At 69.1% G+C, this 230,686-nt stretch carries 186 protein-coding genes, 5 tRNA genes and 6 pseudogenes (2 of these 197 running past the window's edge); 137 read left to right on the top strand and 60 right to left on the bottom strand.

Annotated elements, in window-relative coordinates; translation table 11 throughout:
• A protein-coding gene (locus ACQEVY_RS13555) for a hypothetical protein (protein WP_432948139.1) crosses the window boundary here: on the top strand, positions 1 to 922 show its 3' portion. Its footprint begins 410 nt before the window's first position; the window shows 922 of its 1,332 coding nt (coding positions 411-1,332); its start codon lies beyond the left edge, outside the window; its stop codon occupies positions 920 to 922.
• A 186-nt stretch (positions 923 to 1,108) separates the two neighbouring features.
• Here the strand turns inward: ACQEVY_RS13555 and ACQEVY_RS13550 are convergent, their stop codons facing one another.
• The 3 genes from ACQEVY_RS13550 to ACQEVY_RS13540 all read right to left on the bottom strand — a co-directional run bounded on the left by ACQEVY_RS13550 (position 1,109) and on the right by ACQEVY_RS13540 (position 3,665).
• Positions 1,109 to 1,891 carry a S1 family peptidase gene (locus tag ACQEVY_RS13550; RefSeq protein WP_432948137.1) on the bottom strand — a complete coding sequence of 261 codons (783 nt, stop codon included), beginning with the start codon at positions 1,889 to 1,891 and terminating at the stop codon, positions 1,109 to 1,111.
• 299 nt (positions 1,892 to 2,190) lie between these two features.
• Positions 2,191 to 3,063 carry an alpha/beta hydrolase gene (locus ACQEVY_RS13545; RefSeq protein ID WP_432948135.1) on the bottom strand — a complete coding sequence of 291 codons (873 nt, stop codon included), beginning with the start codon at positions 3,061 to 3,063 and terminating at the stop codon, positions 2,191 to 2,193.
• 107 nt (positions 3,064 to 3,170) lie between these two features.
• Positions 3,171 to 3,665: an N-acetyltransferase gene (locus ACQEVY_RS13540; protein WP_432948133.1), complete on the bottom strand. Its 495-nt coding sequence runs from the start codon at positions 3,663 to 3,665 to the stop codon at positions 3,171 to 3,173.
• Positions 3,666 to 4,172: 507 nt separating this feature from the next.
• On the opposite strand from ACQEVY_RS13540, the gene ACQEVY_RS13535 reads away from it, so the two are divergent.
• The 4 genes from ACQEVY_RS13535 (at position 4,173) to ACQEVY_RS13520 (ending at position 6,719) form a co-directional block, all read left to right on the top strand.
• Positions 4,173 to 5,048, top strand: coding sequence for an aminoglycoside phosphotransferase family protein (locus ACQEVY_RS13535; protein ID WP_432948131.1), 876 nt, complete (start codon positions 4,173 to 4,175; stop codon positions 5,046 to 5,048).
• Positions 5,049 to 5,122: 74 nt separating this feature from the next.
• Positions 5,123 to 5,692 (top strand): maleylpyruvate isomerase N-terminal domain-containing protein, encoded by a 570-nt coding sequence (locus ACQEVY_RS13530; protein WP_432948129.1) that lies wholly within the window; start codon positions 5,123 to 5,125, stop codon positions 5,690 to 5,692.
• Positions 5,693 to 5,758: 66 nt separating this feature from the next.
• Entirely contained in the window at positions 5,759 to 6,019 is a 261-nt protein-coding gene (locus ACQEVY_RS13525) for a hypothetical protein (protein WP_432948127.1), read from the top strand.
• Positions 6,020 to 6,086: 67 nt separating this feature from the next.
• Positions 6,087 to 6,719 (top strand): YdeI/OmpD-associated family protein, encoded by a 633-nt coding sequence (locus ACQEVY_RS13520; RefSeq protein ID WP_432948125.1) that lies wholly within the window; start codon positions 6,087 to 6,089, stop codon positions 6,717 to 6,719.
• Here ACQEVY_RS13520 and ACQEVY_RS13515 read toward each other — a convergent pair.
• Together ACQEVY_RS13515 and ACQEVY_RS13510 are read right to left on the bottom strand one after the other, a co-directional pair.
• Positions 6,716 to 7,441, bottom strand: a complete 726-nt coding sequence (locus ACQEVY_RS13515; RefSeq protein ID WP_432948123.1) for a hypothetical protein — start codon at positions 7,439 to 7,441, stop codon at positions 6,716 to 6,718. The genes ACQEVY_RS13520 and ACQEVY_RS13515 overlap by 4 nt on opposite strands.
• Positions 7,442 to 7,635: 194 nt before the next feature.
• Entirely contained in the window at positions 7,636 to 8,238 is a 603-nt protein-coding gene (locus tag ACQEVY_RS13510) for a YceI family protein (RefSeq protein ID WP_432948121.1), read from the bottom strand.
• 407 nt (positions 8,239 to 8,645) lie between these two features.
• Here ACQEVY_RS13510 and ACQEVY_RS13505 point away from each other — a divergent pair, with 407 nt between their 5' ends.
• From ACQEVY_RS13505 to ACQEVY_RS13475, 7 genes are all read left to right on the top strand, one after another.
• Positions 8,646 to 10,049 carry a S1 family peptidase gene (locus ACQEVY_RS13505; protein WP_432948120.1) on the top strand — a complete coding sequence of 468 codons (1,404 nt, stop codon included), beginning with the start codon at positions 8,646 to 8,648 and terminating at the stop codon, positions 10,047 to 10,049.
• Positions 10,046 to 12,352 carry a tetratricopeptide repeat protein gene (locus ACQEVY_RS13500; protein WP_432948118.1) on the top strand — a complete coding sequence of 769 codons (2,307 nt, stop codon included), beginning with the start codon at positions 10,046 to 10,048 and terminating at the stop codon, positions 12,350 to 12,352. The genes ACQEVY_RS13505 and ACQEVY_RS13500 overlap by 4 nt, the downstream gene beginning before the upstream one ends.
• A gap of 85 nt (positions 12,353 to 12,437) precedes the next feature.
• On the top strand, positions 12,438 to 13,847 hold the full coding sequence (locus ACQEVY_RS13495; protein WP_432948116.1) for a hypothetical protein: 1,410 nt from the start codon (positions 12,438 to 12,440) through the stop codon (positions 13,845 to 13,847).
• Positions 13,844 to 14,926: a hypothetical protein gene (locus tag ACQEVY_RS13490; RefSeq protein ID WP_432948114.1), complete on the top strand. Its 1,083-nt coding sequence runs from the start codon at positions 13,844 to 13,846 to the stop codon at positions 14,924 to 14,926. The genes ACQEVY_RS13495 and ACQEVY_RS13490 overlap by 4 nt, the downstream gene beginning before the upstream one ends.
• Complete coding sequence (locus tag ACQEVY_RS13485) at positions 14,923 to 16,212, top strand: ABC transporter substrate-binding protein (protein ID WP_432948112.1); 1,290 nt, start codon at positions 14,923 to 14,925, stop codon at positions 16,210 to 16,212. Before ACQEVY_RS13490 ends, ACQEVY_RS13485 begins: the two co-directional genes overlap by 4 nt.
• 155 nt (positions 16,213 to 16,367) lie before the next feature.
• Positions 16,368 to 17,972, top strand: a complete 1,605-nt coding sequence (locus ACQEVY_RS13480; protein WP_432948110.1) for an acyl-CoA carboxylase subunit beta — start codon at positions 16,368 to 16,370, stop codon at positions 17,970 to 17,972.
• Positions 17,973 to 18,018: 46 nt separating this feature from the next.
• Entirely contained in the window at positions 18,019 to 18,207 is a 189-nt protein-coding gene (locus tag ACQEVY_RS13475) for an acyl-CoA carboxylase subunit epsilon (RefSeq protein ID WP_432948108.1), read from the top strand.
• Positions 18,208 to 18,368: 161 nt separating this feature from the next.
• Here ACQEVY_RS13475 and ACQEVY_RS13470 read toward each other — a convergent pair whose 3' ends face one another.
• The 8 genes from ACQEVY_RS13470 to ACQEVY_RS13435 form a co-directional block, all read right to left on the bottom strand.
• On the bottom strand, positions 18,369 to 18,950 hold the full coding sequence (locus ACQEVY_RS13470; protein WP_031224757.1) for a GTP-binding protein: 582 nt from the start codon (positions 18,948 to 18,950) through the stop codon (positions 18,369 to 18,371).
• Positions 18,931 to 19,530, bottom strand: a complete 600-nt coding sequence (locus ACQEVY_RS13465) for a DUF742 domain-containing protein (RefSeq protein ID WP_432948106.1) — start codon at positions 19,528 to 19,530, stop codon at positions 18,931 to 18,933. The genes ACQEVY_RS13470 and ACQEVY_RS13465 overlap by 20 nt, the downstream gene beginning before the upstream one ends.
• A gap of 95 nt (positions 19,531 to 19,625) precedes the next feature.
• Complete coding sequence (locus ACQEVY_RS13460; protein ID WP_033321188.1) at positions 19,626 to 20,039, bottom strand: roadblock/LC7 domain-containing protein; 414 nt, start codon at positions 20,037 to 20,039, stop codon at positions 19,626 to 19,628.
• A gap of 10 nt (positions 20,040 to 20,049) precedes the next feature.
• Positions 20,050 to 23,313, bottom strand: coding sequence for a nitrate- and nitrite sensing domain-containing protein (locus tag ACQEVY_RS13455; RefSeq protein ID WP_432948104.1), 3,264 nt, complete (start codon positions 23,311 to 23,313; stop codon positions 20,050 to 20,052).
• Between the two features lie 349 nt (positions 23,314 to 23,662).
• The gene (locus ACQEVY_RS13450; protein WP_033321071.1) at positions 23,663 to 24,238 is read right to left on the bottom strand and encodes a GTP-binding protein; all 576 of its coding nucleotides are present in this window, start codon (positions 24,236 to 24,238) and stop codon (positions 23,663 to 23,665) included.
• Complete coding sequence (locus ACQEVY_RS13445) at positions 24,219 to 24,617, bottom strand: DUF742 domain-containing protein (protein WP_165339911.1); 399 nt, start codon at positions 24,615 to 24,617, stop codon at positions 24,219 to 24,221. Before ACQEVY_RS13445 ends, ACQEVY_RS13450 begins: the two co-directional genes overlap by 20 nt.
• Before the next feature lie 99 nt (positions 24,618 to 24,716).
• Entirely contained in the window at positions 24,717 to 25,130 is a 414-nt protein-coding gene (locus ACQEVY_RS13440) for a roadblock/LC7 domain-containing protein (RefSeq protein WP_033321189.1), read from the bottom strand.
• Positions 25,131 to 25,139: 9 nt separating this feature from the next.
• On the bottom strand, positions 25,140 to 28,994 hold the full coding sequence (locus ACQEVY_RS13435; protein ID WP_432948101.1) for a nitrate- and nitrite sensing domain-containing protein: 3,855 nt from the start codon (positions 28,992 to 28,994) through the stop codon (positions 25,140 to 25,142).
• A gap of 593 nt (positions 28,995 to 29,587) precedes the next feature.
• Here ACQEVY_RS13435 and ACQEVY_RS13430 point away from each other — a divergent pair.
• The 9 genes and pseudogenes from ACQEVY_RS13430 to ACQEVY_RS13390 all read left to right on the top strand — a co-directional run bounded on the left by ACQEVY_RS13430 (position 29,588) and on the right by ACQEVY_RS13390 (position 33,956).
• Entirely contained in the window at positions 29,588 to 29,782 is a 195-nt protein-coding gene (locus ACQEVY_RS13430; RefSeq protein ID WP_432948099.1) for a hypothetical protein, read from the top strand.
• A gap of 161 nt (positions 29,783 to 29,943) precedes the next feature.
• Positions 29,944 to 30,732 carry a fumarylacetoacetate hydrolase family protein gene (locus tag ACQEVY_RS13425; RefSeq protein WP_432948097.1) on the top strand — a complete coding sequence of 263 codons (789 nt, stop codon included), beginning with the start codon at positions 29,944 to 29,946 and terminating at the stop codon, positions 30,730 to 30,732.
• Positions 30,725 to 32,200, top strand: a complete 1,476-nt coding sequence (gene gltX / locus ACQEVY_RS13420) for a glutamate--tRNA ligase (RefSeq protein ID WP_432948095.1) — start codon at positions 30,725 to 30,727, stop codon at positions 32,198 to 32,200. The genes ACQEVY_RS13425 and gltX overlap by 8 nt, the downstream gene beginning before the upstream one ends.
• Before the next feature lie 389 nt (positions 32,201 to 32,589).
• Positions 32,590 to 33,356: pseudogene (locus ACQEVY_RS13415) on the top strand (HAD family hydrolase).
• Positions 33,357 to 33,446: 90 nt separating this feature from the next.
• Positions 33,447 to 33,518 (top strand) — tRNA-Gln (locus ACQEVY_RS13410).
• Positions 33,519 to 33,540: 22 nt separating this feature from the next.
• Positions 33,541 to 33,613, top strand: a tRNA-Glu gene (locus ACQEVY_RS13405).
• Between the two features lie 62 nt (positions 33,614 to 33,675).
• Positions 33,676 to 33,748 (top strand) — tRNA-Glu (locus ACQEVY_RS13400).
• A 20-nt stretch (positions 33,749 to 33,768) separates the two neighbouring features.
• Positions 33,769 to 33,840, top strand: a tRNA-Gln gene (locus ACQEVY_RS13395).
• A gap of 43 nt (positions 33,841 to 33,883) precedes the next feature.
• Positions 33,884 to 33,956: transfer RNA gene (locus tag ACQEVY_RS13390), tRNA-Glu, on the top strand.
• 165 nt (positions 33,957 to 34,121) lie between these two features.
• On the opposite strand, the gene ndgR is transcribed toward ACQEVY_RS13390, so the two are convergent.
• Positions 34,122 to 34,838 carry an IclR family transcriptional regulator NdgR gene (ndgR, locus tag ACQEVY_RS13385; RefSeq protein ID WP_015036427.1) on the bottom strand — a complete coding sequence of 239 codons (717 nt, stop codon included), beginning with the start codon at positions 34,836 to 34,838 and terminating at the stop codon, positions 34,122 to 34,124.
• A 188-nt stretch (positions 34,839 to 35,026) separates the two neighbouring features.
• On the opposite strand from ndgR, the gene leuC reads away from it, so the two are divergent.
• The 4 genes from leuC to ACQEVY_RS13365 all read left to right on the top strand — a co-directional run bounded on the left by leuC (position 35,027) and on the right by ACQEVY_RS13365 (position 38,339).
• Complete coding sequence (gene leuC / locus ACQEVY_RS13380; protein ID WP_432948092.1) at positions 35,027 to 36,460, top strand: 3-isopropylmalate dehydratase large subunit; 1,434 nt, start codon at positions 35,027 to 35,029, stop codon at positions 36,458 to 36,460.
• Between the two features lie 11 nt (positions 36,461 to 36,471).
• Complete coding sequence (gene leuD / locus ACQEVY_RS13375; RefSeq protein WP_328774067.1) at positions 36,472 to 37,065, top strand: 3-isopropylmalate dehydratase small subunit; 594 nt, start codon at positions 36,472 to 36,474, stop codon at positions 37,063 to 37,065.
• Between the two features lie 296 nt (positions 37,066 to 37,361).
• Positions 37,362 to 37,592 (top strand): hypothetical protein, encoded by a 231-nt coding sequence (locus tag ACQEVY_RS13370; RefSeq protein WP_328768400.1) that lies wholly within the window; start codon positions 37,362 to 37,364, stop codon positions 37,590 to 37,592.
• A gap of 138 nt (positions 37,593 to 37,730) precedes the next feature.
• Positions 37,731 to 38,339: an HU family DNA-binding protein gene (locus tag ACQEVY_RS13365; protein ID WP_432948090.1), complete on the top strand. Its 609-nt coding sequence runs from the start codon at positions 37,731 to 37,733 to the stop codon at positions 38,337 to 38,339.
• Positions 38,340 to 38,491: 152 nt separating this feature from the next.
• On the opposite strand, the gene ACQEVY_RS13360 is transcribed toward ACQEVY_RS13365, so the two are convergent.
• Positions 38,492 to 38,695 (bottom strand): hypothetical protein, encoded by a 204-nt coding sequence (locus ACQEVY_RS13360; RefSeq protein WP_432948088.1) that lies wholly within the window; start codon positions 38,693 to 38,695, stop codon positions 38,492 to 38,494.
• A gap of 10 nt (positions 38,696 to 38,705) precedes the next feature.
• On the bottom strand, positions 38,706 to 39,338 hold the full coding sequence (gene cofC / locus ACQEVY_RS13355) for a 2-phospho-L-lactate guanylyltransferase (RefSeq protein ID WP_432948086.1): 633 nt from the start codon (positions 39,336 to 39,338) through the stop codon (positions 38,706 to 38,708).
• Between the two features lie 158 nt (positions 39,339 to 39,496).
• On the opposite strand from cofC, the gene ACQEVY_RS13350 reads away from it, so the two are divergent.
• From ACQEVY_RS13350 to ACQEVY_RS13340, 3 genes are read left to right on the top strand one after another with little or no spacing between them, the layout of a single operon-like run.
• The gene (locus ACQEVY_RS13350) at positions 39,497 to 40,282 is read left to right on the top strand and encodes a lysophospholipid acyltransferase family protein (protein ID WP_432948084.1); all 786 of its coding nucleotides are present in this window, start codon (positions 39,497 to 39,499) and stop codon (positions 40,280 to 40,282) included.
• On the top strand, positions 40,279 to 41,298 hold the full coding sequence (locus tag ACQEVY_RS13345; RefSeq protein ID WP_432948082.1) for an NAD(P)H-dependent glycerol-3-phosphate dehydrogenase: 1,020 nt from the start codon (positions 40,279 to 40,281) through the stop codon (positions 41,296 to 41,298). The genes ACQEVY_RS13350 and ACQEVY_RS13345 overlap by 4 nt, the downstream gene beginning before the upstream one ends.
• A gap of 60 nt (positions 41,299 to 41,358) precedes the next feature.
• Positions 41,359 to 42,516 carry a D-alanine--D-alanine ligase family protein gene (locus tag ACQEVY_RS13340; RefSeq protein WP_432948080.1) on the top strand — a complete coding sequence of 386 codons (1,158 nt, stop codon included), beginning with the start codon at positions 41,359 to 41,361 and terminating at the stop codon, positions 42,514 to 42,516.
• Between the two features lie 29 nt (positions 42,517 to 42,545).
• Here the strand turns inward: ACQEVY_RS13340 and ACQEVY_RS13335 are convergent, their stop codons facing one another.
• Both ACQEVY_RS13335 and ACQEVY_RS13330 read right to left on the bottom strand, forming a co-directional pair.
• Positions 42,546 to 43,028 (bottom strand): DUF3515 domain-containing protein, encoded by a 483-nt coding sequence (locus ACQEVY_RS13335; RefSeq protein ID WP_432948078.1) that lies wholly within the window; start codon positions 43,026 to 43,028, stop codon positions 42,546 to 42,548.
• Between the two features lie 20 nt (positions 43,029 to 43,048).
• Complete coding sequence (locus tag ACQEVY_RS13330) at positions 43,049 to 43,282, bottom strand: Lrp/AsnC ligand binding domain-containing protein (protein ID WP_165258562.1); 234 nt, start codon at positions 43,280 to 43,282, stop codon at positions 43,049 to 43,051.
• Positions 43,283 to 43,508: 226 nt separating this feature from the next.
• On the opposite strand from ACQEVY_RS13330, the gene ACQEVY_RS13325 reads away from it, so the two are divergent.
• A complete protein-coding gene (locus ACQEVY_RS13325; protein WP_432948075.1) occupies positions 43,509 to 44,474 on the top strand; it encodes a thiamine-phosphate kinase in 966 nt (321 codons plus the stop codon).
• Entirely contained in the window at positions 44,471 to 45,313 is an 843-nt protein-coding gene (gene thiD, locus ACQEVY_RS13320; protein ID WP_432948073.1) for a bifunctional hydroxymethylpyrimidine kinase/phosphomethylpyrimidine kinase, read from the top strand. Before ACQEVY_RS13325 ends, thiD begins: the two co-directional genes overlap by 4 nt.
• A gap of 174 nt (positions 45,314 to 45,487) precedes the next feature.
• Here thiD and rpmB read toward each other — a convergent pair whose 3' ends face one another.
• Positions 45,488 to 45,673 (bottom strand): 50S ribosomal protein L28, encoded by a 186-nt coding sequence (rpmB, locus tag ACQEVY_RS13315; RefSeq protein ID WP_003993230.1) that lies wholly within the window; start codon positions 45,671 to 45,673, stop codon positions 45,488 to 45,490.
• Positions 45,674 to 45,937: 264 nt separating this feature from the next.
• On the opposite strand from rpmB, the gene ACQEVY_RS13310 reads away from it, so the two are divergent.
• A complete protein-coding gene (locus ACQEVY_RS13310) occupies positions 45,938 to 47,746 on the top strand; it encodes a DAK2 domain-containing protein (RefSeq protein ID WP_432955199.1) in 1,809 nt (602 codons plus the stop codon).
• 46 nt (positions 47,747 to 47,792) lie between these two features.
• Here the strand turns inward: ACQEVY_RS13310 and ACQEVY_RS13305 are convergent, their stop codons facing one another.
• Positions 47,793 to 50,777, bottom strand: coding sequence for a tetratricopeptide repeat protein (locus ACQEVY_RS13305; protein WP_432948071.1), 2,985 nt, complete (start codon positions 50,775 to 50,777; stop codon positions 47,793 to 47,795).
• Positions 50,774 to 52,618: an HSP90 family protein gene (locus tag ACQEVY_RS13300; RefSeq protein WP_432948069.1), complete on the bottom strand. Its 1,845-nt coding sequence runs from the start codon at positions 52,616 to 52,618 to the stop codon at positions 50,774 to 50,776. The genes ACQEVY_RS13305 and ACQEVY_RS13300 overlap by 4 nt, the downstream gene beginning before the upstream one ends.
• 160 nt (positions 52,619 to 52,778) lie before the next feature.
• On the opposite strand from ACQEVY_RS13300, the gene ACQEVY_RS13295 reads away from it, so the two are divergent.
• From ACQEVY_RS13295 to mutM, 8 genes are all read left to right on the top strand, one after another.
• Positions 52,779 to 55,994 carry a helicase-related protein gene (locus ACQEVY_RS13295; protein ID WP_432948067.1) on the top strand — a complete coding sequence of 1,072 codons (3,216 nt, stop codon included), beginning with the start codon at positions 52,779 to 52,781 and terminating at the stop codon, positions 55,992 to 55,994.
• Positions 55,995 to 56,039: 45 nt separating this feature from the next.
• Positions 56,040 to 56,627, top strand: coding sequence for a 16S rRNA (guanine(966)-N(2))-methyltransferase RsmD (gene rsmD / locus ACQEVY_RS13290; RefSeq protein WP_432948065.1), 588 nt, complete (start codon positions 56,040 to 56,042; stop codon positions 56,625 to 56,627).
• Between the two features lie 26 nt (positions 56,628 to 56,653).
• Positions 56,654 to 57,133: a pantetheine-phosphate adenylyltransferase gene (gene coaD, locus ACQEVY_RS13285; protein ID WP_328774065.1), complete on the top strand. Its 480-nt coding sequence runs from the start codon at positions 56,654 to 56,656 to the stop codon at positions 57,131 to 57,133.
• Between the two features lie 131 nt (positions 57,134 to 57,264).
• On the top strand, positions 57,265 to 58,362 hold the full coding sequence (locus ACQEVY_RS13280; protein WP_432948063.1) for an ATP synthase F0 subunit B: 1,098 nt from the start codon (positions 57,265 to 57,267) through the stop codon (positions 58,360 to 58,362).
• 171 nt (positions 58,363 to 58,533) lie between these two features.
• The gene (locus tag ACQEVY_RS13275; RefSeq protein ID WP_432948061.1) at positions 58,534 to 59,178 is read left to right on the top strand and encodes a YceD family protein; all 645 of its coding nucleotides are present in this window, start codon (positions 58,534 to 58,536) and stop codon (positions 59,176 to 59,178) included.
• 2 nt (positions 59,179 to 59,180) lie between these two features.
• Complete coding sequence (gene rpmF / locus ACQEVY_RS13270) at positions 59,181 to 59,354, top strand: 50S ribosomal protein L32 (RefSeq protein ID WP_033321093.1); 174 nt, start codon at positions 59,181 to 59,183, stop codon at positions 59,352 to 59,354.
• Between the two features lie 19 nt (positions 59,355 to 59,373).
• Positions 59,374 to 60,189 carry a ribonuclease III gene (rnc, locus tag ACQEVY_RS13265; RefSeq protein WP_432948059.1) on the top strand — a complete coding sequence of 272 codons (816 nt, stop codon included), beginning with the start codon at positions 59,374 to 59,376 and terminating at the stop codon, positions 60,187 to 60,189.
• 187 nt (positions 60,190 to 60,376) lie between these two features.
• The gene (mutM, locus tag ACQEVY_RS13260; RefSeq protein ID WP_432948057.1) at positions 60,377 to 61,237 is read left to right on the top strand and encodes a bifunctional DNA-formamidopyrimidine glycosylase/DNA-(apurinic or apyrimidinic site) lyase; all 861 of its coding nucleotides are present in this window, start codon (positions 60,377 to 60,379) and stop codon (positions 61,235 to 61,237) included.
• On the opposite strand, the gene ACQEVY_RS13255 is transcribed toward mutM, so the two are convergent.
• Positions 61,210 to 61,599 carry a winged helix-turn-helix transcriptional regulator gene (locus tag ACQEVY_RS13255; protein ID WP_432948055.1) on the bottom strand — a complete coding sequence of 130 codons (390 nt, stop codon included), beginning with the start codon at positions 61,597 to 61,599 and terminating at the stop codon, positions 61,210 to 61,212. The genes mutM and ACQEVY_RS13255 overlap by 28 nt on opposite strands.
• 101 nt (positions 61,600 to 61,700) lie before the next feature.
• Positions 61,701 to 62,822, bottom strand: a complete 1,122-nt coding sequence (locus tag ACQEVY_RS13250; protein ID WP_432948053.1) for a CAP domain-containing protein — start codon at positions 62,820 to 62,822, stop codon at positions 61,701 to 61,703.
• 130 nt (positions 62,823 to 62,952) lie between these two features.
• Between ACQEVY_RS13250 and ACQEVY_RS13245 the strand changes: the two genes are divergently transcribed.
• From ACQEVY_RS13245 to ACQEVY_RS13230, 4 genes are all read left to right on the top strand, one after another.
• Positions 62,953 to 63,234, top strand: coding sequence for an acylphosphatase (locus ACQEVY_RS13245; protein WP_328768378.1), 282 nt, complete (start codon positions 62,953 to 62,955; stop codon positions 63,232 to 63,234).
• Positions 63,235 to 63,625: 391 nt separating this feature from the next.
• Entirely contained in the window at positions 63,626 to 63,829 is a 204-nt protein-coding gene (locus ACQEVY_RS13240; RefSeq protein WP_165338055.1) for a hypothetical protein, read from the top strand.
• A 212-nt stretch (positions 63,830 to 64,041) separates the two neighbouring features.
• Positions 64,042 to 67,623 (top strand): chromosome segregation protein SMC, encoded by a 3,582-nt coding sequence (smc, locus tag ACQEVY_RS13235; protein ID WP_432948050.1) that lies wholly within the window; start codon positions 64,042 to 64,044, stop codon positions 67,621 to 67,623.
• 225 nt (positions 67,624 to 67,848) lie between these two features.
• Positions 67,849 to 69,267: a sugar porter family MFS transporter gene (locus ACQEVY_RS13230; protein WP_432948048.1), complete on the top strand. Its 1,419-nt coding sequence runs from the start codon at positions 67,849 to 67,851 to the stop codon at positions 69,265 to 69,267.
• Positions 69,268 to 69,397: 130 nt separating this feature from the next.
• Here the strand turns inward: ACQEVY_RS13230 and ACQEVY_RS13225 are convergent, their stop codons facing one another.
• Entirely contained in the window at positions 69,398 to 70,378 is a 981-nt protein-coding gene (locus ACQEVY_RS13225; protein WP_432948046.1) for an LLM class flavin-dependent oxidoreductase, read from the bottom strand.
• 176 nt (positions 70,379 to 70,554) lie between these two features.
• Between ACQEVY_RS13225 and ftsY the strand changes: the two genes are divergently transcribed.
• Positions 70,555 to 71,751 carry a signal recognition particle-docking protein FtsY gene (ftsY, locus tag ACQEVY_RS13220; protein WP_432948044.1) on the top strand — a complete coding sequence of 399 codons (1,197 nt, stop codon included), beginning with the start codon at positions 70,555 to 70,557 and terminating at the stop codon, positions 71,749 to 71,751.
• An 81-nt stretch (positions 71,752 to 71,832) separates the two neighbouring features.
• On the opposite strand, the gene ACQEVY_RS13215 is transcribed toward ftsY, so the two are convergent.
• Entirely contained in the window at positions 71,833 to 72,501 is a 669-nt protein-coding gene (locus ACQEVY_RS13215) for a bifunctional DNA primase/polymerase (protein ID WP_432948042.1), read from the bottom strand.
• 439 nt (positions 72,502 to 72,940) lie between these two features.
• Here ACQEVY_RS13215 and nsdA point away from each other — a divergent pair, with 439 nt between their 5' ends.
• The 5 genes from nsdA to ffh all read left to right on the top strand — a co-directional run bounded on the left by nsdA (position 72,941) and on the right by ffh (position 80,597).
• Complete coding sequence (gene nsdA, locus ACQEVY_RS13210; protein ID WP_432955197.1) at positions 72,941 to 74,425, top strand: transcriptional repressor NsdA; 1,485 nt, start codon at positions 72,941 to 72,943, stop codon at positions 74,423 to 74,425.
• A 312-nt stretch (positions 74,426 to 74,737) separates the two neighbouring features.
• Positions 74,738 to 76,069, top strand: coding sequence for an ammonium transporter (locus ACQEVY_RS13205; protein WP_432948040.1), 1,332 nt, complete (start codon positions 74,738 to 74,740; stop codon positions 76,067 to 76,069).
• Positions 76,066 to 76,404, top strand: coding sequence for a P-II family nitrogen regulator (locus tag ACQEVY_RS13200; RefSeq protein ID WP_165263595.1), 339 nt, complete (start codon positions 76,066 to 76,068; stop codon positions 76,402 to 76,404). The genes ACQEVY_RS13205 and ACQEVY_RS13200 overlap by 4 nt, the downstream gene beginning before the upstream one ends.
• Positions 76,405 to 76,428: 24 nt before the next feature.
• The gene (locus tag ACQEVY_RS13195) at positions 76,429 to 78,903 is read left to right on the top strand and encodes a [protein-PII] uridylyltransferase (RefSeq protein ID WP_432948038.1); all 2,475 of its coding nucleotides are present in this window, start codon (positions 76,429 to 76,431) and stop codon (positions 78,901 to 78,903) included.
• A 140-nt stretch (positions 78,904 to 79,043) separates the two neighbouring features.
• A complete protein-coding gene (gene ffh, locus ACQEVY_RS13190; RefSeq protein WP_432948036.1) occupies positions 79,044 to 80,597 on the top strand; it encodes a signal recognition particle protein in 1,554 nt (517 codons plus the stop codon).
• An 82-nt stretch (positions 80,598 to 80,679) separates the two neighbouring features.
• Here the strand turns inward: ffh and ACQEVY_RS13185 are convergent, their stop codons facing one another.
• Positions 80,680 to 81,546 (bottom strand): SAM-dependent methyltransferase, encoded by an 867-nt coding sequence (locus tag ACQEVY_RS13185; RefSeq protein ID WP_432948034.1) that lies wholly within the window; start codon positions 81,544 to 81,546, stop codon positions 80,680 to 80,682.
• A gap of 233 nt (positions 81,547 to 81,779) precedes the next feature.
• Between ACQEVY_RS13185 and proS the strand changes: the two genes are divergently transcribed.
• The 15 genes from proS (at position 81,780) to ACQEVY_RS13110 (ending at position 93,538) form a co-directional block, all read left to right on the top strand.
• A complete protein-coding gene (proS, locus tag ACQEVY_RS13180) occupies positions 81,780 to 83,195 on the top strand; it encodes a proline--tRNA ligase (RefSeq protein ID WP_432948032.1) in 1,416 nt (471 codons plus the stop codon).
• Positions 83,196 to 83,446: 251 nt separating this feature from the next.
• Positions 83,447 to 84,043, top strand: coding sequence for a hypothetical protein (locus ACQEVY_RS13175; RefSeq protein ID WP_432948030.1), 597 nt, complete (start codon positions 83,447 to 83,449; stop codon positions 84,041 to 84,043).
• A gap of 226 nt (positions 84,044 to 84,269) precedes the next feature.
• On the top strand, positions 84,270 to 84,698 hold the full coding sequence (gene rpsP, locus ACQEVY_RS13170; RefSeq protein ID WP_328768364.1) for a 30S ribosomal protein S16: 429 nt from the start codon (positions 84,270 to 84,272) through the stop codon (positions 84,696 to 84,698).
• A gap of 2 nt (positions 84,699 to 84,700) precedes the next feature.
• Complete coding sequence (locus ACQEVY_RS13165) at positions 84,701 to 84,940, top strand: RNA-binding protein (RefSeq protein WP_014176063.1); 240 nt, start codon at positions 84,701 to 84,703, stop codon at positions 84,938 to 84,940.
• Between the two features lie 104 nt (positions 84,941 to 85,044).
• Complete coding sequence (rimM, locus tag ACQEVY_RS13160) at positions 85,045 to 85,626, top strand: ribosome maturation factor RimM (RefSeq protein ID WP_432948027.1); 582 nt, start codon at positions 85,045 to 85,047, stop codon at positions 85,624 to 85,626.
• Positions 85,626 to 86,459: a tRNA (guanosine(37)-N1)-methyltransferase TrmD gene (trmD, locus tag ACQEVY_RS13155; protein ID WP_432948025.1), complete on the top strand. Its 834-nt coding sequence runs from the start codon at positions 85,626 to 85,628 to the stop codon at positions 86,457 to 86,459. Before rimM ends, trmD begins: the two co-directional genes overlap by 1 nt.
• A gap of 134 nt (positions 86,460 to 86,593) precedes the next feature.
• Positions 86,594 to 86,944, top strand: a complete 351-nt coding sequence (gene rplS / locus ACQEVY_RS13150) for a 50S ribosomal protein L19 (RefSeq protein ID WP_019760519.1) — start codon at positions 86,594 to 86,596, stop codon at positions 86,942 to 86,944.
• Between the two features lie 44 nt (positions 86,945 to 86,988).
• Positions 86,989 to 87,729 carry a signal peptidase I gene (gene lepB / locus ACQEVY_RS13145; RefSeq protein WP_432948023.1) on the top strand — a complete coding sequence of 247 codons (741 nt, stop codon included), beginning with the start codon at positions 86,989 to 86,991 and terminating at the stop codon, positions 87,727 to 87,729.
• Complete coding sequence (gene lepB / locus ACQEVY_RS13140; RefSeq protein WP_328768359.1) at positions 87,722 to 88,783, top strand: signal peptidase I; 1,062 nt, start codon at positions 87,722 to 87,724, stop codon at positions 88,781 to 88,783. The genes lepB (ACQEVY_RS13145) and lepB (ACQEVY_RS13140) overlap by 8 nt, the downstream gene beginning before the upstream one ends.
• The gene (gene lepB / locus ACQEVY_RS13135) at positions 88,692 to 89,645 is read left to right on the top strand and encodes a signal peptidase I (protein ID WP_432948021.1); all 954 of its coding nucleotides are present in this window, start codon (positions 88,692 to 88,694) and stop codon (positions 89,643 to 89,645) included. Before lepB (ACQEVY_RS13140) ends, lepB (ACQEVY_RS13135) begins: the two co-directional genes overlap by 92 nt.
• A gap of 81 nt (positions 89,646 to 89,726) precedes the next feature.
• Complete coding sequence (gene lepB, locus ACQEVY_RS13130; RefSeq protein ID WP_432948019.1) at positions 89,727 to 90,473, top strand: signal peptidase I; 747 nt, start codon at positions 89,727 to 89,729, stop codon at positions 90,471 to 90,473.
• Entirely contained in the window at positions 90,463 to 91,002 is a 540-nt protein-coding gene (locus ACQEVY_RS13125) for an NUDIX hydrolase (RefSeq protein ID WP_432948017.1), read from the top strand. The genes lepB (ACQEVY_RS13130) and ACQEVY_RS13125 overlap by 11 nt, the downstream gene beginning before the upstream one ends.
• A gap of 55 nt (positions 91,003 to 91,057) precedes the next feature.
• Entirely contained in the window at positions 91,058 to 91,366 is a 309-nt protein-coding gene (locus ACQEVY_RS13120) for a DUF2469 domain-containing protein (protein ID WP_055510545.1), read from the top strand.
• A 175-nt stretch (positions 91,367 to 91,541) separates the two neighbouring features.
• On the top strand, positions 91,542 to 91,913 hold the full coding sequence (locus tag ACQEVY_RS13115) for a YraN family protein (RefSeq protein ID WP_432948015.1): 372 nt from the start codon (positions 91,542 to 91,544) through the stop codon (positions 91,911 to 91,913).
• Positions 91,913 to 93,538 carry a YifB family Mg chelatase-like AAA ATPase gene (locus ACQEVY_RS13110; RefSeq protein ID WP_432948013.1) on the top strand — a complete coding sequence of 542 codons (1,626 nt, stop codon included), beginning with the start codon at positions 91,913 to 91,915 and terminating at the stop codon, positions 93,536 to 93,538. Before ACQEVY_RS13115 ends, ACQEVY_RS13110 begins: the two co-directional genes overlap by 1 nt.
• Here the strand turns inward: ACQEVY_RS13110 and ACQEVY_RS13105 are convergent.
• A complete protein-coding gene (locus ACQEVY_RS13105) occupies positions 93,502 to 93,831 on the bottom strand; it encodes a hypothetical protein (RefSeq protein WP_432955668.1) in 330 nt (109 codons plus the stop codon). The genes ACQEVY_RS13110 and ACQEVY_RS13105 overlap by 37 nt on opposite strands.
• On the opposite strand from ACQEVY_RS13105, the pseudogene ACQEVY_RS13100 reads away from it, so the two are divergent.
• The 8 genes and pseudogenes from ACQEVY_RS13100 to ACQEVY_RS13065 all read left to right on the top strand — a co-directional run.
• Positions 93,751 to 94,170, top strand: a pseudogene (locus ACQEVY_RS13100) (DNA-processing protein DprA); the annotation flags it as partial. The gene ACQEVY_RS13105 and the pseudogene ACQEVY_RS13100 sit on opposite strands and share 81 nt — an antisense overlap.
• Before the next feature lie 46 nt (positions 94,171 to 94,216).
• Positions 94,217 to 95,680: a site-specific integrase gene (locus tag ACQEVY_RS13095; protein WP_432948011.1), complete on the top strand. Its 1,464-nt coding sequence runs from the start codon at positions 94,217 to 94,219 to the stop codon at positions 95,678 to 95,680.
• Positions 95,677 to 97,578, top strand: a complete 1,902-nt coding sequence (locus ACQEVY_RS13090; RefSeq protein ID WP_432948009.1) for a hypothetical protein — start codon at positions 95,677 to 95,679, stop codon at positions 97,576 to 97,578. The genes ACQEVY_RS13095 and ACQEVY_RS13090 overlap by 4 nt, the downstream gene beginning before the upstream one ends.
• Positions 97,579 to 97,793: 215 nt before the next feature.
• A complete protein-coding gene (locus ACQEVY_RS13085) occupies positions 97,794 to 99,731 on the top strand; it encodes a hypothetical protein (protein ID WP_432948007.1) in 1,938 nt (645 codons plus the stop codon).
• Positions 99,732 to 99,787: 56 nt separating this feature from the next.
• Complete coding sequence (locus tag ACQEVY_RS13080; RefSeq protein ID WP_432948005.1) at positions 99,788 to 100,159, top strand: hypothetical protein; 372 nt, start codon at positions 99,788 to 99,790, stop codon at positions 100,157 to 100,159.
• Between the two features lie 138 nt (positions 100,160 to 100,297).
• Positions 100,298 to 100,990 (top strand): annotated as a pseudogene (locus ACQEVY_RS13075) (DNA-processing protein DprA); the annotation flags it as partial.
• 337 nt (positions 100,991 to 101,327) lie between these two features.
• Positions 101,328 to 102,164, top strand: a complete 837-nt coding sequence (gene whiG, locus ACQEVY_RS13070) for an RNA polymerase sigma factor WhiG (RefSeq protein ID WP_432948003.1) — start codon at positions 101,328 to 101,330, stop codon at positions 102,162 to 102,164.
• Between the two features lie 303 nt (positions 102,165 to 102,467).
• Positions 102,468 to 103,025: a TetR/AcrR family transcriptional regulator gene (locus ACQEVY_RS13065; RefSeq protein ID WP_328774061.1), complete on the top strand. Its 558-nt coding sequence runs from the start codon at positions 102,468 to 102,470 to the stop codon at positions 103,023 to 103,025.
• 152 nt (positions 103,026 to 103,177) lie between these two features.
• On the opposite strand, the gene ACQEVY_RS13060 is transcribed toward ACQEVY_RS13065, so the two are convergent.
• Positions 103,178 to 103,735, bottom strand: coding sequence for a M23 family metallopeptidase (locus tag ACQEVY_RS13060; RefSeq protein ID WP_432955195.1), 558 nt, complete (start codon positions 103,733 to 103,735; stop codon positions 103,178 to 103,180).
• 359 nt (positions 103,736 to 104,094) lie between these two features.
• On the opposite strand from ACQEVY_RS13060, the gene rpsB reads away from it, so the two are divergent.
• The 10 genes from rpsB to ACQEVY_RS13010 all read left to right on the top strand — a co-directional run bounded on the left by rpsB (position 104,095) and on the right by ACQEVY_RS13010 (position 115,027).
• On the top strand, positions 104,095 to 105,039 hold the full coding sequence (gene rpsB / locus ACQEVY_RS13055) for a 30S ribosomal protein S2 (protein ID WP_344396987.1): 945 nt from the start codon (positions 104,095 to 104,097) through the stop codon (positions 105,037 to 105,039).
• Positions 105,040 to 105,229: 190 nt separating this feature from the next.
• Positions 105,230 to 106,066, top strand: a complete 837-nt coding sequence (gene tsf / locus ACQEVY_RS13050) for a translation elongation factor Ts (RefSeq protein ID WP_328768352.1) — start codon at positions 105,230 to 105,232, stop codon at positions 106,064 to 106,066.
• 188 nt (positions 106,067 to 106,254) lie between these two features.
• On the top strand, positions 106,255 to 107,025 hold the full coding sequence (gene pyrH / locus ACQEVY_RS13045) for a UMP kinase (protein WP_328768351.1): 771 nt from the start codon (positions 106,255 to 106,257) through the stop codon (positions 107,023 to 107,025).
• 155 nt (positions 107,026 to 107,180) lie between these two features.
• On the top strand, positions 107,181 to 107,738 hold the full coding sequence (gene frr / locus ACQEVY_RS13040; protein WP_033321128.1) for a ribosome recycling factor: 558 nt from the start codon (positions 107,181 to 107,183) through the stop codon (positions 107,736 to 107,738).
• Complete coding sequence (locus tag ACQEVY_RS13035) at positions 107,738 to 108,910, top strand: phosphatidate cytidylyltransferase (RefSeq protein ID WP_432947999.1); 1,173 nt, start codon at positions 107,738 to 107,740, stop codon at positions 108,908 to 108,910. The genes frr and ACQEVY_RS13035 overlap by 1 nt, the downstream gene beginning before the upstream one ends.
• Before the next feature lie 99 nt (positions 108,911 to 109,009).
• The gene (gene rlmN / locus ACQEVY_RS13030; protein ID WP_432947997.1) at positions 109,010 to 110,116 is read left to right on the top strand and encodes a 23S rRNA (adenine(2503)-C(2))-methyltransferase RlmN; all 1,107 of its coding nucleotides are present in this window, start codon (positions 109,010 to 109,012) and stop codon (positions 110,114 to 110,116) included.
• A gap of 245 nt (positions 110,117 to 110,361) precedes the next feature.
• Entirely contained in the window at positions 110,362 to 111,447 is a 1,086-nt protein-coding gene (locus ACQEVY_RS13025; RefSeq protein ID WP_432947995.1) for a thiamine ABC transporter substrate-binding protein, read from the top strand.
• Entirely contained in the window at positions 111,423 to 113,105 is a 1,683-nt protein-coding gene (locus tag ACQEVY_RS13020) for an ABC transporter permease (protein WP_432947993.1), read from the top strand. The genes ACQEVY_RS13025 and ACQEVY_RS13020 overlap by 25 nt, the downstream gene beginning before the upstream one ends.
• A 74-nt stretch (positions 113,106 to 113,179) precedes the next feature.
• Positions 113,180 to 114,214 (top strand): ABC transporter ATP-binding protein, encoded by a 1,035-nt coding sequence (locus tag ACQEVY_RS13015; protein WP_432955193.1) that lies wholly within the window; start codon positions 113,180 to 113,182, stop codon positions 114,212 to 114,214.
• A gap of 9 nt (positions 114,215 to 114,223) precedes the next feature.
• A complete protein-coding gene (locus ACQEVY_RS13010; protein ID WP_432947991.1) occupies positions 114,224 to 115,027 on the top strand; it encodes a maleylpyruvate isomerase family mycothiol-dependent enzyme in 804 nt (267 codons plus the stop codon).
• 28 nt (positions 115,028 to 115,055) lie between these two features.
• On the opposite strand, the gene ACQEVY_RS13005 is transcribed toward ACQEVY_RS13010, so the two are convergent.
• The 6 genes from ACQEVY_RS13005 to ACQEVY_RS12980 all read right to left on the bottom strand — a co-directional run bounded on the left by ACQEVY_RS13005 (position 115,056) and on the right by ACQEVY_RS12980 (position 120,887).
• Positions 115,056 to 116,189, bottom strand: coding sequence for an LOG family protein (locus ACQEVY_RS13005; protein ID WP_432947989.1), 1,134 nt, complete (start codon positions 116,187 to 116,189; stop codon positions 115,056 to 115,058).
• A gap of 49 nt (positions 116,190 to 116,238) precedes the next feature.
• Entirely contained in the window at positions 116,239 to 116,646 is a 408-nt protein-coding gene (locus tag ACQEVY_RS13000; RefSeq protein ID WP_432947987.1) for a VOC family protein, read from the bottom strand.
• 105 nt (positions 116,647 to 116,751) lie between these two features.
• Positions 116,752 to 118,002, bottom strand: coding sequence for a hypothetical protein (locus ACQEVY_RS12995; RefSeq protein WP_432947984.1), 1,251 nt, complete (start codon positions 118,000 to 118,002; stop codon positions 116,752 to 116,754).
• Positions 117,984 to 118,727, bottom strand: a complete 744-nt coding sequence (locus ACQEVY_RS12990) for an ABC transporter ATP-binding protein (RefSeq protein ID WP_432947982.1) — start codon at positions 118,725 to 118,727, stop codon at positions 117,984 to 117,986. The genes ACQEVY_RS12995 and ACQEVY_RS12990 overlap by 19 nt, the downstream gene beginning before the upstream one ends.
• Positions 118,728 to 118,998: 271 nt before the next feature.
• Positions 118,999 to 120,381 (bottom strand): aspartate aminotransferase family protein, encoded by a 1,383-nt coding sequence (locus ACQEVY_RS12985; RefSeq protein ID WP_432947980.1) that lies wholly within the window; start codon positions 120,379 to 120,381, stop codon positions 118,999 to 119,001.
• Positions 120,366 to 120,887: an Lrp/AsnC family transcriptional regulator gene (locus ACQEVY_RS12980; RefSeq protein WP_432947976.1), complete on the bottom strand. Its 522-nt coding sequence runs from the start codon at positions 120,885 to 120,887 to the stop codon at positions 120,366 to 120,368. Before ACQEVY_RS12980 ends, ACQEVY_RS12985 begins: the two co-directional genes overlap by 16 nt.
• Positions 120,888 to 121,050: 163 nt before the next feature.
• Here ACQEVY_RS12980 and ACQEVY_RS12975 point away from each other — a divergent pair, with 163 nt between their 5' ends.
• The gene (locus tag ACQEVY_RS12975; protein ID WP_432947974.1) at positions 121,051 to 122,487 is read left to right on the top strand and encodes a gamma-aminobutyraldehyde dehydrogenase; all 1,437 of its coding nucleotides are present in this window, start codon (positions 121,051 to 121,053) and stop codon (positions 122,485 to 122,487) included.
• Between the two features lie 59 nt (positions 122,488 to 122,546).
• Here ACQEVY_RS12975 and ACQEVY_RS12970 read toward each other — a convergent pair whose 3' ends face one another.
• The gene (locus ACQEVY_RS12970) at positions 122,547 to 123,704 is read right to left on the bottom strand and encodes a serine hydrolase domain-containing protein (protein ID WP_432947972.1); all 1,158 of its coding nucleotides are present in this window, start codon (positions 123,702 to 123,704) and stop codon (positions 122,547 to 122,549) included.
• A 295-nt stretch (positions 123,705 to 123,999) separates the two neighbouring features.
• Between ACQEVY_RS12970 and ACQEVY_RS12965 the strand changes: the two genes are divergently transcribed.
• Positions 124,000 to 125,673, top strand: a complete 1,674-nt coding sequence (locus ACQEVY_RS12965) for an RNA polymerase sigma factor (RefSeq protein ID WP_432947970.1) — start codon at positions 124,000 to 124,002, stop codon at positions 125,671 to 125,673.
• On the opposite strand, the gene ACQEVY_RS12960 is transcribed toward ACQEVY_RS12965, so the two are convergent.
• Together ACQEVY_RS12960 and ACQEVY_RS12955 are read right to left on the bottom strand one after the other, a co-directional pair.
• The gene (locus tag ACQEVY_RS12960) at positions 125,670 to 126,368 is read right to left on the bottom strand and encodes a glycerophosphodiester phosphodiesterase (RefSeq protein ID WP_432947968.1); all 699 of its coding nucleotides are present in this window, start codon (positions 126,366 to 126,368) and stop codon (positions 125,670 to 125,672) included. The two genes, ACQEVY_RS12965 and ACQEVY_RS12960, sit on opposite strands and share 4 nt — an antisense overlap.
• A gap of 17 nt (positions 126,369 to 126,385) precedes the next feature.
• Positions 126,386 to 127,590, bottom strand: a pseudogene (locus tag ACQEVY_RS12955) (adenosine deaminase).
• Between the two features lie 217 nt (positions 127,591 to 127,807).
• Between ACQEVY_RS12955 and ACQEVY_RS12950 the strand changes: the two are divergent.
• The 6 genes from ACQEVY_RS12950 to ACQEVY_RS12925 all read left to right on the top strand — a co-directional run bounded on the left by ACQEVY_RS12950 (position 127,808) and on the right by ACQEVY_RS12925 (position 134,645).
• A complete protein-coding gene (locus ACQEVY_RS12950; RefSeq protein WP_432947966.1) occupies positions 127,808 to 128,347 on the top strand; it encodes a DUF4190 domain-containing protein in 540 nt (179 codons plus the stop codon).
• Between the two features lie 805 nt (positions 128,348 to 129,152).
• Positions 129,153 to 130,346 (top strand): polyamine ABC transporter substrate-binding protein, encoded by a 1,194-nt coding sequence (locus tag ACQEVY_RS12945; RefSeq protein ID WP_432947964.1) that lies wholly within the window; start codon positions 129,153 to 129,155, stop codon positions 130,344 to 130,346.
• Positions 130,343 to 131,506, top strand: a complete 1,164-nt coding sequence (locus tag ACQEVY_RS12940) for an ABC transporter ATP-binding protein (RefSeq protein ID WP_432947962.1) — start codon at positions 130,343 to 130,345, stop codon at positions 131,504 to 131,506. The genes ACQEVY_RS12945 and ACQEVY_RS12940 overlap by 4 nt, the downstream gene beginning before the upstream one ends.
• Complete coding sequence (locus tag ACQEVY_RS12935; protein ID WP_432947960.1) at positions 131,503 to 132,429, top strand: ABC transporter permease; 927 nt, start codon at positions 131,503 to 131,505, stop codon at positions 132,427 to 132,429. Before ACQEVY_RS12940 ends, ACQEVY_RS12935 begins: the two co-directional genes overlap by 4 nt.
• Complete coding sequence (locus tag ACQEVY_RS12930) at positions 132,430 to 133,230, top strand: ABC transporter permease (RefSeq protein WP_432947958.1); 801 nt, start codon at positions 132,430 to 132,432, stop codon at positions 133,228 to 133,230.
• A gap of 11 nt (positions 133,231 to 133,241) precedes the next feature.
• The gene (locus ACQEVY_RS12925; protein ID WP_432947956.1) at positions 133,242 to 134,645 is read left to right on the top strand and encodes an NAD(P)/FAD-dependent oxidoreductase; all 1,404 of its coding nucleotides are present in this window, start codon (positions 133,242 to 133,244) and stop codon (positions 134,643 to 134,645) included.
• 20 nt (positions 134,646 to 134,665) lie between these two features.
• Here ACQEVY_RS12925 and ACQEVY_RS12920 read toward each other — a convergent pair whose 3' ends face one another.
• The gene (locus ACQEVY_RS12920; RefSeq protein WP_432947954.1) at positions 134,666 to 135,325 is read right to left on the bottom strand and encodes a phosphatase PAP2 family protein; all 660 of its coding nucleotides are present in this window, start codon (positions 135,323 to 135,325) and stop codon (positions 134,666 to 134,668) included.
• Positions 135,326 to 135,616: 291 nt separating this feature from the next.
• Positions 135,617 to 136,951 carry a 4-aminobutyrate--2-oxoglutarate transaminase gene (gene gabT / locus ACQEVY_RS12915; RefSeq protein WP_432947952.1) on the bottom strand — a complete coding sequence of 445 codons (1,335 nt, stop codon included), beginning with the start codon at positions 136,949 to 136,951 and terminating at the stop codon, positions 135,617 to 135,619.
• Positions 136,952 to 137,201: 250 nt separating this feature from the next.
• Here gabT and ACQEVY_RS12910 point away from each other — a divergent pair, with 250 nt between their 5' ends.
• The 3 genes from ACQEVY_RS12910 (at position 137,202) to ACQEVY_RS12900 (ending at position 143,397) form a co-directional block, all read left to right on the top strand.
• Positions 137,202 to 139,313, top strand: coding sequence for an ATP-binding protein (locus tag ACQEVY_RS12910; RefSeq protein WP_432947950.1), 2,112 nt, complete (start codon positions 137,202 to 137,204; stop codon positions 139,311 to 139,313).
• Positions 139,314 to 139,529: 216 nt separating this feature from the next.
• Positions 139,530 to 141,203, top strand: coding sequence for a PucR family transcriptional regulator (locus tag ACQEVY_RS12905; RefSeq protein WP_432947948.1), 1,674 nt, complete (start codon positions 139,530 to 139,532; stop codon positions 141,201 to 141,203).
• Between the two features lie 718 nt (positions 141,204 to 141,921).
• Complete coding sequence (locus ACQEVY_RS12900; RefSeq protein WP_432947946.1) at positions 141,922 to 143,397, top strand: aldehyde dehydrogenase family protein; 1,476 nt, start codon at positions 141,922 to 141,924, stop codon at positions 143,395 to 143,397.
• 190 nt (positions 143,398 to 143,587) lie between these two features.
• Here ACQEVY_RS12900 and ACQEVY_RS12895 read toward each other — a convergent pair whose 3' ends face one another.
• Positions 143,588 to 146,503: a glycoside hydrolase family 3 C-terminal domain-containing protein gene (locus ACQEVY_RS12895; RefSeq protein ID WP_432947944.1), complete on the bottom strand. Its 2,916-nt coding sequence runs from the start codon at positions 146,501 to 146,503 to the stop codon at positions 143,588 to 143,590.
• A gap of 365 nt (positions 146,504 to 146,868) precedes the next feature.
• On the opposite strand from ACQEVY_RS12895, the gene ACQEVY_RS12890 reads away from it, so the two are divergent.
• The 6 genes from ACQEVY_RS12890 to ACQEVY_RS12865 all read left to right on the top strand — a co-directional run bounded on the left by ACQEVY_RS12890 (position 146,869) and on the right by ACQEVY_RS12865 (position 155,903).
• On the top strand, positions 146,869 to 148,545 hold the full coding sequence (locus tag ACQEVY_RS12890) for an extracellular solute-binding protein (RefSeq protein ID WP_432947942.1): 1,677 nt from the start codon (positions 146,869 to 146,871) through the stop codon (positions 148,543 to 148,545).
• A 26-nt stretch (positions 148,546 to 148,571) separates the two neighbouring features.
• A complete protein-coding gene (locus ACQEVY_RS12885; RefSeq protein ID WP_432947940.1) occupies positions 148,572 to 149,651 on the top strand; it encodes an ABC transporter permease in 1,080 nt (359 codons plus the stop codon).
• Positions 149,648 to 150,601, top strand: coding sequence for a carbohydrate ABC transporter permease (locus ACQEVY_RS12880; RefSeq protein WP_432947938.1), 954 nt, complete (start codon positions 149,648 to 149,650; stop codon positions 150,599 to 150,601). Before ACQEVY_RS12885 ends, ACQEVY_RS12880 begins: the two co-directional genes overlap by 4 nt.
• A gap of 226 nt (positions 150,602 to 150,827) precedes the next feature.
• Positions 150,828 to 153,059 carry a 1,4-beta-glucanase gene (locus ACQEVY_RS12875; protein WP_432947936.1) on the top strand — a complete coding sequence of 744 codons (2,232 nt, stop codon included), beginning with the start codon at positions 150,828 to 150,830 and terminating at the stop codon, positions 153,057 to 153,059.
• Positions 153,059 to 155,062 (top strand): beta-galactosidase, encoded by a 2,004-nt coding sequence (locus ACQEVY_RS12870; protein ID WP_432947934.1) that lies wholly within the window; start codon positions 153,059 to 153,061, stop codon positions 155,060 to 155,062. The genes ACQEVY_RS12875 and ACQEVY_RS12870 overlap by 1 nt, the downstream gene beginning before the upstream one ends.
• A 127-nt stretch (positions 155,063 to 155,189) precedes the next feature.
• Positions 155,190 to 155,903 (top strand): glycoside hydrolase family 12 protein, encoded by a 714-nt coding sequence (locus ACQEVY_RS12865; protein WP_432947932.1) that lies wholly within the window; start codon positions 155,190 to 155,192, stop codon positions 155,901 to 155,903.
• A 71-nt stretch (positions 155,904 to 155,974) separates the two neighbouring features.
• On the opposite strand, the gene ACQEVY_RS12860 is transcribed toward ACQEVY_RS12865, so the two are convergent.
• Together ACQEVY_RS12860 and ACQEVY_RS12855 are read right to left on the bottom strand one after the other, a co-directional pair.
• On the bottom strand, positions 155,975 to 158,026 hold the full coding sequence (locus ACQEVY_RS12860) for a glycoside hydrolase family 31 protein (RefSeq protein WP_432947930.1): 2,052 nt from the start codon (positions 158,024 to 158,026) through the stop codon (positions 155,975 to 155,977).
• 67 nt (positions 158,027 to 158,093) lie between these two features.
• On the bottom strand, positions 158,094 to 159,107 hold the full coding sequence (locus ACQEVY_RS12855) for a LacI family DNA-binding transcriptional regulator (RefSeq protein WP_432947928.1): 1,014 nt from the start codon (positions 159,105 to 159,107) through the stop codon (positions 158,094 to 158,096).
• A 599-nt stretch (positions 159,108 to 159,706) separates the two neighbouring features.
• On the opposite strand from ACQEVY_RS12855, the gene ACQEVY_RS12850 reads away from it, so the two are divergent.
• A complete protein-coding gene (locus ACQEVY_RS12850) occupies positions 159,707 to 161,644 on the top strand; it encodes an acyl-CoA dehydrogenase family protein (RefSeq protein WP_432947926.1) in 1,938 nt (645 codons plus the stop codon).
• 157 nt (positions 161,645 to 161,801) lie between these two features.
• Positions 161,802 to 164,603 carry a preprotein translocase subunit SecA gene (secA, locus tag ACQEVY_RS12845; RefSeq protein ID WP_432955191.1) on the top strand — a complete coding sequence of 934 codons (2,802 nt, stop codon included), beginning with the start codon at positions 161,802 to 161,804 and terminating at the stop codon, positions 164,601 to 164,603.
• A gap of 36 nt (positions 164,604 to 164,639) precedes the next feature.
• On the opposite strand, the gene ACQEVY_RS12840 is transcribed toward secA, so the two are convergent.
• On the bottom strand, positions 164,640 to 165,086 hold the full coding sequence (locus ACQEVY_RS12840; RefSeq protein WP_432947924.1) for a lamin tail domain-containing protein: 447 nt from the start codon (positions 165,084 to 165,086) through the stop codon (positions 164,640 to 164,642).
• Positions 165,087 to 165,256: 170 nt separating this feature from the next.
• Between ACQEVY_RS12840 and dxr the strand changes: the two genes are divergently transcribed.
• From dxr to ACQEVY_RS12810, 6 genes are all read left to right on the top strand, one after another.
• Positions 165,257 to 166,555, top strand: coding sequence for a 1-deoxy-D-xylulose-5-phosphate reductoisomerase (dxr, locus tag ACQEVY_RS12835; protein ID WP_432947922.1), 1,299 nt, complete (start codon positions 165,257 to 165,259; stop codon positions 166,553 to 166,555).
• On the top strand, positions 166,552 to 167,856 hold the full coding sequence (locus ACQEVY_RS12830) for a M50 family metallopeptidase (protein WP_432947920.1): 1,305 nt from the start codon (positions 166,552 to 166,554) through the stop codon (positions 167,854 to 167,856). The genes dxr and ACQEVY_RS12830 overlap by 4 nt, the downstream gene beginning before the upstream one ends.
• Before the next feature lie 176 nt (positions 167,857 to 168,032).
• Positions 168,033 to 169,190, top strand: a complete 1,158-nt coding sequence (gene ispG, locus ACQEVY_RS12825; protein WP_432947918.1) for a flavodoxin-dependent (E)-4-hydroxy-3-methylbut-2-enyl-diphosphate synthase — start codon at positions 168,033 to 168,035, stop codon at positions 169,188 to 169,190.
• A gap of 148 nt (positions 169,191 to 169,338) precedes the next feature.
• Entirely contained in the window at positions 169,339 to 170,187 is an 849-nt protein-coding gene (locus ACQEVY_RS12820) for a GNAT family N-acetyltransferase (protein WP_432947916.1), read from the top strand.
• A 142-nt stretch (positions 170,188 to 170,329) separates the two neighbouring features.
• Entirely contained in the window at positions 170,330 to 170,902 is a 573-nt protein-coding gene (locus tag ACQEVY_RS12815) for a GNAT family N-acetyltransferase (protein WP_328768306.1), read from the top strand.
• 87 nt (positions 170,903 to 170,989) lie between these two features.
• Complete coding sequence (locus tag ACQEVY_RS12810; protein ID WP_432947913.1) at positions 170,990 to 172,684, top strand: proline--tRNA ligase; 1,695 nt, start codon at positions 170,990 to 170,992, stop codon at positions 172,682 to 172,684.
• 548 nt (positions 172,685 to 173,232) lie between these two features.
• Here the strand turns inward: ACQEVY_RS12810 and ACQEVY_RS12805 are convergent.
• Complete coding sequence (locus tag ACQEVY_RS12805; RefSeq protein WP_432947911.1) at positions 173,233 to 175,992, bottom strand: SpoIIE family protein phosphatase; 2,760 nt, start codon at positions 175,990 to 175,992, stop codon at positions 173,233 to 173,235.
• On the opposite strand from ACQEVY_RS12805, the gene ACQEVY_RS12800 reads away from it, so the two are divergent.
• Entirely contained in the window at positions 175,984 to 176,124 is a 141-nt protein-coding gene (locus ACQEVY_RS12800; RefSeq protein WP_432947909.1) for a hypothetical protein, read from the top strand. The two genes, ACQEVY_RS12805 and ACQEVY_RS12800, sit on opposite strands and share 9 nt — an antisense overlap.
• Positions 176,125 to 176,653: 529 nt before the next feature.
• Here the strand turns inward: ACQEVY_RS12800 and ACQEVY_RS12795 are convergent.
• The 3 genes from ACQEVY_RS12795 to ACQEVY_RS12785 are packed head-to-tail and all read right to left on the bottom strand — an operon-like array spanning position 176,654 to position 178,683.
• A complete protein-coding gene (locus ACQEVY_RS12795) occupies positions 176,654 to 177,586 on the bottom strand; it encodes an aminoglycoside phosphotransferase family protein (protein WP_432947907.1) in 933 nt (310 codons plus the stop codon).
• Between the two features lie 54 nt (positions 177,587 to 177,640).
• Positions 177,641 to 178,126 carry a ferritin-like domain-containing protein gene (locus tag ACQEVY_RS12790; protein ID WP_432947905.1) on the bottom strand — a complete coding sequence of 162 codons (486 nt, stop codon included), beginning with the start codon at positions 178,124 to 178,126 and terminating at the stop codon, positions 177,641 to 177,643.
• Positions 178,123 to 178,683, bottom strand: coding sequence for a hypothetical protein (locus tag ACQEVY_RS12785; protein ID WP_432947903.1), 561 nt, complete (start codon positions 178,681 to 178,683; stop codon positions 178,123 to 178,125). The genes ACQEVY_RS12790 and ACQEVY_RS12785 overlap by 4 nt, the downstream gene beginning before the upstream one ends.
• A gap of 186 nt (positions 178,684 to 178,869) precedes the next feature.
• Between ACQEVY_RS12785 and rimP the strand changes: the two genes are divergently transcribed.
• The 8 genes from rimP (at position 178,870) to ACQEVY_RS12745 (ending at position 187,580) form a co-directional block, all read left to right on the top strand.
• Positions 178,870 to 179,367, top strand: a complete 498-nt coding sequence (gene rimP / locus ACQEVY_RS12780; RefSeq protein WP_432947901.1) for a ribosome maturation factor RimP — start codon at positions 178,870 to 178,872, stop codon at positions 179,365 to 179,367.
• 2 nt (positions 179,368 to 179,369) lie between these two features.
• Positions 179,370 to 180,392, top strand: a complete 1,023-nt coding sequence (gene nusA, locus ACQEVY_RS12775; RefSeq protein ID WP_432947899.1) for a transcription termination factor NusA — start codon at positions 179,370 to 179,372, stop codon at positions 180,390 to 180,392.
• A 102-nt stretch (positions 180,393 to 180,494) separates the two neighbouring features.
• On the top strand, positions 180,495 to 180,788 hold the full coding sequence (locus tag ACQEVY_RS12770) for a YlxR family protein (protein WP_165343296.1): 294 nt from the start codon (positions 180,495 to 180,497) through the stop codon (positions 180,786 to 180,788).
• A 147-nt stretch (positions 180,789 to 180,935) separates the two neighbouring features.
• Positions 180,936 to 184,073, top strand: coding sequence for a translation initiation factor IF-2 (infB, locus tag ACQEVY_RS12765; protein ID WP_432947897.1), 3,138 nt, complete (start codon positions 180,936 to 180,938; stop codon positions 184,071 to 184,073).
• Between the two features lie 557 nt (positions 184,074 to 184,630).
• The gene (locus ACQEVY_RS12760) at positions 184,631 to 184,924 is read left to right on the top strand and encodes a DUF503 domain-containing protein (protein ID WP_033326870.1); all 294 of its coding nucleotides are present in this window, start codon (positions 184,631 to 184,633) and stop codon (positions 184,922 to 184,924) included.
• A gap of 136 nt (positions 184,925 to 185,060) precedes the next feature.
• On the top strand, positions 185,061 to 185,525 hold the full coding sequence (gene rbfA / locus ACQEVY_RS12755; protein WP_432947895.1) for a 30S ribosome-binding factor RbfA: 465 nt from the start codon (positions 185,061 to 185,063) through the stop codon (positions 185,523 to 185,525).
• Positions 185,522 to 186,427, top strand: a complete 906-nt coding sequence (gene truB, locus ACQEVY_RS12750; protein ID WP_432947893.1) for a tRNA pseudouridine(55) synthase TruB — start codon at positions 185,522 to 185,524, stop codon at positions 186,425 to 186,427. The genes rbfA and truB overlap by 4 nt, the downstream gene beginning before the upstream one ends.
• A 199-nt stretch (positions 186,428 to 186,626) precedes the next feature.
• Positions 186,627 to 187,580 (top strand): bifunctional riboflavin kinase/FAD synthetase, encoded by a 954-nt coding sequence (locus ACQEVY_RS12745; RefSeq protein WP_432947891.1) that lies wholly within the window; start codon positions 186,627 to 186,629, stop codon positions 187,578 to 187,580.
• Positions 187,581 to 187,659: 79 nt separating this feature from the next.
• Here the strand turns inward: ACQEVY_RS12745 and ACQEVY_RS12740 are convergent, their stop codons facing one another.
• The 9 genes and pseudogenes from ACQEVY_RS12740 to eccE all read right to left on the bottom strand — a co-directional run bounded on the left by ACQEVY_RS12740 (position 187,660) and on the right by eccE (position 201,424).
• Positions 187,660 to 188,694: an oligopeptide/dipeptide ABC transporter ATP-binding protein gene (locus ACQEVY_RS12740; protein WP_432947889.1), complete on the bottom strand. Its 1,035-nt coding sequence runs from the start codon at positions 188,692 to 188,694 to the stop codon at positions 187,660 to 187,662.
• Positions 188,691 to 189,872, bottom strand: coding sequence for an ABC transporter ATP-binding protein (locus ACQEVY_RS12735; RefSeq protein WP_432947887.1), 1,182 nt, complete (start codon positions 189,870 to 189,872; stop codon positions 188,691 to 188,693). The genes ACQEVY_RS12740 and ACQEVY_RS12735 overlap by 4 nt, the downstream gene beginning before the upstream one ends.
• Positions 189,869 to 190,798: an ABC transporter permease gene (locus tag ACQEVY_RS12730; protein ID WP_432947885.1), complete on the bottom strand. Its 930-nt coding sequence runs from the start codon at positions 190,796 to 190,798 to the stop codon at positions 189,869 to 189,871. The genes ACQEVY_RS12735 and ACQEVY_RS12730 overlap by 4 nt, the downstream gene beginning before the upstream one ends.
• On the bottom strand, positions 190,795 to 191,880 hold the full coding sequence (locus ACQEVY_RS12725) for an ABC transporter permease (RefSeq protein ID WP_432947883.1): 1,086 nt from the start codon (positions 191,878 to 191,880) through the stop codon (positions 190,795 to 190,797). Before ACQEVY_RS12725 ends, ACQEVY_RS12730 begins: the two co-directional genes overlap by 4 nt.
• Before the next feature lie 80 nt (positions 191,881 to 191,960).
• Positions 191,961 to 193,847, bottom strand: a complete 1,887-nt coding sequence (locus ACQEVY_RS12720; RefSeq protein ID WP_432947881.1) for an ABC transporter substrate-binding protein — start codon at positions 193,845 to 193,847, stop codon at positions 191,961 to 191,963.
• 355 nt (positions 193,848 to 194,202) lie between these two features.
• Positions 194,203 to 196,536 (bottom strand): annotated as a pseudogene (locus tag ACQEVY_RS12715) (MinD/ParA family ATP-binding protein); the annotation flags it as partial.
• A 2,370-nt stretch (positions 196,537 to 198,906) separates the two neighbouring features.
• Positions 198,907 to 198,987, bottom strand: a pseudogene (locus tag ACQEVY_RS12710) (SCO5717 family growth-regulating ATPase); the annotation flags it as partial.
• 335 nt (positions 198,988 to 199,322) lie between these two features.
• Entirely contained in the window at positions 199,323 to 200,108 is a 786-nt protein-coding gene (locus ACQEVY_RS12705) for a hypothetical protein (RefSeq protein WP_432947879.1), read from the bottom strand.
• Positions 200,105 to 201,424: a type VII secretion protein EccE gene (gene eccE, locus ACQEVY_RS12700; protein ID WP_432947877.1), complete on the bottom strand. Its 1,320-nt coding sequence runs from the start codon at positions 201,422 to 201,424 to the stop codon at positions 200,105 to 200,107. The genes ACQEVY_RS12705 and eccE overlap by 4 nt, the downstream gene beginning before the upstream one ends.
• Positions 201,425 to 201,629: 205 nt before the next feature.
• Between eccE and eccB the strand changes: the two genes are divergently transcribed.
• The 12 genes from eccB to ACQEVY_RS12640 all read left to right on the top strand — a co-directional run bounded on the left by eccB (position 201,630) and on the right by ACQEVY_RS12640 (position 214,740).
• Positions 201,630 to 203,153 (top strand): type VII secretion protein EccB, encoded by a 1,524-nt coding sequence (gene eccB, locus ACQEVY_RS12695; protein ID WP_432947875.1) that lies wholly within the window; start codon positions 201,630 to 201,632, stop codon positions 203,151 to 203,153.
• A 10-nt stretch (positions 203,154 to 203,163) separates the two neighbouring features.
• A complete protein-coding gene (mycP, locus tag ACQEVY_RS12690) occupies positions 203,164 to 204,423 on the top strand; it encodes a type VII secretion-associated serine protease mycosin (RefSeq protein ID WP_432947873.1) in 1,260 nt (419 codons plus the stop codon).
• On the top strand, positions 204,411 to 204,839 hold the full coding sequence (locus ACQEVY_RS12685) for a hypothetical protein (protein ID WP_432947871.1): 429 nt from the start codon (positions 204,411 to 204,413) through the stop codon (positions 204,837 to 204,839). Before mycP ends, ACQEVY_RS12685 begins: the two co-directional genes overlap by 13 nt.
• Positions 204,836 to 206,017: a hypothetical protein gene (locus tag ACQEVY_RS12680; protein ID WP_432947869.1), complete on the top strand. Its 1,182-nt coding sequence runs from the start codon at positions 204,836 to 204,838 to the stop codon at positions 206,015 to 206,017. Before ACQEVY_RS12685 ends, ACQEVY_RS12680 begins: the two co-directional genes overlap by 4 nt.
• A 656-nt stretch (positions 206,018 to 206,673) precedes the next feature.
• On the top strand, positions 206,674 to 207,120 hold the full coding sequence (locus ACQEVY_RS12675; RefSeq protein WP_432947867.1) for a hypothetical protein: 447 nt from the start codon (positions 206,674 to 206,676) through the stop codon (positions 207,118 to 207,120).
• Entirely contained in the window at positions 207,120 to 208,880 is a 1,761-nt protein-coding gene (locus ACQEVY_RS12670) for a hypothetical protein (RefSeq protein WP_432947865.1), read from the top strand. The genes ACQEVY_RS12675 and ACQEVY_RS12670 overlap by 1 nt, the downstream gene beginning before the upstream one ends.
• Positions 208,881 to 209,075: 195 nt before the next feature.
• Positions 209,076 to 210,176: a S8 family serine peptidase gene (locus tag ACQEVY_RS12665; protein WP_432955189.1), complete on the top strand. Its 1,101-nt coding sequence runs from the start codon at positions 209,076 to 209,078 to the stop codon at positions 210,174 to 210,176.
• Between the two features lie 144 nt (positions 210,177 to 210,320).
• Entirely contained in the window at positions 210,321 to 210,659 is a 339-nt protein-coding gene (locus ACQEVY_RS12660) for a WXG100 family type VII secretion target (protein ID WP_386350031.1), read from the top strand.
• A gap of 79 nt (positions 210,660 to 210,738) precedes the next feature.
• The gene (locus ACQEVY_RS12655; RefSeq protein WP_432947863.1) at positions 210,739 to 211,041 is read left to right on the top strand and encodes a WXG100 family type VII secretion target; all 303 of its coding nucleotides are present in this window, start codon (positions 210,739 to 210,741) and stop codon (positions 211,039 to 211,041) included.
• Positions 211,042 to 211,319: 278 nt separating this feature from the next.
• On the top strand, positions 211,320 to 211,808 hold the full coding sequence (locus tag ACQEVY_RS12650) for a hypothetical protein (protein WP_432947861.1): 489 nt from the start codon (positions 211,320 to 211,322) through the stop codon (positions 211,806 to 211,808).
• A 12-nt stretch (positions 211,809 to 211,820) separates the two neighbouring features.
• A complete protein-coding gene (locus ACQEVY_RS12645) occupies positions 211,821 to 214,094 on the top strand; it encodes a hypothetical protein (protein WP_432947859.1) in 2,274 nt (757 codons plus the stop codon).
• Entirely contained in the window at positions 214,057 to 214,740 is a 684-nt protein-coding gene (locus ACQEVY_RS12640; RefSeq protein ID WP_432947857.1) for a hypothetical protein, read from the top strand. Before ACQEVY_RS12645 ends, ACQEVY_RS12640 begins: the two co-directional genes overlap by 38 nt.
• 824 nt (positions 214,741 to 215,564) lie before the next feature.
• Here the strand turns inward: ACQEVY_RS12640 and eccCa are convergent.
• Complete coding sequence (eccCa, locus tag ACQEVY_RS12635) at positions 215,565 to 219,539, bottom strand: type VII secretion protein EccCa (RefSeq protein WP_432947855.1); 3,975 nt, start codon at positions 219,537 to 219,539, stop codon at positions 215,565 to 215,567.
• Between the two features lie 234 nt (positions 219,540 to 219,773).
• Between eccCa and eccD the strand changes: the two genes are divergently transcribed.
• Positions 219,774 to 221,285 carry a type VII secretion integral membrane protein EccD gene (gene eccD / locus ACQEVY_RS12630; RefSeq protein WP_432947854.1) on the top strand — a complete coding sequence of 504 codons (1,512 nt, stop codon included), beginning with the start codon at positions 219,774 to 219,776 and terminating at the stop codon, positions 221,283 to 221,285.
• 77 nt (positions 221,286 to 221,362) lie between these two features.
• On the opposite strand, the gene ACQEVY_RS12625 is transcribed toward eccD, so the two are convergent.
• On the bottom strand, positions 221,363 to 221,659 hold the full coding sequence (locus ACQEVY_RS12625) for a DUF397 domain-containing protein (protein ID WP_328768268.1): 297 nt from the start codon (positions 221,657 to 221,659) through the stop codon (positions 221,363 to 221,365).
• Positions 221,660 to 221,945: 286 nt separating this feature from the next.
• On the opposite strand from ACQEVY_RS12625, the gene rpsO reads away from it, so the two are divergent.
• The 5 genes from rpsO to ACQEVY_RS12600 all read left to right on the top strand — a co-directional run bounded on the left by rpsO (position 221,946) and on the right by ACQEVY_RS12600 (position 227,407).
• Positions 221,946 to 222,233, top strand: coding sequence for a 30S ribosomal protein S15 (gene rpsO, locus ACQEVY_RS12620; RefSeq protein ID WP_189327164.1), 288 nt, complete (start codon positions 221,946 to 221,948; stop codon positions 222,231 to 222,233).
• A gap of 334 nt (positions 222,234 to 222,567) precedes the next feature.
• The gene (locus ACQEVY_RS12615) at positions 222,568 to 224,784 is read left to right on the top strand and encodes a polyribonucleotide nucleotidyltransferase (RefSeq protein WP_432947851.1); all 2,217 of its coding nucleotides are present in this window, start codon (positions 222,568 to 222,570) and stop codon (positions 224,782 to 224,784) included.
• The gene (locus ACQEVY_RS12610; RefSeq protein WP_432947849.1) at positions 224,781 to 226,160 is read left to right on the top strand and encodes a M16 family metallopeptidase; all 1,380 of its coding nucleotides are present in this window, start codon (positions 224,781 to 224,783) and stop codon (positions 226,158 to 226,160) included. Before ACQEVY_RS12615 ends, ACQEVY_RS12610 begins: the two co-directional genes overlap by 4 nt.
• A 24-nt stretch (positions 226,161 to 226,184) precedes the next feature.
• A complete protein-coding gene (gene dapB / locus ACQEVY_RS12605; protein WP_432947847.1) occupies positions 226,185 to 226,937 on the top strand; it encodes a 4-hydroxy-tetrahydrodipicolinate reductase in 753 nt (250 codons plus the stop codon).
• Positions 226,938 to 226,954: 17 nt separating this feature from the next.
• A complete protein-coding gene (locus tag ACQEVY_RS12600; protein ID WP_328768263.1) occupies positions 226,955 to 227,407 on the top strand; it encodes a hypothetical protein in 453 nt (150 codons plus the stop codon).
• 71 nt (positions 227,408 to 227,478) lie between these two features.
• Here ACQEVY_RS12600 and ACQEVY_RS12595 read toward each other — a convergent pair whose 3' ends face one another.
• Together ACQEVY_RS12595 and ACQEVY_RS12590 are read right to left on the bottom strand one after the other, a co-directional pair.
• Positions 227,479 to 228,036 carry a hypothetical protein gene (locus ACQEVY_RS12595; RefSeq protein ID WP_432947844.1) on the bottom strand — a complete coding sequence of 186 codons (558 nt, stop codon included), beginning with the start codon at positions 228,034 to 228,036 and terminating at the stop codon, positions 227,479 to 227,481.
• A 110-nt stretch (positions 228,037 to 228,146) separates the two neighbouring features.
• Positions 228,147 to 228,386: a hypothetical protein gene (locus ACQEVY_RS12590; protein WP_165344405.1), complete on the bottom strand. Its 240-nt coding sequence runs from the start codon at positions 228,384 to 228,386 to the stop codon at positions 228,147 to 228,149.
• 201 nt (positions 228,387 to 228,587) lie between these two features.
• Between ACQEVY_RS12590 and thyX the strand changes: the two genes are divergently transcribed.
• From thyX to ACQEVY_RS12575, 3 genes are all read left to right on the top strand, one after another.
• A complete protein-coding gene (gene thyX, locus ACQEVY_RS12585) occupies positions 228,588 to 229,328 on the top strand; it encodes an FAD-dependent thymidylate synthase (RefSeq protein ID WP_432947842.1) in 741 nt (246 codons plus the stop codon).
• A 212-nt stretch (positions 229,329 to 229,540) separates the two neighbouring features.
• The gene (dapA, locus tag ACQEVY_RS12580) at positions 229,541 to 230,440 is read left to right on the top strand and encodes a 4-hydroxy-tetrahydrodipicolinate synthase (protein ID WP_432947840.1); all 900 of its coding nucleotides are present in this window, start codon (positions 229,541 to 229,543) and stop codon (positions 230,438 to 230,440) included.
• A 136-nt stretch (positions 230,441 to 230,576) separates the two neighbouring features.
• Positions 230,577 to 230,686, top strand: the 5' end (the start) of a protein-coding gene (locus tag ACQEVY_RS12575) for a ribonuclease J (RefSeq protein ID WP_432947838.1). 1,576 nt of this gene lie beyond the right edge of the window; the window shows 110 of its 1,686 coding nt (coding positions 1-110); its start codon is at positions 230,577 to 230,579; the stop codon falls past the right edge of the window.

The raw sequence follows: 230,686 nt of genomic DNA, 5'->3' as shown, positions 1-230,686 counted from the left end.
CAGCACCGAGACCCAGCTCGACGACTTCACGGACCGCGCCCTCGCCAACGTCGGCGGCTCCGCCCCCAGCAGCTGGACCGACGGCGACAGTGCCGACCCGACCGGCGTGCTGATCGGAACGGGCGTCGTGCTCGCGGCCGGTGGCGCGGGCGCCTACACGCTCGTACGCCGCAGCCGCCGCAAGAAGGAAGAGGAGCGGCAGGCCGCGCTCGAGAAGCTGCGCGTGGTCGTCGACGAGGACATCACCGCCTTCGGCGAGGAGCTCGACCGGCTGGACTTCCACCCCGCAGAGAAGGGCGCGGACGACGCGATGCGCGCCGACTACGAGCGTGCCCTCGACGCGTACGAAGAGGCGAAGTCGTTCATGGCCTCGGCGCAGCGTCCCGAGGAGGTGCGCGCGGTCACGCAGGCCCTGGAGGACGGCCGCTTCTCGCTGGCCGTGCTCGCCGCACGCCGCGAGGGCCGTCCGCCGCCCCCGCGCCGCGCGCCCTGCTTCTTCGACCCACGCCACGGCCCGTCGGTCGCCGACGCGACGTGGACACCCGATGGCGGCACACCCCGCGACGTCCCGGTCTGCGCCGCCGACCGCACCCGCCTGGCCGAGGGCTTCGAGCCCGCCGTCCGCGAGGTCGACACCGCCACCGGCCGCCGCCCCTACTGGGAGGCGGGCCCCGCCTACGGCCCCTGGGCCGGCGGCTACTTCGGCGGCGGCATCCTCCCCGGCCTCCTCATCGGCACATTGCTCGGCTCGATGATGGCCAGCCCGTCCTACGCGGCCACCTACGGCTCCGGCTACGGCGACTTCGGAGGCGGCGGCTACGAGGGCGGCGACGTCTCCGGCGCGGACTTCTCCTCCGGTGACTTCGGAGGCGGGTTCGGCGACGGCGGCTTCGGCGGGGGTGACTTCGGGGGCGGCTTCTGAGGCGTCCCGAATGGGGTTACGGGTAACGGGAAACGGGTCCGGCGCGGAGAGCGCCGGACCCGCGTGCGTCCGTACGAGGCGATCGTCGGCCGTACGAGGCTTAGGCCGGCCTGTTCGGTCGTACGAGGCGAATGTCGGCCGTACGAGCATTACGCCGGGCGTTCGCTCGTACGAGCCCGACTTACGTCAGAGAGAAGCCGCCGCCGAAGCGATCGCCGAGGCGAACGCGGAGACCTCCGTGTAGACGCCCGGAGCGTTCGGCTGGGCGCAGCCGTCGCCCCAGCTGACTATGCCGACCTGGATCCAGTCACCGGCGTTGTCCTTGCGGAACATCGGCCCGCCGGAGTCGCCCTGGCAGGTGTCGACGCCGCCCTGCTCGAAGCCGGCGCAGATCTCTTCGCCCGGCACGAGGTCGTTGTAGAGACCGCCGTAGCCCTCACACGTGGCGTCGTCGATGAACGGCACGGTCGCCTTGAGCATGTACCGCTGCTGGCCCCCGCCCTGGGTTGCCGCACCCCAGCCGGCGACGGTGAAGTCACCGGTGTTGTACTGGCTGTTGGTGGCGAGCTTCAGCGTCGGCAGGTTGATGGGCTGGGCGAGCTTGATGAGCGCCCAGTCCTTGCCGGTGCCGTTGTAGCCGGGGGCCTGGAGGACCTTGGTGGAGCGGACCTGGACCCGGCCGCTCGTGCTCTGCAGGTCCACGACGCCGGCGGTGGCCGTGATGCTGGTGTTGTTGCCGGAGCCGTTCACGCAGTGCGCGGCGGTGAGCACGATCTGCTGGGTGTAGAGCGCACCGCCACAGCCCATGGACAGCCGCACCATGAACGGGAACTCACCCTGCGCGGCGCGGGTTCCGCCCACGACGGGCGGGGTGGCGGCGGTGGCGCTGACGGGCTGAAGGCTGACGATCGCGAGGGCGGCGGCGCCGAGAACGGCACATCTCTTGAACGCCTTGAGCAGCTTCTTCAACGTGATGCCTTCCGTGGGGGGTTGGGCACTGATGTTGAGAGTTGATGTTGGGGGTCGAATGACATCCGTGGATGTCAGGCACATGCCAAAGAAGTAACAGAGGATCGCGCCCTCAACGGCATGAGCTGGTGATTTCTGTTGGAGGATTATGAGAACGCGGTGCACGCCACCACAAGGCACGAATTCCGGCCACGCGTGTCCGATTCCCGGGCGGGGGCGCCCCGTTCGATCGCACGCCCCCTCCGCCCGCTCAATCGCTCTGCCCCCTCCGCCCCCTCAACTGACGCAGGGTCCACCGCTCACGAAGGCGGCCCAGGACGCGTGGTGAGCGTGGCGAGTTCGCCCAGGACTCGGGCCGCCGGCGCCGGGTCGACCAGCCACTTCAGGTGGCTTCCCTCGAGAGTGCGGACGTCGTACGGGTTGTCCGGCGTCAGCTCGTTGCCCTCGCGGATCAGCCGGTCCTGCAGGGCGAGCGGCATGCTCGCGTCGTCGGCCAGGCGGACGAAGGTCTTCGGGATGCGCCCCCAGGTCGCGGCCTGCGCCCGGTCGGTGGAGGCGCCGACGTCCAGGTTCTCGTCAGGCTGGAAGGTGCTCAGGAAGGTCAGGAACTCCTCGTCGGTGCCGTCGGCGAGGAAGGCCGCCTTGAGCGCCGCGAGGGCGTCCGGGTCCGCAGTGCGGAAGTTGACGCGGAGCAGGCCGAGTTCGGCGGGGTTCCCGGCCATCGCCAGGGCCAGGGAAGCGGCGTCGAACGTGGCCATCTCCGGCTCGGCGTAGTAGTCGCCGACGTCGAGAGCGACCGGGCACCAGGCCGCGACATAGACGATGCGGTCGATCAGGTCCGGCCGCGCGTTGGCCGCGGCCGTGGCCGTGACGCCGCCACGGCTGTGGGCGACAAGGATCACGGGGCCGTTCCGCTTGGCCCGTTCCAGGATCCCGATCAGGTGCGCGGCGTTGTCGGCGAGCGTGACACCCTTGATCGAACCGGGCGCGGTGGCGAACCCGTCCAGATCCTGCGGCGCCTGATAGGCGCGGGTGAAGGTCGCCCCGAAGCCGTGACCGGGCAGGTCGACAGCGACCGAACGGTGTCCCAGGAGGCCGAGTTCGGCCTGGAGCGGCGCCCAGGAGAAGGAGTTCGCGAAGGCTCCGTGGACCAGTACGAACGTAGGTTGCATCTGTCTACTCACTCTTCACTCTCTGGTCGCTGCGCCCTGTGTGGCGCACCGTCCCGCCGCAGCGACGTCTTGGTACTGGCAAACGCTTCTGAGGGTCCGGGGGTGGTTCAGCCGACATCCGGCAGAGCCAGCCACTCCTTCCACGTCAGATCCCGCCCGATGAACCGCGGCCGCTCAAAGGGCCATGCCTCCTCGATCCACCGAGGCACGAACGCGTCGAGCTCCCGCTCCAGTTCACTCCCGACGACGTCGTCCACCACCCACCACGAGACCTCGGCATCAGCGCCCGCCTTCTCCGGCGGATCGATGTAGACACACCCGTACTCGGTGGTGCCCGCCGCGTCGAACAACACGTAATTGAACGACTCATGAGCCTCGATCTCAGCCGCATGCCGCTCAAGATCCGCCTTGTTCGCCTCATACGTGATGGTCGCCGCAGGCCACCCCCAGGCCTCCCCAAAGATGCTCCACAACCGCTCCCGCGACCCCATGACGGCGGGATAGTCGATCGGAGCATCGGCTCCACTGATCGGCCGGAGATACTGCCCACCGGGCAGTTCAACACGTACGGGATGGACGAAGTCCGAGGGCAGCCAGGTCATGGCGGAAGGCTACGGGCGAAGGGCAGGTCCCGCACCGGGTTAATATCCGGACGGCGAACCCCCTCTGCCGGAGGGCGAGTTGCGAAAAGCGTGACACTCTCCCGAAAAGTGTCACGCTTTCCGCGGAGAGAGCCCCTGGACCGTCGGGACATTCTCGTACGCGAGGACGGAGCGGGCAGCGGCGGACGCTTCGACGACGCCGGTCACACGGGCGGCAACACCGGAGTCGCAACGCCCCGATTCCGGCGGCCGGCCACAACCCCTCCACGCCCGCGAGGCGTTCTACCGCCGCGACCGCCGATCGATCCGCCTGGCCCGCGAGTTCATCCGCGACGGCCTCTCCGACTGGGCGGCGGCCGAGCGCAGCGACGACGTACTGCACTGGGTGAGCGAACTCGCCATTCGCGGTACGCAAGAACGACGTCCCCGCGCCCAACGGCCGCCCCACATCCGGACCTTGACGAAAAGCACGTGCCCCGGCGCGGACAGGGCACGCAGACTGGACCGGTGATCGACATCACCGAGGAACTCGTGTGCACCTTGGTCTCGGACCAGTTTCCCGAGTGGAGCGACCTTCCCGTCGAGCCCGTGGCACGCCAGGGCTGGGACAACCGGACCTTTCGGCTCGGCGAGCAGCTGGCCGTACGCCTGCCGAGTGCGGAGGGGTACGTGGCTGCCGTCGAGAAGGAGGACCGCTGGCTGCCTGTCCTGGCCGGGCACCTGCCGCTGCCCGTGCCGGAACCGGTCGCCGTAGGCCGCCCGGCGGCGGCCTACCCGTTTCCGTGGTCGGTACGACGCTGGCTGCCGGGAGAGACGGTCGAGGCGGCAACGGACATCGACCGAACCCGGCTGGCCCGCGACCTCGGTGGCTTCCTGACCGCTCTGCGCCAGGCCCCTGCCCGGCAGGGCCCGGCCGCCGGGGTTCACTCCTACTTCCGTGGCTGCCACCCCAGCGCCTACGGAGATCAGGTCGAGTCCGCCCTCGAAAAGCTCAAGGAAGTCGTCGACGTAGCCGCATGCGAGGCGGTCTGGGCGAGCGCGCTGACCTCGGCCTGGCCCCTCCCACCGACGTGGTTCCACGGTGACATCGCCGTCGGCAACCTGCTCGCCACCGACGGCGCCCTGTCCGCCGTCATCGACTTCGGCACGTCCGGCGTAGGCGACCCCGCCTGCGACCTCGTCATGGCCTGGACGTACTTCGAGGGCGATGAGCGCAAGGCCTTCCGCGAGGCCGCCGGCCTCCCCGACGACACCTGGCGCCGAGCCCGCGGCTGGGCCCTGTGGAAGGCACTGGTGACCATGGCCGGCCTGTCCAGCCCCGACCCCGAGGGCTTCCAGAGCCAGGTGCTCATCCGGGTACTCGAGGACCCGGTCGTCGACTGACGCACGCCTAGCTACTTGCTAGTGCTGCAACCGGCACAGCCCACTCCCACAACACGGACCGCGAGGAGCTCTGCATGGACCATCACGACGTCGACGCCGCCGTGGCAGAGATGCTGCGGGTGCTTGGCCCCCACACCGCCGAGGACTGGACGGTGCCGGCGGGGCCGCTCGAATGGACCTGCTGGCAAACAGCAGCCCACATCGGCCACGACCTGCTGGCCTACGCAGGGCAGCTGGCAGCACAGCCCGCCGACGCCTACCTGCCCATCGACCTGAACGTACGCCCCACTGCCTCGCCGGCCGAAGTACTCCAGGCCGTCACCGCCTGCGGCGGACTGCTCAGCAGCGCCCTGGCCACAGCCGACCCGACCCTGAGGGCCTGGCACTGGGGCCCGTGCGACCCCGAAGGGTTCGCGGCGATGGGCGTCGCCGAAACCCTGCTGCATACCTACGACATCACGCAGGGACTGTCCGTGCCCTGGCTGCCACCAGCACCGCTGAGCGCAGCAGTACTCAACCGGCTCGTCCCCACCGCCCCGCCCGGAGACCCCACCCAGGTACTCCTCTGGTACACCGGCCGCGGAGAACTCGACGGCCTCCCTCGCCAAACCTCATGGAGGTGGGAAGCAGCACGACCGGACTGATCGAGCTGACCCCGCACGAGGAAGGGTGACGGACTCTGCTGCGCGCAGACGAGTCACGAGATCGACGTGGTCGTACGCGGCGCCGTGGGCCAGGACAACGGAGTCCTGCTCTCCCTCGGCGAGGCCAAGTGGGACCAGGTCATGGGCGTCGGACACCTCGACCGCCTGCGTCACGTCGAGTCGCTGCTCGCGGGGCGCGGGACCGACACGTCAGCAGTGAGGCTCACCTGTTACAGCGGCGCGGGATTCACGGATGACCTACGGGCCGCCGAGGCCAAGGGTGAAGTGGTCCTGGTGGATCTTGAGCGCTTGTACGGAGGGGAGTAGCAGCCTCAATAGGACGGGAGCCTCCTATAGGACGGAAGCTGTCCTACTCGCGCTCTACCCTGCACCCATGGACACTCGCCACGGCACCCTCGACGGCCTGGAGATCAAGGTTTTCGACGACGCCGAACAGCTCGACGCCTGGCTCGGTGCTCACGCTGAGGTTGCGCGCGGCATCTGGCTGAAGGTCGCCAAGAAGGGCTCCGGTCGGACCACCGTCACCGTGGCGGAGGCTCTCGATGTGGCGCTCTGCCATGGGTGGATCGATGGGCAGCGGCGGCGCCATGACGAGACGCACTTTCTGCAGAAGTACACCCCGCGCCGGCCGCGCAGCGAGTGGTCCATGGTGAACGTGCGCAAGGTCGAGGCCCTCACGGCGGCCGGGCGTATGCGGCCCCGGGGGCTCGCGGAGGTGGCGGCGGCCAAGGCGGACGGGCGCTGGGCGGCTGCGTACGAGTCGCAGCGCAACGCCACGGTTCCGGACGACCTGACCGCCGCGCTGGAAAGCGATCCCCGCGCGAAGGAGGCCTTCGAGCGGCTCGGCAGGACCGGGCAGTATCAGGTCATGCTGGGGCTGTTGAAGGCCAGGACTCCGGAGGTCAGGGCCGCTCGGCTGGAGAAGGCGATCGCTGAGCTGGGATCAGCCGGGCGCCAGGGTGGCCCGGGTCCAGGGCGGCCGGGGCCGGGGCCGGGCAGCCCCTAAGGCCGATCAGCACCCGTCCAGCGCCGAAAGGCCCCGGTCAAGCGCGCCGTCCAGCCTTCCTCCTGCTCGCCCTGCCCGTCGGCCTTCGCGTCCGGCGCCTCCTTCGCGTACTTGATGAGCTGGGAGAAGTCGATCGCTCCGGGGTCCCCGTGGTCGTTCTCGGGGACGTGCATGTGCCCGCACACGCCCTTGAAGTCGTTCCACTCTGCGCCGCTCATCCGCTGCCCGCCTTCGTTCCCGTACGACTTCGGGTAGGCGGGCCACTCCTTCGGGCCGGACAGGGGTACGTCGTGTTCGGCGTGCATCCAGGCCAGGAAGCGGGCGACGCCTTGCAGGGCCCAGTCGGGGGCCTTCGGCCAGTAGATGTGTGACTGGCCCGCCTCCTCCCACTTGGCGTGGGTGCTCGGGTCGCAGGTGCCGACGAGTTCGAGCTGGCAGACGTTGAGGGCGTTCGTCTCCACACCGCCCGACTCGTTGACCAGGGCGCGGGACGAGGTCTCGATGTCGAAGTGCTGGTACCAGCGCAGCTTCTTGGCCGACAGGTCCGGCACCGCCGTGAGGTTCGGGGCCGAGGCTCCGCCGCCGTAGTCCGGCAGGGTGCGGCCCTCCGTGGTGTGCAGGACTACGGCGTTGACCTCCATCGCATCGCCGCCGTACTCGTCCTGGTACCAGTGCTTCCGGCTGGCGTAGGGGTAGCGCTGCGGTCCCGTCTTCGTGCTCAACTGCTTCTCCTGGAACTGGACTTCCCTGGACTCCCCATGCCGGGTCGCCAGGAAATTTCATCGTGCGTCAACAGCCGTACCGGGTACGGCTGTTGCACGTTACGCACACAAAAAAGTCGCAGGAGTTCCGCCCGGAAGGCCGGCCCAGAGCGGCGGGCCGTGACGGGACGTGAGCAGAGACAGACCCCCAGGGATCAGCCGGCGTTCTTGATCGCCGAGATGTCGAAGTTCAGCTTGACCTTGTCCGAGATGAGCACGCCACCCGTCTCCAGCGCCGCGTTCCACGTGAGGCCCCACTCCGAGCGCAGGATCTCCGCCTTGCCCTCGAAGCCGACGCGCTCGTTGCCGAAGGGGTCCTTCGCGGAGCCGTTGAACTCCAGGTCGATGGAGAGCTCCTTGGTGGTGCCGAGGATCGAGAGGTCGCCGGTGATGCGGTAGTCGTCGCCGCCGAGGGACTCCGCCTTGGTGGAGCGGAACGTCATCGTCGGGAACTCGTCCGTCTTGAAGAAGTCGGCGCTCTTGAGGTGGCCGTCACGGTCGGCGTTGCCGGTGGCGATGCTGTCCATCTTGACGTCGATGGTCGCGGTCGACTGGGACGGGTCGGTGCCGTCCAGGTGCAGGCTGCCGGAGAAGTCGGTGAAGCTGCCCTTGACGTTGGTGACCATGGCGTGCCGGGCGACGAAGCCGATGGTGGTGTGGGACGGGTCGATGGTGTAGTCGCCGGTGAGGGCGGACAGGTCGGCGGCGGGGGTGGCCGTGGTGGTGTCGCCGGCGTCCTTGTTGCTGAAGAGACCCATGACTGGCTCCTTGGGGGACGAGCCTCGGCGCTGCACCGAGGCTGGTTTAATCTTCAACGAGGTTCGCAAGGGATGTATTCCGGGTCTCAGGAAGTCTCAGGAAGTATTTCGAGCCCCACGCGGACAGGCCCCACGCGGACAGGCCCCGCGCGGACAGGCCCCGCGCGGACAGGCCCCGCGCGGACAGGCCCCGCGCGGACAGGCCCCGCGCGGACAGGCCCCGCGCGGACATGAGAGTCGCGGGGTCGCTCATACGGGGCACATTGAACCGTCGGCGGCCTCGGGCGCCGGACCGGCCGGTTCCGGTCCCCGCCAGGTCATCTCCCGTACCACTTCCGCTCGTTGACCGGTCAATCCTGGTCACGGGTCTAGGGAGAGGCCATGCGACGCGCGTACGCTGATGTGGCATGGGGGAGCTACAAGCGGACTGGCGGTTGAGGCTGCGACGCGGGGACGCGAGCGGGCCGGTGTGCGGTGCGGGCGTGCTGATCGATCCGGACCTCGTGATGACGTGTGCGCACGTGGTGCCTGACCGCAACGACGTCATGTGGGTGGAGTTCGCCGAGAACCGGAAGATCGAACCGGTGGCGGCGCGCGTCGCCAGGGACGGCTGGCTGCCCGGTCCCGACGGGCAGGGCGAGGACGTCGCGTTACTCCGGCTGGAGAGCCCGCGCCCGCAGGCCCGCCCTGCCACGCTGGAACCCCGGATGTGGGCCGGACTCCCGGTGTACGCCACCGGGTACGCGAAGGGCTTCAAAGATGGCATGGCCCTGCAAGGCACGATCGGTGGCATGAGCGGTGAGTGGGTGCAGGTGGACGCCGTCCACCGCAGAGGGGTCGTCCGCCGGGGCTTCAGCGGCGCCGCCGTGTGCACCATGCCGGACGACCAGAATCCACCCCGGGTGGTCGGCCTGATCGTCAGCTGGCGCGGCGACAGGGGGATGCCGCTGCCCGAGGACAACGTGCTCGCCTTCTCGTATCTCATCCCCATCGAGCGCATCGCCGAACTGTCGCCCAGGGTCAAGGAGTTGATCGGTCCGGGTGCCTGGGACCACGGCTTCGAGGGCCGGCTGAGCACCTGGTTCGAGGGCCCCGACGAGGATCCGGTGAAGATCACCGTCGTGCCTCCGGACAGCGGCAAAGACCGCGCGCTGCAGTTCCTGCTGCACCGCGCCGAGCTGCGCTACCAGGGCGGCCGCTCCAGCAGACCCGCACTGGCAGACCGCGCCCTGGACTACATCGCGTACACGCCTGGACGAGAGTATCTGGCGTACTGGGACTGGTTGCTCGGCACCCGGCGCAGTCCGGGCGCGGTGAGGCTGCGCGAGCCTGAACCACCCGTCGCCGCGGTCGACGGCATGGACCAGAAGCCCAAGCCACCACGACCCGTTGTCGCCGTCGACGGCCTGGACCAGGAGCCCGACCCCCGGCCGTTGATAGAGCTTCTGGACAGGCTGCGCAGAGTGGGCTTCAGGCTGCTGATCGTCTTCCGTACCGAGGGCGGCACCGGCTGGACGGCGGCCCGCGACGTACTGCTGGCGCCCGCGCTCGAGGACCACGCGGACCTGCTGCTCACCGATCTGAACAACTTTGAGGTCGACCACGCAGTCAAGATAGGCGTGGTCAGCAGCGGCTCGCTGGGCTCGGAGTCCTTGGTGGTCGATCTGCGTCGTACCGAACGCCGCGCGATCGACGGCATCAGCGATCCACAGGAGCGGCTGAAGCGGCTGCGCGAGCTGATCAAGAGGCTGCGCACGGACCTCAGCTTCTACAGGCGCGCGGGCCTCCGCTCCCACGGAGGACCGGCATGACCTCCTGCCCGCACCGCCGCTTCACCGGCGCCCCGTGCGGCGGCGCCGTCCTGCCCACCGGCTACTGCGCCGAGTGCGGTCGCGCCGCGACGAACGACCCGGGCCTGCCCCAACTCCCCGAGAAACCCATGGAGTTCGGCCCCAGGGAGCTGCTGGCCCTGCCAGAACACGAACCGCGGGCCCCCGAGGAGCGCCTGATCAGCGCCGAAGGCCCGCTGCGTATCCGGATGACCTGCTCCAAAGCGGAGTGCGGCATCACCTTCGCCCCGCCCTACACCGAGGGACCGGTGCCGATAGAGGGCCACTGCCCGGCCTGCGGCACGCCCTACTCGTACCGGCCCGAACTGACTCGCGGCGCTGTGCTGGGCGACAAGTACGAGATCATCGGGCCCATCGCGCACGGCGGCCAGGGCTGGGTCTATCTCGCCCGCGACAACAACCTCCGCGACTGGGTCGCCGTCAAGGGCCTGCTCAACCGGTACGAGGAGGACGGCCCCAAGCACGCGGACGTCGAGCGCCGCAATCTCGTCGCCATCCGCCACCCCCGCATCGTCCAGATCCGCGACTTCGTCAGCCACCGCGACAAGTCCGGCAAGGTCACCGGCGGCTACATCGTCATGGACGACGTAGGCGACCGCACCCTCCAAGCGGTCATGGAGGAGACCAGGCGAGGGGAGTACGTGCTCGACATCGAGCACGTCGCGACGTACGGCTGTCAGATCCTCGAAGCGCTCGGTCATCTGCACGCCGGGGGCGAGAAGCAGTTCGTGTACGGGGACCTGAAGCCGTCCAACGTCGTGCACCACAAGGACGGCGTCAAGGTCATCGACCTCGGCGGGATGCGCGAGCAGGGCCAGAGCGAGCCGCCCGCCCACGTCACCCCCGGCTATATGGCGCCCGAGTCGGAGAACACCACCACCCTCACCGTCGCCCATGATCTGCACACCGTCGGCGTCACCCTGCGCGAACTGGCCACCTATGCCGTCGGCGACGACGTACCGGGGCTCGGCACGGCCTCCTTCCACTGGGTCGTCGAGCGTGCCACCCGTAGGGATCCCGGCCGCCGATTCGCCGACGCCCAGGAGATGGCCGGCCAACTGCGCGGCGCGCTGCGGGAGATCCGGGCCCTGCGCGGCAAGACCGACCCGCCCGAGCCCTCCGCGTACTTCCGGCCGTCCGCCCAGCTGCTCGGCGCGCGGCTCGGCACGGTGCCCGGGCTCGACCACTGGCTGGCCCGCCCACGCCGCGACCGGCACAGCCCGCCCACAGCGCCCGCCCTGGACCTCGGCGCACCCACCCCCACCGAAATCGCCCGCTATCTTCCGCTGCCGCGGCGCTATCCAGGCGATCCGCAGACCAGCCAGTTCGAGATAAGCAGTGGCTACGACCCCGGCAAACTCCTGAGCCAGGACACCGAGAGACCCACCTCGGTGGAGATCTGCCTGCACAACGTACGGGTCCTGGTGGGCCGGGACGGCAGAGACGACCTGGAGCGCGCCCAGGAGGAACTCGACACAGCCGACTCCATCCCCGGACCCCGGGCCGTACGCGACTGGCGGCTCCAGTGGCACCGCGGGCTGATCGCCCTGCGCCGCGCCGACCTTTACGACGATACGCGCCAAATCGCCGAGGCCCAGGAGCACTTCACCGAGGTCCGCTTCGATCTGCCCGGCGAGTACGCGCCGAAACTGGCGCTCGCCTACTGTCTGGAAGCGCTCAGCGAGGCGGCCAGGGCAGGAGCGGGAGTGGGCGGGGGCGCCGAGCCCACCGCTCGGCAGCTGTACGAGTCCGTACTCGCCCGCAACCGCTCGCACGGCGGCGCCGCCCTGGGCCTGGCCCGGATCGCGCTGCGCGCCGGCGACCGCGCGGCCGCCCTGGACGTGCTCGGCCGGGTCCCCGTCGGCTCGCTCGACCACACCGTGGCCGCCATCGCCGCCCTGCGCGTCCGGGCCGCACGGCTGCCCGCCGGATCACACTCGCTGCCCGCCCCCGCCGACGTGGACGCCGGCCTCGACGAGCTGAAGCGCGTCGGCGAGCAGGCACCGGGTGCCTCCGAGCTGCGGCTCTCCGAGGACGAGGCGCTGCGGCTGCGTACCGAGCTGTATGAGTGGAAGCTCGACGCGCTGTACGCACGCGGCGACCGCCTCGGGCCGCGCCGCCCGCTGTCGGTCGCGGAGCGGGACGTACGCGAGCAACTGGAGCAGCACTACCGGCAATTGGCCGTACGTCACCAGGACTCGGCCGCCGCGCACGAGTACCTGGTCGACCTGTCCCACGCGATACGACCGCAGACCCTCGTCTGACCCCGGCCCGACCCCGCACAGGCACAGCGACAGCCACAGCCGAAGCACACATGAGCGCACCAAGCGAAGGAGTGCTGGAGGACTCATGAGCAGCCCCACCCGGCCGCCACATCTGGACATTCGGCTCTCCGTCGATCACGAACGCGATCTGCGCCCGCATCGAAGCGCACAGTTTGAGACCCATCTGCGCGTCGAGATCGCCGACACCGGTGCCCCCGCCGAACTCCCGGCCGTCGAACTCGCCGTGATCATCGCCCTCGACGTCGCCGAGCCGCGCCGCCACACCGTTCGGCACGCCCTGCCCGCAGCACTGCGCGCCCTGCCCGACGGCATCTCCTACGCCGTACTCGGCTCCGGCCCCGAGCCGAAACCGTGCTACCCGGTCGGCGGCGAGGACTGGGCCATAGCCGACACGGACGACAAGCGCCGCGCCGCCTTCGCGGCCCAAGGCCTCGCCCTCCACCGGGAGGACCCGCGCCCGGCCGGGTACGCCGTATGGATGGCCCGGGTCCGGGCCCTGTTCGCCGCCCGCCCCTTGTCCGTACGTCATCTGCTGCTGATCACCGACGGCAGCAGTGGCCCGGGCGAAACTCGCTTGGAGGAGGAACTCGACGCCTGTGCCGGGCAGTTCACCTGCGATGTGCTGGCCATCGGCAACGACTGGGAGCCCGAGCCGCTGCTGACCATCGCCGAACGCCTGCACGGCACCGCCGAGTTCGTGGAGGAGCGGCTGGGCAACGCGATCACGGGGGCGATCCGGCGGCTGCGCCGGGTGCACAGCCCCGAGCTGCCCATCGAGGTGACCGCCCGGCTCGCCGTCCGCCAGGTCGCCCTCGGCGAGAAGGCGCCACGGCCGCACCGGCTCGGCGGTCTGTTCGAGCCGGGAGAGCCGGGACGCCCGCACCGCTGGCGGTTCCCGACGTACCAGTGGGAGTCCGGTGTCCGCGACTACCTGCTCACCCTGGCCGTGGACGCCGAGGGCGACCCGCTGGAGACCGACCTCCAGTTCGCCGTGGTCAGCATCGGCGATCAGTCCGTGCCCGTGATAGCCCGCTGGCATCGCGCCGACGAGCGAAACCCCTGCGTCGTGGCCCCGGAAGGCGGCGCAAGCGTCCGCAGCATGCAGGACGTCACGGCCATGCACCTCGCTCTGCGCACCGGCCTCCGCGCCCTCGATCCGCTGCAACGCGAGCTCGCCGAGCGGCACTTGGGCGAGGCCGCGCGTCTCGCCACGCGGCTCGGCGTCGAGCGTGTGCTGGAGAACATACGTGTCTTCGCGGACATCATCGACGCCGAGGCGGGCCGGGTCCGGCTGCACGCCACGGTGAACACCGAAACGCTTGGCCAGAAGATCCTGTGGGCCGGATCTCGGCCCGGCGGACCGCTGATCGAGACCCCGATCAGGACAGGCGGCGGCCCGCGCTGCAGGAAATGTCAGCACCCCGCGGGACGTGAGGCCCGCTACTGCATCAAATGCGGAGGGCAACTGCTGTGAGCGACCAGGCGACGAAGCGCTCCGAAACACCGGCCGGCTCCGACCCTCGCACAGGGACGGGGCCGTCAGCCGCGTACCGCAGACGACTCAGCCGCTACCGGACCCGCAGACTCCTGGAATTCCACCTCCTGGCGATGGCCCTCGCAGCGGTCGTCGCGGTCACCGCGCTGCTGGTCTCGTACCGCGAAGTGGCGCTGAGCGCCGACGGGCTGCGATCACAGGCCGCCCCCGCGGTGCAGGACGTGGCCGCGACCCGGCTCGCGCTGCTGCGCGCCGACTGGGAAGCCCGCCACACGGTCGGGAGAGGCCTCGACGGCCTGGCGGGCGCGAGGGAGAGCTACCAGTCGCAGCTCTCGGCGGCCGACCAGACCTTGTCCCGGCTAGCCGAGAGGACCAGTGACGACCTCGGCACGATCAATGGCCTGCTCGACTCGTACGACAACTCCATCACGCTCGGTGCACTCCATCACCACGACGACAAGCCCATGCAGGACCAGAAGTTCACCGTGGCGAGCTCACTACTCACTCGCCCCGGGGTCGGCTTGGTGCCGCGTCTGGATGACCTTCAGGACCGGCAGATGTATCGCGCGGAGGGGCTCGCCACGATGGGCGTACTCGGGTACACGGGCTGGGTCGTCGCCGAACTCGCCCTGCTGATCCTCGCGTTGACACTGCTGTCCGCGCTGTGGGTACTGCGCGACCGCTGCGGCCGCGACTACAACCCCTGGCTGCTCAGCGCCCTCGTACTCACCGTCGCCCTCGCCGTGGTCCCACTCCTCGCTACGACAGTCACCCAGCGGCACCTGGACAACGCCCGAGACAAGCTCACCGCGATCACAACCGTCGCGAAGCAGACCGAGCGCGAAACGAAGGAGGACACCACTGACGCGCGCGCGAGGCTCGACGGCGCCCAGACCAAGGTCTCCAAAGAGTCTCAGGAAGTACGCAAGGAACTCAGCGCACACGAGTGGCAGAACTCGGTGTACTACGGCGCGCTGGGCGGCGGCATCCTCGTCTTCCTCCTGCCTGCCACCGGCATCGGACGCAGGCTCAACGCCGACTACTGGAGGGCCCGTTGACCAGGTTCCGCACCGTACTCCTCGCCTGCGCCCTGCTCTTCACGGCATCGAGCTGCGAACTCGCCGCGCCGGGCCAGACGGAAAGCGAGGAGGAGGTCACCATCCTCGGCACCTGGACCAGTTCCCAGGAAGAGGAGTTCAAAGAGCTCCTGGAGGACATCGGCATCCCGTACGAGTACCAGGGCACCGCCGCGCAGCGCGAGGTGCTGCTCTCGCAGGTGCAGGCGGGCGAGCCCCCGGACATCGTGATCATGCCCGGCCTCGGTGAACTCGCCGAGTACGCCCACCAGGGGCGCCTCGCGAAACTGGGCGACGTCTACAGGAAGAGCGAGTACGGCCCGCCTTGGCTGCCCTCCGGCAAAGGCACGGAAGACGTGTACTGGGTGCCGCTGAGAGCCGACCTGAAGAGCATCGTCTGGCATCGCAAGGGCACCGAACCACCCAAATCGCCCGCACCGCCAACGAGTTGGTGCATGGGCATGGGCGACGACGGCCCCTCGGGCTGGCCCGGCAGCGACTGGATCGAGGACCTGGTGCTACAGGGCTCCGGACCCAAGGTGTACGAGCAATGGGTGCGAGGCGAGCTGAAATGGACCGACAAGCCGGTGATGGACGCCTGGAATGCCTGGGGTGACCTGCTCACGCAAGGCAAGAAGGGGTTGGCCGCGCGGGCACTGATCGCCGACCACCGGGGGGCCGACGACGACAGCAATGGACTCCTGTTCAGCCAGAAGGGATGCTCGCTGGAGCATCAGGGCTCCTTCGCGCCCTTCTTCTACAGCGAGGGCAGCGCCAAGGATGTCGACTTCAACGAGAGAGCCAAGGATGTTGACTTCACGGACTCGGCCGACCTGTTGCCCCGCGGTCCTTACGGCGTGCAGGCCCACGAGGTGACCGGAGACTTCGCCGCCCTGTTCAGCAGCAGGCCTCAGGCCAAGAAACTGCTGAGAGAGCTCGCTTCCAAAGAGCACCAGCAAACCTGGGCCGACAAAGCCGGAGTGTTCTCCGCCAACAACAAGGTCCGCTCCAAGAGAGGTGGATTGGAGAGGGAAGTCGTCAACCGGCTCACCTCCGAAGACACCCCTCGCTGCCTGGACGCCTCGGACGTGATGCCCCCCGCGGTACGCGACGCCTTCTACGAGGCGACCCTGCTGACCCTCGCCCGGTACAGCCAGGGCAGGGGGAATGAGAGCGTCAAGGACATCCTTGCCGACGTCCAGCGTGTGCAGGAGAACCAACCCAAGAACGAGTTCGCCCGCACCGACGTGTGCAGCACGCCACAGTAGCCCCCTTTGTAGAACCCCAACAAGCCAGACCGCCCCTGAGCTGGTGGTTGACCCGCATGCCCCTGGCGTTCTGTTCAGGGGTACCAGGAAAACGACCCGGAGACTGTGAGGAATCGACGGCCCGGTTTCGACGGTGGACTTCGTAAGGTCGCTACATGACCGTTTTGGACGATGCCGGATCCTCCGCCCCAGAAGCCGCAGGAGAACCCACCGACGCCCGCGGGCGCGTGGCCGAACTGCACGCGATCCGTGCGGAGGCCCTGCGCGGACCCAGCGACAAGGCGACCGAGGCGCAGCACGCCAAGGGCAAGCTGACCTCCCGGGAACGCATCGAACTCCTGCTGGACGAGGGCTCGTTCAACGAGGTCGAGCAGCTGCGCCGGCACCGGGCCACGGGCTTCGGCCTGGAGGCCAAGAAGCCGTACACGGACGGTGTGATCACCGGCTGGGGCACGGTCGAGGGCCGTACGGTCTTCGTGTACGCCCATGACTTCCGGATCTTCGGCGGTGCGCTGGGCGAGGCCCACGCCACGAAGATCCACAAGATCATGGACATGGCCATCGCCGCCGGGGCGCCGCTGGTCTCGCTGAACGACGGCGCGGGCGCCCGTATCCAGGAAGGCGTCAGCGCGCTGGCCGGCTACGGCGGCATCTTCCAGCGCAACACCAAGGCGTCCGGCGTCATCCCGCAGATCAGTGTGATGCTCGGCCCGTGTGCGGGCGGCGCCGCCTACAGCCCGGCGCTCACGGACTTCGTGTTCATGGTCCGCGACACCTCGCAGATGTTCATCACCGGCCCGGACGTCGTCAAGGCCGTCACCGGCGAGGAGATCACCCAGAACGGCCTCGGCGGCGCGGACGTGCACGCCGAGACCTCCGGCGTCGCGCACTTCGCGTACGACGACGAGGAGACCTGCCTCCACGAGGTGCGCTACCTCCTGTCGATGCTGCCGCAGAACAACCGCGAGAACCCGCCCCACACGGACTCCGAGGACCCCGCCGACCGCCGCTCCGACGTCCTGCTGGACCTCGTCCCGGCGGACGGCAACCGGCCGTACGACATGACCAAGGTCATCGAGGAACTCGTCGACGACGGCGACTACCTGGAGATCCACGAGCGCTGGGCCCGCAACATCATCTGCGCCCTGGCCCGCCTCGACGGCCAGGTGGTCGGCATCGTCGCCAACCAACCGCAGTCCCTGGCAGGCGTCCTGGACATCGAGGCCAGCGAAAAGGCCGCACGCTTTGTGCAGATGTGCGACGCCTTCAACATCCCGATCATCACTCTTCTGGACGTCCCCGGCTTCCTGCCCGGCGTCGACCAGGAGCACGGTGGGATCATCCGCCACGGAGCGAAGCTGCTGTACGCGTACTGCAACGCGACCGTGCCCCGGATCTCGCTGATTCTCCGTAAGGCGTACGGAGGCGCCTACATCGTGATGGACAGCCAGTCCATCGGTGCGGACCTCACGTACGCCTGGCCGACCAACGAGATCGCAGTGATGGGAGCCGAAGGTGCCGCCAATGTGATCTTCCGCCGGCAGATCGCCGAGGCCGCGGACCCCGAGGCCATGCGAGCCCGCATGGTCAAGGAGTACAAGGCCGAGCTGATGCACCCGTACTACGCGGCTGAACGCGGCCTGGTGGACGACGTGATCGACCCCACCGAGACCCGCGAAGTACTGATCCGCTCGCTGGCGATGCTCCGCACGAAGCACGCCGATCTGCCGTCCCGCAAGCACGGAAACCCGCCGCAGTAACTCTGCGGTCCCCCTGCGGAAACCTCACTCACGGAGACTTACGCCCATGAGCACCCCTGACATCCGAGTCGAGAAGGGCCACGCCGAGCCCGAGGAAGTAGCCGCCATCACGGCCATCCTCCTGGCCCGCGCAGCCGCCACTCCCACGATCCCGACCCACCGCGGCCGCACCAAGGCCGGCTGGCGCCGCCTCGAGCGCGAGCCGGGCTTCCGGGCCCCACACAGCTGGCGCTAGCAGCAGCGCCCCTTAAGGGGCGCGGGGAACTGCGCGACCAGCCACATACGGCCCGCACCCGGGCAACCCCCCCGTAGGGGCAGCCCGGTGGCCGCACACACGAAAAAGGGCGCCCTCTCCAAAAAGGAGAGGGCGCCCTTTCGTGCTCCACGCGGCCAGCGCTACCGCAACCGCGCCATCAGCGCATGCTCAACCAACGTGATCAGAGTCGACTTCGCATCGGCCCGATGCCGCGCATCAGTCGTGATGATCGGCGTATCCGGACCGATCTGCAGCGCCTCACGCACCTCATCCGGGTTGTACGGCTGATTGCCGTCGAACCCATTGAGGGCGATCACAAACGGAAGCCCGCTGTTCTCGAAGTAGTCGACCGCCGGGAAGCAGTCGGCAAGACGCCGGGTGTCGACCAGAACGACCGCGCCGATGGCGCCGCGTACCAGGTCGTCCCACATGAACCAGAAGCGGTCCTGGCCGGGCGTACCGAAGAGGTACAGGATCAGGTCCTGGTCCAGGGTGATACGGCCGAAGTCCATGGCGACGGTGGTCGTCGTCTTGTCTCCGGTGTGGGTGAGGTCGTCGATGCCCGCGGACGCGGACGTCATGACGGCCTCGGTACGCAGCGGGTTGATCTCCGAGACGGCCCCGACGAACGTGGTCTTGCCCACGCCGAAGCCACCCGCCACCACGATCTTCGCCGAGGTGGTTGAGCGGGAAGGACCGCCGCTAGAGCTTGCGAAGTCCACTGAGCACCCTTTCGAGCAGTGTCACGTCTGGCTGGCCGCCGGCGTTCTCGTCGCCGCCGGGCTGATGGATGGCGACCAGGCCCGCCTCCGCCAAGTCGGCGACGAGAATCCTGGCCACGCCGAGAGGGATGGTGAGCAGGGCCGAGATCTCGGCCACCGACTTGATCTCCCGGCAGAGGTTGCAGATCCGCTGATGCTCGGGCAGCTGGCCCTGCATCTGGTGCGGCTGCGCGGTGGTGTGCACCAGCGCCTCGATGGCGAGCTGGTACCGCGGCCTGGTGCGGCCGCCCGTCATGGCGTACGGACGCACCAGAGGGTTTGAGGCCCCGCCGGCAGGGGACGGCTCAGGGGAGCGGCGCTGCGGCTGTACGGGCTGGATGCGCGGCGCCGACGGCTGGTCGTACGGCGAGGGACCAGGGCCCTGGGGGCTCTGGGGCGCGTACGGCTGGTGCTGCCGGTGGCTGGGCGCGGAGGGGAAGTTGTACCGGTTCGGGTTCTGCGCACCGGCACCCTGGTCCTGGCCCTGGCCAGGACCGTAAGACCAGTTGCCCGAAGACGAACCGCCTGGGGGTGTTGCCACTTTCTCCTCCTCCGACTGTGCCGGGCACCCATCACTCTGGATAGCCGTGTCCGAAACCTTACGGCCACGGGACGCCAAAATGCATCGCTTGTCTGCTAGTTGAGCAGGCTTCCCTGAAGCTCCGCCCGCAGATCAGGCGTCAGGACCGTACCGGCACGGTCCACCAAAAGGGCCATCTCGTACCCAACGAGGCCGATGTCCGCTTCCGGATGTGCAAGGACCGCGAGCGAAGAACCATCGGAAATGGACATGATGAAGAGGAATCCTCGCTCCATCTCCACAACGGTCTGGTTCACACTGCCACCCTCGAAGATGCGGGACGCGCCCGCGGTCAGCGAGGTAAGACCCGACGCGACGGCCGCCAGCTGGTCGGCGCGGTCGCGCGGAAAGCCTTCGGACATCGCCAGAAGGAGTCCGTCGGCGGAGACCACCACCGTGTGAGACACCCCGGGGGTGTTGTCCACGAAGTTGGTGATCAACCAGTTCAGGTTCTGCGCCGCCTGGCTCATCGGGCTCACACTAACGCTCCTGGTTGTAGGTGCTATCAGGACCGAAGCCCTGGCCGTTCGTTTCACTGCCTGCGTTACGTCCCCGCTGGACGCCCCGGCGCAGGTTGCTCAGCCTGCCCCGGACGTCCTCGGGGGCGCGGGAGACCTGGGGGCCGCCCTGGTGGGACGACTCGGCGGTGCCCTCGACCAGGTTGGCCTTGGGTACCCGCCGCGGCAGGCCGGAGGAGGTGACCCCGCCCGCCTTCGGCTTCTTCAGCTGTTCGGCGCGCTGCCACCGCTGGTCGTTGGCCGACCGCCAGTCGCCGCTGCCGTTGCTGCCGCTGCCGTTGGTGTCCGAGGTGGCCGGCGCTTCCTTGCTCACGGGCTGCCGACTGCTCGCGCCGTTCGCGGTCGAACCGCGGCGCGGAAGCCCGGCGTCGGTCAGCTCGTGGGCGGCGGAGGGGGCCGGTCCCGGACGATCGAAGCCTACGCGGTCCTGCTTGGCCACGTCAGCGGCCTGCGTGGATTCCGTTTCCGGAGCGTACTCGGACTGATACCCGTTCCGGTACTCGTCCTGCTGGGGCCAGTCGTCCTGGTAGGACTGGGCTTCGAACGGCGAGAACCTGTCCTGCGAGGATCCGGGGGCCTGCGGCCGCTCCTCCTGAACCGGCTCCGCATAGGAGGGTTCCGGATAGCCGCCGTTCGACGGGTTCGACGGGAAGTACGTCTCGTCGTACGCAGGCTGCTGCGGCTCCTCGTACGCCGTTTGCTGGTCGTACGCGGGCTGCTCGGTGTACGCGGCCGGTGCGCCGTCGTACGCGGGCCTGCCCTCGTCGTAGGCGGGCTGCTGGGGCTCGTAGCCGGACTGGTTGCCGTCGTAGCCGGACCGGCCGTCGTCGTATCCGGGCTGCTGACGGTCGTAGTCCTCGCGGAAGGAACCGGCTTCGAGCTCCGGCTGCTGCGACTGGGCCTCGAGGGCCGCTCGGCGTTCCTCGCGCATCAGCGAGCGGCCGACGGGGTCGAGCTCGCGTATGTCGTCCGGGACGTTGTCGTAGCGGCTGTCGTCGAAGCCCAGCTCGGCGGCCGTGCGCATGGGCGGGCCCTGGAAGTTCTCGCCCTGGAAGGACTGCTGCTGCTCCGGGATGATCTGCGAGACGGTGAACTCGTCGCCCTGGAGGTTCTGGTCGCCGCCACCACCATGGGTGATCGCGTCGGGCAGCATGACGAGCGAGGTCGTACCGGCCTGCTCGCCGGAGGGGCGCAGCTGGACCCGGATGCCGTGCCGGTCGGACAGCCGGCCGACCACGAACAGGCCCATACGCTGCGAGATCGCGGCGTCCACGGTCGGCGGGTTGGCCAGCTTGTGGTTGATGTCCGCGAAGTCCTCGGCGGTGAGGCCGATGCCCTTGTCGTGGATCTCGATCATCACGCGGCCGTCGGGGAGACGGGTCGCGGTGACGCGGACCTTGGTCTGCGGCGAGGAGAACGTGGTGGCGTTCTCCAGCAGCTCGGCCAGCAGGTGCACGAGGTCGGTCACGGCGCGGCCGTGGATCTCGGCCTCCGGGACTCCGGACAGCTCGATGCGCTCGTACTGCTCCACCTCGGAGGAGGCGGCACGGAGCACGTCGACCAGCGGGACCGGCTGGTCCCAGCGGCGGCCGGGCTCCTCGCCGGCGAGGACCAGGAGGTTCTCGCCGTTGCGGCGCATACGGGTCGCCAGGTGGTCCAGCTTGAAGAGGTTCTCCAGCTGGTCCGGGTCGGCCTCGTTGTTCTCCAGGTCGGTGATCAGGGTCAGCTGGCCCTCGATCAGTGACTGGTTGCGGCGCGAGAGGTTGGTGAAGATCGCGTTGATGTTGCCCCGCAGCAGGGCCTGTTCGGCGGCGAGCCGGACGGCCTCGCGGTGGACCTGGTCGAAGGCGCGGGCGACCTCGCCGATCTCGTCCGTGGAGGTGATCGGGATGGGCGCGACGCGGGTGTCGACCCGGCCCGGGTCGGTACGCGAGAGCTGGTCGACCAGCATCGGCAGGCGCTGCTCGGCGACACCGAAGGCCGCGTTGCGCAGCTGGCGCATCGAGCGGCTCATCTGGCGAGCCATGAGCGAGGCGATGATGAACGCGGCGAGCAGGGCGATGATGACGATCGCGCCGTTGATGATGGCGTCGCGCTGTGCGTCGGAGGCGATCTCGCCCGCGTCGGAGACGGCCCTGTCGATGAGCTCGTTCTCGATCTGGTCGTAGCCTTCGAACTTGGCTGTGGACGCGGCCATCCAGGTTTCCGGGGTGATGCCCTTCGTGGCCAGGTCCTCAGGGCTCCTGGCGGCGACTCCCTGGACCATCTCGTCCAGCGCGGGCGGGGCCACGAACTCGCGGCCCGCGGCCTCGGCCTGCCGCTCGGCCTCGGCGACCCGCTGCTGGCCCGCCTGGGTCTTCTGCGCCATGACCGTTTTGAGCTTCTGGGCGTCCTGCGCCGTGCCGCCGGAGATGTACTCCTGGACGGCGATGCCCTCCAGGTAGGCGTAGGAGGTGAACGCGACCCGCTGCCGGTTGTAGATGGCCTCGTCCTCGCTGGGCCTGACGAGCAGGTGCATACCGATCGAGCGCTGCAGCGAGGCGGCGCCCTTGGCCAGCGCGACGGCGTACACGGTCCGGCCATAGCTGGTGATGTTTCCGGTGCCGAGACCCAGCTCGTTCGTGAACTCGAGCAAATAGTGCTCGATGTCGACGTAGTCCTCTTCGGTTTTCACCGGGTCCTGCGACGTTTTGAACGCGTCGTCGCGCAGTTTCGCGAGAGTCGGCTCGGCCTTCTCCACGAGCTGAAGCCGGCGCTCCAGGCCGTATCCGGAGGGCATGCCCTCGACGGACTCGTGGAAGGCGTCGGCCTTCTTGTTGGTGGTGGCGCGGACCTGGTCGATGACCTTCTGGTCCTCTTCGGAGCGCTTCTCCTTGAGGAGCGGCTCGGCGGAGAGGTCGCGCTCGTTCAGCAGGGCCGCCGCGTACTCCGAGGCGGTTTCCACGATCTGCGCGATCTTCTCGGCGTCCTGGGCCTCGTTCCAGGTGTCGATCGAGGCCTTCACGTTGAAGCCGCCCATGACCAGGCCGACCAGCACGGGTATGAGCAGGATGGCATTCAGTCTGGTCGGTACGCGCCAGTTACGCGGAGACAACCGGCTGCCGCTGGACGCGGGTGGCGCCGTCGGCTCCGTCTTCCGGGGCACGGGTGCGGGTGCCGCTCCGCGCGGCGGCGGGGTGAAGTTGCCCCGCGCCGACGGCTCGGGACCGTTCTTGCTTCGCCTCACTCGACCAACAACCTCTCGGCGTCGGCACCAACGTTGTGCCGCGTGTGTCTTCCAGCCCTGGGCTACCGGGCAGTTCAGGCATTCCAGCACGTCAGGCTGTGCTCGTCCAAACACTCGGAACCGCGGATTCCGGGCTTCGTAAACCCCAGATAAAACGGTCATAAAGAGCGAGCCCCGCCAAAAGACGGGGCCGATGTGAGCACAGCGGCACCATGCGACCGCGACGCGTGTCGATGCCACTCAATTTCTCTGTCGAAACGTTATGAACAGCCTGGCCGGCCGTGTCAAAGGACACAGCCGGCTCCGAGGCTTCTACGACAAGTGTCGTATGGCATGGCTGATTTCGGTGCTACCGAAGACGCGCCATCAGCGCGTGCTCGACCAGCGTGATCAGCGCACTCTTGGCATCGGCCCGGTGCCGGGCGTCCGTCGTGATGATGGGGGAGTCGGGGCCGATTTGCAACGCCTCCCTCACTTCGTCGGGGGTGTACGGCTGGTGCCCGTCGAAGCCGTTGAGGGCGATCACGAAGGGCAGTCCGCTGTTCTCGAAGTAGTCGACCGCCGGGAAGCAGTCGGCGAGACGCCGGGTGTCGACCAGGACGACGGCGCCGATGGCGCCGCGTACCAGGTCGTCCCACATGAACCAGAAGCGGTCCTGGCCGGGCGTACCGAAGAGGTACAGGATCAGGTCCTGGTCCAGGGTGATACGGCCGAAGTCCATGGCCACCGTCGTGGTGGTCTTGTCTCCGGTGTGGGTGAGGTCGTCGATGCCCGCGGACGCGGACGTCATGACGGCCTCGGTGCGCAGCGGGTTGATCTCGGAGACGGCTCCGACGAACGTGGTCTTGCCCACGCCGAAGCCACCCGCCACCACGATCTTCGCGGAGGTGGTCGCCCGGCCTCCGTCAGAGCTTGCGAAGTCCACTGAGCACCCTTTCGAGCAGTGTCACGTCCGGCTGGCCGCCGGCGTTCTCGTCGCCACCGGGCTGATGGATGGCGACGAGTCCGGCCTCAGCGAGGTCCGCGACGAGAATCCGTGCCACGCCCAGGGGCATGGACAGGAGTGCCGACACTTCGGCGACAGACTTCACCTCACGGCAGAGGTGGCAGATCCGCTGATGCTCGGGGAGCAGCCCCATCAGCTGCGCCGGGTCGGCCGTCGTGCTGATCAGTGCCTCTATGGCGAGCTGGTAGCGCGGCCGGGTCCGGCCGCCGGTCATCGCGTACGGACGTACCAGCGGCTGGTCGCCCTCGTCCCCGTACGGCTCTGCGTACGGATCGTGAGAGGCGGTGGGCGGGGTCATGAATCCTCCGGGCGGGACAGCAAGTGGTCAGTCGTGCCGTCGAAGAGGGCCGGTGGGGGAACGGGCGGCCTGACGGTGGGTCTTGCCTTGTGGGGAGTTCTAGTGCAACAGGCTGCCTTGCAGTTCGGCCCGCAGATCGGGCGTCAGAACGGCGCCCGCTCGGTCGACGAGCAGGGCCATCTCGTATCCGACGAGACCGATGTCGCAGTCCGGGTGGGACAGGACCGCGAGCGACGAGCCGTCGGAAATGGACATCAGGAACAGGAAGCCGCGCTCCATCTCGACCACGGTCTGCGCCACCGTGCCGCCCTCGAAGATCCGGGAGGCACCGGCGGTGAGCGAGGTCAGTCCGGAGGCGACGGCCGCGAGCTGGTCCGCGCGGTCGCGCGGGAAGCCCTCCGACAACGCCAGAAGGAGTCCGTCGGCGGAGACGACGACGGTGTGGGACACCCCGGGGGTGTTGTCAACGAAGTTGGTGATCAACCAGTTGAGATTCTGTGCTGCCTGGCTCATCTGGCTCAACTAACGCTCCTGCTGGTGAGTGGGGCTTGGGAAGCTGCCGGTCTGGCCCGAACCGGCCTGGCGACCCTGTTGGATGCCCCGACGGAGATTGGTCAGCCGGCCGCGTACGTCATCGGGCGCACGCGAGACCTGCGGACCGCTTTGGTGCTGTTGCTGCTGAGCCGTCCCCGCGACGAGGTTCGCGCGGGGCACCCGGCGCGGCAGACCCGAGACGGTGACGCCACCCGCGGTGGGCTGGCGCACCTTCTCGGCCTGGCGGCCGAGTTCATCATTGGGAGAGGCACGCCAGGACGACGTGACGGCGGGAGCCGGCTCCGGCGCCCGGCGCTGCGGGGCCTCGGGGGCCCGGCTGGGCGGCGGCGGGGTGTCCATGGCGGACGCCGAAGACGCGGAGGTCGCCGACTCGGTCCGGGAGCCGTTGCTCCGGGCCTGGTCCTGGTCCTGCCCCTGACTCTGGCCCTGGTGGAACCAGTTGGTCTCCAAGGTGTCGTACAGCGGCGTACGTCCGTCGCCGGGACCCGTCGCCGGGGGCAGACCCTCCGGCTCCGGCACGCGCGGGGGCTGCGACGGCTGCGGCGGGAGCGATGGGCGCCGACGCGGCTGCGGGCGCTGGGGGCGCCGATTGCCGTTGGCACCGTTCGTCCCGTTGGCTCCGGGGCGCTCGAACTGTCCGGTGTCGCCACCGCCCTGGCCCTCTCGCTCCGGAGCGGAACCGTTGTAGCCGGACGCCGGGGTCCGCCCGTTCGCGGGCTGGTCCTGGCGGCCGTCGCGGCCCGGAGGGGCGAACTGGCCGGTCGAGGACGGGTTCTGCCTGGCGGAAGGATTCGGCGGACCGAACACATCCGGGCGTACGAACTGCCCGGTGCCCTGGCCGGGACGCGGCATGTCGAAGTCGGCGGGACCCGCACCAGGGCCGGAACCGGGACGCGGTGCGTCGAAGTCCGGCCGCGGGTACTCACCCGTGGAGCTCGGACCCTGACGGTCGTCGATCCGCGGGATCTCCTCGGTCGAGCCCGGACCCTGACGGTTGTCCACACGCGGTATGCGCGAGGTCGCGTCCGGCTCCTCGTGGCCGCGCGGGGCGTCCATCGGGTCGCGCCGGCCCGGCTCGTCGCTCCAACTGCTCACCTTCGGCTTGGGGTTGCCCCCGGGCAGCTCGGCACGCGGGCCACCGGGCGGCGGCAGCTGCGGCTGCCCGTCGGGACGACGGCCCTGCTCGGGGTGGTTGCTCTCGGGGCGCCGCTGCGGCGGTACGGGACCACGGGCGCCGAACGCCTCCTGGCGGCCACTGTCGCCGAAACCGTCGAAGCCCTGCGGAGTACCCGTACCGGCGGCCTGAAGACCCTGCGGCGCACCCGGCGCGGCACCGGCCGGAGCCGGCCTGCCCTGCGGGGGCGCGGGCGGCATGGGCGGCTGCGGTCCACGCGAGCCGCCCGGCCCGCCCGGTCCACCCGGACGACCGCCCGAGTCGCTGCCGGTCAGCGCCGGACGCGGACCCGAGCCCGCACCGACCTGCCCGCGCTGCGGCCCGGAGTTCAGGCGACCGGGGCCACCCGGCGCACCAGCACCGGCACCCGCGCCGAGCGCGGGACCGCTGCCGGCCCCGCCGCGGCGGGCCGCCGCGACACCGGCCGCGGCCTGCGCGGCGGCCGGACCGCCGGAACCCACGCCCTGGCCCGGCTTGCCCGGCGCCTTCTTGCCGCCCTGGGCGACATCGACGGGGAGCATGACCAGCGCGGTCGTACCACCGGAGTCGGACGGCCGCAGCTGAATGCGGATGCCGTGCCGCTGCGAAAGCCGGCCGACCACGAACAGACCCATGCGGCGGGAGACCGAGACGTCCACGGTGGGCGGCGAGGCGAGTCGCTCGTTGATCGCCGCGAGGTCCTCGGGGGAGAGGCCGATACCGGTGTCGTGGATCTCGATCAGTACGCGGCCGTCGGGCAGCGCGTGACCGGTGACCTTGACCTTGGTCTGCGGCGAGGAGAACGAGGTGGCGTTCTCGAGCAGCTCGGCGAGCAGGTGCACGAGGTCGTTGACGACCCGGCCCGCGACCTCGGTCGCCGGGACCGAGGACAGCTCGATCCGCTCGTACTGCTCCACCTCGGAGGCGGCGGCACGGAGCACGTCGACCAGCGGGACCGGGCGGGTCCAGCGGCGGCCGGGCTCTTCACCGGCGAGAACGAGGAGGTTCTCACCGTTACGGCGCATGCGGGTCGCGAGGTGGTCGAGCTTGAACAGCGAGGACAGCTGGTCCGGGTCGGCCTCGCGGGACTCCAGCTCGGAGATCAGCGACAGCTGACGCTGGATGAGGCCCTGGGAGCGCCGCGAGAGGTTGGTGAACATCGCGTTGACGTTGCCCCGCAGCAGGGCCTGCTCGGCGGCCAGTCGTACGGCCTCGCGGTGCACGTCGTCGAAGGCCGCGGCCACCTGGCCGATCTCGTCCTTGGAGTGCACACCGACCGACTGCACGGAGGTGTCGACGTCCTGCGGGTCGGACTCGGACAGCTGCTTGACCAGCTCGGGCAGCCGGTCCTGGGCGACCTTGGTCGCGGTGTCCTGGAGCCGGCGCAGCGAGCGGATCATGGACCGGGCCACGACGAAGGCGCCGACGAGCGAGACACCGAGCACGAGCAGGATCAGCGCACCGGAGATGATCGCTTCCTGCTCGGACTCGTTACGCAGCTCACGGGCCTTCTGCTCCATCTGGTTGAGCAGCGTCAGCTCGATCTTGGACATTTCCTGGATCTTGGCCGAGTCGGCGTCGATCCAGTCCAGGTACGAGCGCTTCTGGCGCTGCTCCAGGCCGTCCTCCCGGCCGAGCACGCGCTGCGCGTAGATGTCGGCTTCCTCGATGGTCGGGCTGCCCTCTTCGATCGGCCTCATCAGGGCCGCCGCGTTGCCCTCGTAGATGCTGGCGAAGCCGGAGAGTTCGGACCTCTGGTTGTCCAGCGCGGAGGCCGCGTACTGCCGGTCGTTCTCCGAGAGATCGCCGAACGTCTTGTCGGTCGCGGGCAGGGCCGCGGCGATCACGGCGCGCTGGATGGACGCGTACTCCTTGGCGGAGGAGAAGGCCGTCAGGGCGCGCGTGCGCTGGATCATTTCCGGGTTGCTGGTCGCCTGGGCCATGTCCTGGGAAAGACCCAGCAGCCGGTCGATGAGCCGGTGATACGCCTCGACCGTCTGCGCGGAGTTCTCGGTGTCCGCGTAGGCCTCGCTGCGGAGGGTCTTGAGCTTGCCCAGTTCGGTGGTGATGGAGACGACATTGTCGCGGACACCGCCGATGGTCTCCTCGTTGCCCACGTCGTCGATCTCGCGCGTGCCCTCCTTGAAGGTGGCAAGCGCGCGGTCCGTCTTGTCGCGGAGACCCTTGACCGTGGGCTCGTCCGGCTTGGCGCCGTGCGAGAGCGGTCCGGCCGACTTGTCGCGCTCCTCCTGGAGCGCGGCGGCCAGCTCGGTCGCCTGCTTGGTCATGTCGGTCAGCAGCCTCATGTTGTCGAGCTGCTGGATGTCGTCCATGGAGTCGCTGATACGCAGCGCACCGAGCGAGGTCGCGGCGACCACGGGGAGCGCGAGCAGCGACACCAGGCGCGTGGAGATGCGCCAGTTGCGCAGCGCTATTCGGGCGCCGGGGCCACTTGGACTCTTCGGCTTCGCCGCAGAAGCGGCGGGCGCCGGGGCGGCGGGTCCGCCCGACGGGCCTCCCGGGCCTGGGCGCGAGCCGCGATCACCGCTGTCGCCGGCCGGTGCCGGTCCTTGGTTCTGGGCGCGTTGGGGCGACGAACCGCGGTCGGTCCCGCCGTGCGGCTCCGGCTCCGCCGAAGCGCTGCCATCCCTCTTGAAACGTCCCTGCACTAGCGTCGCAACCTCTGGACCAGGCGTCCCTCCGCAGAACGGTTGGGACGGTGTCGGCGTCGTACCGGCGCAATGCGCCTTTTGTCGGTCTTTGGTGACCGGCGCTGCTCTCCCTATCCCGCCGCCATGCGGCGCTACGTTGCGCCCCCTGTGCGCCGGTTCGATCCCGCGGCGGTTCGTGGAATTCCAGCACAGTGCCGGATCTCCAACAAGGGCCAAGGGTCATGCTGTGACCAACGTGACCCCTTGTGAGGGCCGAGTTACGAGTCGTAGATAGTGATCCCCCGCATAACGGGTACAATCCGGCGTTCCGCTCGTGCGCGAGGCGTGTCCCAGTCGCCATGATCAGCAGCGGAATGATGGCTTCAGGGGGTAAATGCCCGCTTTGTCAGTGTGAAAGTTCGGCGTGAATTGACCGTTTCGGTGAGCGGTTCGTGAGGAAACTCACACGGCGATCATGGGGCCTTCACAACTTTCCCGGGGAACCGGACGTTTAGCCTGAGGCTTTACAGGTACAGCAAATCCGACAACACGCGCTTGTACGACGGCCGTTGGCCGCGCAGGCGCCCGTACGACGGGGTCAAACACCGCACATGAAGACGCTGATGTTCCAGAACATAGCCAATCCGCGACGCACCACGCTGGCGCATCTCGAAGACGCCGACGAGCTGCAGATCCCGGTGCGGCGGGAACAGCAGGAGCACGCCGTCGAGCTCCCCGCCCAGACCGCCAACCCCCGCCGCACCGTCCTGGTGGACATCCCGGTGGGCGCGGGCGCCGAGCAGTAGGACGGCGGCAGGACTCAGTCCAGAACCAGGACTCCGAGTCCAGAACTCAGTGTCGAGGACGAGCCCACGGCCCACGCGTAATCGCGTGAGGTCGCACCCCTTCCCCGCGTTAGCCTGGAGCGTCATACTCCGGCCGGCTCAGTAGAGGGGCGCAGGTTTCCGTGCGCATCGCCAGGTTCTCCATCGACGGCAACGTCGCGTTCGGCGCGGTCGAGGGCGACAGCCCTCCTGGATCGACCGACGGGCTCGTCCTCGACATCATCAAGGGCATCCCCTTCACGGACTTCGAACTCTCCGGTACGAAGCTGCCGCTGAGCAAGGTCAGGCTGCTCCCACCGGTGCTCCCGAACAAGGTCGTGGCCTTCGGCCGCAACTACGCGGAGCACGCGAAGGAGCTCGGCAACGAGGTGCCCGACGCCCCGTTCGCCTTCTTCAAGCCGTCCACCTCGGTGATCGGCCCCGGCGACGAGATCGCGTACCCCTCCTTCTCCCAGGAGCTGCACCACGAGGCCGAGCTGGCCGTGGTCATAGGCCGGATGTGCCGCGAGGTCCCGCGCGAGCGCGTCAAGGACGTCATCCTCGGCTACACCTGCGCCAACGACGTCACCGCACGCGACGTCCAGAAGCGCGAGAAGCAGTGGGCGAGAGCCAAGGGCTTCGACTCCTCCTGCCCGCTCGGCCCCTGGGTCGAGACGGATCTCGACCCCTCCGACCTGACGATCCAGTGCACGGTCAACGGCCAGCAGCGCCAACTGGGCCGTACCAGCGAGATGATCCACCCCATCGAGGATCTGATCGTGAACATCACGGAGGCCATGACGCTGCTCCCCGGCGACGTGATCCTCACGGGCACCCCCGCAGGGGTCGGGCCCCTCAACGTCGGCGACGAGGTCGCCGTCACCATCGAAGGCATCGGCACTCTCACCAACAAGGTGATCAAGCGTGGCTAACGCGAACGTCCGCGTACGTTTCTGTCCCTCGCCGACCGGCAACCCCCATGTGGGCCTGGTCCGCACCGCCCTGTTCAACTGGGCGTTCGCCCGCCATCACGGCGGCACCCTGGTCTTCCGCATCGAGGACACCGACGCGGCCCGCGACTCCGAGGAGTCGTACGAGCAGCTGCTGGACTCCATGCGCTGGCTCGGCTTCGACTGGGACGAAGGCCCCGAGATCGGCGGCCCGCACGCGCCGTACCGCCAGTCGCAGCGCATGGACATCTACAAGGACGTCGCCCGCAAGCTCCTGGACGCCGGCCACGCGTACTACTGCTACTGCTCGACAGCCGAACTGGACGCCCGCCGCGAGGCCGCCCGCGCGGCAGGCAAGCCCTCCGGCTACGACGGCCACTGCCGCGCGCTCACCGACGAGCAGCTCGCCACGTACAAGACCGAGGACCGCGAGCCCATCGTCCGCTTCCGCATGCCGGACGAGCCGATCACCTTCACGGACCTGGTCCGCGGCGAGCTGACGTTCACCCCGGAGAACGTTCCTGACTACGGGATCGTACGAGCCAACGGGGCGCCCCTCTACACGCTCGTGAACCCCGTCGACGACGCCCTCATGGAGATCACCCACATCCTGCGCGGCGAGGACCTGCTGTCCTCCACGCCCCGCCAGATCGCCCTCTACAAGGCACTGATCGAACTGGGCATCGCCAAGTCCGTACCGGCCTTCGGGCACCTGCCATACGTGATGGGCGAGGGCAACAAGAAGCTGTCCAAGCGCGACCCGCAGTCCTCGCTGAACCTCTACAGGGAGCGCGGTTTCCTCCCGGAGGGCCTGCTCAACTACCTCTCCCTGCTGGGCTGGTCGCTCTCCGCCGACCAGGACGTCTTCTCGATCGACGAGATGGTCGCGGCCTTCGACATCAAGGACGTCGTCCCGAACCCGGCCCGCTTCGACCTGAAGAAGTGCGAGGCCATCAACGCCGATCACATCCGACGGCTCGACCTGAAGGCCTTCGTCGAGGCCTGCGGCCCGTGGCTGAAGGCCCCGCACGCGCCCTGGGCGCCGGAGGACTTCGACCAGGCCAAGTGGGAGGCGATCGCCCCGCACGCCCAGACCCGCCTGACGGTCCTGTCCGACATCACCCAGAACGTCGACTTCCTGTTCCTGAACGAGCCCGTCGAGGACGAGGCGTCCTGGACGAAGGCGATGAAGGAGGGCTCGGACGCACTCCTGAGCACGGCCCGAGCAAAGCTGGAATCCGCGGACTGGACGAGTCCGGAGTCCCTCAAGGCCGCAGTCCTGGCGGCCGGCGAGGAACACGGCCTCAAACTGGGCAAGGCCCAGGCCCCCGTCCGCGTAGCCGTAACCGGCCGCACGGTAGGCCTCCCCCTCTTCGAGTCCCTGGAAGTCCTGGGCAAGGAGAAGACACTGACCCGCATCGACGCGGCCCTGGCCAAGCTGACCGCGTAGGGCACCACTTACGGCGGGGCGGCACCTGAAACGGGTGCCGCCCCGCCGTACCTACGTGGTGCAGCGGGGACTGCGCTGGGTGCCGCCTCGCTGTTCGTTCGTGGTGCAGCGGTACGTGAGCCTGGTGCCGCCCGCCGTTCGTACGTGCTGTAGCGGCACGTGCGCGGGTGCTGCCGCCGTTGTGACGTGACGCAGCGGGACCTGCGCCAGGTGCCGCCCCGCTGTGTTGTCTGTCGGCGGCAGCCGCACCCGCGTCAGCTCTCCCGAGAGGGGCCGGGGCCGCTCCAGCGTGTCCAGCAACCGCTGGAAACGTGCGTCAGCTGTCCCCATGGGGTCCGGGGGCGGAGCCCTCAGTTTCGGGAAGGGGCGGGGCTGGGGAAGGTCACACCATGACGATCAGAGCCGTGGTCTGGGATGTGGACGACACGATCTTCGACTACTCCACGGCCGACCGCGCCGGAATGCGCGGACACCTCGCGGCCGAGGACCGCCTCGAGGGGTACACCTCCGTGGAGCAGGCCCTCGACCGGTGGCGGAAGATCACCGACCAGCAGTGGGCCAGGTTCGCGGCAGGCGAGGCCTCCTTCGAGGACCAGCGGCGCGACCGAGTGCGGGTCTTCCTGGGCGAGGAAATGACCGACGCCGAGGCCGACGCCTGGTTCCAGCGGTACATCACCCACTACGAAGCCGCCTGGGAGCTCTTCCCGGACGTGCTGCCCGCCCTCGACACGCTCGCCGCCACCCACCGACACGCCGTCCTGTCCAACTCCAGCCTCCACGTCCAGGACCGCAAACTCCGCGTCCTTGGTGTATACGACCGCTTCGAGACGGTGCTGTGCGCAGCCGAGCTGGGCGTCTCCAAACCGGAAGCCCGCGCCTTCCACACCGCCTGCGAGGCACTGTCGCTGCCCCCGCACCAGGTCGCATACGTCGGCGATCACCCGGAGATCGACGGCCAGGGCGCGGCCGCGCGGGCCTCTTCTCGGTCTGGATCGACCGCACGGGCGTGAGCACGCTCACCGGCCAGGCCCCTGACACCGGCGCCGAGACCGCTCCGGATCACCCCGCCGGCCTGCGCCGCATCACTTCTCTGGCCGAACTCCCCGCACTCCTTGCGGCCGATACCCGTTTTGGAGCGCCGTCCACCTTCGGGTAATGTTCTTCCTGCGCCACCGCGAGCGGGCCGACAGGCCGGAACCGGGAAGCGCAAGCTAAGACAAAATCCCCGCCGGGGGTTGCGTTTCAGTGGCCTATGGTGTAATTGGCAGCACGACTGATTCTGGTTCAGTTAGTCTAGGTTCGAGTCCTGGTAGGCCAGCTCGCAGAGCTCATCTGCAAAAGCCCCCGTTGTGTAGCGGCCTAGCACGCTGCCCTCTCAAGGCAGTAGCGCCGGTTCGAATCCGGTCGGGGGTACAGATCCTTCCCAGGGAGCCAGTCCGGGTCGCACCCGCTGGATCTCATGCAGGATCGCTAGGGCCCCCGTTGTGTAGCGGCCTAGCACGCCGCCCTCTCAAGGCGGTAGCGCCGGTTCGAATCCGGTCGGGGGTACGAACTGGTCTAAACCACATTGGTCTATGGTGTAATTGGCAGCACGACTGATTCTGGTTCAGTTAGTCTAGGTTCGAGTCCTGGTAGACCAGCTCGGATCTGCGGCGGTGCACATTAAACGCTTGCAAGATCCTCGCCCCCGTTGTGTAGCGGCCTAGCACGCCGCCCTCTCAAGGCGGTAGCGCCGGTTCGAATCCGGTCGGGGGTACGTCACGAAGAAGCCCTCCCCAGCAGGGGAGGGCTTCTTCGCGTTGGTGCTGCGAGGCATTGATCCCGCGGCCGAGTTGAACTGAGCCGAGTTGAACGGCAGGACAACCTCAACTCCAGCCGGTCGCTGCGGCGTTGAAGCGACCGGTCGAATCGACTCGGCGTATCAGCCCGTGCGGCGCAGCGCCTCCGAGAGGCGGGCCGCCGCGTCGATGACGGCCTGGGCGTGCATCCGGCCCGGGTGCCGGGTCAGGCGCTCGATCGGCCCGGAGACCGAGACGGCGGCCACGACTCGGTTCGAGGGCCCGCGCACCGGCGCCGAGACGGACGCCACGCCCGGCTCGCGCTCGCCGATCGACTGGGCCCAGCCCCGGCGCCGTACGCCCGACAAGGCCGTCGCCGTGAAGCGGGCGCCCTGCAGACCGCGGTGCAGGCGCTCCGGCTCCTCCCAGGCCATCAGGATCTGAGCCGAGGAGCCCGCCTTCATGGTGAGCGTCGAGCCGACCGGGACCGTGTCCCTGAGGCCCGACAGGCGCTCCGCCGCGGCGACGCAGATACGCATGTCGCCCTGGCGGCGATAGAGCTGGGCGCTCTCGCCCGTGACGTCACGGAGGTGCGTGAGGACCGGACCCGCCGTCGCCAGCAGGCGGTCCTCGCCCGCCGCGGCGGCCAGCTCGGCCAGCCGCGGACCGAGAATGAAACGGCCCTGCATGTCCCGCGCCACCATGCGGTGGTGCTCAAGTGCCACAGCGAGACGATGTGCCGTGGGTCGTGCCAGTCCGGTCGCCGCGACCAGGCCCGCGAGGGTGGCCGGACCGGACTCCAGGGCGCTCAGGACAAGGGCTGCCTTGTCCAGAACGCCGACGCCGCTACTGTTGTCCATGAAACGATACTCGCGTCTCACTCTGTGAAACGCAAGTTCAATTTTCCGTGGAACGCGCCACCCTGTACGTACAACGGCCCGTAGACCATCGGGCCCGGCGGCAGACGTCCGGTGCGGGGGTGACGGACGCGGCCATCCCGAAGTCTCTAGTTGGGTCGGCGCCATTCAGGCCGGCCGGAGGGAAAGCGATGGGTAGGACACTCGCGGAGAAGGTCTGGGACGACCATGTCGTCCGGCGCGCGGAGGGCGAGCCCGACCTTCTCTTCATCGATCTGCACCTGCTGCACGAGGTGACCAGCCCGCAGGCCTTCGACGGCCTCCGCAAGAGCGGCCGTACGGTTCGCCGTCTCGACCTCACCATCGCGACCGAGGATCACAACACCCCGACCCTCGACATCGACAAGCCCATCGCGGACCCGGTCTCGCGTGTCCAGCTGGAGACACTGCGCAAGAACTGCGCCGATTTCGGCGTACGTCTGCACCCGCTCGGCGACGTCGAGCAGGGCGTCGTCCACGTCGTGGGACCCCAGCTGGGCCTCACCCAGCCCGGCATGACCGTGGTCTGCGGCGACTCGCACACCTCCACGCACGGAGCCTTCGGTGCGCTGGCGTTCGGCATCGGCACCTCGCAGGTCGAGCATGTGCTGGCCACCCAGACGCTGCCGCTGGCTCGCCCGAAGACCATGGCCATCACGGTCGACGGTGAACTGCCCGAGGACGTCACGGCCAAGGACCTGATCCTGGCGATCATCGCCAAGATCGGTACGGGCGGCGGCCAGGGCTACATCCTGGAGTACCGCGGCTCCGCCATCGAGAAGCTCTCGATGGAGGCCCGGATGACCATCTGCAACATGTCGATCGAGGCCGGCGCTCGCGCGGGCATGATCGCCCCCGACGAGACCACCTTCGAGTACATCAAGGGCCGCGCCCACGCCCCAGAGGGCGAGGACTGGGACGCCGCCGTCGCGTACTGGAAGACTCTCAAGTCGGACGAGGACGCGGAGTTCGACGCCGAGGTCGTCATCGACGCCGCCTCTCTCGCGCCGTTCGTCACCTGGGGCACCAACCCGGGCCAGGGAGCGCCGCTTTCGGCATCCGTCCCCGATCCTGCTTCGTACGAGGACGCTTCGGAGCGGCATGCCGCCGAAAAGGCCCTGGAATACATGGGGTTGACCGCCGGACAGCCGCTGCGCGACATCAACGTCGACACCGTCTTCGTAGGCTCCTGCACCAACGGCCGTATCGAGGACCTGCGTGCGGCCGCCGCGATCGTCGAGGGCCGCAAAGTCGCCGACGGCGTACGGATGCTGGTCGTTCCGGGCTCCGCGCGCGTGGGGCTGCAGGCCGTCGAGGAGGGACTGGACCTCGTCTTCAAGGAGGCCGGCGCCGAATGGCGGCACGCGGGCTGCTCGATGTGTCTGGGCATGAACCCCGACCAGCTGGCCCCCGGTGAGCGCTCCGCGTCCACCTCCAACCGCAACTTCGAAGGCAGGCAGGGCAAGGGCGGCCGTACGCACCTGGTCTCGCCGCAGGTCGCCGCGGCCACCGCCGTGCTCGGTCACCTGGCGTCCCCCGCCGATCTGAACGATCAGTCTGCCGTCCGTACGCCCGCTGGAGTCTGAGAACCATGGCCATGGAAGCATTCACCACGCACACCGGACGGGCCGTCCCACTGCGCCGCAGCAACGTCGACACCGACCAGATCATCCCCGCCCACTGGCTCAAGAAGGTCACCAGGGACGGCTTCGAGGACGGACTGTTCGAGGCCTGGCGCAAGGACCCGTCCTTCGTCCTCAACCAGCCCGAGCGCAAGGGCGCCACGGTCCTCGTCGCGGGTCCCGACTTCGGTACGGGCTCCTCGCGTGAGCACGCCGTGTGGGCGCTGCAGAACTACGGCTTCAAGGCCGTCATCTCCTCGCGCTTCGCGGATATCTTCCGCGGCAACTCGCTCAAGAACGGTCTGCTCACGGTCGTTCTGGAGCAGAAGATCGTGGACGCGCTGTGGGAACTCACCGAGAAGGACCCCGAGGCCGAGGTCACTGTTGACCTTGAGGCGCGTGAGGTTCGCGCGGAGGGCATCACCGCCTCCTTCGAACTCGACGAGAACGCCCGCTGGCGGCTGCTGAACGGGCTCGACGACATCAGCATCACGCTCCAGAACGAGGCGGACATCGCCACGTACGAGTCCAAGCGCCCCGCCTACAAGCCGCGGACGCAACGAGTCTGAGCGGACGCACGGAGTCTGCGCGGAGAGCGTACGGACCCGAGCCCGCAAGGCTGATTCCAGCCAGCTCAACAGGCTTCAGTACCCCCAATCGTGGACGGTTGGGGGTACTGCCGTGTGTGCCGGAGGACGAGGTCAGCGGCCGGATCTGAATGGCTTCAACTCCCCTTGTTTCAAAGGGGCTTGTTGGGGTAACCGAGCCTTCGCACGGCCTTGTGCTGAGGTGTGCGGGAAGCGTCTGGCAGGCGGCAGTTGACCCTGCGCAGGCGACAACTCGCCCCAGATGGCACAATCTGTGCATGGAACACGACGGCCAACTCGAGCTCTATACGGCGGTCGCGTCCCAACTCAAGGAAGCGCACGCAAGGGTGCGCGCACTGCAAGTCCCGGAGGGCGTACGGATGGCGCTGACCCGGAAGCTGCTGGTCATTACGGCCGTGGCCAAGCACGATCTCGCCGAAGCGACGAGGCGTCTGGAGCGGTTCACCGCGGACCTCGATGAGGGGCGATTCCCCGAAGAAGGTCTCTGAGGAACTCCGCGACAGTCCTGGTTCGTTGCGGCACTAGGGTGATTAGCCCGTTTCGTGTTTGATTTGCGGTATATATCTGCCTAACGTGCGAAAAAGCTTGAACACTTTCGTTCTGGCAATGTCTCCGAAGGGGAAGACGTGAACAAGGCGCAGCTCGTAGAAGCGATTGCGGACAAGGTCGGCGGGCGTCAGCAGGCCGCCGACGCGGTCGACGCCGTACTGGACGCCGTGGTCCGTGCGGTTGTCGCAGGGGAACGGGTCTCGGTCACGGGCTTCGGTTCCTTCGAGAAGGTCGATCGTCCGGCCCGCTATGCACGTAACCCCCAGACCGGGGAGCGTGTTCGGGTCAAGAAGACCTCCGTGCCGCGCTTCCGCGCGGGCCAGGGTTTCAAGGACCTGGTGAGCGGTTCGAAGAAGCTCCCGAAGCACGATGTGGCGGTCAAGAAGGCGCCCAAGGGCAGCCTGTCCGGAGGCGCTGCCGCCACGGTCAAGAAGGCGGCGGCCAAGAGGACCGCCGCCAAGAAGGCGGCCACGCCCGCCAAGAAGACCACGGCCAGGAAGACGACCGCCAAGAAGGCGGCGCCCGCCAAGGCCGCGGCCAAGAAGACCACCACCAAGAAGGCGGCGACCGGCAAGACCGCGGCTGCCAAGAAGACCGCTGCCAAGAAGGGGGCCGCCAAGAAGGCGCCCGCCAAGAAGTCGACGGCGCGCACGACCACCGCCAAGAAGACCACCGCCCGCCGGTAGACAGGGCGCTGGGACACTCACGCGCCGGGCCGGGCTCCGCACGGAAGAGAGCCCGGCCCGCGGCGTATTCACAGATCCTGGGGATCTTGGGTGCGGCCTTGACGGTCTTCAGGCTGCCCTGAGGGGGGTCTTCAGGGGCTGTTCAAGGGGCTTCAGAGGGTCTGCAGCGTGACCAGAGTGATCCGGAGTGCGTTCCCCTCGCCCTCCGTCTCGATCCGTACTCGCTGCCCCGGCCTGAGCAGCCTGAGCCCGCCCGCCTCGAACGCCGGGCCGTCGAAGGGCACCGGGGTGCCGTCGTCGAGCAGCACCTGACCGCTACGGGTCTCGGGGTCGTACGTGTACGCGGTCGCCTGCATGAGGCCCACCCTAGGCGACGTTCAGCGCCGCGACCGCCGCCGCCGTGCGCGGGCCCACGCCCAGGGCCAGAGCCGCTCGCAGATCGTCGCCGGTGTCCACGTCCTGGCGTACGGAATCCACTGCGTCCAGGGGGAGTTCCACGGCACCCGAGGCCCGGTGCCGGGTGCGGGAATCCGGGCCGAACATCGGGAGCAATTCGCGGTCCGCGGACGCGGTCAGCAGGGTCGTGCCGGTTCCGGCGGCGTCCGCGAGAAAAGCGCGGGGGAATTCGGCGGCCGCGTCGAGGACGCGGGCCAATTCCAGGGGGCGCAGCGCGGGGAGATCGGCGTTCAGGGCCGCCAGGGGGCTTTCGGGGCTTTGGGAGCGTACGAGCGATGCCCCGTGTGCGAGGGCGGCGTTCAAGCCGCCCGCGGGCTCGTCCGGGACGATCCGGGCGCCCAGCGCGGCCAGTTCGCGGCCGGCCAGCACGTCGTCCGTGACGACCGCCACATCGCGTACCGCGGCGCAGGCGAGGGCCGCCGCCACGGTGTCCTGCGCGAAGGCGAGGGCGAGCCCCGGCCGCAGTCCGTCGGCGGCGGTGTCCGAGAGCCTGCTCTTCGCCCGCGTGAGGGCTTTCAGGGGTATGACCAAGGTCCACTGCACCGGAGATCCGTCCCTCTCTTGTCGCGCCCATTGTGACCTGGACGATGAGCCGGACACCCTGGCGGGGGGAGGGTCCCGGCGTACGGTGTTCTCGACAGACCGTCGGCCTGGAGCGACACTTGTGCGGCCCCCACCAGGCCCTAGAGGAAGGTGTCCGCGTGACCCGCCGCAGAATCGGCTTCTGGTACCGCTTCGCAGCGGTCCTCTGCAAACCACCCCTGGTGGTTCTGGTCAAGCGGGATTGGCGTGGAATGGAGAACATTCCGGCCGAGGGCGGATTTATCACCGCGGTGAACCACAATTCTCATCTGGATCCGTTCGCGTACGCGCATTATCAGTACAACACCGGGCGTGTTCCGCGTTTTCTGGCGAAGGCCGGGCTTTTCAAAAAGGGATTCATCGGAGCCGCGATGCGAGGCACCGGACAGATTCCCGTGTACCGCGAGAGCACCGACGCGTTGAGCGCCTTCCGAGCCGCTATCGACGCCGTGGAACGCGGGGAGTGCGTCGCCTTCTATCCAGAAGGCACCATTACGCGCGATCCCGGCCAGTGGCCGATGATCGGCAAGACCGGTGCCGCACGCGTCGCGCTGCAGACCAAGTGCCCGGTGATTCCGGTCGCCCAGTGGGGAGCCAACCTGCTGCTGCCGCCGTACGCGAAGAAACTCAACATCCTTCCCCGCAAGACCCATCACGTGCTCGCGGGCCCCCCGGTCGATCTGTCGCGCTTCTACGACAAGGAGATGACCCCGGAGCTCCTGAAGGAGGCCACCGAGGTCATCATGGCGGCGATCACCGCGCAGCTGGAGGTGATCCGCGGCGAGACGGCACCCCGGACGCCGTACGACCCGATACAGGTCCGCATCGAGCAGCGGCGCAGGGCGCGGGCACATGAGACGCGGCCACACGAAAAGGCAGAACAGGAAGAGGGGCACGGCAAGTGACGACATCCGGCAAGCCCGTCAGGGCGGCCGTCTTCGGGACCGGATCGTGGGGCACGGCTTTCGGCATGGTGCTCGCCGACGCCGGATGCGAGGTGACCCTGTGGGGACGGCGGGCCGAACTCGCCGAAGCGGTCAACTCCACACGTACGAACCCCGACTACCTGCCGGGCATCGAACTCCCGGAGAACCTCCGCGCCACCACGGACGCGGCCGAGGCGGCCCGCGACGCGGACTTCACGGTGCTCGCGATCCCCTCGCAGACGCTGCGCGGAAACCTCGCCGAATGGACCGGGCTGCTCGCGCCCGGCACCGTCCTCGTCTCGCTCATGAAGGGCGTCGAACTCGGCTCCGCGATGCGGATGAGCGAGGTCATCGAAGACGTCGCCAAGGTCGGCGCGGACCGCATTGCGGTGGTCACGGGCCCCAACCTCGCCCGGGAGATCGCCGCCCGGATGCCCGCCGCCGCCGTGGTCGCGTGCAGCGACGAGCCGGTGGCCCAGCGCCTCCAGGCCGCCTGCCACACGCCGTACTTCCGCCCGTACACCAACACCGATGTCGTCGGCTGCGAACTCGGCGGCGCCATCAAGAACGTGATCGGTCTCGCCGTCGGCATCGCGGACGGCATGGGGCTCGGCGACAACGCCAAGGGATCGCTCATCACGCGCGGGTTGGCGGAGACGACCCGCCTAGGCCTCGCCATGGGCGCCGACCCGCTGACGTTCTCCGGACTCGCGGGTCTGGGCGACCTCGTGGCCACCTGCTCCTCACCGCTCTCGCGCAACCACACCTTCGGCACCAACCTGGGCAAGGGCATGACCCTTCAGGAGACCATCGCGGTCACCAAACAGACCGCGGAGGGCGTCAAGTCCTGTGAGTCCGTGCTGGATCTGGCCCATCGCCACGGCGTCGACATGCCGATCACGGAGATGGTCGTCGGCATCGTCCACGACGGCAAGCCGCCGGTGGTCGCCCTCAAGGAGCTGATGGCGCGCAGCGCCAAGCCGGAGCGGCACTGACACTCGGGAGCACGGCGGGCGCTGACTTGCCGTGCTACCTACGGGTACCCTCAACGCGATATGAGCACCGAGAACCTCCCCCAGAACCCTGGGCAGACGCCTCGTAAGCCGCGTGTGGCCGTCGTGTTCGGCGGCCGCAGCTCCGAACACGGCATCTCCATCGTCACCGCCGGCGCCGTCCTGCGCGCCATCGACAGGACGAAGTACGACGTCCTGCCGATCGGCATCACCCAGGACGGCCGCTGGGCGCTCACGGCGGACGAGCCCGAGCGGATGGCCATCGTCGACCGGCGCCAGCCGAGCGTGGAGCAGCTCGCCGAGTCCGCAGAGGGCGGGGTGATCCTCCCCGTCGACCCCTCCAACCGCGAAGTCGTCTACAGCGAACCCGGTTCGGTCCCCAAGGCGCTCGGCGAGGTCGACGTCGTCTTCCCGGTGCTGCACGGCCCGTACGGCGAGGACGGCACCCTCCAGGGCCTCCTGGAGCTGTCCGGTGTCCCGTACGTCGGCTCGGGTGTGCTCGCCTCGGCCGTCGGCCAGGACAAGGAGTACATGAAGCGGGTGTTCACCTCCTTCGGGCTGCCCGTCGGCCCGTACACGGTGATCCGGCCCCGCGAGTGGGAGCTCGACGAAGCGGGGGCCCGCAGGAAGATCGTCGACTTCGCGGGCGAGCACGGCTGGCCGCTTTTCGTGAAGCCCGCGCGCGCGGGGTCGTCGATCGGCATCACCAAGGTCGACGATCTGGGCGGCCTCGAGGAGGCGATCGCGACGGCCCAGCAGCACGACCCGAAGATCATCGTGGAGGCGCTGCTGCGCGGTCGCGAGATCGAGTGCGGAGTCCTGGAGTTCGAGGACGGGCCGCGGGCCTCGGTGCCCGCCGAGATTCCGCCGGTGCAGTCCCACGAGTTCTACGACTTCGAGGCGAAGTACATCGACTCCGCCCCGGGGATCGTGCCCGCGCCGCTCAGCGACGAGCAGACCGCCGAGGTGCAACGGCTGGCGGTCGCGGCCTTCGAGGCGGCGTCGTGTGAGGGTCTCGTACGCGCGGACTTCTTCCTCACCGAGGACGGCGAGTTCGTGATCAACGAGATCAACACCATGCCGGGCTTCACGCCGATCTCCATGTATCCGCGGATGTGGCAGGAGAGCGGGGTCAGTTATCCGGAGTTGGTGGACCTCTTGGTCCAGGCTGCGTTGCGGCGGTCAACGGGCCTTCGCTGAGCCTTAGCGACCCCTCCGTAGAGTGCGATCTAGTCGGCGATCCCTTCTGGGATCGCCTTCTTGATGGGCTGCGCGAAGTCGACGAGCGGGCCCGCGCCCTTGGCGGCCTGTTCCTTGCTGAAGCCGATCTCCACGTACGCCTTGCGCAGGCCCGTGGTGAAGACGTACGAGCCGTCGTCCTCTTCCTTTACGAGCCAGGCCACGCCGTTCACCTCGGTCGTGGACGCCTTCGGGTCCAGCATCTCGGCGGGCCGCTCCACGCCGCAGCGCAGTATGATCGCCGGGCCTCCCCAGCCCGCGGTCAGTGTGGACCGGGGCTCGGGATCCTCCCGGTCGAGACCGTCCACCTTCGGCGGCAGCCGTTCGTCCAGGTTCTGGCACAGCTTGGTGACCTTCGCGTCCGGGCTGGGAACCGCGGCCGACGCGCTGTCGTCTGCGGAGGAGCAGCCTGTGGCGGAGATCAGCAGGGCAAGGGCGGGAAGACCGAAGAGCCGGGAACGGAACGAGTTCACCGGCACAGGGTAGACGGGGGCTACAGGTGCACCACCGGGCAGGTCAGGGTACGGGTGATGCCGTCCACTTGCTGGACTTTCGCGACCACCATGCGGCCGAGATCATCAACGGTGTCGGCTTGGGCCCGCACGATCACGTCGTACGGTCCGGTCACGTCCTCGGCCTGGATCACCCCCGAAATCTTGCTGATCGTCTCAGCGACGGTCGACGCTTTGCCGACCTCCGTCTGGATCAGGATGTACGCCTGTACCACGGAACCTCCAGGGCGGCCACGAGGATCATGTGGGGAAAAGGAACGCCACGGTATCGCGTCGCCCCTCACCGCGGGGAGACCCGCGGGGGCCGATCTTGCACGCCGAGGTGTATGGACGACAGAAGTTGGCGGTCGACTCGACCGTACCCAGGTCGATGACGGCTCGCGACCGGGCAGCGGCAGTAACAGATCGGGCAGCGACAGTAACAGAAGGAGACGTACGACAATGAAGGGAACCGTGGGCGAGTTGGGGGAGTTCGGGCTCATCAGGGAGCTCACCTCACGGCTCACCACCACCCCGGCGGTACGCGTCGGGCCGGGCGACGACGCCGCCGTGGTGGCCGCCCCCGACCGCAGGGTCGTGGCGAGCACCGACATCCTCCTGGAGGGGCGGCACTTCCGCCGCGACTGGTCCACGGCGTACGACGTCGGGCGCAAGGCGGCGGCGCAGAACCTCGCTGACATCGCCGCCATGGGCGCCGTACCCACCGCGCTGCTGCTCGGCTTGGTCGTCCCGGCCGAACTCCCGGCCACCTGGCCTTCCGAGCTGATGGACGGCCTGCGCGACGAGTGCCAGGTCGCGGGCGCGGCCGTGGTCGGCGGCGATGTCGTACGCGGTGACACCATCATGGTCTCGATCACCGCGCTCGGCGATCTGCGCAACCACGAGCCGGTCACCCGCGGGGGCGCCCAGCCCGGCGATGTCGTCGCCGTGACGGGCTGGCTGGGCTGGTCCGCAGCCGGCCACGCGGTGCTCTCGCGCGGCTTCCGCTCGCCGCGTGCCTTCGTCGAGGCCCACCGGCGGCCCGAACCGCCGTACCACGCGGGCCCCGCGGCCGCTGGGCTCGGCGCGACCTCGATGACGGACGTCAGCGACGGGCTGATCGCCGACCTCGGGCATATCGCGGAAGCCAGCAAGGTACGGATCGACGTCCGCTCCGGCGCCGTCGACATCCCCTCGCAGATGAACGACATCGGGCAGGCCGTCGGCGTCGATCCCCTCCAGTGGGTGCTCACCGGCGGCGAGGACCACGCGATCGTCGCCACCTTCCCCTCGGACGTGAAGCTGCCCGCCCGCTGGAAGGTGATCGGCGAGGTCCTCAACCCCTCGGCGCTCCCGCAGGTCACCGTCGACGGGGCGCCGTGGACCAGCAAGGGCGGCTGGGATCACTTCGGGGACATCGAGTCATGAGTGGCGAGGGTGGCGGGAGTGCCAGGGGCACAGGCGTCGGGGGCGCTCCGCCGCGTGTGCTGACGGTCGCGGGTTCCGACTCCGGTGGAGGGGCCGGAATCCAGGCCGACTTGAAGACGATGCTCGCGCTCGGCGTGCACGGCATGAGCGTGCTCACGGCGGTCACCGCCCAGAACTCCCTTGGTGTGCAAGGCGCTTGGGAGCTTCCGGTGGAGGCGGTGCGGGCCCAGTACCGCAGCGTGGTCGACGACATCGGGGTGCAGGCGGTCAAGACCGGGATGCTGTCCTCGGCCGAACTCGTCGAGACGGTCGCCGAGTTGATCGGTGGCACGGACGCGCCCGCCGTCGTCGACCCGGTCGGCGTCTCCAAGCACGGCGACTCCCTGCTGGCCGAGGACGCCCTGGATTCCGTACGTACGAAGCTGCTGCCCGTCGCCACCGTGGCCACGCCGAATCTCGACGAGGTCGCCCAACTCACAGGCGTACGGGTCGAGTCGGAGGACGCGATGCGGCGAGCCGCGGCGGCCCTGCTCTCGTACGGGCCACAGTGGGCGCTCATCAAGGGCGGCCATCTCGTCGGCGACGCCGTGGACTTCCTCACCGACGGCTCCGAGGAGCACTGGCTGCGCGCTCCCCGTCTCGAGAACCGGCACACCCACGGCACCGGGTGCACCCTCGCGTCCGCGATCGCCTCGGGGCTGGCGAAGGGGCAGTCCGTGCCGGAGGCGGTGGCGGCGGCCAAGGAGTACGTGACCGAGGCGATCGCGGCGGGGTTCGCGCTGGGGGGCGGGATTGGGCCGGTGGACCATGGGTGGCGTTGGGGAGCGGGGCGGGCGTAAACGTTCGCGTAAACGATTGCGCAAGCGTTTACGCCAACGCTTACGTGGGCGCGCTGCCGTCGTGTTTGGCGTAAGCATTTACGCGTCTGCCCGGAGCGCGCAGCAAAAAGCCGGCCCACCTTCCGGTGGACCGGCCATGCAGCGAACCAGCAGTGGCCGCGCGCTAGCAGAGCGTCAGCGCGAGACCTTGCCGGCCTTGATGCACGAGGTGCAAGCGTTCACGCGCTTCGGCGTCCCGCCCACCACGGTACGGACGCGCTGGATGTTCGGGTTCCAGCGACGGGACGTACGGCGGTGTGAGTGCGAGATGTTGTTGCCGAAGCCCGGCCCCTTGCCGCAGACGTCGCAGTTGGCAGCCACGGGTCACTCCAAAGACTTCAGATGCTCTTACGGTTGATCCCGGCATGCCGGGATCAAGATCAAGGAATCCAGGATCTGAGTGGCGGTGCCAGGGAGAAGGCCCGATCGGATCGGGCAACCGGAGCAGCATACAACGACTGCGTCCGTACAACGAAACTACCATGGTCGGCCCGGGGGCCTGCCCCGGGCCACTTCCGGCGGAAACCTGACCTGGGTCTACGCTGCGTCCCACGTTCGCTGCTCAAGGAGGCGCAGGTGCCGCAGGTGCCAGAGAGGGAGGGGCGGCCCGAAGGGCCTCCGTTGAGGGCGGCGGTGGGAGACGGGCGGGCATTGGACGCTCTCGCGGTGCGCGCCTGGTGCGGACTCGCGCTTGAGGCACTCGGCCGCGCGCGCGAGGAGATCGACGCGATCAACGTCTATCCGGTCGCGGACGGGGACACCGGTACCAATCTGTATCTGACCGTGGAGTCGGCGGCTGGGGCGGTCGAGGCGGTGTTCGCGGCGCACTCCGCCGTTTCAAGCGGTGTCTCCGGCGGTGCCTCCGGTGCCTACAGCGCTTCTAGTGAAGAGGCGGCGGGGGCGGTTGAGCGGCCGACGCTCGCCGACGCGGTACGGGCGATGGCGCACGGCGCGCTCATCGGGGCCCGGGGGAACTCCGGGACGATCCTCGCGCAGCTGCTGCGGGGTATGGCCCAGGTGCTGGCCGCCGACAGCGAGACCGCCCGTGCCGACGGCCAGGGATTGCGGCTCGCTCTCAGGCAGGCGGCCGACTCGGCACGGCAGGCCGTCGCGCATCCCGTCGAGGGCACGGTGCTCACGGTCGCCTCGGCCGCCGCCGACGCCGCCTCCGGGGCCGAGGGCGACTGCGGGTCGGTGGCGCGGGCGGCGTACGAGGGGGCTCGGGCCGCTCTGGCGGCGACTCCGGGGCAGTTGGGGGCCCTGAAGCGGGCCGGAGTGGTGGACGCGGGCGGGCGCGGGCTTGTGGCCGTACTGGCGGCGCTGGTCGAGACGTTCACGGGGGAGGCGCCTGTAGCCGCGGGGGCGGTGCCGGTTCTCATGGGGCACGCGCGCGTGGAGGACGCCCCCGTGGAGCCGCTGGGCGACGTGGGGGAGTGCGCGGACGAAACCCCGGCTACGGAGGAGGGTGGGCCCGCGTTCGAGGTGATCTACCTCCTGGAGGCGGAGGACGCCGCCGTGGACCGGCTTAGGGAGCGGCTCGACGCCCTGGGTGACTCGCTCGTCGTGGTCGGCGGTGACGGGCTGTGGAACGTTCATGTGCACGTCGACGACGCCGGCGCGGCCGTGGAAGCGGGCGTCGAGGCCGGGCGGCCGTACCGGATCCGGATCACGCACTTCGGGGCCGGGGACGCGCATATGGCGGGCGCCGCCGGGCGGCCGGTGCGTGAGCGGGTGCAGCGCGCGGTCGTGGCCGTGGTCCCCGGAGAGGGGCTGGCCGGGCTGTACACCGAAGCCGGCGCGACGACCGTTCTCGCGCGCCCGGAGGAGCCGCCCGCGAGCGGAGAGCTCGTCGAGGCGATACGGCGGGCCCACGCGCGCGAGGTGGTGTTGTTGCCCAACGACGCCGACTTGCGGCACACGGCTGCCGCGGCGGCCGAGCAGGTCCGCGCGGACGGAGTCCGGGTCGCCCTGATCCCCACGCGTTCCGCGGTGCAGGGGATCGCGGCGCTCGCCGTGCACGAGCCGGAGCGGCGCTTCGACGAGGACGTCGTCTCGATGACCTCGGCGGCCGGGGCGACCCGCTACGCCGAACTCGCCGTCGCGGAACGGGAGTTCTGGACCAGTGCCGGCATCTGCCAGGCCGGGGACATCCTGGGCCTCATCGAGGGCGATGTAGCGGTGATCGGCTCCGACATCACGGCCACCGCCGAAACCGTCCTCGACCGCATGCTCTCGGCGGGCGGCGAGATGGTCACCCTGGTCCTGGGCGACGAGGCTCCCGATACGATCGCCGCCCACCTCGAAGCCCGGGTACGCGAGTCCTACCTGGCCGTCGACACGGTGGTGTACCGGGGCGGTCGGCAGGGCGCGCTGCTGCTGATCGGCGTGGAGTAGCCCCGAAGCCGAAACCGAAGCCGAGGGCATGGGCAGGCCGCGCGCTCTACGGCTCCTGGTCCTCCGTTCCCGTCATGTACAGCAGTTCCTCCGCCTGCGCCCGTCGGGACGCCACCGTTTCGTCGTCATCGGCGGTGGTGTCGGCCTCCTTGTACGCCGCGAGAACCACGCGCGCGCGTGCCGCCGCCGCTTCGGGGCGCCCGAGGTCGGCCTCCAGCCAGGCGGCGGCGAGTTCGGCGCCCGTACGGCTGTGGAGGCCTGCTTCGCCCAAGGAGGCGAAGCCCGTGATGGCCCGTGTGATGTGGGCGAGGGACTCCTCGAACACGGCCTCGATCGACTCGTCGTCGGCGTCGCCGGCCACGGACCGGGCGATCAGGTCACCGAACTGCCGGTGTGTATCGGCGAGTTCGGCGGTGAGGTGGTCACGGGCGGCGTCGTCCTCCGGTACGGCGACCTCGCACTCCTGGACCGCCGCCGCCATCAACTCCCGTGCCGCGTCGAGCCCGGAGCACTCCTCGCGAGCCACGACCCACGCGCGCGCCCGCAGGGAGCGGACCAGTCCGTGGACGTTGCCGAGGGAGCGCCACAGGTCACCGGCGCGCTCGTAGGCGCGCTCCGCCTGGTCGGGCAGCCCGGCGTTACCCAGGGCTTCCGCAGCGAGGTGCGCGAGCGTGGCGTGGTCGCGCTGCTCGGGCCAGTGCCGGGCGATCTCGGCGGCCCGGAGCAGGTGCTCGGCAGCTTCGCGGTGCTCTCCGAGCTCGGCGAGGCAGTCGCCGAGCCACCACCGGGTCTGTACGAGCGCACCCTCGCCGTGCGTCTCCGCGGCCAGTTCGGTCAGCGCCGACTCCAGTACCTCCGCGGCCTCCGCCCAGCGTTCCTGGTTCACCAGGAAGCCGCCGAGCTGATGCCGCGCCCAGGCGCCGAGTGTGGCCCCCTCGCCGCCCTCGTCGGCCCAGTACGCCGCCTCCAGTGCGTGATCCGCGGCAGGCCCGAACCGGCCGGTGGCGCCTAGGACTTCGGCCAGCTGGAGGTGCAGCTGGGCATGGCCCGTCGCCTCCAGGTACGGCCCGCCGTGCTCCAGCGCCGCCCGGGCCGCCCGCTCCGCCGCCTCAGCGTCGCCCAGGTGGCGTGCCATGCCGGTGAGCCGGGCCTCGTACTCCACCGCGAACCACGGCAGCCCGGCCGCCACGAACGCCTCCGAGGCCCGCGTGAGCAGCTCTGTGGCCCTCTCCACGTCCCCGGCGTGCGCCGCGAGCTCCCCGAGCATGGCGTGCGCCTCCGCGGCGCGTGCGGCGACCAGGAGGTCGTCCCCGGTGTGCGGCTCGGCGAGGGCCAGCAGCTCCCGCACGGCGGACTCCGCGGCGGCGAACGCCTCGTCTACCTCGCCTCCCCCGTCTCCGGAGAGGCCGTTTTCGCGCTCCTCCGCCGCCTCCTGCACCCGCTGCATCAGGATTCGGGCCCGCCCCACCAGCACGGAGGCCGCCTGCTGAACGCCGGTCCCGCCTTCCGCGAGGAGGCCGAGCACCCGCTCGTACGGCTCCGAGACCGCGGCCAGCGCCTCGTCGGTGCGGCCGGAGAGGGCCCGTACGTACGCTCCACGCGCGCGTGCCGCCAGGGCCTCGCCCGGGTCGCCGGCCTCGGTGTACAACTCGGCGGCGCGGGCGAACAGTTCCACGCCCTCGGGACCGAGGCCCATCGCCTGGTGGTCGGTCATCTCCGCGCGGTCCCGGGGCGCCAGCTCCTCGTCACCGGCCGCCTCGGCTACCGCGGCCCACGCCGCCACGGACCCCGGGTGCAGCGAGGCCGAGAGCCGACGGGCCTCGGCGAGCAGCGCGGACAGGTCCGGCTCGGAGGGTGCGGCTCCGGCGGTCTCCGTGGGGGGCGGGGCGGACGTGGGCCTCACGGGAGCCGTCACGGTCCGGGACCGTATGCCCAAGGGCAGCCGGTCCACCAGCGGCTGTCGGCTCATTCGCTCCCGGATGCGAGTGCCGACGTACGGCGTGCCGTTGCGCTCGTCGAAACGGGCCGCCAGCGAAAGTGCCTCCCCGCGCGCGTGGGCGGCGAGTTCGCGTGCCGTCCAGCTCCGCCCGGCCGGGCCGGGCACCGGCTGGTCGCCCCTGCCGAGTTCGGTGACGCGGTCCATCAGGAGCGCCACCACGGCCATGAAATCGAGCTTGCTGAGCGGCTCCCCGGAGTCCGTGAAATACGCCGGACGCTCCGCGAGCAACTCCAGGCCGCGGGCTTCGTTGCCGGTGAGCGCGCAGAACTCCACATGGTTGGCATACGCGCTCCGCATGCTCTCCATGGACCGCACCAGCCGGAAGCCCCGCAGATGGTGGGCACGCGCCTCGTCCAGGCGGCCAAGACGCAGCAGCGGGAGCAAGGAGGACGCCAGCGCCGCGTGCGGCTCGTGCGCGCAGGTGTACTCGCCCTCCAGGACCGGCGACCACAGCTCCAGCGCACGGGCGTCCTCGACCCGCTGCGCCCGCCACCAGCCCTGGTCGTGCAGCTCACATGCGTGGCAGTCGGCCATGCTGTCCCGGTCGGCGGCCAGCCACGCCGCGAACGCCCGCTCGGCACGTACCACGTCCCCGACGTGCGCGGCCACGCTGAACTCGGCACTGCGCACGGCCCGTTCGGAGTGCCCGGCGAGGCGATAGCGGTGCTCCATCTCGCCGAGCCACTTCTCGATGGAGGCGAGCGGTATGTGCGGCTGGCACAGCATGCCGGACGACATCCACTTGAAGACCCAGTGCAGCGAGTGGGTCTCGTACGCGTCGAAGTCCTCGGGCCGTTCGTCCCACATGCGCAGCAGACGCGCGAAGGGGACGAACATCTTGGCGCTCTCGGAGCTGTAGTTGTAGACCTTCAGCTGGTGCCCGAGCGCCTCGATCACGGCGAGCGGGATGCCCAGCTTCTCGGCCTCCGAAAGGAACTGCTCCGCGCGCGCGTTGCGGGCCGGGCCCTCCGGCTGCTCGTAGTTCTCGGCTATCGCCTGGCGCAGCGCCTCGAAGTCCATGGTCGCGCTCATCGGCCGCCCTCCTCCGGGGAGTTGCTGTGGGTGGCCCACTCCAGGAGGCCGATGAAGGCACGGTTCAGGAGTGCCGAATCCGCAGGGCGCAGGGGGCGCTGCGCCATCAGCAGGGCCTGTCCGTAGAGCGACTCCGTGGCCGTACCGATCAACTCCGGGTCGTCGAGAGAACTGACCTTCCGGATGAGCGGGTTGAGGTGGTTGAGCACCAGCCGCGCGCGCGGGGCGCTGCCGCGCAAGGAGCCGAGGATGCCCGCCCACAGGTCGTCGGCCTGCTCCTCGGCGTCCGCGCGCGCCTGTTCGTGACGCACCGACCGGTCGTCCAGGTGCAGCGCCGGCACGGAGAGGGGATGGAAGGCGCGCAGCACTACATCGCACCCCAGGGGGTCGAGTTTCGCCCGCGCGGCCCCCAAAAAGCCGGACAGCGCCAGCTCCTCTGCCGGGTCGACCGCGTCCAGGTGCGCGGTCACCGTGTCGGCGTCCAGCTCGGCGACCACCGTCCCCGGGCGCACCGAGGGCAGCGCCTCGACGAGCTCACTGTCGTACGTGTAGCCGCCGTTGATCACCCCGACGCCCTGCGCGGAGGCGATCGGGGCGACCTGCCGGAACTCCTCCACGGTCCGCGTGAAGTGCACCACCGGGTGCCGCGACGCGAACTCCTCCAGGGACAGCCGTCCGTCGCTCGTCTCGAAGGGCAGCCACGGCAGCATCGTGCGCAGCATCTCCTTGTCGTGCCGCGCAAGGGACTTCACGCCCAGGTGGTGCACCGACAGGAAGGCCGCAAGCCGCTCCGGATCGCCCGCGGCGAGCCCGGTCAGCCAGGACCGGATCCGCTCGCCCAGCGCCTCCCGTACGGCCGCCAGGGTCTCGTCCTCGTACAGCGACTCCCGGGACGCGGTGGGCCGCAGACTGTCCGTGTCGAGGACACAGCGCACGAAGAACGCCCAGTCGGGCAGCAGCCGTTCGGCCCGCTCGGTGAGCAGCATGCCCTTCAGATGCACACGATGACCGGCACGCTGGGCCGGGCTGACCGCGGACGGCAGCACGTACGCCACGCCGCGGATCCCGGCGAGCGGCACGTCAAGGTCGATGGAGTCCAGCGGTGTGAAGCCGAACTGGTCGTGACAGTGCCGCGCCAGGGCCACCCTTCGGGTGGCGGGAGACGGGTACGAGCGATCCCAGGGCGCCGGAAGGTCGGTCACCGCCTCCTCGCCCACCCGTACGTCGTACGGAAGCAGCGACCCGAAGTCCCGGGCCAGCGCCAGCACACGCTCCCCTGACAGCCACTCGGCGGCGCCCGGACGGGCCACCAGATGCACGGTTGTGCCCGGCTCGGTACGGGCCTCATCAGGCAGCGTACGGACCCGGTACGAGCCGTCGTCCGTCGCCGTCCACTCGACGGGCGGTGCGTCAGGCGTACGTGCGCTGCGGCTGACCACCCGGATGCGTTCGGCCACCACGAAACAGGCCAGCAGGCCTATCCCGAACTGCCCGAGGAAGTCGGAGCGCGCCGACTCAAGACCGTCGTCCCGCTTGGAGCTGCGGCCGATCGTCGCGAGGAGGTTGTGTACATCCGCCTCGGTGAGCCCGATCCCGGAGTCCTCCACGCGCAGCGCGCCGTCCTCCGCGAACAGCCGCACCCGGGCGGGCGCCTCCGGCTGCTCGGCGCGGCGGGCGGTGATCGCGTCCACGGCGTTCTGCAGCAACTCGCGCAGGTAGACCTTGGGACTGGAGTAGAGATGGTGGGAGAGCAGGTCCACAAGTCCGCGCAGGTCGACCTGGAACGTATGGGGTGACTGAGATGCCTGGGAGTTCTGAGAATCCGAAATCTGAGAGTCCATCGTCGCTGCGCCGGTGGGGGGACGTGCGACGGCGCGGGGTCGGGCGGTCCCGCGAGGTGACCGCGAACAAGGCCGGAGCGCGCAATCCTAGGCCCGAACGGACCCGCCTGACCAGCGGAATTCCGGGACGTATACGGCGTTGTCAGTGGTGTGGTGTGCAATGGATCTCGTGCCCGCGCTAGATGAACCACTGAAGAAGGTGCTCGGCCCCGCCACCGCGAAGGTGATGGCCGAGTTCCTCGGCCTGCACACCGTCGGCGACCTGCTGCACCACTATCCGCGCAGGTACGAGGAGCGCGGCCAGCTCACCCACCTCGCCGACCTGCCCATGGACGAGCACGTCACGGTGGTCGCCCAGGTCGCCGACGCCCGCCTGGTCACCTTCTCCTCGCCCAAGGCCCCGCGCGGGAAGGGCCAGCGCCTCGAAGTGACCATCACGGACGGCAGCGGCCGCCTCCAGCTGGTCTTCTTCGGTAAGGGCGCCCACAAGCCCCACAAGGAGCTCCTGCCGGGCACGCGCGCGTTGTTCGCGGGCAAGGTCTCCGTCTTCAACCGCCGACTCCAACTCGCCCACCCCGCCTACGAGTTGCTGCGCGGAGACGGCGAGGAGGCCATCGACAAGTGGGCCGGATCGCTTATCCCGATCTACCCCGCCACCGCCAAGCTGGAATCCTGGAAGATCGGCAAGTCCGTCCAGACCGTGCTGCCGAGCGCCCAGGAGGCCGTCGACCCGCTGCCGGACTCGCTCAGGGACGACCGTGATCTCCTCCCGCTTCCCGAAGCGCTCCTGAAGATCCACCAGCCGCGCACCAAGGCCGACTACACACAGGCCCGCGACCGCCTCAAGTGGGACGAGGCCTTCGTCCTCCAAGTAGCCCTGGCCCGCCGTCGCCACGCGGACGCCCAACTCCCGGCCGTCCCGCGCAAACCCACCCCGGAGGGCCTGCTCACCGCCTTCGACGCCAAGCTCCCCTTCACCCTCACCGAGGGCCAGCAGAAGGTCTCCAAGGAGATCTTCGACGACCTGGCCACCGAGCACCCGATGCACCGGCTGCTCCAGGGAGAGGTGGGTTCCGGAAAGGCGCAGCCACTCGACTCCCTGGTCCTGACGCCCACAGGCTTCAAGAGAATGGGCGACGTCTCGGAGGGTGATGCGGTGGTGACTCCCACGGGAGAAATTGCCCTGGTGGACGGAGTCTTTCCGCAGGGCCAGCGGGACGTTTGGCGGTTGATTCTGTCCGACGACACCGCCGTGGAATGCGATGACGAGCATCTGTGGATCGTGGGCACGAGTTGTGCCTGGGACCGGGGGCAGGCGCCGAAGGTGTTGACCACGCGGGAGATCAGAGCAGATACCTACAAGGCCAATGGCTCGTCGAAGTGGTATCTGCCTGAAGCGACGCCAGTGGACCTGAGCGACGGCACGATGCCGCCTCTGGATCCTTATCTTTTTGGACTGCTTCTGGGCGATGGATCATTTCGACACAACCTTCGTGTGTCGACGATCGACGAAGAGATTCTGGCTGCTGTGCGCTCCGCCGTGGTTCCGGATTGCGAGCTGGTGCCGGTGCCCGGCTCGCGCTGCGACTACACCATCAGACTGTCCGGGCCGAAAGGCGGGACACGGAGGAATCCGGTTATCAGTGTGCTGCGTTCGCTGAGGCTTTGGGGGGCAAGCTCGCACGACAAGTTTCTCCCCTCTGTCTTCATGAACACGTCGATCAAGGACCGCCTTGCCGTGTTGCAGGGGCTGATGGACACGGATGGGACCGTGGACGCTCAAGGCATGAGCGTCTCATTCTGTTCGGTCTCCAGGCAGCTGGCCGATGACGTTGCCTGGCTGGTCCGGTCGCTTGGAGGCCGGGCGAGGGTGCTGCCGAAGAAATCCGCCTTCAACGTGTCGATTGCCTTGCCCGAGGAGTTCGTCCCCTTCCGGCTTGCCCGGAAAGCGGGCCGCATGCGCCCCCGGCCGAAATACAACACGTTCCGGCGTGGGATCCGCGCCGTCGAGTACGTGGGCCGCAAGCCGGTCCAGTGCATCAGCGTCGCTCATCCGAGCCATGCCTACATCACCGACAACTTCACGGTCACCCACAACACGATGGTCGCCCTGCGCGCCATGCTCGCCGTCGTCGACGCGGGCGGGCAGGCCGCGATGCTCGCGCCCACCGAAGTGCTCGCGCAGCAGCACCACCGGTCGATCACGGAGATGATGGGGGAGTTGGCCGAGGGGGGGATGCTGGGCGGGGCCGAGCAGGCCACCAAGGTGGTGCTGCTGACCGGCTCCATGGGTGCCGCCGCCCGCAGGCAGGCGCTTCTTGATCTCGTCACGGGCGAGGCGGGGATCGTGATCGGCACGCATGCGCTGATCGAGGACAAGGTGCAGTTCCACGACCTGGGGCTGGTCGTGGTCGACGAGCAGCACCGGTTCGGGGTCGAGCAGCGGGACGCCCTGCGCGGCAAGGGCAAGCAGCCACCGCACCTGCTCGTCATGACCGCCACACCCATCCCGCGTACCGTCGCGATGACCGTCTTCGGTGACCTGGAGACCTCCGTTCTCGACCAGCTCCCCGCCGGACGTTCACCCATCGCCAGCCATGTCGTCCCCGCCGCCGACAAACCGCACTTCCTGACGCGCGCGTGGGAGCGCGTACGCGAGGAGGTGTCCAACGGGCATCAGGCGTACGTGGTCTGCCCGCGCATCGGGGACGAGGAGGACGGCTCGGCCAAGAAGAAGTCCCCCGAGGACGAGGCCGAGAAGCGCCCGCCGCTCGCCGTCTTGGATGTCGCCGACCAGCTCGCCAAGGGCCCGCTCCAGGGACTCAAGGTCGAGGTGCTGCACGGCCGTATGCAGCCGGACGACAAGGACGCCGTGATGCGCCGCTTCGCCGCGGGCGAGACGGACGTCCTGGTCGCCACGACGGTGATCGAGGTCGGGGTGAACGTCCCGAACGCCACGGTGATGGTGATCATGGACGCGGACCGGTTCGGCGTATCGCAGCTGCATCAGCTGCGCGGCCGGGTCGGCCGGGGCTCCGCCGCGGGCCTGTGCCTCCTGGTCACCGAGATGCCGGAGGCCAGCCCGGCCCGGGCCCGACTCGGTGCCGTGGCCGCCACGCTGGACGGCTTCGAGCTGTCCCGCATCGACCTGGAACAGCGCCGGGAGGGCGACGTCCTCGGCCAGGCCCAGTCCGGCGTGCGTTCCTCGCTGCGCATGCTCACCGTCGTAGAGGACGAGGACATCATTGCCGAGGCCCGCGAGGAGGCGACCGCGGTCGTCGCCGCGGACCCCGACCTCACGCGCCTGCCCGCCCTGCGCACGGCTCTGCAGGCCTTGCTGGACGAGGAGAGGGAGCAGTTCCTGGAGAAGGGCTGACAGACTGGAACCGTCACAACCGCTCGTTCCACGACAAGGACAGAGATGACCCGCGTGATCGCCGGCCGGGCCGGCGGGCGCCGCCTGGCCGTCCCGCACGGAACCCGTACCCGGCCCACCTCCGACCGGGCACGCGAGGGCCTCTTCTCGACCTGGCAGTCCCTGCTCGGCGGCCCCCTGGAGGGCGAGCGCGTCCTCGATCTGTATGCCGGCTCAGGCGCCGTCGGCCTGGAGGCACTGTCACGCGGCGCCGGGCACACCCTCCTCGTCGAGGTCGACGCCCGAGCGGTGCGCACCCTCAAGGAGAACGTGAAAACGCTCGGGCTGCCCGGCGCCGAGGTGAGATCCGGCAAAGCGGCGCAGATCATCCGCGCGGGGGCGCCGACAGCCCCGTACGACCTGATCTTTCTCGATCCGCCGTACGACGTCCCGGACGACGATCTTCGCGAGATCCTGCTCACACTCCGTGCGGAGGGCTGGCTCGCGGGCGAAGCGCTCGTCACCGTTGAACGCAGTACTAGAGGCGGCGAATTCCGGTGGCCCGGCGGCTTCGAGGCACTGCGCTCCCGTCGTTACGGCGAGGGGACGTTTTGGTACGGTCGCGCCGCCTCAACGTGCGAAGACGCACGATGACCGGACTGGAGAGCGAGGGACCTCAGTTGCGCCGCGCCGTCTGTCCCGGGTCATTCGACCCGATCACCAACGGACACCTCGACATCATCGCCCGAGCGTCCAAGCTGTACGACGTCGTGCATGTCGCGGTGATGATCAACCAGTCCAAGAAGGGCCTCTTCGAGATCGACGAGCGGATCGATTTGATCCGCCAGGTCACCGCGGAGTTCGGGAACGTCGAGGTGGAGTCCTTCCACGGCCTTCTCGTCGACTTCTGCAAGCAGCGCGATATCCCCGCGATCGTCAAGGGACTCCGCGCGGTCAGCGACTTCGACTACGAGCTGCAGATGGCCCAGATGAACAACGGCCTCTCCGGAGTCGAGACCCTCTTCGTCCCCACCAACCCCACCTACAGCTTCCTGTCCTCCTCGCTCGTCAAGGAGGTCGCGGCCTGGGGCGGCGATGTCTCCCACCTGGTGCCGCCGCTGGTCCTCGAAGCCCTCAACGAACGCCTCAAGAAGGACTGAGACAGCACTCGGACGGGACCGGGACGGTCCCTGTGGGCTGACAGTGCGTCACCCGGTGTCGGATGGGGCGGGAGTGGCCGTACAGTCGATCCGTCCGTCTCCATCACAGCTGTAGAGAGTGGCGAGCACCGGTGGACGTGCAGAAGAAGCTCGATGAGATCGTCGCGGCGGTCGGCAGCGCCCGTTCGATGCCCATGTCGGCCTCGTGCGTGGTCAACCGCGCCGAACTGCTCTCCCTGCTCGAAGAGGTGCGCCAGGCGCTGCCCGGCTCCCTCGCCCAGGCCCAGGAACTCATCGGCGGGCGCGAGCAGTTGGTCGAGCAGGCCCGCGAGGAGGCCCAGCGGATCATCGAGTCCGCGCACGCAGAGCGCGGCTCGCTGGTCTCCGGCACCGAGATCGCCCGCCGCTCCCAGAACGAGGCGGACCGCATCCTCGCCGAGGCCCGTAAGGAGGCGGAGGAGATCCGTGCGGAGGCCGACGACTACGTCGACTCCAAGCTCGCCAACTTCGAGGTCGTCCTCACCAAGACCCTCGGCTCCGTCGGCCGCGGCCGCGAGAAGCTCCTCGGCACCGGACCCGGCCTCGACGAGCACGGATACGAGGACGAGGACGCCCCCGAGCGCAGCCACGACCCCCAGACCCTGCGCCGCAACGCCGATGAATACGTCGACGTCAAGCTCGGCGCCTTCGAGGCCGTTCTCGCCAAGACCCTGGAGGCCGTCGGCCGCGGCCGCCAGAAGCTGCACGGCCGCATCGCCACCGACGACCTGGGCGCCCTCACGGACGACGGGACGCCCGTGCAGCACACCACCGACGCCGAGTACCTGGACGGCCTCGCGGCCCCCGCGGACGCCCCCGCCCGGACGCCCGCCGAACCGGCCGCGGCCGTTCCCGCGCAGCAGTCGTACGGCCACCAGGATCAGCAGGGCCAGCAGCAGTACGCGTATCAGCAACAGTCCGACGCGTACGGCTATCAGCAGCCATACGGCCAGCAGGACCAGCAGTACACGTACCAGCAGCAGGCCGATCCCTACGCCGTGTACCCGCAGCAGGGCTACGACCCGAACGCCCAGCAGGCCGGATACGACCCCAACCAAGGGCAGCAGGCCTACGGGCAGCAGCAGCCCGAGCCGCAGGCGCACGCCCTCGACGAGACCAGCCTTTTCGACACGAGCATGATCAGCGCCGAGCAGCTGCGTCAGTACGAGCAGGAGCGCGGCGGACGCTGACGAAGGGCGCCCACAGGGCGTACGCCAGGCGTCCTGGGCGGCCGGTGCGCACCGGATTGGGCCGAGAGCGCAAGGTCCAGTATCCTGGCTCTTCGGTCGCGCGTTCGTCCGCGATCCACGCTGCCCGGGAACATCTGGGGTGGCGACTGAGTTTCAAGATCGAAAGCAGGAATGGCCCTGAACGCCCGCCTCGACCACCGCAACCCGCTCGTGTTCGACACACACGAGCTGGGGCGACGTCCTGGTGCGCTGCAGCGGCTGACCCGCGCGGTCGACGCTCCCAAGGACCTCGGTATCCAGGGAGTGATCGGAGTGCCGGAAGGCGCGCCGGTGGAGCTCGAACTCCGGCTCGAGTCGGTCATGGAGGGTGTCCTGGTCACAGGGACCGCCCGGGCCGTCGCCGAGGGGGAGTGCGTAAGGTGTCTGGAGCCGCTTCAGCTGGAACTCGAAGCGGACTTCCAGGAGATGTTCTCGTACCCCGACGCCGATGACCGGGGCCGCCCGAAGGCGGAACCGGCCGACGACGCCGAGGAAGACGAGGACAGGCTTTTCATCGAGGACGGCTTGTTCGACCTCGAGCCTGTGCTGCGTGATGCGGTGGTGCTCGCACTGCCGATGCAGCCGGTGTGCCAGGAGGACTGCGAGGGACTGTGCTCCGAGTGCGGAGTACGTCTCTCGGACGAACCTGGCCACCACCATGACGCCGTCGACATCCGTTGGGCGGCACTGCAGGGACTCGCCGGTTCACTCGAAGATGGCGAGAAGGACGAGATCAGCGGCGCCGAATCGGGCGTCGACGAGAAGCAGGAGAAGTAGCCGTGGCTGTTCCGAAGCGGAAGATGTCGCGCAGCAACACGCGCCACCGCCGGTCGCAGTGGAAGGCTGCGGTCCCCAACCTGGTTGCGTGTGAGCGCTGCCACGAGCCCAAGCTGCAGCACATCGCGTGCCCGGCTTGCGGCACCTACAACAAGCGCCAGGTCCTCGAGGTCTGAGCGGCTGGTGAGAGGCTTCATGTCTGACGCCAAGGCGGACGTAAACGCCAAGAAAAAGGCGGACACCACAGCCTCGTCCCACACGCTTCTGGAAGGGCGGCTCGGCTACAAGCTTGAGTCCGCCCTTCTGGTGCGTGCGCTGACCCACCGTTCGTACGCGTACGAGAACGGCGGTCTGCCCACCAACGAGCGGCTGGAGTTCCTCGGGGACTCCGTGCTCGGCCTGGTGGTCACGGACACGCTGTATCGCACCCACCCCGACCTGCCCGAAGGCCAGCTGGCCAAGCTGCGGGCCGCGGTGGTCAACTCGCGTGCGCTGGCGGAGGTGGGCCGCGGGCTCGAACTCGGCTCCTTCATCCGGCTCGGCCGCGGTGAAGAGGGCACGGGCGGCCGGGACAAGGCGTCCATCCTCGCCGACACCCTTGAAGCGGTGATCGGCGCGGTGTACCTCGACCAGGGGCTGGACTCGGCGGCGGAGCTGGTGCACCGCCTGTTCGACCCGCTGATCGAGAAGTCATCGAATCTCGGTGCCGGCCTGGACTGGAAGACCAGCCTCCAGGAGCTCACCGCGACCGAGGGGCTCGGCGTGCCCGAGTACCTGGTCACGGAGACCGGCCCGGACCATGAGAAGACCTTTACTGCTGCCGCCCGCGTCGGAGGCGTCTCGTACGGCACCGGCACCGGCCGCAGCAAGAAGGAAGCGGAGCAGCAGGCCGCGGAGTCCGCGTGGCGGGAGATCCGCTCCGCCGCGGACGAACGCGCGAAGGCGGCCGCGGAGGCCGACGGGGACGTCGGCGTCCCCTCGACCGCGGGGTCGGACACGGCTCCTGCCTGACACACGGCCATAGCCGTCACCAATCGCCCGTCCCCGGCCAAGGGGACGGGCGATCGTGTTCAGCAGCCCCGGCCCGGCCCGCCTGAGAGGCAGCGGTACGCTGCGGGCGCGGCGCGACCAGCCACGGACGGCCCGCAGTTCTAAGCCGCCCTGTCGGCGGAGCGCCCACGTATCCGGAGGAGAAACCGTGCCCGAGCTTCCTGAGGTCGAGGTCGTACGGCGCGGGCTTGAGCGCTGGGTCAGCGGGCGGATCATCGCCGATGTACAGGTGCTGCATCCGCGCGCGGTGCGCCGGCACATCGCGGGCGGTGAGGACTTCGGAGCCCGGCTCAAGGGGCACCGGATCGGGCTGCCTCAGCGGCGCGGCAAGTACCTCTGGCTGCCTCTCGCCGACCAGCCGAGCGCCGTACTCGCGCACCTCGGCATGAGCGGCCAGCTGCTCGTGCAGCCGGAGGGCGCGCCCGACGAGAAGCACCTGCGCATCCGCGTCCGCTTCGACGACACCCTCACCACCGAGCTCCGCTTCGTCGACCAGCGCACCTTCGGCGGGCTCTCCCTGCACACGACCACCCCCGAAGGGCTGCCGGACGTCATCGCGCACATCGCCCGCGACCCGCTGGACCCGCAGTTCGACGATGCCGCCTTCCACGAGAAGCTGCGGCGCAGACGTACGACCATCAAGCGGGCCCTGCTCGACCAGTCGCTGATCAGCGGTGTCGGCAACATCTACGCGGACGAGGCGCTGTGGCGCTCCCGGCTGCACTACGACCGCCCGACCACCGGTTTCACGCGCCCGCGCACCGCCGAACTCCTCGGCCACGTACGGGACGTGCTGTACGAGGCCCTCACTGCCGGCGGCACCAGCTTCGACAGCCTGTACGTCAACGTGAACGGCGAGTCCGGCTACTTCGACCGGTCCCTCGACGCGTACGGGCGGGAGGGCGAGCCGTGCCGGCGCTGCGGCACCGCGATCAGGCGGCGGCCCTGGATGAACCGGTCCAGCTACTTCTGCCCGCGCTGTCAGCGAGTGCCGCGGGTCGCGTCGTAACGCTCGCGTGCCGTCAGGATCTCGCCCATGCGCCCCTCCACGAAGTGGATGAGGCCCAGCAGCCGCTCGGCGACCTCGCGGCCCAGCGGCGTGAGTTCGTAGTCCACGCGCGGCGGGTTCGTGGGCTGCGCCTCGCGGTGCACCAGACCGTCGCGCTCCAGGGCGTGCAGCGTCTGCGACAGCATCTTTTCGCTCACGCCGTCGACACGGCGGCGCAGCTCGTTGAAGCGGAACGGGCCTTCGTACAGCGCCCCGAGCGTGAGCCCGCCCCAGCGCCCCGTGACGTGCTCCAGGGTGCCCCGCGAGGGACACGCCTTGGAGAACACGTCGAACGCGAGGTCCTGTGTCTCCGTGAGGTCCATACCTTCAGCGTACTCCGGCGCAGCGCGCACCGGCAGGTGGCGCTAACCAATAGAAACCGCTAGCGGGCGAAGTTCAGCAGTTAGAGCTCAGTAGCTGAAGCTCAGTAGCCGAAGTCCTGCGTCCACCAGGGGCCGCCCGGAGCGAAGTGGGCGCCGACTCCCAGGGTCTTGAAGTCGCAGTTCAGGATGTTCGCGCGGTGGCCGGGGCTTTCCATCCAGGCCGCCATGACCGCCTCGGCGTCGGCCTGGCCGCGGGCTATGTTCTCGCCGCCGAGGTTCGCTATGCCGAGCCCATCCGCACGGTCCCAGGGGGTGGCCCCGTTCGGGTCGGTGTGATCGAAGAAGTCCAGCTCGGCCATTGCCTCGCTGAAGGACTGAGCCAGCTTGGCGAGCGTGTTGGACGCCGTCACCGGGCTGCAGCCCGCCTTCTCCCGCTCCTGGTTCACCAGCTTGAGCACCTCGGCCTCCGCCGCGGTCTGCGGGGACACCGCCTTGGGCGGGGTGGGCTTGGGCACCTTCGTGGCCGCACGCGGCGGAGTGGGCTTCGGCTTCTCCGGAGTCTTCGTGGTCGGCTTCGCGGAGGGTTCCTTGGTGGGTTCCTTCGTCGGCTCCGTGGGCGTCGGCGAAGGCGAGGGAGAACGGTTGGCGTCGCGGCTCGTACCGGAGTCGTCGCGGTCGTCCGAGGAGCCGTCCGCACCGCCCTGCGTGCCGAGGTCGGTCGGGAAGCCCGAGGTCTGCACCTTGCCCGCGTTGCTGCCGCCGGCCGTGTTGGTGTCACCACCGCCCGGGATCAGCCCGGAGGCGACCGCGACGGCACCCATCGCTACGGCCGCGGAGGCGCCGAGCAGACCGGTGCGCACCGGCACCGCGGCCTTGACCTTCTTACGGCGGCGGTGCGAGCCCCCTCCGCGGGGGCCGGGGACGGACGCGAAGCTGGTCGTGGCGTACGCGTCGACGTCGCTCGTCGCGTAGAGGTAGGCGGCGCTTCCCTGAGCGGTGTCGCCCGTCGCGAAGAGATATGCGTCACTGTGCGTGTAGGCATCGTTCTGCGGGTAGAGGGCATGCTGGTAGCGGCCCTGCCCGGCCGCCGAGATGGCGTCAGTCACGTAGTAGCCCGGGTCGGCCGTTGAGTAGCCGCCGGTGTGTGATCCGTACGTTTGCGTGACGCCGGTGGCGCGGCCTGTGGCGGCGCGGCCGGCGGCGGAGCGTCGGTGGCGTCCCATCTCCTGGCCTTCCTCATCTTGCAGTCAACGTTCCCCACTCGAACGAGTGAGGTGCATTGCGTCGGGACGGTACCGCATGACGCAAGAGTAAGAAGTGCTCAGAGGCCAAATGACTGGTTAGCGTGCAGCCATGAACGACGATGTGCGACTCGTGGCATGGGTGCGCGGAAGCGTCCAAGGTGTGGGTTTCCGCTGGTTCACCCGTGCCAAGGCGCTGGAGCTCGGCGGACTGAGTGGCTTTGCTCTCAATTTGCCGGACGGCCGGGTTCAGGTGGTCGCCGAGGGGCCGCGGGCCGGCTGTGAGGGACTGCTCGACTGGCTACGGGGAGACGACACACCCGGCCGGGTCGACGGAGTCACCGAGATTTGGGACACACCCCGCGGCGGCTACGACGGCTTCGCCATCCGCTGAGATCCACTGCTCGTCACGGGCCGCAACACCGCAGGCAGGGGAGCGTGAGCGGCCCCGGGCACCTGCCCGAGGCAGAAACCAGCTGGTGGTTGCCAAGAACCGCTTGCCGTGGCAGGCTCGCGCAGCAAGGATGATCTCTACGCCCTAAGGGCCCCGAAGGAGACGCAGCGCCGCCCGTTTTCAGGCCGCGCGCCCCGGGTTGCCCGTCAATACGGGGCGTGATCGTGTTGACCGTCAAACTTTTTGGTGAGACGCTGAAAGCCCCGCGCACCTTAGCTGTTTGGCATGTAAGAACGGCAGCAACAACTGAACAGTGCCAAGCACAACGGGTGCGATTCCCTCACGACCCACACCGCTTCGGTCGGTCACTCATTGTGGAGGACCATCCATCATGGCAAAGGCGCTTCTCGGTTACGTCGGCGGCTCTGACCCGCGACTCCTCGCCGAGATGCGACGGCTCCAGCAGCGCGTCCAGGACCTGGAATCCGAGCTCGTACGGATCCAGGCCGAGAACGACGAGCTGACGGCTGCCGCTTCTCACGAACAGCTCCTGAAGAGCATCGACGTACCCCAGGCGGAGCCTGCGCTCACCTGACCACTTGGGCCCACAAGGCCGCCGGTGATCAGGCTGTCCGAGTCAGCCGCTAACCAGTGTTGCAAGGGACGCTTCGGCGTCCCTTCTTTTTGCCCCCGCCTCTGTCCCGCGCACTCTTTCACCCTCTTTAACGTCTGGTGTGCCCTGCACGTTCATGGGCGAAACCGTTCGTTCATGGAGTGAGACAGGCCCGGAAGGTAGAGTCCGGCGGCGTGCACCTCAAGGCCCTGACCCTGAGAGGGTTCAAATCGTTCGCTTCGGCGACCACGCTCCGGTTCGAGCCGGGGATCACGTGTGTCGTCGGACCGAACGGTTCGGGCAAGTCCAATGTCGTGGACGCGCTCAGCTGGGTCATGGGCGAGCAGGGCGCCAAGTCGCTGCGCGGCGGCAAGATGGAGGACGTCATCTTCGCCGGCACCACCGGGCGCCCGCCGCTCGGCCGCGCCGAAGTGTCCCTCACCATCGACAACTCCGACGGCGCGCTGCCCATCGAGTACGCCGAGGTCACCATCACGCGGATCATGTTCCGCAACGGCGGCAGCGAGTACCAGATCAACGGCGATACATGCCGATTGCTGGACATTCAGGAGCTGTTGTCCGACTCCGGTATCGGCCGCGAGATGCACGTCATCGTCGGCCAGGGCCAGCTCGACTCCGTACTGCACGCCGATCCGATGGGCCGCAGGGCCTTCATCGAGGAGGCCGCGGGCGTCCTCAAGCACCGTAAGCGCAAGGAGAAGGCGCTGCGGAAGCTGGACGCCATGCAGGCGAACCTCGCGCGTGTGCAGGACCTGACGGACGAACTGCGGCGCCAGCTCAAGCCGCTCGGCCGGCAGGCGGCCGTCGCCCGCCGCGCCGCCGTCATCCAGGCCGACCTGAGGGACGCCCGGCTGCGGCTGCTCGCCGACGATCTCGTACGACTCCGCCAGGCGCTCCAGACCGAGATCGCCGACGAGGCCGCGCTCAAGGAACGCAAGGACGCCGCCGAGGCCGAACTGAAGAAGGCGCTCCAGCGGGAGGCAGAGCTCGAGGGCGAGGTGCGGCGTCTCACCCCGCGGCTCCAGCGGGCGCAGCAGACCTGGCACGAGCTGTCGCAGTTGGCCGAGCGGGTGCGCGGCACGATCTCGCTGGCCGACGCCCGCGTCAAGAGCGCGACCTCCGTGCCCGCCGAGGAGCGGCGCGGGCGTGATCCCGAGGACATGGAGCGCGAGGCCGCACGGATCCGGGAGCAGGAGGCCGAGCTCGAAGCGGCCCTCGAGGCGGCCGAACGGGCACTGGAGGACACCGTTGCCCACCGGGCCGATCTTGAACGCGAACTGGCGGTGGAGGAACGGCGGCTGAAGGACGTGGCCCGCGCCATCGCCGATCGCCGCGAAGGGCTCGCCCGGCTGAACGGCCAGGTCAACGCGGCCCGTTCACGCGCCGCCTCCGCCCAGGCCGAGATCGACCGCCTCGCCTCCGCTCGCGACGAGGCCCAGGAGCGGGCGGTCGCCGCGCAGGAGGAGTACGAGGCGCTCAAGGCCGAGGTCGACGGCCTGGACGAGGGCGACGCGGAGCTGGCCGAGCGGCACGAGGCGGCCAAGTCGGCGCTTGCGGAGGCGGAGTCAGCCCTGGCGGCGGCCCGTGAGGCGGCCACCGCGGCGGAACGCAAGCGGGCCGCCACCCAGGCCCGCCACGAGACCCTGGCTCTCGGCCTGCGCCGCAAGGACGGCACGGGCGCCCTGCTCGCGGCGAAGGAACGGCTCACCGGCCTGCTGGGCCCGGCCGCCGAACTCCTGACGGTCACCGCGGGCTACGAGGTCGCCCTGGCCGCCGCCTTCGGCACGGCGGCGGACGCCATCGCGGTCACCACCCCGAACGCGGCCGCCGACGCCATCCGCCTCCTCCGCAAGCAGGACGCCGGGCGAGCCGCCTTGTTGCTCGCGGGGGCACCCGAGGCGGTTCCGGCATCGGGCGACGGCGCCCCCAGCGACGTAACTCCGGAGCGCGACGGGCTTTCGTACGCCGCTGATCTCGTCCGCGGGCCCGCTGAACTCATGCCCGCCGTGCGGCGGTTGCTGCGAGGCATCGTCGTGGTGGCGACCCTTGAGGACGCCGAGGACGTGGTGAGTGCGCGGCCGGAGCTGACCGCTGTGACTGCCGAAGGCGATCTGCTCGGGGCGCACTTCGCGCACGGAGGGTCGGCCGGGGCGCCGAGTCTGCTCGAGGTGCAGGCCTCCGTCGACGAAGCCGCGGCGGAGCTGGAAGAACTCGCTGTGCGGTGCGAGGAGTTGAGCGAGGCGCAGCATCTCGCCGCCGAGCAGCGGAAGGAACGGGTCGCGCTCGTCGAGGAGTTGGGGGAGCGGCGGCGGGCCGGGGAGCGGGAGCGGTCGGCGGTCGCCCAGCAGCTCGGGCGGCTGGCGGGGCAGGCCCGAGGGGCGGCAGGCGAGGCCGAGCGGAGCACCGCCGCGGCCGCGCGGGCGCAGGAGGCCCTCGACAAGGCCCTGGAGGAAGTCGAAGAGCTGGCCGAACGGCTCGCCGTGGCCGAGGAGATGCCCGTCGAGGAGGAGCCCGACACCTCCGTACGGGACCGGCTCGCCGCGGACGGCGCCAACGCGCGGCAGACCGAGATGGAGGCCCGGCTCCAGGCGCGTACGCACGAGGAACGGGTCAAAGGGCTGGCCGGGCGGGCCGATTCGCTGGACCGGGCCGCGCGCGCCGAACGTGAGGCACGCGCGCGTGCCGAGCAGCGCAGGGCCCGGCTGAGACACGAGGCCGCTGTCGCCGAGGCCGTCGCCTCCGGTGCGCGGCAACTGCTCGCGCACGTCGAGGTCTCGGTGGGCCGGGCGGAGGAGGAGCGGGCCGCCGCCGAGAGCGCCAAGGCCCTGCGCGAGCAGGATCTCGTCGTGGCCCGGAACGAAGGCCGCGATCTGAAGGCTGAGCTCGACAAGCTCACGGACTCCGTGCACCGCGGCGAGGTGCTCGGTGCCGAGAAGCGGCTGCGGATCGAGCAGCTGGAGACGAAGGCGCTGGAGGAGCTCGGTGTGGAGCCGGCGGGGCTCGTCGCCGATTACGGCCCCGACCAGCTCGTACCGCCCTCACCGCCCGCCGAGGGCGAAGAGCTGCCCGAAGACCCCGAGCACCCGCGCAATCAGCCCCGGCCGTTCGTGCGGGCCGAGCAGGAGAAGCGGCTCAGATCGGCCGAGCGGGCGTACCAGCAGCTCGGCAAGGTCAACCCGCTGGCCCTGGAGGAGTTCGCCGCGCTGGAGGAGCGCCATCAGTTCCTCAGCGAGCAACTGGAGGACCTCAAGAAGACGCGCGCCGATCTCCTGCAGGTGGTGAAGGAGGTCGACGAGCGCGTCGAGCAGGTCTTCACCCAGGCGTTCTGGGACACGGCCCGCGAGTTCGAGGGCGTCTTCAGCAGGCTGTTCCCGGGCGGTGAGGGGCGGCTGATCCTGACCGACCCCGACAACATGCTCACCACGGGCGTCGATGTGGAGGCCCGGCCACCGGGCAAGAAGGTCAAGCGGCTCAGCCTGCTCTCCGGCGGCGAACGCTCGCTGACCGCCGTGGCGATGCTCGTGTCGATCTTCAAGGCCCGGCCCAGCCCGTTCTATGTGATGGACGAGGTCGAGGCGGCGCTCGACGACACCAACCTGCAGCGGCTCATCCGCATCATGCAGGAGCTGCAGGAGGCCTCGCAGCTGATCGTGATCACCCACCAGAAACGCACGATGGAGGTCGCCGACGCGCTGTACGGCGTCTCCATGCAGGGCGACGGGGTCTCGAAGGTCATCAGTCAGCGGCTTCGCTAGCTCGGCTGCGCCCGCTCTCGGATCGCTCGGCGTTGCGTGGCGGTCACAACATGGGCACGACATTTAAGCAACGAACACAAAATCCTTACCTGCTTATGGACTTGCTCTCATCTGGGCCGGTTGACTTCAAAACTTGAAGCAATAACCTCGAAAACGTTGCCTTTACCTTCAGTTCAAGGGCTTGCCCACCCCCCGGCAGCGAGGCCGGCGGCCCGAGGAGTACACGTGACCAGCGCAGCGCAGGTACCCAAGTCAGGAGCCCGGCAGGCTCATCCCGAACACCTCGGGCACGTCATCTTCATCGCGGCGGCGGCCGCGATGGGCGGCTTCCTCTTCGGCTACGACAGTGCCGTGATCAACGGCGCCGTCGAAGCCATCCGGGACCGCTACGACATCGGCTCCGCGGCCCTCGCGCAGGTGATCGCCATCGCGCTGATCGGCTGCGCGATCGGCGCCGCCACGGCGGGCCGGATCGCCGACCGCATAGGCCGCATCCGTTGTATGCAGATCGCGGCCATCCTCTTCATCGTCAGCGCCGTCGGCTCCGCACTGCCCTTCGCGCTGTACGACCTGGCCTTCTGGCGCATCGTCGGCGGCTTCGCCATCGGCATGGCCTCCGTGATCGGCCCCGCCTACATCGCCGAGGTCGCCCCCGCCGCGTACCGCGGACGCCTCGGCTCCTTCCAACAGGCCGCGATCGTCATCGGCATCGCCGTCTCACAGCTGGTCAACTGGGGCATCCTCAACGCCGCGGATGGCGACCAGCGCGGCACCCTGATGGGCCTGGAAGCCTGGCAGGTCATGCTCGGCGTGATGGTCATCCCCGCCGTCCTGTACGGACTGCTCTCCTTCGCGATCCCCGAGTCGCCCCGCTACCTCATCTCCGCCGGCAAGGAGACCCGCGCCCGCGAGGTGCTCGCCGAGGTCGAGGGCAAGGACATCGACCTGGACGCCCGCGTGCGGGAGATCGAGCACGCCATGAAGAGCGAGCACAAGTCGACCTTCAGGGACCTGCTCGGCGGCAGCTTCTTCTTCAAGCCGATCGTCTGGATCGGCATCGGGCTCTCCGTCTTCCAGCAGTTCGTCGGCATCAACGTCGCGTTCTACTACTCCTCGACGCTGTGGCAGTCGGTCGGCGTCGACCCGACGGAGTCGTTCTTCTACTCGTTCACGACGTCGATCATCAACATCGTCGGCACCGTGATCGCCATGATCTTCGTCGACCGCATCGGCCGCAGGCCCCTCGCGCTCATCGGCTCCGTCGGCATGGTCCTCGGTCTCGCCCTCGAAGCCTGGGCCTTCTCCTTCGACCTCGTCGACGGCAAGCTGCCGGCCACCCAGGGCTGGGTCGCACTCATCGCCGCCCACGTCTTCGTGCTCTTCTTCGCCCTCTCCTGGGGCGTGGTCGTCTGGGTCTTCCTCGGCGAGATGTTCCCGAACAAGATCCGCGCCGCCGCCCTCGGCGTCGCCGCCTCCGCGCAGTGGATCGCCAACTGGGCCATCACCGCGAGCTTCCCGTCCCTGGCCGACTGGAACCTCTCCCTGACGTACGTGATCTACACCGTCTTCGCCGCGCTCTCCATCCCCTTCGTGCTCAAGTTCGTCACGGAGACCAAGGGCAAGGCGCTGGAGGAGATGGGATAGCCCTGCGACAGGCACCCGAACTCGAGGAGACGGGCCAAGTCCCCGCTGCCCCTCTCCTCGTCCCGTAAGGCGTACTGCCCCGGCTCAGCCCTCCGCGGCCTTGAGCCGGGGCAGTACGTTCTCGCCCGGCTCAGCCCTCCGCGGCCTTGAGCCGGGGCAGTACGTTCTCGCAGAACAAATGCATGCTGCGCCAGCCCTCGTCGACCGGCATCCCGCCGGACAGGGGATGCAGTACGTAGTTCTCGAGGCCCTGGGCCAGGCACTCGTCCGGCGTCACGATCCGGTACACACCCTCCGCGCGCAGCTCGTCGACCGTCGTCGCCCCCGACTTCACCGCAGAACGGATGTCGCCGGACTGCCAGGACGCGTATGTCCGCGCCTCGTGCAGGAAGTGCTCGCCGTGCTCCGCCCACACCCGGTCCGGATCCTCGGCGAGGTGCAGCAGCGGCGTCTCGGCCGGAGGCATCATCGTCCAGCCCTCCGTGCCGTACTCGACGAGACGCTCCTTGTAGTACGCCTCCAGCTCCGGCAGATGCGCGCTCGGGAAGAACGGCAGCCCGAGCCGGGCGGCACGCCGGGCCGCCGCCTGCGAGGAGCCGCCGACCAGCAGCAGCGGATGCGGCCGGGTGTACGGGCGCGGGGTGATCCGGACCGTACGGCCGCGGTACTCGAACTCCTCGCCTGTCCACGCCTTGAGCAGCGTCTCCAGCAGCTCGTCCTGGAGCTTGCCGCGCCGCTTCCACTCGACGTCGAAGATCGCGTACTCCTCGGGGCGGTAACCGATGCCCGCGACCGTCACCAGCCGGCCGCCACTGATCAGATCGAGTACGGCCATCTCCTCGGCCAGCCGCAACGGATCGTGCAGCGGGCCGATGATCGCCGAGACCGTGACCGCGATCCGCCGGGTGGCGCCGAAGACCGCGCCGGCGAAGGTGAAGGGGGAGGGCAGCCAGTTGTTGGCGGCGCCGTGGTGCTCCTCGGTCTGGACGGTGCTCATCCCGCGGTCGTCGGCGTACTTGGCCATCTCCAGGGCGGCCTGGTAGCGGGCGCTGAGGGATTCGCTCGTCGCGTCGGGCTCCACCAGGTTGAAACGTACGACCGTCACGGGCATGGCGGGTCCTCCTTCGGGCGGGGTGCCGGAGAAGGGGGACGGTAGCTGACGGGGCGTCAGACGGCCAGAGTCGTGACAGCGGGGTCACGCCCTGGAGACACCTCGCGCAGCCTGGCGGCGCGCGTCCGTGAGCGGAGAAAGACGGTGGCTGGAGGGTCGCGCATACTGGGGGCGTTATGGAAATCGTCATCCTTCTTGTAGTCATCGCCGTAGTCGTGATCGGTGCGCTCGGCGGGCTCGTCGTCGGCAGCCGCCGACGGAAGCAGCCGCCCCCGCCGCCTCCCACCACGCCCGACATCACCGCCCCTCCGGCCGAGCCGCACGTCGGCGACGAGGCCGAGACGCCGCGCGAGGAACCGCGCCGCACGATCGAGGAGGTGGATCTTCCGGACGCCTCGGGGGCCGTCGCCGTCGAGGAACGTCCGGCCGCACCCGAGATCGAGATCCCGGAGCCGGCCGCGGGGCGCCTGGTGCGTCTGCGCGCCCGGCTCTCCCGTTCGCAGAACGCGCTCGGCAAGGGGCTGCTCACGCTCCTCTCGCGCGAGCACCTGGACGACGACACCTGGGAGGAGATCGAGGACACGCTGCTCACGGCCGATGTCGGCGTGCAGCCCACCCAGGAGCTGGTCGAGGGGCTGCGTGAGCGTGTGAAGGTGCTCGGCACCCGCACGCCCGAGGAGCTGCGCGGCCTGCTGCGCGAGGAGCTGCTCAAGCTGGTCGGCACCGATATGGACCGCACCGTGAAGACGGAGCCCGAGGCCAGCAAGCCCGGCATCGTGATGGTCGTCGGCGTCAACGGCACCGGCAAGACCACCACCACCGGCAAGCTTGCCCGCGTCCTCGTCGCGGACGGCCGCACCGTTGTCCTGGGTGCCGCCGACACCTTCCGTGCCGCCGCCGCCGATCAGCTTCAGACCTGGGGCGAGCGGGTCGGGGCGTACACCGTGCGCGGGCCCGAGGCCGGCGATCCCGCCTCCGTGGCCTTCGACGCGGTCAAGGAGGGCAAGGAGATGGGCACGGACGTCGTGCTCATCGACACCGCGGGGCGCCTGCACACCAAGACCGGCCTGATGGACGAGCTCGGCAAGGTCAAGCGCGTGGTCGAGAAGCAGGCGCCGCTCGACGAGATCCTGCTGGTCCTGGACGCCACCACCGGTCAGAACGGCCTCGTCCAGGCCCGCGTCTTCGCCGAGGTCGTCGACATCACCGGCATCGTTCTGACGAAGCTCGACGGCACGGCCAAGGGCGGCATCGTCATCGCGGTGCAGCGTGAGCTGGGGGTTCCGGTCAAGCTCGTCGGCCTGGGGGAGGGCGCGGACGACTTGGCGCCGTTCGAGCCGGAGGCTTTTGTTGACGCTCTTATCGGAGACTGAGACCAGGTACGGAAATCCGTATGTGGTTGGAGAAGCGCCCGTCCCAAGGTGCAGTTGGGTCGGGCGCTTCGCTATGTGCGGCTACGCCCGCGACCGGTGCGCCACGTAAGCCAGCGTCCCCAGCAGCAGGCGAGCGGCGGGCGGCTTCGTCGCCGAGTCGAGGGCGGGGGAGCGGAGCCAGCGGACCGGGCCGAGGCCGGCGCGGTCGGAGGGCGGGGCCGTGATGTACGTACCGGGGCCGAGGCCGTGCAGGTCGAGGCTAGCGTCGTCCCAGTCCCAGCCCATGCGGTAGAGGAGCTCGGGCAGTTCGGCCGCTGTGCCGGGGGCGACGAAGAAGTGGGCGCGGCCGTCCGGGGTCGCCGTCACGGGGCCCAGCGGGAGGCCCATCCGTTCGAGACGGATCAGTGCGCGGCGTCCGGCGGGTTCGGCGACCTCGATCACGTCGAAGGCGCGTCCCACCGGGAGCATCATGGCGGCGCCGGGGAAGTCGGCCCAGGCCTCGGTCGCCTGGTCGAGGGTGGCACCGGCCGGGATGATGGGGGCGAAGTCCAGCGGGTGTGCGCCGGGTGCCGCGCAGTCGGCCCGGCCGCAGGAACAGGAACCCGCGGCCGCCCGGGCGCCTGGCACCACGTCCCAGCCCCACAGTCCGGTGAACTCGGCCACGGTGGTGCACTCCGGCGTACGGCCGCGGCGACGTGAGCCGGGCCTGATCTCGCGCATCCCACGGCTACCGCCGATCGTGAAGCCCATGCCCCCTCCAACAGGTTCAGCGCACCGATGGTTACGTGGCGGATTCGGAGCGTAACCCTGCGTTCCCGGCGCCGACTTGAGTCAAGCCGCGCCCGGAAGCGCTGCGGGTGGTGCGCTTGGCTTCGTGCGCCCCGGCGTGCTCCGTTCCGCCACTCCTGGCCGTCCTGTGTCAAGTGAATCGCGGACCGGCCACTGTGAGTTCATTCGAAGGGGTGGCGAATGGTGGCGTTTCCGCTTCCGCCATGGCCGGGGAGGTGATCGTAGGATTACTGTGTGTGCACGACTCCTGGGGACGCTCGCACTCGTGAGTATGCCGGAGGCAAGTCGGCTCTTCGTTCGACAGGTGAGAACCGCCGGACGGGCGACCGTATGTACCGGCAATCTGGTAGGGCTTGGCGCACACAGCGCAACAAGTGGTTTCAGAAATGGGGGCGTGCCAGTGGGCGGCAACGGCGGAAGCGGGACGAACGCCACGAACGCTGACAAGCGCCCCAATGAGCTGCTCGGCTCCTGGTTCGTGCGCAGCGGCTGGTCCAAGGGCGAGCTGGCGCGCCAAGTGAACCGCAGGGCCCGCCAGTTGGGCGCCAACCACATCTCCACGGACACCTCCCGCGTACGTCGCTGGCTGGACGGGGAGAACCCGCGCGAGCCGATCCCGCGCATCCTGTCCGAGCTGTTCTCCGAGCGCTTCGGCTGCGTCGTCGCCGTCGAGGACCTCGGCCTGCGCTCCGCCCACCAGTCACCGTCCGTGTCGGGCGTCGACCTGCCGTGGACCGCCCCGCAGACCGTCGCCCTGATCAGCGAGTTCTCCCGCAGCGACCTCATGCTGGCCCGCCGCGGCTTCCTCGGCACCTCGCTGGCCCTCTCCGCCGGCGCGTCACTGATCGAGCCCATGCAGCGCTGGCTGGTGCCCAGCCCCGCGAACCCCCGCCAAGAACCCGAGCCCCAGTCCGGCGTGCGCCGCGCCAGCCGGCTGTCCAAGCCCGAGCTCGATCTGCTGGAGACCACCACGGGCATGTTCCGGCAGTGGGACGCGCAGTGCGGCGGTGGCCTGCGCCGCAAGGCCGTCGTCGGCCAGCTGCACGAGGTGACGGACCTCCTCCAGGAACCCCAGCCCGAGGCCACCGCCAAGCGCCTGTTCAAGGTCGCCGCCGAGTTGGCCGAGCTGGCGGGCTGGATGAGCTACGACGTCGGGCTGCAGCCCACCGCGCAGAAGTACTTCGTCCTCGCCCTGCACGCCGCCAAGGAAGCCTCGGACAAGCCGCTCGGCTCGTACATCCTGTCCAGCATGAGCCGCCAGATGATCCACCTCGGGCGGCCCGACGACGCCCTGGAACTGATCCATCTCGCACAGTACGGAGGCCGCGACTGCGCGAGCCCTCGTACACAGTCCATGCTGTATGCGATGGAGGCCCGGGCGTACGCCAATATGGGCCAGCCCGGCAAGTGCAAGCGTGCCGTCCGGATGGCCGAGGACACCTTCGTAGACGCCGAGGATTTCGACGAGCCCGAGCCCGACTGGATCCGCTTCTTCAACGAGGCGGAGCTGCACGCCGAGAACTCCCACTCCTACCGCGACCTCGCCTATGTCGCGGGCCGCAGTCCCACCTACGCCTCGCTCGCCGAGCCCGTGATGCGCAAGGCCGTCGACCTCTTCGCGAAGGACACCGAGCACCAGCGTTCGTACGCACTCAACCTCATCGGGATGGCCACGGTGCACCTGCTGCAGCGCGAGCCCGAGCAGGGCGCGGAGCTCACCAGGAAGGCGCTCAGGGTCGCCAAGAAGGTCCGCTCCGAGCGGGTCAACACCCGTATTCGAAAGACCGTCGACACGGCCGTACGCGACTTCGGGGACCTCGCCGAAGTGGTCGATCTGACCGAGCAACTGGCCCTGGACCTGCCCGAGACCGCCGACGCGGTCTGACCCGCAAAGCCCCGGCCGCGGCCCGCCGTCCCTTACCGCCCGACTCGGCTCCCCACGCCAGGTCATCGGATGGCAGGCCGCGGTCGGCTGCCCGCCTTCGCCAGAAGGTTGCGCCACGATAACGATCGCGCGAGCGCACATCCGGCAGTTCATCAAGGCGTAACACGCGAGGGGTCTTCGTCACGGCGGCGAAACATCGAGGGGCTTCGACGGAAACGGCGCTGCGCCAATCTCATGGCGCATAACCGGCCCACCGCTCTGCCCGCTCAGGCTTCCCCCGCACGGGGCCGTACCAACGACGAGGAGACGCCGATGGCACCAGCCATCACCCTGGCCGCGGAATCGCTGTCCGCCGCCAACACCGGGTTCATGCTCATCTGTTCTGCCTTGGTGATGCTCATGACACCGGGCCTGGCCTTCTTCTACGGAGGCATGGTCCGCGTCAAGAGCACCCTCAACATGCTGATGATGAGCTTCATCAGCCTGGGGATCGTCACCATCCTGTGGGTGCTGTACGGCTTCTCCATGGCATTCGGCACCGACTCCGGCAGCATCATCGGCTGGTCGTCGGACTACGTCGGGCTCAGCGGCATCGGTCTGACGCAGCTCTGGGACGGCTACACGATCCCGATCTACGTCTTCGCCGTCTTCCAGCTGATGTTCGCCATCATCACGCCCGCCCTGATCAGCGGCGCGCTCGCGGACCGTGTGAAGTTCACGGCGTGGGCCCTGTTCGTCGCCCTGTGGGCCACGCTCGTCTACTTCCCGGTCGCGCACTGGGTCTGGGGCGCCGGCGGCTGGGCCTTCGAGCTCGGTGTGATCGACTTCGCCGGTGGTACTGCGGTCCACATCAACGCCGGTGCCGCCGCCCTCGGCGTCATCCTGGTCATCGGCAAGCGCGTCGGCTTCAAGAAGGACCCGATGCGCCCGCACAGCCTGCCGCTGGTCATGCTCGGCGCCGGTCTGCTGTGGTTCGGCTGGTTCGGATTCAACGCCGGCTCCTGGCTGGGCAACGATGACGGCGTCGGCGCGCTGATGTTCATCAACACGCAGGTCGCCACCGCTGCCGCCGTACTCGCCTGGCTCGCCTACGAGAAGATCCGCCACGGCGCGTTCACCACCCTCGGTGCCGCCTCCGGCGCGGTCGCCGGTCTGGTCGCGATCACCCCGGCCGGTGGCGCGGTCTCCCCGCTCGGCGCGATCGCCGTCGGTGCCATCGCCGGTGTGCTGTGCGCCATGGCGGTCGGCCTGAAGTACAAGCTCGGCTACGACGACTCCCTCGACGTCGTCGGCGTCCACCTCGTCGGCGGTGTCGCCGGCTCCCTGCTCATCGGCTTCTTCGCCACCGGCGGCGGCCAGTCCGACGTCGCGGGCCTCTTCTACGGCGGCGGCCTGGACCAGTTCTGGAAGCAGTGCGCCGGTGTCTTCGCGGTCCTCGCCTACTCCCTCGTGGCCTCCGCGGTCCTCGCCTTCCTGATCGACAAGACGATCGGGATGCGGGTCAGCGAGGATGACGAGGTCGCGGGCATCGACCAGGTCGAGCACGCCGAGACCGCATACGACTTCAGCGGCGCCGGCGGCGGCTCCGCTCGGAGCACCGCTCCGGCCCCGGCACCGACGGAGTCCAAGAAGGTGGACGCATGAAGCTCATCACCGCAGTCGTCAAGCCTCACCGGCTCGACGAGATCAAGGAAGCCCTCCAGGCCTTCGGAGTCCACGGCCTGACGGTCACCGAGGCCAGCGGTTACGGTCGTCAGCGGGGACACACCGAGGTCTACCGCGGTGCCGAGTACACCGTCGACCTGGTCCCCAAGATCCGTATCGAGGTGCTGGCCGAGGACGACGACGCCGAACAGCTGGTCGACGTCATCGTCAAGGCGGCCCGTACCGGCAAGATCGGTGACGGCAAGGTCTGGTCCATCCCGGTCGAGACGGCGGTCCGGGTCCGGACCGGCGAGCGCGGACCCGACGCGCTGTAAGAGAAGAAGAACAGGAGTCGCTGGGTGACGAGTACGGACGTACGTACGGAAGCAGAGGACTCGGGACCCAGCGGCTATGCGGCGGCCCGGCTGCGCCTCCTCCAGGAGGGGGCGCGGTCCGGGCCGCCGCGCCGTGCGGCCCTCGCGGAACTGACCGACGACTGGCTCACCGGTCTGTTCGACGCCGGAGCCGAAGGCTTGCGCGGCGTCTCCCTCGTCGCCGTCGGCGGCTACGGCCGCGGTGAACTCTCGCCACGCAGCGACCTCGACCTGCTGCTCCTGCACGACGGCAGCGCCGACGCGGACGCGGTCGCCGCCCTCGCCGACCGCATCTGGTACCCGGTATGGGATCTCGGCCTCGCCCTCGACCACTCCGTCCGTACGCCCGCCGAGGCGCGCAAGACCGCGGGCGACGACCTGAAGGTCCAGCTCGGCCTGCTCGACGCCCGCCATCTCGCCGGCGACCTCGGCCTGACCGCCGGACTGCGTACGGCCGTCCTCGCCGACTGGCGCAACCAGGCGCCCAAACGCCTCCCCGAACTCCAGGAGCTGTGCGCCGAACGGGCCGAGCGCCAGGGCGAGTTGCAGTACCTCCTCGAACCCGACCTCAAGGAAGCGCGCGGCGGACTCCGCGACGCCACCGCCCTGCGCGCCGTCGCCGCCTCCTGGCTCGCGGACGCCCCGCGCGAGGGCCTCGCCGACGCGCGCAAGCGGATACTCGACGTCCGCGACGCCCTGCACCTCGCCACCGGCCGCGCCACCGACCGGCTCTCGCTCCAGGAGCAGGACCAGGTCGCCGCCGAACTCGGCCTGCTGGACGCCGACACCCTGCTGCGCCAGGTGTACGAGGCTGCCCGCGTCATCTCGTACGCCAGTGACGTCACTTGGCGTGAAGTGGGGCGCGTACTCAAGTCACGCGCTGTACGCCCGCGCCTGCGCGCCATGTTGGGCGGCGGCAAGCCCGCCCCCGAGCGGTCCCCGCTGGCCGAGGGCGTCGTCGAGCAGGACGGCGAGGTCGTCCTCGCCCGCGCTGCCCGCCCCGACCGCGACCTAGTGCTGCCGCTGCGCGCCGCCGCCGCGGCCGCCCAGTCCGGGCTGCCGCTCTCGCTGCACGCCGTCCGCCGGATGGCCGCCGCGGCCCGCCCGCTCCCCACGCCTTGGCCCGCCGAGGCCCGCGAACAACTCGTCACCCTGCTCGGCTCCGGGCGCCCCACCGTCGATGTCTGGGAGGCGCTGGAGGCGGAGGGCCTGATCACCCAGCTGCTGCCCGACTGGGAGCGCGTACGCTGCCGTCCGCAGCGCAACGCCGTGCACATCTGGACCGTGGACCGGCACCTCATCGAGACCGCGGTCCAGGCCTCCGAGCTGACCCGCCGCGTCGGCCGCCCCGACCTCCTCCTGGTCTCCGCGCTGCTGCACGACATCGGCAAGGGCTGGCCCGGCGACCACTCCGTCGCCGGCGAGATCATCGCGCGCGACGTGGCCGCCCGGATCGGCTTCGACCGCGATGACGTGGCCGTGCTCTCCACCCTGGTACGCCACCACCTGCTGCTCATCGATACGGCCACCCGGCGCGACCTCGAAGACCCGGCCACCGTGCGCTCGGTCGCCGACGCGGTCGGCTCACAGGGCACGCTGGAACTGCTGCACGCCCTCACCGAGGCGGACGCGCTGGCCACCGGGCCCGCCGCCTGGTCCTCGTGGCGCGCTTCCCTGGTCGCCGACCTGGTCAAACGCGTCTCGGCCGTACTCGCCGGGGACGCTCCGGAGGAGCCGGAGAGCGCCGCGCCCACGGCCGAGCAGGAGCGGCTCGCCATCGAGGCGTTCCGCACCGGCAGCCCCGTACTGTCCCTGCGCGCCCAGACCGAGCCACCGGCCGAGGACCCCTCGGGCGAGCCCGAACCCCTCGGCGTGGAGCTGCTCATCGCGGTGCCGGACCAGCCCGGGGTGCTGCCCGCCGTGGCCGGAGTGCTCGCGATGCACCGGCTCACCGTGCGTACGGCGGAACTGCGCGCGCTGGATCTGCCGGACTCCGTCCAGGACTCCGAGGGCTCCCCGGGCTCCGACGGCTCGGTGCTGCTCCTCGACTGGCGCGTCGCCGCCGAGTACGGCTCGCTCCCGCAGGCCGCCCGGCTCCGCGCCGACCTCGTCCGCGCACTCGACGGCTCCCTGGACATCGCGGGGCGGCTCGCCGAACGGGACGCCGCGTATCCCCGGCGCCGGGGGATCATCGCGCCGCCGCCGCGGGTGACGGTCGCCTCGGTCGGCTCGCGGCGGGCCACGGTGATAGAGGTACGGGCCCATGACGCGCCTGGGCTGCTGCACCGCATCGGGCGGGCCCTGGAGGACGCGAATGTCCGCGTGCGCAGCGCCCACGTCAGCACGCTGGGCGCGAACGCGGTGGACGCCTTCTACGTGACGGGTCCCGAAGGGGCGCCCTTGCCGGGCGAGGAGGCGGCTTCGGTGGCTCGGTCGCTGGAGGAGACGTTGCGGGAGTGAGGGCGTGACCTAGGGGGTGCGTTTTACCGGGGTTTCCGTCCCTGCCCGCTGACTGCAGCGGGCAGGGACGATTCGCTTGCCGGGCCAGATACCCTGGAGGGCGACCCATACCCGTCACCGATGCGAGGACCGACGCCGCCGTGTTCGATACTCTCTCCGATCGCCTTGCAGCCACCTTCAAATCCCTCCGAGGGAAAGGCAGGCTGAGCGAGGCGGATATCGACGCCACGGCACGCGAGATCCGTATCGCCCTGCTGGAGGCGGACGTCGCGCTCCCGGTGGTGCGCGCCTTCATCAAGCAGGTCAAGGAAAGGGCAGCCGGGGCCGAGGTCTCCCAGGCCCTCAACCCGGCCCAGCAGGTCATCAAGATCGTCAACGAGGAGCTCGTCGGCATCCTCGGCGGCGAGACCCGCCGCCTGCGCTTCGCCAAGCAGCCGCCCACCGTGATCATGCTCGCGGGTCTGCAGGGTGCCGGTAAGACGACCCTCGCCGGAAAGCTCGGCAAGTGGCTCCAGAGCCAGGGCCACGCCCCCGTGCTCGTCGCCTGCGACCTCCAGCGCCCGAACGCCGTGAACCAGCTGAGCGTCGTCGCCGAGCGCGCGGGCGTCGGCATCTTCGCGCCCGAGCCGGGCAACGGCGTGGGCGACCCGGTCCAGGTCGCCAAGGACTCCATCGAGTACGCGAAGCAGAAGCTGCACGACGTCGTCATCGTCGACACCGCCGGCCGCCTCGGTATCGACACCGAGATGATGCAGCAGGCCGCGGACATCCGTGACGCGGTCTCGCCGGACGAGGTCCTCTTCGTCGTGGACGCGATGATCGGCCAGGACGCGGTGAACACCGCGGAGGCCTTCCGGGACGGCGTCGGCTTCGACGGCGTGGTCCTGTCGAAGCTCGACGGTGACGCCCGCGGTGGTGCGGCGCTGTCGATCGCGCATGTCACCGGCCGCCAGATCATGTTCGCCTCGAACGGCGAGAAGCTGGACGACTTCGACGCGTTCCACCCGGACCGCATGGCGTCCCGCATTCTCGGCATGGGCGACATGCTCACGCTGATCGAGAAGGCCGAGCAGACCTTCTCGCAGCAAGAGGCCGAGAAGATGGCCTCGAAACTGGCCTCCAGCAAGGGCAAGGACTTCACGCTCGACGACTTCCTGGAGCAGATGGAGCAGGTCAGGAAGATGGGCTCCATCTCCAAGCTGCTCGGCATGCTCCCGGGCATGGGCCAGATCAAGGACCAGATCAACAACCTTGACGAGCGCGACGTCGACCGTACGGCCGCGATCATCAAGTCGATGACTCCGGCCGAACGCCAGGAGCCGACGATCATCAACGGCTCGCGGCGCGCCCGTATCGCCAAGGGTTCCGGTGTCGAGGTCAGCGCGGTCAAGGGCCTGGTCGAGCGGTTCTTCGAGGCGCGCAAGATGATGTCCCGCATGGCCCAGGGCGGCGGTATGCCGGGTATGCCCGGGATGCCGGGCTCGGGTGGCGGCGCCGGCCGGACGAAGAAGGCGCCCAAGAAGGCCAAGGGCAAGCAGCGTTCCGGTAACCCGATGAAGCGCAAGCAGCAGGAGCAGGAGGCCGCCGCCCGCCGCGAGGCCGCCAGCCAGGCCGGCGGCGCCTTGGGCCTGCCGGGCGGCCAGCAGCCGCAGGACTTCGAACTGCCCGACGAGTTCAAGAAGTTCATGCGCTGACGGGTTAGTCCCGCCCGCTATTCGCTCGTACGTCGCTGGGGGCGCCCTTCTTCGGGAGGGCGCCCCCAGCGACGTATCTGCGCTACGGCGTGCGCGCGATCAGGTACCGGAACACATTCGGCATCCACACCGTGCCGTCGTGCCGCTGATGAGCATGGAGTGCTTCCGTCAGCTCCTTGTCGACCTGGGCCTGGTCGGTCGCGGCGGCGGCCGCGTCGAAGAGGCCGGTCGACAGCAGCCCGCGTACGGCGTTGTCCATGTCGGCGTACCCGAAGGGGCAGGCCACGCGTCCGGAACCGTCGGGCCGCAGGCCGGCGCGCTGGGCGACCTCCTCCAGGTCGTCGCGGCGAGCCGGGCGCCAGCTGCCCGGGCTGCGCAGGGGGTCCGCCAGTTTGGTGGCGACCCGCAGCACGGACGAGGTGGTGCAGCGTTCCGGCGGGCCCCAGCCGACGAGGATCACCGGGGTGCCGCGGGCGGCGAGCGGTGTCGCGGCCTTCAGGAGTTCACCGAGACCTTCGGAGTCGCCGGCCGTGCAGCCGATCGGTTCGAAGGCGGTCACCAGGTTGTACGCGGGCGCATCCGCGTTTTCGGCCTCCCCAGGGGGCCCGTCGACAAGCCGTACGTCTCGTGCGCCTGCACGCGCGCGCGTGCCCCACGCTTCGGGCAGCAGGCGTTCCCGCGCGAGGGCCAGCCGTTCGGGTGTGCACGCGTCGACACCGGTGACCGTGGCGCCCCGTGAGGCCGCCATCAGGAGGGCGAGGCCGGAACCGCAACCGAGGCCGAGCAGGCGGGTCGAGGGGCCTACTTCGAGTCGTTCGTAGACGGCTTCGTAGAGCGGGACGAGCATCCGTTCCTGGATCTCGGCCCAGTCACGCGCGCGTGAGCACGGGTCCACACGGGACGTGGGTCCAGCGTGAGGCAGGTGCTGCCGCACGAGCGTAGGTGTCATAAAGCGCCCCAATCCACCGAGAGTTGCTACTGTGCCCCGTTTCCATTGCCCCCGTGCAGTGCGCTCCGCACTCCCCCCGTATGCCAGGAAACTCCGCGCTCGCCGTGGCGTCCAGGGGTTGAGGCCGTCTGCTTGAGTGCCACCCGTATGCGCCTCAATGCGCCCTGGCCGATTGGCGTGCGGAGGAATAATTCGGTGACGATCGGGACAGTGGCCGCCGTACTCTTCGCGCCATGGCAAAGGCACCTGTTCTCACTCGCCAGGCGGACGATTTTCCGCGCTGGTACCAGGATCTGATCACCAAGGCCGAGCTGGCCGACAACGGTCCGGTGCGCGGCACCATGGTGATCCGACCGTACGGGTACGGGCTGTGGGAGCGGATGCAGCAGGACATGGACGCCCGCATCAAGGAGACGGGCACCCAGAACGCGTACTTCCCGCTCCTGATCCCGCAGTCGTACCTCTCCAGGGAGGCCGATCACGTCGAGGGCTTCGCTCCCGAGCTGGCCGTCGTCACCCATGGAGGCGGCAAGGAGCTCGAGGAGCCCGCCGTCGTCCGCCCCACCTCAGAGATGATCATCAACGCTTCCTTCTCGAAATGGGTGCAGAGCTACCGCGACCTGCCGCTGCTGATCAACCAGTGGGGCAACGTGGTGCGCTGGGAGCTGCGTCCGCGCCTCTTCCTGCGGACCACCGAGTTCCTGTGGCAGGAGGGGCACACCGCGCACGCCACGTACGAGGAGGCGCGTGATTTCGCGGCCCGCATCCAGCGCCATGTCTACGCGGACTTCATGGAGAACACCCTCGCGATGGATGTCGTCCTGGGCCGCAAGACCACCAGGGAGCGTTTCGCGGGCGCCATCAACACCCTCACGCTCGAGGGCATGATGGGCGACGGCAAGGCCCTCCAGTTGGGCACCAGCCATGAACTCGGCCAGAACTTCGCGAAGGCGTTCAACACCCGCTTCCTTTCGAGAGAAGGCGAGCAGGAACTGGTCTGGCAGACCTCCTGGGGATCGACGACCCGCATGATCGGCGCCCTGGTGATGATGCACGGCGACGACGACGGTCTCCGGGTCCCACCCCGTCTCGCTGCCGTCCAGGCCGTCGTGCTCGCCGTGAAGGGCGATGACGCGGTTCTGGCCAAGGTCCGGGAGTTGGGCGACCGGCTGAAGGCGGTGGGTGTACGCGTCCAGGTGGACGACCGCACGGACCTGCCGTTCGGCCGCCGAGTCGTGGACTGGGAGCTCAAGGGCGTACCCGTACGCATCGAGGTCGGCCCCCGTGACCTGGAGAACGGCACCGCGATGCTGGCCCGGCGCATTCCCGGCAACAAGGAGCCGGTTGCGATCGACGCGATTCCTGGCCTGCTTCCCGCCGCCCTGGAGGACGACCAGGCGCTGCTTCTGCGGCAGTCGCGGGAGCGCCGTGAGTCCCGTACGGCTGAGGTGTCGACGATCGAGGAGGCCGTCGAGGCGGCCACGTCGGGCGGCTGGGCGCGGATCCAGTGGGCCGTTCTCGGCGCGGAAGGCGAGGCCAAGCTGGCGGAGCATGCGGTGACCGTACGGTGCCTGGTCGCGGAGGACGGGTCGGTTCCCGAGTCGGAGGACGCACCAGGTAACGTCGCCGTTGTCGCGCGCGCCTACTGAGGCTTGACGAGAGCGGCTGAAACGCCCCCTTGCGCAACTGATGACTTCAGGTGCCCGGGTGCGCGGACATCGTCTACTTGCCGGGGCGTACGCATAACTACGTACCGGCTTGGTATGAGCTGTGAGGCTTCTCCGCAGATCAGCGCACCCGCCCTCGTCCGGACGTATCAGCGGCAACTGACGGGTACGTGCAATTTATTTGGGATGCCCCGGAATAGGAACACACGGGCACTCAGGCTCGTTGTCACGACGTGAGCACGACACCACCTGTTCTCGCCGCAGAGCTGGCAGGGGCGTGGGCCGACATTCAGCGGCACCACCCCGAACTGCCGGATCTTGCCGCGCCCGAGTCCCTGATCGGAGAATCGTCGTCCGCCTGCGGACACGAGCTCTCCTTCGAACGACTGCTTCACGAAGCAGTCCACGGCATCGCCGCCGCCCGAGGAGTCCGAGACACCTCGCGCGCCGGCCGATACCACAACCGCAGATTCCTGGCGATCGCCGAGGAGTTGGGCCTCGACCACCCCGAGGAGCCGCATCCCAGCAGTGGCTTCTCGCTGGTCACGCTCAGCCCCGAGGCAAAGCGGCGCTACCGCCCGACGATCGAGCGGCTGACCCGCGCCCTCAAGGCGCACACAGTCGCGACCGCCGCCGACACGGCCCGCAGCTTCCGGGGCCCGGCCGCAAGGCATGGCTCCTCCGGAGGCGGTGTCCGGGTCAAGGCGGTCTGCGACTGCGGGCGTAATGTCCGCGTCGTCCCGTCGGTCCTCGCCCAAGCACCCATCGTCTGCGGCGGCTGCGGGAAGCCGTTCCGCATCCCCGAGGTGGTCGGCGCCGCAGCGGGCTGAGCGGCGCCGCGGGCGGGGCCGGTGACGCCCGTGGCCGTCCTGGTGACGGCCACGGCCCCGGTTCGGCATGCCCGTCCACGTATGGCAGAATGGCTGGCTGTACTCGACAGCCGCACAGGACCCCTCTCTCCTCCGGCTGACGCGTCCATCGGGCACTCGGGTACCGCAACCCCACGCGGCAATCTCGCCGTGCCCAACCACGTCAAGACCAGGAGACACCACTTCCGTGGCAGTCAAGATCAAGCTGAAGCGACTGGGCAAGATCCGTTCGCCTCACTACCGCATCGTCGTCGCCGACTCCCGTACCCGCCGTGACGGCCGGGCCATCGAGGAGATCGGCCTGTACCACCCGGTACAGAACCCCTCGCGTATCGAGGTGGACTCGGAGCGCGCGCAGTACTGGCTCTCTGTCGGCGCCCAGCCGACCGAGCCCGTTCTCGCCATCCTGAAGAAGACCGGCGACTGGCAGAAGTACAAGGGCGAGCCCGCCCCGCCGCCGCTGCTGCAGCCGGCCGAGAAGGCCGCCCGTCCGTCGTTCGAGGCCCTTGGCGGCGACGACGAGGGCAAGGGTGAGGCCATCACCCCGAAGAAGAAGGCTGAGAAGAAGGACGAGGCCAAGGCCGAGTCTTCTTCCTCTGAGTCGACCGAGGCCTGAGCATGCTCGAGGAGGCTCTCGAGCACCTCGTGAAGGGCATCGTGGACAACCCCGACGATGTCCAGGTCGCCTCGCGCAACCTGCGCCGCGGACGGGTCCTCGAAGTCCGGGTGCACCCCGACGACCTCGGCAAGGTGATCGGGCGCAACGGCCGCACCGCGCGCGCCCTGCGCACCGTCGTGGGCGCCATCGGCGGCCGTGGAGTCCGCGTCGACCTCGTCGACGTGGACCAGGTTCGCTGACGTACAAGCAACACCGGCTCGGGCCGGGGAGGGCCACTGGGCCGTCCCCGGCCCGCAGTCGTCTACGAGTAGTGCCGTAGGCACACGACAGGAGACCGAACACAGTGCAGCTGGTAGTCGCTCGCGTAGGCCGCGCCCACGGCATCAAGGGCGAGGTCACCGTCGAGGTACGCACCGACGAGCCGGAGCTGCGCCTCGCGCCCGGCGCCGTACTGGCCACGGAGCCCGCCTCGGCCGGTCCGCTGACCATCGAGACGGGCCGTGTGCACAGCGGTCGGCTGCTGCTGCGCTTCGAGGGCGTACGCGACCGGACCGCCGCCGAGGCACTGCGCAACACCCTGCTGATCGCCGAGGTCGACCCGGACGAGATGCCCGAGGAGCCGGACGAGTACTACGACCACCAGCTGATGGACCTGGACGTCGTCACGAAGGACGGCGCCGAGGTCGGACGTATCACGGAGATCTCGCATCTGCCTTCGCAGGACCTCTTCGTGGTGGAACGGCCCGACGGCAGCGAGGCGTTGATCCCTTTCGTCGCGGAGATCGTCGTGGAGATCGACCTGGAGGAGCAGCGGGCGGTCATCGACCCGCCGCCGGGGCTGATCGACGACCAGGCCGAAATCGTCTCCTCCAGGGATGCCGAAAACGCGCCCTCCGAAAACGCGCCCTCCGGAGAAGAGGCGTAATGCGGCTCGACGTCGTCACGATCTTCCCCGAGTACCTGGAGCCCCTGAACGTCTCCCTCGTCGGCAAGGCACGCGCGCGTGGACAGCTGAATGTGCACGTCCATGATCTGCGGCGGTGGACGTACGACCGGCACAGCACCGTCGACGACACCCCCTACGGCGGCGGCCCCGGCATGGTCATGAAGACCGAACCCTGGGGCGACGCCCTGGACTCCGTGTTCGCGGACGGCTACGAGACCGGCTCGCACGAGCCCGCCCTGGTCGTCCCCACGCCCAGCGGACGGCCCTTCACCCAGGAACTCGCCGTCGAGCTCTCGGAGCGCCCCTGGCTGCTCTTCGCGCCGGCCCGCTACGAGGGCATCGACCGCCGCGTCATCGACGAGTACGCGACCCGGATGCCCGTCCACGAGGTGTCCATCGGCGACTACGTCCTGGCCGGCGGCGAGGCGGCCGTACTCGTGATCACGGAGGCCGTGGCCCGGCTGCTGCCCGGAGTCCTGGGCAATGCCGAGTCACACAGGGACGACTCCTTCGCACCCGGCGCCATGGCGAGCCTCCTGGAGGGGCCCGTTTACACGAAGCCACCCCAGTGGCGCGGCCGAGGCATCCCGGACGTCCTGCTCAGCGGCCACCACGGGAAGATCGCCCGCTGGCGCCGCGACGAGGCCCTGCGGCGTACGGCAGCCAACCGGCCGGACCTCATCGAGCACTGCGACCCCTCGGTCTTCGACAAGAAGGACCGCGAAATGCTCTCCATCCTGGGCTGGGCGCCGGATCCGGAGGGGAAGCCCTACGGCCGATTTTGGCGCAGGCCAGAGGGCGTGGAAGAATAGACCGCTGCTGTACGTCGTCCAGCGTGCGCCCCTGCCACAGGGGGATACGACGCCCGCCCCGACACGGCAGCCCACCTCCTGGAAACCTAGTTCCCGTTGATGACCTGTGGCATCAGCGAAGAAAGCAGACGATCATGTCTCACCTGCTCGACTCCGTCGACGCCGCGTCGCTGCGCAGCGACGTCCCGGCCTTTCGCCCGGGCGACACGGTCAACGTCCACGTGCGCGTCATCGAGGGCAACCGCTCCCGTGTGCAGCAGTTCAAGGGCGTAGTCATCCGTCGCCAGGGCGCCGGTGTCCGTGAGACCTTCACGGTCCGCAAGGTCTCGTTCTCCGTCGGCGTCGAGCGCACCTTCCCGGTGCACACCCCGATCGTCGAGAAGATCGAGCTCGTCACCCGCGGTGACGTCCGTCGCGCGAAGCTGTACTACCTGCGCGACCTGCGCGGCAAGGCCGCGAAGATCAAGGAGAAGCGCGAGAGCTGAGCTCGCGCCGGGGTTCACATCGGGTCCGGATAGCATCTGGCCCGATGGACGCCGAAGCACAGTCGACGGAGCGCGACCGCTCCTCCCGCCCCACCGAAGCCGAGGAGATCTCGGCCACAGAGGGGACGGAAGGACGGTCGCGTTTCTCGTTGGTGTCCCGGACAGCCGACTGGCTTCCCGGTGGTCGCATCAGTCTCACAGTGCTCGCCTGCTTGGTTTTTCTGCTGCTTTTGAGTCGGTTTGTGATGCAGCCGTTCCAAATTCCCAGTGGTTCGATGGAGCCAGGATTGAGGATCGGGGACCGCGTTCTCGTAAATAAGTTGGCGTACCGTTTTGGTGCCGAGCCGAACCGCGGCGATGTCGTCGTGTTCGACGGCACGGGCCATTTCGGTGCCGCCGACTACATCAAACGAGTCGTCGGTGTGGGGGGAGACCATGTGGTCTGCTGCGACAGGCAGGGGAGGATCGAGGTGAACGGCCGGTCGGTCGACGAATCGACGTTTCTGTACCCGGGGAACAAGCCGTCCGAGGCGCCCTTCGACGTCGTTGTGCCGGACGGCACCCTGTTCGTCCTCGGAGACCACCGCGGCGACTCCAGCGACTCCCGCGACCATCTGGGCTCACCGGGCGGCGGCATGGTCCCCGTAACCGATGTGATCGGCAGAGCCGACTGGATCGCCTGGCCCACGGACCACTGGACCCGCCTGAACCCCGCCGACATCTACGCGCGCGTGCCCGACCCGGAGGCGAACGAGCTGAACACCACGGTCGGTGCGTATGGGTAACCGAGGACGACCGCGCGGAAGCCACCGCGTCGACACCCGACTGCCCACCGGATACCGGCCGACGAGCGGCCGCGTGGGCCCCGGCCGGGCCGAGCGGCGCAAGCTCGCCCGCAAGGTCAAGCGGCGAAGGCAGCGCTCGGCGATCAAGGAGATTCCGCTCCTCATAGGTGTCGCCCTGCTCATAGCTCTCGTCCTGAAGACGTTCCTCGTCCAGGCCTTCGTGATCCCGTCGGGCTCCATGGAGCAGACCATCCGGATCGGCGACCGCGTCTTGGTCGACAAGCTCACCCCGTGGTTCGGCTCCAAGCCCACCCGTGGCGACGTCGTCGTCTTCAAGGACCCCGGGGGATGGCTCGAGGACGAGCAGCCGATCCCGAAGCAGGACGACCCCATCGTCGTCAAGCAGGTCAAGCAGGTGCTGACCTTCATCGGCCTGCTGCCCTCCGAGAACGAACGGGACCTGATCAAGCGGGTCGTCGCGGTCGGTGGCGACACCGTCAAGTGCTGCGACGCCCAGGGCCGCGTCACCGTCAACGGCATGCCCATCAATGAGGCTTACATCCATCCCGGCAACAAACCCTCCTCCTTCCGGTTCGAGGTGAAGGTGCCCACGGGCCGTCTGTGGGTCATGGGCGACCACCGGGAGAACTCCGCCGACTCCCGTTTCCACCGCAACGAGGCCTATAACGGCACCGTTTCCGAAGAGGAGGTCGTCGGCCGTGCCATGGTCATCGCCTGGCCCATCGGCCACTGGCGAGGCCTGGACGAACCGGAGACCTATGCGTCCGTGCCCGACGCGCCAGGCGGATCGACCACCGCCCTCGGCGCGTCGCATAGGGTGGCCAATGCGGATCGATATGGATTGATCCCGCTCCCGAGCCCTGCGGAACTCCCGCTCGTTATGGGAGTGGTGGGCCTGCGCCGCATCGGGCGCAGTCGGTGGCACGGAGTGAGGAGTGGATGTGGGGGATTTGGCGGTCGGAGCACGGTCCGGACACGAGGGTCCGGAGGACAAACCGGAGCGACCCGAGACGACGGCTCCCCCGGCCACTGAGCATGTCGTGCCCTCCGGAGGTGACTCCGGAGCCGGAGACGGCGATGACGGGCACGATCAGGGCGACGGGGACGCTCCCAAGCCGAAGAAGCAGCGGTCCTTCTGGAAGGAACTCCCGCTCCTCATCGGTATCGCATTGGTCCTCGCGCTGCTGATCAAGACCTTCCTGGTGCAGGCGTTCTCGATCCCCTCGGACTCGATGCAGAACACCCTTCAGCAGGGTGACCGCGTCCTGGTCGACAAGCTCACCCCGTGGTTCGGCTCCGAGCCGGAGCGCGGCGAGGTCGTCGTCTTCAACGACCCCGACGGCTGGCTGGCGGGCGAGCCTGCCCCCAACCCGAACGCGATTCAGACCGCCCTCAGCTGGATCGGCCTGATGCCGTCCGCCGACGAGAAGGACCTCATCAAGCGGGTCGTCGCGGTCGCCGGAGACACCATCGAGTGCAAGGGCACCGGGCCGCTGAAGGTCAACGGCAAGGAACTGGACGAGCCTTACGTCTACCCCGGGAACACGCCGTGCAGCGTCGACGACTCGGGCGGCCAGTTCAAGAAGACGGTACCCACGGGCAAAATCTGGGTCATGGGTGACCACCGGCAGAATTCGCTGGACTCCCGCTACCACCAGCAGGACGACAACAAGGGCTTCGTCCCCGTGGACAACGTCGTGGGCCGCGCCATCGTGGTCGCCTGGCCGCCGACCCGCTGGTCCACGCTTCCGGTGCCGGAAACCTTCGACCAGGGACTCAGCGCCGCGGCTCCGGGCGCGCTCGGCCTCGCGGGCGCGGTGCCCCTCGTGTTGTGGCGCAGGCGCCGGATCAGCGTCGAAAGCGCCAGGGTTTCTGGGCGCGCTACCGCCAGGTAGGGTGCCGTCCCAGATCGCCGATCTTCCGAGAGCCGGAACCAGGGCTCCGGGGTCGATTCTCCGAGTTGGGGGAGCACTGGGATGAGCCAGACACGTCGTACGGACGAGGGCCACGGACGGCTCGGCAGCAAGCTGTCGAACCTGGCCGTGGCCCTCGGCTGTGTGCTCTTCCTCGGAGGATTCGCCTGGGGCGCCATCGTCTACCAGCCGTACACCGTGCCGACGGCATCGATGACGCCCACCATCGCGGTCGGCGACCGGATCCTCGCCGAGCGGATTGACGGCAGCGAGGTCCAGCGTGGCGACGTCGTCGTCTTCAAGCAGGACAGCTGGGGCAACGTCCCCATGGTCAAGCGGGTCGTCGCGGTCGGCGGCGACACGGTCGCCTGCTGCACGGACGGCAAGCTGACCGTCAACGGCAAGCAGATCGACGAACCGTACCTGGCCAAGGGTTCCGAGGCCCGGGCGAACAAGATCCCGACGGTCAAGGTTCCCGAGGGCCGGCTCTTCCTTCTCGGTGACGAGCGCAGCGGCTCCCTCGACTCGACCGCCCATCTCACGGAGGCCGGCAACGGTTCGGTGCCGCGCGGTTCGGTGGACGCGCGGGTCGACGCGGTGGTGTGGCCCATGGATGGGGTGCTGGACCGAGCCACCGGATTCGAGACGCTCGGCGGCATCTCCCAGCCCGGGCCGCTGAGGCTGGTCGTCGCCGCGATCGTGGCGGGCGCGGTACTGGTCCTCGGCGGCGCCGCGTACGGGCCGCTCGCCAAGCGGGCGGCGCAGCGGCGGAGCGCTACGCCGGCCAAGGAGCAGGTCCTTGCCGGCTGACGCGCCTCAGGATCTCGGTGAGCCTCCCAAGGGGCGGGAGGGACTCGGTGAGCTGCGGAAGGTCGCGCGGGTGGTGCTTCTCGACCCGCGGGACCGCATCCTGCTGCTGCACGGCCACGAGCCCGAGGATCCGTCGGACGACTGGTGGTTCACCCCGGGCGGCGGCGTGGAAGGCGAGGAGACGCGCGAAGAAGCCGCATTGCGGGAACTCGCGGAAGAGACCGGCATCACCGACGTCGAGCTCGGTCCGGTGCTCTGGCGGCGGACATGCTCGTTCCCGTTCGCGGGACGCCGCTGGGACCAGGACGAATGGTATTTCCTGGCCCGTACGTCTCAGACGGTCACCGAGGCCCTCGGCCTGACCGAGCTGGAACGGCGCAGTGTCGCAGGAGCACGCTGGTGGACGTGCCAGGAACTACTCCAGGCACATGAGACGGTGTATCCGACCAGACTCGCCGGGCTGCTGAGCAGGCTGCTCGACGAGGGTCCTCCGGCCAAGCCCGAGATCCTGGACACCGAAATCGTCTAGGGGCTCGCGGGGCTGGCGCACAATAGGGGGACGCACGGCTGAAGGGGAACATGCCATGAGCGCCGAGGACCTCGAGAAGTACGAGACCGAGATGGAGCTGAAGCTCTACCGGGAGTACCGCGACGTCGTCGGTCTGTTCAAATACGTGATCGAGACCGAGCGGCGCTTCTACCTCACGAACGACTATGAAATGCAGGTCCACTCGGTTCAGGGTGAGGTGTTCTTCGAGGTGTCCATGGCGGACGCCTGGGTGTGGGACATGTACCGGCCTGCTCGATTCGTGAAGCAGGTGCGAGTACTCACGTTCAAGGACGTGAACATTGAGGAGCTGAACAAGAGCGACCTCGAGCTGCCGAGCAGCTGATCCGCAGCTGCTGGCAGTCGGTGATCCGGAGGTGCCGACGGTCGCTGACCGGAGGTGCCGACGGTCGCTGATCACTCACAAGAGTGGCCGTCTTGTCCACAAGCCCAGACTTGTCCACCAAGATCCAATAGCTTGCTGAGCTGCCCTCATCGTTGGCGCCGGAGGTGGTGCCGACATGAACGCACGCACTGCACGAGGCGCACTCGGCAAGTACGGCGAGGACCTGGCCGCGCGGCGGCTGGGCGAGGCCGGGATGACGGTCCTGGAGCGCAACTGGCGCTGTGGCAGGACCGGTGAGATCGACATCGTGGCCCGGGACGGCGACGCGGTCGTCGTCTGCGAGGTCAAAACCCGCCGGGCCGGTGCCTTCGAGCACCCGATGGCCGGCATCACGCCCCTCAAGGCGGAGCGGCTGCGGGGCTTGGCCGAGCGCTGGGTGCAGGAACACGGAGGGGCGCCACCCGGCGGCGTACGGATCGATGTGGTCGGCGTCCTTCTCCCCGACCGCGGCGCGCCCGTCGTCGAGCACGTACGGGGGGTGGCCTGATGGGTTTCGCCCGTACGTGCTCGGTGGCACTGGTCGGCGTAGAGGGCGTCGTCGTCGAGGTCCAGGCGGACCTGGAACCGGGGATCGCGGCCTTCACGCTGGTGGGACTGCCCGACAAGAGCCTGAGCGAGAGCAGGGACCGAGTCAGGGCGGCCGTGGTCAACTCCGGCGGCGAATGGCCCCAGAAGAAGCTCACGGTGGGGCTCAGCCCGGCCTCCGTACCGAAGGGCGGCAGCGGGTTCGATCTTGCTGTCGCCTGTGCCGTCCTGGGAGCCTCCGAGCGGATCGACCCCCGGGTTCTCCCCGACATCGTGATGATCGGGGAGCTGGGCCTGGACGGCCGGGTGCGGCCGGTACGGGGCGTACTGCCCGCGGTGCTCGCCGCGGCCGACGCCGGATACGAACAGGTGGTGGTCCCCGAGTGCGCCGCCGCCGAGGCCTCACTGGTGCCCGGCGTCTCGGTGCTCGGCGTCCGCAGCCTGCGCCAGCTGATCGCCGTCCTCACGGACGAGCCGGTCCCCGAAGAGGAACCGGATGAACCGGGCCGCCCCGACCCGCTCCTCGCGGGCCTGCGCATGCCGGGCACCCGCGCCGCTTCCGGGATGCACAGCATGGGCGTCGCACAGCACGACCATGGCCATGACCTCGCCGATGTCGTCGGCCAGCGTTCGGCGCGGACAGCGGTGGAGGTCGCCGCCGCCGGAGGGCACCATCTTTTCCTGGAAGGCCCACCGGGTGCCGGCAAGACGATGCTCGCCGAGCGGCTGCCGGCCATCCTGCCGCCGCTCGACAGGCAGGAGTCGCTGGAAGTCACTGCGGTCCATTCCGTCGCGGGCCTGCTTCCTCCGGGAAAGCCCCTCATCGACACCCCGCCCTACTGCGCGCCACACCACTCGGCCACGACGCAAGCGCTGGTCGGTGGCGGCCAGGGAATCGCACGACCCGGCGCGGTGTCGTTGTCTCACCGTGGGGTTCTTTTTCTCGACGAAACCCCGGAGTTCAGCAGCCGGGCGCTGGACGCGCTGCGCCAGCCATTGGAGGCGGGACACGTTGTGATCGCGCGCACCGCGGGTGTCGTCCGTTTCCCGGCGAGGTTCCTGATGGTGCTTGCGGCCAATCCATGTCCCTGTGGCCGCTTCTCGCAGACGGGCAACGCCTGCGAGTGCTCCACTCCGATGATCCGCCGCTACCAGGCCCGGCTCTCCGGTCCGCTGCTCGACCGGGTCGACCTCAGGGTCGAGGTGGACCGCGTCACGCGCTCAGAGCTGACCGACCTCGGAATGCGGGGCGAAGCCACCTCGACCGTCGCCGACCGGGTACGAGCGGCCAGGGAGCGCTCGGCGGCCCGTCTCAAAGGCACACCATGGCGGACGAACAGCGAGGTCCCGGGAAGCGAGCTGCGCAGCCGGTGGTACGCGTCGATCGGCGCCATGGACGATGCCGAACGCAGCCTGGAGCGCGGCCTCCTCACCGCCCGCGGCCTCGATCGCGTACTGCGCGTCGCCTGGACCATCGCGGACCTCGTCGGCCACGACCGGCCTGACGCAACGGATGTCGCCCTCGCCCTGCAACTGCGCACCGGCGTGCCTCAGGGGGTGCCGATGGCGATCGGTGCGATGTCGTGAGCGGGGGCGATGAGTGCGTGAGCTGGGGCGAAGGCCGCGTGAGCGGGGGCGAGGATCGCGTCAGCGGTGGTGATGAGGGCGTGAGTGGTGGGGATGGGCGCCTGAGAGGGGGCGATGAGCGCGTGCGCGGTGGGGATGAGCAGGTGAATGGAGACGGCGAGCGTGTGAGCGTGGGCGACGAGCGGCTCCACCGGGTTTTCCTCGCGCGCGTCATCGAACCCGGGGACGAGGTCTGCGGGCGCTGGCTCCGGCAACTCGGGGCCGGCGAGGTGGTGCGGCGCCTCTTCGGACACGGAGAACAGCTGCCAGGGGTGACGGACAAACGGTGGGCGGGCCTGCGAGCCAGGGCCCAGCAGACGGATCCGGAGCGGGACCTGGCGGCCGCGCGCGACGCTGGGATGCGGTTCGTCTGTCCCGGCGACCCCGAGTGGTCGGCGCAGCTCGACGACCTGGGGGACGCGCGGCCCATCGGACTATGGGTACGAGGGCGGCCCAACCTGCGGATATGGGCACTGCGTTCCGTCGCGGTCGTGGGCGCCCGGGCCTGCACCGAGTACGGCGCCCATATGGCAGCCATCCTCGGCGCGGGGCTCGCAGAGCGGGGCTGGGTCGTAGTGTCCGGAGGCGTCTACGTTCTGTGTCCAGTGACCGTTGTTGCTAGCGCTCGTTTCTGTACATGTGACGGGAGTTGAGCGCGATCCGCGCTGCTGGCAAGTCCACCGGCTTGACCTTGGAATACCTGCTGGCGACCTTGCTGACGTGCTGCCTGGACGGGCAGGGGGCCTTGCCTCGTGGGCGGGCGGGTCGGGGATCAGGGACGGGCAGAGGTTCCTCATTGGCCCGGAGGGGCGACCTGATCTGCGGGTCAACTCGTGCCTCGCGTCCGCGAAGTGGCGGAATCTCGATGAAGGTACGCAGAAGGACTACACCTACTCCGTGGGTGTGTGGCTGAACTTCCTGGTCCAGCTGGGGATCAACTGGTGGGAGGCCGCGGAAGAGGACGCACAGGAGTTCCTGTTCTGGCGCGTGACCGATCCCGAGAACGAGCAGTCGGTACAGACGAACTCGTTCGCGCGGGACCTCGCCGCGCTGAAGAAGTTCTACAAGTGGATGCACGGCGAGTACGGCATCTTCAACCCGTTCGAGGACTTTGATGCCCCGCGCATCATCCGCCGGGAGAACGTCAAGTGGCTGGACCCTGGGGGCTACACCCGGTGGTGTGACCTGGGACTGCGTGGCCTGGATCTGTCCGGGCGCCCCGACCCCTGGTGGAGGGGCCGCAACGAACAACGGGACGTCGCGTTCGCCGACGGGCTCTACGGCAACGGGCTGCGGGTCTCGGAATGGGCGAGCGTGATGCTGCCGGAGCTGCCTGCCTATAGCCAGCGCCGCGGCTACTACACCTGCGACCTCGCGGATGCCTGCGCCAAAGGCGGCTACGGGCACCAGTACTGGACGCCCCGCTCGGCGATGAAGGGCGTGCTCTCCTACGTCGAGGGTGCCCGCGCCGCGGCAGTTCGGCGAGCCCAGGCGGCTGGCCGTTACGAGCGCATCGCGGATCGCCGCCTGGTGCTGGAGACGCACGGCACCGAGTCGGTGACCTTGGAAGGCGTTCGTGGGGGCACGGAGACGAAACGCTGGAACGACATCGGCCCAAGGACGCGCCTGCGGCTGTTCCGCCGTGGTGAGTACGGGCTGGAGCCGGTGGCGCTCTGGCTGAACGAGGACGGCCTGCCGAGGCAGGGACGGGGCTGGGAGCACACCTTCGACGCCGCGAACCGTCGGATCTGCGATCTGGGTCTGGAGTCCTTCTCCTGCACTGCCCACATGCTTCGTCACTCGTTCGCGCTCAAGTGGTACTCGATCGGCAAGCTCGTGCACGCGGCCCGGCTCGGGCACCTGAACGAGGACGAACTGCGGGACTTTCGTGACCAGTTCGGTGATGTCTGGCACTTGGTGCAGACGATGCTCGGGCACGCGGTGGTCGAGACGACCAAGGAGATCTACCTGGAGCCGTTCAGGAACCTCGACGTCGAGCTGCTGCTGGCCCATGCGGAGGGCTTCCCAGTCGAGGTGTTCATGGCGAACGTCTTCACCGGGCATCCCCGCGTCCGCACCGATCCGCTGGCGGTGGCCAGGTGAGCGGCCGGGGCCGGTCGGCCTCGCTGCCCGCAGGCCGTTCCAGGACGCGCCATGGTCTGCTCACGGACGATGAGAAGACGATCGTCCGGTGCTTCAGTGAGGACGGCGAGGGGTTCCACGACTACGACGTCTCTGTGTTGCGGGTGGAGTCGCCGCTGCGGGAGGCGCTGGTGGCGGCGTTCGTCAAGCGCACGGCACCCGGCGCCGGTCTGACCTCGTTGGACTCGATGCACAGGGTTTACAAGGTCCTGAAGCTCTTCGACAGCCATCTGGCCACCTCGCCCTGGCCGCCCCGGGAGATCTCGCATCTGACGCCCGAGCACATCGACGGATTCTGCGTGTCCCGCGAGCATCTGGGCAGCGGGCTGCGAGGCGACATGCACGATCTCAAGCACCTGCTGATCCATGCGGAAGGCATCACCGACGCAGTGGCTGGCCGCCTGGCCGAACCGCTTCCGAAACGCCCGCCGAGCCCTCCGCGGGAGAGCTACAGCCGGGCCGAGTTCAAACGGATCGCGGACGCGGCACGCGGCGACCTGCGGGCCGCGGCACGACGGATCCGGGACAACCGGGATCTCCTGCAGCGATTCCGGCAGGGTGACGTCGAGGCCGGTGACGATCGGCGGATGGCTCGGCATCTTGAGCTGCTGGACTGGGTGGACCGGTTCGGTGACGTCCCGCGCGTCCGCCAGGCGAAGGGGGTGAACGCCGGAAAGGAATGGCCACGTTCCTGGGTCACTGATCATGGCTCGGTCGCGGACATCGTTACCCGGCTTCACCTTAGCCCTGCTGAACTGGCCGCCGGGGTCGTCCTGTTCGGAGTGCTGACCGGCGAGAACCCCGAGGTCATCCTGAAGGCGCCAGCAGCCCATCACCGGGCGGACGGCTACACCGGCAAGACCAGCACGACGATCGTTGACCTCAAAAAGCCCCGCCGGGGACGTCGCGCCTACATGAGCCTGGCCTTGACGGAGATCCCGGACTGGATCACTGTCCCGGACAATCCCGATGAGCTCTCGGCCCGGGACGAACTACACACCCCCTTCGGCCTCTACATGCTGTTGCACGAGCTGACAGCCCGCTCAAGAGCGTTGGCCGGCGGCAACCGTCTCTTCACCGGCTACTTCGCAGCAGGCGGCAGGGGGGTGGGACGGGGATTCCGGCCCATCAGCCGAGCTGGCGAGCTGGTCAACGAACGGGCCTTGGTCTGGGGGCTGATGGCCGACGAGCCGGATGAGGAAGACCGACCGGTGCCCTTGCAGTTGCAGCTTGGCCTGGTGCGGTTGACGCACATCGAACTGCACCAGCGACCGGTCGCCCACACTGAGACGACCGCGGTGAGGCAGTACATGGCCCGCAACCGCGGCAACGTCACCGAATACAGCAAGGTCGTCGCCAAGGTGCTGTCCGAAGAAGAAGCCAAGGCACGGGCTCGCGGCTCGATGGCGGTGATGTCCGCGAAGGACGTCGAGCGGGCCCGCACTGATCCGGAAGCGGTCGCCGCGGAACAAGGCCTCGACCCTGTCGTCCTGAAGCGGATGCTCGCCGGCGAACTCGACACGGTCATGTCCGCCTGCACTGACAACAAGAACGGCCCGCATGCACCACCGGGAACGGCCTGCCCGGCCTCGTTCATGCTCTGCCTCGACTGCGAGTGCGCACGGGCGCTGCCACGGCACTTGCCCGTTCAGGTCCTGGTCCACGACAGGCTCGCCGAGCGCCGGGACCAGATGGACAAACTGCAGTGGGCCCGGCGGTTTGCCGCCCCCTTCGCCCAGCTGGCCGATCTGCTTGAGGAAGCCGACGCCGCTGCGGTCGAGGACGCCCGCCGCGATGCCACCGACGACGACCGGGCCCTCGTCGAACGATTCTTGAACCGGGAGCTCGACCTGCGATGACATTCCCCGCTCTGACACTGGACTGGGGAGAAGTCCCGGACGGCACCCCGGTCCCCACCCCGCAGACGCTGGTCCTGCAGAACAGGGACCTGCGGCCCGGCACCGACATGTCCAAACTCTCCCGGTTCTGCGACGACCGCTGGGATCTCAACCCGGCGATCTTCGAAGATCACATGCAGTCCATGACCGTGAACTTCTCCTTGCTTCCCTCCGGCTTGAGGCTCGCCGCGAAGTTCTACGTCTGGCAATTGCTGAACAACACCGACGTCAGAGCCATCCGGCGAGCGGGCTCCAAACGCATGGCGCCCAGAACCATCGCGAACTCGTTCATCAACGGTTTGAGGTTCATCCTGGAATGGTTGGCCAAGCGCGGAATTACCGAATTCTGCCAGGTCACAAACGCTGTCCTGGACGACTACCTCATCGCGCTCGTCGACGACGAGGTGCCCTTGGACCGCTGCTACCGGCGCCTCGTCGAGATCCGCAGGCTCTGGGCCCACCGGCACATCCTGCCGCCCCAGATGCGACTTGAAGATTCCCCGCCCTGGGGCGGCGCAGACACGCAAGATCTCCTTGAACGCACCCATAGGCCCCGGGCCAACCGCACCCCCCGAATCGGCGAGCCCACCATGCAGATGCTGCTGATCTGGGCCCTCCGGTTCACCGAGGATTTCGCCGAGGACATCCTGGCCGCCCACGCCGAGTATCTCGACCTTCACGACCGCACCCCTCAAGGTCGACGCGCGAGCGGGAAACCGAGAGCCCACCGGCACCAAGCCGGGGAGTTGAAGCCGCAGGTCATCGCCTATATCGAAAAGCTGAAACGGGGCGGAGAAGGCTTACCCGGGCACCTCGACGACGACGGTCAACTCGAAATCTCCTGGGCACACCTGGCCGCCATCTTGAACTGCTCTCAGTCGCTCCGGAACAGCTCCAGCGGGCTTCTGATCCGTGACTCAGGGCTGCCGGTCGTTGAAGGTACTTACCTGGATGCTCCGATCACCGGCCAATGGAACGGGCAGCCCTGGCGGGAGAAACGGATCACCTACCGGGAGGCCCCCCAGCTGGCTCGGCTGCTGAGCACCGCCTGCTTCGTCATCATCGCCTACCTGTCCGGCGCAAGGGCGGGGGAAGTCCTCAACCTCCGACGCGGCTGCGTCGAGCGTGACGGCACCGTCGGCCTTTGGCTGATGCACGGCCTCTACTTCAAGGGCGCTGAGGACCAGGACGGCAACAAGCTCCCCACAGGAGAGGCCCGGGCCGACCCCTGGATCATCATCGAAGTCGTTGCCGACGCGATCGACATCCTGGAACGGCTCCACCCGCACCAACTACTGTTCCCCACCAGGATCGAGGCCTTCCACAGGCGCCGGAAGAGCGGAAAGAGACTGGGCGAAGCCCGGAGCGACCAGAGGATCGCCGAGGACCTGGCCGCGTTCGTCCACTGGGTCAACACCGAATGCGACCGGCACGGCCGCACCGACCTCATTCCTGATGACGGGCGAGGACGCCTCGCGGCCAGCCGCTTCCGCCGCACCCTCGCCTGGTTCATCCGGCGTCGCCCCCGCGGCCTGATCGCCGCTTCGATTCAGTACGGCCATGCCTACACTCAAATGCTCCAGGGGTATGCAGGCGACTACGACTCGGGCTTCCCCGATGAGTACGCCTTCGAGGAATGGCTCTACCGCCTTGAGTGTCTCGCCGAGGACGAGCAGGCACTCGTCGCAGGCGAGCACGTCAGCGGCCCCGCCGCCGACGCCTACCGACACCGGGTGAGCGAAGGCAGCCGTGTCTTTGCCGGCCGTGTGCTCAAGTCCGACCGCCAGGCCCGCGACCTTCTCGGCAACCGGCTCCTGCAGATCCACCACGGACGCGGAATGACCTGCGTCCTGACCCCCGACAAAGCCGCCTGCCAGCTTCGCGGCACGATCGACGACCCACTGGTCACCCCGGACACTGACGACTGCCGGCCCAACTGCCTCAACCTCGCCCGGACCGATCGCGACATTGAATGCGTCGAGCAGAAGGTGGCCGAGCTCACCGAGATCGTCTCGGACCCTCTCGCCCCACCCATCCGCCACGAACGCGAGCGGCACGAGCTGGCTCGTCAGCAGGCGATCCTCGACGCCCACAAGGAAAGCGCGGCGGAATGAGCAGATTCCCCTTCGACCAGGAGACGGACCCGACCCGGCAAGCGATCCTCGCTGCCATGAACCGTCTGTTCGCTGGCACCCCGCACCGATCCAGCGGACGTCTCAACATCTCTCAACTCGCAGTCGAGGCTGATGTCAAACGTTGGTACCTCACCCACCAGCACACCGACCTCAAGGAGCTCTTCCAGGCCGAGGTCGCCAAGGACGCAGCTGCCCGCGCGACGCACGCTCGAGCCATCGATGAGTTCGAGGAGCTGAAGGAAAAGCACAAGGGTCTTCAGGCCCATTGTCGGTTCCTCGAAGGCAGGCTCAAGATCTACTCGGCAGCCTTGAACCTGCTCTCGATGGAGCATGCCGCAGCAACCGGACGAGACGCAGACGCCGCCAAGGTCCGCACACTGCCTCGTCGCCGCCAGCACACACCATGAGCCCTTTCAAGATCGTTCCGGGTGGCTCTTTGCTGATTTTATGAGCAACACTTCTGTTGCCTGCGATTCGTTCGGCTCAGGTCTCTGAACTGGTGAGATGAGCTCAGTCCAGAGAAGGAGGAGGGGCGGACTACTGGCGGGATTACGTACGGAGTCGACGGTGCGGCACATCGCGGTGCGCTCGGAGCCGGCGGAGCCACCGTCGCCGTGCTCGCCTGCGGGGTCGACCAACCGTACCCGCGCGGACACACCCAGTTGATCACCAGGATCGCGGAACAGGGCCTGGTCATCGGAGAGTTGCCACCCGGTGATCACCCAACGCCGAGCAGATTCATCCTCCGCAACAGGGTCATCGCGGCGCTGACCCGCGGCACGGTGGTTGTCGAGGCCGCCTACCGCAGCGGCGCACTCGTGACCGCGCGCGCCGCACAGCGCTTGGGGCGCTACACCATAGGAGTGCCGGGCCCCGCCACCAGCGGGCTCTCGGCCGGTGTGCACGAACTGCTGCGCGGGGACGCGGTGCTCGTCACCGACGCCGCCGAGATCACTGAGCTGGTGGGCGACATGGGTGACCTGGCGCCGGACCGGCGCGGGCCGGTGCTCCCGCGGGACCTCCTGGACCCGGACGCCCGCCGAGTGCTTGCCGCGCTGCCCGCCCGGAGGATCGCGACGGCCGAGGAGATCGCCAGGGGCGCTGGGACGACGCAGGACGACGCGGTCGGGAAGCTGTACGAACTCCGGTCACTTGGCTACGTCGAACGACACGGCGACAGCTGGAAGTTGACACGCGAGGCGATGATCCCCGTCCACCCGGATCGGGGGCGATGCTGACCCAGCGTGTTCCCCCGTCCGGGCGACACCCCGATGTCCCTGGCAGTTCCCGCAGTTGGCGCCTCGCGACGGTCACGTACGGCGACGGACGTGACCCTGTGGGGCGCCCAGCGGAACGTATCTGCGCATGGTGGATCCCCCGCTCTTCGCTCACTGCAACTCTCCAGTCACGCTACGCTCACGGGGATTCCGACTCCGACAAGCAACCGAAACAAGTAACCCAGCCAAGCAACCCAGGCAATCGAGCCAGCCAAGTAGCCCAGCCAAACACCTCGACCTCGGACCGACAGCTCACTCAGGCACCCCCTGTTCACGGCAGAACGGCACAAGACGACGAATGCCCCAGCACACCTCCGGGTCTGACCGGGCGGCTGTTCCCCCCGCTGCCCGCGGCGACGTGCGGCCGCCCGCGCCCTCGACGCTCGACGAGTTGTGGAGGTCGTACAAGGCGACGGGCGACGAGCGGTTGCGCGAGCAGCTGATCCTGCACTACTCGCCGCTGGTCAAGTACGTCGCGGGCCGGGTGAGCGTGGGGCTGCCGCCCAATGTGGAGCAGGCGGACTTCGTCTCGTCCGGGGTGTTCGGGCTGATCGACGCGATCGAGAAGTTCGACATCGAGCGGGAGATCAAGTTCGAGACGTACGCGATCACCCGGATCCGGGGCGCGATGATCGACGAACTGCGGGCCCTGGACTGGATTCCGCGATCCGTGCGGCAGAAGGCGCGCAACGTCGAGCGGGCATACGCGACGCTGGAGGCCCGGCTGCGGCGCAGTCCCTCGGAGGGCGAGGTGGCCGACGAGTTGGGCATCGGGGTGGATGAACTCCACGCCGTCTTCAGCCAGTTGTCGCTGGCGAACGTGGTCGCCCTGGAGGAGCTGCTGCACGCCGGAGGCGAGAGCGGCGACCGGCTGAGCCTGATGGACACGCTCGAGGACACCGCGGCCGACAACCCCGTGGAGGTCGCCGAGGACCGCGAGCTGCGGCGCTTTCTCGCACGGGCCATCAACACGCTGCCCGAGCGCGAGAAGACCGTGGTCACGCTGTACTACTACGAGGGCCTCACACTCGCCGAGATCGGTAACGTACTCGGGGTGACGGAGAGCCGGGTCAGCCAGATCCACACGAAGTCGGTGCTCCAGCTGCGGGCGAAGCTGGCGAGCTTCGGACGCTGACTGCTGGTGACGGTGGTCGACAGCTGCCAGCTTCCGCCGACTTGGCCGGCTCGGGCCCTCTGCCCCTCTCCGCTCCCTTGGGTCGAGGCGTCGTCTCGATCGGGGTCCTCTCGGTCGGGACGTCGTCCCGGTCCGGGAATCCTCACGGTTGGGACGACGTGTCGGTCAAGGATCGGCTCGGTTGGGGCGTCCTCGGACCGTCCGGGCCGAGAGGTCCTGATCAGACCCCGTCATGCGGAGCCACTCCCGTCGAGGGTGGTCCATCCGTAAAGTGGAGGCGTGCCAAGGATTCGAGCGGCCTCCGTGGCCGAGCACCGGTCGATGCAGCGAGCCGCCCTGTTGGACGCGGCCCGATCACTGCTGTCGCAGGGTGGGACTGAGGCGCTGACGTTCCCCGCGCTCGCCGAGCGCACGGGACTCGCGCGGTCCTCCGTCTATGAGTACTTCCGGTCGCGGGCGGCCGTGGTCGAAGAACTCTGCGCGGTCGACTTCCCGGTATGGGCGGCCGAGGTCGAGGCTGCGATGTCGCAGGCCCAGACGCCCGAGGGCAAGGTCGAGGCGTATGTCCGCCAACAGCTCGCCCTGGTCGGCGACCGCCGGCACCGGGCTGTCGTCGCCATCTCCGCGAGCGAACTCGACGCGGGCGCACGAGAAAAGATCCGCGCCGCGCACGGCGGCCTCGTCGCCATGATCGTGGAAGCGCTCGGGGACATGGGCCACGACCAGCCCCGTATGGCCGCCATGCTCCTGCAGGGCATCGTGGACGCGGCGGTACGGCGCATCGAGCTGGGCGCGGCCGAGGACCCGGACGCCATCACTGAAGCCGCTGTGAAGATGGCGTTGCGGGGGGTACGGGGCTGAGGGAAGGGCCTTCTCGGCTGGTTGGAGGCTGAGTTCGCTCTTCCGGGCTTCCCGCCCTCCCCCTCCGCCCCTGCGGCAAAAAAGTCAACTGGGCGCGACATCCGGCCACGCCAGTCTGGACGCGACGCCCAGCCACGTCAGTACTGCACCCCCTACGTCGGTGGCCCCTCCGGTACGCCGATGACCGGGAGCAGGCGTGAAGGGCCCCGGCGGAGTAGCCCTGGGGGCAGCAAGGAAAGCGGGTCCAGGTAGGTGTCGGCTCGGAGTAGGCCCCAGTGCAGGCAGGATGCCTGGCAGTGGGAGCCCGTGGGTTCTACGACGCCGACGATGTCGCCTGGCGCCACCTCGTCTCCCTTCTTCGCTGTCGCGCGTACCGGTTCGTATGTGGTGCGCAGAGGAGGGTCGCCGGTGCTGTCGAGTTCGATCGAGAGGACTCCGCGGCCCGCGACCCTGCCCGCGAAGGAGATACGGCCTGGGGCGATGGCGCGGACGGCAGTGCCCGGTGGCGCCGCGAGGTCCACGCCACGGTGGCCTCGGCCGTACTCAGTCGTCGGCGGGTCCCAACCGCGGGTCACCGGCGGGCGTACCCCAACAGGCCAGGCTCGGCCGACAGCCGGAACCGGGGCATCGGCTCCCGGCGGTGCCGGGCCGTTCGCGACACCGGGAGCCGGTGCACCGGCAGCGGGTAAGGCGATGCCGAGGGCGGCCATCGTCAGGCCCAAGAGCAAGGCCAGCCATGTACGAAGGCATCGTTGACGTCGTCGGTCTCGTCGGAATCGTTCTGCTCGCATGCGAGAACGGTCCCGCGATCTGCGGGAAAAAGTGGATCATGGCCAGGATCTGTGGAGTACCGGGCGGTTGTGGACATCGGCGTCACCCGGTGCCTCGCGTGTCCCGTACACTTCTGGTGGCGATCCGGGTCACCGGGTCGACTTCGCACGCCCCGACATCGGGCCCCAAAAGCCGGTGTCAGCGCCCCTCGGTCCCTAGTGGCAGGCGCATCGCGGGCGTCAGGCGCGGGTGCCGTCCGGCACGCGCGGCACAACCGAGAACACCAAGGAGTACGGCCATGGCCGTCGTCACGATGCGGGAGCTGCTGGAAAGCGGCGTCCACTTCGGTCACCAGACCCGCCGTTGGAACCCGAAGATGAAGCGATTCATCTTCACGGAGCGCAACGGCATTTACATCATCGACCTGCTCCAGTCGCTGTCGTACATCGACCGCGCCTACGAGTTCGTCAAGGAGACCGTCGCCCACGGCGGCACGGTCATGTTCGTCGGCACGAAGAAGCAGGCGCAGGAGGCCATCGCCGAGCAGGCCACCCGCGTCGGCATGCCTTACGTCAACCAGCGCTGGCTGGGCGGCATGCTCACCAACTTCTCGACCGTCTACAAGCGCCTGCAGCGCCTGAAGGAGCTCGAGCAGATCGACTTCGAGGACGTGGCCGCCTCCGGCCTCACCAAGAAGGAGCTGCTGGTCCTCTCCCGCGAGAAGGCCAAGCTGGAGAAGACCCTCGGCGGTATCCGCGAGATGCAGAAGGTGCCCAGCGCCGTCTGGATCGTGGACACCAAGAAGGAGCACATCGCGGTCGGCGAGGCCCGGAAGCTCAACATTCCGGTCGTCGCCATCCTCGACACCAACTGCGACCCCGACGAGGTCGACTACAAGATCCCGGGCAACGACGATGCGATCCGCTCCGTCACCCTGCTCACCCGTGTGATCGCCGACGCCGTCGCCGAGGGCCTCATCGCCCGTTCCGGTGCCGCCGCCGAGGCCAAGGGTGAGAAGGCCGCGGGCGAGCCGCTCGCCGAGTGGGAGCGCGACCTCCTCGAGGGTGGCGAGAAGAAGGCCGAGGAGGCCACCGCCACCACCGAGGCGCCGGCCCCCGCTGCTGCCGAGGCCCCCGCCGCTGCTGAGGCCCCCGCCGAGGCTGCTGCCGAAGCCCCCGCCGAGGCTGCCGCTGAGGCCCCCGCCGCCGAGGCCGAGAAGCCGGCCGAGGCCGAGCAGGCCTGACCCCGGCGTCGTAGGCCTCGACCTCCGCGTCGCGGGCCTGACTCCAGCGTCACGGATCAAGTGACGGCGGGCGGCGCCAGCGCGCCGCCCGCCGTTCACCCGTAGACCGTAGATCTTCGGTGGACGCCCGCCCGATCAGCGGCGGACGCCGACTTCGAGACTTCGAACTCCGAGAAGAGATTCACTGATCATGGCGAACTACACCGCCGCCGACGTCAAGAAGCTCCGCGAGCTCACCGGCGCCGGCATGATGGACTGCAAGAAGGCGCTCGACGAGGCCGACGGCAACGTCGACAAGGCCGTCGAGGCCCTGCGCATCAAGGGCCAGAAGGGCGTCGCCAAGCGCGAGGGCCGCTCCGCCGAGAACGGCGCCGTCGTCTCCCTGATCGCCGACGACAACACCTCCGGTGTCCTCGTCGAGCTGAAGTGCGAGACGGACTTCGTCGCCAAGGGCGAGAAGTTCCAGGCCGCCGCGAACGCGCTCGCTGCGCACGTCGCCGCCACCTCCCCGGCCGACCTCGAGGCGCTCCTCGCCTCCGAGATCGAGCCCGGCAAGACGGTTCAGGCGTACGTCGACGAGGCCAACGCCAACCTGGGCGAGAAGATCGTCCTGGACCGCTTCGCCCAGTTCTCCGGCGCGTACGTCTCCGCGTACATGCACCGCACCATGCCCGACCTGCCCCCGCAGATCGGTGTCCTCGTCGAGCTGGACAAGCCGGACGCCGAGACCGCCAAGGGCATCGCGCAGCACATCGCCGCCTTCGCGCCCAAGTACCTCTCCCGTGAGGACGTTCCGGCCGAGGTCGTCGAGAGCGAGCGCCGGGTCGCCGAGGAGACCACGCGTGCCGAGGGCAAGCCCGAGGCCGCGCTGCCGAAGATCGTCGAGGGTCGCGTCAACGCCTTCTTCAAGGACGCCACGCTCCTCGGCCAGCCGTACGCGCTCGACCAGAAGAAGTCCGTCCAGAAGGTCCTGGACGAGGCCGGTGTCACCCTGAAGCGCTTCGTGCGCATCAAGGTCGGCATCTGAGTCCGTACCGCGCTCCACGCGAGAGCCCGCTAGGGTCGACAGCAGTCGTCCTCGCACGTGGGCACGCGCGCGTGCGTGACGGACGACAGCAGATCTGACGAGGAGGCCATTGCCGCGCATGGGATGAGAACACCCCACCGGCAATGGCCTTCTTCGTATGTGCGACACGTAAAAGAGGCGAGATCTCCATGACCACCACCAAGGCCGACAAGGACGACAAGAGCGATCACGGCAAAGGCGCGGGGCGCTTTCTGCTGAAGCTTTCCGGTGAGGCGTTCGCCGGTGGCGGGGGACTGGGCGTCGACCCCGACGTGGTGCACAAAATCGCCCGAGAGGTGGCCGCCGTCGTCCGCGGTGGTGCCCAGATCGCCGTCGTCATCGGCGGCGGCAACTTCTTCCGCGGCGCCGAGCTGCAGCAGCGCGGCATGGACCGGGCCCGCTCCGACTACATGGGCATGCTCGGTACGGTCATGAACTGCCTTGCCCTTCAGGACTTCCTGGAGAAGGAGGGCATCGACTCGCGCGTGCAGACCGCCATCACCATGGGGCAGGTCGCGGAGCCGTACATCCCGCTGCGTGCCGTACGCCACCTGGAGAAGGGCCGCGTGGTCATCTTCGGCGCCGGTATGGGCATGCCGTACTTCTCCACCGACACCACCGCCGCCCAGCGCGCCCTGGAGATCGACGCCGAAGCCCTCCTGATGGGCAAGAACGGTGTGGACGGGGTCTACGACTCCGATCCGAAGACCAACTCCGAGGCCGTCAAGTTCGACTCGCTCAGCTATGGCGAGGTCATCACGCGGGACCTGAAGGTCGCCGACATGACGGCCATCACGCTCTGCCGTGACAACAAGCTGCCCATCCTGGTCTTCGAGCTTCTGGCGGAGGGCAATATCGCGCGCGCCGTCAAGGGTGAGAAGATCGGCACTCTCGTGGGTGATCAGGGCAGCCGGGCCTGACAGGCGCAGTCCCTGCCAGGAGGACGGACCCTGACCGGGGGATGGACAATGTCCTGCCGGTCGGGAACCGTGCAGTAATAAGACGCGACGCAGCCGGCTGCCGACCCCGACCAGGAACAGCTGCCGGGCCTACTCAAGACACGCAGGAGCAAGTGGTGATCGAAGAGACCCTCCTCGAGGCCGAGGAGAAGATGGAGAAGGCCGTCGTGGTCGCCAAGGAGGACTTCGCCGCGATCCGCACCGGTCGTGCGCACCCGGCGATGTTCAACAAGATCGTGGCCGACTACTACGGCGCACTGACGCCGATCAACCAGCTCGCCTCGTTCTCGGTGCCGGAACCGCGTATGGCCGTGGTGACCCCGTTCGACAAGAGCGCGCTGCGCAACATCGAGCAGGCGATCCGCGACTCCGACCTGGGCGTCAACCCGAGCAACGACGGCAATATCATTCGGGTGGTGTTCCCCGAGCTGACCGAGGAGCGCCGCAGGGACTACATCAAGGTCGCCAAGACCAAGGGCGAGGACGCCAAGGTCTCGATCCGGTCCGTCCGCCGCAAGGCCAAGGACGCCATCGACAAGATGATCAAGGATGGCGAGGTCGGCGAGGACGAGGGCCGCCGTGCGGAGAAGGAGCTCGACGATACCACCGCGAAGTACGTCGCCCAGGTGGACGAGCTGCTCAAGCACAAGGAATCAGAGCTGCTCGAGGTCTGATGAACGACTCTTCCTGGGGGGCGCCGCCACAAGCCGGGTACTGGGGGCCGTCCGACCAGGGGCCCGCCCAGGGGGCTGCCCCGGCGGGTCCCGCGTACGACACGCACAACGCCCAGCAGACTCGCCCCATGCCCATCGTGCCCGACGTACCCGCGCATGGCGGAGACCAGGATGACGACCGGGGGGCCGCCGTGTCGGGTGGCCCCCTGTTCCGCGACGAGACGCCGTCGACGCCGCCGCACCGGGCCCCGTCGCATCACCAGCCCCAGCCCCAGCCCCAGCACCAACCGCATCCTCAGCCTCAGTCGCAGGAGCCCATGTCCAGCGCCTCAGAGCCGGCGTCCGCACCGCAGAAGAAGAACGCGGGCCGCGACCTGGGTGCTGCCATAGGGGTCGGCGTCGCGCTCGGTGCGGTGATCGTCGTATCGCTGTTCGTCGTCAAGGCCGTCTTCGTCGGCGTCATAGCGGTCGCCGTCGTGGTCGGCCTGTGGGAGCTGACCTCGCGGCTCCAGGAGCGCAAGAGCATCAAGGCGCCTCTCGTGCCGCTCGCGCTCGGCGGTGCGGCGATGGTCGTCGCCGGATACGTACGGGGCGCAGAGGGCGCCTGGGTGGCGATGGCGCTCACCGCACTCGCCGTCCTCGTCTGGCGCATGACGGAACCTCCCGACGGCTACCTCAAGGACGTCACGGCGGGGGTTTTCGCGGCCTTCTACATCCCGTTCCTGGCCACGTTCGTGGCGATGATGCTCACCGCTGACGACGGTGCAAAGCGGGTCCTCACGTTCCTGGCGCTGGCCGTGGTGAGTGACACGGGCGCGTACGCCGTCGGCTGGCGCTTCGGCAAGCACAAGCTCGCCCCGCGCATCAGTCCCGGCAAGACCCGCGAGGGCCTGCTCGGCGCGGTCGGCTTCGCCATGGCGGCGGGCGCACTGTTCATGCAGTTCCTGATCGAGGACGGCACCTGGTGGCAGGGCCTGCTCATGGGCCTCGCGGTCGCGGTCACCGCCACTCTGGGCGACCTCGGCGAGTCAATGATCAAGCGGGACCTCGGCATCAAGGACATGGGGACGCTGCTGCCGGGGCACGGCGGCATCATGGACCGGCTGGATTCGCTGCTGCCTACGGCGCCGGTGGTGTGGCTGCTGATGGTGATCTTCGTCGGTTCTGGGTGACCCTTGTGTATCGCTGCTGACCTGCACATTCATGCGTGAGGGGCTCGTTGTCCACAGGTGGCGAGCCCCTCTTCGTATGTCTGCGACACTTGTATGGCCATGCCTAAGCCCGGAGAACTCACTTTCGTCGCCCCCCGCGCAGCCCAGAAGCCGCCGCGGCACCTTGCCGATCTTTCGCCCGCCGAGCGCAAGGAAGCCGTTGCCGCGATCGGTGAGAAGCCGTTTCGTGCCAAGCAACTCTCGCAGCACTACTTCGCGCGGTACGCGCACGATCCGGAGCAGTGGACCGACATCCCCGCCGGATCGCGCGCCAAGCTTCAAGAGGCGCTGCTTCCCGAGCTGATGACGGTCGTACGGCATCTGTCGACCGACCAGGACACCACCCGCAAGACCCTGTGGCGGCTCTTCGACGGGACGCTCGTCGAATCCGTGCTGATGCGCTACCCGGACCGGGTCACCATGTGCATCAGCTCGCAAGCCGGCTGCGGCATGAACTGCCCCTTCTGCGCCACCGGACAGGCCGGGCTGGACCGGAACCTGTCGACCGCCGAGATCGTGCACCAGATCGTGGATGGGATGCGGGCCCTGCGGGACGGGGAGATTCCCGGGGGGCCGGCCCGGCTCTCCAACATCGTCTTCATGGGCATGGGCGAGCCCCTCGCCAACTACAAGCGCGTCGTCGGCGCGATACGGGCGCTCACCGACCCCGAGCCGGACGGGCTCGGGCTCTCGCAGCGCGGCATCACCGTGTCGACCGTCGGACTGGTCCCGGCCATCCACCGGCTCGCCGACGAGGGCTTCAAGTGCCGGCTCGCCATCTCGCTGCACGCGCCGGACGACGAGCTGCGCGACACCCTCGTACCCGTCAACACACGGTGGAAGGTGCGGGAAGTCCTCGACGCCGGATGGGAGTACGCGGCCAGGTCCGGGCGCCGGCTGTCCATCGAGTACGCGCTGATCCGGGACATCAACGACCAGGCGTGGCGCGGCGACCGGCTCGGCCGGCTGCTCAAGGGCAAGCCGGTGCACGTCAACCTGATCCCGCTGAACCCGACGCCCGGCTCCAAGTGGACCGCCTCCCGGCCGGAGGACGAGAAGGCGTTCAGCGAGGCGATTGCCGCGCACGGAGTGCCGGTCACCGTCCGGGACACCCGTGGCCAGGAGATCGACGGGGCATGCGGACAGCTCGCCGCGACCGAACGGTAGCCAGGAGCCGTGGAGCTGTCGCGAAATGGCTGGCTGTACTCTTGCCCCGTACGTACACCTACATATTCCGACAGGGGAGCGCCACAGCGCTGAGAGTGCGGTAGCAGACCGCAGACCCTCTGAACCTTGCCCAGGTCATTCTGGGTAGGAAGTTCGGTCATTACTCAAGCTGTTGCGCCCTGCCCGGGAACTCAGAGGTTCCCGGGCAGGGCCGCGTCTCTTCCTGGTAACCCAGGAGGGATCCAGTGAGCACCACCAAGAAGTTCGTGGCCATGGCCGTCGGGCTCGGTCTGGTCACGCTGTCCGCTTGCACGTCGTCCGACTCCGGGGACGGGGAAGGGGCCTCGGAGTCCAAGACCGTCACCCTCGTCAGCCATGACTCATGGGCGGCGTCCAAGAGCGTGATCAGCGACTTCGAGAAGCAGTCCGGCTACCAGGTGAAGGTCCTCAAGGACGGGGACGCAGGCCAGGCCCTCAACAAGGCGATCCTCACCAAGGACAACCCGCAGGGCGATGTCCTCTACGGCGTCGACAACACCCTGCTGTCCCGGGCGTTCGACAACGACCTGTTCCAGTCGTACGAGGCCAAGGACTCCGACCTGCTGCCCCTGGAGTACCGGATCGACCAGCAGAAGAAGCGGGTCACGCCCGTCGACTTCGGCGACATCTGCGTCAACTACGACAAGGCCTACTTCGAAGAGAACAACCTGACCCCGCCGGAGTCCTTCGACGACCTCGTCAAGCCCGAGTACAAGAACCTCCTCGTCACCGAGAACGCCTCCACCTCCTCGCCCGGCCTCGGTTTCCTGCTGGGTACGGCCGCAAAATACGGCGACGACGGCTGGCAGGACTATTGGACGAAGCTCAAGGCCAACGGCGTGAAGGTCGTCGACGGCTGGGAGCAGGCCTACAACGACGAGTTCTCCGGGTCCGCCGCCGGCAAGAAGGCGAAGGGGGACCGCCCGCTCGTCGTCTCCTACGCCTCCTCTCCGCCCGCCGAGGTCGTCTTCGCCGACCCCAAGCCGGACACCGCACCGACCGGCGTCGCCTACGGCACCTGCTTCCGGCAGATCGAGTACGCGGGACTGCTCAGCAACGCCAAGAACGCCAAGGGCGGCAAGGCCCTCATCGACTTCCTCATCTCGAAGAAGTTCCAGGCCGACGTGCCGCTCAACATGTTCGTGTACCCGATGCGCGAGGACGCGCAGATCCCCGAGGAGTTCACGAAGTTCGGCGCCCCGGCGGAGGACTACGAGATCATCGCGCCCGAGGACATCGCCAAGAACCGTGACCAGTGGGTCAAGTCGTGGACGTCGCTCGTACTGAAGTAAGGGCCGGACGCCCCAGGACACCGGCTCCCGGGAAGAGCGCGGCGCGGCTCGGGCTCATGGCCCTGCCCGTCGCGTTCTTCGCGGTCTTCTTCGCCTACCCCGTCGCGGCGATCGTGGCCCGTGGCCTGAAGGTCGACGGGGCCTGGCAGTTGGGGCGGCTCGGCGAGGTGCTCGCGCAGCCGGACATCCGGCACGTCCTGTGGTTCACGACCTGGCAGGCGCTCGTCTCGACCGCGCTCACGCTGCTGATCGCGCTCCCCGGCGCATACGTCTTCGCGCGCTTCGATTTCAGGGGCAAGCAGCTGCTGCGGGCCGTCATCACCGTCCCGTTCGTGCTGCCGACGGTCGTCGTCGGGACCGCCTTCCTGGCGCTGGTCGGACGCGGCGGACTCCTCGACGAGCTGTGGGGCGTACGGCTCGACACCACCGTCTGGGCCATCCTGCTCGCGCACGTCTTCTTCAACTACGCCGTCGTCGTACGCACCGTCGGCGGCCTGTGGTCGCAACTCGACCCGCGTCAAGAGGAGGCCGCGCGGGTCCTCGGCGCCTCACGGTTCGCGGCCTGGCGCAAGGTCACGCTCCCCGCGCTCGGCCCGGCCGTGGCCGCCGCTGCGCTCATGGTCTTCCTCTTCACCTTCACCTCCTTCGGCGTGGTGCAGATCCTGGGCGGGCCCACCTTCGCCACGCTCGAAGTCGAGATCTACCGGCAGACCTCGGAGATCTTCGACCTCTCCACCGCTGCCGTGCTCACCATGATCCAGTTCGTGGCCGTGGGGGCGATACTCGCGGTCCACGCATGGACCGTACGACGCCGGGAGACGGCCCTGCGCCTGGTCGACGCCTCCGTGACCGCGCGACGGCCGCGCGGCGCCGGCCAGTGGACGCTGCTCGCCTCCGTCCTCGGCACCGCCGCGCTACTGCTCGTGCTGCCACTGGCCGTGCTGGTCCAACGCTCGCTGGACGCTCCCGGATTCGCGTACTACAAGGCTCTGACCAGCGGCGAGAGCGACGTCTTCCTCGTCCCGCCCATCGAGGCTGTCGGCAATTCACTCCAGTACGCCCTCGCCGCCACCGCCCTCGCCCTGCTGATCGGCGGTCTCGCGGCAGCCGCCCTCACCCGACGGGACGCCGGGCGTCTCGTACGGGGCTTCGACGCGCTGCTCATGCTCCCGCTCGGCGTGTCCGCGGTGACCGTCGGCTTCGGTTTCCTGATCGCGCTCGACGAGCCGCCGCTGGACCTGAGAAGCAGCTGGATCCTGGTGCCGCTGGCCCAGGCGCTGGTCGGTGTCCCCTTCGTCGTACGGACCATGCTGCCCGTCCTCCGCGCCGTGGACGTACGGCTGCGCGAGGCGGCGGCCGTGCTCGGCGCCTCGCCATGGCGGGTGTGGCGTGAGGTCGATCTGCCGATGGTGCGGCGCGCCCTGCTGATCGCGGCAGGGTTCGCCTTCGCCGTGTCGCTCGGCGAGTTCGGCGCGACCGTGTTCATCGCGCGGCCCGACAACCCGACGCTGCCGGTCGCCGTGGCCCGGCTCCTCGGGCGCGCGGGCGAGCTCAACTACGGCCAGGCGATGGCCCTTTCGACGATCTTGATGGTGGTGTGCGCGGTGGCGCTGCTCCTGCTCGAACGCGTCCGCACCGACCGGACGGGGGAGTTCTGACGATGGCCGAGCGCGATGCGATCCACAAGGGGGACGCGATCCCCCTACGAAACGCGGGGCTCACGCAGGAATCGATGCTTACGCTCGATGAGGCGACCGTACGGTTCGGTCGGCGTACCGCCCTCGATGCCGTCGGCCTCGGCGTCGCCGAGCACGAGATCGTGTGCGTGCTCGGGCCCAGCGGCAGCGGTAAGTCGACGCTGCTACGGGTGGTCGCGGGGCTGCAACACCTCGACTCCGGGCGGGTGTTCCTGGACGGCCGCGACCTCGGCGGTGTCCTCGCGCACAAGCGGGGCGTCGGCCTGATGTTCCAGGACCACCAGCTGTTCCCGCAGCGCGACGTGGGCGGCAACGTGGCCTTCGGCCTGCGGATGCACGGGGCGTCGAAGAGACAACAAGACCTACGGGTACGGGAGTTGCTGGAGCTCGTCGGCCTGCCGGGAGCCGCGTCCAGGGCCATCGCCTCCCTCTCCGGAGGCGAGCAGCAGCGCGTCGCCCTCGCCCGGGCCCTCGCCCCGCGCCCCCGCCTGCTCATGCTCGACGAACCGCTCGGCCAGCTCGACCGCTCTCTGCGCGAACGGCTCGTCGTCGAACTCCGGGAACTCTTCGCCGAATTGGGCACCACCGTGCTCGCCGTCACCCACGACCAGGGCGAGGCGTTCGCGCTCGCCGACCGGGTCGTGGTGATGCGCGACGGGCGGATCGCCCAGTCCGGTACGCCACTTGAGGTGTGGCAGCGGCCGGCGGACGAGTTCGTGGCCCGCTTCCTCGGCTTCGAGAACGTGACCGGCGACGCGAGCGTCAGCGGGGAGGCCGCGGACACGCCGTGGGGCAAGGTCCCGGTGCCCGCCGGTGCCCCGCAGGGCGAGGTCACGCTGCTGATCAGGCCCGCGGGCGTACGGCTCGTACCGCCGGCGGAGGGGTTGCGCTGCACGGTCGCGGCGCGCACGTTCCGCGGCACGCATGTCTCCGTACATCTGCAGCCGGAGGACGCGCCGCGCCTGGAGGCGGCGTGCGCGCTGCGGGATGCGCCGGAGCCCGGGGACCAGGTCGGGGTGGCCTTCGACGCGGCGGAAATTGTCGTGCTGGACCAGGATCAGGCCACCTAGGGTGCGGGCATGACGCTACTCGGAGTCGATCTCGGACATGACCGCTACTGCGACGAAATCGTCGCGCAGACCGCGCTGTTGAGGGAGCACCTGAAGGGCGCCGATCTCGCAGCGACGGTCCCGACGTGTCCGGACTGGACGCTGCGGGAACTCGCCGTGCACGTGGGCGGCGCGCACCGCTGGGTCGAGCACATCGTGCGTACGGGGGCGACCGAGGAGGTCCAGGAATCGCAGGTGCCCGACTTCGCGGGGCCCGAGCACGACGATCCCGCCGCCCTCGACGCCTGGCTGGCCGAGGGCGCCGAGAAGACCGCCGAGACCCTGCGCACCGCCGGGCCCGACGCCGCCGCCTGGACCTGGTCCTGGGAGCGGACGGCCGGTTTCTGGGCGCGGCGCATGACGCTGGAGACGGTGATCCACCGCGCGGACGCGGCGATCGCGGCGGGTGCGCCCTACGAGCTCGCACCCGAGCTGGCCGCCGACGCGATCGACGAGTGGCTGCAGATCGTCCGGTACGCGCAGCAGGTGATGCCGCAACACGCGGCAAGCGAACTGCGCGGCTCACGCCGCAGCATCCACCTCCACGCAACCGACACCCCGGCCGAGTTGAACGCCGAGTGGTTCATCCAGCTCACGGAGGACGGCGTGACCTGGCGCCGCGACCACGAGAAAGCGACAGTTGCGCTACGCGGGCCACTCACCGACGTACTCCTCGCCTTCTACCGCCGACTCCCGCTGGACGGCGGGAAGTTGGAGGTCCTGGGCGAACCGGGGCTACTGGGGTTCTGGCTGGAGCGAGCCACGTTCGAGTGACGGGTCCGGCCCGCCCTACCCCCTGGCTTCAGCCCACGCTTGCCTCAGCCAGCCGGACCAATGCCTCCGGTGCCTCCTCGACCCGGTCCACGAGGGCGATCCGCGGCTCCATCGAGCGGTTCCTGGCCAGCGACTGAAGCAGCGGCCAGACCGGCAGCCGCTCCGTCCAGTGGGCGCGGTCGACCAGGACCATGGGGGTCGGTTCGCCGCGGGACTCGTAGTAGTTCGGTGTTGCGTTGTCGAAGACCTCCTGGACGGTGCCGGCGGCGCCCGGCAGGAAGACGACGCCCGCGTTCGAGCGGGCCAGGAGGCCGTCCTCGCGGGTGGCGTTGGCGAAGTACTTCGCGATGTGGGAGGCGAAGGCGTTCGGCGGCTCATGGCCGTAGAACCAGGTGGGGATCCCGACGGAGTGGTTGCCCTTCGGCCAGCGTTCGCGCACCTCGAAGGCGGACCGTGCCCATTCGGTGATCGACGGCGTGAACGAGGGGGCCTTGCCGAGGAGTTGGCAGGCCTCCTGAAGCATCGCGTCGTCGTAGGGCGCCGCGTACGCGCCCAGGTTCGCCGCCTCCATGGCGCCCGGGCCGCCGCCCGTCGCCACCGTGAAACCGGCCCTTGCCAGCGCGCGCCCGAGCCGAGCCGCACCCTCGTACGTCTCAGTGCCGCGGCGCATCGCATGGCCGCCCATCACGCCCACCACCCGCGTCCTGCGGAGGAGTTCGTCGAGGGCGTCGGAGACGGAGTCGTCGTGGACGGCCCGCAGCATCGACGCATAGACGTCGCCGTCGGCCTTGGTCTGCTGGAACCAGGCGTAGGCGAGGGCGTCCGGCGTCCGCTCGTAGCCCTTGTCGAGTGAGGCGAACAGTTCGCCGGGCGTGTAGACATGACCGCGGTACGGGTCGAACGGCAGGCCCGGTATGGGCGGGAAGACCAGCGCGCCGGCCGCGCGGACCTTCGCCGCCGCCTCCTCCCGCATCGGGCAGCCGAGGAAGACAGCACCCGCGGTGTCGGTGGTGAGCAACTCCCGCGTACGGTCCGTCAGATCAACGGCCTGAACGCGGAACCCGGAGAGAGTCCCACGAGCGGAGACGACCGCGTCGAACTCCTCGAGGGTCTCGATCTCGTTGTCTTCGTGGTGAGCCGCATGGGCGGGCATAGTCTGCACCCGCCCATGCTAGGAGTCACCGCGTAAGCAACGCGTTGTGCCCTGGACCTCAGCCCTGGACGGCCGCCGGGTCCATCCACATGACCTCCCAGGTGTGGCCGTCCGGGTCGTCGAAGGCGCGGCCGTACATGAAGCCGTGGTCCTGCGTCTCGCCCGACGGGGAACCGCCCGACGCCAGCGCCTTGTCGACCAGCTCGTCGACTTTCTCGCGGCTCTCGGCGCTCAGTGCCAGCAGCACCTCGCTGGTCTTCGTGGAGTCCGCGATCTCCTTCTTCGTGAAGTCCGCGTAGCGCTGCTTGTCCATGATCATCGCGACGATCGTGTCGCTGATGACGATGCTCGCGCAGTGCTCGTCGGAGAACTGCTCGTTGATCCCGTAACCGAGCGCCGTGAAGAACTTCTTCGAGACGTCGAGGTCGTTGACGGCGAGGTTCACGAAGATCATCTGCTGGTACATGGCGGTCTCTCCCCTTTTTGTATGGTCAAGTTGTCGTTCGCAGGGTTAGACCAGAGCCTCGCCGAAAAATCATCGGCTGTCCTGAACTTTTCTCGTACGGAAGATTCAGTCCGTCAGCGGCACAGCCGCCAGGCCCGCGATCGCCCAGGTCAGCGGCCCGAGGACGGCGAGCAGCGCACCCGCGCGAAGTGCGGCGGCGCCGCGCAGCAGGGTGGCGGGGGCGCCGAGCCCCAGCAGTGCCGCCGTGGTGTCGGCACGGTCCTGCCTCGCCTCGACCGCGGCCGTCAGCAGCGTCCCGACGGCACAGCCCGCCACGATCAGCACGCCCAGCACGGTGAGCGGCCCGATCTCGGGGCGCGCGTCGGCATAGAGCGCGGCCATGGCGTACGCCCCCGATGCCACCGCGCACACCACGCCGAGCGGCCGGCCGATGCGCCCCGCCTCCTCCATGAGGATGCGCCCGGCCAGCAGCCGCACCGCGCCCGGCCGCACCGCCTGGAGCAGCCGGCCGCTGAGGTGGGTCAGCGCCGGTCCCGCCATCGCCAGGCCCAGCGTGGTGAGTGCCCAGCCGATGAGCACTCCGGCGGAGCCGCCCGCCTGAAAGCCGGGCAGGGCAGGACCGGACGCGGGCCCGCTGCGACTCGCGTACGTCTCGACGGCGAGCCCGGCCGCGAGCACCGCCACACCCCAGGGCAGGCCGGTGGGAGTGGGACCGGGAGCGGGGTACGGGTGCTCGGGCGGGCCGGGGTCGTCGGGGTGATCGTCACTGAGCGCGGAGCCGCCGGCTTCGGCGGCGGCTGCCTGGTTGCCGGTCCCGAAGGTCGTACGAGCGCCGGATTGCCGGCCTCCGCGCGGGCGCAGGGACAACGCGCTCGCCACCGACGCGGCGATCGGTACCAGTGCCAGCAGGGTGAGCGTGGCCGCGAGGGGCAACGGCCGGTCCCCGGCAAGCAGTTCGGCGGCCTCGCCATCGAAGGGGAGACCGCTCAGATCGCCCCGCAGATGGAGAACGCAGAGCAGCGCGATCAGCGAACCGAGCGTGCAGGACACCGCCGTGGAGATTGCCGCGAGCAGCATCAGCCGGGCCGGTCCCAGGCCGATCGCGAAGAGCCCGGGCCGGGGGCGGGTGGCCGGGTCGGTACGGGCCACCGCCACCGCGAACTGCACCGTGGCGGCGAGCGGCGCGAGACACCACGCGAGCCGGACGACCGCGTCCGAGGACTCATGCGGGTGCCCCATCGCGAACCCCAGGGTGCACAGGAGCAGGAAGCCCGTGCCCGCCGACGCCACCGCCACCAGGAAACGGCGCAGTTGGACGGCGGGCCGGGCGCCCCGGGCTAGGCGGAGAGCGAGCACGCGGCCCGGCCTTCCGACTCGGTCTCGGCGGCCGGAGGCAGATGGACGGTGTTCACGCGCCGCCCGTCGAGCAACGACACCCTGCGGTCGGCGAGGGCCGCGGTGTCCGCGTCATGCGTGGCCAGCACAACCGTGATGCCGTGCGAACGGGCCGCCGTCGTGAGCGTACGCAGCACATTCGCACGGTCGACGCGGTGCAGCGGGGCGGTCGGCTCGTCGGCGAAGAGCACGGTGGGCGCGGGAACCAGCGCGCGGGCGATGGCGACGCGCTGGCGCTCGGCCTGGAGCAGGGCGTACGGGCGGCGGCGGGCACAAGCGCCGATGTCGAGGCGCTCCAGCCACTCCAGGGCGGTGGTCTTGGCCTGGCGGCGTCCTGCGCCGCGCAGCATCAGCGGCAGCGCGGCGTTCTCCCAGGCGTTCAGCTCGGGTACCAGGACGGGCGCCGGGTCGATCCAGCCGAAGCGGTCGCGGCGCAGACGTTCGCGGGTGTGCGGGCCCATGGTGTGCACGGGCGTGCTGTTGAACCAGACCTCCCCCTGCTGCGGCAGGAGTTGCCCCGACAGGCATCTCAGCAGGGTGGTCTTGCCGCTGCCGCGCGGGCCGCCGACGGCGAGGATCTCGCCTACGCGAACCCCGAGCGAGACGCCGCTGAGCGCGGGGGAGCCGTTGTGCTTGACATGCAGAGCACGTGCCCAGAGCACGTCGTTGTCCGGCGGAGCCACCATGGGCGTACACCTCGGTTCGGATCAGAAATGCCGCGGAATCCCCCCGGACCGGGAGGAAGTCCCCCCGTCCGGGGGAACGAAGGCGGAGCCGATCGGTCACTGGGCACGCTAGGGATTCGACGCCGGGAGGCCGGACGTACGCGGCCCCGTTGCCGCCCATTCTCACTCGAACGGGCGGCAACGGGGCCGGTGTTGATCATCCGAAAGGAAGATCAGAGCTGATCGGAGCCGGGTCTCGGAACCCGGTCTCAACAGCAGGTCTCAGAAGGTCTCAGAGCTGGGTCCAGGCCTCCGTCAGCACCTGGCGGACGATGGACTCGATCTCGTCGAACGTCGACTGGTCCGAGATCAGCGGCGGCGAGAGCTGGACCACCGGGTCACCGCGGTCGTCGGCGCGGCAGTACAGGCCGTACTCGAAGAGCTTCTTGGAGACGTAGCCGTACAGGATCCGCTCCGACTCCTCGTCCGTGAAGCTCTCCTTGGTGGCCTTGTCCTTCACCAGCTCGATGCCGTAGAAGAAGCCGTTGCCGCGGACGTCGCCGACGATCGGCAGGTCGTGCAGCTTCTGCAGGGTCGTCAGGAACGCGTTCTCGTTGTCGAGCACATGCTGGGTGAGCTTCTCGCGCTCGAACAGGTCGAGGTTGGCGAGGGCCACCGCGGCGGAGACGGGGTGGCCGCCGAAGGTGTAGCCGTGCAGGAAGGTGTTGTCGCCCTTGTAGAAGGGCTCGGCTATGCGGTCCGAGATGATGCAGGCGCCTATGGGGGAGTAGCCCGAGGTCATGCCCTTGGCGCAGGTGATCATGTCCGGGACGTAACCGAACTTGTCGCAGGCGAACATCGTGCCGAGCCGGCCGAAGGCGCAGATGACCTCGTCCGACACAAGGAGCACGTCGTACTGGTCGCAGATCTCGCGGACCCGCTGGAAGTAGCCGGGCGGCGGCGGGAAGCAGCCACCGGCGTTCTGCACCGGCTCCAGGAAGACGGCCGCGACCGTCTCCGGGCCCTCGAACAGGATCTGCTGCTCGATCTGGTCGGCGGCCCAGCGGCCGAAGGCCTCGGGGTCGTCGCCGTGGATCGGGGCGCGGTAGATGTTGGTGTTCGGGACCTTGTGGGCGCCGGGGACCAGCGGCTCGAACGGGGCCTTCAGGGCGGGCAGTCCGGTGATGGACAGGGCGCCCTGCGGGGTGCCGTGGTAGGCGACCGCGCGCGAGATGACCTTGTACTTGGTCGGCTTGCCCACCAGCTTGAAGTACTGCTTGGCGAGCTTCCAGGCGGTCTCGACCGCCTCGCCGCCTCCCGTGGTGAAGAAGACCTTGTTCAGATCACCGGGGGCGTGGCCGGCGAGACGCTCGGCCAGCTCGATCGCCTTGGGGTGGGCGTACGACCAGACCGGGAAGAAGGCCAGTTCCTGCGCCTGCTTGGCGGCGGTCTCGGCCAGCTCCACCCGGCCGTGCCCGGCCTGGACCACGAAGAGGCCCGCGAGACCGTCGAGGTAGCGCTTGCCCTTGTCGTCGTAGATGTAGGTGCCCTCGCCCCGGACGATGGTGGGGACGGGCGCGTTCTCGTACGAGGACATGCGGGTGAAGTGCATCCACAGGTGGTCGTACGCGGTTCGGCTGAGGTCCTTTTCGGTCACGGTTATCGGGTTCCCCACATGTAGGTCTGCTTCTTGAGTTTCAGGTAGACGAAGCTCTCGGTGGAGCGGACGCCGGGCAGGGCGCGGATGCGTTTGTTGATGACGTCCAGCAGGTGGTCGTCGTCCTCGCAGACGATCTCGGCGAGGAGGTCGAAGGAGCCGGCGGTCATCACCACGTACTCGACTTCCGGCATGGCGCTCAGTGCGTCGGCCACGATCTCCGTGTCGCCCTCGACGTTCATGCCGACCATCGCCTGCCGGCGGAAGCCCACGGTGAGCGGGTCCGTGACGGCGACGATCTGCATTACGCCCTGGTCGAGCAGCTTCTGGACGCGCTGGCGGACGGCCGCCTCGGAGAGGCCGACCGCCTTGCCGATCGCGGCGTACGGCCGCCGGCCGTCTTCCTGGAGCTGCTCGATGATGGCGAGGGAGACGGAGTCCAGCGGGGGAGTGCTGTTCCCCGACCGGGTTTCCTGGGAGCCCTTCGGCTCTGCGCTGCGACTGACCACGTGCTCACTGTGCATGAGACATCGGCAGTTCCGCAAGGTTCGATCGATGAAATCCGTTGTTTGCATGGCTAGCAATTGCGGATTTCGCAGTTCTGGGCCGATCGGGGGTGTTGAAAACGTGGAGCCTCGGACTAGGCTGGGTGTCTCAAGGAATGGACACCCGACAGGAGGGCCGGCAGTGAGCACTGAGCTGCGTCGTCTGCGCAACTACATCGACGGAGAGTTCCGCGATGCCGCCGATGGACGGACCACCGAGGTGGTCAACCCCGCGACGGGCGAGGCGTACGCCACCGCGCCGCTGTCCGGGCAGGCGGACGTCGACGCCGCGATGGCCGCCGCGGCCGCGGCCTTCCCGGCCTGGCGGGACCTGGTCCCGGCCGAGCGCCAGAAGGCCCTCCTCAAGATCGCGGACGCCTTCGAGGAGCGGGCCGAGGAGCTCATCGCCGCGGAGGTGGAGAACACCGGCAAGCCGATCGGGCTGACCCGGTCCGAAGAGATCCCGCCCATGGTCGACCAGATCCGCTTCTTCGCGGGTGCCGCCCGGATGCTCGAGGGCCGGGCGGCCGGGGAGTACATGGACGGCCTGACCTCCATCGTTCGCCGCGAGCCCGTTGGCGTCTGTGCACAGGTCGCTCCCTGGAACTACCCGATGATGATGGGCGTATGGAAGTTCGCCCCGGCGCTCGCCGCGGGCAACACGGTCGTGCTGAAGCCGTCCGACACCACCCCGGCCTCTACCGTCCTCATGGCCGAGATCATCGGCTCGATCGTCCCGAAGGGCGTCTTCAACGTCATCTGCGGCGACCGTGACACCGGCCGCCTGATGGTCGAGCACCCGACCCCGGCGATGGCTTCGATCACCGGTTCCGTACGGGCCGGCATGCAGGTCGCCGAGTCCGCCTCCAAGGACCTCAAGCGCGTCCACCTGGAGCTGGGCGGCAAGGCGCCGGTCGTCGTCTTCGAGGACACCGACATCGCCAAGGCCGTCGAGGACATCTCGGTCGCGGGCTTCTTCAACGCGGGCCAGGACTGTACGGCCGCCACCCGCGTCCTCGTTCAGGAGTCCATCCACGACGAGTTCGTGGCCGCGCTCGCCAAGGCCGCCGCCGACACGAAGACGGGCCAGCCGGACGACGAGGACGTGCTGTACGGGCCGCTGAACAACCCGAACCAGCTCAAGCAGGTCAGCGGCTTCATCGAGCGGCTGCCCGCCCACGCGCGCGTGGAGACCGGCGGCAAGCGCGTCGGCGACAAGGGCTTCTTCTACGCCCCGACCGTCGTCTCCGGCCTCAAGCAGGACGACGAGATCATCCAGAAGGAGGTCTTCGGCCCTGTCATCACCGTCCAGTCCTTCACGGACGAGAACCAGGCCCTCGAGTGGGCCAACGGCGTCGAGTACGCCCTCGCCTCCTCGGTCTGGACGAAGGACCACGCGCGCGCGATGCGCATGTCCAAGGCTCTCGACTTCGGCTGCGTCTGGATCAACACGCACATCCCGCTGGTCGCGGAGATGCCGCACGGCGGCTTCAAGAAGTCGGGTTACGGCAAGGACCTGTCGTCGTACGGCTTCGACGACTACACGCGGATCAAGCACGTGATGACGTCGCTGGGCTGATCCCACGACGAGCTGAGCGGTGCGGGCCTGCGCTGGACGGCGCAGGCCCGCACTCGTGCTCAGAAGTCGAACGCGGCGCGGAGGATCTTGTACTCCACCGGGTTCATGTCCACGGACTTCGCTTTGGTCGCATTGATCGAGTGGACGAGAGTGCGGGAGAGGTCGGGAGTCGTGGCGATCAGCGTGCGATAGCCGGGGCGGGAGCCGGACTTGAGCCAGAGGACGAGGCCGTCCTTCTCGTAGTACTGCAAGCCCGCGCTCATGGTCGGCTCGCCTTCCTCGACCTTCGGCAGCGTGAGCATCTCCTGCTTCAGCAGGGGCAGCGGGACGACCTTTCCGCTGAACAGGCCGAGGAGCAGGCGCTCCAGATCAGCGGTCGTGGAGATCATGTCGCCCGCCGCCCAGCGGTCCGACATGTTCCACTCCGTGGCGTCCACGAGGCGGCCGTCGGTGAGTCTCTGGTAGCCGCGGTTGTGGGAGCCGTGGATGCGGGGGTCGGGTCCGCACGGGAAGGATGTGTCCTGCATGTCGAGCGGCTTGAAGATCCGTTTGGCTGCCTGGTTTTCGTACGAGTCGTTCGTGACCTTCTCGATGAGCATGCCGAGCACGGTGTAGTCGATGTTGCCGTACACCTGCCGTTCGCCCGGATCGAACGCGCGTCCCTGGGCGACGGAGGAGGCCACGACCTCCTCCGGCGTCAGCGTCTTGTAGCGGTTCTCGAAGCCCTCCCCGTCTTCGGGGCCCAGGGAAATGCCCGGCTTCAGCCCACTGGTGAAGGTCAGCAACTGCCGGACGGTGATGGGGTCGAAGTCGTCCGGGAACAGGCCGGGAAGGTACGTCTGGATGTGCCCGTCCAGGTCCACCTCCCCCTTGGCCGCGAGCTGCAGCACGACGGCCGCCGTGACCACCTTGGTAGTGGAACCGGCCCGGAAGCGCCCGTGCTCCAGGGCGGCGCGACGCGTGGCGAGGTCGCGTACGCCGGAGCTGCCGTGCCAGCTGCCGCCCGTGCCGCCGACCCGTACGAGTGCGGCCGTCGCGCCCTTGTCCGACACGTCCGGCAGGTTGTCGATCGCGTCGCGCAGGGCCTTTTCGTTCGGGCCGGCGGCCTCCCGTACGACCGTTGTGGCAGGGGAAGCGGCGGCCGCCCCGGCCAGGGGACCGGCTACCAGGCCGAGGACGACGAGAGCGGCGCAGGCGGTACGGACACGGATATGCATCGGGCGGCTCCTCAAGGTGGGTGGATCTTCATCCTCCGCGCGTACGCCGCCCATGCGGATCATCACCGAGGAGGGCGCCGCCCCTGGGTCGGCCCCCAGTCAACTGACGTGCGGGCCAAGGGTGTTGTCAGGGGTCTCCCCTAAGGCCGTCGGCCGAACCCGTGCAAAAAACTGTTATCGCGGTGAGGTCTCCGCCGTCTCCTGTGCACACACGGCACGCGTGGCACGCAGACCCACCTGGCACCATGCCTCACAGCGATGGCTGAGATTGTGCGTCCGGAAGGCGGCGTAGGAGATGACACGTGTGCGGGAAGGGACGTACGTGGACGGTCGGCAGTGGCGTACGACCATCGCGGCAGCGCAGGCCGGTGACCGGCGGGCCCTCGATGAGCTGGTCGAGGGCTGGCTGCCGCTGGTCTACAACATCGTCGGCCGCGCGCTGAACGGTCACGCCGACGTCGACGACGTCGTGCAGGAGACCATGCTGCGGGCCGTGGACAACCTCGGCTCGCTGCGCGATCCGGACAGTTTCCGCTCCTGGCTGGTCGCCATCGCGATGCGGCAGATACGGGACCGGGCCCGCCGCCGTACGTCCGAGTCGCTGGCCGAGGACGCCGCGCACGACGCCGCCGACTTCGCCGAACTGACCGTGCTGCGGCTCCAGTTGGAGGGGCAACGGCGCGAGGTCGCGGAAGCGGTGCGGTGGCTCGACGACGAGGACCGGCAGCTTCTGTCGCTGTGGTGGCTGGAGGTCGCGGGCGAGCTCACTCGGCGCGAGCTGGCGTCGGCCCTCGGCATCAGCCGGCAGCACACCGCCGTACGCGTCCAGCGGATGAAGGCACGCCTGGAGACCGCGCGGGGCATCGTGCGGGCGCTCGACTCGTCGTGCGGCGAACTGCGCGAGGTCACCGCCCGCTGGGACGGACAGCCCGACTCGGTATGGCGCAAGCGGCTGGCCCGGCACATACGGGACTGCCGCCAGTGCTCCGGGCGGCACGAGAAGGTCGTACCGGCCGAACGCCTGCTCGTCGGGCTCGCCCTCGTCCCCGTCCCGGTCGGCTTCACGCTCTCGCTGGTCTTCGGCGGCAAGACGGCGGTCGCCGCGACGACGGCCGTCACGACCGTCGGCTGGTCCGCCAAGATCGTCGGCGCGCTCACCAAGCCGGCGGTGGCGGTGACGGCCGGGGCGACGATGGCCGCGGGCGGCGCGTACGTCGTCACCCAGCCGCCGGACGCACCGCCGCCTCGGGTAGCGGCGCCCACGGCGGCGAGCACGACCCGCCCGAGTCCGTCGCCCACGCCGACCCCCACGCCCTCACCGACGAGACGGGCCAGCCTGTACGGCACTGTCGTCGACGCCGTCGACCAGGCGCCCGACCCGAACGCGCGCCCCGCCGAGCTGCCGCGCAGACCCGAGGCCGGCATCACCAGCACCGGCGGCCCGCGAGCCGTGATGCAGCACCGCGGCAGCAACGTGACGCTCAGAGGCCAGGGCTACGTACTCGTGCGCTGGCAGATATCCCCGCACGACCGGCCCGGCGGCCTCACCATGCCGACCTGGACGGGCCTGAGCGGCAAGCTCTTCCACGTCGCGTCCGGCGGCGGCCGACGGATGGACGACGCCGGCGGCACCCGGCCCGGCTACGCCACCGGAATGGGCGGCCCGGACGTCGGCTTCACCGTCCTGCCGGAGGGCACCCAGCAGATGTGGCAGAACGAGTACTTCTACGTCGACGGCACCGTCACCTTCAACGTGAACGAACGCGGCGCCTCCTACGGCGTCGCGGTCTCCCCCACGGACTGGGAAGCGGTGAACAAGGACATCAACACCGGCCCCGACCAGGGCGCCATCCGCTACGGCCTCACACGCGACAACGGCAAGGACACGGCGCCGGTGCCGCAGTACGTCACACGGTCGAGGCCGACTGATCCGGCGACGGTGCCACAGAGGTCCCAGGTGAGGACTTAGGGAGCTTCGCTCCTCACCCCGCGAAGAGCGCACAGCATGTCTATGCGGTTCGTCGTGATCGAGTCGGCTCCCGCGTCCAGGAGGCGGCGCATGGAGCGGCGAGTGTCGGGGGTCCACGCCGACAGGAGGTAGCCGTCGCGGTGGACGCGGGCGGCGAGGGCGCGGTCGACCAGGCTGAAGCGGTAGTTGAGCCAGCGGGGTCGTATCGCTTCTAGGAGGACGGGGCGCGGGGGCGCGAGCGTGGTCCAGGTGAGGGCGATCTCCGCGGCGGGATCGGCGGCGCGGACGGCGAGCATGGTCTCGGCGCCGGCGCTGTAGTACACGCGCTCGTCGGCGCCGAGATCGCGGATGACCTCGACGATCCGGCGTACGGCCCGGGGGTTCGCGGCGCCCGGCAAATCGACCATGAAGCGGCCGTGATCGGTCGCCTTCAGGGCCTCCTCCAGGGTGGGAACGCCACCGGACGTGAGCCCATGCACCTCGTCCGCGGAGAGCGAGAGCAGCGGCCGGTCGTGTTCCCACAACCGCTTCAGCGTCGCGTCGTGCAACAGCACAGGCACATTGTCGCGGGTCAGCCGCACATCGAACTCCACGGCGTCCGCGCCCCGTTGGAGCGCGGAACGCAGCGAGTCGATCGTGTTCTCGCGGACGCGATAGGGGTCGCCGCGATGGGCCACGGCAGTCACGGAGCGCATGGGCCCATTGTGCTGGGTCAGTTCGCGAGCCACGCAGCGGTGTACGTGTCGATCTCCGCGGCCAGCTTCGCCTTGCCGACCGGGTCGAGGAACGACGCCTCGACGGCGTTCTTGGCAAGCGCGGCGAGACCCTGTTCGTCGAGGTCCAAGAGGCGGGCGGCCACCGCGTACTCGTTGTTGAGGTCCGTGCCGAACATCGGCGGATCGTCGGAGTTGATCGTCACGAGCACCCCGGCCCGTACGAACTCCTTGATCGGGTGCTCGTCGAGGGTGCGGACCGCGCGCGTGGCGATGTTGGAGGTCGGGCAGACCTCCAGCGCGATGCGGTGCTCGGCCAGGTGCGCGAGCAGCTTCGGGTCCTCGGCGGAACTCGTGCCATGCCCGATGCGCTCGGCGCGCAGCTCGGTGAGGGCATCCCAGACGGTCCCAGGACCGGTCGTCTCGCCCGCATGCGGCACCGAACGCAGCCCGGCCGCGATCGCCCGGTCGAAGTACGGCTTGAACTGCGGCCGGGCCACGCCGACTTCGGGCCCGCCGAGCCCGAACGAGACCAGGCCCTCCGGACGGAGCTTGTCCGTGGTGGCGAGCCGGGTGGTCTCCTCGGCGGCCTCGAGGCCCGCCTCTCCCGGGATGTCGAAGCACCAGCGCAGTACGGTCCCGAAGTCGGCCTCGGCCGCCTTGCGGGCGTCCTCGATCGCGGCCATGAACGCGCCCTCGTCGATGCCGCGACGGGTCGAGGAGAACGGCGTGACGGTCAGCTCGGCGTACCGGATCTGCTGCCGCGCCATGTCGCGGGCGACCTCGTACGTGAGGAGGCGTACGTCCTCCGGGGTGCGGATGAGGTCCACGACGGACAGGTACACCTCGATGAAGTGGGCGAAGTCCGTGAACGTGAAGTAGTCGACCAGCGCCTCGGGGTCGGTCGGCACCTTGGAGTCGGGGTGGCGGGCGGCCAGCTCGGAGACGATACGGGGGGAGGCGGAGCCGACGTGGTGCACGTGGAGTTCGGCCTTGGGGAGCCCGGCGATGAAGGTATGCAGGTCGCGCGGGACCTGCCCGGTGGGCACGGTGGGCGGGACGCTCGGGTCGCGGTGGTCGGTCACGGGTTCCTCCCCGGGAACGGCGCCCTGCGTTTGTGCGGCGGGCGCGGGTGATCGGCTGATCGGGTGGTGCGTGGATCATCGTAAGCCGGGGTCTTGGGGGCGTGGTCCGGCCGTAGCATGACGGGACGTTCGAGAGAGGGGACTCCGCGTATGTCCGACGCCGCGCAGCCGCCGGGTACGCCGGGGGGCGGTGCCCCGAACCCTTGGGCTCCGCCCGAGCAGCGGGCTCCTGCGGGCGGAGCCCCTGGTTCCGGGCCACAGGGCGCGGCTTCTCAGCCGGGGGTTCCTCTGGGCAAGGCGGGTGCATCGCCGGATGCGGGGCGTGGGGCGCCTTCCGTGCATGACCAGCCGACGGTCACCTCGATGCCGGGGGTGGGGGCGCCGCCTTCGCCGGGTGTCCAGGGCTGGGCCGATCCTGTGGTGCCGCCGGGGGTGGCTGCCTCTGGTGGTCCGTTCGTGGGGCCGGGCGGTGGGTCCGGGGATCCCGTTCCGCCGCCGCCCGTCTCGCCGGAGGGGCCGGGGCAGGTGCCCTATGGGTACGGCTATGGCTACCCGGGGCAGGCCTACTACCCGGCCGCCCCGGGGGCCGGGCCCGGTTACGGCTGGCCCGGGATGCCTATGGGGCCGAGCAACGGGATGGGTACGACCGGGCTCGTGCTGGGGATCGTCTCGGCCGTCGGCTTCTGCCTCTGGCCGGTGGCCATCATCACGGGCATTCTTGCGGTGATCTTCGGTGGGATCGGGCGGGGTAAGGCGCGGCGTGGTGAGGCCACGAACGGTGGCCAGGCCCTGGCCGGGATCATCTGCGGAGCGGTTGGCGCCGCGCTGGGCGTGGCCATGCTCGTGCTGCTGCTCATAGCTCCGGGCCTGCGCTAGGGGCTCCGCCGGGCGAGGGGTTCTTTTCCCCAGCCCCGCCCCTTCCCGGCTGTATCAATTTGCGGCTCCGCCGCGTGGGGGGCTGCGCCCCAGGCCCCGCTGCCTCCGGCGGGTGGGTGGGGCGCCTTCGGCGGGTGCGCGCCTACCGCGGGTGGGTGGGGTCACCCGTGAGTGCGTGGGTGCCTACCGGGGTGGTGGGTGACAGTCGTGTCGCGGGTGCGGGTGCGTTGTGGCTTGTCGCGCAGTTCCCCGCGCCCCTAAACAGCCTGCGACTGCCCGCACCCCGAAGAGCAAGCGAACCGAAATAGCCCGCGACCCGAAATGGTCCGCGCCCCGGGCAAGCCCGCGGCCCGGAAGGCCGCCCGGAGGGAGCCCGGACCCCCATGGCCCCGGGGCCGCCCGCGGCGGCCAGGGGACGGGGCGGGGGTGTGCGCCCGCAGCGGCCGGCGCGCCAACACCGGCACCCTCTACCAGCTGACAGCAACGCGCGCCGGTCCGAGGACGGACACCCCCGACGCGGCCCCGCACCCACCACCCACCCAAGCGGCGCGAGGCTGTCACATATGCGGCTCCGCCGCGTGGGCGCGAGCAACCACACTCAGCCCGCAGCCGACAACGAACCCAACCGCCCAACCGCCGGAGGCACCAGGCACCCCCACCCCAACCGATTCCGTCGCTTAACCAAAATGGCAACAACGGAATCACTTGTTGGACAGGCCCCCCTCTGTCAGGATCGGCCTTCAAATCGAGCTGGAGCCACGCCACCCCCTCCCCGGAGGGGATTGCGACGGCGGAGGAGATCGACATGGACCACCTACGCAACGGCCGGACCTCCCTCAGCCGCCGCTCGCTGCTGCGGGCCACCACCGGTGGCGCGCTCGCCCTCGGTGGCGCCGCAACGCTGAGCGCCTGTGGCATCCCCGCGGCCAAGAACACCGCTGGGGTCGACTCCGAGGACCACTCGGCCAAGGAGAAGCGGATCAGCTTCTCCAACTGGACCGAGTACATGGACGTCGACGAGAGCGAAAAGCGGCACCCCACCCTCGACGCGTTCACCAAGCGCACCGGCATCAAGGTCAAGTACACCGAGGACATCAACGACAACGTCGAGTTCTTCGGCAAGATCAAGCCGCAGCTGGCAGCGGGCCAGGACACCGGCCGCGACCTGATCTGCGTCACGGACTGGCTCGCAGCCAGGCTCATCCGCTTCGGGTGGGTCCAGAAACTGGACCCGTCCAACCTGCCGACCGCGTACGCCAACCTCTCCCAGCAGTTCCGTAACCCCGACTGGGACCCGGGACGGGCGTACTCCTATCCCTGGACCGGCATCTCCACGGTCATCGCGTTCAACAAGAAGGCGCTCGACGGGGAGGAGGTGAAGTCCGTCTCCGACATGCTCGACAACCCCAAGCTCAAGGGACGCGTCGGCTTCCTGTCGGAGATGCGCGACAGCGTCGGCATGACGATGCTCGACATGGGCAAGGCCCCGGGGAAGTTCACCGACGACGACTTCGACGCGACGATCGACCGCCTCCAGAAGGCCGTCGACAAGGGCCAGATCCGCCGGTTCACCGGCAACGACTACACGGCCGACCTCACCAAGGGCGACTTCGCGGCCTGTCTCGCCTGGGCCGGTGACGTCGTCCAGCTCAAGGCGGACAACCCGGACGTGGACTTCGTCATCCCGGACAGCGGCTACCTGACCTCCACCGACAACCTGCTGGTCCCCAACAAGGCCCGCCACAAGACCAACGCCGAACGGCTCATCGACTACTACTACGAGCCCGGCCCGGCGGCACAACTCGCGGCGTACATCAACTTCGTATGCCCCGTGGACGGTGTGAAAGCCGAACTCGCGAAGATCGACGAGGACGCGGCGAACAACCCGCTGATCATCCCCGACGCGGCCATGGCCGCCAAGTCGCGCTCCTTCCGCTCCCTGAGCAGCAAGGAAGAGACGGCCTACGAAGAGAAGTTCGCAAAGCTGACAGGGGCGTGACCTCCATGACGAACGACAACAGCGGTGACGTCCGCCTCTCCGGAATCAGCAAGACGTACGGCTCCTTCACTGCCGTGCACCCACTCGACCTGACCGTCCCCCAGGGATCGTTTTTCGCCCTCCTAGGGGCCTCGGGTTGCGGAAAGACCACCACCCTGCGGATGATCGCGGGCCTGGAGGAGCCCACTTCGGGAAACGTGTCCCTGGGAGACCAGGACGTGACGAACCTGCCCCCCTACAAGCGGCCGGTGAACACCGTCTTCCAGTCGTACGCCCTCTTCCCGCACCTCGACATCTTTGAGAACGTGGCCTTCGGTCTGCGCCGGCGCGGCATCAAGTCGGTGAAGAAGCAGGTCGGGGAGATGCTCGACCTCGTACAGCTCGGCGAGCAGGCCCGTAAGAAGCCGCACCAGCTCTCCGGCGGCCAGCAGCAGCGCGTCGCCGTCGCCCGCGCCCTGATCAACCACCCCAAGGTGCTGCTCCTCGACGAGCCGCTCGGCGCCCTCGACCTCAAGCTGCGGCGCCAGATGCAGCTCGAACTCAAACGCATCCAGACCGAGGTGGGCATCACCTTCATCCATGTCACGCACGACCAGGAAGAGGCCATGACGATGGCCGACACGGTCGCCGTGATGAACGCGGGCCGGGTCGAGCAGCTCGGCTCGCCCGCCGACCTCTACGAGAACCCGCAGACCACGTTCGTCGCCAACTTCCTCGGCACCTCCAATCTCATCGAGGCCGAGGTAGACACCACCAGCGGCGACGAGATCGTGCTCAAGGCAGGCGGCGGCAAGCTCTCCCTGCCGTCCGCACGCTGTTCGGCGCCCACCACGACCGGCGGCAAGGTCCTCGTCGGCATCCGCCCCGAGAAGATCTCCCTCACCCACGCCGACGACGCGGGCTCGATCCCCGAGGGCCGCAACCGCATCTCCGGGACGATCGCCGATACGAGTTTCATCGGCGTCTCCACGCAGTACGTCATCGACAGCCCCGTCTGCCCCGAGTTCGAGGTCTACGCCCAGAACATCGACCGCGACGCCCGGCTCGTCCCCGGCACCGAGGTCGTCCTGCACTGGAGCCCGGCGCACACCTTCGGGATGGACGCGACTCAGGACATCGACGCGGGTGTCGAGACCGTCGGAGAAGAGGCCTCGGCATGACGACCGTCACCGAGGCGCCACCGCCTCTCGTGCCCACCCCGCAGAAGAAGCCCCCGCGCAGAAGAGGCCGCCTCACCCCGTACTGGCTGCTCCTGCCCGGCATCCTCTGGCTGCTGATCTTCTTCGCGCTGCCGATGGTCTACCAGGCCTCCACGTCCGTGCAGACGGGCTCCCTGGAGGAGGGCTACAAGGTCACCTGGCACTTCGCGACCTACTGGGACGCGATCTCCGAGTACTGGCCGCAGTTCCTGCGCTCGGTCCTCTACGCAGGCACCGCCACCGCCCTGTGTCTGCTGCTCGGCTACCCGCTCGCCTATCTGATCGCGTTCCGCGCCGGCCGCTGGCGCAATCTGATCCTGATCCTGGTGATCGCGCCGTTCTTCACCAGCTTCCTGATCCGTACGCTCGCCTGGAAGACGATCCTCGCGGACGGCGGCCCGGTCGTCGGCGCCCTCAACTCGCTGCACCTGCTGGACGTCACGAGCTGGCTCGGCCTCACGGCCGGTGACCGCGTGCTGGCCACGCCACTCGCGGTGGTCTGCGGACTCACGTACAACTTCCTGCCGTTCATGATCCTGCCGCTCTACACCTCGCTCGAGCGCATCGACGGACGCCTCCACGAGGCGGCGAACGACTTGTACGCCAAGCCGTTCACGACCTTCCGCAAGGTGACCTTCCCGCTGTCCATGCCGGGTGTCGTCTCCGGCACGCTCCTCACGTTCATCCCCGTCAGTGGTGATTACGTCAATGCCGATCTGCTCGGCTCCACGGACACCCGGATGGTCGGAAACGTGATCCAGGGCCAGTTCCTGCGGGTGCTCGACTATCCGACGGCCGCGGCTCTTTCGTTCATTCTCATGGCCGCGATCCTCATCATCGTCACGCTCTACATTCGCAAGTCGGGGACGGAGGATCTGGTCTAAATGTCCCTCGTACGCTGGCTCAAGCGCCATCTCGTCGTCATCGCGGGCCTGTTGACGCTCGGATATCTGCTCCTGCCGAACGTCGTCGTCACGGTCTTCTCCTTCAACAACCCCAAAGGGCGCTTCAATTACGAATGGCAGCAGTTCTCCACGGAGGCGTGGACCGATCCGTGCGGGGTCGCTGATCTGTGCGGTTCGCTCGCGCTCAGCCTGCAGATCGCGGCATGGGCGACGCTCGGCGCCACGGTCCTCGGCACACTGATCGCCTTCGCTCTGGTCCGCTACCGCTTCCGTGCGCGGGGCGCCGTGAACTCGCTGATCTTCCTTCCCATGGCGATGCCCGAGGTCGTGATGGCCGCCTCCTTGCTGACGCTTTTCCTCAACATGGGGGCTCAGTTGGGTTTCTGGACGGTCCTGATCGCCCACATCATGTTCTGCCTCAGCTTCGTGGTGACAGCCGTCAAGGCGCGCGTCATGTCGATGGACCCGAAGCTGGAAGAAGCCGCACGCGATTTGTACGCCGGACCGTTCCAGACCTTCGTCCGGGTCACCCTGCCCATCGCGGCCCCCGGAATCGTCGCGGGCGCGCTGCTCGCCTTCGCGCTCTCCTTCGACGATTTCATCATCACCAATTTCAACGCGGGCGCGACAGTCACCTTCCCCATGTTCGTCTGGGGCTCGGCACAACGCGGCACACCCGTCCAGATCAATGTCATCGGTACGGGAATGTTCATCGTCGCCGTACTGATCGTGCTGGCCGGAATGGTCATCAGCGGCCGCCGAAACAGGCAAAAGGCATGACCACACAAGGCATGACCCGTTGGACAAAGTCGCTCTCCGACGCCCAGCCCGGCTCCTACTGGCTGGACGACCCCGCAAAACCCCACCCCGAGCCCGCCCTCACCACCGCCGAGACCTGCGATCTGCTCGTCGTCGGCGGCGGCTACAGCGGACTGTGGACCGCGCTGCTCGCCAAGGAGCGCGACCCGCAGCGGGACGTCGTCCTCGTCGAAGGCCGGGAGGCGGGCTGGGCCGCCTCCGGCCGCAACGGCGGCTTCTGCGCCGCCTCGCTCACCCACGGCCTGGCCAACGGACTCGCCCGCTGGCCCGACGAGATCCACACCCTCGAGCAGCTGGGCGCCCGCAACCTCGACGCCATCGAGGCAGCCGTCACCCGCTACTTCCTCGACTGCGACTTCGAGCGCACCGGCGAGATCGACGTCGCCACCGAGCCGTACCAGGTCGCCGAACTCCGCGACTGGTACGGGGAGTTGGAGCACCGCGGGCTCGCGGACGGCCTCGAGTACCTGGACGCCGACGCCGTACGGCAACAAGTCGACTCACCGACATTCCTCGCCGGCCTCCACGACCGCCGCGGCGTAGCGCTCGTGAACCCTGCCCGACTCGCCTGGGGCCTCAAACGCGCCTGCGTCGAGCAGGGCGTCCGCGTGTACGAGCACACGCCCGCGCTCACCTTGAAGGCATACGGCGCCGGTATGGCCGTACGCACTCCGTACGGCAGCGTCCGCGCCCGTCACGTCGCCCTCGGCACGAACATCTTCCCCAACCTGGTCAGACGGGTGCGCCCGTACACCGTCCCGGTCTACGACTACGCGCTGATGACCGAGCCGCTCACCGAAGCCCAACTCGCCTCCCTCGGCTGGAAGAACCGCCAGGGCCTCGGCGACAGCGCCAACCAGTTCCACTACTTCCGGCTGTCCGCCGACAACCGCGTCCTGTGGGGCGGCTACGACGCGGTCTATCCGTACGGCGGCCGGGTGCGCGCCGAGTACGACGACCGCCCGGAGACCTACGCCAAGCTCGCCGGACACTTCTTCACCTGCTTCCCGCAGCTGGAGGGCGTCCGCTTCACCCACGCCTGGGGCGGCGCGATCGACACCTGCTCCCGCTTCTCGGCCTTCTTCGGCACGGCACACCACGGGCGGGTCGCCTACGCGGCGGGCTACACGGGACTCGGCGTAGGAGCGACCCGCTTCGGCGCGGACGTGATGCTCGACCTGCTGGCGGGGGAGCGCACGGAACGTACGTCCCTGGCCATGGTCCGCAAGAAACCGCTCCCGTTCCCGCCGGAGCCCCTCGCCTGGACCGGCATCGCGCTCACCAAGTGGTCGCTGGCAAGGGCGGACGCGCACGGCGGCCGACGCAATCTGTGGCTGAGAACGATGGACAGACTGGGTCTCGGCTTCGACAGCTGAGGCGGCCGAGGTACGGGCTGCTAGCGGCGGGAGTGCAGGAACGCCCTCAGCCCGATCAACAGCATCGCGCTGAGCACCAGGCTCGCCACCACGTCCAGCGGCCAGTGATAGCCACGCCGGACCAGCCCGAAGCCGACGGCGCCGACCAACACCAGGCAGCCGAGGGTGAGTTCACGACGGACGTACGAGCCGCGCAGCCAGGGCAGCAGAAGCAGGACGGCCGCTCCATAGGCGACGGCGGCTGTCGCCGTGTGGCCCGAGGGGTAGTAGCCGTCGCCCGCCATGCCGGGCTGCCCCGTGCGCCCCACGGCCTCCTTCAGCGGGACGACCAGCGCGGGTACGGCGGCCATGGTGACCAGGGCCGCGAGCGGCGGCAGCCACCAGCGGGGCGTACCGGCGCGACGCGCGCGCCAGGCGACGTACGCGAGCGTCACGATCAGGACCGGGACGGCGACCGTGAAGTTGCCGAGATCCGCGAGGAGTTCGGCGAAGCCGTCCGGCAGCGGGCCGTCCGCGATCGCCCGGCCGAGGCGCTCGTCGGCGCGGCGCAGTGGGCTGTCGACGGCGACCTGCCAGGTGAGGAACGCGAAGAGCAGGGTCAGAGCCGCGAGGGAAAAGGTCGGCCGCCCCGGAACAGGGGGGGTAGTTCCGAGGCGGCCGCAAAGACCGGGTCGTCGCACGCCCCGGGGGGTTTGGGGCGGGCGACGGTCCGATCGGTGAGGAGACCCTCCGGAGCCGGAGGCTCCAGTAGTGTGCGCGAGGGCACGACCAGGGCGAAGCTGGGGAGGCCTCGACCCTGTATCGCCCACAGTCCCCTGTGGGCGGGGTGTATCTCTCATCTGGGTAGAACCTACGACAGGGGATCGGCGTCCGACAGACCGATAGGCCTCCCCTCATGCACCTCGCACACGTTCTTCACATGCTCCGCGCGGTAGCGGAACCGGATGAGAGAGTTCCTGCTCAGATGGGGCTCAGATGCGGGTGAACGCCTGCTCCAGGATGTCCAGGCCCTCGCTCAGCAGCTCATCGCCGATGACCATGGGCGGCAGGAAGCGCAACACGTTGCCGTATGTGCCACAGGTCAGGACCAGCAGGCCGTCCTGGTGGCATGCCTTGGCGAGCGCGGCGGTGGCCTCCGGGTTCGGCTCCTTGGTCGTAGGGTCCTTGACGAGCTCGATGGCGATCATGGCGCCCCGGCCGCGGAGGTCGCCGATGATGTCGTACTTCTCCCGCATGACGCCCAGACGTGCCTTCATGACCGACTCGATGTGCCGCGCCCTGGCGGCCAGGTCGAGCTCCTTCATCGTCTCGATCGAGCCGAGGGCGCCCGCGCAGGCGACCGGGTTTCCGCCATAAGTGCCGCCCAGTCCGCCCGAGTGCGCGGCGTCCATGATCTCGGCGCGGCCGGTGACGGCGGCCAGCGGCAGGCCGCCCGCGATGCCCTTCGCCGTGGTGATCAGGTCCGGGACGATGCCCTCGTCCTCACACGCGAACCACTGACCGGTGCGGCAGAAACCTGACTGGATCTCGTCGGCCACGAAGACGATGCCGTTGTCCCGCGCGAACTCGCTGAGCGCCGGCAGGAAACCCTTCGCCGGCTCGATGAAACCGCCCTCGCCGAGGACCGGCTCGATGACGATCGCGGCCACGTTCTGGGCGCCCACCTGCTTGCTGATCTGGTCGATGGCCTGCGCGGCGGCTTCGGGGCCGCAGTTCTCGGGGCCGGTCGGCCAGCGGTAGCCGTACGCGATCGGCATCCGGTAGACCTCGGGCGCGAAGGGGCCGAAGCCCTCCTTGTACGGCATGTTCTTGGAGGTCAGCGCCAGCGTCAGGTTCGTACGGCCGTGGTAGCCGTGGTCGAAGACGACGACGGCCTGGCGCTTGGTGTGGATGCGGGCGATCTTGACGGCGTTCTCGACGGCCTCGGCGCCCGAGTTGAAGAGGGCCGACTTCTTGGCGTGGTCGCCTGGGGTCAGCTCGGCCAGCGCCTCGGCGACGGCCACGTAACCCTCGTACGGCGTGACCATGAAACAGGTGTGGGTGAAGTCCTGAAGCTGGGCGCTCGCCCGGCGTACCACGGCCTCGGCGCTCGCGCCCACGCCGGTCACGGCGATTCCGGAGCCGAAGTCGATCAGCCGGTTTCCGTCGACGTCCTCGATGATCCCGCCGTCCGCGCGTGCGGCGAACACGGGCAGTACGGACCCCACACCGGCCGCGACCGCGGCAATGCGGCGGGCCTGCAACTCCTGCGACTTCGGGCCGGGGATGGCGGTGATGACGCGGCGCTCCTGCGGAAGTGCGCTCATGAGGGCTCCCTGGGGTGGTGCGGCGGGTCCGCACGAACAGTCGGTTTCTTCCTTCGCACGCTAGGGCTGGGCCCGGGGAGTGGGCATGCTCCATGTGGGCGTTGTCGGCCTGCTGGGTTGTCCGCGGTGGACATGGCGGCGGCCGAGGGGTCGGCCATCGCCCGGCCCGGTATGCGGTGAACTCCCCCTGCGGGGGCATTAGATTGGCTCGCTGATGGTGGATCGAACGGCTGGTCAGGGGACAAGGGCGATGGACAGCGACGGCACGCAGGACGCACGGGGCACACACGCCGATCGTGTGCCGCGCCCGGCGGGGCCGCCTCAGGTACCACCACGGCCCGCGCAGGCGCCGGGCACGCCGCCGATGCCGGACGGCTCCGCCTTCCTGGCCTGGCTGCGGGCGCCACGGCCCGAGGCGGCGCCGGGGGTGTGGCGATTCGGACACCGGCCGCGGCCGGACGAGGAACCGGAGGTCGTCTCGAACCGGCAGTTGCTCAGCGGCGCGCTGATCGCCTTCCTCGTGGGATGGCTGATCTGGTCACTGCTGTGGAACGGCTACCTGGGCGGCTGGTGGCTGGTGCCGCTCTACGCGATGGTTCCTGACTCCTGGGCGGGGCCGGGCTCGTACAGTCGCGTCATTCTCAGCTACACCTGGTACACCGTCGTGGCCCTGATGATCATGGTCAGTGTCGGACGCCTCGGCCGCTGGGGCGAGGTATGGCGCCGGTTCGTCACGTCACGCCTGCGAAGGCAGCGGGAGCGGCCGGTCGCGCCGCCGCCCGAGCGGGACCCCGCCGAGTGGCCCGGCCTCCGCGACGCCGGAGCCACCGAAGCCGCCGAACGGCTCGCCGCCGAGGCCCGCTCCGGGCTGATGCGCGACGTCGACCATGCCCGCATCACCCGCGCCTGGCAGGGCGTACGCAGCGGTCGGCACAGTCTCGCCACCTTCACCGGCGCCGTGCTCAAAGACGGCGCCGCCGCCTGTCTGCACCCTTCCGGTGCGCGTGACCTTCCCGGCCGCCTCGCCCAGCACGACCTCGTCACCGGGCAGGTCCGGCTCGGCACGACCGCCGACGACCCGCGCAATCCGTACGCCTACCGCGGCACCGGACTCGGCGTCGGCCCCGAACTCCTCTGCACCTCCCTGCTCGCCGTCGGCCCCGCCGGATCCGGCAAGACCAGCGGTGTCGTCTGGCCGCTCGCCGAGTCGCTGTGCCTGCACGCGCTCGCCGGACGGGCCGCCGTCGTCGTGGTCGGTGCCGCGGGCGCGGGGCTCGGGCCAGCGGACGCGTATGACGTCGTCGTACGGGTCGGAAACCCCGAGTCCGTCTACGACCTCGACCTGTACGGCGGCACCACTGACCCCGACGAGGCGGCGGCCGTACTCGCCGAGGCACTGGTCGGCGACCTCACCGATCCGCACCCCGGTGGAGACCACCGCCGCTCCACCACCGTGCTCGCCCAACTCCTCGGGCCGTATCGCGCGGTTCACGGGCGCTTCCCCTCCGTACCCGAACTGCGGCAGCTCCTCGACGGCGCGCCCGGCCAGCTCGGCGCGCTGCGCAAGGCGCTCACGGAGGCCGGACAGGAGTCGCTGCTGCGCGAACTCGACGCCCGGGAACGGCAGTTGGGGCAGCCGGGCGATGTCGGCGGAGTACTGGCCGATCGAGTGGCACTGCTGGACCGGCCCGCCTTCGCCGGTTTCTTCGATACGTCCGGTCAGTCCCGGCCCTTCTCCCTCCGCACCCTGGACCACCCGGTGCGGGTCCGCATCGACCTGCCCGAACGCGGTCACGCCGACGCCTCGCGGATCCTCGCGCGGCTGGTGCTCGCGCAGTTCACGGCGAGCGTGGCGGTACGCGAGGACCGGTCGCTGTTCGCGTGTCTGGTGCTGGACGACGCGACGGGCGTCGTCACTCCCGAGGCCGTACGAGGCGTCCAGCGGCTGCGGTCGGCCAACGCCGGGGTGGTCATGACCCTGCGTACGCTCGACGATGTGCCGCGGCCGCTCAGGTCCCCGCTGCTCGGGGCGATCGGCTGCCGGATGGCGCTGTCCGGGCTCACCCCCTGGGACGGGCAGGACTTCGCCGAGGTGTGGGGCAAGGAGTGGACCGAGGCGACGGATGTCACCGACCGGCAGATCATCGCCGAGACCCCGCTTGGCAAAACCGCCCACGCACTGCGCCGCGTGATCACGGGACGCGCCCCCACCGCACGGGCCGTCACCGTCCGCCAGGTCGAACGTGAGCGGTGGTCCGCCTCCGATCTGGCGCACGCCGTTCCGCCCGGGCATGCGGTGCTGTCGCTCACGAGCGTGCGCGGGGAGCATGCGCCGCCGCTGCTGGTGGATCTACGCGGCTGAGCGGTCCCGCGGCGGCGTGGGCGTGCCTCACTTCGCCGAGACCGATCAGTCCGACAGGTGGCAGGACATCTGGACATAAGGTGACGCGGTCACCGTACAGTAAGGCAGAATCGACACAGGTCGTTCATACGTGGCGGCCAAAAGATCACACTCTCTGCCAGTCACGGCACTTCCGCCGCTTCGGTGAAGGCCTCGCCAGGAAGACCTGAAGGTCCCATGCCCCCGACGCTCGCCTCGCTCGTCCAGCACTCGGCGCTCAAACTCACCGTGCGCGCGGGCGAGGAGCACCTGGACCGGCCCGTCCGCTGGGCCCATGCCAGCGAACTCGCCGACCCCGTGCCGTACATGGAGGGCGGGGAGCTGCTCCTGATCACCGCGCTCAAGCTGGAGGCGGAGAACCCCGAGGCCATGCGGCGCTATGTGAAGCGGCTCGCGGGGGCGGGGGTTGCGGGGATCGGGTTCGGCGTCGGGCTCCACTACGAGGAGATCCCGAAGGCACTGGTCGACGCCGCGGAGAGCGAGGGTCTGCCGCTCCTCGAAGTCCCGCGGCCCACCCCTTTCCTCGCTATCAGCAAAGCCGTCTCCGCCGCGATCGCCGCCGATCAGTACCGCGCCGTGACCGCCGGCTTCGCCGCCCAACGCGAGCTGACCAAGCGGGCGTTGAGCGAGGGACCCGAGGGCCTGCTGGCCGCGCTGGCCTCGCAGGTCGACGGCTGGGCCGCCCTGTACGACGCGACCGGCGCCGTCGTCGCGACGGCGCCCGAGTGGGCGGGGCGACGGGCGGCTCTGCTCACCGCCGAGGTGGAGCGGTTGTGGGAGCGTCCCTTGCCGGCCAGTTCCGTCGTCGGGGGGTCCTCCGAGGAGGGTGAGGACGAGGACCGCGTTGAGTTGCACTCGTTGGGGACGGGGAAGCGGCCGCTGGGGGTGCTGGCCGTGGGTACCGCCGCGGCGCTGGGTACGGCCGAGCGGTACGCCGTGCATTCCGCGATCGCCCTGCTGACGCTCACGACGGAGCGGTCGCGGTCGTTGTATGCCGCGGAGCAGCGGATCGGGGCGGCTGTGCTGCGCATGTTGCTGGCGGGGCAGCCGGACCATGCGCGGGCCGCCGCGGGGGATCTGTACGGGGAGCTGCTCGATGCTCCGTATCGGGTGATCCTTGCGGAGGCTGGGGCGGTGCCGGGGACGCGGGGGCGGGGTGTGGGTGGGGGGCTCGTCTCGGCCTCACCCTCGGCTTCGGGGGCCGACGTCGGCGTGGCCGAAGCCGAGGGGGATCCGGTGGTTGGGTTCGCGGAGGTGGTTGAGGCCGCCGCTGCTCGGTCGGGGGAGGCCGTGCTGGTTGTGCCCGATGGGGAGCGGCTGGTGGTGTTGGCCGCTGACGGGGGCGCGGTGGTTGCGTCGTGCGCCCAGTACGCGGAGGCGCTGCTGGCCGAGCGGGGTTCCGCTGAGCAGGGCGGGGACGACGACGAGCTGGTGGTCGGGCTGTCGGCTCCCGCCGGTCCCATTGCCGCGGCGGCTGCCTATAAGCAGGCCGAGCAGGCGCTGTCCGTTGCGCGGCGGCGGGGGCGGGTGCTGGTTGAGCACGAGGAGTTGGCGGCGGGGTCTGTGGTGCCGTTGCTTGCGGACGACGCCGTGCGGGCGTTCGCTGACGGCTTGTTGCGGGCGTTGCATGAGCATGACGCCACGGGGCGGGGGGACTTGGTGGCTTCGTTGCGGGCCTGGTTGTCCCGCCATGGGCAGTGGGATGCGGCTGCGGCGGACCTTGGGGTGCATCGGCATACGTTGCGCTACCGGATGCGGCGGGTCGAGGAGATCCTCGGACGCTCGCTGGACGATCCGGATACGCGGATGGAGCTTTGGCTTGCTCTGAAGACGTCCGCGTCCGGCAGTTAGGCGGATTTTTCCCCAGCCCCGCCCCTTCCCGGCTGTATCAATTTGCGGCTCCGCCGCGTGGGGGGCTGCGCCCCAGGCCCGCTGCCTCCGGCGGGTGGGTGGGGTGCCTTCGGCGGGTGCGCGCCTGCCGCGGGTGGGTGGGGTGCCTACCGGGGTGGGGGGTGACAGTCGTGTCGCGGCTGCGGGTGCGTCGTGGCTTGTCGCGCAGTTCCCCGCGCCCCTAAACAGCCTGCGACTGCCCGCACCCCGACGAGCAAGCGAACCGAAATAGCCCGCGACCCGAAATAGTCCGCGCCCCGGGCAAGCCCGCGGCCCGGAAGGCCGCCCGGAGGGAGCCCGGACCCCCATGGCCCCGCAGCCGCCCGCGGCGGCAAGGGGACGGGGCGGGGGTGTGCGCCCGCAGCGGCCGGCGCGCCAACACCGGCACCCTCCACCAGCCAACAGCAACGCGCGCCGGTCCGAGGACGGACACCCCCGACGCGGCCCCGCACCCACCACAAACCCAAGGGGCGCGAGGCTGTGACATATGCGGCTCCGCCGCGTGGGCGCGACCAGCCACACTCAACCCGCAGCCGCCCCACCGCCGTACGCACCCTACAGCTGACAAAGTGGAGCACCGACCACGGCGAGTGGTACAGGCCGGACAAACGACCCGCCCAGGCGGGCAGGCCTACCGTGGGGGCGTACAACGCCACCCCAAACCGAAAGGCCGGACCCCATGAAAGACACGCACGCCTTCTGGCTCGCCGGCCGCCAGGCCACAGGTGACACCACGTTCGAGGTGACGTCCCCCTGGGACGGCCGCGTCGTCGGGACCGTGAGCGTGCCTAGTGACGCGCAGGTCGACGAGGCCGTCGCCGCCGCGCACGCCGCCCGTGACGAGTTCGCCGCCACCCCGGCCCACATCCGCGCCGCCACCCTCGACCACGTATCCCGCCGCCTCCGCGAGCGAGGCGAGGAGATCGCCCGCCTGATCTCCGCCGAGAACGGAAAGCCGCTCAAGTGGGCCCGCGGAGAAGTCGGCAGGGCCGTCTCCGTGTTCCGGTTCGCGGCCGAGGAAGCCCGGCGGTTCAACGGCGGCGAGGCCCAGCGCCTCGACACCGACCCCGCCGGACAAGGACGGCTGGCCGTCACGCGCCGCTTCCCCAAGGGCGCCGTCCTCGGCATCGCACCCTTCAACTTCCCCCTGAACCTCTGTGCCCACAAGATCGCCCCAGCCATCGCCGCAGGCGTCCCGATCATCCTCAAGCCCGCCCCCGCGACCCCGCTCTCAGGCCTGTTGATCGGCGAACTGCTCGCCGAAGCTGAAGCCGAAGCCGAGAGCGCAACCGGGACCAAGCTGCCCAGCGGAGCGTGGAGCATCCTCCCCGTTGCCAACGACCGCATGCCCGCCCTCGTACAGGACGAGCGCCTGCCCGTCATCTCGTTCACCGGCTCCGAGAAGGTCGGCTATTCGATCATGGACTCGGTGCCGCGCAAACACTGCACCCTGGAACTCGGCGGAAACGGCGCCGCCGTCGTCCTCGCCGACTACGCCAGTGACGAGGACCTGGACTGGGCGGCAACCCGTATCGCCACCTTCTCCAACTACCAGGGCGGCCAGTCCTGCATTTCCGTCCAGCGAGTGATCGCCGACGCCTCCGTGTACGACCGGCTGGTGCCCCGCATCATCGCCGCTGTCGAGGCTCAGGTGACCGGGGACCCCTCAGACGAGGTGACCGACGTCGGCCCGCTCGTCAGCGAAGCCGCCGCCGAGCGCGTGGAGGCGTGGGTCGACGAGGCGGTCGCGGCGGGAGCCCGGCTGCTGACCGGCGGCAAACGCGACGGGGCCACGTACGCGCCGACCGTTCTCGCCGATGTGCCCACCGACGTCACCCTGTACTGCGAGGAGGTCTTCGGGCCCGTCCTCACCCTGCAGAAGGTGGACGGAGAGGCCGCCGCCTTCGCCGCCGTCAACGACTCCAAGTACGGCCTCCAGGCAGGGGTGTTCACCCACGACCTGCAGACCGCCTTCCGCGCGCACCGGGGGCTGGAGGTCGGCGGCGTGATCATCGGCGACGTCCCCTCGTATCGCGCTGACCAGATGCCGTACGGCGGAGTGAAGCAGTCCGGCGTCGGGCGCGAGGGCGTGAAGTTCGCGATGGAGGACTACACCTACGAGCGAGTCATGGTGCTGACCGGGCTCGACCTCTAGCCCAGAACTCAGCCTCAAGCCCACGACTCAGCCTCTAGCCCGCAACTCGGCCACAAGCCGACAACTCAGCTACCCCTGGCTTGTGACAATCGTTTTCATGTAGGCTCAACCCGTATCCCGGGATGAAGGGGCCCGGCACCGATGCCTTCCGGTGCCGGGCCCTCCGTGTGCGTCGACCTGGTCCGGACCCTCAACCGGAGAAGCCGACGCGCGCGAGCCGAACCCGGCCGCGCAGCCTGATGTGCAGGTCGTGAACCCCGGTGACGTGCGTCGTCACCGGCCCGGTCACGGTGGTGTAGTCGTACGGACCCGTTGTCGCCGGGATGTCCAGCCGCGCCAGCACTCGGCCGTCCGTCGGCCCCCGGCCATCCACCAGCGCCACCTCGACCGAACCCTCACCCGCCGCCTCGACGGAAACCACACCCGCACCGCCCCCGAAGTCGCAGGCCCGGAAGAGCAGTTCGGCCGCACCCGCGCCTGCACTCGCACCCGCACCCTCACTCCCGCCCGCCGGCGTCACCGCGTCCCCCGACACCTTCGTCCGGTCGACGATCTCTGCCCCCCGCTGCTCGTCGAAGTCGGCGGCGTTCAGGCCGAGTTCGAGGATCGGACGGGGAGGTGCGGGAGTGCCGTCGAGGTCGATCGTGCAGCGCAGGCGGATGTCCTCGCTGGACGCGCCCACGAGCACCTCGTACGCTCCCGGCTCCAGCCGCCACCTGCCGTGTGCCACATCCCAGAACTCGAAGGTGTGCAGCGGGAGTTCGAAGGCGAGCTCGGCGGAGGCGCCGGGGGCCAGGTGGACTCGGCGGTGCGCCGCCAGCTCCCGGCGCGGGCGCGGGACCGAGGGGTGCACAGCGCGCGTGTAGAGCTGGACGACCTCGTCGGCGCCCACTCCGCTCGTGTTCTTGACCGTGACGGAGGCCTTCAACGCGCCATCGCCCGGCTCGACTTGAAGGCCGTCGTAGACGAAGGACGCGTACGACAGGCCGTGGCCGAACGGGAAGAGCGGGGTGCCCTCGAAGTAGAGGTACGTCTGGCGGCTGCCGATCACGTCGTAGTCGAGGAGATCGGGGAGGTCCGCGTCGGAGGCGTACCACGTCTGTGGGAGGCGGCCGGCCGGGGAGACGTCGCCCGCCAGGACGCGGGCCAGGGCGGTGCCGGCTGCCTGGCCGCCGTGGGCCGTCCATAGCAAGGCACCGAGGCCTTCGGGATCCACCGTGTACGGGTAGGCGGAGACGAGGGCCAAGGCCGTGTTCGCGTTCGCGGCACGCGCGGCCCGCAGCAGCCGCTCTTGGTGCTCGGGGAGGCGGAGCGTCGTACGGTCCTCCGTCTCGCGGCCGTTGATGTGCGGGTCGTTGCCCGCGACCACGACCACCACGTCCGCCGTGGCGGCGGCCCGCGTCACCGCGTCCTCGCCGCGCTCCGTGACGATCACCTCGAACACCTCCGCGTCGCGCGGATCGTCGGCGGCAACCTTCACGCCTTCGGCGGCGACAGTGACGTACCGACCAGTCCCCAGGTGCTTCAGGAGGTGCCCGTTCGCGTGGGAATCACTGGGTTCCAGGGGTTCCAGGGGTTCCAGGCGGAATGTCTCCTGGACGATCCAGCCGCCGGGCTGGTCCGCCGACGCCCGTACGTAGCCGTCGTCGGCCACGGAGAGGTAGCGGCCGTCGGGGGCGCGGAGAGTGAGGACGCCGTCGCCCCAGTCGATCAGCGCGAGGTCCGTACCGGTGACGTCGGTGGTCAGCGGGGGCAGGTCGGTGCGGCCCGCGAGGAGGGCCGGGTCCAGCGCGCCCTCGGCGCCGCGGACTTCGTCGGTCACATCGTCGGCGAGGGGCACGCTCAGATACGTACCGGCCGAGGTCTTCAGGCGTACGCGGTCCACGCCCTCCGCGAAGTCGACGTGTTCGGCGCCGAAGCGCTCGTACAGGCCCTCCAGGGGTGTGGAACGGTGGATGAGCGTGCCGCTGTACCAGTCGAGCTTGCACTCGTCGGCGAGGAGGCCGACCACGGCGATGCGGGTGCCTTCGGCGAGGGGCAGCAGGTCGTCGTTCTTGAGGAGGACGATCGCCTGTTCCGCGGCCTCCTGGGCGAGGGCGCGGTGGGCCGGGGTGTCGAAGGCCTTCGTGTCCGCGTACGGGTCCAGGTGCGGGTCGAACTCGCCGAGCCGGAAGCGGACCGCGAGCTGGCGGCGGACCGCCGTATCGACGTCCGCCTCGGTCAACAGGCCCTGGTCCAGGGCGCCCTGGACGCGTTCGACGATCTTCGAGCTGTCCGTGCCGTGGTCAGTGAAGCTGTCCACGCCGGCGCGCAGGGCGGCGGCGGTCGCCTCCTCGTGGGTGTCGAAGTAGTGCTCGGAGTCGACCAGGTTGGAGGGCGCGCCCGCGTCCGAGCAGACCAGGAGGTCCTGGTCCGTCCAGGTGCGCAGGTGCTCGTTCAGATACGGCGATACGTGGTTGGGGCGGCCGTTGACCAGGTTGTACGCGGGCATCACGCCGGCCACCGTGCCCGCCTCGACGGCCGCGCGGAAGGCGCGCAGGTCGTACTCGTGCAGGACGCGGGGGCGGACGGACGACGAGGTGATGTCCCGCTGCGTCTCGTTGTTGTGCGCGAGCCAGTGCTTGAGGACGGGGGCCGTGCGCCAGTACGCGGGGTGGTCGCCGCGCAGGCCGCGGGTGTACGCCGTCGCGATCGCCGAGGTGAGCTTGGGGTCTTCGGAGTAGCCCTCCTCGTTGCGGCCCCAGAGGGGGTGGCGCAAGAGGTTGACCGTGGGGGCCCAGACGTTGAGGCCCACGCGGTCGTCGCGGGCGCGCATCGCGCGGGTTTCGGTGGAGACGGCCTCGCCTACGCGGCGTACGAGCTCCTCGTTCCAGGTCGCGCCGAGCCCCACCGCCTGCGGGAACACGGTGGCCGGGCCCATCCAGGCCACGCCGTGCAGCGCCTCCTGGCCGGTGCGGAACGCGGCGACGCCGAGTCGCTCCACGGCGGGCGCGAACTGGTGCAGCAGCGCGACGCGTTCGGCCACGGTGAGCCGCGACAGGAGATCGTCGACGCGCTTCGCGAACGGCAGCTGCGAGTCGCGGAAAGGCGGCGTTTGTGCGGTCACGCTGGCATCCCTTTGTGGAGGAGCGATGAAGAGCTTTCGAAGCGCTTCGATGCTCATTCGACCGGAGGGTGGGTGTCAAGACATCCCGCGGCAACATCTCCGCATCCTCTCGGGCCTTACAAGGCCCAGATCAGACAGGTTCAGTCCTTTGCGCCTCGGAGGAATGTTCGGAACGACTCTTGTGCACCCTTGGGTGTTCACTTAACCTCGCAGCAACATCGAAGCGCTTCGACTGGTCGAACAGGCCGCACCTGCGGTCACAGTTCCTCCGAGCTTCGCTTCAGCTCAGCCAGTTCCACTCAAGACACCACAGCCGACGACCTCTCCGCCGGGTGTCCTGCTGTGCGCCATGAAGGGTTGACGCAATGACGCCGAACACCTCCGCCCCCAGCCGGAGAAGCTTCCTCGCCTCCACGGCGGTCGCCGCCGCCGCGGTGGCCGGAGGCGTGCCGCTGCTGTCCGCCTGCGGCGGCTCGCAGGAGGGCCGCAAGGAAGGCACCACGTCCGGCAAGGACGCCGCGAAGCTCCTCCCGGCCTATGTGGCGTCGACCGTGGTGGCGCCCGACATCCCGGCGAAGAACGGCTCGGCGGCCGGTTTCACCAAGGCGATCCCCACGGCCGAGCTGAAGACGTCGGTGCCCAAGAAGATGGGCAGCGGCGGCAAGCTCACGATCCTGTCGCCGTTCTTCGGCACCCCGCCGAAGACCGACAACCCGTACTACAAGGCCATGAACGAGGCCATCGGCGTCGACGTCACCTGGCAGAACCAGGACGGCGTCACCTACGACCAGAAGCTCGGCGCGGTCCTCGCCGGCAACAACATCCCCGACGTGGTGACCGTGCCGGGCTGGAACATGATGGGCCGGATACCCAGCGCCATCAACGCCAAGTTCGCCGACCTCGGCCCGTATCTGTCCGGCGACAAGGTCAGGGACTACCCGAACCTCGCGGCCGTCCCCACCGAGGCCTGGCAGCGCGGCATCTTCGGCGGTCAGCTGCGGGCGATCCCGATGCCCGCCTCGTACGTCACGGACATCGCGCCCATGTACCGCAGGGACCTGTTCAAGGAGAAGGGCTACAGCCTCCCCACCAGCCCCGACGAGTTCCTGTCCTGGGCGAAGGAAGTGAACGACCCCAAGTCGAAGCTCTGGGCCTGCGACGACATGAAGTGGTCGGCGTTCAACATCTTCGGATGCCTGTCGGGCAGCGACAAGGCGCTGTGGTGGAACCTGCAGGACGGCAAGCTGATCAACCGCGTCGAGACCGAGCAGTACCTCGAAGCCCTGGAGTGGACGCGCAAGCTCTACGCGGCCAAGGTGGTCCACCCGGACGCGGTCAGCGGCAAGGACGGCGGCACCTCGGGCAACCGTTTCACCGCCGGCGAGGTGCTGGTCTACAACAACAACATCTCCGACTGGTGGGGCAAGACCGCCGAACAGGCCACCCAGAACCCGGACTTCGACATGGCCGCGTTCGACTACTTCGGCCCGGACGGCGGCGACCCGACGCTGTGGGCGGTCCAGCCCGCCAACATCTTCACCTTCATCAGCAAGAAGGCGACCGAGACGCAGATCAAGGACTTCCTGGCCCTCTGCAACTTCTGCGCCGCGCCGTACGGCACCAAGGAGTTCATGCTCACCGCGTACGGCGTCGAGGGCGTCGACTACGAGACCAAGAAGGGCCTGCCGGTCAAGACGACCCAGGGCGTCAACGAGGTCAACGGCGCCTACGACTACACCGGCAACCCCGCCCCGTACGTCGCCAACATCGACTTCCCCGAGGTCACCAAGGGCATGGTCGAGTGGCAGCAGCGGATGGGCGCCTTCACCAAGAAGTCCTCCTTCTTCGGCCTGTACGTCACCGAGCCCAACCGCTGGGCCAACCTCGCCGACGACTTCGAGCAGCTCGAGGACGACGTCGTGCGCGGCCGCAAGAAGATCAGCGATGTGCAGCAGGCCGTGTCCGACTGGAAGAAGAAGGGCGGCGACGACCTGCGCGACTGGTACAAGAAGCTGCTCGACGACAACGGGTCGGCGAACTGACCCGGGGCTGAGGCGAGGAGAAGACCGTGTCCCACAGCACGGTGCCCCGGTCCAGGGCCGAGGCGAAGACCCCCGCGGAGGATCCGGCGACGTCCGACGGCGCCGGACGCCGCTCCCGGTTCCGGCCGCGATCCCGGTCCGGGTCGCGGTCCCGGTCGCGCGAGGACAAGCACCGGGGGAAGCTGAGCCTCCGGCTCCGGTTCAAGCGCGACCGCACGCTGATCCTGATGACCCTGCCGGCGGTGCTGCTGATCCTGGTCTTCAACTACGTACCGATCCTCGGCAACGTGGTCGCCTTCCAGGACTACGACCCGTACCTCAGCGAGAACGGCTTCGTCGCCATCTTCCAGAGCCCCTGGATCGGCTTCGAGCAGTTCGAGCGGATCTTTGCGGACTCGGCCTTCTGGCACGCGGTGCAGAACACATTCGTGCTGTTCTTCCTGCAGTTGATCCTGTTCTTCCCGATCCCGATCCTGCTGGCGCTCCTCATCAACAGCGTGGTCAGGCCCCGGGTACGGGCGCTCGCCCAGGCGATCATGTACCTGCCGCACTTCTTCTCCTGGGTCCTCGTCGTCACCGTCTTCATGCAGATCTTCGGCGGCGCGGGCATCATCGCGCAGACCCTCCGCCAGCACGGCTACGAGGGCTTCGACCTGATGACCAACCCGGAGACCTTCAAGTACCTGGTCACGCTGGAGATGGTCTGGAAGGACGCGGGCTGGGGCATCATCGTCTTCCTCGCGGCACTGTCGTCCGTCTCCAACGACCTGTACGAGGCCGCCGCCATGGACGGCGCCGGACGCTGGCGGCGCATGTGGCACATCACGCTGCCCGCCCTGCGCCCGGTGATCGCTCTGCTGTTGGTGCTGCGCGTCGGTGACGCCCTCACCGTCGGCTTCGAGCAACTGCTGCTCCAACGGCAGGCGGTGGGCGTCGCCGCCTCCGATGTGCTCGACACCTACGTGTGGTGGAACGGCATCCGCAACCAGGACTTCAGCTATGCCGCCGCCGCAGGACTCGTCAAGGGCTTCGTCGGCCTGGCACTGGTGCTGACCGCCAACAAGGTCGCCCATCTCATGGGTGAGCAGGGGGTGTACAAGAAGTGAGCGCTGTCCTCGACAAGCCGGCCGACGAGAAGCCGGCGGCGAAGAAGCCGAGTCCCTGGGCGGCCCCTCCCCGCCCGGTCTGGGAGGAGGAGCCGGCCAAGGTCGGCCTTGCGGGCAAGGGTCTCGTCCTGAGCCTCGCCTGCCTGGCGATCCTCTTCCCGCTGTGGATCGTCATCGTCACCAGCCTCCAGTCGAAGAAGACCATCGACGAGGCCGGCGGACTGGTGGTGATCCCCAAGGGCATCACCTTCGTCGCCTACCAGGAACTCCTCAGCGGCGGCCAGGTCCAGCGCGCCGCACTGGTCAGCGTCGGAGTGACCCTGGTCGGCACGCTGTTCAGCATGGCCGTGTCGGTGCTGTGCGCATACGGCCTCTCGCGCAGCGGCTCGCTCGCCCACCGCGGGATCCTGATGACGCTGCTGGCGACCATGTTCTTCGGCGCGGGCCTGATCCCGACGTACCTGCTGGTGCAGGGGCTCGGGCTCACCGACACCTACCTCGCGCTGATCCTCCCCAGCGCGGTGAGCGTCTTCAACATCCTTGTCCTGCGGGCGTTCTTCATGGGCATCTCCCAGGAACTCATCGACAGCGCCCGCATCGACGGGGCCGGCGACTGGCGCATCCTGTGGACGATCGTGATGCCGCTGTCCCGTGCGGTGCTCGCGGTGATCGCGCTCTTCTACGCGGTGGGTTACTGGAGCGCCTGGTTCAACGCGTCGATCTATCTGACCGACCAGGACATGATGCCGTTGCAGAACGTCATGATTCAGCTGGTGCAGAAGCAGGAACGGCCGGTCGGTCTCTCCGCCCAGGTCAACACGGGTGAGCTGTCCGCTCTGGCTTTGCAGATGGCCGTGATGGTGCTGGCGCTTATTCCGGTGGCTGTGCTTTCGCCGTTTGTGCAGCGGCATTTCAAGAAGGGCATGTTGACCGGAGCGGTCAAAGGCTGACTCCGGTCAGCCCGCTTTCCTCCGGCTCCTGAACCCGCCGCGCCGAACCGCGGGGCGAGCCCGGAGCTGCCGGTCCGTTGTGAACTGCGGGCCGTTCGTGGCTGGTCGCGCCCGCGCGGCGGAGCCGCAAATTGACACAGCCCCGCGCCCCTGAAGGGGCGCGCCCCGAACCCCGACTTTGAACAGGGCGCCCCCCGCCCTTCACACCCCCAGAACGAGGTATGTCATGCGCACGCCCAGCCCCAGCAGACGCGTCGTCCTCGCCGGGACCGCCGCTGCCGCCGCGCTCTCCGCCGTCAGCCCCCTGGCACAGGCAGCCCCAGCCCCCGCCCCATCGCCGGCCGGCGCCCCCCGCTACCGCTGGCGCAACGTCGTCATCGGCGGTACCGGATTCATCACCGGCGTGCTGTTCCACCCCTCCGTGCGCGGGCTCGCCTACGCCCGTACCGACATCGGTGGCCCCTACCGCTGGGACGACCGGGCCGCCCGCTGGACGCCGCTCACCGATCACCTCGGCTGGGACGACTGGAACCTCCTCGGTGTGGAGGCGATGGCCGTCGACCCCAAGCACCCGAACCGGCTGTACCTCTCCCTCGGCACCTACGCCCAGCCCTGGGCCGGTAACGGAGCCGTCCTGCGCTCCGACGACCGCGGCGCCACCTGGTCCCGCACCGACCTGACCGTGAAGCTCGGCGCCAACGAGGACGGGCGCGGTACCGGCGAACGTCTCCTCGTCGACCCGCGCGACAGCGACACCCTGTGGCTGGGCACCCGGCACGACGGGTTGCTCAAGTCGACCGACCGGGGCGCCACTTGGGCAGCCGTGACCGACTTTCCGGCCAAGGCGAACGCCTCCGGGCAGGGCGTGACGTTCCTCGTCGCGGCCGGGCGGTCCGTCTACGCCGGCTGGGGTGACGGCGACGGCACGTCCGGCACGGCGAACCTGTACCGCACCGCCGACGGCACGACCTGGGAGGCCGTGCCCGGGCAACCCTCCGGCGCCTCGGTCAAGATCCCGATCCGGGCCGCGTACGACAGGCACACCCACGAGCTGTACGTGACGTACGCCGACGCACCCGGGCCCAACGGCCAGTCCGACGGCAGCGTGCACAAGCTGCGCACCGCCACCGGCAAGTGGACCGAGGTGACCCCCGTGCAGCCTGGCGGCACCACGGAAGACGGCTCGGCGGACAACTTCGCCTACGGCGGAGTCGCCGTCGACGCCCGCCGCCCGGGCACCGTCGTCGTGTCCACCAACAACCGCTGGGCGGCCATCGACACACTGTTCCGGACCACCGACGGCGGCCGTACCTGGACGTCCCTCAAGGACGCTGCCGTGTTCGACGTATCCGAGACTCCCTTCCTCAACTGGGGTGGTGACAAGCCGAAGTTCGGCTGGTGGATCCAGGCGCTCGCCCTGGACCCGTACGACTCGAAGCACATCGTGTACGGGACCGGGGCGACCGTCTACGGCACCCGCGACCTCAAGCGCTGGGCGCCACAGATCCGCGGCCTGGAGGAGACGTCCGTGCGTCAGCTGATCTCGCCCCCGGTCGGGGAGGCGCATCTGCTGAGCGGGCTCGGTGACATCGGCGTGATGTACCACGAGCGGCTCACGGCGTCTCCGTCGCGCGGCATGGCGGCGAACCCCGTGTTCGGGTCGGCGACGGGACTCGCGCAGGCCGCGGCCAAGCCGTCGTACGTCGTCCGGGCGGGCTTTGGTGACAACGGCAACGGCGCGTACTCGAACGACGGCGGCCGGACCTGGGCGCCCTTCAAGGCCCAGCCGGACATCGCCAAGGACGCACCGGGGCCGATCGCCACCAACGCCGACGGCAGCACGCTGTTGTGGTCCTTCGTGCACTGGGACGGCACGAAGTACGCAGTCCACCGCTCCACGGACAACGGCGCGACCTGGTCCGAGGTCTCCTCCTTCCCGAAGGGCGCCACGCCGGTCGCCGACCCGGCCGACCCGACGCTCTTCTACGCATACGACACCGACACAGGAACGCTATACGCCAGCACTGACAGTGGCCGTTCCTTCACGGCCCGTGCGAGCGGACTGCCGTCCGGGGACGCCCAGTTCAAGGTGGTGGCGGCCCCAGGACGCACCGGTGACCTGTGGGTTTCCGCGAAGGAGAACGGCCTCTTCCGGTCCACCGACGGCGGCGCCGCCTTCTCGAAGGTCGCGAGCTGCCGTTCCTCCCACTGCCTCGGCTTCGGCAAGGCAGCCCGCCGCGCCGACTACCCCGCGATCTACCAGGTCGGCGCGATCGAGGCGGGGTCCGTCACCGGCGTCCTCCGCTCCGACGACGGGGCCAGGACCTGGGTCCGTATCAACGACGACGCCCACCAGTGGGGCTGGATCGGCGAGACGATCACCGGCGACCCGCGCGTCCACGGCCGCGTCTACATCGCCACCAACGGACGCGGCATCCAGTACGGGGACCCGGCCTGATGCCCCCGCACCCGCACCCGCACCCGCACCAGAGGCCGAGCCTCGCCGACGCCACCCGCGGCCGCATCCTCTTCGGCGGCGACTACAACCCCGAGCAGTGGCCCGAGGAGACCTGGCACGAGGACGTACGCCTCATGAAGGCGGCCGGCGTCAACTCCGTCACCCTCGGCGTCTTCTCCTGGGCGAAGCTCGAACCCCGGCCCGAAGCAAGGGAGTTCGGCTGGCTCGACCGGCTGATGGACCTCATGCACGACAACGGCATCGGCGTCGTCCTCGCCACGCCCACCTCCTCACCCCCGCCCTGGATGGGCCGCCTGCACCCCGACACCCTGCCCCGCGACGAGGACGGCCGCACCGAGTGGTGGGGCGGCCGCCAGCACTTCTCGCACTCCAGCGCCACGTACCGCCGTTACGCCGCCGCCATCACCGAGGACCTGGCCGCCCGTTACGGCAGCCATCCCGCCCTCACGATGTGGCACATCAACAACGAGTACTGCACCTACGACTGGGGCGACGAGGCCGCCACCACCTTCCGCCGCTGGCTCCAGAACAAGTACGGCACGCTCGACGCCCTCAACACCGCCTGGGGAACGGCCTTCTGGAGCCAGGGCTACGGAGACTGGGACGAGGTCCTGCCACCCCGCCACGCCCACTACCTCAAGAACCCCACACAGGTACTGGACTTCAAGCGCTACACCTCCGACATGCTCCTGGAGTGCTACGTCGCCGAGCGCGACATCGTCCGCCGGCACACCCCCCACATCCCGGTCACCACCAACTTCATGCCGATGTGGGTCGGGCAGGACGCCTGGAGATGGGCCCAGGAGGAGGACCTCGTCTCCGTCGACATATACCCGGACCCTCGCGACCCCTTCGGCGCCCAGAACGGCGCCCTCATCCAGGACATGACGCGCTCCCAGGCCCGCGGCGGACCGTGGATGCTCATGGAACAGGCGGCCGGACCGGTCAACTGGCGGGGCGTCAACCACCCCAAGCCGCGCGGCATGAACCGCCTCTGGTCGCTCCAGGCCGTCGCCCGCGGCGCCGACGCCGTCTGCTACTTCCAGTGGCGGCAGTCCCGGCAGGGCGCGGAAAAGTTCCACTCCGGGATGGTCAGTCACGCGGGGGAGGAGGGACGCACCTACCAGGAGGTCAAACGGCTCGGCGCCGAACTCGCCGCGCTCGCCCCCGAAGTGACCGACAGCCGCATAAAGGCCGATGTCGCGATTCTGCACGAGTGGAACGCCTGGTGGGCGGGCGACCAGGACGGCCGCCTCTCCTCCGAGGTCGACTATCCGCAGGTCGTACGCGCCTGGCATCGCGCCCTGTGGGAGGCCCACCTCACCACCGACTTCGCCCACCCCGAGCACGACCTGTCCCCGTACAAGCTGGTCGTCGTCCCGCAGTTGTACCTGCTCACAGACGCCGCGATCGACAATCTCCTGTCGTACGTACGAGCCGGGGGCACCCTCGTCTGCGGATTCCTGACCGGAGTCGCGGACGAGGACGACCGGGTGCGCCCGGGCGGCATGGACGCGCGGCTGCGGGAACTCTTCGGCATTCGCACGCTGCACGAGTGGTGGCCGCTCGATGCCGAGGAGAGCGTCGAATGCGACGGTTTCCGCGGGACGTTGTGGTCCGAGGAGCTTGAGGCGGCGGGGGACGCCGAGCTGGTCGTCCCGTACAAGGGCGGCGAGTTGGACGGTCTACCGGCGCTGCTGCGCAAAGGGCGCGCCTGGTACGTCTCGACGCTGCCCGAACCGCCCGCGCTCCGCGACCTGTTGGCGGACGTGGCGGCCGGTGCGGGAGTCCGGCCGCCACTCGACGGCCTTCCCGCGCAGGTCGAGGCCGTACGCCGGGGCGAGCTGCTCTTCGTGTTCAACCACGGACGCGAGACGGTCACCGTGGAGGTGCCGGGCACCCACCGGGACCTCCTCACCGGCGAACAGGTCACCGGCCCCGTGGAGTTGGCGCGCTACGGAGCGGCGGTGCTCGCGCCGTGAACACCCGAACCCAGGACTTCATCCCGGCCGCGCGACCGTTCTCCCCGCGCGCCGGAGAAGACCGCGACCTCCTCCTGGAGGCGTGGTAGATCCACAGCATTTCCCCCCACCCATGGAAGGGACAGCCATGGCAACACGCACCCGCAGAAGGGTCGCCAAGGCCCTCATCGCCCCCGCACTCGCACTCGGCGCCACCATCGGCCTCGCCTCCGCGCCCGCCTCGGCCGCCGTCTGGAACTCCTGCGACCAGTGGGGCAACACCAGCCTCAACGGCTACACGCTCTACAACAACGTCTGGGGCTCCGGAGCCGGCAGCCAGTGCATGTGGGCCAACTCCGGCACCAACTGGGGCGCCTGGGCCAACCACCCCAACACCGGCGGCATCAAGTCCTACCCCAACTCCAAGAAGGTGATCAACAAGTCGATCACCTCGCTCCGCTCGCTCACCAGCAGCTACAACGTCACGGTCCCGTCCTCGGGCGCGTACAACTCCTCGTACGACATCTGGGACACCGACTACGACTACGAGATCATGCTCTGGGTGAACTACAACGGAGCCGTCGGCCCGATCGGCACCTCGCAGGGCAGCGTCACCCTCGGCGGCCACACCTGGAATGTCTACAAGGGCAGCAACGGATCCAACGAGGTGTTCTCGTTCCTGCGCACCTCGGACTCGAACTCCGGCAACGTCGACATGCTCCCGATCCTCAAGTGGATCAAGGACACCAAGGGCTGGATGGGCAACGAGACCATCGGTGACGTCCAGTTCGGCTACGAGATCACCTCGTCGTCCGGCGGTCTGGACTTCCGCACCAACAACCTGACCGTCAGCAGCAGTTGATCCAGGAGCAAGCCCAGACATAAGAGTGCGGCCGGTCCTCCCCAGGCCCGGCCGCACTCGTGTGTACGCGGCTACTCCGCTACGGGCAGCCGCGCACCGTCCCGCAGGAACAGCGGAATGCGGTCCAGCGGGGCGTCGACGGTCACGGCCGCGCCGCCCTCGTACGTCTCACCGGTCCACGCGTCGGTCCAGCGCGCGCCCGCCGGGAGATAGGCGGTACGGGCCGTCGCGCTCGCCGTCAGCACCGGCGCGACCAGCAGATCCGGGCCGAAGAGGTACGCGTCGTCCACCGACCAGGTCGCCTGGTCCTCGGGGAACTCGAGGAACAGCGGGCGCATCACCGGCAGCCCCTCCTCGTGAGCCGCACGCATCACATCCAGGACGTACGGCTTGAGGCGCTCACGCAGCCGCAGGTACTTCTCCATGATCGCGGCGGCCTTCTCGCCGTATGACCAGACCTCGTTCGGACCGCCGGTCATGGCCGGGCCGAGCGGCATGCCCGGGTCGCGGAAGCCGTGCAGACGCATCAGCGGGGACAGCGCGCCGAACTGGAACCAGCGGACCATGACCTCCTGGTACGCCGGATCGTCCGGGTCGCCGCCGTGGAAGCCGCCGATGTCGGTGTTCCACCAAGGGATGCCGGACAGCGCCGTGTTGAGGCCCGCCGCGATCTGGCGGCGCAGGGTCGCGAAGTCGGTGCCGATGTCGCCGGACCACAGGGCGGCGCCGTAACGCTGACTGCCCGCCCACGCCGAGCGGTTGAGGGTCACGACCTCGGTCTCGCCTGCGGCCACCATGCCCTCGTAGAAGGCACGGGCGTTCTCGCGCGGGTAGAGATTTCCGACCTCAAGCCCGGGGCCCGCCCAATAGCGCAGGTTCTCCTGGAAGCCCGGCTTGATCTCCGGCTCACAGGCGTCCAGCCAGAAGGACTGAATGCCGTACGGCGTGAGGTAGTTGTCGCGGACCTTCGACCACATGAAGTCGCGCGCTTCGGGATTCGTCGCGTCGTAGAAGGCGACCTGGACCGTGGAGGCGACCTCCTTGTCGGGCCAGTCGGCGTGCGCCATCGGGCCGTACTGCGTGCCGATGAAGTAGCCGCGCTGCTCCATGAGGTCGTGGTTCTCGGAGAGCGGGGACACCGACGGCCACACCGACACGACCAGCTTGACGCCGAGCTCGTCCAACTCCCGCACCATCGCCGCAGGATCGGGCCACTCGGCAGGGTCGAACTTCCACTCGCCCAGATGCGTCCAGTGGAAGAAGTCGCAGACGATGACGCCCAGGGGGAGCCCGCGGCGTTTGTACTCCCTTGCCACGGCGAGGAGTTCGTCCTGCGTGCGATAGCGCAGCTTGCACTGCCAGAAGCCCGCGGCCCACTCGGGCAGCATCGGCGTACGGCCGGTCACCGCGCTGTAGCGGCGCTGGGCGTCCGCCGGGTGGCCCGCCGTGATCCAGTAGTCGATCTGCCGCGCCGAGTCCGCCACCCAGCGCGTGCCGTTGCCCGCCAGCTCCACGCGGCCGATCGCCGGGCTGTTCCACAGCAGGGTGTAGCCGCGGCTGGAGGTGAGCACCGGGATGCTGACCTCGGCGTTGCGCTGCACGAGATCGAGGACGGCGCCCTTCTGGTCGAGCATCCCGTGCTGGTGCTGGCCGAGGCCGAACAGCTTCTCGCCCTCGTACGCGGAAAAGCGCTGCTCAAGGCGGTGGTAGCCGTTGCCGACGGGGGTGAAGAGGCGCGGACCCGGCCACCAGAAGTGGGCGCGCTCCTCGGTGAGGAGTTCCGAGCCGTCGTCGGTACGGGTGAAGCGCAGGAGGCCCTCGGCTGTGACCTCGACCGTGAGCGCGCCGACGGTCAGCAGACCGCGCCCGTCCTCGATCTTGACGCTCGCCTCGGTGGCGGGAGCCTCGTCGAGCAGCGCGCCCGGCAGACCCTCGACGACCGGGCCGCCGAGCCGCGCCCGGACCCGCACCGCGTCCGGGCCCCATGGCTCGACGCGTACGGTCTCCTGACGGCCGCTCCACTCCAGGGCGCCGTCGCGCTCGCGGAACGTGCCGACGGTGGGGGAGGACTGGGCGAGGCTGACCGTCCCTTGCTGGGGCTGGGTCTCGGCAGGCTGATTCACGTGGGCTGCTCCCTGCAGGAGTTAAGGCGGGGTGGGGGTGCCTTGCGAGGCCGTGACCGGGTGGTGCCTAGGACTTCGCGGGCGCCGGCCCCGTGCTGGCCCGTGTCGTCAACTCCGGTGCGATCAGGACGACTTCGTCGGTGCCGCGGCCGTCGAGCTTGGCGACCAGCAGTTCCACGGCGTTGCGTCCCATCTCCTGTGCGGGGATGGCGACGGAGGTCAGCCGCACCGATGCCTGCGTGGCGACCTGGTCCGGGCAGACAGCGACCACCGACACGTCCTCGGGGACGGCCCGGCCCTGCTGGCGCAGGAGCCCGAGCAGCGGCTCCACCGCGGACTCGTTCTGCACGACGAAGCCCGTGGTGCCCGGGCGCTCGTCGAAGATCCGCGCCAGGGTCACGGCCATCGCGTCGTACCCGCCCTCACAGGGCCGGTGCAGCAGCCGCAGCCCGAGCTCGCGGCTGCGGGAACGCAGTCCGTCGAGGGTGCGCTCGGCGAAGCCCGTGTGGCGCTCGTAGACCGCGGGCGCCTCGCCTATGACAGCGATGTCGCGATGCCCGAGCATGGCCAGATGCTCGACGCACAGGGCGCCCGTCGCACCGAAGTCGAGGTCGACGCAGGTCAGGCCGCTGGTGTCGGCGGGCAGTCCGATGAGGACAGAGGGCTGGTCGGTGCCGCGTAGCAACGGCAGCCGCTCGTCGTCGAGTTCGACGTCCATCAGGATCATCGCGTCGGCGAGACCGCTGCCGGTGACGCGGCGTACGGCGTCGGGGCCTTCCTCGCCGGTGAGCAGCAGCACGTCGTAACCGTGGGTGCGGGCGGTGGTCGCCACCGCGATGGCGATCTCCATCATCACGGGTACGTACATGTCCGTACGGAGCGGAACCATCAGCGCGATGATGTTGGAGCGGTTGCTTGCCAGCGCCCTGGCGCCCGCGTTGGGGTGGTAGCCGAGCTCCTGGATGCTTTGCTCGACTCGCTGCCGGGTGCCCACGGAGATGGATCGCTTGCCGCTGAGTACATAGCTCACCGTGCTGGCCGAGACTCCGGCGTGCTGGGCGACCTCGGCGAGGGTGACCATCCAGCTCTCCAAGGTGTGTGAAGCGCTTCGACAGCGCGGGTGTTGGTTGCTTTCGAGCGGGGGTGGCTCGACAGTAGCTTGGTGGACGCTACGTGTCCATACTTTGTCGAAGCGCTTCGACTCCGTCGGTTTCGCAGGGCGCCTACGGGGGTGGTTCGATGGGGTTTGCGGGCGTGTGCGGGTTGTGTTGGGCTGGTCGCGCAGTTCCCCGCGCCCCTGACGGGGCCCTGCGGCCCCGTAAAATCCTTGCGCGCCGCCCCAACGGGGCCGGCTCGGCCCAGCCTAAGGATCCCGCGGCAACCTTCCACCTGTCCGGTGGCGCCGACTGGCAGGACCAGTCCACCGACGAGATCATGGTGTGGCTCAACCGGCAGGACAAGCAAGGCCACCCTCAATCTCGACGACTTCACCCAGGCACTCGTACGGCACAAGTTGCTGGACATCGGCTGAAACCCGGGCTCTTACGGAGGAGCTCATCCGGCGGGGAGGTGCGCCAGGACTGGTGGCGTTGCCCGTAATCGGGTACATACGATCCAGTAGCACCGGCCAGTAACCAAACTGTTCCGAAGATCCCGACTCGCGGCGAGGTGAAGCCCCTCATGTCCGCACCAACCAAGAAGCCCGCCGTCACCGAACGCGAAGCGCGCCAGGTGGCGGAGGCCGCACGTGAGCAGGACTGGCGAAAGCCCAGCTTCGCCAAGGAGCTGTTCCTCGGCCGCTTCCGGCTCGATCTGATCCATCCGCACCCGATGCCCGCCGACGAGGACGCGCAGCGCGGCGAGGAGTTCCTCGCCAAACTGCGCGACTTCTGCGAGACGAAGATCGACGGGGCCCGGATCGAGCGCGAGGCGCAGATCCCGGACGAGACGATCAACGGGCTCAAGGAGCTCGGCGCTCTCGGCATGAAGATCGACACCAAGTACGGTGGCCTCGGCCTCACCCAGGTGTACTACAACAAGGCGCTCGCTCTGGTGGGTTCAGCGAACCCGGCGGTCGGCGCGCTGCTCTCCGCGCATCAGTCGATCGGCGTACCGCAGCCGCTGAAGCTCTTCGGCACTCAGGAGCAGAAGGACACCTTCCTGCCGCGCTGCGCCCGTACCGACATCTCGGCCTTCCTGCTGACCGAGCCGGACGTGGGCTCCGACCCGGCACGGCTCGCCACCACGGCGGTCCCGGACGGCGACTCGTACATCCTCGACGGCGTGAAGCTCTGGACGACCAACGGCGTCGTCGCGGACCTCCTCGTCGTCATGGCGCGGGTGCCGAAGTCCGAGGGCCACAAGGGCGGCATCACCGCCTTCGTCGTGGAGTCCGCCTCCGAGGGCGTCACCGTAGAGAACCGCAACGCCTTCATGGGCCTGCGCGGCCTGGAGAACGGCGTCACGCGCTTCCACCAGGTCCGCGTCCCGGCGGCCAACCGCATCGGCCCGGAGGGTGCGGGTCTCAAGATCGCGCTGACGACGCTGAACACCGGGCGGCTGTCCCTGCCCGCCATGTGCGTGGGCGCGGGCAAGTGGTGTCTGAAGATCGCCCGCGAATGGTCCGCCGCACGTGAGCAGTGGGGCAAGCCGGTGGCCTTCCATGAGGCCGTGGGCTCGAAGATCTCCTTCATCGCGGCGACGACCTTCGCCCTGGAGGCCGTACTCGACCTGTCCTCGCAGATGGCCGACGAGGACCGCAACGACATCCGTATCGAGGCGGCTCTCGCGAAGCTGTACGGCTCCGAGATGGCCTGGCTGATGGCCGACGAGCTGGTCCAGATCCGCGGCGGACGCGGCTTCGAGACCGCCGAGTCCCTCGCGGCCCGCGGCGAACGCGCAGTCCCGGCCGAGCAGATCCTGCGCGACCTGCGCATCAACCGCATCTTCGAGGGCTCGACCGAGATCATGCACCTGCTGATCGCACGCGAGGCCGTCGACGCCCATCTGAAGGTCGCGGGCGACCTCATCGACCCGGAGAAGACCCTCCAGGACAAGGCGAAGGCGGGCGCGAACGCCGGTGTGTTCTACGCCAAGTGGCTGCCCAAGCTGGTCGCGGGGCCCGGTCAACTCCCGCGCTCGTACGCGGACTTCCACCCGGAGGGCCACCTCGACCTGTCCGGTCACCTCCGTTACGTGGAGCGGTCGGCCCGCAAGCTGGCCCGGTCCACCTTCTACGCCATGTCGCGCTGGCAGGGCCGTATGGAGACCAAGCAGGGCTTCCTCGGCCGGATCGTCGACATCGGCGCCGAACTGTTCGCGATGAGCGCGGCCTGCGTACGCGCCGAGCACCTGCGCACCACCGGGGAGCACGGCCGCGAGGCCTACCAGCTCGCCGACGCCTTCTGCCGCCAGTCCCGTATCCGGGTCGAGGAACTCTTCGGCCGGCTGTGGAGCAACACCGACGACCTCGACCACAAGGTGGTCAAGGGCGTCCTCGGCGGTACGTACACCTGGCTGGAGGAGGGCGTCATCGACCCCTCCGGTGACGGCGCCTGGATCGCGGACGCGACTCCCGGGCCGGCGAAACGGGACAACGTCCACCGCCCCATTCGCTGACCTTTTCCCCAGGAGTGCACTGACGTCCCCGTGGTCATTCTGTTGCTTGCCGGGCCGAAGGCGAGCGACACAGAATCGACTTCGGGGACGTCGACGCCCCCCATCGGGCCGAGGGGGAATTCCAGTGGCCACTCTCGAGCGCATCACCGGCCGGATCATGCGAGCCGGCGAGGGACGCATGCTGCGCAGGCTGCAGCGCATCGCCGAACAGGTCAATTCCCTGGAAGAGGAATTCGAGGGGATGACCGACGACGAACTACGGGATCTAACCCCCGAGTTCAAAAAGCGCCACGCCGACGGCGAAAGCCTCGACGATCTGCTGCCCGAAGCCTTCGCCGCGATGCGCGAGGCCTCCCGGCGCACCCTCGGAATGCGTCATTTCGACGTACAGATCATGGGCGGCGCGGCACTCCACTTCGGCAATATCGCCGAAATGCACACCGGCGAGGGCAAGACCCTCGTCGCGACCCTGCCCGTCTATCTGAACGCCCTGACCGGCAAGGGCGTCCACCTCGTCACGGTGAACGACTACCTCGCCCAGCGCGACGCCGAGTGGATGGGCCGCGCCTACCGCTTCCTGGGTCTGACCGTCGGCGTCATCAAGACGCAGTCGACACCGGCCGAGCGGCGCGAGCAGTACGCCGGCGACATCACCTACGGAACCAACACCGAGTTCGGCTTCGACTACCTGCGCGACAACATGGCCTGGTCGCAGAAGGAACTCGTGCAGCGCGGCCATCACTTCGCGATCGTCGACGAGGCCGACTCGATCCTCATCGACGAGGCCCGTACGCCGCTGATCATCTCCGGTCCTGCCGATCAGGCCACGCATTGGTACGAGGCGTTCGCCAAGATGGTCACGCGGATGCGGGGCGTCGCCATCCAGGCGGAGAACTTCACCTCGCCGATGGACAAGGAACGCCTCGCCGAACTGCGGGCCACGCACGACTACGAGTACGACCCGAAGAAACGCACCGTGGCGATCCTGGACAGCGGCGTCGAGTACCTCCAGGACCAGCTCGGCATCGACAGCCTCTACGAGTCCGACCACACGCCCCTCATCGGCCACCTGAACAACGCCCTCAAGGCCAAGGAGCACTTCAAGAAGGACAAGGACTACGTCGTCATCGACGGCGAGGTCCTCATCGTCGACGAGCACACCGGCCGCATCCTCGCGGGCCGCCGCTACAACGAGGGCCTGCACCAGGCGATCGAGGCCAAGGAGGGTGTGACCGTCAAGGACGAGAACCAGACCCTTGCGACGATCACCCTGCAGAACTTCTTCCGGCTGTACGAGAAGCTCGCCGGGATGACCGGTACGGCGATGACCGAGGCCGCCGAGTTCCACCAGATCTACAAGCTGCACGTGGTGCCGATCCCCACGAACCGGCCGATGATCCGCGCGGACGACGCCGACCAGATCTACCGCACCGAGGACGCGAAATTCACGTCGATCGTCGACGACATCGCCGAACGGCACGCGAAGGGCCAGCCGATCCTCGTGGGCACCACCTCCGTCGAGAAGTCCGAGCTGCTGTCCGCACAGCTGAAGCGGCGGGGCATCCGGCACGAGGTGCTCAACGCCAAGAACCACCAGCGCGAGGCGCAGATCGTCGCCCAGGCCGGCCGCAAGGGCGCGGTCACCGTGGCCACGAACATGGCGGGCCGCGGCACCGACATCATGCTCGGCGGCAACCCCGAGGCGATGGCGCGTGCGGAACTGGACGGGCGAGGGCTCGATCCGGAGGAAAACCCCGAGGAGTACCAGGCCGCGCTCGACCGGATGACGGAGTCCGTCGGGGCCGAGCACGACGAGGTGATCGCCCTCGGCGGGCTCTATGTCCTCGGCACCGAACGCCACGAGTCGCGCCGTATCGACAACCAGCTGCGCGGACGCGCAGGCCGGCAGGGCGACCCCGGCGCCTCCCGCTTCTACCTCTCCCTGGAGGACGACCTGATGCGGCTGTTCCGCGCCCAGGTCGTCGACCGCGTCATGGCGATGGCGAACGTCCCCGAAGACGTCCCCATCGAGAACAAGATGGTCACGCGCGCCATCGCCTCCGCTCAGTCCCAGCTCGAGCAGCAGCACTTCGAGTCCCGCAAGGACGTCCTGAAGTTCGACGAGGTGCTCAACCGGCAGCGCACGCTGATCTACGAGGAACGCCGCCGGGTCCTCGCGGGCGAGAACCTGCGCGAGCAGATCATCCACTTCATGGACGACACCATCCGCGCGTACATCACGGAGGAGACCGCCGAGGGCTTCCCCGAGGAGTGGAACCTGGAGCGGCTGTGGGCTGCCTTCAAGCAGCTCTACCCGATCAAGGTCACCATCGAGGACGTGGAGGACGAGGCCGGCGGGCGCGCGAACCTCACCGCCGACGACCTGATCGAGACGATCACCGAGGACATCCACGCCCGCTACGAGGAACGCGAGGCCGAACTCGGCTCCGGCGCCCTCCGCGACCTGGAACGCCTCGTCGTCCTCTCGGTCCTCGACCGCAAGTGGCGCGAGCACCTCTACGAGATGGACTACCTCCGCGACGGCATCGGCCTGCGCTGGACGCTGGGCCGCGAGCCGATCATCGAGTACGAGCGCGAGGGCTACGACATGTACGCCGCGATGACGGAGGCCATCAAGGAGGAGTCCGTCGGCTACGTCTTCAACCTCGACGCCTCGGGCAAGGCCCGCGCCGGTCAGGAGACCCTGGAGGCCGGCCGGCGGGACGAAGACCTCCACTTCAGCGCGCCCACACTGGACACGGCGGAAGGCGTGGTCGAGGGGGACTTCAGCCGCTCGGACGCGGCACCGGCACCTGCCAAGTCCGCTGCTGCGGCGGCGGGTTCGGCTCCGAAGGAAGCGGTCACGGGCACGAAGGCGGCCCCGGCCCGGCGGCCCGCCAAGAAGTCGGCCAAGTCCGCCAAGTCCAACAGGTCGAAGAACCGCCGCCGGCGCAAGTAACGGCTCGCGCCGACGGCAGCGGCGGTCCCGCCCGGCTCAGCAGTAGCGGTAGTCGCCGCGCGAACCCCAGGTGCAGTCGTCGGCCTTGGCACCGCTGGGCTTGTAGAGATAGGCGGTGTCGCCGTCGTTGTTCCAGACGTACCAGCCACGGCCCCAGTACTTGTCGTACGCGTTGTTGGTGCCCTTGCCCGTGTGCACCTTCTTCGTCTTGCCGGCGCCGATCGTCACGTTGCCGAAGGTGTACGTGTAGCCCGTCTCGTCCTTGATCTTCCAGTTCTTCAGGTTGACGGCCGACGACGTCGAGTTCTTGATCCGCACCCACTCGGCGTTCAGGCTCGAGTTGGAGCCTCTGTCCGAGCCCGGGCTGTCGTAATAGACCTGGTAGATGAAGACGCGTCCGGCGGCCTGAGCCGGAGTGCTGAGAAACGTGCCGGTCAGAGCCACGGCGCCGATGAGCGCGGGCAGGGCAGCGCGTATCCGCATGGAGATCCCCCCTGGGTGTCGTCCAGTGTTCAGGGAGAAGAAGTATCACGCTTTCTTCACTTGAGCTTCACAAGTGCCGATATGGCTCTGTCCTGTGACACATGGAGGTAAGAGGCCTGCGAACGGGACGCCCTGTCCGGTCGGTAGCTCGATGCGGCCACAATGGAGGGATGAGTGACAGTCCAGCGCCCCTCGCTGATCCGCATCTTGTCTTCGATCCCGTGGCCTCGGACGGGCCCCGGGACGTGGTGATCCTGGGATCCACCGGGTCGATCGGTACGCAGGCCATCGACCTCGTGGAGCGCAACCCCGGCAGGTTCCGGGTGAGCGGGCTCTCCGCCGCGGGCGGGAGGATCGGGCTGTTGGCGGAGCAGGCGTGGCGGCTTCGGGTACGTACCGTCGCGGTCGCCCGCGAGGACGTCGTACCGGAGCTGCGAAAAGCCTTGAGCGAGCGGTACGGGAACGGGGAGCCGCTGCCCGAGATCCTCGCCGGAGCGGACGCGGCCACACAGCTCGCCGCCTCCGAGTGTCACACCGTGCTCAACGGCATCACCGGGTCGATCGGGCTCGCGCCCACCCTCGCCGCGCTGGAAGCGGGACGTACCCTCGCGCTCGCCAACAAGGAGTCGCTCATCGTCGGCGGCCCGCTGGTCAAGGCGCTCGCCAAGCCGGGGCAGATCATCCCGGTCGACTCCGAGCACGCGGCCCTGTTCCAGGCACTCGCCTCCGGCACCAGAGCGGACGTTCGCAAGCTCGTCGTCACCGCCTCCGGGGGCCCCTTCCGGGGACGTACGAAGGCGGAACTCGCCAACGTCACCCCGGCCGACGCCCTCGCGCATCCCACTTGGGCCATGGGTCCGGTCATCACCATCAACTCCGCGACCCTTGTCAACAAAGGGCTGGAAGTCATCGAGGCGCATCTCCTCTACGACATTCCCTTCGAGCGGATTGAGGTGGTCGTGCACCCTCAGTCGTATGTCCACTCGATGGTGGAGTTCACGGACGGATCGACGATCGCCCAGGCGACGCCCCCGGACATGCGCGGGCCGATCGCCATCGGGCTCGGCTGGCCCGAGCGCGTCCCCGACGCGGCGCCCGCCTTCGACTGGTCGAAGGCGTCGAGCTGGGAGTTCTTCCCGCTCGACAACGACGCGTTTCCGTCGGTCGGGCTGGCCCGCCATGTGGGGGAACTCGCGGGCACGGCCCCGGCCGTGTTCAATGCGGCGAACGAGGAGTGCGTGGACGCGTTCCTGAAGGGCGCCCTGCCCTTCAACGGGATCATGGACACCGTGACCAAGGTGGTCGAGGAGCACGGCACGCCCCGTAACGGACGTACGGGAACCTCACTCACCGTCGCGGACGTCCTCGAAGCGGAGACCTGGGCACGCGCCCGGGCCCGGGAACTCACGCAGACGCAGACCACGGCGCGACACACAGCGCAGACGACCACGGCGGAGGCCGGTGCATGACGACCCTGATGATGATCCTCGGCATAGTCGTCTTCGTGATCGGCCTGCTCTTCTCGATCGCCTGGCACGAACTGGGGCATCTCTCGACGGCCAAGCTCTTCGGCATCCGCGTACCGCAGTACATGGTCGGTTTCGGCCCGACCATCTTCTCGCGGAAGAAGGGTGAGACCGAGTACGGGGTCAAGGCGATCCCCTTCGGCGGCTATATCCGCATGATCGGCATGTTCCCGCCAGGGCCGGACGGCAGGCTCGAGGCCCGCTCCACCTCGCCGTGGCGCGGCATGGTCGAGGACGCCCGTGCGCAGTCCTTCGAGGAGCTGCTGCCCGGCGACGAGAAACGCCTCTTCTACACGCGCAAGCCCTGGAAGCGCGTGATCGTGATGTTCGCCGGCCCGTTCATGAACCTGATCCTGGCCGTCGTGATCTTCATGGGCGTGATGATGACCTTCGGCATCCAGACCCAGACGACCACGGTCGGCAAGGTCTCCGACTGCGTCATCCAGCAGAGCGAGAACCGCACCAAGTGCGAGAAGGGCGACCAGGCCGCTCCCGCGAAGGCCGCCGGCCTGGAAGCGGGCGACAAGATCATCGCGTTCAACGGCACACGCGTCGAGGACTGGTCCACCCTCCAGAACGACATCCGCGCCAACCCCGGCAAGGACGTCACGATCACCGTTGAGCGCGGGGGCGAGCGGCTCGACCTGAACACGCACCTGATCAGGAACCAGGTCAGCAAGTCGGACGGCGACGGCGGCTATGTCGAGGGCGAGTACGTGTACGCCGGCTTCCTCGGCTTCACGCCCGCATCCGGCATCGTCGAGCAGTCCTTCGGCCAGTCCGTGGACCGCATGGGCGACATGATGCAGAACGGCGTCGAGTCGCTGATCGCCCTCCCGTCCAAGGTCCCCGCCCTGTGGGACGCGGCGTTCGGCGACGGCCCGCGCGAGGACGACTCCCCGATGGGCGTGGTCGGCGCGGCCCGCGTGGGCGGCGAGGTCTTCACTCTCGACATCCCGCCGGAGAACCAGATCGCGATGATGCTGTTCCTCGTCGCGGGCTTCAACCTCTCCCTCTTCCTGTTCAACATGCTCCCGCTGCTGCCGCTCGACGGCGGACACATCGCGGGCGCCCTGTGGGAGTCCCTGCGACGGAATGTGGCGAAGGTGTTCAGGAGGCCCGACCCGGGTCCGTTCGACGTGGCGAAGCTGATGCCGGTGGCCTATGTGGTGGCCGGGATCTTCATCTGCTTCACGCTGCTGGTCCTGGTGGCAGACGTCGTTAACCCGGTACGTATCTCCTAGTAAGGCGGAGTTCGCGGCGACCGGGCATGCTTTGAGCCCGGTCGCCGTGTCATGTGGTGACTTGTGGCGGCCTGTGCGGGGGATGTGCTCCCGTGTTCGGGGGTGCCGTAATCTCGTTGGCTGGAGCCCGTCAGCTTTCGGGACCGACCGATCCTTACCTTGGGGTTGCACAGCAGATGACTGCGATTTCTCTCGGCATGCCGTCCGTTCCGATCAAGCTCGCCGAGCGCCGGAAGAGCCGGCAGATCCAGGTCGGGACCGTGGCCGTGGGCGGAGACGCACCCGTCTCGGTGCAGTCGATGACGACGACGCGTACGTCGGACATCGGGGCCACGTTGCAGCAGATCGCGGAGCTGACGGCGTCGGGCTGCCAGATCGTACGGGTGGCCTGTCCGACGCAGGATGACGCGGACGCGCTGGCGACCATCGCGCGCAAGTCGCAGATCCCGGTGATCGCGGACATTCATTTTCAGCCGAAGTACGTGTTCGCCGCGATCGAGGCGGGCTGTGCGGCGGTGCGGGTCAATCCCGGCAACATCAAGCAGTTCGACGACAAGGTCAAGGAGATCGCGCGGGCCGCCAAGGACCATGGCACGCCGATCCGGATCGGGGTCAACGCGGGCTCGCTGGATCGGCGGCTGCTGCAGAAGTACGGCAAGGCCACCCCCGAGGCACTCGTCGAATCGGCGCTGTGGGAGTGCTCGCTGTTCGAGGAGCACGACTTCCGGGACATCAAGATCTCGGTGAAGCACAACGACCCGGTGGTGATGGTCAACGCCTACCGGCAGCTGGCCGCCCAGTGCGACTACCCGCTGCACCTCGGCGTGACGGAGGCCGGGCCCGCATTCCAGGGCACCATCAAGTCGGCGGTCGCCTTCGGCGCGCTGCTGAGCGAGGGCATCGGCGACACCATCCGCGTCTCCCTGTCGGCGCCTCCGGCGGAGGAGGTCAAGGTCGGCAACCAGATTCTGGAGTCACTGGGCCTGCGGGAACGCGGCCTGGAGATCGTGTCCTGCCCGTCCTGCGGCCGGGCCCAGGTGGACGTCTACAAGCTGGCCGAGGAGGTCACGGCCGGTCTGGACGGCATGGAGGTCCCGCTGCGCGTCGCGGTCATGGGCTGCGTCGTGAACGGTCCTGGCGAGGCGAGGGAAGCGGACCTGGGTGTCGCCTCCGGCAACGGCAAGGGGCAGATCTTCGTCAAGGGCGAGGTCATCAAGACGGTGCCCGAGTCGAAGATCGTGGAGACCTTGATCGAGGAGGCGATGAAGATCGCCGAGCAGATGGAGGCGGACGGGGCCGCGTCCGGGGAGCCTTCGGTTTCGGTGGCGGGCTGACGGGGCGTACGGCACGGCCGCCCCGGACGCCACGGCCGGCACTCGCGTCTCCCAGGCTGTCCGGAGGGCTCCGGCATCGGGCGGCGGCGCCTATTTTCGCCAGGTACAGTGCGGGGAATCAGCAGATCCCAGGGTGAGGCCCCCGTACGTGTTGACGCAGACCACCACCAGGGTCCTCGAACCGAGTGACCTGGACGCCGCGCTCGCCGTCCTCGACCGTGAGCCCGTCGTGAACGCCTTCGTGACCTCCCGGGTGCAGATCGCGGGCCTCGACCCGTGGCGGCTCGGCGGCGAGATGTGGGGCTGGTACGAGGACGGCATGCTGACGTCCCTCTGCTACGCCGGCGCCAACCTGGTCCCGATCTGCGCCACTCCCCGAGCCGTACGCGCCTTCGCGGACCGGGCCCGTCGCGCGGGCCGCCGCTGCTCATCCATAGTCGGCCCGGCCGAGGCCACCGCCCAGCTGTGGCGGCTCCTCGAGCCGAACTGGGGGCCCGCCCGCGAGGTCCGCCCCCACCAGCCCCTGATGGTCACCGACCGGGTTCCCTCCGACATCGCCCCGGATCCGTACGTCCGCCGGATCCGCAAGGACGAGATGGAGACGATCATGCCCGCCTGCGTGGCCATGTTCACGGAGGAGGTCGGCATCTCGCCGCTCGCCGGTGACGGCGGGCTCCTGTACCAGGCCCGGGTTGCCGAACTCGTAGGCTCCGGGCGCTCGTTCGCCCGCCTCGGCCACGACGGCAGGGTCATCTTCAAGGCGGAGATCGGCGCCGCGACCTCACAGGCCTGCCAGATCCAGGGCGTCTGGGTCGCCCCCGAGTACCGAGGCCAAGGCCTCGCGGCCCCCGGCATGGCAGCCGTCCTCCGCTACGCCCTCGCAGACGTGGCCCCCGTAGCCAGCCTCTACGTCAACGACTTCAACACGGCAGCCCGACGCACCTACCAGAGGGTGGGCTTCCAGGAAATCGGCGCGTTCATGAGCGTGCTGTTCTGAGAGCTCGCGCCCCGCAGGGGCGCGGGGCTGTGACATATGCGGCTCCGCCGCGTGGGCGCGACCAGCCACAACGAACCCGCAGCCAACAAGACAACCCCGTCCCCGGCGCACCTCGGCAATACGCAAAGGTAGTCTCCCCGTCATGTTGCGCATCCCCGGCCAGGGTTCTCGTACGCCCGACGAAGTCGTCATCGGCCCGCTGGATCTGGCCGCGCGGATCGACGAGGCGCTCGGCGTGCAGGCCGTGGCCTTCGGGCTCGGCGCGGACGAGATCGCCGTACGGCGGCAGATCGTGCTGCGGCATCTCACCTACCCCGGCGCCCGCGCACTCGGCGCCACCACGCCCGACGGCCGCCTCGTCGGCTTCGTCTACGGCATGCCCAACGACCGCGCCCACTGGTGGTCCACCGTCGTCGAGCCCTATCTGCGCAGCCAGGGCCACGAGTCCTGGCTCGAGGATTCCTTCGTGATCACCGAGCTGCACGTCCACCCGCACTACCAGAACCGCGGCATCGGCCGCGCCCTGATCACCACCATCACGGACGGCGCCACCCAGCCCCGCTCGATCCTCTCGGCCATCGACACGGACAGCCCGGCCCGCGGCCTCTACCACTCACTCGGCTACGAGGACCTGGCCCGCAACGTCCTGTTCCCCAGCGCCCCGAAGCCGTACGCGGTGATGGGCGCCCACCTGCCCCTCCGCCGCAGGCGATAGGTGCCGGGACGCCAATCGATTTCCACCGCCCGGTACCGCCCGGCTAACCTCCTAGCCATCACCGTTATCCGGCAGGAGTTAAGAATCATGGCCCAGGTCCAGCGCATGTCCCGGTTGATGATCAAGACACTGCGCGACGACCCGGCGGACGCCGAGACGCTCAGCCACAAGCTGCTCGTCCGCGCCGGTTACGTACGCCGCACGTCAGCCGGTATCTGGACCTGGCTGCCGCTGGGCAAGAAGGTCCTCGAGAACGTCGCGCGTGTGGTGCGCGAGGAGATGGACGCCATCGGCGGCCAGGAAGTCCTGCTGCCCGCCCTGCTGCCGCGCGAGCCGTACGACGCGTCGGGGCGCTGGGACGAGTACGGCGATCTCCTCTTCCGCGTCAAGGACCGCAAGGGCGCCGACTATCTGCTGGGCCCCACGCACGAGGAGATCTTCACCCAGATCGTCAAGGACCAGTGCTCGTCCTACAAGGACCTGCCGGTGATCCTCTACCAGATCCAGACCAAGTACCGGGACGAGGCCCGCCCCCGCTCCGGAGTGCTGCGCGGCCGTGAGTTCCAGATGAAGGACTCGTACTCCTTCGACACCACGGACGAGGGCCTGGTCGAGTCGTACGCGCTGCACCGCGAGGCGTACCAGAAGATCTTCGCGCGCCTGGGCCTCGACTACCGCATCGTCTCTGCCGTCTCCGGAGCGATGGGCGGCTCGGCGTCGGAGGAGTTCCTCGCGCCCGCCGCGGCCGGCGAGGACACCTTCGTGGACTGCCCGGCCTGCGACTACGCGGCCAACACGGAGGCCGTCACCTTCGCGCTCGCGCCGGTCGAAGGCGTCGAGCACGGTCCGGTCGAGGAGCTGGACACCCCCGACACCCCGACCATCGAGACCCTCGCCGAGCACCTGGGTGTGACGGCGTCCGACACCCTCAAGAACCTCCTCGTCAAGGTCGACGGCGAGATCGTCGCGGTCGGCGTCCCTGGTAACCGCGAGGTCGACCTCGGAAAGCTGGGCGAGCATCTCGCCCCGGCGGTGGTGGAGTTGGTGACGGCCGAGGACTTCGTGGGCCGTGAGGATCTCGTACGCGGTTATGTGGGCCCGCAGGGTCTGGACAAGGTCCGCTACATCGCCGATCCGCGCGTGGCGCCCGGTACGGCCTGGATCACCGGCGCGAACAAGCCGGACAAGCACGCCCGCAACGTGGTCTGCGGCCGGGACTTCGAGGTCGACGACTACCTCGACGTGGTCGTCGTCGAGGAGGGCGACCCCTGCCCCGCCTGTGGCACCGGCCTCAAGATGGGCCGCGCCATCGAGATCGGTCACATCTTCCAGCTCGGCCGCAAGTACGCCGACACCTTCCAGCTCGATGTGCTCGGGCAGAACGGCAAGCCGGTTCGCGTGACGATGGGCTCGTACGGGATCGGTGTCTCGCGTGCGGTGGCGGCGCTGGCCGAGCAGTCGGCGGACGGGCAGGGGCTGTGCTGGCCTCGCGAGGTCGCCCCGGCTGACGTGCACGTCGTCGCCGCCGGCAAGGCCCTGCAGACCGAGCTCGCCCTCGATGTCTCGGAGAAGCTGGGTGCGGCGGGCGTACGCGTCCTGGTGGACGACCGGGCCGGCGTCTCGCCGGGCGTCAAGTTCACGGACGCCGAACTGATCGGCGTCCCCCAGATCTTGGTCGCCGGCCGCCGCTCCGCCGAGGGCGTCGTGGAACTCAAGGACCGCCGCACCGGGGAGCGCGAGGAGCTGACGGTGGCGGAGGCGGTGGCTCGCCTGACGGCGTAGCGGGGCCTGTGCACCGTGGGTGCGGCGGGTTTGTTTCGCCCCCGCCGCCCCTACCCATTCCCGTCCCCTGGGCTTCGCCCAGACCCACCAGGGGCTCCGCCCCTGGACCCCGCTGGGGCTGCCGCCCCAGACCCCGCATCGGCCTAGCGGCCTCGTCCTCAAACTCCCCCAGCTACCGCTGGGAGGTGCCCCCAGACGGGCTGATTGATGCGGGCCTGCGCTGACAAAGTTCGGCCGCGAAAATTCAACCCGTCCGGCGTTTGAGGACCGGGGGTCCGGGGGCTGGCCCCCGAACGGGTTCCGGGGCGCAGCTCCGAGCGGGTCCAGGGGCGCAGCCCATGGCCGGGGTCCGGGGCGGAGCCCCGTGGGGGGTCTGGGGCGGAGCCCCGTGGGGGGTCTGGGGCGCAGCCCCGTGGGGGGTCTGGGGGCGCAGCCCCCCAGCGGGGTCCAGGGGCGGAATCCCATGGTGGGGTTCGGGGCGGAGCCCCGAGGATGGGACGGGTAGGGGCGGCGGGGGCGAAACAAATCGCCGCGCCCCGCCCCTGGCGCTACGGCAGAAGCTGCTCCGTCCAGATGCACTTGCCATTGGAGAGGTGGCGCGTTCCCCAGCGTTGGGTGAGTGCGGCGATCAGCTGCAGGCCGCGGTTGCCTTCGTCGGTCTCCAGGGCGCGACGAATATGAGGGGTCGTCAGACTGCCGTCGGTGACCTCGCAGATGAGCGAGCGGCTGCGGATGAGGCGCAGCTGGGCCGGGCCTCTCGCATGACGGATGACATTGCCGAGGAGCTCGCTGGCTATCAGCTCTGTGGTCCAGATGAGCTCGTCCAGATGCCATTCGGTGAGCTGATGTCGTACGTGGTCGCGGGCTTGGCCTGCGGCGATCGGATCCTCGGGGAGTTCCCAGAACGCCACGTCCCCAGCGGCGAGAGCGTGGGTGCGAGCCACGAGTACCGCGGTGTCGTCGCTGGTCTGCTCCTTGGCAGGGACGAGGGCAGAAATGAGCGCGGTGCACAGCTGGTCGAGTTGCCGGGCGTCGGCATCCCGGTCGGCGGTCCTGGCGCCCAGACCGCGCCCATCGGGCATCTCGGCGTTGGTGAGCGTCTTGGCCAGATGGGCCATGCCGCTGTCTATGTCACGGGACGCGGACTCGACCAGGCCGTCGGTGTAGAGCACGATCAGGCTTCCTTCGGGCACCGTCAGCTCCACCGTCTCGAAGGGCGGCGTGGCCGCGCCGAGCGGCGGGTTCTGAGGCAGCTGCGGGAAGTTGACGGTGCCGTCGGGGTGGAGGAGGGCAGGCGGGGGGTGCCCGGCACGGACGATGGTGCACACCTGGTCGGCGGGGTCGTAGACCGCGTACAGGCAGGTGGCGTAAAAGTCATCGCCGAGGTCGCTGACCAGGTCATTCAGGTGGGAGAACAGCTCGTCGGGGGGTAGTTCCAGACCCACCAGAGTGTGTACCGCGGTGCGCAGGCGGCCCATGGTGGCGGCTTCGGACAGTCCGTGGCCCATGACGTCTCCGATGACGAGCGCGACTCGCTCGGCGGACAGGGGAATGACGTCGTACCAGTCGCCGCCGACCTCCAGGCCTTCGGTGGCCGGCACGTAGTGGGCTGCGGCGGTGACGGCGGGCAGGGAGGGCAGGACCGGCGGGAGCAGGCCGCGCTGCAGCTCCTGGGAGCGGGTGTGCTCGGCGTCGTACAGGCGGGCCCGTTCCAGGGCCTGGGCGATCAGCGCGCTGAGCGCGGTCAGCAGGGCCCGGTCCTCCTCGCTGAACCGGCGCGGCCGGGAGAAGGAGATGACCAGGCAACCGACGGGACGGCCGGAGGCGATCAGGGGCAGAAACGCCCAGGCGTTCTTCCCTCCCGAGAACGCGAGGTCGGCGAACTCCGGGTAGCGGTCGCGGAACTCCCGCCTGGAGAAGAGGTATTGCGGGGCGCCGTGGTGGACGGCGTCACTGACCGGGGTGTGCTCGGACAGGCTCATCCTCTCGGGAAAGTGGTCCAGGAATTCCTGGGAGTACCCGGCGCTTCCCGCCACCCGGAGGCTGTCGCCGTCCACGAGCTCGACGAACAGGCCGGTGGCGGAGACCAGGGGCAGGACCCGCTCGGCGACCGTATCGACGACGTCTCTCACGGTGACCGCCTCGGCCAGCGCCGCGTTGAGGCGGCCGATGTGCGTGGTGCGCCGGGCGGCGGCGCGCTGGGCTGCCGCATGCTGCTCGTCCGCCAGCCGCGTCTCGGTGACGTCGGTGAGGTACACCGTCACCCCGTCCGGCGAAGGGACCAGACGCAGGTGGTACCAACGCCCGTTCGCCGGCCACTGGACGTCGAAGCCGGTCGGGGCGCCGGTGGCGGCGGCCTGCCGGCAGCGGTCCTCCAGGCCGGGGACTTCGGTATCGGGTACGTCCCACAGGACGCGGCCGTACAGCTGCTGCGAGGGGCCGAGGAGGCGCTCGGCGTGCAGGTTGACGAACTCGATCCGCCAGTCGGTGTCCACCGTGAGGAAACCGTCGCTCATGTGCAGCAGGGAGTGGCCGACCGAGTCCAGCGCCGCCCGCTTCTGCGTCGTGTCCCACACGGTGCCCACGAAGTGAGCCGGCTCGCCGTCCTCGCCGAGGACGAGCTGGGCGCGGGCCTCTATCCAGACGACGCTGCCGTCCGGCCGGCACAGCCGGTACTCCGCCGCGTACTCGCCGCGCTGCCGGATGGCCCGCTCCACCGCGGCCACGACGCGCGGCAGGTCGTCCGGGTGGACGAGCTCCACAACGGTGTCGACCCGTCCGTCGAAGGACTCCGGGTCGATGCCGAGTATGGCCATCGTCGTCTCGTCGTAGACCACGTCGCCGGTACGGAGGTTCTGGTCCCAGGTACCGACGCGGACCGCCTCGCGTGCCTGCTGGAGCCGGGGCCCGGCCAGGTGTTCCACGTTCCACCAGGCGGGGTTGAGGCTGCCGGTGGTGGGGGCGGGATGTGCCAGACGCTCGCACACCCACCGTGCGAGCGCCTCGAGGAAGTCCCGCTGCGTGACCGAGGGAACCCCGGACACGGTCACGACCGAGAGCACTCCGAGCGAGCTGCCCTCCGCGGCGAGCAGCGGTACGGCCGCGATTCCGGTGCCGGCTGGAAGGGCGCGGGCCTGCGTGTCGGTCGTGGGCAGCCACACGAGCGCGCCGTCCCGCAGGGCCCGGATCGGTGCGGTCTCGTCCTGCCAGCCGAGGGTCTCCCACTGCTGGGCGAACTCCCGGGGCAGTCCGCCCGCGGCCGCCAGGTGCAACGGCCGGCTGTCACCGGGTATACGCAGATGCACCATGCCACCCAGCCCACCGAGATCAGCCACCGCGTGATGCAACGCAAGCTGCAACGCCTCTGCCTGGGTCTGCCCCTCGCCCGTGTTACTCAGTACGCGCATCCGGACGGCTTCCTGCGCCTCCACCGCCGCTGACGGCGGAGCCTGACCGAGCCGTTCGTTTCGGGCCATATGGATCCCATTCGCCGTCCGGCAGACGGGTGAATTTACACTACTACGCACTTAACGAATCGATTGGCGCATTTGCCCGTATCATCTCACCCGCGATGGCCGGGGAGGCCGCAGCCCGTCTGGGTTTGAGGACGAGGCCGCCAGGCCGAGGGGGGCGCGGCGAGTTGTTTCGCCCCCGCCGCCCCTACCCGTCCCATCCCGGGGTCAGCCCCGGGCCCCGCTGGGGGCTGCGCCCCCAGACCCCCTTCGGGGCTGCGCCCCGGACCCCGTTTCGGGGGCCAGCCCCCGAACCCCCGCTCCTCAAACTCCCCCAGCTACCGCTGGGGGGACCCCCAAGGGGCTGAATTTCAGCCCGTCCGGCGTTTGAGGACGAGGCCGCTAGGCCGATGCGGGGTCTGGGGCGGCAGCCCCAGCGGGGTCCAGGGGCGGAGCCCCTTGGTATGGGACGGGTAGGGGCGGCGGGGGGCGCCCCTACCAACGGCCACCCACCCCGCTACAACCACCCCGCGAACTCCAGCAACAGCTCCGCATCCTGCCCCCGCCCCACCCGTCGAGCCCGCACCCCCGACTCGACCGCCCGGAACAGCGTCCACCCCCGCAACCGCTCCTGGTCCACGTCCAGCGACTCCGCGAGGCGCTTGATCCGGCGACGGGTCGTCGCGGGCCCGGACGGCGAGGCGATCAGGTCCTCGACGCGATCGCGGACCAGGCGGGCCAGATCGAAGGCGCACTCGCCGACGACGGGATCGGGCCCCACGGCCAGCCAGGGACTGCGTTCACCGGCGAGCACCTTGCTCTGGCGGAACGTGCCGTGCAGCAGCCGCGCCTCCGGCGAAGCCGCCAGCAACTGCTCGCGCACCGCGAGCGCCGCGTCCACCAGCGGCAGCGCCTCCGCATCGGCGGACGCCCGCATCGCCTCGGCCTGCCGCCCCGTCCGCTCGGCCACGGTCTCGAAGGCGTGCCCGGCAGGCGGCTCGACCCACAGTCGCCGCAGCGTCCCGGCCGCTTCAAGCATGGACTTCGCCTCGGGCAGCGACCGTACGGACACATCGGGATGCAGCCGCTCCAGCAGCAGCACACCCCCGGCCCCGGAGGGAGTGGAAGGACTGGAGGAGGGACTGAGGGAACCGGGCGCCTCAAGGAGCCGTACCGCCCCCCGTCCATCCCAGTGCGCCAGCGCCGCCCGCTCGCTCTCCGGCCGCGCCCGCGGCGGCGCGAGCTTGAGGACGGCGGGGGTCCCGTCGGGCAGCCGCACGAGCACCACAAGACTGCTGCGCCCGCCGGGCACCTGCACCCGCTCCACGGCCAACTCGCGTACCGCGACAGCCTGTTGAGCCGTCTCGGGCAGCTTCTCCAGCCAGTCGTCACCGGTCGGCGCCGTCTCGCCGAGCGCCCGGACGAGCCGCTGCGGCGGTTCGAAAGCCATACGCGAGTGTTCCCTTCCGATGTGCTCGACGCGCTCGCCGTGCTCCGAGGTGCGTTACGTGCGGGGTGTCGACGGTGGCCCGGCCTGGGCGGCCCGCTCGGCGAGACCAGGGAAGGCTACGCTCCCGCCACGCCATCGCGCCGCCCGCACCGCAGCCTCCCGCAAGGCCTCGGCGGCATCACGCCGCCGCTCACCCCCGGCGGCCCGTACGACATCCGAGTACACCCCGGCCACCCGCTCCTCCAACTCGACGGCCAGCCGCACGGCCGCGTCCGAGTCGGTCACCGGGAACGGCAGCGCGTACGCGGCCGCCGCCGGTTCGGGCTTCCCGTCCAGGTCCCGCACGGCCCGCGCGAGCGCGTCACGCCGGGCCCGATGCGCGTCGTACGCCGCTTGAGCCTCAGCCTGCCGCTCCTCGCTGACCTTTCCGCCGACGACCCCGTACCCGTACACCGCGGCATGCTCGGCACGCAGCGCGGCCAGCACAGCCTTCAGCTCGGCCGAAGCCTCCGCATCCCCGGAATTCTGGGCCCCGCTCACTTCCCGCCCTCCGTCAACAAGTACACGTGCACCGCACCAGCCGCCGCCACCGAGGCCAGCAACCGCGCCAGCTCTCCCGGCACCTCCTCCAGCGCCTTCGTACGCCGGTCCGCCAACGCCCGCTCGGCCGAGGCGAGTTCGGCGAGGGCGTCCTCCTCCCGGGCCGGCACACTCGCGGCAGGAGCACTCGCCGAAGCAGCAGGAGACGAAGCAGCGGGAGACGAAGAGGCCGAGGCGCTTGGGGTGGCAGAGGCCCGCTTCCCGCCCCCGAACGCCTTCGCATGCCGTACGACCTCCGCCCGCAGCGGTGTCAGCCGCGACGCCAGCGCCGGATGCGCGGCGAGCACGGCCTCGTACCGCGCCGCGAGCCCCTCGCTGTCCCGTGCCGCACGCGCGCGTGCCCGATCGGCGGCGGAAGCGGCCTCCTTGGTGGTCTCGGAGGAGGAGTCGGAGGCGGAGCAGCCCGTGAGCAGCGCGGCGCCCGCACCGGCGGCTGAGGCGAGCAGGCTCCTTCGGCGCGGCCCCGAGGGCGAGCGCGACGGCGGGGTGAACGACAAGGCAGACGTCCTCGGCAGACTCGTACGAAAGGAAGGGCGGCGACCGGAGCTCCGGGTGGCTGGGCTGCCCGGATCAAGGTAACCCGCGGTGATGCCGGTGGACGGCAACACCCTTCTGGACCCGATACCCTTTGACCTGACACGCGACCTACCCACAACAGCACACGCGGCCGAGGAGTCACCCGGATGAGCACCACCCAGAGCGAGAGGCTGCGAGGACTGCTGGAACCGCTCGTCAGCTCCCAGGGACTCGATCTCGAGGAGATCGAAGTGGACTCGGTCGGACGTAAGCGTGTGCTGCGCGTCACCGTCGATTCCGACGAAGGTGCCGACCTCGACCAGATCGCCGATGTGAGCCGCGTGCTCTCGGCGAAGCTCGACGAGACGGACGCGATGGGCGCGGGCGAGTACACCCTCGAGGTGGGAACGCCCGGTGCGGAGCGCGAGCTCAGGGAACACCGTCACTACGTACGTGCCATCGGCCGGCTGGTGAAGTTCCAGCTGGCCGAAGGTGGCGAGGTGGTCGCCCGGATTCTGAAGGTGGACGACGAGGGTGTGGACCTCGAAGTGCCCGGTGTGAAGGGGCGCAAGGCCACCGCCAGAAGGCTCGCCTTCGAGGAGATCGCCAAGGCGCGCGTCCAGGTCGAGTTCAGCCGCAAGGACAAGAAGGAAGAGGAGGCGTAGCCGTGGACATCGACATGAGTGCCCTGCGGGGCTTGGTACGGGAGAAGGAGATCTCCTTCGACCTGCTGGTCGAAGCGATCGAATCGGCCCTCCTCATCGCGTATCACCGCACCGAGGGAAGCCGCCGCCACGCGCGCGTGGAGCTCAACCGCGAGAGCGGCCATGTGACCGTGTGGGCGAAGGAGGACCCCGAGGACCTCGAAGAGGGCCAGGAGCCCCGCGAGTTCGACGACACCCCGACCGGCTTTGGCCGCATCGCAGCCACCACCGCCAAGCAGGTCATCCTGCAGCGCCTGCGGGACGCCGAGGACGACGCGACGCTCGGCGAGTACGCGGGCCGCGAGGGCGACATCGTCACCGGCGTCGTCCAGCAGGGCCGCGACCCCAAGAACGTACTCGTGGACATCGGCAAGCTGGAGGCCATCCTGCCGGTGCAGGAGCAGGTGCCCGGTGAGACCTACCAGCACGGGATGCGGCTGAGGTCGTATGTGGTCCGGGTGGCGAAGGGGGTCCGCGGTCCCTCCGTGACCCTGTCGCGGACACATCCCAATCTGGTGAAGAAACTCTTCGCCCTCGAGGTGCCGGAGATCGCCGACGGGTCCGTCGAGATCGCCGCCATCGCCCGGGAGGCGGGCCACCGTACGAAGATCGCCGTCCGGTCCACCCGTTCGGGCCTGAACGCCAAGGGTGCCTGTATCGGGCCCATGGGCGGCCGTGTGCGCAATGTCATGGCCGAACTGAACGGCGAGAAGATCGACATCGTCGACTGGTCCGACGACCCGGCCGACATGGTCGCCAACGCGCTCTCCCCGGCCCGAGTCTCCAAAGTCGAGGTCGTGGACCTCGCGGCCCGCTCCGCGCGCGTGACGGTGCCGGACTATCAACTGTCCCTGGCCATCGGCAAGGAGGGGCAGAACGCCCGGCTCGCCGCCCGGCTGACGGGGTGGCGGATCGACATCCGTCCGGACACCGAACAGACCGCTGAGCAGACCGGTCAGCAGGCCGGCGACCAGGGCAGGGAATAGATCACGCCCCCAGGTCGCTGAGATCACGACAGTTTTATACGCGGCAACCGTTCGATTCTTGCCCCAAAGGGGTGAGGTCGGTGCGGGGAGGTAGACTTGATTGTGTCTGGCCGGACGCCAGCCCGAGCATGCCCTGAGCGCACGTGTGTGGGGTGCCGGGAGCGAGCGGCCAAGGACGATCTGCTGCGCATCGTGGCGATCGAGGGCGAGTGCGTCCCCGATCATCGCGGTACGCTGCCCGGCCGGGGTGCCTATGTTCACCCCGCCCTGGTCTGTCTTGACCTGGCGGTCCGCCGCCGGGCGTTCCCTCGGGCGCTGCGTGCCCAGGGACCGCTCGACACGGAGGCATTGCGCCTAGCTGTCGAGAAGACCGTTGCCGAGAAGGCAACACCGTAAGACGTGTCGCACGGAACCCCCGTGCGGCCCTGGTACCCCGCGAGTTGGAAGTAGGTCGAGATTGCGATGAGCACTCGATGAGCACGCGATGAGTACGCCCATGAAGTAGCGACGGTCCGGACGCAACCCGGACCTAAAAGGAGCGAAGTGGCTAAGGTCCGGGTATACGAACTCGCCAAGGAGTTCGGGGTTGAGAGCAAGGTCGTCATGGCCAAGCTCCAAGAACTCGGTGAATTTGTCCGTTCTGCGTCTTCGACGATCGAAGCGCCCGTAGTACGCAAACTGACTGACGCCCTCCAGCAGGGCAACGGCGGCGGCAAGCCCGCCCCGCGCAAGGCCGCGCCCGCCAAGCCGGCCTCCCCCTCTCCGGCGCAGGCCGCCCGTCCGGCTGCCCCGCGCCCGCCGGCCCCGAAGCCGGCTGCCGCGGAGAAGCCCGCGGCTCAGGCCGGTGGACCGGTCACTCCGGGGCCGCGTCCGACCCCGGGTCCCAAGCCGCCTGCGCCGAAGCCCGCTCCGGCGTCTCCGGCCCCTGCGGCGCCCGAGTTCACGGCGCCTCCGTCGGCTCCCGCGGCACCTGCGGCATCCTCGGGTCCCGCGGCTCCTTCGGGTCCGCGTCCGGGTGGCGCCCGTCCCGGTGCCCCGAAGCCGGGTGCCCGTCCGGGTCCCGCTCAGGGTGGCGGCCAGGGCCGTGGCGACCGCGGTGACCGTCAGGGCGCTCCGCGTCCCGGCGGCCAGGGCGGACGTCCGGGCGGCCGTCCGGCCGGCCCGCGTCCGGGCAACAACCCGTTCACCTCTGGTGGCTCCACCGGTATGGCGCGCCCGCAGGCGCCCCGTCCGGGTGGTGCCCCGCGCCCCGGTGGCGCCGGTGCTCCCGGTGGCGGTCCGCGTCCTCAGGGTGCGGGCCAGGACCGTGGTCCCCGTCCGCAGGGTGGTCCCGGTGGCGCTCCGCGTCCCGGTGGCGGCCCCGGCGGCAACCGTCCGACTCCGGGCGGCATGCCTCGTCCGCAGGGTGGTCCCGGTGGCGCTCCGCGTCCCGGCGGCGGCCCCGGCGGCAACCGTCCGAACCCCGGCATGATGCCGCAGCGTCCTGCTGCCGGTAGCCCGCGTCCCGGCGGCGGTGGCCCCGGTGGCCGCGGTCCTGGTGGCGGCGGTCGTCCCGGTGGCGGTGGCGGCGGTCGTCCCGGTGGCGGCGGCGGCTTCGCCGGTCGTCCCGGTGGCGGCGGTGGCGGTTTCGCCGGTCGTCCGGGTGGTCCCGGTGGCGGTGGCGGCGGTTTCGCCGGTCGTCCCGGTGGTCCCGGTGGCGGCGGTGGCCGTCCCGGCTTCGGCGGTCGTCCGGGTGGTCCCGGTGGCCGTGGTGGCACGCAGGGCGCCTTCGGTCGTCCCGGCGGTCCCGCGCGTCGTGGCCGTAAGTCGAAGCGGCAGAGGCGCCAGGAGTACGAGGCCATGCAGGCCCCGTCGGTCGGCGGCGTGATGCTGCCTCGCGGCAACGGACAGACCGTCCGCCTGTCGCGCGGTGCGTCCCTCACCGACTTCGCGGAGAAGATCAACGCCAATCCGGCGTCGCTCGTCGCCGTGATGATGAACCTCGGCGAGATGGTCACTGCCACGCAGTCCGTCTCCGACGAGACCCTCCAGCTGCTCGCCGGCGAGATGAACTACGTCGTCGAGATCGTCAGCCCGGAGGAGGAGGACCGCGAGCTGCTCGAGTCCTTCGACATCGAGTTCGGCGAGGACGAGGGCGGCGAGGAGTTCCTCGCGCCGCGTCCGCCGGTCGTGACCGTCATGGGTCACGTCGACCACGGTAAGACCCGACTGCTCGACACCATCCGCAAGACGAACGTCGTCGCGGGCGAGGCCGGCGGTATCACGCAGCACATCGGTGCGTACCAGGTCGCCACCCAGGTCAACGAAGAAGAGCGCAGGATCACCTTCATCGACACCCCGGGTCACGAGGCGTTCACCGCCATGCGTGCCCGTGGTGCCAAGTCGACCGACATCGCGATCCTCGTGGTGGCGGCCAACGACGGTGTGATGCCCCAGACGATCGAGGCGTTGAACCACGCCAAGGCGGCCGGTGTGCCGATCGTGGTCGCGGTCAACAAGATCGACGTCGAGGGTGCCGACCCGACCAAGGTGCGCGGTCAGCTGACCGAGTTCGGTCTGGTGGCCGAGGAGTTCGGCGGCGACACGATGTTCGTCGACATCTCCGCCAAGCAGGGCCTCAACATCGAGAGCCTGCTGGAGGCCGTGGTCCTCACCGCGGACGCCTCGCTCGACCTGCGGGCCAACCCGGAGCAGGACGCGCAGGGCATCGCGATCGAGTCCCACCTGGACCGTGGCCGCGGCGCTGTCGCGACCGTCCTCGTCCAGCGAGGCACCCTGCGGGTCGGCGACACCATGGTGGTCGGCGACGCGTACGGCCGTGTCCGCGCGATGCTCGACGACAAGGGCGAGAACGTGGAAGAGGCGGGTCCCTCGACCCCGGTCCTTGTCCTCGGTCTCACCAACGTCCCGGGCGCCGGCGACAACTTCCTCGTCGTCGACGAGGACCGTACGGCCCGTCAGATCGCTGAGAAGCGTGCCGCTCGTGAGCGGAACGCCAACTTCGCCCGCCGGGGTGTCCGGTTCTCCCTGGAGAACCTGGACGAGGCCCTCAAGGCCGGTCTGGTGCAGGAACTCAACCTCATCATCAAGGGCGACGCGTCCGGTTCGGTGGAGGCTCTCGAGTCCTCGCTGCTCCAGCTCGACGTCGGCGAAGAGGTCGACATCCGCATCCTGCACCGTGGTGTGGGTGCGGTCACCGAGTCGGACATCGACCTGGCGACCGGCTCCGACGCCATCGTCATCGGCTTCAACGTCCGCGCGGCCGGCCGTGCCTCGCAGATGGCGGAGCGCGAGGGCGTCGACGTCCGCTACTACTCGGTGATCTACCAGGCCATCGAGGAGATCGAGGCGGCCCTCAAGGGCATGCTCAAGCCGGAGTACGAAGAGGTCGAGCTCGGCACGGCGGAGATCCGCGAGGTCTTCCGCTCGTCCAAGCTGGGCAACATCGCCGGTGTGCTGGTCCGCTCCGGCGAGGTCAAGCGCAACACGAAGGCGCGGTTGCTGCGCGATGGCAAGGTCATCGCGGAGAACCTCAACATCTCCGGCCTGCGTCGCTTCAAGGACGACGTCACCGAGATTCGCGAAGGGTTCGAGGGCGGTATCAACCTCGGCAACTTCAACGACATCAAGGTCGACGACGTCATCGCGACGTACGAGATGCGCGAGAAGCCCCGCGGCTGACGCCTGCGGCGCGCTGAACTGGGTTGGCGCCACCCCCGCGGGATTCTTCCCGCGGGGGTGGCGCCGACCGGGGTTTTTCGCCCCCGCCGCCCTTACCCGTCCCATCCCTGGGGCTGCGCCCCAGATCCCACCCGGGGCTCTGCCCCGGACCCCGCTGGGGGTGCGCCCCCACACCCCCTTCGGGGCTGCGCCCCGGACCCCACTCGGGGCTCCGCCCTGGCCCCCGGCCATGGGCTGCGCCCCTGGGACCCGCTCGGGGCTCCGCCCCGGACCCCGTTCGGGGGCCAGCCCCCGGACCCCGGCTCCTCAATCGCCGGACGGGCTGATTTTCAGCCCGTCCGGCGATTGAGGACGAGGCCGTTCAGGCCGACGCGGGGTCTGGGGCGCAGCCCCAGCGGGGTCCAGGGGCGGAGCCCCTTGGTATGGGACGGGTAAGGGCGGCGGGGGCGAAAACCCCCTCGAGGCGCGGCAGCCTCCCGTTGTACCGTTCTCGACGTCCCTGCCAAGAGCTTGGCGGGTCATCTACCCCGTACCGGCGGGACATCCGGATACACAACATGTACGTGGGGACTCTGTCCTTCGACCTGCTCCTCGGCGACGTACGGTCGCTGAAGGAGAAGCGTTCCGTCGTCCGACCCATCGTGGCGGAGCTCCAGCGCAAGTTCGCGGTGAGCGTGGCGGAAGTGGGCGATCAGGATCTGTATCGCAGGGCCGAGATCGGCCTTGCGGTGGTTTCGGGAGACACGGGGCATCTGACGGACGTACTGGACCGGTGCGAGCGCATGGTCGCCGGCCGGCCGGAGGTGGAACTGCTGTCCGTACGACGGCGGCTGCACGGCGACGACGACTGACCGTGCACGACGATGGACCGTGTACGCCGTGCAAGACGATGGACCGTGCACGCCGTGCACGACGATGAATGTGCACGCGGACACTCGCGGGCACCCGCGGATACGCGGAACAGGCAAGAAAGAGGGAGACGGACCAGTGGCCGACAACGCGCGGGCGAAGAGGCTGGCGGACCTCATCCGAGAGGTGGTGGCCCAGAAGCTGCAGCGCGGGATCAAGGACCCGCGGCTCGGTTCCCACGTCACCATCACGGACACCCGGGTCACCGGGGATCTGCGGGAGGCGACCGTCTTCTACACGGTGTACGGGGACGATGAGGAGCGCGCGGCGGCGGCAGCCGGTCTGGAGAGCGCCAAGGGCGTGCTCCGCTCGGCCGTCGGGGCCGCGGCGGGCGTGAAGTTCACGCCGACGCTCAGCTTCGTGGCGGACGCCCTGCCGGACACCGCCAAGACCATCGAGGACCTGCTCGACAAGGCACGGGCCTCGGACGCGAAGGTACGCGAGGTCTCGGCCGGCGCCAGCTTCGCGGGTGACGCGGACCCCTACAAGAAGCCGGACGAGGAAGACGAGACTGCAGAGACGGACGGCGACGCCCCGGCATGACCCAGAACAACCGGACGCCCGACGGCCTGGTCATCGTCGACAAGCCGTCGGGCTTCACTTCGCACGACGTGGTCGCCAAGATGCGCGGGATCGCGAAGACCCGCCGCGTCGGACACGCGGGCACCCTCGACCCCATGGCGACGGGCGTGCTCGTACTCGGCGTCGAAAAGGCGACCAAGCTCCTCGGCCATCTCGCGTTGACCGAGAAGGAGTACTTGGGGACCATCCGGCTCGGGCAGACGTCCGTCACCGATGACGCCGAAGGCGACATCACGGCCTCCGCCGACGCCTCGGGGACCACCCGGGACGCCATCGACGCCGGGATCGCCAAGCTCACCGGCGACATCATGCAGGTGCCGTCCAAGGTCAGCGCCATCAAGATCGACGGGGTGCGCTCGTACAAGCGGGCCCGCGAGGGCGAGGACTTCGAGATCCCGGCCCGGCCGGTCACGGTCTCCTCGTTCTCCGTGTACGACGTCCGGGGCGCCGTCGCCGAGGACGGTACGCCCGTACTGGACCTGGTCGTCTCGGTGGTCTGCTCCTCGGGGACGTACATCCGCGCGCTGGCCCGCGATCTCGGCGCCGGCCTGGGTGTCGGCGGCCATCTCACGGCGCTGCGCCGTACCCGTGTCGGCCCTTACAAGCTGGACTCCGCGCGCACGCTCGATCAGCTCCAGGAGGAGCTGACTGTGATGCCCTTGGCGGAGGCGGCAGCGGCCGCGTTCCCGCGCTGGGACGTCGACGCGAAGCGGGCACGGCTGCTGACGAACGGGGTGCGGCTCGAGATTCCCGAGGTGTACGCGGGAGCCGGCGCCGTCGGGGTGTTCGATCACGAGGGGCGGGTTCTCGCGCTGGTGGAGGAGCAGAAGGGCAAGGCCAAGAGTCTGGCCGTCTTCGGCTGACCAGTGCTGACCAGTGCTGACCCGGGGCTGACCAGTGCTGATCGGGGCCGACCGGCGGGTGCGGCCCGTCACAGGCCCCATGCCGATGCTGGGCGAGCGGGTGCGGCATGGCACTCTTGGACCTGCGTATGAGAGACCTGCGTATGAGGCGATCGGTACGCAGCCAATACGGAAGCGGTTTCGACGAGGAGCGGTCACAGTGCAGCGCTGGCGTGGCTTGGAGGACATCCCTCAGGACTGGGGGCGCAGCGTCGTCACCATCGGCTCGTACGACGGCGTCCACCGCGGACACCAGCTGATCATCCGGCATGCCGTGGACCGGGCGCGCGAGCTGGGCGTTCCGTCCGTGGTCGTGACGTTCGACCCGCACCCGAGCGAGGTCGTGCGCCCCGGCAGCCATCCGCCTCTGCTCGCCCCGCACCACCGCCGAGCCGAGCTGATGGCGGACTTGGGCGTCGACGCGGTGCTCATCCTCCCCTTCACCACGGAGTTCTCGAAGCTCTCGCCCGCCGACTTCGTCGTCAAGGTCCTCGTCGACAAGCTGCACGCCAAGGCCGTCGTCGAGGGCCCGAACTTCCGCTTCGGCCACAAGGCCGCCGGGAACGTGGCGTTCCTGACCGAGCAGGGCAAGACGTACGACTTCGAAGTCGAGGTCGTCGACCTGTACGTGACCGGCGCGGCCGGCGGCGGCGAACCCTTCTCCTCCACCCTCACCCGGCGGCTCGTCGCCGAGGGCGATGTCGAGGGCGCGCACGAGATCCTCGGCCGCCCGCACCGCGTCGAGGGCGTCGTCGTACGCGGCGCCCAGCGCGGCCGTGAGCTGGGCTTCCCGACCGCCAACGTCGAGACGCTCCCGCACACCGCGATCCCCGCCGACGGCGTCTACGCCGGCTGGCTGCACACCCAGGGCGAGGCCATGCCCGCCGCGATCTCCGTCGGCACGAACCCGCAGTTCGAGGGCACGGAGCGGACCGTCGAGGCGTACGCCATCGACCGCGTCGGCCTCGACCTGTACGGCCTGCATGTCGCGGTCGACTTCCTGGCCTTCGTCCGCGGACAGGCCAAGTTCGACTCCCTCGAGGGCCTGCTGGAGACGATGGCCCAGGACGTGAAGCGCTGCCGGGAGCTGGTGGAGGCGTACGAGGGGGAGTAGGCGGCTGTTGTACGTGGCTGGGGGCGCCCGGTGCTGTCACCAGCACTGGGCGCCCCCGTCGACGTATCGACAAAGCCGGCTACTGCTGGACGGGCTCCACGGTCGCCGTCCGGACGACCGCTGCCCAGTGGCAGGCCACCTGGGTCCGGCCGTCTCCGGCCAGTACCGGCAGGTCCTGTTCGCGGCAGGCGTCCGCGACGGAGGCGCGCTCGGCCTCTCCGCTCGCCAGGATCTGGCAGCGGGCGTGGAAGCGGCAGCCGGAGGGGATGCGGGAGGGGTCCGGGGGTTCGCCGGTGAGAACGACCGGATCGCCGGGTGACTCCGGCAGGACGGACAACAGGGCCTGGGTGTACGGGTGTTGGGGTTCCGTGAGCACCTGCTCCACTGGTCCCGTCTCCACGATCCGGCCCAGGTACATCACCGCCACCCGGTCGGCGATGTTCCACGCGAGGCCCAGGTCGTGGGTCACCACGAGGGCGGACAGGCCGAGTTCGGTGCGCAGGTGCAGCAGGAGGGCCAGGATCTCGCCGCGTACGGAGGCGTCGAGGGAGGCTACCGGCTCGTCGGCGACGATGAGTTCGGGCTCCAGGACGAGGGCGCCCGCGATGACGACGCGCTGCCGTTGGCCGCCGGACAGTTCGTGCGGGTAGCGGAGGAAGAAGCGCTCGGGGGGACGCAGCCCGGCGCGGGAGAGGGCCTCGGCGACCGCGGCCCGCTCGTCAGCCGCGTACCCGTGGATACGCAGCCCTTCCGCCACCGCGTCGTACACCGTGTGCCGCGGGTTGAGCGAGCCGCTCGGATCCTGAAGGACCAGCTGAACGCGTCTGCGGTACGCCTTGAGGGCGCGCGAGGAGTAGCCGAGGGGCTTGCCCCCGAAGGCGATACGGCCCGCGGTCGGCCGGACGAGCCCCAGCAAGGAGCGTGCCAGCGTCGTCTTGCCGCAGCCGGACTCCCCGACCAGCGCGACGATTTCACCGGGCCGGATGTCGAGGTCGACGCCGTCGACGGCGCGGGCCTGGGCCGCGCCGTGGCGACCGGGGAAGGTGATGTGCAGACCTTCGGCGCTGAGGAGGGGTGCCGTCCCGGAGGGCGGGGGAGGAGTGGTGCTCGTCATGGCGTGCTGCTCCTCGCTTCTCCGACGGCATCTCCGGCGGGGCCTTCGATTGCATCTCCTACGGCTTCGCTTGCGGGTTCTCCGACGGCTTCGGCGGCGGCGGATGCGGTGCCTGCCTCGGTCTCGACCCTGGCCTCGGCCCCGGTCTCGACCCCGATCCTGAGCCCGACCTCGGCCCCGGCTCCGACCGACGTCGCGCCGACGCGTCCGTCTGCCCCGGCCGACCCCGGCACTCCCACGTGCACGCACGCCGCCCTGCGCGCCGGCGCCGCGTCACGCAGCGTCTGGTCCTCTGTCGCGCACCCGTCCAGAGCCACCGAGCAGCGCGGATGGAACGTACAACCGGACGGCAGCGCGGCCGGATCCGGCGGGTCGCCCGGCAACCCGCGCGGCGCGAAGCGCGAGGCCGGGTCGCCGATCCGGGGGAACGCCGCCGACAGAGACCGGGCGTACGGGTGGTGGGCCTGCTCGTAGACCGACCGCGCCGGGCCCTCCTCGACCACCCGGCCCGCGTACATCACCGCGAGCCGGTCGCAGGTGTCCGACAGGACCGCGAGGTCGTGGCTGATCATGATCAGGCCCAAGTCCTGGTCGGCGACGAGTTGTTCGATCAGGCGGAGGATCTGGGCCTGGATCATCACGTCGAGCGCCGTGGTCGGCTCGTCCGCGATGATCAGGCGGGGATCGCAGGCCAGCGCCATCGCGATCATGACGCGTTGGCGCTGGCCGCCCGACAGCTCGTGCGGGTACGCGGACGCGCGTGCCGCCGGAAGGCCCACGTGCTCCAGGAGTTCGCCGGCCTTCTTGCGGGCGCCCGCGGGCGTCGCCTTCTTGTGCAGCAGGATGGGCTCGGCGATCTGGTCGCCGACGCGGTGTACGGCATTGAGCGAGTGCATCGCGCCCTGGAACACGATCGAGGCACCGGCCCACCGTACCGCTCGTACGCGCCCCCACTTCATGCCCAGCACGTCCTCGCCGTCCAGCAGGATCTCCCCGGACACCCGCGTCCCGGACGGCAGCAGCCGCAGCAGCGCGAGCGCCAGCGTCGACTTGCCGCAGCCCGACTCACCCGCGAGGCCTAGCTTCTGGCCGGCGTCCACGGTGAGGTCTACCCCGCGCACGGCGGCGGCCCCACCCGCGTACGTCACTTCGAGGTCGCGTACCTCCAGGAGCCTCAACGGGCCACCCCCAGCCTGGGGTTGAGAACGGACTCGACCGCGCGCCCGCACAGCGTGAACGCGAGGGCGACGACGGCGATCGCGATACCCGGCGGGACGAGGTACCACCACTTCCCGGAACTGACCGCGCCCGCCTCCCGCGCGTCCTGGAGCAGCCCGCCCCAGGAGACCACCGTCGGATCGCCGAGCCCGAGGAATGCCAGCGTGGCCTCGGCGAGGATCGCGGAGGAGATGATCAGCGTCGTCTGGGCCAGCACCAGCGGCATGACGTTCGGCAGGACATGGCGGGACATGATGTGCCAGTGACCGCCGCCGAGCGCCTTGGCGCGTTCGATGTACGGCCGCGACTCCACGGCCAGGGTCTGCGCGCGCACCAGCCGGGCTGTGGTCGGCCAGGTCGTGACGCCGATCGCCAGGATGATCGTGCTGAGCGAACGGGACATCACGGTGGCGAGCGCGATCGCGAGCACCAGCGTCGGCATGACCAGGAACCAGTCCGTGATCCGCATCAGCGCGGTCGCGTACCAGCCCCGGAAGTGCCCGGCGGTGATCCCGATGAGTGCCCCGATCGCCACCGAAAGCACGGCCGCGAGCAGCCCCACGAGCAGCGAGACCCGCGAGCCCCAGACCACAAGACCGAGCAGACTGCGCCCGAACTGGTCCGTGCCCAGCGGGAATTCGGCACTCGGACTCTCCAGCGGCCCGCCCGGCGCATCCGTCACGCTCTGCACGTCGGAGCCGATGGTCAGCGGCGCGGTCAGCGCGACCAGCGCGAAGAGCACGAGGGCGGCCAGGCCGAAGAGACCGGCGCGGTGCGAACGGTACTGCTTCCAGAAGCGGGCCGCCGAGTGACGGCGGCGCTGCCGGGCGAGTGCGCGCGGACTCGCCTTCGCAGCCTGAGGCGGGGGAGTTGCTTCGGTTGTCATCGGCCCACCCGGGGGTCGAGCAGCGGATAGATCAGGTCGGCCAGCGTGTTCATCACGATCACCGCCGCCGCGAAGATGAAGAACAGCCCCTGGACCAGGGGAAGATCGGGCACGCTCAGCGCCTGGTAGAAGAGCCCGCCGAGGCCCGGCCAGGAGAAGACGGTCTCGACGAGGATCACACCCGCGACGGTCCGCCCGAGATTGACGAAGATCAGCGTCACGGTCGGCAGCATCGCGTTCGGCACGGCATGGCGACGGCGTACGAGATCGTCCCGAAGTCCCTTGGCCCGCGCGGTCGTCAGATAGTCGCTGCCCATCTCGTCCAGCAGCGCGGACCGTGTGACGAGCAGGGTCTGCCCGTACTCCACCGCGACCAGCGTGATCACCGGCAGGACCAGGTGATGGGCGACGTCGAGGACGTACGCGAAACCCTCCTCGCCGCCCGACTCCATGCCGCCGGTCGGGAAGAGACCCGGAATCGGGCCGATGCCCACCGAGAAGACGATGATGAGCAGCAGCCCCAGCCAGAACGACGGAATCGAGTAAAGGGTCAGCGCCAGACCGGTGTTGAGCCGGTCGCCGAGCCCGCCGTGGCGCCAGGCGGCACGCGTACCGAGGAAGACGCCGAGCGCCGTGTAGAGGACGAACGCCGTGCCGGTGAGCAGGAGCGTGTTCGGCAGCGCCTCGGTGATCTTGTCGATGACGGGTGCGTTGAACTGGTACGAGGTGCCGAGATCGCCGGTGAGCGCCTTGCCGCAGTACTCCGTGAACTGCTGCCACAGCGGCAGATCAAGGCCGAACTCCCGCCGGTAGGCGGCGAGTTGCTCGGCCGACACCCGGCGCCCGCCCGTCATGTACTTCACCGGGTCGCCGGGGATCAGCCGGAAGAGGAAGAAACTGGTGACGAGGACGGCGAGCAGCGAGACGGCCGCGCCGCCCACCTTGCCCGCCACATACCGCAGATACGCGGCTCTCGTGCGCGCCCGCGGCCCACGGACCGACGGCCCGGCCTCGACGGGGCCGTCGGTCTTCCCGGTCTTCCCGGCTTTCTCGACCAGCGAGGGTGTCGCTTCAGCGGTCATACGGTCATGGACTCTCACTCGGCTCACTCGGTGGAGGGGGGCACTCGGGTGCGCTTAGCGGCGGCACGGTGGCGCGGCGGCTATTCGCGGTCTTCGGCGGTCGCGCGGCGGCGCATCCCCAAGAACGAACCGACGCCCGCCAGGACCACGACCCCCGCGACGATGCCGATGACGACGCCCGCGGAGCTCGACTCCTCGGAGGCTTCGTCGACGGCGGCCGGAGTCGCCGACCACCAGCTCCAGTAGCCGTCCTGGCCGTAGATGTTCCCGGCGTCCCGGGGCATCGTCGTGATCGACTCGATCTGGTCGGTGCGATAGGCCTCGACCGCGTTCGGATACGCCATGACATTCATGTACCCGGTGTCATACAGCCGCGACTGCAACTGCTTGACGAGGTCCGCCCGTTTGGCCGCGTCGTACTCGGCGAGCTGCTTCCCGTACAGCTCGTCGTACCGCTTGTCGCAGATGAAGTTGTCCGTCGCGCCGGTGTCCTTGGGGGTCGCCGGGAGCGCGGCGCAGGTGTGGATGGACAGGACGAAGTCGGGGTCGGGGTTTACGGACCAGCCGTCGAAGGCGAGGTCGTACTCGCCGGCGAGCCATGGATCGGTCACGTTGTCCAGGCAGTTGAGGGTGACGCCGATACCGAGCTCGCCCCACCACTCCTGGAGGTACTTGCCAACTGCCTTGTCCTGGGGGTCGGTTGCGTGACACAGAATGCGGTAGTTGATCGGCTTGCCGTCCTTGCCGACCCGCTTGCCGCCGGCGTTCTTCTTGTAGCCCGCCTGGTCGAGGAGTTGGCTCGCCTTGTCAGGGTCGTACGACAGTTTCTGACCGTCCGTCGGCTTCCAGTGGTACGTCGAGAAACGCGGCGGGATATAGCCCTCGCCCTCCACCGCATAGCCCTGGAAGACCTTGTCGATGATGGTCTTGCGGTCCACGGCCATGAACAGGGCTTGCCGGACCTTCTGATCGAGCAGCGATTCGTGTCCGTCGCCGAACTTCTCGCCGTTCTTGGCCCGCGCGCCCGGATTGGTCGCGAGCGCGTAGAAACGGCGCCCGGGCGCGTCGTTGACCTTGATGTTCTCCTCGCCCTCGAGGGACGAGGCCTGCGCCGGCGTCAGGGCGGGCGCGCCCGCGACGAAGGAGACCTCGCCCTTGCGCAGGGCGGCGACGGCGGCGTCCTGGTCCTTGTAGTAACGGAAGACCAGCTCGTCGAACTTCGGAGCCCCACGCCAGAACGACGTATTGGCCTTCAGCCGTACGAAGCTGTCAGCGGCGTAGTCGGTGACGACGAACGGCCCGTTGCCGACGATGGGGTACGTCCTGTCGTTGTTGAACTTCGAGAAGTCGCCGACGTGCTCCCACACATGCTTGGGCACGATCGGCACGTCCAGCGCGGCCATCGTGGCCTGCGGCTTCTTCAGTTCGATGACGAGCTTGGTGGGGCTCGGGGCGGTGACCTTGCGGAAGTTCGCGACGAAGCTGCCGTTCGCGGTGGCCGCGCCGTCGTCGGTCATCATCTTGTTGAACGTCCACGCCGCGTCCTCGGCGGTGGCCTGCTTGCCGTCCGACCACTTGGAGTTCTCCCGGATCGTGTACGTCCAGGTGAGCTTGTCGGCGGACGGCTCCCACTTGGTGGCCAGACCCGGAATCGCGCGGTTGTCCTTCGGGTCGTAGTTGGTCAGGTACTCGTACATGAGCCGGTGAATGCTCGTACTGACCAGCCGCGTCGCCAGAAACGGGCTCAGCGAGTCGACACTCTGCGCCACGGCGACGGTGAGTACGTCTTTTCCGTCGTCGTCCGCCGCCTGGGCGCGCTGGGGTGCCGGGTTGAGAGGGGTGGTGAGGCCAGCGGTGAGGGTGAGTGCGGCGGTGGCCGCGGCCGCGAGGAGGCGACGAGGGCGGAGGGAGTGGAGGCAGCGGCGGGGAGTGCGCTTGGTCCTGTCGTACGGGGCGTATGTGTCCATGGCTCGCAGACCTCGCTGACCTAGCGTCATCACCGGGAGTTGGTGTGCGTGTTTATCAGCGAAGCTCGGAGTGCGTCAACGGCGGATACACCCCATGTGGCCTGCGGAAATAACAAGTTGAGGCCTATTTGACGACCATTGGTCCAGGCCGGTGAAGGGCGCCTGGTGGGGGCCTGGCGATGGGTCTCGGGGAGGGGGATCGGGGCTGGTGTGAGGGTGTTTCGGGGGTGGCGGGTGGGGTGCGTGTCCGGTCTTGTACGGGGGTCTGTGCGGGCGTACGCGAAGGGCCCGCGCCGTTGGGAAACGGGGCGGGCCCTTCGCGTGGAACTGGGCGGGTGGGGTTCGGCCGGATGGGTTACTGCGGGGGTTGGGGTGGTGGGGTTTGGCCCTGGTTCTGACCTTGGGCCTGGTTCGGGTTCTGGTTCTGGCCTTGGTCTGCCTGGGGTGGCTGGTTTGGCTGGAAGGGCTGACCCGGCTGGAACTGCTGGCCCGGGGCGGGGGGTTGGAAGGGGGCGCCCGGTTGGGGGTGTGCCGGGTGGCCGGGTGCGCCGGGCTGGCCGGGGTGAGGTTGTGCGTTCTGGCCGGGCTGCGGGAATCCGTAACCGCCGGGCTGGGGCTGAGGCGGTTGCCCAGGCTGGGGTTGTCCCGGCTGGGGTTGGGCTGCCTGGCCGGGCTGCGGGAATCCGTAACCGCCGGGCTCGGGCTGAGGCGGTTGCCCCGGCTGGGGTTGCGCGGTCTGGCCAGGCTGCGGGAATCCATAGCCGCCGGGCTGGGGCGGAGTGGGTCCGCCCGGGTGGGGCTGCCAACCCTGGGGTGCGGGTGCGCCGGGGTGGCCTGGCTGCGCGGGGGGTTGGGGGTGGACGCCGGGGTGGGCTCCTGGCTGGGGCTGGGCGCCCGGCTGGGCCCCTGGCTGAGGCTGGCCTCCGGGTTGAGGGCCGGCTTGGTGGCCGGGCTGCGGCTGCGCGCCTGGCTGAGGGCCGGGCTGCGGCTGCGCGCCGGGCTGCTGCGGGTACGGCTGACCGCCAGGCTGACCTGGGTGCTGTGGGTACGCCTGGCCCGGCTGACCCGCGTGGCCCGGCTGGGGCATGGGCGGCTGCTGGCCCTGTGCCGGGAACTGGCCGGGGGCGGGCTGGCCCGGCAGGGGCGGGGCGGCGACCGGCGGCGGGTTGCCGTCCGACGTCCACAGGCCCTGCGACTGCTGGTGCCGTGCGATGTCCTCGGCGACCAACGCCGAGAGGTTGAAGTACGCCTCACGCACCTTCGGCCGCATCATGTCGAGGTCGACCTCGGCACCGGCCGCCAGATGCTCGTCGAACGGCACGACGATCACGCCACGGCAGCGCGTCTCGAAGTGGCTGACGATGTCGTCCACCTTGATCATCTTGCCGGTCTCACGCACTCCGGAGATGACGGTGATGGACCGCGACACCAGGTCGGCGTACCCGTGCGCGGACAGCCAGTCCAGCGTCGTACTGGCGCTGCTCGCACCGTCCACGGAGGGCGTCGAGATGATGATGAGCTGGTCGGCGAGGTCGAGTACGCCGCGCATGGCGCTGTAGAGAAGGCCCGTACCGGAGTCGGTCAGGATGATCGGGTACTGCTTGCCGAGCACGTCGATCGCGCGCCGGTAGTCCTCGTCGTTGAACGTCGTTGAGACTGCCGGGTCGACATCGTTGGCGATGATCTCGAGCCCCGAGGCCGCCTGCGACGTGAACCGCCGGATGTCCATGTACGAGTTGAGGTACGGGATCGCCTGGACGAGGTCACGGATGGTGGCCCCGGTCTCGCGGCGCACGCGGCGGCCGAGCGTACCGGCGTCCGGGTTGGCGTCGATCGCGAGGATCTTGTCCTGCCGCTCGCTGGCGAGCGTGGAGCCCAGCGCGGTGGTCGTGGTCGTCTTGCCGACGCCGCCCTTGAGGCTGATGACGGCGATGCGGTAGCAGGACAGCACCGGCGTCCGGATGAGCTCGAGCTTCCGCTGCCGCTCGGCCTCCTCCTTCTTGCCCCCGATCTTGAACCGTGACGACGCGGCCGCCGTACGCCCGCTCTTCGCCTTCTGCTTCTTGTTGTTGAGCAGCCGGTCCGACGACAGCTCCACGGCCGCCGTGTACCCGAGCGGCGCCCCTGGGTTCGTGGGCTGCCGCTGATCATGCTGCACGGCCTGCGGCCAGGCGGCCCCGGCCCGGGGGTCGACGGGCGGCTGCCCGCCCGGCTGCCCCTGCTGGCCTGGCTGGGGCATGGGCGGCTGCTGCCCCTGCGGGTGCGGATGCGGATGCGGTACGCCGGCCTGGTGCTGGTCCGCCCCGGCCTGCGGGTTCGGCTGTTGCGGGAGAGGCTGGCCGCCCTGCGGCGGGTACGGCTGGCCGGGGTGGGGCTGAGCGTGGGGCGGCGGGGGCGCGCCCTGCGGCATCGGCGCGGAGGTCCCGGCACCGGGCTGACCGGGTGCCTGTCCCTGCTGATCGGGTGCCTGGGGGAACCCGTAACCTCCCTGCTGCGCAGGCGAGTTGGGCGCAGCAGGGTTGGGCGCGCCGGGTGTGCCCGGCTGCGGGAATCCGTACCCGGCCTGGGGGCTGGGTGCCTGTGGCGGCTGGGCCTGTGGCTGTGCGGCGGAGGGCGGTTGAGCAGCGGCCTGCCCCGGTACCGAAGCTGGGGGCTGACCGGCGCCTTGCGCTTGCTGCCCGGGCGCGGGCGGCTGTGGGAAGCCGTAACCGCCCGGCTGGGCAGGCGAGTTGGTGTCGCTTGCGGGCGTGCCGGGTTGCGGGAGTCCGCCGAGGGGCTGGCCCGGTGTGCCAGGAGTGGCGCTCCCCGGCGGCGGGAATCCGTACCCGGCCTGAGGGCTGGGTGCCTGCGGCGGCTGCGCCTGCGGTTGTGCGCCGGCGGGCGGTTGAGCAGCGGCCTGCCCTGGCGCCGGAGCCGAAGGCTGACCGGCACCCTGCGCCTGCTGTCCAGGCGCGGGCGGCTGTGGGAAGCCGTAACCGCCCGGCTGGGCAGGCGAGATGGCGTCGCTTGCGGGCGTGCCGGGTTGCGGGAGACCGCCGACAGGCTGGCCGGGCGTGCCCGGAGCCGGATTCCCCGGCTGCGGGAACCCATAACTCCCAGCCTGTCCAGACGTGTTGGGCGCACCCTGCCCCGGAATGTTCGGGTTCTGGGGAGCGGGGCCGGCGCCCGGTCGCGGGAACCCGTAGCCACCCTGAGCCGGGGGCTGGCCGGGGCTCTCCTGCGGAGCCGTCGTCGCCGCACCCGGCTGCGGGAATCCGTAACCACCTTGGGCGGCCGGAGGCGCAGTCGGGCTCCCGGCCTGTGGGAAGCCGGGGCTGCCTTGCGGTGCCGCCGGAGTCGTACCCGGGCTGCCGCCCTGCGGACCCGGAGCCTTACCAGGCGGCGTACCGAACTGCGGGAAGCCCTGGCCCGCCGGCTGTCCAGGAGCCGAAGCAGCCCCGGATCCGTCGGCGTTCGGCGCCGAAGGCGCGGAGTCGGCGGCCGGAGCGGACGCCGACACCGCCTCCGCACGCTGACCCGGCACGGCAGGCGTACCCGGCGTAGCAGGCCAAGCCGGAGGCGCAGGCTGCGGTGCCTGCGGCTGGAACGGCTGCCCCTGCGGCGGAACCGGCGGCTGCGCCGGGCTCCCCGCCTGTCCGCCGCCTTCGACCTGGCTGTCGCTCTCTGCGGACGCGGGCCACTGCGCCGCCGTAGCGGGCGCGGCAGGCTGATAGGCGGGCGGCAACGGCGGAAGCCCGCCCTGCGGCAACGGCGGCGGAGCCCACGCCGGAGGCGCATCCTGCACGGCATCGCCGGCACCCGCCGAACCAAGCCCCGGCACTACGTCCTGCGGCTCCGCGTCCTGAGGCTCCTGAGGCCCCGCATCACGAGGCCCCGCATCCTGAGGTTCCGCGTCCGCAGGCTCACTTTGCCCTGGCGGAGCGTCCTCCGGCTCGGCATCGTCCCTCGGCCGGGCATCCTCGGGCTCTGCGTCCTGGGGCTCCAAGTCCCCAGTAGGAACTGCGTCGTTGACGTCGTCGTCCTCGGCCTGATCCTCGCCCCCGGCCTCGGTAACCTCACCGGAACTCTCGGAAACGACATCGACCCGGGGGAGATCGACAACGTCCGCGGACTCATCCGCGACGTCACCTTCGTCCTCCGCCTCACCGGACCCCTCAACCGCCCGCTCCGAGGACGCCCCCGCGTCGCCCCCCTCGACCTCTTCCTCTTCGTCTACGCCATCGACGCCACCGTCAACGTCACTAGACCCACTCCCGAACACCACCTCATCAGCATCCGAAGCATCCGAGTCGTCACCGACTTCCGCGTCGGCGTCGGCGTCAGTGACTTCCTCGACCTCACCAGAGCCGACGGAGTCGTCCTCCTCCTCAAGCCCAGCGCTCTCCTCAGCCGAAGCCGAACCGACGGATTCATCGACAGCCGACTCGTCACCAGCCGACTCGTCACCAGCCGACTCATCGACAGGCGGCTCGTCGACCGCCGGCTCCGCGGCAGCAACCGACTCCTCGGCAGTCGCCGAACCGTCGCCACTCTCCGCGCCCGCGCCCTCGGCCTCCGCCCCCGCGGCCCGCTCCTGAATCTCCCTCTTAAGAGCGACAGAGGAGATCCGCATGGTGGCGCCACTCTCCAGATCGCCGTTCGCCGCGTCCTCCTCCTCGCCCCCGTCAGGAGCGTCGGCAACGGGAGCCGGAGGCGGAGACGCAGCCCAAGGAGACTGAAAACCGCCCCCTACAGGCAGGTTGGGCAGAGCGGCAGGACTACCGGCGTCAGCGGCAGGCGCGCCGGCCGAGGCATCGGACGTACGCCACGCCGGCTCGAAGCCATTCCCCACAGGCAACTTGGGCACAGCCGTTGGCCCACCGACAGCCGACGAACCCTCGGGACCGGAAGCGCCCTCCGCAGCCGCGGAACCTTCGGCGGAGTCAGGAGAAACCGGCGAGACCGGAGAAACCGGCGATACTGGAGAAATCGGCGAAGGAGACGCCTCCTCCGAACTACCCGACGCATTCTGCGTATACCAGGCAGGCGGCGCGTAATCGATGGTGAACTCGCCCGTCGTCTCGACGGCGGACTCGGCGTCGGACTGGTCATCGCCGGGTGTGGCCCAGCCCCCGCGGATCCCGTCCCGATCGCTGTTCACAATTCCTCCTGGTGTGGTCGAGCACCGTCATGCCGTACTGGGGCGACCGTTCTCGTCGTCCGAGGCGGCCTGATCCGCCCGGCTCTCCCCCTGTGACGCGGCCGACCCGCCCACGGGTTCTGCTGCCGCACCCCACCCAGCCTAATCACCACAACAACCCCCTCGGCAGGCCCGCCCGCCCCTCGGCAACTACCCACTACGTCACACTCCGCCTCAGAAGTGACATACGCGATTGGCCAAACAGCGAACATCCGCGCAAAAGGCGAACATCGAGCCCCCCCGTAACCCGCGTTCAAATCACCCGAGTCCGTTCAAAGGTTCGCAAATCCGAACCCTCAATCCATCCTTCGTGGCGTACCCAACAATCCGGTCTCGGCGTCAGTCGGCTGCGTCATCACGTACTGCCGGTCACGATCGCTGCACCAGAGGGTGAGGCCGTCCGAGAGGCCGGGCAAGGACTCCACCTCCGCTCGCGGCAGCGCCATTGTGCGGCCGAGCTCCGCCGCCTCGTCCGGCGAGACTCTCTGCACGCCGACGAGGTGCGCCTGCCGCACGAGCCGCGGAGCCACCGGGCTGAGGTACGGCAGCAGGGTCAGCACCGACTGCCAGGGCCCGGAGACGACCCGGCCGCGCGGCGGCCGCATACCGCAGTCCCGGACCACCAGTACGGGCGTACCGGCCGAGGTGCCCTGCGGCGGCACCCGCCCGACGTCGTACACGGCCAACCCGTTCTGCCCGCCGCCCATGGCGTGCACCATCTGTATCCAGGCCTGCGGCCGCCCCGTCTCCACGGCCACCCGTGCACCCGTCGCCGCCGCCCTGAGCGCGATGACCTGTACGGTCCACAGCCCACCGATGAGGACGACGTCGTACGGAGTCGGCCGGTTGAGCCCCAGCACCGAGGGGCGCCCCTCCGCGTCCACGCCGACGACGACACCGTCGTCACCGATGGGGAGGGCGAGGGCGTCCAACTGGTCGACGGGCAGCGAGTGCCGAGCATGCCGCGGACCGATCAACCCCAAGCCGCTGCGCAGCAGTTCGCGCGCCCGCTCGGGGACGGAGGGCTGCGGCTGGACGCGACCGGTGGCCGCCTGTCCCACGCGTGTGGGCATCGACGTCATCGGGCACCTCCGAGGGGCAGAGTGGCGAGCATGCCGGGTACTTGCTCCCGGTCGAGGCGGGCGAGCCCCGTGCCCGTGTGCCGGGCCGCTCCCTGCAACGCGCGCCGGGCGGCGACGAGTTCCTCGTCACTGCGTCCCGTCACCCGCAGATGCCCGCTCATGGAGACCTCCTGCCGCTCTCCGCGCGTCAGCGTGAGACTGAAGGTGGTGGCCAGCGCGGGGACGGCCGTCACGAGAGCGAGGAGCTGCGGCAGCGACGGCGCTCTTTCACCGCCCAGCGTGGGCCAACGGCGGATCCAGTACGTGGTGTGTCTGCGGTTGTCGCAGCGCCAGCTCCGGCCCGTCTCCTCGGTCCGCCGCTCCCGCGTCTCCGCCCGCCCGGCCTCCGCCGTCACCAGCGGATTCGCGCAGGCAGAGGTGGCGATGGCCGAGGTCAGCTCCTCCTCGTCGAGCAGCCTCGCCCGGAACCCGGCGCCGGTCAGCCGGCTCGCGAGGTGATCAGCGGCCCGTACGACGCACTTCTGCGCGCCGACGAGACCGCCCCCGCGCGCGGCCACGGCCTCCGGGCACAGCTCCGGGTCGAGCTTCAGCGCTATCCATGTGATCCGCACGGCCGGCGCACCCGTCTGCTCCTGCAGGGGCGCGTAGTTGGCGACGGCCACGGACTGCTGGGGCAGGTGAATCGCGGGCGCGGGCTGGGTGTGCAGCACGACCTGCGCCGACTCCAGCCGGATCCCGTCCACCTCCAGGGCGTCGTACACCAGGGAGACCGGCAGCGGCTGCCGGTTCCGCTCGGCCCGTACCGCGGTGGCATCGGCCTCCACCTGCAGTACCGCGGTGACGAACGTGCCGTCCCCGATGATTCCGACCGGCCGCCGGTCACGGCCGACGTACGTATACGTCCGCAGACTCGGGTCGCACTCCACGGCCGGCGCGAGCCCCGGCTCCGTGCCCTCCGGAATCGGCGTACTCGCCGCTCGGCGCTGACGTGCTTTCAACGCCCGTGCCGTGCCCAGCCATTCGGGCAGGGAGCGGCCGCGGCGACGTACGAAGGAGAGCAGCACCAGGCCGACTGCGACGACGGCCGCAGGCACCAGGGCCACCGGATCGATCACCCAACCGACCAGCAGGACGGCGGCCGCGATCTCAAACAGTACGAATCGTTGCAACCGGAATGCCCCGGCCTGACCTGAACGCACCCTGAAGTGGAGCGCGTCCGGCGAAGACGGTCCCCGCGCCGGTGTCTGCTGGGGCGCCGGCGAACCCTGCGACCGTGATCGGTCACGGGACCGGACCCGCGTTCCGGATGCCACCATTCCAACCCCCCGTTTTGCTGACAACTCGCTGCTATTTCCGTACTGCACAAGGCCCTTGAGAGCCCGAGTACCCTACCCGCTCCACAAGTCCCCGCGGATAACAGGCATAGTAGGGGGCCGCTCTGACATCGAAGGCGGGGACGGCGGTGGATCAGGTCGCCCCGGCGAGCGCGGACCATGTGAACACGGGGAGAGACAGGCACAGATGGCATCTCGGCGCGACCAGCTCAATGCCTACACCTTCGCGAAGCGCCGTATGCTCGCGGCCTTTCTGCAGCCGTCACCCGACGGCTCCGAGGAGGGCGCACCCCGCCCGCTGCGCGGAGTCCTTCCCGGCATCATCGTGGGCGTGATCGTCCTCGCCGTCTTCGGGGCCTGGGGCATGTTCAAGCCCACGGCGCCCAAGGGCTGGAACGAGCCCAAGGCCAAGGTGATCGTCGCCAGCGACTCGACCACGCGTTACGTCGTCCTGAAGACCGGCAAGCAGGTCCAACTGCACCCCGTCCTCAACATGGCGTCCGCCAAGCTGCTCCTCGACGAGGGCCAGGGCGATGTGGTGACCGTCGAGGAGTCCGTACTCGACGACGGCAAGATCCCGCACGGCGTCACCATCGGCATCCCGTACGCGCCCGACCGCCTCCCCTCGGCGTCCGAGGCGGGCAGCGAGAAGCGCTGGGCGGTCTGCGAACGCCCCAGCGCGGGCGGCGAGATCCAGAAGGCGGCCCTGGTCCTCGCCTCCCGCGACATGAAGGAGACCGAGGACAAGGGAGAGAAGCTGAAGGGCGGCCAACTCCTCTACGTGGCGGGCCCGGACGGGAACCGCTATGTAGTGGACGCGAGCGGACGGTCGTACCCCATCGGCAAGAGCGACGAACTGCTGCTGCGCGCCGTCGTCGGCTCCGACCGGCAGCCGCAGAAGGTGTCCAAGGAGTGGCTGGACACCCTCCACCGGGGCGACCCGATCTCCTTCCCCCAGATCACCGACCAGGTGGGCGCCGCTGCCGACGCCCCCGGTCAACTGGACGAGACGACCAACAGGGTCGGCATGGTGCTCAAGTCGTCCGACCTGAACAGCGACCAGTACTACGTGGTGCTGCCCGGCCGGGTCGCCCCCGTCTCGGACTTCGTGGCCCAACTCCTGCTGTTCAGCAAGGACTTGGTCTCGCTCGGCCAGGCCGACGAGGCCAAGGAGATGAGCCCCGGCGCGATCGTCCCGGGCAAGCCGTTCGGCACGGAGTACACGTGGCCGACCGGGGACCCTCAGCCCGTCAACGAGGCCTCCGGGAATCGCGGCAGCCGCAGCACCGTCTGCAACGTCCTGCGCGACGTGAACTCCGGCTCGGGCGCCACGACCCTGAGCACCTGGGCGGGCACGGACTTCCCGGCCAAGCTGCCCACCGGCTCCTCCAGCGCGTACGTCACGCCTGGTTCCGGCCAGCTCTACCGCCAGTTCCAGGGCGAGGACACCAAGTCCGGCCCCGTCTTCCTCGTCACGGACACGGGCCTGCGCTACGTACTGCAGTCCAACGCCGACAGCGGTACGGACGACGCGGGCATCGGTACGACGGCCAAGGACCGCAAGCAGGCCCAACAGGAAGCCGAACAGGCCCAGATCCGGCTCGGCTACAAGGACGTCGACGCCGCGCCGATCCCCGCCGCCTGGTCGGAGTTCCTGCCCACGGGCCCACGCCTGTCGACGACGGCGGCACGCCAGCCGCAGGGTTCGTAAGGGGCACGGCATGCGACGTATGAACACCGTGGTCGCCGTGCTGGCCGCGACTCTGCTCACGACTGCCCCCCTCGTCCTCGCACCCCCCGCGGCGGCGGCCGAACTCCCTTACTCCGACCAGTGCTCGTTCCCCAACGGCAAATACCCGGGCCGCCCCTGGTCCCTCCAGCGGGTGTTGTTGGACGAACTGTGGAGCCAGTCCAGGGGCAAGGGCGTACGGGTGGCGGTGATCGACACCGGCGTCGACGTGACGAATCCCCAGCTCACGGACGCGGTCGACGCGAAGAGCGGCCGTAACCTCCTGGACAAGAACCTCAAGGACGAGAACGGCAACCCGGTCAAGCGGGGCAAGGAGAACGGCACCTCGGACGAGGTCGGCCACGGCACCAAGGTCGCCGGCATCATCGCGGCCCGCCCCGCCGAGGGCACGGGTTTCGTGGGCCTGGCCCCCGAAGCGAAGATCATCCCGATCCAGCAGAACGACGAGGAGGGCCACGGCACAGCCGACACCCTGGTGCAGGCGATCCACCACGCCATCCAGGCCGACGCCGACGTCATCAACATCTCCCAGGACACGTCGAACGCGACGAAGCCGACGCCCAAGCTGCAACTGGCCATCAACGAAGCCCTGTCCCAGAAGATCGTCGTAGTGGCCTCGGCAGGCAACGACGGCCTCGGCGGCAACGCCAAGAGGACCTACCCCGCCTCTTACAAGGGCGTCCTGGCGGTAGCTGCCTCCGACCGCAACAACGAGCGCGCCTCCTTCTCCCAGGCAGGCGACTTCGTCGGCGTGGCGGCCCCAGGCGTAGACATGATCTCTACGGTCCCGGAGGGCGGCCACTGCTCCGACAACGGTACGAGCTTCTCGGCCCCGTACGTCGCCGGCGTCGCAGCCCTGATCAAGGCCAAGCACCCCACGTGGACGCCCCAGCAGATCGTCGCCCAGATCGAGCAGACGGCTGAGCGCACGATCGCAGGCCATGACCGCAATGTGGGCTGGGGAGTCGTAGACCCGGTCCGAGCCCTGACGGAGGACGAACAGCCACTGGAGTCCCCCAATCCTCGGCAAGGCCTGGGCAAGCCGGAAGCCCCGGCGGCGGCCAAGTTCCAGGTGGGCGAAACGGCCGAGGAACGTAACGCTCGGCTGGCTACGTATGTGGCTGTGGGGGCGGTGGTTCTTGTCGCTGGTCTGGGCGGCACGGCTGTGGCGATCAGGGATGCGCGTCGAAGGCGGGGGCGGCAACTGGAGGGCGGCACATGGACGCGCTGACCAAATTGAACGTGCTGACCCTCGTTCTGTCAGCCGTGCTGCTGGCCATGGCCTGCATCAAGGCGGACCGCATACGGGCGTGGCGCGCCGGCATCAATCCGTCGGCCGAGGAACTGCCCGACGCCTTCTTCGCCGTCGCCCGCGTCGCGCTCGTCGCCATGGCCGGCTACGGCATCTTCCTCAGCGTGCAGGGCTTCGGCGTCTCCGACGACACGTCGTGGGACGACAGCGAGCTGACCAGCGCGGTGCAGGGGGCCACAGACGCCTTGGACGGCAGCTCCGGGCTCGGCGACATCTACGCCGAGGACACCGACACCCGCTGGATCGACGAATACGCGACGACCATCGAGGACGAGGTCGTCGAGCATGGCGGCGGCGACGCCCCGCAGTTCGATCCTTTCCGGAGCAATCGATGACAGCACCAGACGCCGCAGCCGGCGCCGCAGGCGGATCTCGCGAGACGAGGGAGCGGATGCGCCAGTACGACCGACTGGACGAGCAGCCAGGGCGGACGTGGCTGACCCGCCTGTGGTGCGGCGCAGCGGTGCTGGGCATCGGGGCGAGCGTCTGGGCGTTCTGGCTCACCTACGACGACACGCGTGACCGCGCCGCCAGTGAACGGCAGATCGCCGAGGCCTGCGGCGGACTCCTGCCCGGCGAGGACGTGATGGACCTGCGCGGGGGCATGGTGAGGGCGGAGCCGGACGGCCGGGAGGTCGACCCGCAATACCCGCCGGGCGTCTGCCGGATCTATCGCGTCCCCGAACCTGGGAAGTCGGACGGATTGCTCACCCTCGCCCTGCGGACATCCTCCGATACGACGCCACTGCACTCCGTGGGGGACGCCATCGGCTCGGAGCCCTTCGACTACTTCGGGCGCGAGGAAAAGAACGAGGACGAGGGGGATGTGACCCGCCGGGCCGACCGGACCGTAGGCCAGCCGCTGGGCGACGGCACCCTCGGTGTCTACGGCGCCGACTTCGTCACCGTACGGGCCGACTGCGCTCCGGCTGCTTCGGATTCGGTTCCGGACCTGCTGACCGTCACGGCACGCGCCGACTACGAAGAGGTGTCCGACGAGGATCTCTCTCGACTGGCCGACATCACGCACAAAGCCGTGGCGGCGGCAGTCGGCGAACTCGGTTGCGACGTCCGCCTCCGCGCTCTTCCCGCCGACCTGGATCCCGTGAGCCGCACGCTCAAGTCGGCGACAGCCGCGCACGACTCCTGCGCCTGGTACAGCCGTTACATCAAGAACTCCGGGCGAGGCCACCTTCCCGACCGCGTGCTAGAGGTCCCCACAGCTTCCCGCAGCACCGAGGAGCCCTGCCTGCTGGCCGTGAGTCCCGGAGCCGTCCGCGCCATGAGGAACCTGACGGAAGAGGGGCTCAATACGCGGACAGCGCGCTCACGCATTCCCCTTGGTGGATGCGGACCGTCTCGTACTTCGGCCCGGATGCGCGCTCGGTCGGCTACGACGACACTCGCGATGGCGACAAGTTCCTCGAAGCCGGGACGGCAGGCGTCAACGAAGGCGCGGAGGTCCTGTGGGCTTCCTCCACCTGTGAGGGCAAGCCCGCCCTACACACCCTGACCATCAGCTACACCTACGACCCCGTCATCGTCGACCGGGCGAAGAGCCTCTTCCGCGCCTACGTCGACGACGTCACCGAGCGACGAGACTGCAAGGAAGTGAGGTTCCCCATCCACAAGGACCTCGACTGGCACTGACCAACTGGCAGTCAGTCACTGGAAGCCGCGTACGTGACGAAATCCGCCCAGGCTTCCGGCCGTGCCCGAAGGCGGGGCGCTGGGTTTCGGTCAGCTTGTCGAACAGTCTCGTGGTGTCGACCTACGGTCCGCACAACGTGGACTGGGCGAAGGGTCTCGTTCCATGTGCGGAGTAACCCGGCGGGGTGGGGCTCGGCGGGCGGCACAGGGGGGGAGCGGCCACGTGCGCGCGTTGGCATCGCAAAGGTTGCGGCGCGCGAGGCAGCCCACTCCTTGGAGGGAAATCTGCCGTGGGACGCGAGGAGGCCGACCGGGGTCGCCATGCCCAATATTCAGGCACTTCACGGTAGTTGGGAGCGTGGCTGATTGACGCTGCCTCGACAACTTCGTAACTGATCTAACGCCAGGCTCAGTTGGGCTCGATTTACACAATGACTACAGTGGTCATCGAGTGTGTCGATCAGGTCACTGCCTGCACAGCGCTCGTCAGCTGACAAACGGGGAACGGGGAGGGAAGGCATGCTGCCTGCGGAGGGCCTCAAGATCGGCCTGGAGGCGCTCGGAACCTTCAAGAAGCGCGTGGACGCGGTGCTTTCGACCTTCGACGGCTCACCTGCCAGTCCTCAGAAACTCGCGGCGCACGCTCTCTCGGAGGCCTCGTTCAGCGGCGCCGGCGGCTTCGCCGAGGCAAAGGGCCTGCACAGCCAGTACGAGCGCGTCCACGAACGCCTCACCACACTCTCCAAGACCCTCGGGCTTCAGATCGAGGCGATGCAGATCGCCGTCATGGGCGCGGACGGCAACTTCAGCAACCTCGAAGAGGAGCAGCGGCGGCGGTTCTACGAGATCGAGGCTGAAATCCGCCGCCAGCAGGACGAAGCAGAGCGGGAGAGGGACGCGGCGGAGGCGAAGGATGGCCAGGTCCCACCGAAGGACAACAACGAGGCGGCAGGGGGCGCGTACTGATGAGCGACGAGCAGCAGAATCAGGGCCCGCATCAGGCGGAAAGAGAGCAAGCAGCTCGGCAGGTGAATGTCGTCAACCTGACGAACAAGTTGGCGGAGGTGGACCTCCTCCCCTTCGGCGGGAAGCTCCCCCGCATGTTCGGCAAGACGAACTTCGAGGGCCACGACCTGAACGCCATGATCGACATGGTCGAGTCCGCGAAACCGGAGGACCTGGAAACCGCGGCCACTGCTCTCTTGAATGCGCAGACTGCTATCGAGGACGCCGCCGGAGAGCTCGAGGGCCACATCAGCCGGGTCGACTGGGAGGGCGAGTCTGGCGAAGCCTTCCGTAAGTGGGGCGCCAAACTCGTCATCCACGCCCGTAAACTCGCCGACTTCGCAGAGGCCGCCGGTACCCAGATGACGGCATCGGCGACCGGCCTCGCCTCCGTACGCAGCGCCATGCCGCCCCGCGACACCCGGCTGGACCCCAAGACGGTCGCGGACATTCCGACGCCCAAACGAGTTGAAGGCAACGAGGAGTACGCGGCGGCGGTCAAGGCCGAGAAGGACCGCCAAGAGGCGATCAACCAGATGAACCGGCTGTCGTCCTTCTACGAGGTGTCGGAGACGATGCTGGCGCAGCAGGAGCCTCCTGTTTTTGAGGCTATGCCGGATATGGGGGTGCCTAAGCCGGTTTACAGGGCCCCCCGCGGGCCAGGCGCTGAAGTGCAAGGCACCGAGGGGCTTGGGGCCCTTCGCGAGTCGGCGGTGGCGGGACAAGACTCGTCGGGCACGGTGGCAGGCCAATCCCGTTCGGCTGACACCTCCCCGCTACTCAAGCATGTGGACGGCTCGTCTATTTCCTCGGATGGGACCGTCGGTACGGAGATCGACAGCGTAGGCACTCTGCAGCCCCCTCAGGAAGCCGCAAGGTCAACGCCCAATTCGCCGCAGCCGGTTACCAGTTCAGGCAGTTCCAGCGGAGGGGCGCCTCTTCCGTTCGCTTCGGGACCGGTTCCTCTTGCCCGCGGCGGGCAGAGCGGCCGAACCTCGGGCTTCGGTGGAACGACCGGAAGCAGGCCCCCGATCTCGGCTCAGGGCCGTGCGGGCGCTCCCGGCGGCACTGTTGGCGGGCGCGGCGCCACGGGGCCGATCTCGTCTCAGGGCCGCGCAGGCGCTCTCGGCGGCACCGCCGGAGGGGGCGGCGCTACGGGTCCAATGGGGCGTGCCGCAGCTACAGGACCGTCGGGGGTCCGCGCCGGTGGCACGGCGGCCGGCAACTCTCCCGTGGGCCGAGGCATTTCCGGCGGAACACCTCGCCCCGTAGGGGGAACGGCGAGCGGCCGTGCTCGTGGCATGGGCCCGACGGGGGCGGCGCACGGCAACGGTGTCGTCGGAGGAAGGCCGATCAGCGGTGCTGCTCCGGGATCAACCAATTCCAGGGTTCCCCGAGGGACGGTCGTCGGCGCCGAGGGCAGTAACGGTTCCCGTGCACCTGTCGGCAAGATCGAGCAGCGAGGGGTCATCGGCGCGCCGCAGGCCTCCCCCGGCGCTCGTTCGGTGCGGCCTGTCCGCTCCGCTGCCAGCAATCCTGACGGGGTTGTTGGTACACCCAACGGGCGAGTTCGGGAAGGGAGGAACGGCGGATCCGCCGGAGCCAGTGCTGGAGTCCCACAAAGCCCGAGGGCGAGTCGACGCGAGACCAACCGCGAGGACCGCCAGGACCAACGTCAGCCCGAGACCCAGCGACGCAGCACGCCGCCAGCGACTGACTGAACACGAGCGAGGATCTACAGAGTCATGACAGGGACCAGCCCCCGTGGCAGATTGACTGCGCCTTTCGCAGGACGCGCTGGAAGGCGGGCGTCCATTGTGTGCACGGCACTTGGCGCTTTCGCTATCGCGTCTTCCGGGTTGGCTCCGAGCGCGGTGGCCGCCGACGTCCAATCACAGCAATGGCACTTGGACGCGATGGACGCCGAGGGCATGTGGAAGATCAGCACGGGCAAGGCTGTCAAAGTCGCAGTGCTGGACACTGGCGTGAATCCCAACACCTCGTCGCTGAAGGGCCAGGTGTTGGAAGGTGAAGTGCCACGGTCGGTCTCGTACAACGCCACCAAGGACTACCTGGGTCACGGCACCACTATGGCGGAGTTGATTGCCGGTACTGGCGCGGGAGGCGGCTTGCAGGGGCTGGCACCCGACGCGAAGATCGTCCCCTACCGGGTGATTATTACCCCGGACGTGAAGAGCACCACTGACATAAAGAAGACGCCTTCGGTCGCGGACGCGATCAAAGCGGCCGCTGATAGCGATGCTCAAATAATCAGCATGTCCTTCGGCGACGACTTCAGCGACCCGGACGACGAGGAGGCCATCAAGTACGCCCAATCCAAGGGCAAGTTGATGTTCGCCAGCACCGGCAACGAAGCTGAATCCAAAAACTTCATCGACCTTCCGGCCGCCTATCCTTACGTCGTCGGGGTTGCTGCCGCCGACGAGAATGGCAAGGTCGGAGAATTCTCGGAGCACGGCCACTATGTTGATCTGGCGGCTCCCGGCCTGAATTTGCCCGCGTGGTGCGACGCGAGTTTCCAGTCATACTGCGTCCAAAAGGGCACAAGTATGTCCACCGCCATCGCCTCGGCCTCCGCTGCCCTCATCTGGTCCGCCCACCCCGACTGGACAGCCAACCAGGTCCTCCGCAGCCTGATCGACACCGCCGGCCGCACCTGGCCGAAGGGCGAGCGGAGCAACTACCTCGGCTACGGCCTGGCCCGTCCCCGCAAGGTGCTGGAAAACAGCAACATCGATCCAGGCCCGGCCAACAAGGACCCCCTCAGCTTCGAGAACAGTATTGGCCTCGAGGTTTCGTCCCCCTCGCCTTCACCTTCCACGTCAGCCCCGTCAAAAGCACCCAAGAACCCCTCAGACGGCGGGACTTCTGCTGCAAGAACAAGCTCAGAGACGTCCGATAACACTGTGTTGTGGGTAGCTCTTGGAGCCGCCGGGGCTCTGGTGGTGATCGGAGCCGGTGCCTTCGCCGTGGTTCGTGCACGGCGCGGCGCGTGACGAATCACGCGACGTTGAACCCGTCGCACACGACGGTTCGGGCGCAGGCCAGCCACAACTGTGCACAAGCGCGACGACCAGCGCATCACGATTCAGCGATGCGCGCAGAAATGAACCACAGCTCTCAGGAAAGGGAGTGCCGAAATGGCAGACCGCGTTCTAAATGACAGCGACGTACAGAGGCTTCAGACCGAGGTCGTCGATCGGTACGACAACATCAGGGCCTCCCTCGCGAAGCTGCAGGGCACGATCGACATGATCGAGAAGGCCTGGAGGGGACAGGGCGCCCAAGCGTTCAACGTCAAGCAGACGGAAATCAACCAGCACATGGTCGCGATCGGCAAGATGCTCGACGACTTCCTCGAGGGCATCAACCTGAACAAGACCGACAAGCGCAACCTCGAAGCCCAGGTCGAGGCCGACCTCAGGCGGATCTCGGTAGACGATCTCGGTGGTAAGACTTCGGCGCTCAACAGCTACTGAGGGGCCATCGGCGGCCTTGAGTCGCACCGTTATCCGGGCTGCGTAGTCCGGCTGAAATCTTCACAGAAGCGAGGGAAACATGTCCGGAGTCCACTACGACGAACTTGCCGTTACGTACGGCACCATGGACGCGCTTGCCACCGAGCTGGGCAATCAGGCCAAGAAGCTCGAGGAAGACCTCGAGGCACTGAAGCAGGCTGTGCTCAACGTTTCCTCGGGCTGGGGCGGCGAGGCGTACCAGGAGTTCCAGAAGAAGTCCAAGGAGTGGGACACGCACGCACGCGGCATCCACCAGGCCCTGGTCAACATCTCGCAGCGTGTCCAGGCGGCCGGCGGTGACTACCGGGGCGGCGACTTGAAGGGTGCGAGCTATTTCCAGTAGGGGCGCACGGTTTGCGGAAACAGGGTGGGCATGCACGGGAGGTGCCCACCCTGTATTGCACCGGCCGCGTTTCCTTGGGGAGAACAAAGAAATCGTAGTTGCGCCAGTGCAGTTACGTGCGGGTTGGGATAAAGCGTGAAGTATTTATGCGAGTTGACATTCAACTGCTCAGGCGGTCATGGCCGCTGGGTAAGTTGTGGCTGCAGGGCAGAAAGCTGTGCGATCAGTCGAGATCGGGACTGACACGTCACGGGATCACGGGAAAGGGCGCGAGGGATATGGCCTGGGACGAGTGGGAGCAGCTCAAGGCCGACGCGGCCCAGCGTGCCTCGACAGGCATGCAGCTCAACCAGGTTGCAGCGGATGGTGGGGGAGGAGGCGGTGGTGACGTTGCTGGTGATCTGGTGGTCAACCAGGACGACCTCGGCGCCGTCGGCCATGACGCGTTCACCCTTTACGAAGGTCTCCGCACAGGGACGGATATCGCAGGCGGCGCGGGCGTGAACAAGGACGGCGCTGGATCGACGATGCAGGCCGCCGCCTCTTTGAAGTCGCACGGGTTCGCGATGGGCAGCGCCCTGGAACTGACGGTCGAGATCTGGACATCCCAGTCCAAGGCGGTGCTCCAGGCGTGTGCGCACATCTCCAATCACCTCGACTACAGCAAGAAGCTGCACGCCGAGGACGACGCCAAGATCGCGGCTGTAGTGCGTAGTCGGGACGGCTTGGCTGAGACCGTGTCAGAGCTCAGTAAGTACTTCAAGTAGGAGAGCAGTCCAGTGGCCGTCAAGTACATGGACCTGGTCGAGGTGGACCTCGGCAAGCTGGCCACGGCTGTCTCTGAATGGAAGAGCGCCGTTGACAAGCTCAAGACTGCAGCGGCGAACGCTCGCGACGGGATGAAGGCCAAGTCGGACAAGGCCCGGTGGGCTGGTGTGAACGCCACGGTGACGCGTGGCTTCGTCACCAAGACGACAAAGGAGATCGCCGACCTCCACATGGAGGCGGACAGCATTTACCGCGTCCTTGACGACGCTCATAGGGAACTGAACTCTCTGCAGAAGCAGATCAAGGTCGCGCATGGCGAGGTCCTGAAGTGGGGGATCCGCGTCGATGACTACGGTGACGGCACCGTCCACTGCGTTTACCCGCATATCGGAGGCGACGCTGACGTTCACACCGAGGAAGAGAACGAGGCCAGGGCCGAGCTGGAGGCTCGGATCAGTCGGATCCTCTCCCATGCCTCGGAGATCGATGCGTCGGTGGCCCGCGCGCTGCGCAAGAGTCACGGAAATGATCCACACAACGCTGGACACGGCTCATATAAATCCCTCGACGAAGCTCAGGTTGAGCGTGCGGCGGAGCTGGCGAAGCTCGGTCCGAAGATGACGGACAAGCAGTTCACCGAGCTGAACTCCATCATGAAGTGGAATGTGAGGGATGCAGACTTCAGCACGGCCTTCTACAAGTCCCTCGGAGGGCCCGAGAAGTCCCTTGAATTCTACGGCCGTATGTCCCTCGACGGTACGGAAGGCGACGACAAGGAGCGGCTGGCACTGACCAGACAGCTCCAGCGCAACATGGGAACAGCGCTCGCCTCGGCGACCGATCCGGACAACAAACCCCACTTGCCCGCGAGTTGGGGGACCGAGTTCAGGAAACTGGGTACTCAGCCGATCGAGCTCTACCCAGGCGCCCCGAACTCTCCGTACGGGTACCAGATTCTCGGCGGGCTGCTGCGGAACGGGAACTATGACGCGAAGTTCATCAATCCGATCGCGGAACACGTGGTCCAACTGCACCACAAGGACCCCGACTTCTTCATGAACAGCAAGCCCGTGACCGGGGGAGCCGACCTCGATTTGGGATTCAACCCATCGGGCAAGGCGGGCGCAGGATACGACCCGCTCACCAGCGTTCTGGAGGGGCTCGGGCACAGCCCTGAAGCGGCGAAGAAGTTCTTCTCGGATGACATGACACCGACGGTGTACAACGAGGACGGCACCGCAAAGAAGGGCGCCACGCTCGACTACAACTACTACGACGAGTTGACGAAGAAGGACTTCGAGTGGCCGGCGGACAGCCTTGTGCACCCCGGTGGCGACGAAGCCGCGCATGCCCGGGACGGTGGTCCGGACGCTCTCGGACACGCCCTGGAAGCCGCGACTCTGGGGTACGCGTACGACGACCCAACGCCCACTCCGTCGCGGGACGCGACCTCGGCCGCGATTATGGAAAAAGTCGTACAGACCTATGGCAACCCGGAGAACGCCAAGGAACCCATCTCCGACAGCCTTGGACGCATGGGCGCCGCCTACATCGACGACCTGAACTGGGGGCTGAACGAGAACAGGGACGACAGCCTGTTCGCCCCGAAGAACCCGGACGGGCATGCGCAGTTCGGATCGAGCAACGCCATCAAGTTCCTGAGCTCAATCGGGCAGCACCCGGACGCGTACTCGGAAATCTCCGTAGCTCAGCAGATCTACGGAACGAGCGCGCTGGAAGCGCAGGTTCACGGAAACCACATCAACGAGCCGCAGGCGCGGGAGCTTGTGCGCACCGGCGCGGAAATCCAAGGAATCCTCGATCAGTCCCGTGCGGATCAGGTTCAGGCCGAGGGTCTGGCGAAGGACGAGGCTTACAACAAGAGCCTGCAGACCAAGACCGAGTGGATCAAGTTCGGCTCAGGTGTGGCGATCGCTGCGGGCGCCGCGTTTCTGCCTCCGGTGGCAGCCGTGGGTGTGGCGGGCACGCTTATTCCTGTCTTCATGGATGCCGGGCAAGGCGCTCTGACGCAGCAGATCGGCAGTGTAATCGGCGACAGTGCAGAGACGGGGAAGCAGGACAGCTCCAGCGCGATTCAGGACCAGCGGAACACGATTTATGATGCCGGTCGTTCAGCCGCGGCGTCCCCGATGGAAAGATTCATGGAAAATCACCGTGTCAAGCATGAAGGAGATTTCGGACAGGATCTGGAGGATGCTCTTGAAATCGGGTACACGAAGGGGACGAATGGAGAGAATCAGCGTGGCGTGCTTCCAAAAGCTTAGGGTGATGGCGTCGGTTACGATCGCTGCGGTCCTCGCGACGACTGGTTGCCAGAGCGAGGAATCGAAAAGCGAAGGTGGGGCGAGCCCCAGTTCGACAGAAGTGACCTGTGACAAGATCCTTGGTGCTCAGGCCAAAGCGGCCATGAAGCGCATCGCTGATATTCCTGAATCTGTGAAGGTCACCTTTCTCGGGGATCCGCAGGGGGCGGCAGATGGCTTGGTGGCGCAGTATGATGCCGGAACGGCGAGTGAATGGGACGACGAGGATTTCTGTGGAGCGCATAAAGGGTCGGCGGGACTCGACTCAGTGCAGGTGAGGTTCGCCCTAGCACAAGAAATCCCTAAAAAGGGCGAGGCTGCCTCGATTTTCAAGGAATATCGTATGGCGAAGGCGGCCCTCGCAGGTGTGAAGGTAGGCGTGCTTTATTTCGAGTGCTCCAGTGAGAAATTTGCTTCGGGTGCCGGGGCGACCGTTTTGGTGCGGGGAGAAGTTCGTAGCCGGTACGAAACATCCGAGTCCGAGGATGCAGCGCGGGAGGACACGCTTCGTATCGTGTACGAGTCTAGCCGTGCATTTTCTGGCCTGCTTGAGTGCAAGTCCAACGCTGGGCTTCCGGCCAACTTTAAGATGCCGCCTGAACTGTAGAGCGGAATCATCCTTTTCAAGCAGCATGTACCGTGCAGTGAGGGGGTGGACGGCGATGCCGACGCTCGTCCCCCACTTGTGGTTGTAGTAGGCGAGGGGAGGGCCGGGTCGGCCTGCGGTCGGCGGCTCAGCGTGGAACTTGCCGTCTACTCGATGCGGCGAGCCCGCTCGAATCGACGTTGCTGAGCTGCAGGTGTACACGACGACGGCCGTCGAAGTGCGCGAGATGCTCCTCGTCCTTCACGGAGCTTCGCCTGTCTCAGTTGTCCTCATAGGCAGTTCCCCCGGAAGGTCGCGGCTTTCCTCGGGTTCTGCTGCAGGCTGGCAGTCGTGTCTGATTCACGTGAACGACGGCTTGGTCGACAACTCCGTGTTGCCCGCGCAGCCGAGCTCCTTGGCGAACGCGAGAGCGACCGAGTGGAGAACGGCTAGGTTTGCCCGGTGTAGGTCCTCGGCATCGCGCTCGGGCTCGTCCCGTTGAGCACCGCACCCCACGAGCGGGACGAATGCGCGCGCCCCTGCGTCAAACAACGTACGGGACAACCCCATTCTCCTACCCCCAGGCGGCGCGCGGTGGCCCCGCTGGAGTGCATGTGCTGTTCTGCAGTCGTTGCCACACTTCCTTTTGCATCAGTCTTCAAGCCCACCAGACTCGAAGTAGTCAATGCTCGTGAACCACCACACGGCCATCACGACCATCGCCGCCGCGCACGAGAGCAGCAGAATTCGCCGGCCCCGATACCCCGCTTCCGACGGCTCGTTTGCCTCCGGGTCGCGACATCTCAACACACCCTCGGCGCACCAAAACTCGCCCTCCGCACACCTCAGTACACTCTCTCCGGCACCAACCCCACCTGCACCAACGGCTTCCCCCGCCGCCGAGACACAAAGACCCCCCGCCCCGCAGGCATAGGCCGCGGCCGAACCCCACCCAACAAGTCGCCCTCACCCGGATCACCCGCGAGAACGACCCCCTGCGCACCCAACTCCTTGACGCGCTGCATAAACGCCTCGTACGACGCACGCCCCGCGCCCGCCGTAGACCGCGCGATGATGAACCGCACCCCCACGTCCCGGGCGAACGGCAACAGCTCCGTCAAGCCCGCCAGCGGATTCCCGCTCGACGTGGCCACCAGGTCGTAGTCGTCGATGACGACGTACACCGTCGGCCCACGCCACCAACTCCGGTCACGCAGCTGCTGAGCCGTCACGTCCGCCGTCGGCGTGCGGCGTTTCATCAGGTCGGCCAGGGCGGAGACGTGGTGGTCCATGGCGTTGGACATGGGGATGTACTCGGCCAGGTGGGAGGACGGGGTTACGTCCAGCAGTGAGCGGCGGTTGTCGATGACGAAGAGCTTGGCCTCGTCGCCCGAGTAGCGTTCCGTCAGCTGCTTGATCAGCAGGCGTAGCACGTTCGACTTGCCCGACTCGCTTTCGCCGAAGACGAGGAAGAACGGGTCCTGTTCGAAGTCGACGAAGACCGGTTCGAGGTTGTCCTCGTCGAGGGCGAAGGCGACGCCGCGGCGCGGGAAGCGGTCGCCCGGAGGCAGCTGATCGGCCGGGAACTCGCGGGGCAGCAAACGTACTTCGGGCGCCCCGGGTGCTTGCCAGTGTCGCGCGACCTCGGTCGCCAGTGCCGCCGTGGCGTCCGCCAGGTCCGTGTCGGAGGTCAGACCGTCGATGCGTGGCACCGCCGCCATGAAGTGCAGCTTCTGCGGGGCCTGTCCGCGGCCGGGCACGCCCGCAGGTACGTTCGCGGCCACCTTGCGGTCCAGCTCGGAGTCCATCGTGTCGCCGAGCCGCAGCTCCAGGCGGTTCATCAGGTGGTCCTTGAGGTTGGCCCTGACCTCCATCGAGCGTGAGGCCGTGAGGATCAGGTGGACGCCGTAACCGAGACCACGCGACGCGATGTCGAGGATCACCTGGTCCATCGCCTCATAGTCCGCACGGAAGTTGCCCCAGCCGTCGATGACCAGGAAGACGTCGCCCCACGGCTGGTCCGTGACCGAGATGTCGCCTCGGGCCCGCCGCGCCCGGAACTCCGCGATAGACGAGATGCCCGACGAACGGAAGTACTCCTCGCGGCGGGTCAGCACCCCGTACACCTCGGCCACCGTCCGCCGCACCCGCTCCGGATCCAGCCGCGAGGCGACCCCGCCCACGTGCGGGAGTCCGGCCACGGCCGACATGCCGCCACCGCCGAAGTCGAGCCCGTAGAACTGGACTTCGTGCGGTGTGTGGGTGAGTGCGAACGCCGAGATCAGGGTGCGTACGAGCGTCGACTTGCCGGACTGCGGGCCGCCGAGGATCTGCATATGGCCGGCCGCGCCGGAGAAGTCCACCCAGAGCGGGTCGCGGCGCTGCTCGTACGGCTTGTCCACCAGGCCCGCCGGTACGACCAAGCGGCCGGCGCCTTCGTAGTCCGGCTGCGTGAGGCCGCGGCCCTGCACCGCCGTGAGTCCGGGCAGGAGCCCGTCCAGGGACGGCGGGCTGTCCAGCGGCGGCAGCCACACCTGGTGGGCCGCCGGGCCCTGCGCCTCCAGCCGGCGCACGATCACGTCCAGCACGGTGTCGGCGAGCGCGTCGTCGACCTCTGGACCGTCCGGAGCCGAAGAGCGCTGCTGCGGCACCGGCACGTACTGCACCGGCACCTCGGCCGCCGTGAACAGCACCGGCCGCCGGTCCACCGGAAGCGGGCCGCCGCCCAGCGAAGCCCGCTGCGTGCCCGAGCGGTAGACCCCGGAGACGTACGCCGCCTTGAAGCGCACCATCTCGCCCGTGCCGAACTTCAGGAGGCCGGAGCCGGGGACGTTCGGCAGCTCATAGGCGTCCGGTACGCCGATCGCCGCCCGGGACTCGGCGGCGGAGAAGGTCCGCAGACCGACCCGGTACGAGAGATACGTCTCCAGGCCGCGCAGGCGGCCCTCCTCCAGGCGCTGCGACGCCAGCAGCAGGTGCACGCCGAGCGACCGGCCGATACGGCCGATCTGCACAAACATCTCGATGAAGTCCGGCTTCGCCGTCAGCAGTTCGCTGAACTCGTCGATCACCAGCACCAGGGAGGGGATCGGCTGCAGGGCAGCTCCCGCCGCGCGCGCCTTCTCGTAGTCGTGGATGTTGGCGTAGTTGCCCGCGTCGCGCAGCATCTCCTGGCGGCGGTTGAGTTCGCCGCGGATGGAGTCGCCCATGCGGTCGACCAGGGTGAGGTCGTCGGCGAGGTTGGTGATGACGGCCGCCACGTGCGGCATCTGCGCCATCCCCGCGAAGGTCGCGCCGCCCTTGAAGTCGGCGAGCACGAAGTTCAGCGTCTCCGAGGAGTGCGTCACCGCCAGGCCAAGTACGAGCGTGCGCAGCAGTTCCGACTTGCCGGACCCGGTGGCGCCCACGCACAGACCGTGCGGACCCATGCCCTCCTGCGCCGCCTCTTTGAGGTCCAGCATCACGGGGCGTCCGTCCTCGCCGACGCCGATCGGCACGCGCAGCCGCTCGGCCAGCGAACGCGGCCGCCAGGTGCGCTGGGTGTCGACGGATGCCGCGTCACCGAGGTTCAGCAGGTCGGTGAACTCCAAGTTGGCGAGCAGTGGTTCGTCGTCGTCCCCGCCGGAGGCCATCCGCAGCGGGGCGAGTTGGCGGGCGAGGGCTTCGGCAGACTCGTACGAGAGGGCGTCGGGAGTCCCTTCGTAGGCGACACCGTGCACCGACTCCAGGTGGAGTGCTTCGGGTCGTACGACGATGGACAACTCACCGCCGCCCGTGGTGAGTTCGCCGGGTACGACCTCGAGGACGGTGACGCCCTGCAGTCCTTCTGGGTTGGCCAGGACCGAGTCGGGGGGCAGGGATCGACCGTCGAGTACGACGACGATGTGGGGCTCCTCCGGCAGCGGCGCCGCGTTCGGGTAGAAGCGCGGACGGCCGGTCAGCCGGGTGGCGAGCAGGTTCTCCAGTTCGCGGGTGTCGCTGTCGATCAGCCTGCGGCTGCCCGCGCCGTCCACGGCACCGGGGGCCTGGACGTGCGGCAGCCACTTGGCCCACTCCCAGTGGGGCAGGTCCTCGCGTCCCGCCGCGACCACGATGAGCAGGTCCTCGGGGGAGTGCAGCGCGGCCAGCGAACCGACCATGGCCCGCGCTGAGGACCGTACGGACTGAGGTTCGCCGCTGATCGTCACGTGGTAGAAGGCGCGCAGCGAGACCGCCATCGGCAGGTCGTCCAGGGTGCTGTGCACGGCGAGGAAGCGCTGCATCGCGCCCGCGGTCAGGGGCTCCAACTGCTCGACGGGGGCGGTCTCGGGGGCGACCAGAGTGCTGGCGAGGGACTGCGAGCCGAGGCCGATGCGGACCTGGGCGAAGTCCTCGTCGCCGGGGCGGCGTTCCCATACGCGGCTGCCCTCGGCGACCAGGGCCCACAGCTGCTCGGGGGAGGGGTGGAGGAAGTACTGCGCGTCGCGCTGCGCCTTCGCCGTGTCGACGGCCGTGCGCCGGGTCTGTGCCAGGTAGCTCAGGTAGTCGCGGCGCATGTCCGCCAACTGCCCCTGGTTGCCGCGGCGGAAGCGGATCACCATCGCGACGGCCATGGCGATCGTCGAGGCGATCATGATCATGCCCATGATCCGCATGAACGGCTGCCCGCTCGTGAAGAAGAAGACCACCGAGCCACCCATGCCGAGCGTCGGCAGGAGTTGCATCAGCACGCTTTCCTGGTAGCCCCGCGGCAGTTCGGGCGGAGGCTGCAGGATGATCTCCTGTGTGGACACTTCGGACGGCAGCACTCGAGGCGGGCGCTTCACGACGATGTGGCTCACTGTCACCCATTCTGTGGTCGGCCGGGAGTCCGTCCGCCGCCCCGTGTCGGGCGGACGCAGGCCGCCGCGCGATCCTACTGACTCAGGTGGAGACCGAGGGACGGTAGGGTGCCGGAAGTTCGCGTCAGCACACGGGAGTTGAGCCGGAGCAGTTGGGCATTCACATACGAGCCCAGGACTTCCGGACCACTTCCGGATCGCCGACACAGAATCATCACTGAGGGGGAGCAGCAGGTGAGCATGACGGCCTCGGCGGCAGCCACCGGAGGGGGACCCGGTACGGGGACTCCGGCCGGGGCGGGTACGGGTCTCGGCTTCTGCCGGGTCACCATCGTCGCGCCCGACAGCCGGATCGACGTGGCGCTGCCCGACGACATCCCGGTCGCCGACATCTACCCGGAGATCCTCAGGCTCTCCCAGCAGAGCCCGGCCCAGAGCGCACCCGTCGGCTACCACCTGGTCCGCCGCGACGGCACCGTCCTGGACAGCGCCCGTTCCTTCGCCGCCCAGCGCATCCTCGACGGCGAACTCCTCACGCTGCGCCCCTTCTCCGAGTCACTGCCCCCGGCCGTCTTCGACGACGTCTCCGAAGCGGTCGCCTCCGCCGTGACCAGCGAACGCACCTTGTGGAGCGGCGACTTGACGCGCGCCGCGGGCCTCGTCGGAGGAGGCGTACTCGCCGTCCTGCTCGCCTTCGTGGCCTGGATGGGCGACCCGCTCCACGACATGAACAGCCTGCCCGGGATCCTCGCCGGGGTCGCCGGTGTCCTCCTGGTCGTCCTCGCCTGCGTACGCGCCCGGGTCTACGACGACCGGGCCTCGGCCATCGCCCTGGGACTCGGCGCCCTCCCCAACGTCGGCGTAGGCGGCTCAGGTCTGCTGCCGCTCGCCGACGGACAGGGCGTCGGCAAGCTCCAGTTCCTGCTCGCCTGCGCGGCGGTGCTGCTGGCCTCGGTCCTGCTCACCCTGTGCTCGCCGAGCGGGGACGGCCCGTTCGTGGCCTTCGTCTTCGCCTCCGCCATCGGCCTGCTCGCCGTGTTCGCGGCGACCCTCGCCGACTGGACGCCCTCCGAGATCGGCGCCCTGTGCGCCCCGATCGCCGTCGGAGGCCTGGCCTTCCTGCCCGGCCTGTCCATGCGCTTCGCCCGGCTCCCGATCGGCTTCGACACCCCGAACACGGCCCCGCGCAGCGCGTACGACACCGACCCCACCCCCCGCGAACCGGTCGACGCCGAGCGGGTGGCCGCCCAGGCGCGGCGCGGACACGAACTCCTGGTCGGCCTGGTGGGCGGCTGCGCACTGGTCGCCGTCGGTTCCTCGGCGGTCTTGGGCTTCTCCTCGAACGTGTGGGCCCAGCTCCTCGCCCTCGCGACCGGCGTGGCCCTGCTGATGCGCGCCCACCTCTTCCGCTACACCGCCCAGGTCGCCCCCGTCTTGGCCGGCGGCCTCGCCTCGCTGATGCTGCTCGGCCTCGGCCTGGCGCTCAACCCGCCGGACGCGATCGGCCGCGCTGCCCTCGCGGGCGACCGCGCCGACCTCGACATCCGGACCATCTGGCTGGTCGCGGCGATCGCGGCGGTGGCCGCGCTCGTCACGGCGATCGGCCTGATCGTCTCGCGCGGCGGCCTCACCCCGTTCTGGGGACGCTTCCTGGAGATCGCCGAGGGGTTCGTGCTGCTGACCCTGGTGCCGCTGGCACTGGCCGTCTTCGACGTGTACGCGACGGCTCGGTCGATGACGAGCTGACCTCGCGGCGCGCCGCACACACGTGGGGGCCGGCGGGACGCTCGTCCCGCCGGCCCCGAACAAGCCACCGCGGAGCCCTACTCCGCAGGGAGCCCGCCGTTGTGCGGAGCCGGCTCCAGGTCGAACTCCCCGTCCCGGGCGCCCAGGACGAAGGCCTGCCACTCCGCCTCCGTGTAGCGCAGCACCGTGTCCGGGTCGAGAGACGACCTCATGGCCACCGCGCCGCCGGGGAGATAGGCGATCTCGACCCGCTCCTCGTGCTCCTCCGTACCCGGCGCGCTGTGCCATTCGACCCCGGAGATGTCGAGGGCGTAGAGCTCGTTCTTCTCCCGCTCCTTGCGCGCCTTGACGTCCTTGTCCTCTGCCTCGGCCATGGCGAAGCGACCCCTTCCAGACCTACGAATTCCCGACCTGTGAACGACCTGTCGCGTCACCCTACTGGGACCGGCCCCGGCCTCTCAGGACTCCCGGAACCCCGGTCAGAGGGCCCGCAACCTCCTGGTACCCTGTGTAACGGCCGTATGTGTACGCACCCCCGGATCGCCCCTCAGGGCCCTGGAGGACGCGCCCAGCGGATCCCCGCCTCCCGAGTAACGGAAGCTCCCCTGAGAAGTGGACCAGGGGCACTCGGTGGCTATCAAAAGACTACGAGGAGTACGCGTGTCGCTCGACGCCGCTACGAAGAAGCAGATCATGTCCGAGTTCGGCCAGAAGGAGGGCGACACCGGCTCCCCCGAGGTCCAGGTCGCCATGCTCTCGCGCCGGATCTCGGACCTGACCGAGCACCTCAAGACCCACAAGCACGACCACCACTCCCGTCGTGGTCTGCTGATCCTCGTCGGTCAGCGTCGCCGCCTTCTCCAGTACCTGGCGAAGAAGGACATCCAGCGCTTCCGTGCGCTGGTCGACCGCCTCGGCATCCGCCGTGGTGCGGCGGGCGCCCGTTAAGACGCCGTGAAGGGAGCGGTTCCCACACTGAGGGGGCCGCTCCCTTTGCTGTACGTGCGGAGTGTCACCGCCACTTTGTAGTGTGGTAGCACAACACAAGACGTACGACACGACGTGGTTCCGCGACAGCGCACAGCGACGGAGCGGACACCACACCTGAACGAGGAGAAGCGCGCCTCGCCGCCGCCGGTCCTCGGTAGTGGCCCCCGGGGGAATGCGAGCCCCGGGTGCTTCGATCGAAGACCGGCCCGCACCAGACGGAGCGCTTCTCCGACGTCCACCCGCCACACGGGCGGGACGGGACGAAAGACGAAAAGCATCGGAGAAAACGCTAGTGGAGAACGAGACCCACTACGCCGAGGCCGTTATCGACAACGGTTCCTTCGGCACCCGCACCATCCGTTTCGAGACGGGCCGTCTGGCCCGCCAGGCCGCCGGCTCCGCCGTGGCCTACCTCGATGACGACACCATGGTTCTGTCGGCCACCACGGCCTCCAAGAACCCCAAGGACCAGCTCGACTTCTTCCCCCTGACGGTGGACGTCGAAGAGCGGATGTACGCCGCCGGCAAGATCCCCGGCAGCTTCTTCCGCCGTGAGGGCCGCCCCTCCGAGGACGCGATCCTCACCTGCCGTCTCATCGACCGCCCGCTGCGCCCGTCCTTCAAGAAGGGCCTGCGCAACGAGATCCAGGTCGTCGCCACGATCATGGCGCTCAACCCCGACCACCTGTACGACGTCGTGGCGATCAACGCCGCGTCCGCGTCCACGCAGCTGGCCGGTCTGCCCTTCTCCGGCCCGATCGGCGGCGTCCGCGTCGCGCTGATCCGCGGTCAGTGGGTCGCGTTCCCGACGCACACCGAGCTCGAGGACGCCGTCTTCGACATGGTCGTCGCGGGCCGCACCCTGGAGGACGGCGACGTCGCGATCATGATGGTCGAGGCCGAGGCCACCGAGAAGACCATCCAGCTCGTCAAGGGCGGCGCCGAGGCGCCGACCGAGGAGATCGTCGCCGCCGGTCTGGACGCCGCGAAGCCCTTCATCAAGGTGCTCTGCAAGGCCCAGGCCGACCTCGCCGCGAAGGCCGCCAAGCCGACCGGCGAGTTCCCGATCTTCCTCGACTATCAGGACGACGTCCTGGAGGCGCTCACCGCAGCCGTCAAGGACGAGCTCTCGCAGGCCCTCACCATCGGGGGCAAGCAGGAGCGCGAGAGCGAGCTGGACCGTGTGAAGGCGCTCGCCGCCGAGAAGCTGCTTCCGCAGTTCGAGGGCCGCGAGAAGGAGATCTCCGCCGCGTACCGCTCGCTGACCAAGTCCCTGGTCCGTGAGCGCGTCATCAAGGAGAAGAAGCGCATCGACGGCCGCGGCGTCACGGACATCCGTACGCTCGCCGCCGAGGTCGAGGCGATCCCGCGGGTGCACGGCAGCGCGCTGTTCGAGCGTGGCGAGACCCAGATCCTGGGCGTCACCACCCTCAACATGCTCCGCATGGAGCAGCAGCTGGACACCCTCTCCCCGGTGACCCGCAAGCGGTACATGCACAACTACAACTTCCCGCCGTACTCCACCGGTGAGACCGGCCGCGTCGGCTCCCCGAAGCGCCGCGAGATCGGCCACGGCGCCCTCGCCGAGCGCGCGCTCGTGCCGGTGCTGCCGACGCGCGAGGAGTTCCCGTACGCGATCCGTCAGGTGTCCGAGGCGCTCAGCTCGAACGGCTCGACGTCGATGGGCTCGGTCTGCGCCTCCACCATGTCGCTGCTGAACGCCGGTGTGCCGCTGAAGGCTCCCGTCGCCGGTATCGCCATGGGCCTCATCTCCCAGGAGATCGAGGGCGAGACGCACTACGTGACGCTGACGGACATCCTCGGTGCCGAGGACGCCTTCGGCGACATGGACTTCAAGGTCGCCGGTACGAAGGAGTTCGTGACCGCGCTCCAGCTCGACACCAAGCTGGACGGCATCCCGGCCTCCGTCCTGGCCGCGGCCCTGAAGCAGGCCCGTGACGCCCGCCTCCACATCCTCGACGTGATGATGGAAGCGATCGACACCCCGGACGAGATGTCCCCGAACGCCCCGCGGATCATCACCGTGAAGATCCCCGTGGACAAGATCGGCGAGGTCATCGGCCCCAAGGGCAAGATGATCAACCAGATCCAGGAGGACACCGGCGCCGACATCACGATCGAGGACGACGGCACGATCTACATCGGTGCGGTCGACGGCCCGTCCGCGGAGGCGGCCCGTACGACGATCAACGGCATCGCCAACCCGACCATGCCGGAGGTCGGCGAGCGCTACCTGGGCACGGTCGTCAAGACGACCACCTTCGGAGCGTTCGTCTCGCTGCTCCCCGGCAAGGACGGTCTGCTGCACATCTCGCAGATCCGCAAGCTCGCCGGCGGCAAGCGCGTGGAGAACGTCGAGGACGTGCTCGGTGTGGGCTCCAAGGTCCAGGTCGAGATCGCCGAGATCGACTCCCGCGGCAAGCTCTCCCTCATCCCCGTGATCGAGGGCGAAGGCGACGACGACAAGAAGGACGACACCGACAAGTGACGTCGAGCAGCTCCACGGCGACGGCCCGCACCTCCTCCGAGGCGCGGGCCGTCGCCCGTACCCAAACCCTGATCAAGGGCCAGAACGGCATCGGTACGGTACGCAAGACCACCCTCCCCGGAGGCCTCCGCGTCGTCACCGAAACGCTGCCCTCCGTGCGCTCCGCCACCTTCGGCATCTGGGCACATGTGGGCTCCCGCGACGAGACGCCGGCTCTGAACGGTGCCACGCACTACCTGGAGCACCTGCTCTTCAAGGGCACCTCCCGCCGTAGCGCGATGGACATCTCCTCCGCCATCGACGCGGTCGGCGGCGAGATGAACGCCTTCACGGCCAAGGAGTACACGTGCTACTACGCGCGCGTGCTCGACGCCGACCTCCCTCTTGCCATCGACGTCGTCTGCGACATGCTTACCGGCTCGACGATCCTCGAAGAGGACGTGAACGTCGAGCGGGGCGCGATCCTCGAAGAGATCGCGATGACCGAGGACGACCCGGGCGACTGCGTACACGACCTGTTCGCGCACACCATGCTCGGCGACAGCCCTCTCGGCCGTCCGGTCCTCGGCACGGTCGACACGGTCAACGCCCTCACCGCGGACCGCATCCGCCGCTTCTACAAGAAGCACTACGACCCGACGCACCTCATCGTCGCCTGCGCGGGCAACGTCGACCACAACAAGGTCGTACGCCAGGTCCGCGCGGCCTTCGAGAAGGCAGGCGCCCTGACGCAGCCGGACGCCACGCCCATGGCCCCGCGCAACGGCTCGCGCGCCATCCGTGCCGCGGGCCGCGTCGAACTGCTCGGCCGCAAGACCGAGCAGGCCCATGTCGTCCTCGGCATGCCCGGTCTGCCCCGCACCGACGACCGCCGCTGGGCCATGGGGGTCCTGAACACCGCGCTCGGCGGCGGCATGTCCTCCCGCCTCTTCCAGGAGGTCCGCGAGAAGCGCGGCCTGGCCTACAGCGTGTACTCGTACACCTCGGGCTTCGCCGACTGCGGACTCTTCGGCGTGTACGCGGGCTGCCGGCCGAGCCAGGTCCACGACGTACTGAAGATCTGCCGCGACGAGCTCGACCAGGTCGCCGAGCACGGTCTGTCGGACGACGAAATCGACCGCGCCATCGGCCAGTTGAGGGGCTCCACCGTCCTCGGCCTGGAGGACACGGGTGCGCTCATGAACCGCATCGGCAAGAGTGAGCTGTGCTGGGGCGAGCAGATGTCGGTCGACGACATGCTGGCCCGGATCGCCGCGGTCACCCCCGACGACGTACGGGACGTGGCCCGCGACATCCTGGGCCGGCGACCCTCGCTGTCGGTCATCGGCCCGCTCAAGGACAAGCAGGCATCCCGGCTGGACGACGCGGTCGCGTAAGTCATCGACTAAGGAATCAAGAACATGAGCAAGCTGCGCGTGGCGGTCCTCGGCGCCAAGGGCCGGATCGGATCCGAGGCGGTACGAGCCGTCGAGGCGGCCGAGGACATGGAGCTGGTGGCCGCCCTCGGCAGCGGCGACAAACTGGAGACGCTGGTCGAGACCGGCGCCCAGGTCGTCGTCGAACTGACCACGCCCGCCTCGGTCATGGGCAACCTCGACTTCTGCGTACGTCACGGCGTCCACGCCGTGGTCGGCACCACGGGCTGGACCGACGAGCGCCTCGCGCAGCTGAACACCTCGCTGGCCGCCTCGCCTGAGACAGGCGTGCTGATCGCCCCGAACTTCTCCATCGGCGCCGTGCTGACCATGAAGTTCGCGGAGGCCGCCGCGCCGTACTTCGAGTCCGTCGAGGTCGTCGAGCTGCACCACCCGAACAAGGTGGACGCCCCCAGCGGCACCGCCACGCGCACCGCCCAGCTCATCGCCGCGGCCCGGGAGCGCGCGGGCAGCGCCCCGCAGCCCGACGCCACGGTCACGGCACTGGACGGCGCCCGCGGGGCGAACGTCGACGGCGTGCCCGTACACGCGGTGCGGATGCGCGGTCTGCTCGCACACCAGGAGGTGCTCCTCGGCGGCGAGGGCGAGACCCTCACCATCCGCCATGACTCGCTGCATCACAGCAGCTTCATGCCGGGCATCCTGCTCGGCGTACGCCGCGTCGTGGACACCCCCGGCCTCACCTTCGGCCTGGAACACTTCCTGGACCTGAACTGAGCGTTCGGACGACAAGCATGCGCGCAAAGATCACGTACGCCGTCACGGCCGCCGTCCTCGTCGTCTACTTCGTCCTGGTCGGCAGCCGTGGGGTCATGCTCATCGAGACCGGCACGGCGCTGACGGTCACCTTCGGGGTGGCGGTCCTCATCCTGCCGGTGATCGGCCTGTGGTTCCTCTGGAAGAACACGCAGTTCGTCCGGAAGGCCAACCGGCTCGCCGCCGCCCTCGACGCCGAAGGCGGCCTGCCCGTCGACGAGTTGAAGCGCACCCCGGCCGGCCGCATCGACCGCGACTCGGCCGACGAGGTCTTCGCCCGCCGCAAGGCCGAAACCGAGGACGCCCCCGACGACTGGCGCAGCTGGTTCCGCCTCGCGATCGCCTACCACGACGCCCGCGACACCGCGCGCGCCCGCAAGGCCATGCAACGCGCCATCGCCCTGCACGAGGGCAAGCCCGTGCGGGCCTGAGCTTGGGCGGCACGACGAGTGCTGCGACGAAGGGGCCGGCCCTGCGCGGACCGGCCCCTTCGCGCTGTCGATCACACGTGCCGGTACTCGTCCGACCACACCTCGACGCCGTCCGCCGCCCGGTCGAAGGCCGCGGGGCGCCCCAGGAAGTCCGCGTTGTGCGTGGTCAGCAACCGCGTCGGCTCGTCGCCCGGCCGGTCCCTGCGGACGAGGACGAGCGCCTGCCCCTGCACCGTGCGCGGCAGCCCGAGCCAGCGCACCGGCTGCTGCACCGTGCGGACCTCCACGACCTGCGCCCAAGGCGCCGTACGCGTGGTGAAGAAGCGCACCTGACGCAGCCCGGACGCACTCACCCACGCGCCCACCCGCAACAGCCGCAGCGCACAGCCGATGACGAACAACGCCAGACCGAAGACGATCGCGCCCCCGCCCAGCGTGCCGGCCACCGCGATGATGACCGCCGCGAACAGCACGTACGAGGCGAGCAGCAGCAGGAGCGCCGCCATGGCGACCCGCCACGGACCGGGCCGGTAGGGGCGTCGCCAGCGGTCGCGGTCGTCGAACGGCAGCGGGAGATCGTCCGCCACCTCGTCGAACGCGCGGTCGGCCGTCAGGAAGGGCAGGGGCACGACTGATCCTCACTCAATCCACGCACGGTCTGTGCCTGGTGAGGCTACCTAGCCATGTCCCTGCTCACCACCCTCGGGGGCCCGGATGAGCCCCCGGCCGCCGACGGCGCTCAGCGGCTGTTCGAGGCCTCGGACTGCTGGGTCTGAGCGGGCGACTGATCCTGCGACAGCGCGGGCATCCCGAAGAGCAGGGAGCCCGCCAGCCCGGCGACGACGGTGAGGCCTATGAGCCAGCGCCCGACCACCTCCGAGGCGGAGGCACGCTCGCGGGGCGGGGGTGTGACATTACTGCGGAACTTGTCGGCTTCGGCGATGAAGGCGAACGGAACAGGCTCGCGCCGACGGAACATGGAAACTGCTTCTCCTCAGGGAACTCGAACGGATAGTTCTCAACAAGACAGACGAACGAACGCCCCAAAAGGTGCCCCGTTTCACCGAATTCGCAGAAGTTCGGCGAAGAATGTCGCAGCCCGCCACCGAACGCCCCGTTGTCAGAGCCGGGCCGTAGAGTGGGCGCCGCCCAGCCAGCGATGGGAAGGACCCCGCAAGCCGTGACCGACAGCCCCGCCGACGACCTCAAGCCCGGCTTCCGCAGCGATGTGACCGTCGAGTTGGTCAAGCACAGCGCGGCCGACTCCGACGTGCTGTTCGCCGCCCGCGTCTCGACCCTCGGGGAGCAGTCCCTGGACGAGCTCCAGAAGGACCCCGAACGCTCCAAGGGCCTGATCAACTTCCTGATGCGGGACCGGCACGGCAGCCCCTTCGAGCACAACTCGATGACGTTCTTCATCAGCGCCCCGATCTTCGTCTTCCGCGAGTTCATGCGCCACCGCGTGGGCTGGTCGTACAACGAGGAATCAGGTCGGTACAGGGAGCTCCAGCCGGTCTTCTACGTCCCCGACGAGTCCCGCAAGCTGGTCCAGGAGGGCCGCCCCGGGAAGTACGTCTTCGTGGAGGGCACCCAGGCCCAGCAGGAGCTCGTCGGCCGCGTCATGGAGGACTCGTATGTGCACGCGTACGAGGCGTACCAGGAGATGCTGGCCGCCGGCGTCGCCCGCGAGGTCGCCCGTTCGGTCCTTCCCGTCGGCCTGTACTCATCGATGTACGCGACGTGCAACGCCCGCTCCCTGATGCATTTCCTCGGCCTGCGCACGCAGCATGAGCTCGCCAAGGTGCCATCCTTCCCCCAGCGGGAGATCGAGATGGTCGGCGAGAAGATGGAGGCGGAGTGGGCCAAGCTCATGCCCCTCACGTATGCCGCGTTCAACGCCAACGGCCGGGTCGCGCCGTAGCGCGCACTCGCTCGCGGCATCCGGCACAGATGTACGGGTCAGCCGAGCGAAGTGTCCGTATTGCGGCATTTCTAGTAGTTCATCTAGCCTGATCAAACGGGTCCGGCACTGCCTGAACCCCCGAGCAGGCAGTGCCGGGCTCCACCTTTGTCGCGACTTGTCGCCCGACCCGAGGGCAGACCGCGCGCTGAGCAGCGAGTAGCGTGTTACCCATGGCTCCGACCTCCACTCCGCAGACCCCCTTCGGGCGGGTCCTCACCGCAATGGTCACGCCCTTCACGGCGGACGGAACTCTCGACCTGGACGGCGCGCAGCGGCTCGCCACCCACCTGGTGGACGCAGGCAACGACGGCCTGATCATCAACGGCACCACCGGCGAGTCCCCGACCACCAGCGACGCGGAGAAAGCGGACCTCGTACGGGCGGTACTGGAAGCGGTCGGCGACCGTGCCCACATCGTCGCCGGAGTCGGCACCAACTACACCCACCACAGCATCGAGCTGGCCCGCACCGCCGAGCAGGTGGGCGCACACGGCCTCCTCGCGGTCACGCCGTACTACAACAAGCCCCCGCAGGAGGGTTTGTACCGGCACTTCACGGCGATCGCCGACGCGACCGCACTCCCGGTCATGCTCTACGACATCCCCGGCCGCAGCGGCGTACCGATCAACTCGGAAACGATCGTGCGCCTGGCCGAGCACCCGCGTATCGTCGCCAACAAGGACGCCAAGGGCGACCTCGGCCGCGCCAGCTGGGCCATCGCCCGTTCCGGCCTCGCCTGGTACTCCGGCGACGACATGCTGAACCTGCCACTGCTGTCCGTGGGCGCGGTCGGCTTCGTCTCCGTCGTCGGCCACGTCGTCACCCCCGACCTGCGGGCCATGATCGACGCGTACACCAGCGGCGACGTCCAGAAGGCCACTGAGATCCACCAGAAGCTGCTCCCGGTCTTCACCGGCATGTTCCGCACCCAGGGCGTCATGACCACCAAGGCCGCGCTCGCCCTCCAGGGCCTGCCCGCCGGACCGCTGCGCCTGCCCATGGTCGGACTCTCCCCCGAGGAGACCGCCCAGCTCAAGATCGATCTTGCCGCCGGCGGGGTACAGCTCTGATCACAGACTTCACAACTGAATACGTACGACCAGCAGGCCAAAGGCCTGCACCACCAAGACAACTGCTACTGCACGAACGTCATGCGCGCCACGTGCCCTGCCAGGTACGTGGCGTGCGTGGTGAGGAGAGAGTCTTTTGAGTCATCCGCATCCTGAACTGAGTCCCCCGGCGAAGCTCACCGAGGGCGGCCTCCGGGTCACCCCACTCGGCGGGCTCGGCGAAATCGGCCGGAACATGACGGTCTT

It is taken from the genome of Streptomyces sp. CA-288835 (genome assembly GCF_050936385.1).
Classification (GTDB): Bacteria; Actinomycetota; Actinomycetes; order Streptomycetales; family Streptomycetaceae; genus Streptomyces.
Note: the sequence above shows the minus strand (reverse complement) of the source record. Positions and strands in the feature narration are given on the sequence as shown.

Bases quoted from the DNA above. Each gene is read 5' to 3' on its own strand.
- ACQEVY_RS13545 (WP_432948135.1), bottom strand. From the start codon at position 3,063: ATGCAACCTACGTTCGTACTGGTCCACGGAGCCTTCGCGAACTCCTTC.
- ACQEVY_RS13540 (WP_432948133.1), bottom strand. From the start codon at position 3,665: ATGACCTGGCTGCCCTCGGACTTCGTCCATCCCGTACGTGTTGAACTG.
- ACQEVY_RS13530 (WP_432948129.1), top strand. From the start codon at position 5,123: ATGGACCATCACGACGTCGACGCCGCCGTGGCAGAGATGCTGCGGGTG.
- ACQEVY_RS13520 (WP_432948125.1), top strand. From the start codon at position 6,087: ATGGACACTCGCCACGGCACCCTCGACGGCCTGGAGATCAAGGTTTTC.
- ACQEVY_RS13510 (WP_432948121.1), bottom strand. From the start codon at position 8,238: ATGGGTCTCTTCAGCAACAAGGACGCCGGCGACACCACCACGGCCACC.
- ACQEVY_RS13505 (WP_432948120.1), top strand. From the start codon at position 8,646: ATGGGGGAGCTACAAGCGGACTGGCGGTTGAGGCTGCGACGCGGGGAC.
- ACQEVY_RS13500 (WP_432948118.1), top strand. From the start codon at position 10,046: ATGACCTCCTGCCCGCACCGCCGCTTCACCGGCGCCCCGTGCGGCGGC.
- ACQEVY_RS13495 (WP_432948116.1), top strand. From the start codon at position 12,438: ATGAGCAGCCCCACCCGGCCGCCACATCTGGACATTCGGCTCTCCGTC.
- ACQEVY_RS13480 (WP_432948110.1), top strand. From the start codon at position 16,368: ATGACCGTTTTGGACGATGCCGGATCCTCCGCCCCAGAAGCCGCAGGA.
- ACQEVY_RS13475 (WP_432948108.1), top strand. From the start codon at position 18,019: ATGAGCACCCCTGACATCCGAGTCGAGAAGGGCCACGCCGAGCCCGAG.
- ACQEVY_RS13460 (WP_033321188.1), bottom strand. From the start codon at position 20,039: ATGAGCCAGGCGGCGCAGAACCTGAACTGGTTGATCACCAACTTCGTG.
- ACQEVY_RS13445 (WP_165339911.1), bottom strand. From the start codon at position 24,617: ATGACCCCGCCCACCGCCTCTCACGATCCGTACGCAGAGCCGTACGGG.
- ACQEVY_RS13440 (WP_033321189.1), bottom strand. From the start codon at position 25,130: ATGAGCCAGGCAGCACAGAATCTCAACTGGTTGATCACCAACTTCGTT.
- ACQEVY_RS13430 (WP_432948099.1), top strand. From the start codon at position 29,588: ATGAAGACGCTGATGTTCCAGAACATAGCCAATCCGCGACGCACCACG.
- ndgR (WP_015036427.1), bottom strand. From the start codon at position 34,838: ATGGACAACAGTAGCGGCGTCGGCGTTCTGGACAAGGCAGCCCTTGTC.
- leuC (WP_432948092.1), top strand. From the start codon at position 35,027: ATGGGTAGGACACTCGCGGAGAAGGTCTGGGACGACCATGTCGTCCGG.
- leuD (WP_328774067.1), top strand. From the start codon at position 36,472: ATGGAAGCATTCACCACGCACACCGGACGGGCCGTCCCACTGCGCCGC.
- ACQEVY_RS13370 (WP_328768400.1), top strand. From the start codon at position 37,362: ATGGAACACGACGGCCAACTCGAGCTCTATACGGCGGTCGCGTCCCAA.
- ACQEVY_RS13360 (WP_432948088.1), bottom strand. From the start codon at position 38,695: ATGCAGGCGACCGCGTACACGTACGACCCCGAGACCCGTAGCGGTCAG.
- ACQEVY_RS13340 (WP_432948080.1), top strand. From the start codon at position 41,359: ATGAGCACCGAGAACCTCCCCCAGAACCCTGGGCAGACGCCTCGTAAG.
- ACQEVY_RS13325 (WP_432948075.1), top strand. From the start codon at position 43,509: ATGAAGGGAACCGTGGGCGAGTTGGGGGAGTTCGGGCTCATCAGGGAG.
- thiD (WP_432948073.1), top strand. From the start codon at position 44,471: ATGAGTGGCGAGGGTGGCGGGAGTGCCAGGGGCACAGGCGTCGGGGGC.
- ACQEVY_RS13305 (WP_432948071.1), bottom strand. From the start codon at position 50,777: ATGAGCGCGACCATGGACTTCGAGGCGCTGCGCCAGGCGATAGCCGAG.
- ACQEVY_RS13300 (WP_432948069.1), bottom strand. From the start codon at position 52,618: ATGGACTCTCAGATTTCGGATTCTCAGAACTCCCAGGCATCTCAGTCA.
- ACQEVY_RS13295 (WP_432948067.1), top strand. From the start codon at position 52,779: ATGGATCTCGTGCCCGCGCTAGATGAACCACTGAAGAAGGTGCTCGGC.
- rsmD (WP_432948065.1), top strand. From the start codon at position 56,040: ATGACCCGCGTGATCGCCGGCCGGGCCGGCGGGCGCCGCCTGGCCGTC.
- ACQEVY_RS13275 (WP_432948061.1), top strand. From the start codon at position 58,534: ATGGCCCTGAACGCCCGCCTCGACCACCGCAACCCGCTCGTGTTCGAC.
- rnc (WP_432948059.1), top strand. From the start codon at position 59,374: ATGTCTGACGCCAAGGCGGACGTAAACGCCAAGAAAAAGGCGGACACC.
- ACQEVY_RS13255 (WP_432948055.1), bottom strand. From the start codon at position 61,599: ATGGACCTCACGGAGACACAGGACCTCGCGTTCGACGTGTTCTCCAAG.
- ACQEVY_RS13250 (WP_432948053.1), bottom strand. From the start codon at position 62,822: ATGGGACGCCACCGACGCTCCGCCGCCGGCCGCGCCGCCACAGGCCGC.
- ACQEVY_RS13245 (WP_328768378.1), top strand. From the start codon at position 62,953: ATGAACGACGATGTGCGACTCGTGGCATGGGTGCGCGGAAGCGTCCAA.
- ACQEVY_RS13240 (WP_165338055.1), top strand. From the start codon at position 63,626: ATGGCAAAGGCGCTTCTCGGTTACGTCGGCGGCTCTGACCCGCGACTC.
- ACQEVY_RS13225 (WP_432948046.1), bottom strand. From the start codon at position 70,378: ATGCCCGTGACGGTCGTACGTTTCAACCTGGTGGAGCCCGACGCGACG.
- ftsY (WP_432948044.1), top strand. From the start codon at position 70,555: ATGGAAATCGTCATCCTTCTTGTAGTCATCGCCGTAGTCGTGATCGGT.
- ACQEVY_RS13215 (WP_432948042.1), bottom strand. From the start codon at position 72,501: ATGGGCTTCACGATCGGCGGTAGCCGTGGGATGCGCGAGATCAGGCCC.
- ACQEVY_RS13205 (WP_432948040.1), top strand. From the start codon at position 74,738: ATGGCACCAGCCATCACCCTGGCCGCGGAATCGCTGTCCGCCGCCAAC.
- ACQEVY_RS13200 (WP_165263595.1), top strand. From the start codon at position 76,066: ATGAAGCTCATCACCGCAGTCGTCAAGCCTCACCGGCTCGACGAGATC.
- ACQEVY_RS13185 (WP_432948034.1), bottom strand. From the start codon at position 81,546: ATGACACCTACGCTCGTGCGGCAGCACCTGCCTCACGCTGGACCCACG.
- proS (WP_432948032.1), top strand. From the start codon at position 81,780: ATGGCAAAGGCACCTGTTCTCACTCGCCAGGCGGACGATTTTCCGCGC.
- ACQEVY_RS13165 (WP_014176063.1), top strand. From the start codon at position 84,701: ATGCTCGAGGAGGCTCTCGAGCACCTCGTGAAGGGCATCGTGGACAAC.
- trmD (WP_432948025.1), top strand. From the start codon at position 85,626: ATGCGGCTCGACGTCGTCACGATCTTCCCCGAGTACCTGGAGCCCCTG.
- rplS (WP_019760519.1), top strand. From the start codon at position 86,594: ATGTCTCACCTGCTCGACTCCGTCGACGCCGCGTCGCTGCGCAGCGAC.
- lepB (WP_432948023.1), top strand. From the start codon at position 86,989: ATGGACGCCGAAGCACAGTCGACGGAGCGCGACCGCTCCTCCCGCCCC.
- lepB (WP_328768359.1), top strand. From the start codon at position 87,722: ATGGGTAACCGAGGACGACCGCGCGGAAGCCACCGCGTCGACACCCGA.
- lepB (WP_432948019.1), top strand. From the start codon at position 89,727: ATGAGCCAGACACGTCGTACGGACGAGGGCCACGGACGGCTCGGCAGC.
- ACQEVY_RS13120 (WP_055510545.1), top strand. From the start codon at position 91,058: ATGAGCGCCGAGGACCTCGAGAAGTACGAGACCGAGATGGAGCTGAAG.
- ACQEVY_RS13115 (WP_432948015.1), top strand. From the start codon at position 91,542: ATGAACGCACGCACTGCACGAGGCGCACTCGGCAAGTACGGCGAGGAC.
- ACQEVY_RS13110 (WP_432948013.1), top strand. From the start codon at position 91,913: ATGGGTTTCGCCCGTACGTGCTCGGTGGCACTGGTCGGCGTAGAGGGC.
- ACQEVY_RS13080 (WP_432948005.1), top strand. From the start codon at position 99,788: ATGAACCGTCTGTTCGCTGGCACCCCGCACCGATCCAGCGGACGTCTC.
- whiG (WP_432948003.1), top strand. From the start codon at position 101,328: ATGCCCCAGCACACCTCCGGGTCTGACCGGGCGGCTGTTCCCCCCGCT.
- ACQEVY_RS13060 (WP_432955195.1), bottom strand. From the start codon at position 103,735: ATGGCCGCCCTCGGCATCGCCTTACCCGCTGCCGGTGCACCGGCTCCC.
- rpsB (WP_344396987.1), top strand. From the start codon at position 104,095: ATGGCCGTCGTCACGATGCGGGAGCTGCTGGAAAGCGGCGTCCACTTC.
- tsf (WP_328768352.1), top strand. From the start codon at position 105,230: ATGGCGAACTACACCGCCGCCGACGTCAAGAAGCTCCGCGAGCTCACC.
- pyrH (WP_328768351.1), top strand. From the start codon at position 106,255: ATGACCACCACCAAGGCCGACAAGGACGACAAGAGCGATCACGGCAAA.
- ACQEVY_RS13035 (WP_432947999.1), top strand. From the start codon at position 107,738: ATGAACGACTCTTCCTGGGGGGCGCCGCCACAAGCCGGGTACTGGGGG.
- rlmN (WP_432947997.1), top strand. From the start codon at position 109,010: ATGCCTAAGCCCGGAGAACTCACTTTCGTCGCCCCCCGCGCAGCCCAG.
- ACQEVY_RS13015 (WP_432955193.1), top strand. From the start codon at position 113,180: ATGCTTACGCTCGATGAGGCGACCGTACGGTTCGGTCGGCGTACCGCC.
- ACQEVY_RS13010 (WP_432947991.1), top strand. From the start codon at position 114,224: ATGACGCTACTCGGAGTCGATCTCGGACATGACCGCTACTGCGACGAA.
- ACQEVY_RS13000 (WP_432947987.1), bottom strand. From the start codon at position 116,646: ATGTACCAGCAGATGATCTTCGTGAACCTCGCCGTCAACGACCTCGAC.
- ACQEVY_RS12990 (WP_432947982.1), bottom strand. From the start codon at position 118,727: ATGGTGGCTCCGCCGGACAACGACGTGCTCTGGGCACGTGCTCTGCAT.
- ACQEVY_RS12980 (WP_432947976.1), bottom strand. From the start codon at position 120,887: ATGCACAGTGAGCACGTGGTCAGTCGCAGCGCAGAGCCGAAGGGCTCC.
- ACQEVY_RS12970 (WP_432947972.1), bottom strand. From the start codon at position 123,704: ATGCATATCCGTGTCCGTACCGCCTGCGCCGCTCTCGTCGTCCTCGGC.
- ACQEVY_RS12965 (WP_432947970.1), top strand. From the start codon at position 124,000: ATGACACGTGTGCGGGAAGGGACGTACGTGGACGGTCGGCAGTGGCGT.
- ACQEVY_RS12960 (WP_432947968.1), bottom strand. From the start codon at position 126,368: ATGCGCTCCGTGACTGCCGTGGCCCATCGCGGCGACCCCTATCGCGTC.
- ACQEVY_RS12945 (WP_432947964.1), top strand. From the start codon at position 129,153: ATGGACCACCTACGCAACGGCCGGACCTCCCTCAGCCGCCGCTCGCTG.
- ACQEVY_RS12935 (WP_432947960.1), top strand. From the start codon at position 131,503: ATGACGACCGTCACCGAGGCGCCACCGCCTCTCGTGCCCACCCCGCAG.
- ACQEVY_RS12930 (WP_432947958.1), top strand. From the start codon at position 132,430: ATGTCCCTCGTACGCTGGCTCAAGCGCCATCTCGTCGTCATCGCGGGC.
- ACQEVY_RS12925 (WP_432947956.1), top strand. From the start codon at position 133,242: ATGACCCGTTGGACAAAGTCGCTCTCCGACGCCCAGCCCGGCTCCTAC.
- gabT (WP_432947952.1), bottom strand. From the start codon at position 136,951: ATGAGCGCACTTCCGCAGGAGCGCCGCGTCATCACCGCCATCCCCGGC.
- ACQEVY_RS12910 (WP_432947950.1), top strand. From the start codon at position 137,202: ATGGACAGCGACGGCACGCAGGACGCACGGGGCACACACGCCGATCGT.
- ACQEVY_RS12905 (WP_432947948.1), top strand. From the start codon at position 139,530: ATGCCCCCGACGCTCGCCTCGCTCGTCCAGCACTCGGCGCTCAAACTC.
- ACQEVY_RS12900 (WP_432947946.1), top strand. From the start codon at position 141,922: ATGAAAGACACGCACGCCTTCTGGCTCGCCGGCCGCCAGGCCACAGGT.
- ACQEVY_RS12890 (WP_432947942.1), top strand. From the start codon at position 146,869: ATGACGCCGAACACCTCCGCCCCCAGCCGGAGAAGCTTCCTCGCCTCC.
- ACQEVY_RS12875 (WP_432947936.1), top strand. From the start codon at position 150,828: ATGCGCACGCCCAGCCCCAGCAGACGCGTCGTCCTCGCCGGGACCGCC.
- ACQEVY_RS12870 (WP_432947934.1), top strand. From the start codon at position 153,059: ATGCCCCCGCACCCGCACCCGCACCCGCACCAGAGGCCGAGCCTCGCC.
- ACQEVY_RS12865 (WP_432947932.1), top strand. From the start codon at position 155,190: ATGGCAACACGCACCCGCAGAAGGGTCGCCAAGGCCCTCATCGCCCCC.
- ACQEVY_RS12855 (WP_432947928.1), bottom strand. From the start codon at position 159,107: ATGGTCACCCTCGCCGAGGTCGCCCAGCACGCCGGAGTCTCGGCCAGC.
- ACQEVY_RS12850 (WP_432947926.1), top strand. From the start codon at position 159,707: ATGTCCGCACCAACCAAGAAGCCCGCCGTCACCGAACGCGAAGCGCGC.
- secA (WP_432955191.1), top strand. From the start codon at position 161,802: ATGCGAGCCGGCGAGGGACGCATGCTGCGCAGGCTGCAGCGCATCGCC.
- ACQEVY_RS12840 (WP_432947924.1), bottom strand. From the start codon at position 165,086: ATGCGGATACGCGCTGCCCTGCCCGCGCTCATCGGCGCCGTGGCTCTG.
- dxr (WP_432947922.1), top strand. From the start codon at position 165,257: ATGAGTGACAGTCCAGCGCCCCTCGCTGATCCGCATCTTGTCTTCGAT.
- ACQEVY_RS12830 (WP_432947920.1), top strand. From the start codon at position 166,552: ATGACGACCCTGATGATGATCCTCGGCATAGTCGTCTTCGTGATCGGC.
- ispG (WP_432947918.1), top strand. From the start codon at position 168,033: ATGACTGCGATTTCTCTCGGCATGCCGTCCGTTCCGATCAAGCTCGCC.
- ACQEVY_RS12815 (WP_328768306.1), top strand. From the start codon at position 170,330: ATGTTGCGCATCCCCGGCCAGGGTTCTCGTACGCCCGACGAAGTCGTC.
- ACQEVY_RS12810 (WP_432947913.1), top strand. From the start codon at position 170,990: ATGGCCCAGGTCCAGCGCATGTCCCGGTTGATGATCAAGACACTGCGC.
- ACQEVY_RS12800 (WP_432947909.1), top strand. From the start codon at position 175,984: ATGCACCATGCCACCCAGCCCACCGAGATCAGCCACCGCGTGATGCAA.
- ACQEVY_RS12805 (WP_432947911.1), bottom strand. From the start codon at position 175,992: ATGGTGCATCTGCGTATACCCGGTGACAGCCGGCCGTTGCACCTGGCG.
- ACQEVY_RS12795 (WP_432947907.1), bottom strand. From the start codon at position 177,586: ATGGCTTTCGAACCGCCGCAGCGGCTCGTCCGGGCGCTCGGCGAGACG.
- rimP (WP_432947901.1), top strand. From the start codon at position 178,870: ATGAGCACCACCCAGAGCGAGAGGCTGCGAGGACTGCTGGAACCGCTC.
- ACQEVY_RS12760 (WP_033326870.1), top strand. From the start codon at position 184,631: ATGTACGTGGGGACTCTGTCCTTCGACCTGCTCCTCGGCGACGTACGG.
- truB (WP_432947893.1), top strand. From the start codon at position 185,522: ATGACCCAGAACAACCGGACGCCCGACGGCCTGGTCATCGTCGACAAG.
- ACQEVY_RS12740 (WP_432947889.1), bottom strand. From the start codon at position 188,694: ATGACGAGCACCACTCCTCCCCCGCCCTCCGGGACGGCACCCCTCCTC.
- ACQEVY_RS12730 (WP_432947885.1), bottom strand. From the start codon at position 190,798: ATGACAACCGAAGCAACTCCCCCGCCTCAGGCTGCGAAGGCGAGTCCG.
- ACQEVY_RS12725 (WP_432947883.1), bottom strand. From the start codon at position 191,880: ATGACCGCTGAAGCGACACCCTCGCTGGTCGAGAAAGCCGGGAAGACC.
- ACQEVY_RS12720 (WP_432947881.1), bottom strand. From the start codon at position 193,847: ATGGACACATACGCCCCGTACGACAGGACCAAGCGCACTCCCCGCCGC.
- ACQEVY_RS12705 (WP_432947879.1), bottom strand. From the start codon at position 200,108: ATGACGTCGATGCCCACACGCGTGGGACAGGCGGCCACCGGTCGCGTC.
- eccE (WP_432947877.1), bottom strand. From the start codon at position 201,424: ATGGTGGCATCCGGAACGCGGGTCCGGTCCCGTGACCGATCACGGTCG.
- eccB (WP_432947875.1), top strand. From the start codon at position 201,630: ATGGCATCTCGGCGCGACCAGCTCAATGCCTACACCTTCGCGAAGCGC.
- mycP (WP_432947873.1), top strand. From the start codon at position 203,164: ATGCGACGTATGAACACCGTGGTCGCCGTGCTGGCCGCGACTCTGCTC.
- ACQEVY_RS12685 (WP_432947871.1), top strand. From the start codon at position 204,411: ATGGACGCGCTGACCAAATTGAACGTGCTGACCCTCGTTCTGTCAGCC.
- ACQEVY_RS12680 (WP_432947869.1), top strand. From the start codon at position 204,836: ATGACAGCACCAGACGCCGCAGCCGGCGCCGCAGGCGGATCTCGCGAG.
- ACQEVY_RS12675 (WP_432947867.1), top strand. From the start codon at position 206,674: ATGCTGCCTGCGGAGGGCCTCAAGATCGGCCTGGAGGCGCTCGGAACC.
- ACQEVY_RS12670 (WP_432947865.1), top strand. From the start codon at position 207,120: ATGAGCGACGAGCAGCAGAATCAGGGCCCGCATCAGGCGGAAAGAGAG.
- ACQEVY_RS12665 (WP_432955189.1), top strand. From the start codon at position 209,076: ATGGACGCCGAGGGCATGTGGAAGATCAGCACGGGCAAGGCTGTCAAA.
- ACQEVY_RS12660 (WP_386350031.1), top strand. From the start codon at position 210,321: ATGGCAGACCGCGTTCTAAATGACAGCGACGTACAGAGGCTTCAGACC.
- ACQEVY_RS12655 (WP_432947863.1), top strand. From the start codon at position 210,739: ATGTCCGGAGTCCACTACGACGAACTTGCCGTTACGTACGGCACCATG.
- ACQEVY_RS12650 (WP_432947861.1), top strand. From the start codon at position 211,320: ATGGCCTGGGACGAGTGGGAGCAGCTCAAGGCCGACGCGGCCCAGCGT.
- ACQEVY_RS12640 (WP_432947857.1), top strand. From the start codon at position 214,057: ATGGAGAGAATCAGCGTGGCGTGCTTCCAAAAGCTTAGGGTGATGGCG.
- ACQEVY_RS12625 (WP_328768268.1), bottom strand. From the start codon at position 221,659: ATGGCCGAGGCAGAGGACAAGGACGTCAAGGCGCGCAAGGAGCGGGAG.
- dapB (WP_432947847.1), top strand. From the start codon at position 226,185: ATGAGCAAGCTGCGCGTGGCGGTCCTCGGCGCCAAGGGCCGGATCGGA.
- ACQEVY_RS12600 (WP_328768263.1), top strand. From the start codon at position 226,955: ATGCGCGCAAAGATCACGTACGCCGTCACGGCCGCCGTCCTCGTCGTC.
- ACQEVY_RS12590 (WP_165344405.1), bottom strand. From the start codon at position 228,386: ATGTTCCGTCGGCGCGAGCCTGTTCCGTTCGCCTTCATCGCCGAAGCC.
- dapA (WP_432947840.1), top strand. From the start codon at position 229,541: ATGGCTCCGACCTCCACTCCGCAGACCCCCTTCGGGCGGGTCCTCACC.